The sequence below is a fragment of the Thalassospira sp. MCCC 1A03138 genome, from assembly GCF_002115785.1.
Taxonomy (GTDB): Bacteria; Pseudomonadota; Alphaproteobacteria; order Rhodospirillales; family Thalassospiraceae; genus Thalassospira.
Window position 1 is genome coordinate 1 of record NZ_JFJY01000007.1, and the last position, 230,686, is coordinate 230,686.

At 55.5% G+C, this 230,686-nt stretch carries 204 protein-coding genes, 2 tRNA genes, 1 pseudogene and 2 riboswitches (1 of these 209 cut by a window edge); of the genes and pseudogenes, 103 read left to right on the top strand and 104 right to left on the bottom strand.

Annotation, left to right across the window (positions count from 1 at the left end; translation table 11 throughout):
* Nucleotides 1–143: 143 nt before the first annotated feature.
* From TH468_RS14690 to TH468_RS14700, 3 genes are all read right to left on the bottom strand, one after another.
* Nucleotides 144–668 carry an acyloxyacyl hydrolase gene (locus TH468_RS14690; protein ID WP_085645356.1) on the bottom strand — a complete coding sequence of 175 codons (525 nt, stop codon included), beginning with the start codon at nucleotides 666–668 and terminating at the stop codon, nucleotides 144–146.
* Between the two features lie 83 nt (nucleotides 669–751).
* Nucleotides 752–1,714 (bottom strand): prolyl aminopeptidase, encoded by a 963-nt coding sequence (gene pip / locus TH468_RS14695; RefSeq protein WP_085645358.1) that lies wholly within the window; start codon nucleotides 1,712–1,714, stop codon nucleotides 752–754.
* Between the two features lie 73 nt (nucleotides 1,715–1,787).
* Nucleotides 1,788–2,612, bottom strand: a complete 825-nt coding sequence (locus TH468_RS14700) for a hypothetical protein (RefSeq protein WP_085645360.1) — start codon at nucleotides 2,610–2,612, stop codon at nucleotides 1,788–1,790.
* A 155-nt stretch (nucleotides 2,613–2,767) separates the two neighbouring features.
* Between TH468_RS14700 and TH468_RS14705 the strand changes: the two genes are divergently transcribed.
* A complete protein-coding gene (locus tag TH468_RS14705) occupies nucleotides 2,768–4,249 on the top strand; it encodes a M48 family metalloprotease (RefSeq protein ID WP_085645362.1) in 1,482 nt (493 codons plus the stop codon).
* A 78-nt stretch (nucleotides 4,250–4,327) separates the two neighbouring features.
* Here TH468_RS14705 and TH468_RS14710 read toward each other — a convergent pair whose 3' ends face one another.
* The 3 genes from TH468_RS14710 to fdxA all read right to left on the bottom strand — a co-directional run bounded on the left by TH468_RS14710 (nucleotide 4,328) and on the right by fdxA (nucleotide 6,360).
* Nucleotides 4,328–5,134: a hypothetical protein gene (locus tag TH468_RS14710; protein ID WP_007090189.1), complete on the bottom strand. Its 807-nt coding sequence runs from the start codon at nucleotides 5,132–5,134 to the stop codon at nucleotides 4,328–4,330.
* Nucleotides 5,135–5,226: 92 nt separating this feature from the next.
* Nucleotides 5,227–5,727 (bottom strand): CarD family transcriptional regulator, encoded by a 501-nt coding sequence (locus tag TH468_RS14715; protein WP_007090190.1) that lies wholly within the window; start codon nucleotides 5,725–5,727, stop codon nucleotides 5,227–5,229.
* 297 nt (nucleotides 5,728–6,024) lie between these two features.
* Nucleotides 6,025–6,360 carry a ferredoxin FdxA gene (gene fdxA / locus TH468_RS14720; RefSeq protein ID WP_007090191.1) on the bottom strand — a complete coding sequence of 112 codons (336 nt, stop codon included), beginning with the start codon at nucleotides 6,358–6,360 and terminating at the stop codon, nucleotides 6,025–6,027.
* Nucleotides 6,361–6,733: 373 nt separating this feature from the next.
* On the opposite strand from fdxA, the gene TH468_RS14725 reads away from it, so the two are divergent.
* The 5 genes from TH468_RS14725 to TH468_RS14745 all read left to right on the top strand — a co-directional run bounded on the left by TH468_RS14725 (nucleotide 6,734) and on the right by TH468_RS14745 (nucleotide 12,258).
* Nucleotides 6,734–9,163 carry a bifunctional diguanylate cyclase/phosphodiesterase gene (locus TH468_RS14725; RefSeq protein WP_085645364.1) on the top strand — a complete coding sequence of 810 codons (2,430 nt, stop codon included), beginning with the start codon at nucleotides 6,734–6,736 and terminating at the stop codon, nucleotides 9,161–9,163.
* A 63-nt stretch (nucleotides 9,164–9,226) separates the two neighbouring features.
* Nucleotides 9,227–9,601 carry a response regulator transcription factor gene (locus TH468_RS14730; protein WP_085645588.1) on the top strand — a complete coding sequence of 125 codons (375 nt, stop codon included), beginning with the start codon at nucleotides 9,227–9,229 and terminating at the stop codon, nucleotides 9,599–9,601.
* Nucleotides 9,598–10,224, top strand: coding sequence for a chemotaxis protein CheC (locus TH468_RS14735; protein WP_085645366.1), 627 nt, complete (start codon nucleotides 9,598–9,600; stop codon nucleotides 10,222–10,224). The genes TH468_RS14730 and TH468_RS14735 overlap by 4 nt, the downstream gene beginning before the upstream one ends.
* Before the next feature lie 14 nt (nucleotides 10,225–10,238).
* The gene (locus tag TH468_RS14740; protein ID WP_085645368.1) at nucleotides 10,239–11,840 is read left to right on the top strand and encodes an ATP-binding protein; all 1,602 of its coding nucleotides are present in this window, start codon (nucleotides 10,239–10,241) and stop codon (nucleotides 11,838–11,840) included.
* 37 nt (nucleotides 11,841–11,877) lie between these two features.
* Nucleotides 11,878–12,258, top strand: a complete 381-nt coding sequence (locus TH468_RS14745; RefSeq protein ID WP_085645370.1) for a MerR family DNA-binding transcriptional regulator — start codon at nucleotides 11,878–11,880, stop codon at nucleotides 12,256–12,258.
* Nucleotides 12,259–12,285: 27 nt separating this feature from the next.
* Here the strand turns inward: TH468_RS14745 and TH468_RS14750 are convergent, their stop codons facing one another.
* Nucleotides 12,286–12,696: a YbaN family protein gene (locus TH468_RS14750; RefSeq protein ID WP_085645372.1), complete on the bottom strand. Its 411-nt coding sequence runs from the start codon at nucleotides 12,694–12,696 to the stop codon at nucleotides 12,286–12,288.
* Between the two features lie 164 nt (nucleotides 12,697–12,860).
* Between TH468_RS14750 and arfB the strand changes: the two genes are divergently transcribed.
* Complete coding sequence (gene arfB / locus TH468_RS14755; RefSeq protein WP_007090198.1) at nucleotides 12,861–13,277, top strand: alternative ribosome rescue aminoacyl-tRNA hydrolase ArfB; 417 nt, start codon at nucleotides 12,861–12,863, stop codon at nucleotides 13,275–13,277.
* Nucleotides 13,278–13,291: 14 nt separating this feature from the next.
* On the opposite strand, the gene TH468_RS14760 is transcribed toward arfB, so the two are convergent.
* A complete protein-coding gene (locus TH468_RS14760) occupies nucleotides 13,292–13,885 on the bottom strand; it encodes a TetR/AcrR family transcriptional regulator (RefSeq protein WP_085645374.1) in 594 nt (197 codons plus the stop codon).
* A gap of 283 nt (nucleotides 13,886–14,168) precedes the next feature.
* Here TH468_RS14760 and TH468_RS14765 point away from each other — a divergent pair, with 283 nt between their 5' ends.
* Complete coding sequence (locus TH468_RS14765) at nucleotides 14,169–14,951, top strand: acyl-[acyl-carrier-protein] thioesterase (protein ID WP_085645376.1); 783 nt, start codon at nucleotides 14,169–14,171, stop codon at nucleotides 14,949–14,951.
* 2 nt (nucleotides 14,952–14,953) lie between these two features.
* Here TH468_RS14765 and TH468_RS14770 read toward each other — a convergent pair whose 3' ends face one another.
* The 18 genes from TH468_RS14770 to TH468_RS14855 form a co-directional block, all read right to left on the bottom strand.
* A complete protein-coding gene (locus tag TH468_RS14770; RefSeq protein WP_062948244.1) occupies nucleotides 14,954–15,568 on the bottom strand; it encodes a ribonuclease HII in 615 nt (204 codons plus the stop codon).
* Nucleotides 15,569–15,625: 57 nt separating this feature from the next.
* The gene (locus TH468_RS14775; protein WP_085645378.1) at nucleotides 15,626–16,141 is read right to left on the bottom strand and encodes a GNAT family N-acetyltransferase; all 516 of its coding nucleotides are present in this window, start codon (nucleotides 16,139–16,141) and stop codon (nucleotides 15,626–15,628) included.
* A 72-nt stretch (nucleotides 16,142–16,213) separates the two neighbouring features.
* Nucleotides 16,214–16,618 (bottom strand): Na+/H+ antiporter subunit G, encoded by a 405-nt coding sequence (locus tag TH468_RS14780; protein WP_062961220.1) that lies wholly within the window; start codon nucleotides 16,616–16,618, stop codon nucleotides 16,214–16,216.
* An 11-nt stretch (nucleotides 16,619–16,629) separates the two neighbouring features.
* Nucleotides 16,630–16,899 (bottom strand): K+/H+ antiporter subunit F, encoded by a 270-nt coding sequence (locus TH468_RS14785; RefSeq protein ID WP_062948248.1) that lies wholly within the window; start codon nucleotides 16,897–16,899, stop codon nucleotides 16,630–16,632.
* The gene (locus TH468_RS14790) at nucleotides 16,896–17,390 is read right to left on the bottom strand and encodes a Na+/H+ antiporter subunit E (RefSeq protein ID WP_231887046.1); all 495 of its coding nucleotides are present in this window, start codon (nucleotides 17,388–17,390) and stop codon (nucleotides 16,896–16,898) included. The genes TH468_RS14785 and TH468_RS14790 overlap by 4 nt, the downstream gene beginning before the upstream one ends.
* Nucleotides 17,391–17,410: 20 nt before the next feature.
* Nucleotides 17,411–18,946 carry a monovalent cation/H+ antiporter subunit D gene (locus tag TH468_RS14795; protein ID WP_085645380.1) on the bottom strand — a complete coding sequence of 512 codons (1,536 nt, stop codon included), beginning with the start codon at nucleotides 18,944–18,946 and terminating at the stop codon, nucleotides 17,411–17,413.
* On the bottom strand, nucleotides 18,946–19,302 hold the full coding sequence (locus TH468_RS14800; protein ID WP_062948254.1) for a Na+/H+ antiporter subunit C: 357 nt from the start codon (nucleotides 19,300–19,302) through the stop codon (nucleotides 18,946–18,948). Before TH468_RS14800 ends, TH468_RS14795 begins: the two co-directional genes overlap by 1 nt.
* A 4-nt stretch (nucleotides 19,303–19,306) precedes the next feature.
* Nucleotides 19,307–22,177 carry a monovalent cation/H+ antiporter subunit A gene (locus tag TH468_RS14805; RefSeq protein ID WP_085645382.1) on the bottom strand — a complete coding sequence of 957 codons (2,871 nt, stop codon included), beginning with the start codon at nucleotides 22,175–22,177 and terminating at the stop codon, nucleotides 19,307–19,309.
* Nucleotides 22,178–22,358: 181 nt separating this feature from the next.
* A complete protein-coding gene (locus TH468_RS14810; RefSeq protein ID WP_085645384.1) occupies nucleotides 22,359–23,567 on the bottom strand; it encodes an MFS transporter in 1,209 nt (402 codons plus the stop codon).
* 68 nt (nucleotides 23,568–23,635) lie between these two features.
* Nucleotides 23,636–24,382: a DUF4435 domain-containing protein gene (locus tag TH468_RS14815; RefSeq protein WP_085645386.1), complete on the bottom strand. Its 747-nt coding sequence runs from the start codon at nucleotides 24,380–24,382 to the stop codon at nucleotides 23,636–23,638.
* Nucleotides 24,383–24,384: 2 nt separating this feature from the next.
* A complete protein-coding gene (locus tag TH468_RS14820; protein WP_085645388.1) occupies nucleotides 24,385–25,491 on the bottom strand; it encodes an AAA family ATPase in 1,107 nt (368 codons plus the stop codon).
* A 327-nt stretch (nucleotides 25,492–25,818) separates the two neighbouring features.
* On the bottom strand, nucleotides 25,819–27,054 hold the full coding sequence (locus TH468_RS14825) for a phenylacetate--CoA ligase family protein (RefSeq protein ID WP_085645390.1): 1,236 nt from the start codon (nucleotides 27,052–27,054) through the stop codon (nucleotides 25,819–25,821).
* Between the two features lie 46 nt (nucleotides 27,055–27,100).
* Complete coding sequence (locus tag TH468_RS14830; protein WP_110252530.1) at nucleotides 27,101–27,922, bottom strand: ABC transporter ATP-binding protein; 822 nt, start codon at nucleotides 27,920–27,922, stop codon at nucleotides 27,101–27,103.
* Between the two features lie 110 nt (nucleotides 27,923–28,032).
* The gene (locus tag TH468_RS14835) at nucleotides 28,033–29,277 is read right to left on the bottom strand and encodes an ABC transporter substrate-binding protein (protein ID WP_065701802.1); all 1,245 of its coding nucleotides are present in this window, start codon (nucleotides 29,275–29,277) and stop codon (nucleotides 28,033–28,035) included.
* Nucleotides 29,278–29,383: 106 nt separating this feature from the next.
* A complete protein-coding gene (locus TH468_RS14840) occupies nucleotides 29,384–30,457 on the bottom strand; it encodes a branched-chain amino acid ABC transporter permease (RefSeq protein WP_037987222.1) in 1,074 nt (357 codons plus the stop codon).
* A gap of 18 nt (nucleotides 30,458–30,475) precedes the next feature.
* Nucleotides 30,476–31,369, bottom strand: coding sequence for a branched-chain amino acid ABC transporter permease (locus tag TH468_RS14845; protein ID WP_037987219.1), 894 nt, complete (start codon nucleotides 31,367–31,369; stop codon nucleotides 30,476–30,478).
* 68 nt (nucleotides 31,370–31,437) lie between these two features.
* Nucleotides 31,438–33,387 (bottom strand): long-chain fatty acid--CoA ligase, encoded by a 1,950-nt coding sequence (locus tag TH468_RS14850; protein ID WP_085645392.1) that lies wholly within the window; start codon nucleotides 33,385–33,387, stop codon nucleotides 31,438–31,440.
* Between the two features lie 2 nt (nucleotides 33,388–33,389).
* Nucleotides 33,390–34,199: an ABC transporter ATP-binding protein gene (locus tag TH468_RS14855; protein WP_085645394.1), complete on the bottom strand. Its 810-nt coding sequence runs from the start codon at nucleotides 34,197–34,199 to the stop codon at nucleotides 33,390–33,392.
* An 804-nt stretch (nucleotides 34,200–35,003) separates the two neighbouring features.
* On the opposite strand from TH468_RS14855, the gene acnA reads away from it, so the two are divergent.
* Nucleotides 35,004–37,691: an aconitate hydratase AcnA gene (acnA, locus tag TH468_RS14860; protein ID WP_085645396.1), complete on the top strand. Its 2,688-nt coding sequence runs from the start codon at nucleotides 35,004–35,006 to the stop codon at nucleotides 37,689–37,691.
* 224 nt (nucleotides 37,692–37,915) lie between these two features.
* Complete coding sequence (locus TH468_RS14865) at nucleotides 37,916–40,480, top strand: EAL domain-containing protein (RefSeq protein ID WP_085645398.1); 2,565 nt, start codon at nucleotides 37,916–37,918, stop codon at nucleotides 40,478–40,480.
* 76 nt (nucleotides 40,481–40,556) lie between these two features.
* Here the strand turns inward: TH468_RS14865 and TH468_RS14870 are convergent, their stop codons facing one another.
* Complete coding sequence (locus TH468_RS14870) at nucleotides 40,557–41,894, bottom strand: sodium-dependent transporter (protein WP_085645400.1); 1,338 nt, start codon at nucleotides 41,892–41,894, stop codon at nucleotides 40,557–40,559.
* 281 nt (nucleotides 41,895–42,175) lie between these two features.
* Between TH468_RS14870 and TH468_RS14875 the strand changes: the two genes are divergently transcribed.
* The 10 genes from TH468_RS14875 to TH468_RS14920 all read left to right on the top strand — a co-directional run bounded on the left by TH468_RS14875 (nucleotide 42,176) and on the right by TH468_RS14920 (nucleotide 50,067).
* Nucleotides 42,176–42,919, top strand: coding sequence for a thioredoxin family protein (locus TH468_RS14875; protein ID WP_085645402.1), 744 nt, complete (start codon nucleotides 42,176–42,178; stop codon nucleotides 42,917–42,919).
* A 180-nt stretch (nucleotides 42,920–43,099) separates the two neighbouring features.
* Nucleotides 43,100–43,822, top strand: a complete 723-nt coding sequence (ccmA, locus tag TH468_RS14880) for a heme ABC exporter ATP-binding protein CcmA (protein ID WP_085645404.1) — start codon at nucleotides 43,100–43,102, stop codon at nucleotides 43,820–43,822.
* Nucleotides 43,819–44,484, top strand: coding sequence for a heme exporter protein CcmB (ccmB, locus tag TH468_RS14885; protein ID WP_007090223.1), 666 nt, complete (start codon nucleotides 43,819–43,821; stop codon nucleotides 44,482–44,484). Before ccmA ends, ccmB begins: the two co-directional genes overlap by 4 nt.
* A gap of 49 nt (nucleotides 44,485–44,533) precedes the next feature.
* Nucleotides 44,534–45,325, top strand: a complete 792-nt coding sequence (locus TH468_RS14890; RefSeq protein ID WP_085645406.1) for a heme ABC transporter permease — start codon at nucleotides 44,534–44,536, stop codon at nucleotides 45,323–45,325.
* Entirely contained in the window at nucleotides 45,322–45,525 is a 204-nt protein-coding gene (gene ccmD, locus TH468_RS14895; RefSeq protein WP_085645408.1) for a heme exporter protein CcmD, read from the top strand. Before TH468_RS14890 ends, ccmD begins: the two co-directional genes overlap by 4 nt.
* Before the next feature lie 31 nt (nucleotides 45,526–45,556).
* On the top strand, nucleotides 45,557–46,045 hold the full coding sequence (ccmE, locus tag TH468_RS14900) for a cytochrome c maturation protein CcmE (protein ID WP_082822581.1): 489 nt from the start codon (nucleotides 45,557–45,559) through the stop codon (nucleotides 46,043–46,045).
* 141 nt (nucleotides 46,046–46,186) lie between these two features.
* A complete protein-coding gene (locus TH468_RS14905; protein WP_085645410.1) occupies nucleotides 46,187–48,241 on the top strand; it encodes a heme lyase CcmF/NrfE family subunit in 2,055 nt (684 codons plus the stop codon).
* A complete protein-coding gene (locus TH468_RS14910) occupies nucleotides 48,238–48,774 on the top strand; it encodes a DsbE family thiol:disulfide interchange protein (RefSeq protein ID WP_007090228.1) in 537 nt (178 codons plus the stop codon). Before TH468_RS14905 ends, TH468_RS14910 begins: the two co-directional genes overlap by 4 nt.
* Complete coding sequence (locus TH468_RS14915) at nucleotides 48,771–49,262, top strand: cytochrome c-type biogenesis protein (protein ID WP_085645412.1); 492 nt, start codon at nucleotides 48,771–48,773, stop codon at nucleotides 49,260–49,262. Before TH468_RS14910 ends, TH468_RS14915 begins: the two co-directional genes overlap by 4 nt.
* Nucleotides 49,263–49,314: 52 nt before the next feature.
* Nucleotides 49,315–50,067 carry a cytochrome C biogenesis protein CcmI gene (locus TH468_RS14920; RefSeq protein ID WP_085645414.1) on the top strand — a complete coding sequence of 251 codons (753 nt, stop codon included), beginning with the start codon at nucleotides 49,315–49,317 and terminating at the stop codon, nucleotides 50,065–50,067.
* 28 nt (nucleotides 50,068–50,095) lie between these two features.
* On the opposite strand, the gene TH468_RS14925 is transcribed toward TH468_RS14920, so the two are convergent.
* Complete coding sequence (locus tag TH468_RS14925) at nucleotides 50,096–50,854, bottom strand: DeoR/GlpR family DNA-binding transcription regulator (protein ID WP_085645416.1); 759 nt, start codon at nucleotides 50,852–50,854, stop codon at nucleotides 50,096–50,098.
* A gap of 259 nt (nucleotides 50,855–51,113) precedes the next feature.
* Between TH468_RS14925 and deoC the strand changes: the two genes are divergently transcribed.
* The 7 genes from deoC (at nucleotide 51,114) to rbsK (TH468_RS14960) (ending at nucleotide 58,586) form a co-directional block, all read left to right on the top strand.
* Complete coding sequence (gene deoC / locus TH468_RS14930; protein ID WP_085645589.1) at nucleotides 51,114–51,785, top strand: deoxyribose-phosphate aldolase; 672 nt, start codon at nucleotides 51,114–51,116, stop codon at nucleotides 51,783–51,785.
* Nucleotides 51,786–51,920: 135 nt separating this feature from the next.
* Nucleotides 51,921–52,967, top strand: coding sequence for an autoinducer 2 ABC transporter substrate-binding protein (locus TH468_RS14935; protein WP_007090233.1), 1,047 nt, complete (start codon nucleotides 51,921–51,923; stop codon nucleotides 52,965–52,967).
* An 86-nt stretch (nucleotides 52,968–53,053) separates the two neighbouring features.
* Nucleotides 53,054–54,556, top strand: a complete 1,503-nt coding sequence (locus tag TH468_RS14940; RefSeq protein WP_085645590.1) for a sugar ABC transporter ATP-binding protein — start codon at nucleotides 53,054–53,056, stop codon at nucleotides 54,554–54,556.
* An 11-nt stretch (nucleotides 54,557–54,567) separates the two neighbouring features.
* Nucleotides 54,568–55,545, top strand: a complete 978-nt coding sequence (locus TH468_RS14945) for an ABC transporter permease (RefSeq protein WP_062961236.1) — start codon at nucleotides 54,568–54,570, stop codon at nucleotides 55,543–55,545.
* 10 nt (nucleotides 55,546–55,555) lie between these two features.
* A complete protein-coding gene (locus TH468_RS14950) occupies nucleotides 55,556–56,548 on the top strand; it encodes an ABC transporter permease (RefSeq protein WP_037987469.1) in 993 nt (330 codons plus the stop codon).
* A gap of 13 nt (nucleotides 56,549–56,561) precedes the next feature.
* Nucleotides 56,562–57,644: an aldose 1-epimerase family protein gene (locus TH468_RS14955; RefSeq protein WP_085645418.1), complete on the top strand. Its 1,083-nt coding sequence runs from the start codon at nucleotides 56,562–56,564 to the stop codon at nucleotides 57,642–57,644.
* A 15-nt stretch (nucleotides 57,645–57,659) separates the two neighbouring features.
* The gene (gene rbsK / locus TH468_RS14960) at nucleotides 57,660–58,586 is read left to right on the top strand and encodes a ribokinase (protein ID WP_085645591.1); all 927 of its coding nucleotides are present in this window, start codon (nucleotides 57,660–57,662) and stop codon (nucleotides 58,584–58,586) included.
* A gap of 87 nt (nucleotides 58,587–58,673) precedes the next feature.
* On the opposite strand, the gene TH468_RS14965 is transcribed toward rbsK (TH468_RS14960), so the two are convergent.
* The 3 genes from TH468_RS14965 to TH468_RS14975 form a co-directional block, all read right to left on the bottom strand.
* The gene (locus TH468_RS14965) at nucleotides 58,674–58,946 is read right to left on the bottom strand and encodes a hypothetical protein (protein WP_085645420.1); all 273 of its coding nucleotides are present in this window, start codon (nucleotides 58,944–58,946) and stop codon (nucleotides 58,674–58,676) included.
* A 5-nt stretch (nucleotides 58,947–58,951) separates the two neighbouring features.
* On the bottom strand, nucleotides 58,952–60,808 hold the full coding sequence (locus TH468_RS14970) for a lytic transglycosylase domain-containing protein (RefSeq protein WP_085645422.1): 1,857 nt from the start codon (nucleotides 60,806–60,808) through the stop codon (nucleotides 58,952–58,954).
* A gap of 215 nt (nucleotides 60,809–61,023) precedes the next feature.
* A complete protein-coding gene (locus TH468_RS14975; RefSeq protein ID WP_085645424.1) occupies nucleotides 61,024–61,914 on the bottom strand; it encodes a uracil-DNA glycosylase family protein in 891 nt (296 codons plus the stop codon).
* A gap of 245 nt (nucleotides 61,915–62,159) precedes the next feature.
* Between TH468_RS14975 and TH468_RS14980 the strand changes: the two genes are divergently transcribed.
* Nucleotides 62,160–63,797 carry an electron transfer flavoprotein-ubiquinone oxidoreductase gene (locus tag TH468_RS14980; RefSeq protein WP_085645426.1) on the top strand — a complete coding sequence of 546 codons (1,638 nt, stop codon included), beginning with the start codon at nucleotides 62,160–62,162 and terminating at the stop codon, nucleotides 63,795–63,797.
* A gap of 62 nt (nucleotides 63,798–63,859) precedes the next feature.
* Here the strand turns inward: TH468_RS14980 and TH468_RS14985 are convergent, their stop codons facing one another.
* Both TH468_RS14985 and TH468_RS14990 read right to left on the bottom strand, forming a co-directional pair.
* Nucleotides 63,860–65,389 carry an aldehyde dehydrogenase family protein gene (locus TH468_RS14985; protein WP_085645427.1) on the bottom strand — a complete coding sequence of 510 codons (1,530 nt, stop codon included), beginning with the start codon at nucleotides 65,387–65,389 and terminating at the stop codon, nucleotides 63,860–63,862.
* On the bottom strand, nucleotides 65,386–66,519 hold the full coding sequence (locus TH468_RS14990; RefSeq protein ID WP_085645429.1) for an NAD(P)-dependent oxidoreductase: 1,134 nt from the start codon (nucleotides 66,517–66,519) through the stop codon (nucleotides 65,386–65,388). Before TH468_RS14990 ends, TH468_RS14985 begins: the two co-directional genes overlap by 4 nt.
* A gap of 11 nt (nucleotides 66,520–66,530) precedes the next feature.
* Between TH468_RS14990 and TH468_RS14995 the strand changes: the two genes are divergently transcribed.
* The 9 genes from TH468_RS14995 to TH468_RS15035 all read left to right on the top strand — a co-directional run bounded on the left by TH468_RS14995 (nucleotide 66,531) and on the right by TH468_RS15035 (nucleotide 77,909).
* A complete protein-coding gene (locus TH468_RS14995) occupies nucleotides 66,531–67,460 on the top strand; it encodes a LysR family transcriptional regulator (protein WP_007090245.1) in 930 nt (309 codons plus the stop codon).
* 222 nt (nucleotides 67,461–67,682) lie between these two features.
* Entirely contained in the window at nucleotides 67,683–68,513 is an 831-nt protein-coding gene (locus TH468_RS15000) for a DUF3100 domain-containing protein (RefSeq protein ID WP_062948322.1), read from the top strand.
* 2 nt (nucleotides 68,514–68,515) lie between these two features.
* Nucleotides 68,516–69,004: a hypothetical protein gene (locus TH468_RS15005; RefSeq protein WP_062948325.1), complete on the top strand. Its 489-nt coding sequence runs from the start codon at nucleotides 68,516–68,518 to the stop codon at nucleotides 69,002–69,004.
* A gap of 105 nt (nucleotides 69,005–69,109) precedes the next feature.
* Nucleotides 69,110–70,294, top strand: coding sequence for a M20 aminoacylase family protein (locus TH468_RS15010; protein ID WP_085645592.1), 1,185 nt, complete (start codon nucleotides 69,110–69,112; stop codon nucleotides 70,292–70,294).
* Nucleotides 70,295–70,395: 101 nt separating this feature from the next.
* Nucleotides 70,396–71,019 (top strand): DJ-1/PfpI family protein, encoded by a 624-nt coding sequence (locus TH468_RS15015; protein ID WP_085645431.1) that lies wholly within the window; start codon nucleotides 70,396–70,398, stop codon nucleotides 71,017–71,019.
* A gap of 228 nt (nucleotides 71,020–71,247) precedes the next feature.
* Entirely contained in the window at nucleotides 71,248–72,963 is a 1,716-nt protein-coding gene (locus tag TH468_RS15020) for a tetratricopeptide repeat protein (RefSeq protein ID WP_168177156.1), read from the top strand.
* Nucleotides 72,964–72,984: 21 nt separating this feature from the next.
* Nucleotides 72,985–73,911 (top strand): 4-(cytidine 5'-diphospho)-2-C-methyl-D-erythritol kinase, encoded by a 927-nt coding sequence (locus TH468_RS15025; protein ID WP_085645435.1) that lies wholly within the window; start codon nucleotides 72,985–72,987, stop codon nucleotides 73,909–73,911.
* Between the two features lie 78 nt (nucleotides 73,912–73,989).
* Nucleotides 73,990–74,064: transfer RNA gene (locus tag TH468_RS15030), tRNA-Gln, on the top strand.
* Nucleotides 74,065–74,291: 227 nt separating this feature from the next.
* Nucleotides 74,292–77,909 (top strand): ATP-binding protein, encoded by a 3,618-nt coding sequence (locus TH468_RS15035; RefSeq protein ID WP_085645436.1) that lies wholly within the window; start codon nucleotides 74,292–74,294, stop codon nucleotides 77,907–77,909.
* A 29-nt stretch (nucleotides 77,910–77,938) separates the two neighbouring features.
* Here TH468_RS15035 and TH468_RS15040 read toward each other — a convergent pair whose 3' ends face one another.
* The 14 genes from TH468_RS15040 to coxB form a co-directional block, all read right to left on the bottom strand.
* Nucleotides 77,939–78,658: a copper homeostasis protein CutC gene (locus TH468_RS15040; protein ID WP_085645438.1), complete on the bottom strand. Its 720-nt coding sequence runs from the start codon at nucleotides 78,656–78,658 to the stop codon at nucleotides 77,939–77,941.
* Nucleotides 78,655–79,599: an ROK family protein gene (locus TH468_RS15045; RefSeq protein WP_085645440.1), complete on the bottom strand. Its 945-nt coding sequence runs from the start codon at nucleotides 79,597–79,599 to the stop codon at nucleotides 78,655–78,657. The genes TH468_RS15040 and TH468_RS15045 overlap by 4 nt, the downstream gene beginning before the upstream one ends.
* 120 nt (nucleotides 79,600–79,719) lie before the next feature.
* A complete protein-coding gene (locus TH468_RS15050) occupies nucleotides 79,720–80,979 on the bottom strand; it encodes a pitrilysin family protein (protein WP_085645441.1) in 1,260 nt (419 codons plus the stop codon).
* A 46-nt stretch (nucleotides 80,980–81,025) separates the two neighbouring features.
* The gene (gene thrC, locus TH468_RS15055; RefSeq protein WP_085645443.1) at nucleotides 81,026–82,423 is read right to left on the bottom strand and encodes a threonine synthase; all 1,398 of its coding nucleotides are present in this window, start codon (nucleotides 82,421–82,423) and stop codon (nucleotides 81,026–81,028) included.
* A gap of 171 nt (nucleotides 82,424–82,594) precedes the next feature.
* Nucleotides 82,595–83,014, bottom strand: a complete 420-nt coding sequence (locus tag TH468_RS15060; protein WP_085645445.1) for a Crp/Fnr family transcriptional regulator — start codon at nucleotides 83,012–83,014, stop codon at nucleotides 82,595–82,597.
* A gap of 120 nt (nucleotides 83,015–83,134) precedes the next feature.
* Nucleotides 83,135–84,622: a carboxypeptidase M32 gene (locus TH468_RS15065; RefSeq protein WP_085645446.1), complete on the bottom strand. Its 1,488-nt coding sequence runs from the start codon at nucleotides 84,620–84,622 to the stop codon at nucleotides 83,135–83,137.
* Nucleotides 84,623–84,731: 109 nt separating this feature from the next.
* Complete coding sequence (locus TH468_RS15070; protein WP_085645448.1) at nucleotides 84,732–85,454, bottom strand: SURF1 family protein; 723 nt, start codon at nucleotides 85,452–85,454, stop codon at nucleotides 84,732–84,734.
* A gap of 9 nt (nucleotides 85,455–85,463) precedes the next feature.
* Nucleotides 85,464–85,832, bottom strand: coding sequence for a DUF983 domain-containing protein (locus tag TH468_RS15075; RefSeq protein WP_063092052.1), 369 nt, complete (start codon nucleotides 85,830–85,832; stop codon nucleotides 85,464–85,466).
* Nucleotides 85,833–85,849: 17 nt separating this feature from the next.
* The gene (locus TH468_RS15080) at nucleotides 85,850–86,650 is read right to left on the bottom strand and encodes a cytochrome c oxidase subunit 3 (RefSeq protein WP_085645450.1); all 801 of its coding nucleotides are present in this window, start codon (nucleotides 86,648–86,650) and stop codon (nucleotides 85,850–85,852) included.
* 83 nt (nucleotides 86,651–86,733) lie between these two features.
* Entirely contained in the window at nucleotides 86,734–87,324 is a 591-nt protein-coding gene (locus TH468_RS15085) for a cytochrome c oxidase assembly protein (RefSeq protein WP_085645452.1), read from the bottom strand.
* A 7-nt stretch (nucleotides 87,325–87,331) separates the two neighbouring features.
* Nucleotides 87,332–87,469: a hypothetical protein gene (locus TH468_RS21625; protein WP_168177154.1), complete on the bottom strand. Its 138-nt coding sequence runs from the start codon at nucleotides 87,467–87,469 to the stop codon at nucleotides 87,332–87,334.
* Nucleotides 87,466–88,392 (bottom strand): heme o synthase, encoded by a 927-nt coding sequence (gene cyoE, locus TH468_RS15090; RefSeq protein WP_210402253.1) that lies wholly within the window; start codon nucleotides 88,390–88,392, stop codon nucleotides 87,466–87,468. Before cyoE ends, TH468_RS21625 begins: the two co-directional genes overlap by 4 nt.
* 87 nt (nucleotides 88,393–88,479) lie before the next feature.
* Nucleotides 88,480–90,066 carry a cytochrome c oxidase subunit I gene (ctaD, locus tag TH468_RS15095; RefSeq protein ID WP_085645454.1) on the bottom strand — a complete coding sequence of 529 codons (1,587 nt, stop codon included), beginning with the start codon at nucleotides 90,064–90,066 and terminating at the stop codon, nucleotides 88,480–88,482.
* Between the two features lie 11 nt (nucleotides 90,067–90,077).
* The gene (gene coxB, locus TH468_RS15100) at nucleotides 90,078–90,929 is read right to left on the bottom strand and encodes a cytochrome c oxidase subunit II (protein ID WP_085645456.1); all 852 of its coding nucleotides are present in this window, start codon (nucleotides 90,927–90,929) and stop codon (nucleotides 90,078–90,080) included.
* A gap of 943 nt (nucleotides 90,930–91,872) precedes the next feature.
* On the opposite strand from coxB, the gene TH468_RS15110 reads away from it, so the two are divergent.
* Nucleotides 91,873–92,694, top strand: a complete 822-nt coding sequence (locus TH468_RS15110; RefSeq protein WP_085645460.1) for a hypothetical protein — start codon at nucleotides 91,873–91,875, stop codon at nucleotides 92,692–92,694.
* An 88-nt stretch (nucleotides 92,695–92,782) separates the two neighbouring features.
* Here TH468_RS15110 and TH468_RS15115 read toward each other — a convergent pair whose 3' ends face one another.
* Nucleotides 92,783–93,361, bottom strand: coding sequence for a YqgE/AlgH family protein (locus TH468_RS15115; RefSeq protein ID WP_085645462.1), 579 nt, complete (start codon nucleotides 93,359–93,361; stop codon nucleotides 92,783–92,785).
* Between the two features lie 396 nt (nucleotides 93,362–93,757).
* Between TH468_RS15115 and TH468_RS15120 the strand changes: the two genes are divergently transcribed.
* Nucleotides 93,758–95,989 (top strand): protein-disulfide reductase DsbD, encoded by a 2,232-nt coding sequence (locus TH468_RS15120; protein ID WP_246832349.1) that lies wholly within the window; start codon nucleotides 93,758–93,760, stop codon nucleotides 95,987–95,989.
* Between the two features lie 169 nt (nucleotides 95,990–96,158).
* The gene (locus TH468_RS15125; protein WP_085645594.1) at nucleotides 96,159–96,641 is read left to right on the top strand and encodes a peroxiredoxin; all 483 of its coding nucleotides are present in this window, start codon (nucleotides 96,159–96,161) and stop codon (nucleotides 96,639–96,641) included.
* Nucleotides 96,642–96,737: 96 nt separating this feature from the next.
* On the opposite strand, the gene TH468_RS15130 is transcribed toward TH468_RS15125, so the two are convergent.
* The 7 genes from TH468_RS15130 to TH468_RS15160 all read right to left on the bottom strand — a co-directional run bounded on the left by TH468_RS15130 (nucleotide 96,738) and on the right by TH468_RS15160 (nucleotide 104,035).
* Nucleotides 96,738–97,142, bottom strand: a complete 405-nt coding sequence (locus TH468_RS15130; protein WP_007092281.1) for a hypothetical protein — start codon at nucleotides 97,140–97,142, stop codon at nucleotides 96,738–96,740.
* 210 nt (nucleotides 97,143–97,352) lie between these two features.
* A complete protein-coding gene (locus tag TH468_RS15135; protein WP_085645466.1) occupies nucleotides 97,353–98,258 on the bottom strand; it encodes a protein phosphatase CheZ in 906 nt (301 codons plus the stop codon).
* A gap of 202 nt (nucleotides 98,259–98,460) precedes the next feature.
* On the bottom strand, nucleotides 98,461–99,957 hold the full coding sequence (gene gcvPB, locus TH468_RS15140; RefSeq protein WP_085645468.1) for an aminomethyl-transferring glycine dehydrogenase subunit GcvPB: 1,497 nt from the start codon (nucleotides 99,955–99,957) through the stop codon (nucleotides 98,461–98,463).
* Nucleotides 99,954–101,309, bottom strand: a complete 1,356-nt coding sequence (gene gcvPA / locus TH468_RS15145; protein ID WP_062948382.1) for an aminomethyl-transferring glycine dehydrogenase subunit GcvPA — start codon at nucleotides 101,307–101,309, stop codon at nucleotides 99,954–99,956. Before gcvPA ends, gcvPB begins: the two co-directional genes overlap by 4 nt.
* A 3-nt stretch (nucleotides 101,310–101,312) precedes the next feature.
* Nucleotides 101,313–101,684: a glycine cleavage system protein GcvH gene (gene gcvH, locus TH468_RS15150; protein ID WP_007092285.1), complete on the bottom strand. Its 372-nt coding sequence runs from the start codon at nucleotides 101,682–101,684 to the stop codon at nucleotides 101,313–101,315.
* A gap of 165 nt (nucleotides 101,685–101,849) precedes the next feature.
* Complete coding sequence (gene gcvT / locus TH468_RS15155; protein WP_085645595.1) at nucleotides 101,850–102,962, bottom strand: glycine cleavage system aminomethyltransferase GcvT; 1,113 nt, start codon at nucleotides 102,960–102,962, stop codon at nucleotides 101,850–101,852.
* Nucleotides 102,963–103,019: 57 nt separating this feature from the next.
* Nucleotides 103,020–103,122, bottom strand: a riboswitch (glycine riboswitch).
* 3 nt (nucleotides 103,123–103,125) lie between these two features.
* Nucleotides 103,126–103,249: riboswitch (glycine riboswitch) on the bottom strand.
* Nucleotides 103,250–103,486: 237 nt separating this feature from the next.
* Nucleotides 103,487–104,035 (bottom strand): hypothetical protein, encoded by a 549-nt coding sequence (locus TH468_RS15160; RefSeq protein ID WP_085645470.1) that lies wholly within the window; start codon nucleotides 104,033–104,035, stop codon nucleotides 103,487–103,489.
* A gap of 266 nt (nucleotides 104,036–104,301) precedes the next feature.
* Between TH468_RS15160 and ispH the strand changes: the two genes are divergently transcribed.
* The 5 genes from ispH (at nucleotide 104,302) to TH468_RS15185 (ending at nucleotide 110,033) form a co-directional block, all read left to right on the top strand.
* The gene (gene ispH / locus TH468_RS15165; protein WP_007092365.1) at nucleotides 104,302–105,249 is read left to right on the top strand and encodes a 4-hydroxy-3-methylbut-2-enyl diphosphate reductase; all 948 of its coding nucleotides are present in this window, start codon (nucleotides 104,302–104,304) and stop codon (nucleotides 105,247–105,249) included.
* Nucleotides 105,250–105,281: 32 nt separating this feature from the next.
* Complete coding sequence (locus tag TH468_RS15170; protein WP_085645472.1) at nucleotides 105,282–106,256, top strand: homoserine kinase; 975 nt, start codon at nucleotides 105,282–105,284, stop codon at nucleotides 106,254–106,256.
* A 6-nt stretch (nucleotides 106,257–106,262) separates the two neighbouring features.
* The gene (gene rnhA, locus TH468_RS15175) at nucleotides 106,263–106,706 is read left to right on the top strand and encodes a ribonuclease HI (RefSeq protein ID WP_007092363.1); all 444 of its coding nucleotides are present in this window, start codon (nucleotides 106,263–106,265) and stop codon (nucleotides 106,704–106,706) included.
* A 217-nt stretch (nucleotides 106,707–106,923) separates the two neighbouring features.
* Complete coding sequence (locus TH468_RS15180; RefSeq protein ID WP_246832350.1) at nucleotides 106,924–109,323, top strand: bifunctional diguanylate cyclase/phosphodiesterase; 2,400 nt, start codon at nucleotides 106,924–106,926, stop codon at nucleotides 109,321–109,323.
* Nucleotides 109,324–109,358: 35 nt separating this feature from the next.
* Nucleotides 109,359–110,033 carry a DNA-3-methyladenine glycosylase I gene (locus tag TH468_RS15185; protein ID WP_085645476.1) on the top strand — a complete coding sequence of 225 codons (675 nt, stop codon included), beginning with the start codon at nucleotides 109,359–109,361 and terminating at the stop codon, nucleotides 110,031–110,033.
* A gap of 51 nt (nucleotides 110,034–110,084) precedes the next feature.
* Here TH468_RS15185 and TH468_RS15190 read toward each other — a convergent pair whose 3' ends face one another.
* Nucleotides 110,085–110,825, bottom strand: coding sequence for an SDR family NAD(P)-dependent oxidoreductase (locus tag TH468_RS15190; protein ID WP_085645478.1), 741 nt, complete (start codon nucleotides 110,823–110,825; stop codon nucleotides 110,085–110,087).
* A gap of 122 nt (nucleotides 110,826–110,947) precedes the next feature.
* On the opposite strand from TH468_RS15190, the gene TH468_RS15195 reads away from it, so the two are divergent.
* Nucleotides 110,948–111,556: a TetR/AcrR family transcriptional regulator gene (locus TH468_RS15195; protein WP_085645479.1), complete on the top strand. Its 609-nt coding sequence runs from the start codon at nucleotides 110,948–110,950 to the stop codon at nucleotides 111,554–111,556.
* Nucleotides 111,557–111,602: 46 nt separating this feature from the next.
* Here the strand turns inward: TH468_RS15195 and TH468_RS15200 are convergent, their stop codons facing one another.
* The gene (locus TH468_RS15200) at nucleotides 111,603–113,660 is read right to left on the bottom strand and encodes a protein meaA (RefSeq protein WP_085645481.1); all 2,058 of its coding nucleotides are present in this window, start codon (nucleotides 113,658–113,660) and stop codon (nucleotides 111,603–111,605) included.
* A 303-nt stretch (nucleotides 113,661–113,963) separates the two neighbouring features.
* On the opposite strand from TH468_RS15200, the gene ccrA reads away from it, so the two are divergent.
* The 3 genes from ccrA to TH468_RS15215 all read left to right on the top strand — a co-directional run bounded on the left by ccrA (nucleotide 113,964) and on the right by TH468_RS15215 (nucleotide 119,401).
* Nucleotides 113,964–115,244: a crotonyl-CoA carboxylase/reductase gene (gene ccrA / locus TH468_RS15205; RefSeq protein WP_062948406.1), complete on the top strand. Its 1,281-nt coding sequence runs from the start codon at nucleotides 113,964–113,966 to the stop codon at nucleotides 115,242–115,244.
* A gap of 154 nt (nucleotides 115,245–115,398) precedes the next feature.
* On the top strand, nucleotides 115,399–117,066 hold the full coding sequence (locus TH468_RS15210; protein WP_085645483.1) for an acyl-CoA dehydrogenase family protein: 1,668 nt from the start codon (nucleotides 115,399–115,401) through the stop codon (nucleotides 117,064–117,066).
* Nucleotides 117,067–117,301: 235 nt separating this feature from the next.
* A complete protein-coding gene (locus tag TH468_RS15215; RefSeq protein WP_085645485.1) occupies nucleotides 117,302–119,401 on the top strand; it encodes a methyl-accepting chemotaxis protein in 2,100 nt (699 codons plus the stop codon).
* Nucleotides 119,402–119,478: 77 nt separating this feature from the next.
* Here TH468_RS15215 and TH468_RS15220 read toward each other — a convergent pair whose 3' ends face one another.
* The 7 genes from TH468_RS15220 to TH468_RS15250 all read right to left on the bottom strand — a co-directional run bounded on the left by TH468_RS15220 (nucleotide 119,479) and on the right by TH468_RS15250 (nucleotide 127,035).
* The gene (locus TH468_RS15220; RefSeq protein ID WP_085645486.1) at nucleotides 119,479–120,822 is read right to left on the bottom strand and encodes a ferric reductase-like transmembrane domain-containing protein; all 1,344 of its coding nucleotides are present in this window, start codon (nucleotides 120,820–120,822) and stop codon (nucleotides 119,479–119,481) included.
* Between the two features lie 185 nt (nucleotides 120,823–121,007).
* Nucleotides 121,008–122,186 (bottom strand): adenosylhomocysteinase, encoded by a 1,179-nt coding sequence (locus TH468_RS15225; RefSeq protein ID WP_085645487.1) that lies wholly within the window; start codon nucleotides 122,184–122,186, stop codon nucleotides 121,008–121,010.
* A gap of 140 nt (nucleotides 122,187–122,326) precedes the next feature.
* Nucleotides 122,327–123,031: a glutathione S-transferase N-terminal domain-containing protein gene (locus TH468_RS15230; RefSeq protein WP_062948414.1), complete on the bottom strand. Its 705-nt coding sequence runs from the start codon at nucleotides 123,029–123,031 to the stop codon at nucleotides 122,327–122,329.
* Between the two features lie 284 nt (nucleotides 123,032–123,315).
* The gene (gene cynS, locus TH468_RS15235) at nucleotides 123,316–123,756 is read right to left on the bottom strand and encodes a cyanase (RefSeq protein ID WP_007092354.1); all 441 of its coding nucleotides are present in this window, start codon (nucleotides 123,754–123,756) and stop codon (nucleotides 123,316–123,318) included.
* Between the two features lie 36 nt (nucleotides 123,757–123,792).
* The gene (locus tag TH468_RS15240; protein ID WP_085645488.1) at nucleotides 123,793–124,722 is read right to left on the bottom strand and encodes an ABC transporter ATP-binding protein; all 930 of its coding nucleotides are present in this window, start codon (nucleotides 124,720–124,722) and stop codon (nucleotides 123,793–123,795) included.
* An 11-nt stretch (nucleotides 124,723–124,733) separates the two neighbouring features.
* Entirely contained in the window at nucleotides 124,734–125,564 is an 831-nt protein-coding gene (ntrB, locus tag TH468_RS15245) for a nitrate ABC transporter permease (protein WP_007092352.1), read from the bottom strand.
* 1 nt (nucleotide 125,565) lies between these two features.
* Entirely contained in the window at nucleotides 125,566–127,035 is a 1,470-nt protein-coding gene (locus tag TH468_RS15250) for a CmpA/NrtA family ABC transporter substrate-binding protein (protein WP_085645489.1), read from the bottom strand.
* 212 nt (nucleotides 127,036–127,247) lie between these two features.
* On the opposite strand from TH468_RS15250, the gene TH468_RS15255 reads away from it, so the two are divergent.
* The 8 genes from TH468_RS15255 to rbsK (TH468_RS15290) all read left to right on the top strand — a co-directional run bounded on the left by TH468_RS15255 (nucleotide 127,248) and on the right by rbsK (TH468_RS15290) (nucleotide 135,788).
* The gene (locus TH468_RS15255; RefSeq protein WP_085645490.1) at nucleotides 127,248–129,191 is read left to right on the top strand and encodes a sigma 54-interacting transcriptional regulator; all 1,944 of its coding nucleotides are present in this window, start codon (nucleotides 127,248–127,250) and stop codon (nucleotides 129,189–129,191) included.
* Nucleotides 129,192–129,318: 127 nt separating this feature from the next.
* Complete coding sequence (locus tag TH468_RS15260; RefSeq protein ID WP_062961271.1) at nucleotides 129,319–129,513, top strand: twin transmembrane helix small protein; 195 nt, start codon at nucleotides 129,319–129,321, stop codon at nucleotides 129,511–129,513.
* 52 nt (nucleotides 129,514–129,565) lie between these two features.
* Nucleotides 129,566–130,138 carry a cob(I)yrinic acid a,c-diamide adenosyltransferase gene (locus TH468_RS15265; protein WP_085645491.1) on the top strand — a complete coding sequence of 191 codons (573 nt, stop codon included), beginning with the start codon at nucleotides 129,566–129,568 and terminating at the stop codon, nucleotides 130,136–130,138.
* A gap of 242 nt (nucleotides 130,139–130,380) precedes the next feature.
* Nucleotides 130,381–131,130, top strand: coding sequence for an electron transfer flavoprotein subunit beta/FixA family protein (locus TH468_RS15270; protein ID WP_037987118.1), 750 nt, complete (start codon nucleotides 130,381–130,383; stop codon nucleotides 131,128–131,130).
* Nucleotides 131,131–131,145: 15 nt separating this feature from the next.
* Nucleotides 131,146–132,081, top strand: a complete 936-nt coding sequence (locus TH468_RS15275; RefSeq protein ID WP_062948426.1) for an electron transfer flavoprotein subunit alpha/FixB family protein — start codon at nucleotides 131,146–131,148, stop codon at nucleotides 132,079–132,081.
* Between the two features lie 81 nt (nucleotides 132,082–132,162).
* On the top strand, nucleotides 132,163–133,050 hold the full coding sequence (locus TH468_RS15280; protein ID WP_085645492.1) for a 3-hydroxybutyryl-CoA dehydrogenase: 888 nt from the start codon (nucleotides 132,163–132,165) through the stop codon (nucleotides 133,048–133,050).
* 198 nt (nucleotides 133,051–133,248) lie between these two features.
* Nucleotides 133,249–134,715, top strand: a complete 1,467-nt coding sequence (gene xylB, locus TH468_RS15285; RefSeq protein WP_085645493.1) for a xylulokinase — start codon at nucleotides 133,249–133,251, stop codon at nucleotides 134,713–134,715.
* Nucleotides 134,716–134,858: 143 nt separating this feature from the next.
* Nucleotides 134,859–135,788: a ribokinase gene (gene rbsK / locus TH468_RS15290; RefSeq protein WP_085645494.1), complete on the top strand. Its 930-nt coding sequence runs from the start codon at nucleotides 134,859–134,861 to the stop codon at nucleotides 135,786–135,788.
* A 6-nt stretch (nucleotides 135,789–135,794) separates the two neighbouring features.
* Here rbsK (TH468_RS15290) and TH468_RS15295 read toward each other — a convergent pair whose 3' ends face one another.
* Nucleotides 135,795–136,355, bottom strand: coding sequence for a TlpA disulfide reductase family protein (locus tag TH468_RS15295; protein WP_085645495.1), 561 nt, complete (start codon nucleotides 136,353–136,355; stop codon nucleotides 135,795–135,797).
* A gap of 32 nt (nucleotides 136,356–136,387) precedes the next feature.
* On the opposite strand from TH468_RS15295, the gene argH reads away from it, so the two are divergent.
* From argH to TH468_RS15315, 4 genes are all read left to right on the top strand, one after another.
* Nucleotides 136,388–137,803: an argininosuccinate lyase gene (gene argH, locus TH468_RS15300; RefSeq protein ID WP_085645496.1), complete on the top strand. Its 1,416-nt coding sequence runs from the start codon at nucleotides 136,388–136,390 to the stop codon at nucleotides 137,801–137,803.
* On the top strand, nucleotides 137,800–137,946 hold the full coding sequence (locus TH468_RS21635; protein WP_007092015.1) for a lipoprotein: 147 nt from the start codon (nucleotides 137,800–137,802) through the stop codon (nucleotides 137,944–137,946). The genes argH and TH468_RS21635 overlap by 4 nt, the downstream gene beginning before the upstream one ends.
* Nucleotides 137,943–139,208 carry a diaminopimelate decarboxylase gene (gene lysA / locus TH468_RS15305; protein ID WP_085645497.1) on the top strand — a complete coding sequence of 422 codons (1,266 nt, stop codon included), beginning with the start codon at nucleotides 137,943–137,945 and terminating at the stop codon, nucleotides 139,206–139,208. Before TH468_RS21635 ends, lysA begins: the two co-directional genes overlap by 4 nt.
* A 1,018-nt stretch (nucleotides 139,209–140,226) precedes the next feature.
* Complete coding sequence (locus TH468_RS15315; RefSeq protein WP_246832351.1) at nucleotides 140,227–142,647, top strand: DUF4175 domain-containing protein; 2,421 nt, start codon at nucleotides 140,227–140,229, stop codon at nucleotides 142,645–142,647.
* Nucleotides 142,648–142,723: 76 nt separating this feature from the next.
* Here TH468_RS15315 and TH468_RS15320 read toward each other — a convergent pair whose 3' ends face one another.
* Nucleotides 142,724–143,539, bottom strand: a complete 816-nt coding sequence (locus TH468_RS15320) for a DUF3426 domain-containing protein (RefSeq protein ID WP_074624793.1) — start codon at nucleotides 143,537–143,539, stop codon at nucleotides 142,724–142,726.
* A gap of 366 nt (nucleotides 143,540–143,905) precedes the next feature.
* Between TH468_RS15320 and ftsE the strand changes: the two genes are divergently transcribed.
* The 4 genes from ftsE to TH468_RS15340 all read left to right on the top strand — a co-directional run bounded on the left by ftsE (nucleotide 143,906) and on the right by TH468_RS15340 (nucleotide 147,303).
* Nucleotides 143,906–144,583 (top strand): cell division ATP-binding protein FtsE, encoded by a 678-nt coding sequence (ftsE, locus tag TH468_RS15325; protein WP_037987102.1) that lies wholly within the window; start codon nucleotides 143,906–143,908, stop codon nucleotides 144,581–144,583.
* 47 nt (nucleotides 144,584–144,630) lie between these two features.
* The gene (locus tag TH468_RS15330) at nucleotides 144,631–145,533 is read left to right on the top strand and encodes an ABC transporter permease (RefSeq protein WP_085645500.1); all 903 of its coding nucleotides are present in this window, start codon (nucleotides 144,631–144,633) and stop codon (nucleotides 145,531–145,533) included.
* Between the two features lie 120 nt (nucleotides 145,534–145,653).
* The gene (locus TH468_RS15335; RefSeq protein ID WP_168177157.1) at nucleotides 145,654–146,379 is read left to right on the top strand and encodes a YdcF family protein; all 726 of its coding nucleotides are present in this window, start codon (nucleotides 145,654–145,656) and stop codon (nucleotides 146,377–146,379) included.
* Between the two features lie 72 nt (nucleotides 146,380–146,451).
* Nucleotides 146,452–147,303, top strand: a complete 852-nt coding sequence (locus tag TH468_RS15340; protein ID WP_085645502.1) for a 1-acyl-sn-glycerol-3-phosphate acyltransferase — start codon at nucleotides 146,452–146,454, stop codon at nucleotides 147,301–147,303.
* 79 nt (nucleotides 147,304–147,382) lie between these two features.
* Here the strand turns inward: TH468_RS15340 and TH468_RS15345 are convergent, their stop codons facing one another.
* The 6 genes from TH468_RS15345 to TH468_RS15370 all read right to left on the bottom strand — a co-directional run bounded on the left by TH468_RS15345 (nucleotide 147,383) and on the right by TH468_RS15370 (nucleotide 152,904).
* The gene (locus TH468_RS15345; RefSeq protein ID WP_085645503.1) at nucleotides 147,383–148,318 is read right to left on the bottom strand and encodes a DMT family transporter; all 936 of its coding nucleotides are present in this window, start codon (nucleotides 148,316–148,318) and stop codon (nucleotides 147,383–147,385) included.
* Entirely contained in the window at nucleotides 148,318–148,878 is a 561-nt protein-coding gene (locus TH468_RS15350; RefSeq protein ID WP_085645504.1) for a gamma-glutamylcyclotransferase, read from the bottom strand. Before TH468_RS15350 ends, TH468_RS15345 begins: the two co-directional genes overlap by 1 nt.
* A 43-nt stretch (nucleotides 148,879–148,921) precedes the next feature.
* Nucleotides 148,922–149,803 (bottom strand): DMT family transporter, encoded by an 882-nt coding sequence (locus TH468_RS15355; protein WP_085645596.1) that lies wholly within the window; start codon nucleotides 149,801–149,803, stop codon nucleotides 148,922–148,924.
* Between the two features lie 89 nt (nucleotides 149,804–149,892).
* Complete coding sequence (locus TH468_RS15360) at nucleotides 149,893–150,858, bottom strand: prephenate/arogenate dehydrogenase family protein (RefSeq protein ID WP_007092001.1); 966 nt, start codon at nucleotides 150,856–150,858, stop codon at nucleotides 149,893–149,895.
* Nucleotide 150,859: 1 nt separating this feature from the next.
* Nucleotides 150,860–151,957 (bottom strand): histidinol-phosphate transaminase, encoded by a 1,098-nt coding sequence (gene hisC / locus TH468_RS15365; RefSeq protein ID WP_085645505.1) that lies wholly within the window; start codon nucleotides 151,955–151,957, stop codon nucleotides 150,860–150,862.
* Between the two features lie 53 nt (nucleotides 151,958–152,010).
* Nucleotides 152,011–152,904 (bottom strand): chorismate mutase, encoded by an 894-nt coding sequence (locus TH468_RS15370; RefSeq protein ID WP_085645506.1) that lies wholly within the window; start codon nucleotides 152,902–152,904, stop codon nucleotides 152,011–152,013.
* A gap of 177 nt (nucleotides 152,905–153,081) precedes the next feature.
* On the opposite strand from TH468_RS15370, the gene TH468_RS15375 reads away from it, so the two are divergent.
* From TH468_RS15375 to TH468_RS15390, 4 genes are all read left to right on the top strand, one after another.
* Complete coding sequence (locus TH468_RS15375) at nucleotides 153,082–154,242, top strand: homoserine O-acetyltransferase (protein WP_085645507.1); 1,161 nt, start codon at nucleotides 153,082–153,084, stop codon at nucleotides 154,240–154,242.
* 3 nt (nucleotides 154,243–154,245) lie between these two features.
* The gene (gene metW, locus TH468_RS15380) at nucleotides 154,246–154,890 is read left to right on the top strand and encodes a methionine biosynthesis protein MetW (protein ID WP_085645508.1); all 645 of its coding nucleotides are present in this window, start codon (nucleotides 154,246–154,248) and stop codon (nucleotides 154,888–154,890) included.
* Between the two features lie 118 nt (nucleotides 154,891–155,008).
* Nucleotides 155,009–155,878, top strand: a complete 870-nt coding sequence (locus tag TH468_RS15385) for a hypothetical protein (RefSeq protein ID WP_085645509.1) — start codon at nucleotides 155,009–155,011, stop codon at nucleotides 155,876–155,878.
* Nucleotides 155,879–155,888: 10 nt separating this feature from the next.
* Nucleotides 155,889–156,179 (top strand): hypothetical protein, encoded by a 291-nt coding sequence (locus tag TH468_RS15390; protein ID WP_037987088.1) that lies wholly within the window; start codon nucleotides 155,889–155,891, stop codon nucleotides 156,177–156,179.
* On the opposite strand, the gene moaE is transcribed toward TH468_RS15390, so the two are convergent.
* The 7 genes from moaE to TH468_RS15425 form a co-directional block, all read right to left on the bottom strand.
* Complete coding sequence (gene moaE, locus TH468_RS15395) at nucleotides 156,176–156,634, bottom strand: molybdopterin synthase catalytic subunit MoaE (protein ID WP_085645510.1); 459 nt, start codon at nucleotides 156,632–156,634, stop codon at nucleotides 156,176–156,178. The two genes, TH468_RS15390 and moaE, sit on opposite strands and share 4 nt — an antisense overlap.
* 24 nt (nucleotides 156,635–156,658) lie before the next feature.
* The gene (pgsA, locus tag TH468_RS15400) at nucleotides 156,659–157,210 is read right to left on the bottom strand and encodes a CDP-diacylglycerol--glycerol-3-phosphate 3-phosphatidyltransferase (RefSeq protein ID WP_085645511.1); all 552 of its coding nucleotides are present in this window, start codon (nucleotides 157,208–157,210) and stop codon (nucleotides 156,659–156,661) included.
* Nucleotides 157,211–157,366: 156 nt separating this feature from the next.
* Nucleotides 157,367–158,617: a uracil-xanthine permease family protein gene (locus tag TH468_RS15405; protein WP_246832352.1), complete on the bottom strand. Its 1,251-nt coding sequence runs from the start codon at nucleotides 158,615–158,617 to the stop codon at nucleotides 157,367–157,369.
* A 175-nt stretch (nucleotides 158,618–158,792) separates the two neighbouring features.
* Nucleotides 158,793–160,712, bottom strand: a complete 1,920-nt coding sequence (gene uvrC, locus TH468_RS15410) for an excinuclease ABC subunit UvrC (protein WP_139834731.1) — start codon at nucleotides 160,710–160,712, stop codon at nucleotides 158,793–158,795.
* Between the two features lie 439 nt (nucleotides 160,713–161,151).
* A complete protein-coding gene (folB, locus tag TH468_RS15415) occupies nucleotides 161,152–161,577 on the bottom strand; it encodes a dihydroneopterin aldolase (protein ID WP_051682075.1) in 426 nt (141 codons plus the stop codon).
* Nucleotides 161,578–161,639: 62 nt separating this feature from the next.
* Nucleotides 161,640–162,410, bottom strand: coding sequence for an SDR family oxidoreductase (locus TH468_RS15420; protein WP_168177158.1), 771 nt, complete (start codon nucleotides 162,408–162,410; stop codon nucleotides 161,640–161,642).
* A gap of 160 nt (nucleotides 162,411–162,570) precedes the next feature.
* Entirely contained in the window at nucleotides 162,571–163,533 is a 963-nt protein-coding gene (locus TH468_RS15425) for a calcium/sodium antiporter (RefSeq protein ID WP_063094364.1), read from the bottom strand.
* Nucleotides 163,534–163,849: 316 nt separating this feature from the next.
* On the opposite strand from TH468_RS15425, the gene TH468_RS15430 reads away from it, so the two are divergent.
* On the top strand, nucleotides 163,850–165,610 hold the full coding sequence (locus TH468_RS15430; protein ID WP_085645514.1) for a cation:proton antiporter: 1,761 nt from the start codon (nucleotides 163,850–163,852) through the stop codon (nucleotides 165,608–165,610).
* A gap of 62 nt (nucleotides 165,611–165,672) precedes the next feature.
* On the opposite strand, the gene phoB is transcribed toward TH468_RS15430, so the two are convergent.
* The 6 genes from phoB to TH468_RS15460 all read right to left on the bottom strand — a co-directional run bounded on the left by phoB (nucleotide 165,673) and on the right by TH468_RS15460 (nucleotide 171,820).
* Complete coding sequence (gene phoB / locus TH468_RS15435) at nucleotides 165,673–166,368, bottom strand: phosphate regulon transcriptional regulator PhoB (protein WP_007091986.1); 696 nt, start codon at nucleotides 166,366–166,368, stop codon at nucleotides 165,673–165,675.
* A gap of 17 nt (nucleotides 166,369–166,385) precedes the next feature.
* On the bottom strand, nucleotides 166,386–167,108 hold the full coding sequence (gene phoU / locus TH468_RS15440; RefSeq protein WP_085645515.1) for a phosphate signaling complex protein PhoU: 723 nt from the start codon (nucleotides 167,106–167,108) through the stop codon (nucleotides 166,386–166,388).
* A 21-nt stretch (nucleotides 167,109–167,129) separates the two neighbouring features.
* A complete protein-coding gene (gene pstB / locus TH468_RS15445; protein WP_037987065.1) occupies nucleotides 167,130–167,933 on the bottom strand; it encodes a phosphate ABC transporter ATP-binding protein PstB in 804 nt (267 codons plus the stop codon).
* 1 nt (nucleotide 167,934) lies between these two features.
* Nucleotides 167,935–169,284, bottom strand: coding sequence for a phosphate ABC transporter permease PstA (gene pstA, locus TH468_RS15450; protein WP_085645516.1), 1,350 nt, complete (start codon nucleotides 169,282–169,284; stop codon nucleotides 167,935–167,937).
* Nucleotides 169,277–170,656: a phosphate ABC transporter permease subunit PstC gene (gene pstC / locus TH468_RS15455; RefSeq protein WP_085645517.1), complete on the bottom strand. Its 1,380-nt coding sequence runs from the start codon at nucleotides 170,654–170,656 to the stop codon at nucleotides 169,277–169,279. The genes pstA and pstC overlap by 8 nt, the downstream gene beginning before the upstream one ends.
* A 135-nt stretch (nucleotides 170,657–170,791) precedes the next feature.
* The gene (locus TH468_RS15460) at nucleotides 170,792–171,820 is read right to left on the bottom strand and encodes a PstS family phosphate ABC transporter substrate-binding protein (RefSeq protein ID WP_085645518.1); all 1,029 of its coding nucleotides are present in this window, start codon (nucleotides 171,818–171,820) and stop codon (nucleotides 170,792–170,794) included.
* A gap of 425 nt (nucleotides 171,821–172,245) precedes the next feature.
* Between TH468_RS15460 and TH468_RS15465 the strand changes: the two genes are divergently transcribed.
* Complete coding sequence (locus TH468_RS15465) at nucleotides 172,246–172,536, top strand: hypothetical protein (RefSeq protein WP_085645519.1); 291 nt, start codon at nucleotides 172,246–172,248, stop codon at nucleotides 172,534–172,536.
* A 91-nt stretch (nucleotides 172,537–172,627) separates the two neighbouring features.
* Here the strand turns inward: TH468_RS15465 and glcF are convergent, their stop codons facing one another.
* The 4 genes from glcF to pyc all read right to left on the bottom strand — a co-directional run bounded on the left by glcF (nucleotide 172,628) and on the right by pyc (nucleotide 180,247).
* A complete protein-coding gene (gene glcF / locus TH468_RS15470; protein WP_085645520.1) occupies nucleotides 172,628–173,947 on the bottom strand; it encodes a glycolate oxidase subunit GlcF in 1,320 nt (439 codons plus the stop codon).
* Nucleotides 173,947–175,188, bottom strand: a complete 1,242-nt coding sequence (locus tag TH468_RS15475) for an FAD-binding protein (protein WP_085645521.1) — start codon at nucleotides 175,186–175,188, stop codon at nucleotides 173,947–173,949. Before TH468_RS15475 ends, glcF begins: the two co-directional genes overlap by 1 nt.
* Nucleotides 175,189–175,278: 90 nt before the next feature.
* Nucleotides 175,279–176,763 carry an FAD-linked oxidase C-terminal domain-containing protein gene (locus TH468_RS15480; RefSeq protein WP_085645522.1) on the bottom strand — a complete coding sequence of 495 codons (1,485 nt, stop codon included), beginning with the start codon at nucleotides 176,761–176,763 and terminating at the stop codon, nucleotides 175,279–175,281.
* 16 nt (nucleotides 176,764–176,779) lie between these two features.
* On the bottom strand, nucleotides 176,780–180,247 hold the full coding sequence (pyc, locus tag TH468_RS15485) for a pyruvate carboxylase (protein WP_062951320.1): 3,468 nt from the start codon (nucleotides 180,245–180,247) through the stop codon (nucleotides 176,780–176,782).
* A 434-nt stretch (nucleotides 180,248–180,681) separates the two neighbouring features.
* On the opposite strand from pyc, the gene TH468_RS15490 reads away from it, so the two are divergent.
* The 3 genes from TH468_RS15490 to TH468_RS15500 all read left to right on the top strand — a co-directional run bounded on the left by TH468_RS15490 (nucleotide 180,682) and on the right by TH468_RS15500 (nucleotide 183,700).
* A complete protein-coding gene (locus tag TH468_RS15490; protein ID WP_246832353.1) occupies nucleotides 180,682–182,085 on the top strand; it encodes a cache domain-containing protein in 1,404 nt (467 codons plus the stop codon).
* 60 nt (nucleotides 182,086–182,145) lie between these two features.
* Nucleotides 182,146–182,817, top strand: coding sequence for a response regulator transcription factor (locus TH468_RS15495; protein WP_085645524.1), 672 nt, complete (start codon nucleotides 182,146–182,148; stop codon nucleotides 182,815–182,817).
* A 166-nt stretch (nucleotides 182,818–182,983) separates the two neighbouring features.
* Nucleotides 182,984–183,700, top strand: coding sequence for a Crp/Fnr family transcriptional regulator (locus TH468_RS15500; RefSeq protein WP_246832354.1), 717 nt, complete (start codon nucleotides 182,984–182,986; stop codon nucleotides 183,698–183,700).
* Nucleotides 183,701–183,719: 19 nt separating this feature from the next.
* On the opposite strand, the gene TH468_RS15505 is transcribed toward TH468_RS15500, so the two are convergent.
* The 4 genes from TH468_RS15505 to TH468_RS15520 form a co-directional block, all read right to left on the bottom strand.
* Nucleotides 183,720–184,379: a hypothetical protein gene (locus TH468_RS15505; RefSeq protein WP_246832355.1), complete on the bottom strand. Its 660-nt coding sequence runs from the start codon at nucleotides 184,377–184,379 to the stop codon at nucleotides 183,720–183,722.
* A gap of 139 nt (nucleotides 184,380–184,518) precedes the next feature.
* Entirely contained in the window at nucleotides 184,519–184,878 is a 360-nt protein-coding gene (locus tag TH468_RS15510) for a TraR/DksA family transcriptional regulator (protein ID WP_085645527.1), read from the bottom strand.
* A 110-nt stretch (nucleotides 184,879–184,988) separates the two neighbouring features.
* Nucleotides 184,989–186,203 (bottom strand): hypothetical protein, encoded by a 1,215-nt coding sequence (locus TH468_RS15515; protein ID WP_085645528.1) that lies wholly within the window; start codon nucleotides 186,201–186,203, stop codon nucleotides 184,989–184,991.
* 91 nt (nucleotides 186,204–186,294) lie between these two features.
* A complete protein-coding gene (locus TH468_RS15520) occupies nucleotides 186,295–186,573 on the bottom strand; it encodes a hypothetical protein (RefSeq protein ID WP_085645529.1) in 279 nt (92 codons plus the stop codon).
* A 512-nt stretch (nucleotides 186,574–187,085) separates the two neighbouring features.
* Between TH468_RS15520 and TH468_RS15525 the strand changes: the two genes are divergently transcribed.
* The 4 genes from TH468_RS15525 to TH468_RS15535 all read left to right on the top strand — a co-directional run bounded on the left by TH468_RS15525 (nucleotide 187,086) and on the right by TH468_RS15535 (nucleotide 192,272).
* Entirely contained in the window at nucleotides 187,086–189,002 is a 1,917-nt protein-coding gene (locus TH468_RS15525; RefSeq protein ID WP_246832356.1) for an ABC transporter substrate-binding protein, read from the top strand.
* A gap of 45 nt (nucleotides 189,003–189,047) precedes the next feature.
* The gene (locus TH468_RS15530) at nucleotides 189,048–191,405 is read left to right on the top strand and encodes an ATP-binding protein (RefSeq protein ID WP_085645531.1); all 2,358 of its coding nucleotides are present in this window, start codon (nucleotides 189,048–189,050) and stop codon (nucleotides 191,403–191,405) included.
* A gap of 303 nt (nucleotides 191,406–191,708) precedes the next feature.
* Nucleotides 191,709–191,879 carry a hypothetical protein gene (locus tag TH468_RS21640; RefSeq protein ID WP_156962614.1) on the top strand — a complete coding sequence of 57 codons (171 nt, stop codon included), beginning with the start codon at nucleotides 191,709–191,711 and terminating at the stop codon, nucleotides 191,877–191,879.
* A gap of 162 nt (nucleotides 191,880–192,041) precedes the next feature.
* Entirely contained in the window at nucleotides 192,042–192,272 is a 231-nt protein-coding gene (locus TH468_RS15535; protein ID WP_085645532.1) for a hypothetical protein, read from the top strand.
* Between the two features lie 17 nt (nucleotides 192,273–192,289).
* On the opposite strand, the gene pncB is transcribed toward TH468_RS15535, so the two are convergent.
* The 3 genes from pncB to TH468_RS15550 all read right to left on the bottom strand — a co-directional run bounded on the left by pncB (nucleotide 192,290) and on the right by TH468_RS15550 (nucleotide 199,771).
* The gene (pncB, locus tag TH468_RS15540) at nucleotides 192,290–193,579 is read right to left on the bottom strand and encodes a nicotinate phosphoribosyltransferase (protein ID WP_085645533.1); all 1,290 of its coding nucleotides are present in this window, start codon (nucleotides 193,577–193,579) and stop codon (nucleotides 192,290–192,292) included.
* A 182-nt stretch (nucleotides 193,580–193,761) separates the two neighbouring features.
* Entirely contained in the window at nucleotides 193,762–198,312 is a 4,551-nt protein-coding gene (gene gltB / locus TH468_RS15545; protein WP_085645534.1) for a glutamate synthase large subunit, read from the bottom strand.
* Between the two features lie 28 nt (nucleotides 198,313–198,340).
* Nucleotides 198,341–199,771 carry an NAD(P)-dependent oxidoreductase gene (locus tag TH468_RS15550; RefSeq protein WP_085645535.1) on the bottom strand — a complete coding sequence of 477 codons (1,431 nt, stop codon included), beginning with the start codon at nucleotides 199,769–199,771 and terminating at the stop codon, nucleotides 198,341–198,343.
* A 265-nt stretch (nucleotides 199,772–200,036) separates the two neighbouring features.
* Between TH468_RS15550 and TH468_RS15555 the strand changes: the two genes are divergently transcribed.
* From TH468_RS15555 to TH468_RS15575, 5 genes are all read left to right on the top strand, one after another.
* Nucleotides 200,037–200,867, top strand: a complete 831-nt coding sequence (locus tag TH468_RS15555) for an undecaprenyl-diphosphate phosphatase (RefSeq protein ID WP_085645598.1) — start codon at nucleotides 200,037–200,039, stop codon at nucleotides 200,865–200,867.
* Nucleotides 200,868–200,932: 65 nt separating this feature from the next.
* A complete protein-coding gene (locus tag TH468_RS15560; RefSeq protein ID WP_246832357.1) occupies nucleotides 200,933–201,481 on the top strand; it encodes a GNAT family N-acetyltransferase in 549 nt (182 codons plus the stop codon).
* 148 nt (nucleotides 201,482–201,629) lie between these two features.
* Complete coding sequence (locus TH468_RS15565) at nucleotides 201,630–201,947, top strand: metalloregulator ArsR/SmtB family transcription factor (RefSeq protein ID WP_085645537.1); 318 nt, start codon at nucleotides 201,630–201,632, stop codon at nucleotides 201,945–201,947.
* Nucleotides 201,944–202,321 (top strand): SRPBCC domain-containing protein, encoded by a 378-nt coding sequence (locus TH468_RS15570; protein WP_085645538.1) that lies wholly within the window; start codon nucleotides 201,944–201,946, stop codon nucleotides 202,319–202,321. The genes TH468_RS15565 and TH468_RS15570 overlap by 4 nt, the downstream gene beginning before the upstream one ends.
* A gap of 36 nt (nucleotides 202,322–202,357) precedes the next feature.
* On the top strand, nucleotides 202,358–202,993 hold the full coding sequence (locus tag TH468_RS15575; RefSeq protein WP_085645539.1) for an ATP-dependent Clp protease proteolytic subunit: 636 nt from the start codon (nucleotides 202,358–202,360) through the stop codon (nucleotides 202,991–202,993).
* Nucleotides 202,994–203,002: 9 nt separating this feature from the next.
* Here TH468_RS15575 and TH468_RS15580 read toward each other — a convergent pair whose 3' ends face one another.
* The 3 genes from TH468_RS15580 to TH468_RS15590 form a co-directional block, all read right to left on the bottom strand.
* Entirely contained in the window at nucleotides 203,003–203,278 is a 276-nt protein-coding gene (locus TH468_RS15580; RefSeq protein ID WP_063094320.1) for a DUF3572 domain-containing protein, read from the bottom strand.
* Nucleotides 203,279–203,324: 46 nt separating this feature from the next.
* A complete protein-coding gene (locus TH468_RS15585; protein WP_063094318.1) occupies nucleotides 203,325–203,717 on the bottom strand; it encodes a hypothetical protein in 393 nt (130 codons plus the stop codon).
* A gap of 376 nt (nucleotides 203,718–204,093) precedes the next feature.
* A tRNA-Leu gene (locus TH468_RS15590) sits at nucleotides 204,094–204,182 on the bottom strand.
* Between the two features lie 237 nt (nucleotides 204,183–204,419).
* Between TH468_RS15590 and TH468_RS15595 the strand changes: the two genes are divergently transcribed.
* The 3 genes from TH468_RS15595 (at nucleotide 204,420) to TH468_RS15605 (ending at nucleotide 206,888) form a co-directional block, all read left to right on the top strand.
* Nucleotides 204,420–205,817: a hypothetical protein gene (locus tag TH468_RS15595; protein WP_246832358.1), complete on the top strand. Its 1,398-nt coding sequence runs from the start codon at nucleotides 204,420–204,422 to the stop codon at nucleotides 205,815–205,817.
* Nucleotides 205,818–205,918: 101 nt separating this feature from the next.
* Nucleotides 205,919–206,608 (top strand): 5,6-dimethylbenzimidazole synthase, encoded by a 690-nt coding sequence (gene bluB, locus TH468_RS15600; RefSeq protein WP_085645540.1) that lies wholly within the window; start codon nucleotides 205,919–205,921, stop codon nucleotides 206,606–206,608.
* Nucleotides 206,609–206,636: 28 nt separating this feature from the next.
* Nucleotides 206,637–206,888, top strand: coding sequence for a hypothetical protein (locus TH468_RS15605; RefSeq protein WP_085645541.1), 252 nt, complete (start codon nucleotides 206,637–206,639; stop codon nucleotides 206,886–206,888).
* Nucleotides 206,889–206,895: 7 nt separating this feature from the next.
* On the opposite strand, the gene TH468_RS15610 is transcribed toward TH468_RS15605, so the two are convergent.
* The 3 genes from TH468_RS15610 to mutT form a co-directional block, all read right to left on the bottom strand.
* Nucleotides 206,896–207,246: a hypothetical protein gene (locus TH468_RS15610; protein WP_085645542.1), complete on the bottom strand. Its 351-nt coding sequence runs from the start codon at nucleotides 207,244–207,246 to the stop codon at nucleotides 206,896–206,898.
* Nucleotides 207,247–207,328: 82 nt separating this feature from the next.
* Nucleotides 207,329–208,090 (bottom strand): molybdopterin-binding protein, encoded by a 762-nt coding sequence (locus TH468_RS15615; protein ID WP_063094312.1) that lies wholly within the window; start codon nucleotides 208,088–208,090, stop codon nucleotides 207,329–207,331.
* A 59-nt stretch (nucleotides 208,091–208,149) separates the two neighbouring features.
* Nucleotides 208,150–208,581 (bottom strand): 8-oxo-dGTP diphosphatase MutT, encoded by a 432-nt coding sequence (mutT, locus tag TH468_RS15620; RefSeq protein WP_085645543.1) that lies wholly within the window; start codon nucleotides 208,579–208,581, stop codon nucleotides 208,150–208,152.
* Nucleotides 208,582–208,800: 219 nt separating this feature from the next.
* Between mutT and TH468_RS15625 the strand changes: the two genes are divergently transcribed.
* Complete coding sequence (locus TH468_RS15625) at nucleotides 208,801–209,676, top strand: alpha/beta hydrolase (protein ID WP_085645544.1); 876 nt, start codon at nucleotides 208,801–208,803, stop codon at nucleotides 209,674–209,676.
* 76 nt (nucleotides 209,677–209,752) lie between these two features.
* Here TH468_RS15625 and secA read toward each other — a convergent pair whose 3' ends face one another.
* The gene (gene secA, locus TH468_RS15630; protein ID WP_085645545.1) at nucleotides 209,753–212,464 is read right to left on the bottom strand and encodes a preprotein translocase subunit SecA; all 2,712 of its coding nucleotides are present in this window, start codon (nucleotides 212,462–212,464) and stop codon (nucleotides 209,753–209,755) included.
* 300 nt (nucleotides 212,465–212,764) lie between these two features.
* Between secA and TH468_RS15635 the strand changes: the two genes are divergently transcribed.
* The 16 genes and pseudogenes from TH468_RS15635 (at nucleotide 212,765) to TH468_RS15705 (ending at nucleotide 230,524) form a co-directional block, all read left to right on the top strand.
* Nucleotides 212,765–213,880, top strand: coding sequence for a hypothetical protein (locus TH468_RS15635; RefSeq protein ID WP_139834732.1), 1,116 nt, complete (start codon nucleotides 212,765–212,767; stop codon nucleotides 213,878–213,880).
* A 77-nt stretch (nucleotides 213,881–213,957) separates the two neighbouring features.
* A complete protein-coding gene (locus TH468_RS15640; RefSeq protein ID WP_085645547.1) occupies nucleotides 213,958–215,070 on the top strand; it encodes a hypothetical protein in 1,113 nt (370 codons plus the stop codon).
* A 227-nt stretch (nucleotides 215,071–215,297) separates the two neighbouring features.
* The gene (locus TH468_RS15645) at nucleotides 215,298–216,152 is read left to right on the top strand and encodes a peptidylprolyl isomerase (RefSeq protein ID WP_085645548.1); all 855 of its coding nucleotides are present in this window, start codon (nucleotides 215,298–215,300) and stop codon (nucleotides 216,150–216,152) included.
* A gap of 145 nt (nucleotides 216,153–216,297) precedes the next feature.
* Nucleotides 216,298–217,527: a bifunctional glutamate N-acetyltransferase/amino-acid acetyltransferase ArgJ gene (gene argJ / locus TH468_RS15650; RefSeq protein WP_085645600.1), complete on the top strand. Its 1,230-nt coding sequence runs from the start codon at nucleotides 216,298–216,300 to the stop codon at nucleotides 217,525–217,527.
* A gap of 276 nt (nucleotides 217,528–217,803) precedes the next feature.
* Nucleotides 217,804–219,024: a response regulator gene (locus TH468_RS15655; protein ID WP_085645549.1), complete on the top strand. Its 1,221-nt coding sequence runs from the start codon at nucleotides 217,804–217,806 to the stop codon at nucleotides 219,022–219,024.
* Between the two features lie 13 nt (nucleotides 219,025–219,037).
* Nucleotides 219,038–220,231 carry an HD domain-containing phosphohydrolase gene (locus tag TH468_RS15660; protein ID WP_085645550.1) on the top strand — a complete coding sequence of 398 codons (1,194 nt, stop codon included), beginning with the start codon at nucleotides 219,038–219,040 and terminating at the stop codon, nucleotides 220,229–220,231.
* A 16-nt stretch (nucleotides 220,232–220,247) separates the two neighbouring features.
* A complete protein-coding gene (locus tag TH468_RS15665; protein WP_085645551.1) occupies nucleotides 220,248–221,681 on the top strand; it encodes a nitrogen regulation protein NR(II) in 1,434 nt (477 codons plus the stop codon).
* 113 nt (nucleotides 221,682–221,794) lie between these two features.
* Entirely contained in the window at nucleotides 221,795–222,826 is a 1,032-nt protein-coding gene (locus TH468_RS15670) for a LacI family DNA-binding transcriptional regulator (protein ID WP_085645552.1), read from the top strand.
* A 147-nt stretch (nucleotides 222,827–222,973) separates the two neighbouring features.
* Nucleotides 222,974–224,233, top strand: a complete 1,260-nt coding sequence (locus TH468_RS15675; protein ID WP_085645553.1) for an ABC transporter substrate-binding protein — start codon at nucleotides 222,974–222,976, stop codon at nucleotides 224,231–224,233.
* A gap of 96 nt (nucleotides 224,234–224,329) precedes the next feature.
* Nucleotides 224,330–225,262 (top strand): carbohydrate ABC transporter permease, encoded by a 933-nt coding sequence (locus TH468_RS15680; protein WP_063094287.1) that lies wholly within the window; start codon nucleotides 224,330–224,332, stop codon nucleotides 225,260–225,262.
* The gene (locus TH468_RS15685) at nucleotides 225,259–226,089 is read left to right on the top strand and encodes a carbohydrate ABC transporter permease (RefSeq protein ID WP_085645554.1); all 831 of its coding nucleotides are present in this window, start codon (nucleotides 225,259–225,261) and stop codon (nucleotides 226,087–226,089) included. The genes TH468_RS15680 and TH468_RS15685 overlap by 4 nt, the downstream gene beginning before the upstream one ends.
* Before the next feature lie 4 nt (nucleotides 226,090–226,093).
* On the top strand, nucleotides 226,094–227,716 hold the full coding sequence (locus TH468_RS15690; protein WP_139834733.1) for a glycoside hydrolase family 43 protein: 1,623 nt from the start codon (nucleotides 226,094–226,096) through the stop codon (nucleotides 227,714–227,716).
* Nucleotides 227,717–227,792: 76 nt separating this feature from the next.
* A pseudogene (locus TH468_RS22035) lies at nucleotides 227,793–228,131 on the top strand (ABC transporter ATP-binding protein); the annotation flags it as partial.
* Nucleotides 228,132–228,422: 291 nt separating this feature from the next.
* Nucleotides 228,423–228,740 (top strand): TOBE domain-containing protein, encoded by a 318-nt coding sequence (locus TH468_RS22040; RefSeq protein WP_371268757.1) that lies wholly within the window; start codon nucleotides 228,423–228,425, stop codon nucleotides 228,738–228,740.
* Between the two features lie 15 nt (nucleotides 228,741–228,755).
* On the top strand, nucleotides 228,756–229,865 hold the full coding sequence (locus TH468_RS15700; protein WP_085645556.1) for a Gfo/Idh/MocA family protein: 1,110 nt from the start codon (nucleotides 228,756–228,758) through the stop codon (nucleotides 229,863–229,865).
* Between the two features lie 11 nt (nucleotides 229,866–229,876).
* Nucleotides 229,877–230,524 (top strand): ThuA domain-containing protein, encoded by a 648-nt coding sequence (locus TH468_RS15705; RefSeq protein WP_085645557.1) that lies wholly within the window; start codon nucleotides 229,877–229,879, stop codon nucleotides 230,522–230,524.
* An 89-nt stretch (nucleotides 230,525–230,613) separates the two neighbouring features.
* On the opposite strand, the gene TH468_RS15710 is transcribed toward TH468_RS15705, so the two are convergent.
* Nucleotides 230,614–230,686 carry the end of a YnfA family protein gene (locus TH468_RS15710; RefSeq protein WP_085645558.1) on the bottom strand. 248 nt of this gene lie beyond the right edge of the window, so only the last 73 of its 321 coding nucleotides appear in the window; its start codon lies off the right edge, out of view — the gene reads right to left on this strand; it ends in the stop codon at nucleotides 230,614–230,616.

Sequence of the window (230,686 nt, forward strand, 5' to 3'; positions counted from 1 at the left end):
GCACTTTATCGGCAAGAGGCATTCAATTAGCAGCTTCGATAGCCGTGATCAATCCGCCAGCGCCGCAAATATGACGCGCCAAGGCCAGAAAAGCAAAAAGCCCCGCTATTTGCAGGGCTTGAAGCAGTATTGCGGCGGTTTGATCAATCGAAGATCGCGTCGATCGGAATGGCATAGGTCAGAGACAGGATTTCCGTGCCCGGGTTTTCGTCGCCGATGCTGGCGTTCGAAATATGGGAGATACCAAGGCTCAGACGTTCGCGGCTGTCAAAGCGGAAGCCAAGTTCGAGACCGGAACGGAATTCGATCCAGTGGCCAAGGTCTTCGCCGTCACCCTGATGGTAGGCACCGACCGAGGTATAGATGCTGGAAACGAAGTGATCGCCCCACAGCACATCCATCGCCAGACCGCCATAACCGTGTGCCGCCTTGTCGCTGGTGACCATGACACCAGTGATCGGACGCAGAACGCCAAACATCGCGTGCTGGAAACGGTAATCAAGACGGAATTCAGCCGCCTCCTCATCCTGCGTGATATCGACCATACCGGTCGAGAATTCCAGCAGACCGCTGTCATTGTTATTGCCAAGAAACTGCTGCGCGTTTGCAGCACCTGCAAATCCTGCGACCAAAAGCAGGGCCAGGATTTTCCCCAAAACCAACCGCATTAACCTAAGTCCCCTCTAGGATAAATTTGGGCATATACTACCCAACCGTATGATATAAACAACAAAACAATGACACGACTGTTTTAATTTTTATCAAAGCCGATGCCATTAAAGGAATTCGTGGCACGCACAAGTTCGCGCACGATCCCCGGTTCACTTGCCGCGTGGCCGGCATCCTCAACGATATTCATTTCAGCACCCGGCCATGCCGTGTGCAGCTCAAACGCGGAAACCGGCGGACAGACAACATCATAGCGACCCTGAACAATGCGGGCCGGAAGATGAAGGATTCGATCCATATTCCGAAGAAGCTGGTCAGGGGCAAAGAACCCTTTATTCACAAAATAATGATGTTCAAGCCGCGCCAGCGCCAATGCGATCCCGTCACCTTCGAAATCCGCGACCAAGCCATCATCGGGAAGCAGCGTGCAGCAGGTCGCCTCGAACCCGGACCATGCACGCGCCGCTGCAATCGCGGCAGCTTCGCCGTCCCTGCCAGCAAAGACATCGCCATAGCGATCCAGCAAGGCAGCACTTCCGGGGTTGCGATCGAACCCGACAGCGGCGAGGAATTTTTTCTCGGCCTCCGCAAAGAACTTGCCCATGCCATCCATGAACCAGTCGATTTCCTGATCCCGGCACAGGAATATTCCGCGCAGAACAAAACCAAGCACCTGTTTCGGGTGGGCCTGCCCATAGGCAAGTGCCAGCGTTGAGCCCCACGAACCGCCAAACACCAGCCATTTATCAATGCCGCGATCCTGACGGAGCGCTTCGATATCGCCAATCAGATGGTCGGTGGTATTGTTTTCAAGGCTGCCGAACGGGCGGGATTTACCGGCACCGCGCTGGTCATGCAGGATCACCCGGTATTTTTCGGGATCAAAGAAGCGGCGCGAATTGGGCGATATCCCCGCCCCGGGCCCGCCATGCAGGAAAATCACCGGAATGCCGTCGGGATTGCCGACTTCCTCCCAATAGATCGCATGCCCATCGGGCCGTTCCAGCCAGCCGGAATAAGCAGGTTCGATCTCGGGATAAAGCATTGGCGAGCCTCTTGGAATCTAGCGTTTCATTCTTCTACACGTCCAGAGTGTAATTGGACAAGTCCAAAGCCGTTTACGGTTGACCGACAGACTGTTCCACACATAGGGACGCCGGATTGGTCAGTTCCAGGTACGGTCCGCCACGATCTTCGATCATGCCGCGCACACGGACTTTATGGCCAATCCAGTCTTCCATATGCTGTCCGGCCGTTTTGATCGCATCGCGCAGATCGCGATCGACCATCACGGTGAAATCGTTGCGCCAGTCGGAACCAAAATTAAGGTAGCTGCGCCATTCCCGGTCTTCAATGCGTTGAAGGATGCCATCAATTACGGCAAATCTTCCAACGGCGCGCGCTGCATCGGGAAGATCACCATCAATTTCCGAGGACCCGGCATAATGATAAGCCGGGCTCTGGCCCGGTGCCCAAAGCCCGATTTGCTGCGACATGGCCGATTGCTCAGCCGCAAACAAAGCATCAATCGGGCGGCCTGTTTCGGGCAAAAGCATCACAAGCCCTGCTTCAAGCAGCTTTTCCTGCCAAAGCTGACCGGCCCCATCCTGCATATCGGCCAGATGCCGTCCGGCAAAATCGGGTGTTTGATCATAGGCGAGAAGGTCGGTGATGGCAGAAGCCCCGTTTTGCATGGCATTTAAAGCAGCATCCTCGAATTCCGGAACAAAGGCGATGTCGGCCAGCCGCCAAAGGATATCTGGCCGGGAGGTCGCAATCAGCGCATCGACAGCCTCGGGATGTACCAGTTCGACCGGCAGAGCCGTTATACTTTCCCCGCGTGGAGTGGTGGGACCAAAGGACGGCCCACACAGCCATTGATCCGCCTTTGCCGGGATGCCAAAGGCCAGAATTCCGGCAATCAGACACAAAAACAGCGACATATGGCAGATCGCCGCAAAATTTCCCGATTTTTGCGAATAGGTTTGATTGTTGCGAGATATTGATTGGCAAGCCAACACGCGCTACCACATCGTAAGGGATAAAATTGCGGTTCCGGCAAAGGATACGCATCGCGGGCACAAGAGGAAAGACTTCAATGAGCTGGCTTTTTCATCGCAAGACAAGACGATTGGCAACCGCCCTTGGCGCGCTGGGTCTGGTGGCAACCCTTGCGGGCTGTTCGACCAACCGCGCTACCGGCGAGGACAGCTTTACCGCCTTTATGTCCCCGGATCAGGAAAAACAGGTCGGCGCGGAAGAACATCCGAAAATCGTGCGCGAATTTGGCGGCGATTATGACGAGAAGAATATAGAGGCCTATGTGACCGAAATCGGCAACAAGCTGGTGGCGGTTTCCGAAGCCCCCGACGAGAAGTTTACCTTCACCGTCCTTGATTCACCCGTGATCAATGCCTTTGCCTTACCCGGCGGCTATGTTTACATCACGCGCGGACTGGCTTCCCTTGCCTCGAACGAGGCGGAGCTTGCCGGGGTTCTCGCCCATGAAATCGGCCATGTCGTTGCACGCCATTCCGCCCAGCGTTACAGCCGTAGTGTCCTGACCCAGATTCTTGCCGGTGGCCTTTCGGCGGCCCTTGGCAATGGGGCCGGCGATATCGTCGGTGTCGGCGCAAACGCCTATCTGAAGTCGTTTTCGCGTGAACATGAATTCGAAGCCGATATGCTGGGCGTGCGTTACATCACGCGCGCCGGATACGACCCCGAAGGCATGGCGTCATTCCTGAAAAAACTGCGCGCCCATTCGCGCCTTCAGGCAAAACTGGCAGGCCGGTCGCCCGATGAAATCGATCAGTTTGATTTCATGGCCACCCACCCGCGCACCGTTGACCGCATCGAACAGGCCCACAAGGCCGCCAATGTTACACCGGTCGCAAATCCCGAAGTCGGCAGTGTCCGCTATATGCGCGCCATTGACGGGATTATTTACGGTGACGGCCCTGATAACGGTTATGTCCGTGGAACGTCATTTATCCATGTGCCGCTTGATTTCCGGTTCGAAGTCCCCGACGGATTTTCGATGATAAACCAGCCCGATGCGGTGATTGCACAGGATGACGGCGGCGCACAGATCGTGTTTGAAGGCGCACCGAAGGCCAAGGGTGTCGCGCTTGATCAATATCTGGCGCGCGGTTTTTCCAGCAAGATCGCTATCACTAATATCGAAAAGATCGATATCAACGGTCAGGAAGCCGCCACCGGATATGCCGATGTCAACCTGAATTCCGGTGGCAAGGCGCGCCTTCGGGTGGTTGTCATCCGGCACGGCGATAACGCCTATCAGTTCCTGTTCATCATGCCGCTTGATCAGGTTGATGCCTATAACGTTGCACTTCGCCGGACGACATACAGCTTCCGCCCACTGACCCGCGAAGAGCAGCAGAAATACCATCCGCTGCGCATCAAGGTGCGCGCCGTGAACCCGGAATATGATCTTTCGACCTTTGTCGGCCAGATGGCGGTATCACGTGAACCGGCCGAAACCTTTGCCGTACTGAACGGGCTTGAACCCGGGCAGCCACCGGCAACCAATTCGATGGTCAAGGTTGTCATCGACTAACCAGAACAAAGGGGCAGAAAATCCGGTTTGCTGCCCCTTTTGGTATCTAAAGCGTTTTGTGTTTAATGCCCTGAAAAATCAGCTTTCGATGTGATCGACAATCCTGCCGTCGCGCCCGATGGCAACCGCGATCAATGGGCCACCGCGCCCTGCCCCGCCGTCAATCGACAGGGTAAATTCGCGTTCCTGAAGACCAAGATTGGCCAAGGCAGATCCGCGCACGATCCGGCGGCAATCGTAATAACGATCCGTGATGCTTTCAAACATCGACCCACCCCACCAGAAGGTATCGGTCTGTCCGGTCAGCGGACGCGAGGCATCAAGCCCGGCATGCACAAAGATCAACGAACCATCCGTGGCATAGGCCGCGTGCTTCAGGTCCGACAAAAGCGAACTGTGACCAGGCCTGCGACGAAATGCTTCGCCGAACTGGCCGGTCCATTGCGAAATCGCGTGCGCCCCCTGCCGCATCAGCGATTGGGTATGCGACGGATCAAAGCCATAGGCGCGCAGCGTCCCGGCAATACCGCGCGACAGCATCCAGTCGAATACCTCGCCCGGGTTCGGGGCAAAGTGAATCTGTTGCAGTTTGCTCAGCATTTCTTCGGTGGAACCGCGTAAAAAGGCGATATCGGCAATATCAACGCCTTCTTTCGCCAGGAAGTAACGCCGGAACAGCAGTAATTCATTGATAGCGCCCGATACGGCCTCGGCCGTGCCATCGCCCCAGTAATTGCCAAGATAGATCAGGCGATCACCCGCTGTGATTTTGCCCCGAAGCTTGCCATGAACGGCTTGCAGCGCGGCAAGATCGCCATTGATCGCCCCGACGGTCCATATTTTGTCCGCTGGTTTTATCGGTGCCAGAACTGCGCTCATCGCCATAACGTGCCCAAAATAAACAAAACCGGCCCAAGATTACCTTGTAGGCCGGTTTTTAAAAAGAGGTCTCTGTATAACAAAGCTGTACAGGCGTATCAGGCAGCTTTCTGCAACAGTTTTTCAAGCTTGCCCGAAGCCTTGTCCTTGTCGATCTTTTCGATCGCGGCCAGTTCATCCACGAGGCGTTCAAACGCTGCTTCGTAAATCTGGCGTTCGGAGAACGACTGTTCAGGCTGGGTGGCGGTGCGGTGCAGGTCACGGACCACTTCGGCGATCGAAACCGGATCACCGGAATTGATCTTTGCCTCATATTCCTGCGCACGGCGCGACCACATGGTGCGTTTGACGCGGGCACGGCCTTTAAGGGTGATAAGCGCCGAGTCCATCTGTTTTTTCGAGGACAGCTTGCGCAGTCCGGAGTTACCCACCTTGTTGACCGGCACACGCAAGGTCATGCGGCTCGAATCAAAAGTGATGATGTAAAGGCGTAATTCCTGACCCGCGATTTCCTGGGTCTCCAGGCCATCAACACGGCCAACACCGTGTGCGGGGTAAACAACGTAATCGCCAACAGCAAAGGGCAACTTATCCGACATCAAGCTTCCTTCCGGCCCAAACAGGCCTGGTCATTCAACTGTAACACTATAGACCCAGCGACACGAAGAGCTGCACACGACGATGCTTTTGGCGAAGTCGCGGTTTTTGACAGGATATAATAGCGGAGATCCGACTGCGCGGAGCGAGCCTGCCGAGCCCTTGAACGCGAGTTGCCCACAATAACACAAAGAGCCGGCCTATCACAGATTTTTTCCGTGCGACCGGCTCAATGCAGCCATGCGCCAATAAAATCTGGGCGCAAAAACAGTTATTTTACAGGCGCTTAACGCGTTTTATCAATCGCCGGTTCCCGGTGCTTCGCTGAGCAATTCAGTCTTGCCCGACTTGCCATTCCATTCGTCGGCATCGGCCGGTGCATCACCCTTGCGCGTAATATTCGGCCAGACTTCCGCGAATTTGCGGTTGATCTCAAGCCAGTTATCCAGATTCGGTTCCGTATCGGGAATAATGGCCTCGGCCGGACATTCAGGTTCGCAGACACCGCAATCAATGCATTCGTCCGGGTGAATAACCAGGAAGTTTTCACCTTCATAGAAGCAATCGACGGGGCAAACCTCGACGCAGTCCTGATACTTACACTTGATGCAGTTTTCTGTCACCACATAGGTCATGGTGTAACTCCGTTCAGGTTGCGAGGCCGTGATGCGGCTGCGCCCGCGCTCGGCCTTGTTCTCTCTCGGGGCATTGGGTTATCACGCAGTGCGGTTGTGTGCAACTCCAATAAAATCCCATTTTTTTTAGTAGTATTGCCGTTTCTGTGCATTGCGATATCGCAGTTAAACAGACCGCATCGGACGTTCAAACCGGCTTTGGCCGGAAAATACATAAATCCCCGTAATTTTCCAGTATTAGAACCCGCGCAACAATTGCTTTTGCCGCGTTAAGCACATAGTCTTGACTGTGAAACATGGTCATAGAGCCATGCAGGGGTGTGGATTGGCGGAGGGTAGCCTGAAAACACAACGGCTCAGATGGCGTGATCGCTTGTCTGTCAAACAGGCACGTGCCGCTGTCGTTATCACCCTTCTGATTGGCCTGTTTTTCAGTGTCGTACAGATTGTCTGGGATCTTTATGAAGAACGCAGCCTGATCGACCGAACCGTTAATCAGGTTTTGTCGACGTTGCGCGAATCCGCGACACAGGCGGCCTATGGCCTTGACGAAACGCTTGCGGCACGCGTGGTGTCGGGCCTGTTTGAATATGAACCGGTTTACAGCGCGACGCTGCGCGACAATTTCGGAAATGTTCTGGCGCAAAAATCGCGCGCCCCGTCGTCATCGGGGCGATCCGCATTTAGCGAAGTGATGTTTGGCAACAACCAGCAATATAACGTGCCGTTGCTGACCGGTGAAAGCCGTGATCTTGTCGGCTATCTTGTCGTTCGGATCGATACCGACCTGATTGCCGATGGTTTCATCAATCGTGCCACCCGCATCCTGACGTCGGGCATCTTGCGCAACTTCCTGCTAGGGCTTGCGCTGGTGGTATTCTTTTACCTGACACTCACCAAACCGCTTTTGCGCATTTCACAGGCCGTCACCGGCATTGATTCAGACAATCCCGATGCAACGGGGTTGACCGTTCCCCGTCATCATCAAGGCGATGAGCTGGGCCTTTTGTCACGGTCCGTCGCCACACTGGTCGAAGGGATTGCATCAACACTTGGCAAGTTGCGCCAGGCCGAACAGCAGATGCGTGATAACGAGTCCCGCCTGCGCGCGATTGTTCAGAACGTGGCCGATGGCATTCTGACCATCACGCCGAACGGCACCATTGTTGAGTTTAACAATGCATCCTACCCCCTGCTGGGCCTGAAAGAAGGTGAAACGCCAAAGGGACGTTCGCTTCTGGAATTTATCGCCCCGCGCGCCATTCCGAATTTCGAGGAAAGCCTTGCCGAGCTCTCGGGTCTGGATCTGCGTCATCATATCGCAGAGCAGCGCCTGACGCTGCCGCTGGTGCGGATGGACAAGACCGAGATCGAAGTAAGCGCCGCATTTCGCCCGATCCCCGATGCGCAAACACCGCTGATTACGGTTGTTCTTCACGATATCACCGCGCGCAAACGCTATGAGGAACAACTGGTCTATATGGCCAATCACGATGCGCTGACCAACCTGCCCAATCGCAGCATGCTGGAATACAGCCTTAAAACAGCGCTTGAAAATCACAAACGTGACGCCGCCAGCCCGCGTGACCGGGCAACCGCGATCCTGTTTATCGATCTGGACCGGTTCAAGCTGATCAATGACAGCCTTGGTCACAATGTCGGCGATTTGCTGCTTAAGGCCGTGGCGGACCGTTTGCGACGGGTGATCAGCCGACAGGAGGTCATCGGGCGACTGGGCGGTGACGAGTTTCTGATTATCATTCCGCGCCTGCGTGAAACCCAGGATGCCGCGATCCTTTCACAGGCGGTGCTGGATGCATTGTCCCCGGCTTTTGATATTCAGGGGCGGCAATTGTTCATCACACCGTCAATCGGCATCGCCCTTTGCCCGGCGGACGGCGATGATTTCCCGACCCTGATGCGCAATGCCGATACGGCGATGTATAGTGCAAAGGCCCGTGGCGGCGGGACCTATCACTTCTTTACCAAGACGATGAATGAAAGTGCGGTTGCACGGCTTGCCATTGAAAATGACCTGCGCGAAGCCCTGAAAGAGGGACAGTTCGAACTTTATTATCAGCCAAAGATCGAACTGCTATCAGGCAAGCTTGCCGGGCTTGAGGCATTGATCCGCTGGAACCAGCCGGGGCGTGGCTTTATATCGCCCATGCAGTTCATCCCGGTGGCTGAGGAAACCGGACTGATTGGCAAGATCGGCGAATGGGTCTTGCGCCGGGTCTGTGATCAGATCCGCGAATGGGATTTGCTGGGACTGCCACCGGTCAGCATTGCGGTCAACCTGTCGCCGCGTCAGTTGATCGAAGGCCGGATCACCGAAACGATTTCGCGCATCCTTGATGAGACGGCCACACCGGCATCGCGCATTGTCCTTGAAATCACTGAAACCGTGATGATGCATGAAATCAAGCGATCGGCATCGATCCTTGATGAATTGCGCAAGCTTGGCCTGCAGATCGCAATTGATGATTTCGGGACGGGTTATTCGTCGCTGGCCTATCTGAAACGATTGCCGATCAACTCGATCAAGATCGACCGGTCATTTGTCCGCGATGTGACAACCGACCCCGACGATGCCGCGATCACCAATACGATTATCATCATGGGGCACAATCTTGGCCTGAAGGTGGTTGCGGAAGGCGTTGAAACACAGGAACAGCTTGAATTCCTTCGCGAACATGGCTGCGACGAAATCCAGGGCTTCCTGATATCCGAACCGCGACCGGCCAATATCATCGCCAGACAGATCGAACAGCTTTCGCGCAAGGTTGCGTCTACTCTATAATCGGCCCTATCCTTGCGGATGATGCTGATACAACAAGAACACAAACCGAAATCAGAGAAGAAAATGTCCCAGAAGCGTTCCGTCCTGCTTGTCGATGACAGCAAATTTGCCCGTCTGCTGGTAAAGGCCTTTATCACCAGCAACTTTGCCGACTGGCGGGTAGACGAGGCCGAAGAAGCCGAAAAAGCACAGGCAATGGCCGCCGAGCACGCCTATGATTACCTTGTGATCGACTTCAACATGCCGGGCATGAACGGACTGGAATTGGGCGAAAAGCTGCGCGCGGCTTATCCCGATGCTGCAATTGCGCTTCTGACGGCCAATATACAGAAGGAAATCCAGAACAAGGCCAACGGGCTTGGCATGGACTTTCTGGCAAAACCGCCAACCGAAGAAAAGATTTGCGATTATCTGAAGGGCAAGGAAGCCGGGCGATGATCGATCTGAGCGAGCTTGAACACGACACAATCAGCGAACTGATCAATATCGGCGTCGGCCGTGCTGCCGCGTCCCTGTCGGAAATGGTTGATCAGCCGGTGGAACTGACGGTTCCGACGATCACCTTTGTCGAACGGTTTTCCGATTCAAACCTGACATCTTCGCCCGAAGAAGTGGTTTCCGCCGTCAGCCAGACTTTCGATGGCCCGTTCAAGGGCGAGGCGATGCTGGTTTTCCCTGAAAAGCGCAGCCTTGAACTGGTGCGGCGGTTGCTTAAAGTCGATGTGCCGCTCGATACCCTGACCGATCTTGAACAGGAAGCCCTGATGGAGGTCGGCAACATCATCCTCAATGCCTGCCTTGGCAGCATTGCCAACGTGCTGGGTGAACCGATCAATTGTTCGATGCCGACATTTCGCAAACGCGAAACCCGTGCATTGTTAAATGAAGACACCGCATTTGATGCCGCGTCTGGCAAGATGCCGGTTCTGATGATCCTGCATGTGCAATTCATGCTGCGCCAGAATGATATTGATGGCTATGTCCTGTTTGTCATGGATCTTGACTCCATCCAGACCCTGAAGGAACTGGTACGACGCTTCCTTGAAAACGCACTTGGTTAACGGGCAGCGCCACGATGACAAACCCTCCCCCCCCGATTGTCGATATCAAGGATGCCGCCGAGGCCGCCGACCTATACAGCAACCTGCTTGATACTGCCGATGTCGGATTGGTGGTGATCGGGTCGGATCATGCCATCTGTCACTGGAACCAGTGGATGCAAAGCCGGTCGGGTATTCCGGCCGATCAGGCCATTGGCAAACGACTGAGTGCGGTTTTCACCGAAACACGTCTTGGGCGGCTCTGCCAAGCAATCAAGGATTGCCTGGAATTCGGCATGCCTGCGGTGATTTCGCCGTCGCTTAATCAAGGTGCGCTGCCGCTTCGCCCATTGCCGCAATTTGCCGCAACATTTGACCGCATGGAACAATCCATTCGCGTTCATCCGATTACGACATCGCGCGGCGAAAAGCTGTGTTCACTGACCGTGCGTGATGTGACCCTTGCCGTGCAGCGTGACCGGCTTTTGCGCCAACAGGCTGCCGAACTGGCCGACCTGGTCACCCAGACCCGACGCAGCGAGGACCGCACGCGCGCGATTTTGCAAAACACCATTGATGCCATTCTGGTCGCATCTGATGACGGCAACATAGAACCGCTGAATGCCCGCGCACAGGAACTTTGCGGCCCGGAAGGCGACCCGGAACTCAGCAACATTATCCGGTTTCTGCTGCCTGATAGCGAACACACTCCACCACAACGCCCGACAGCCGACCGGTTGCTGACCGATCTGGGGACCGGCGTGATCGAGGTTCTGGCATGCACCCCAAATGGCCGCAACGTGCCGCTTGAAGTTGCGATCAGTCATTTTTCGGCAGACGGGCGATATCATTACATCATCACGCTTCGCGATATTTCCCAGCGCAAACGCCATGAAATGGAAATCCAGCGCACCATGGCGGAACTGGAACGTTCCAACAGCGAACTTGAACAATTCGCCTATGCGGCGTCCCACGATTTGCAGGAACCGCTTCGCATGGTGTCAAGCTACACACAGCTGATTGCGCGGCGATACAAGGATCAGCTTGACGAAACCGCAGATGAATTCATCCATTATGCGGTTGATGGCACCCAGCGCATGCAGCGCATGATCGACGACCTTCTGACCCTGTCGCGAGTCGGGCGGCACGGCAAACCGTTCAATGCGGTCCCCCTTGATAGTCTGTTTGATGCGATTGCCGCCAATTTCCGGCGCGCAGGCCTTGGCCCGGCGGGCAATATCGTGCGTGACGGGTTCCTGCCAACCGTAACCGGGGATGCCAGCCAGCTTTTGCTGCTGTTTCAGAATCTTGTTTCGAATGGCCTTAAATACAGCGCCCCTGACAAGGGTGAAGTCCGGATTTATGCCACCGAAACCGATGAAAGCTGGAAGGTTTTTGTTGCCGATAACGGCATCGGGATCGAACCGCAATATCACGCGACAATCTTTGAAATCTTCAAACGCCTGCACGGTTATGGTGAATATGCCGGGACAGGGATCGGTCTTGCGATCTGCAAAAAGATCGTCGACCGGCATGGCGGAACGATTTCGGTAGAAAGTGCACCGGGTAAAGGCAGCACGTTCTGCGTTGAATTGCCGAAAGAATTGCCGATTGTGATCCCGCCAGAAAGCATGTAGCTTTCGTTTACGTAAGCGTAAACCTGAACGGGATGTCATGAGCGACAATTATTCCATCACCGACCTTGCCCGCGAGTTCGACGTCACGACCCGTACCATCCGTTTTTATGAGGATCAGGAACTGATCGCCCCGGCCCGTCAGGGGCAGACCCGCATTTACAGCCATCGCGACCGGGTGCGCCTGCGCCTGATCATGCGGGGCAAGCGGCTTGGCTTTTCGCTTAAGGAAATCCGCGATCTGCTTGATCTTTATGACACCGACCGCAGCGAAATCATGCAGTTGACCATCCTTGTCGACAAGATCAATGAACGCCGCGACACGCTGCGCAAACAGCGTCAGGATATCGATGCGACACTTGATGAGCTCGATAAGCTTGAAGAAACCTGTCAGGAAGAACTGACCCGTAAATCTGGCTAAGCGGCAATACCTCAACACCCGACAGTATCAGACGCCTGTGCCCGGCTCCCGGCCCTGTGCCACCGGGATGGATGCGGGAATGCGCGACGGGCGTGACAGGATGAAACAGCTGACCGGGATCGCGACAAGCAACTGGATCATCACCACCCAGCGGTTTTCGACAAAGATCAGGGATGCGGCAATCACCACGACAAAGGCCGACATCGCCATGATCTTGGCCCGGCGATTGATCACGCCATGTTCGGTCCAGTGACGGATGGACGGACCAAAATGCGGATGATTGTAAATCCACGCATGCAGGCGCGGTGACCCTTTGCTAAACAGCCAGGCGGCCAGCAGCATGAAGGGGGTGGTCGGCAGAATTGGCAGAAATGCGCCAACAATTCCAAGCCCTACCGAAAGCCAGCCCAAGGCCAGATAAAGATACGATACCTGCACGTCTTATTTCCTGTTTACAGCCCTGCCCGCCCCTGACAGGGTAAGTGCCTTCAATGTAGGTGGAATGCCATTGTTTTTCAATCAACAGCACCCACCGGTTTTCGGGCTTCTGCCGTGCGGGTTCGCCGCACAACTTGCCACCCCTATTACTTAGACGATCCGCCATGCTCGAAATCTCAAATGATCTTTATCTTGATGAACGCCATCTGCAATTCCAGTTCGTGCGCGCATCCGGACCGGGCGGCCAGAACGTCAACAAAGTATCGACCGCGGTACAGATGCGCGTGCGTATTGATGACCTGACGGAATTGCCGCAACGCGTACGTGATCGCCTGCGTGAACTGGCGGGCAGCAGGCTGACCAATGACGGGGAAATCATCTTTGACGCGCAGCGTTATCGCACCCAGGAACGTAACAAACAGGATGCCATCGAACGGCTTCTGGCCCTGTTGCGCAAGGCTGCAGAACGCAAGAAATTCCGCGTCAAAACACGCCCGTCTCTATCGGCCAAACGCAAACGGGTCGACACGAAAAAGAAACGCGGCGACGTAAAGAAAATGCGCCAGAGGCCGATGGATTAGGCCGTAGATACCGGTCAGGACAACGGGCATTTATGCAGCCAGTCGTCCATCAAAGCCGCCATTTCCGAATTTTCCACACCCGCCTGTGACAGCGATTGCCAGGTCGAAAATTGCACCGCATGTCGTGCAACCGCTTGGCACATCTTGCCCTTGCGCCGTTCGGCAGGCAGGCTTGCCAGCACATCGGCAGACAACATGTCGAGATAGGCATCAAAGCCCTTCATCTGTTCATGAAGGGCTGCGACATTTTCCCGATCACGATAGCAATGATCCCACATATAAGCCGTTTCACCATAATAGTGATAAAGCATGCTCAGTATCGCGAGGCCCCAGTCACCCTCTGCTACCGACTCGCGCCATGATGCGGGATCGGGCGGCGGGTTAAGGCTCCGCCAATGTGACGAGCACGCATCAAGCAGTTCATTTTCTTCGGGAAAATGCCGATAGACCGTCAGGCGCTGCACCCCGGCGCGCTCTGCAATCGCGCTGATGGTTGTGCGTGCCGGGCCGGCTTCGCCATGCAATTTCATCGCAGATTCGAGAATCTTGAGGCGCGTTTCGTCTTCTTTCTCTGCGCGTAACGTCTTGTTGTATTTTCGTTTTTCCATTTAATAAAACATCACTGTTCTTTTAAATTTAAGCAAAAGGAACTGCGTTCTTCGCTTTAAATGAACACATGTGAACATTCACTTCTTTGGTAGTTCCCCAAAGAGCCACAAAATACACATGATGCAGCCCAACCCTGAATTTAACCATCATCACCAGCTTTGCCGAAATGAGCAAGATGAACCTTCGGGACATCCCGGTTCATATGACAGATTTCCAATCCGGATTTGCACGCAGCCAAGCGGGTTTCTATAACTGTCATGGAATGACACAGGATTGGCCGACATGATCATCGATTGGGACGAAATCGCCAGACCTACCCTGCCCGCCAATTGCGGATGGCGCGGCACCTATCGCCTGCGATATTCGGAAATTGGGGATAACGGCCTTGCGATGCTGCCGGCCCTCGCCGATTACATGCAGGATGCGGCTGGCTGGGGCGCCCGTATCCTGAAACTGGCCTATGACGATACGGTGGATCAGGGCATGGCATGGGTGCTGGCGCGGATGGTCATTCATGTCCGGCGCTATCCCGGCAATGGCGAAGATATCATTGTCGAAACATGGCCATCGGGCGTTGCAAGGCGTGTTGCCACCCGCGATTTTCGTTTGATCGACGGCAAGGGTGATGTGATTGCAGCCGCGCAAAGTTTCTGGGTGATGTTTGACCTGATTGAAAGGCGCGCGGCAAGCTGGCCCGACTGGATCGAGGAAAGGCTGCCAGACCCGCCCGGCCCCAAGCTGATCGCACCGCCGTTTCGACCGCCCTTTACCAGCGACCTGTTACCCGAAATCGACAGCATAAAGGCCCGACCATCCGACCTTGACCTTTATGGGCATGTCAACAATGTCCGCCTGATGCAGTGGGTCCTCGGCGCGACCGGTGCGGATGCAAAACCGGACTTCCATCCCGAAAGCATCGATATCCAGTTCCGCACCGAATGCCGGGTTCAGGAACGGGTCACGGTGCGCCAGAAGGACGGATTTGCCGCGATTACACGTGACGGAGACGGTGTTGATCTGGTGCGTGCGCACGTCGTGCCCAAAAACCGTACCGCATTAGCCTAGGATCAGGACAGAATTCCGAGCAATTCGGCAATCGGCCTGAAACTGCGGCGGTGATGCAGGGTCGGGCCAACAATGCCAAGCCCGTCCATATGCTTTTTCACCCCATAACCGGCATTGCCATCCCAGCCGAAATGCGGATAGCGCACGGCAAGCCGGGTCATGGCGCGGTCGCGCACGACCTTGGCAACGATGGATGCCGCCGCGATGGATAATGATCTGCCATCGCCCTTGATGACCGTTTCGACCGCACAGGGCAACCCCGGGTCACGATTGCCGTCAACCAGCGCCTGATCGGGGCATTGCGGCAGGCGCGCCACCGCACGGCGCATGGCGACATATGTTGCCTGCAGGATATTGATCCGGTCGATCTCGCGGACAGATGCTGCACCGATGCCGACCTCGGCACAGCCCATGATCAGCTCAAACAGAAAGTCGCGTTTCTTGACCGACAGCTTTTTGGAATCGTTAAGTTCCCCCAGAAGGACTTCCGGCAACCGTTCATCGCGCGGCAGGATAACGGCCGCCGCCACCACCGGCCCGGCCAACGGCCCACGACCGACCTCGTCGATCCCGGCGATCCGCCCGCAATACTGATCTTCGATGCTGAAATCCGGCATGTGAAACGCGTTCCTCCTGCCCCTTGTCATAACAAGATCAGGGGCAGATCGGCAATGTCATCTATGAGGACGTTTTGCAAAATCATCCGCCGTGATGGCATATTGCACGATATCGTTGTCGTCCTTGTGAGGACACATGCCGATCTTTCGCGCCACCGCAAGTGACCCGATATTCCGGGCATCAATACAGGCAATGAAACCGGGCAGTTTCATTTTTTCAAACCCATGCGCCAACAGGGCATTGGCGGCCTCGGATGCATATCCCCTGCCCCAGAAAGCCGGTTTCAACCGCCAGCCGATTTCGATTTCGGGCCCAACCGCATCCTCGGGGATCAGCAGTACCCAGCCAATGAAACGATCCGGTTCCGTTTTTAAAAACAGCGACCAGTATCCAAGCCCCGGCCCGTAATCCATGGTGATGCGATCATGGATAAAGGCACGATGTTCGGCTTCGTCGGCCCACGGCCCCTGAACAAAGTCGGTCACACCGGGTTCACGATCCATCGCAAAGCAGTCTTCAAGATCATCCAGTGTTCGCGGACGCAGCCAAAGCCTTTCGGTTTCAAGGATCATGCGGTTTTCCTGTTAACAGCATACCAAAACGGCACCGCATGAACGGTGCCGTTTGCAAATCTCCACCCGTGTTCACTTCTGATCGGGTTTGTATTCCTCGCTGGGGTCATAGCCATCCGGGCCAACCGGATCAAAGGTTGCCCAGCCTTCGTCCTGACCGCTTTTCGGAAGGTCCGCGTGCGGATCGACATGACGCAGCAAATAGGCCTTGGCGATCAGGTTTGCGGTGATCGGTGCCGTCAGGAACAGGAACAGCGTGATCAGCAATTCATGAATGGTGAAATGCCCGCGTTCGATCCAGAAGAACAGCATCGATGCGATCAGGATTCCGCCAACGCCAACCGTGGTTGCCTTGGTCGGCGCATGAAGCCGCGGTAGCAATTCGCGCAGTTTGAGCATCCCGAACGACCCGATCAGCAGGAACAATCCGCCAATCACGATCAGAACGGAAATGACGAGTTCGGCAATAAACGGCATCGTCTCTCTCCCTATTCGATGATGTCGCCGCGCAAGACGAACTTGCAATAGGCAACGGTGGAGACAAAGCCGAACATGGCAAACAGAAGCGCCCCTTCGAAATACATCGAGGTTGCGCGGCTGATCCCGTACAGCACCAGAAGGGCGATGGCGTTGATCGCCATGGTATCGACGGCCAGAACACGGTCCGCGATGGTCGGTCCCTTCGAAAGACGCCAAAGGTTCATTAACAGGGCCACCGCCACACAGATAAAGCCGAAATTCAGCGCATATTCGATCATTCGAAAATCTCCTTCAGACGGCCTTCATAGCGGGTCTTGATATCATCAATCACGCCCTGCGGGTCCGGCGCATGCAGGCAATGCACCAGAAGGCTTTTGGCATCAGCACTCAGATCAATGGTCACGGTGCCCGGCGTCATGGTGATCGTCCCCGCAAGGGTCGTGATCGCCTCGGGCGAGGTCAGATCAAGCGGAACGACAACGCATTTCGTTTCAAGGCTTTCGGCCTTGCGAAACAGGATCAATCCGGCAACGACAACATTCGCCACCAGAATATCCCACAACACGATCAGGCCGTATTCGCAGATTGCATAGGCATTGCCGACCTTTGGCGCGGCCGGCCAGAAACTTGACGTGATCAACGGCACCACAATCGCCAGGATCGCACCAAAGACCACGGCACCGGCCGATATTTCATTGACCAGCAACACCCAGACAACCAGCAGGGCCAGCGACAGAAGCGGGTGGGGAAGACAACGTTTCAACATCATCACTATCCTTTCATCACCGCTTACTGGCCAGACTGTGTGGCGGGTATTTCACCCAGCACAGCCCGGATGTAATCCGTGGTGTCAAACAACTGCGCTGCCGTGCCCTGCAGGTAATCCATGATCGGTGCGGCAAACACCGTCAGGGCAACAAGTGCACACAGCATTCCGCAGGCGGCAACGATCGGAAGAACCGGCCAATTTGCCCCCTCGACCTCGATCACACCTTCGGCCGAGGCACTTTTCCAGAACAGGACACTGCCTGCACGGCCAAAACCGACAATGCACATCAGCGACGTCACAAGAATAACCGACCAGATCCAGACAGACAGGTCGCTGTCACGTGCCGCATCAAGGATCATCAGCTTGCCGATAAAACCGCTAAGCGGCGGCATCCCGGCCATGGCGATGGCCGCAACAAAGAACAGAACCGCCAGGAGCCCCGATTGATGGAAAACCGGTGCCGTTTCAAGTTTGTCGCCATAGATGGCCCCCCGGCGTGACGCCACCAGGTCACCGATCAGGAACAGGGCCGCCCCGGCAAAGGTCGAATGCAGCAGGTAATAAAGACCGGCCGAAATGCTTTCGGGCGTGAACAGCGCGATGGAAATCAAAAGCGTTCCCATCGATCCAATCACGGAAAACGCAATCAGGCCGTTCAGCCGCTTGGCCGCCAGCACCCCGATCATGCCAATCGCCAGTGTGACAATCGCCGCAGGCAGGATATAGGGCTGTGCGAGCCATGCCATATCACCGGCATTTTCACCAAAGCCCAGCGAGTAAACGCGCAGGATCGAATAGGCACCGACCTTGGTCATGATGGCAAACAGGGCTGCCACCGGTGCCGGTGCATTGGCATAAGTCCCGGGCAGCCAGAAATGAACCGGCACCAAAGCCGCCTTCACACAGAACACCAGAAGCAGGATCAGCGCCCCGGCACGCAGCAACGCGGCATCACCGGCGGCCACCTGCGGCACCTGAATGGCAAGATCGGCCATGTTCAGCGTTCCGGTCACGGCATAGATCATGCCGACCCCAACCAGGAACAGGGTCGAACCCGTCAGGTTGATGACGATATACTGCATGCCCGCCTTAAGGCGTTCCGCCCCGGCACCATGCAGCATCAACCCATAGGATGCGATCAGCAGCACTTCGAAGAAAACGAACAGGTTGAACACGTCACCGGTCAGAAACGCACCATTGACCCCCATCAACTGGAACTGGAACAGGGCGTGGAAATGCTGGCCACGCTTGTCCCATTCGCTTGATGCAAACAGGATGACACCAAGACCGAGGATCGAGGTCAGAAAGATCATCATCGCCGACAGGCGATCCAGTACGATCACGATCCCGAACGGTGCGGGCCAGTCGCCGAGTGCGTACATTTCCGGGTTGTTGTTATTGGCAAAAATCACCAGCGACAGAGTGACCGCCACAAGAGCAACGGTCGAGGTGATCGAGAATATGCGCTGCAGAACAATGTCATGCCGAACCGCCAGAACAATCAGGGCGGCCATCACGGCAGGCAGCACAATGGGAACGACAATCCAGTGACCCATCAGTTTTTGTCTCCTGCTTCGGAAGGCTCGCCAACCGGGCGACCGTCAACATGGTCATTACCGATTTCAAGATAGGCGCGGATCGACAGCACAACGATAAGTGCGGTCATCCCGAACGAAATCACGATCGCTGTCAGGACAAGTGCCTGGGGCAGCGGATCGGTGTATTCCGTAACACCATCACGCAGGATTGGCGGCATATCGATGGTCAGGCGCCCCATGGCGAACAGGAAAACGTTCACCGCATAGGACAGAAGTGCCAGACCGATCACCACCGGGAAAGTACGACCACGCAGTAACATATAAGTGCCGCACATGGTCAGAAGCCCGATACTGCTTGCTACAAGAAACTCCATGATATCAGGCCTCTTTCTCAGCTGTCGCGACCTGCTGGGCCGCGGCGGACGGATCATGGTCCATCGGCTCGGGATTGATGTCGACATGCTCGGCCATGCGTTCCACCTGCGACAGTTTGGCAAGGGCGAGGGTAACCGCCCCGACAACCGTCAGGAACACGCCAAGGTCAAAGCCCATGGCAGATGCCAGTTCAAATTCGCCGACAATCGGCAGATGAACATGGACAAAGCCACTGGTCAGGAACGGCAGCCCCGCCACCCAGGCCGAAAGACCTGTAATGGCCGCTGCAATCACACCCAACCCGATCATGCCGTGATAATTGGCTTTCATGCGGTTCTGGGTCCAGCCAAAGCCCGACGCCATATATTGCATGACCAGCGCGACCGAAACGACCAGACCGGCGATAAAGCCACCGCCCGGTTCGTTATGGCCGCGCAGGAAGATGTAAACCCCCACCAGCAGCGCCAGCGGCAACATCACCCGCGTTGCAATGACCATCATCATCGGATGGCGATCAGCCGACCGGCGATTATCGACCACCCAGCTTGCAAGACGTTTCGCCGCCTCACCCTGGGTAACGGTTTCAATCAGGGCAAAGATCGAAAGGGCGGCAATGCCAAGAACGATGATCTCGCCAAAGGTATCAAAGCCACGGAAGTCGACGAGGATCACGTTGACCACGTTGGTCCCCCCGCCTTCGATTTTCGAATTGGCCAGATGATAGGCTGAAATCGAATTAGGCAATTCACGCGTCATGATCGCCCAGACAGCCCCGCCCATGCCAAGACCGGCCGCAATTGCAATTACCCAGTCGCGGAACTTGCGTCCCGGCTGGCTTTCCTTCGGGGTTTCCTTTGGCAGGATGTTCAGCGCCAGCAACATCAGGATGACCGTCACCACCTCGACCGAGATCTGCGTCAGGGCAAGATCAGGTGCCGACAGATAGATAAAGCCAAGCGAGACGATCAAACCGATGACCCCCACCAGAAGCAGGGTCAGAAGCCGGTTGTGATGCATCGCGACCGCCGCGATACAGGTCCCGACCAGAAGCACCCAGCCAATGGCAGCGGGCGGTGAAACGGCCAGAAGTTCACGTGTGCCTGCGGTATGATCCGGTTCGGCATAGAACCCCGAAAGACCGATGGCAATTGCGGCAAAGACCATGACCGCCAGATAGCGTTGCAGCGAACCGTTGTGCAGATTGTCCGATATCACACGGCAAAGCGCGACGACCTTGACGACCAGGCAGTCAAACATGGCCTTGGCATCGGGCCGCGACAGGTTGGCGGTTACCGACATCAAACCGCCATGGCGCAGCAAAAGCAACGCACCGCCGATAAGGGCAATCGTGCTCATGGCAAGTGCCGGGGTCAGACCGTGCCAAAGTGCCAGATAATAGTCCGGAAGATTCCCACCCGTAACCGCATTGGAGGTGGCCGCCACCAGCGGCCCGGCAATTGCCGCCGGGAACAGACCGATCAGAACCACCAGAACCGTCAGGAATGCGGGCGGCCCCCACATGCCAAAGGGCGGGTCATGGGGGTGATGGGGCAGTTCATCACGGGTTTTGCCAAACCAGACATGGAAGATAAAGCGCAGCGAATAGGCGACCGAGAACAGAGCGCCAACAGTCGCCAGCAACGGCACGATCCAGTTCTGATCAAGCCAGACGGTATGCCATGCTTCTTCCAGCATCATTTCCTTGGACAGGAACCCGTTTAACGGAATGATCCCGGCCATCGATGCGGCCGAAATGATTCCGATGGTCCCGGCAATCGGCATCAGGTTCAGCAACCCGCCCAGACGGCGGATATCGCGCGTCCCGGTTTCATGATCGATGATCCCGGCGGTCATGAACAGGGCCGCCTTGAAGGTCGCATGGTTGATGATATGAAACACGCCCGCAACGGCGGCCATCGGCGTTCCAAAACCAAACAGCATGGTCACAAGACCAAGGTGGCTAACCGTGGAATAGGCCAAAAGCCCCTTAAGATCATGTTTGAAGATCGCAATCCATGCGCCTAGCACCATCGTCACAAGACCGGCGGTCGCAACGATATAGAACCATTCCGGCGTTCCCGACAGAACCGGCCACATGCGCGCCATCAAAAAGATGCCCGCCTTGACCATGGTTGCCGAATGCAGATAGGCCGAAACCGGTGTCGGTGCGGCCATGGCATGCGGCAGCCAGAAATGGAACGGGAACTGTGCGGATTTGGTAAAGCAGCCCAAAAGGATCAGAACAAGGGCTGGCACATAAAGCGGTGACGCCTGGATCAGATCGGCATTTTGCAGGATCACCGTCAGGTCATAGGACCCGACGATATTTCCAAGGATCAGCATCCCGGCAATCATCGCAAGCCCGCCTGCCCCGGTGACGGTCAGCGCCATACGCGCGCCCTGTCGACCTTCGGGCAGATGTTTCCAGTAACCGATCAGAAGGAAGGATGACAGCGACGTCAGTTCCCAGAAAATCAGCAGAAGCAGAATGTTGTCCGACAGAACAATGCCGACCATTGCGCCCTGAAACAAAAGCAGGAACACATAGAACCGCCCCATCGGATCGTCTTTCGACAGATAGAAACGGGCATAAATGATGATCAGCAGACCAATCCCGAGGATCAGGGTCGCAAACAGCAATCCCAGACCATCAAGGAAAAAGGTCACGTTCAATCCCAGCTCGGTCAGCCATTCATAGCGGACCTGAAACACTTCGCCGCCAATAACGGCCGGTGCCTTGGCAATAAGCAGGATCAAGGCAAGCAGCGTGACCGAGCCGGTTGCTGTGGCGCACGCATTGCGCCCGGCCCTGATCATGACGGCGGGTAACACCGCCCCAAGGAAGGGAAGCAAAACAATGAGGGTGAGACTCATGAAAGACCCTTATTTTTGGAAAACGCCGCAGCGCCCCCAATTTGCGCAACAGCAAGAAAATTCTGGCAGAAAGTAATATTTGTACTGAAAATGGTCAAGAAAACCCAACCCGCGCAGTTTTTTACCTTCCGGTTGTCAAGTGAAGCGGATCACCGCCCCTTTTCATTGTTTCAGTTCAAAATTACCGCCGCCCCCCTGCCAGACGGATCGCTTCAGGCATGTTGCGCAAGCGGCCCATGGCAATAAAACCCAGTAACGGCCCCACCGCCAGCATGGCAAACGCCCCCCACCAGCCAGACGCGTCGGCAATCACCGGCACCAGATGGATTGATCCCAGTGCAATGATAAAGCCGATGGCATTTTGCAGGGTCAACGCTGTTCCGACCTGATGGGGATCGGCCAGCTCGATCACGCAGGATGAAAATTGCGCAGAATCGGCAATCACCGAAATACCCCAGACGATACAGACAGCAATCAGGATAGGGATCGACGCATCGCCAAGCGCACCGGCAACAAGTGCGCAGATGCCACTGACCGCCATCGCGGCCATGGTCACCGTCGTCCGCCCGATCCGGTCCGCCAGCAAACCGCCCGCAAGGCTTCCGAACGCGCCGATACCGACAATCGCAAATGTCAGAAGGGCCGCCCAGATACCGGGATTATCAAATTCCCGCCCGGAAAGCGCCCCATACAGGAACAACCCGATCCAGCCCCACATGGCATACAGTTCCCACATATGCCCGAAATACCCGTAACAGGCATGGCGCAGGGGTTTGTTCGACCAGATTTGGCCCACCATGCGCGGATCAAATCGCGGGGATTTTCCCGGCGTCCCGCCCAGTTTGACAAACAGGATCGCCACACCGGCGATATAAGCCGAAATACTGGCGATCACGATCACCATCCGCCAGTCAAGCGGCACTGCCACGGCAAACAGATGCGGCAGGGCCGACCCCATGGTCAATGCACCGACCAGCAACCCGACCAGAAATCCCGTATCGCCGCGTGACCAGGTCGCGACCATTTTCATGCCGATGGGATAAATCCCTGCCATGCAGACCCCGGTAATCAGGCGAAGCCCGATCACAACCACCCCGTCGACCGGCACGGTCAGGATCAGAAGATTGGCGGTCGCGGCAATCAATGCGGATGCCGCCCAGAAACGCCTTGGTTCAACCCGGTCGGCCAGACCGAAAAACGCGCTGATCAAAGTACCCAGTACAAACCCCAGCAAGACCGAACTGGTAAACAGGGATGATTGCACCGCCCCCAGATCAAACTCGGCCCGCAATTGCGGCAATACCGCCGTTGCCGAAAACCACAGCGCAAGTGCCATCAACTGGCAAATCGTGATCATGCCAACGGCAAATGGCTTGCCTACCTGCGCCATGCTTTCCCTTTAAAATCTCGTATAAGCAATATTAAATTCTAAAAAATCTCTTAGGATAAACAAAAAAATCACCTCTTCAAAGAATCGGTTAACAGAACACATATTCTTTCAAAATTATCTCCCTTTCTAGAAGCACCAAATGCTATCAACTGCTTAGATCCAAATTTAACCTTTCGTCTCCTAGAAGATAGCTGCCTACAGACTAAAGATAAAAGAGACTTTCCTCTCAGGAAAAAATGATACTCTTCCATAATCTCATTAAATAGATCTTCCGGATAAGTCTCATCTTCTAACAATCTCATTTCTTCATCATAAAAATCATCGTCATCCAAGACCTTTCCAGGATTAGTTCTAAATGCGGACTCCTTCCCTGAAAGACTTCTGGATACCGCCAGCGCATACCATCTAACAAATTTACTTAGTTCTGAATTAAACCTGATCTTCTCATCAGGCTCCATTAGAGCCTCTAAATCCCCATCCGAAAACAAATCGTTTTCAATAGAATAACCATTTGTGGTTATGATTTCATCTGAAACACCCCAGCTATCTCTGGTAGCATGCACCCATAAGTCTTTATCCACCAAAAAGACTATCGGCGCTGAAGTTTGAATTCCAGATAGCTTATCAAAAAGCTTTAAAACTGAGTGCTTATTTCCGGCTGGAAGCATATCTACGTTATAAAATTTAAGCTCATGCTCTACACTTCTATAGAAAATTATATCATCCTTACCCTCAACTAAAACAGTAGGAAGAGATGTTCTTTTTAAAAGTTCAAATAGCTCATCGACGGTTGGCGTAACTTTTCCAGAATTCATATTTATTCACCACGATCCAAACTTACGGAAACTTCTTTATCTGGATACTTCCCGTAAATAAACGGAGAATGCGTTGCGAATACAAACTGGTTGTTTGATTCTTGATCTTCCAATATTTGATATAGCTGTCTCTGCCAATCAACATGAAGACTAAGTTCAGGTTCATCGATAAAAATAACTGAGTCCTTATGAAAAGCATTGTAACATATAAAGCTCAACATTTGCTTTTCACCAGAAGACAACGAGTCACTATTGATTGCATCAGCGGCATCTCCGAAACTTAGCCGTCGGTCAAATGAAATGCCGGAATGCTGAAAGAGCGTCTCAACAAGCTTTCTGACCGCATCTAGAGGGCGCATTGTGTCCCGACGAAAGGTTTCGATTTTCTCAATATCTGACCGCGTCTCTGAAAGAAGAGAATCAGCATCTTGCTTGCTACTTTGCCCCCTTTCATAGTGTTTTATCTTTTCGATGACACCTCTTGAAACCTGTTCTTGGTATGAATTTATCTCCTCCGAGAAGGCTGCATATCTACGAAGAAGAAGACTAACGATATCTTGTGTCGAAATAGCTGAAACAAAAAAATGCCCCGAGTTACTCAACTTCCGAGAGAAACTTGACAAGCTATCATCAAGCTCATTTTCTGAGCGCATACCATTTCGCCCACGCCCTCCCCTTCCAAGATTCATTGAGAATCCACCTTCGATCCTCCTAAAAGTAGGAAAGAATATTGACCCCCCTTGCGCCATCAAAATAGGATTGACCTTATCTTCTGCTGCCTCAAGCCAAGGCTCTTCAGTTGGGTCCCCCTCATCATCTTCATAAACGTACTTTGCACCGTCTATCTCAAGCTCAACCCTACAATGAGCATGCCCTGTTCTTGTAACCGTACACAAGTACTCACTAGTTGAAATAGTACATGATTTAAAATTAACCTCTTTCAAAGCTAAAAGAATATTTCCACTGATTATGAACCACGCCAACTTCATGATCGTAGTTTTTCCCGATCCATTTCTTCCGGTTAGAATATTTAGATCCTTATTTAAATCCAGGTGAATTGAATCAGACTTACCGAAAAGCCCCGAAACATTTATGTAATTCAAATGCATTATTTACATCTCACGATAAAAATCACCGAATAAACCAAGAATACTTATTCTAACATCTAGATAAAACTCGTATTCGCTTGATCAATATACTCTCCAATCCCATGAGATCAATCTATAGTTGTCAAAAGGGATGTTTTTTATTCAACAAACTTAGTCCATTACCCCTTATTAGAGAGGCAGATCTCAGCCTCATGCAAAAACAAAAAAATGCCGCCCGAACAAAGCCGGACGGCACCAAGTTTCCCGAGCGGGAATGAAACGGGTAGATGCCTTTTCGCAGTATCGGTCCCGTGACGGGACAACTGAAAAAGGGGTTCTGGCAGTTGCTCAGGAATAGTCGCGCTGGTCGTCGATCACCTTGCCATCATTGGGCAGGCTGCCCGGTGTTGCGATTTCGACCCTGCCGCGCAGCTTGCAGATCGAATGCAGGCTATCCATCACCGCATCCGCACTGAACCCGGCGGCATCGGTTTCGCAGGCAAGCGTCATGACATCGACATCGTTTTCACGGGTCACAATCAGGCGTGCCTTGCCGATATCCGCATGGCGTTTGACGACCTCTGCAATCTGGTGGGGATGGACAAACATGCCTTTGACCTTGGTGGTCTGATCGGCACGGCCCATCCAGCCCTTGATGCGCATATTGGTCCGCCCGCACGGGCTTGGCCCCGATGCAATCGCCGAAAGATCACCGGTGGCAAACCGGATCAGCGGATAATCCATATTAAGGCTGGTAACGACAACCTCGCCCACCTCGCCCTCGGCCACCGGGTTGCCGGTGCCAGGACGCACGATTTCAAGGATGATGTCCTCGGCAACGATCATTCCGCTTTTGGCATCGCTTTCATAAGCAATCAGGCCAAGATCGGCACTGGCGTAACATTGCAGCATGGCAACCCCGCGTTCGGCAAACCAGTCACGCAATGACGGCGGCAATGCCTCGCCCGACACAAGCGCACGGGTGATGGATGAAACATCCCCGCCCAGTTCGTCGGCCTTTTCCATCAGGATTTTCAAAAATGACGGTGTTCCGGAATAGCCGGTCGGTTTCAGGTCGGTGATCGCCTTGATCTGGGCCTCGGTCTGGCCAACACCGGCCGGGATCACCGCACAGCCACACGCACGTGCGCCACTGTCAAAAATGAAGCCGCCCGGTGTCAGGTGATAGGACAGGCAGTTATGAATGATATCGCCCGGCCGGAACCCGGCAGCAAAAAATGCGCGCCCCATCCGCCACCAGTCATCACCCTTGCCTTCGGGATCGTAAATCGGCCCCGGACTTTGGAAAATACGGCCAAGGGCCGGAACCGGTGTTGCATTCAACCCGGCAAAGGGCGGGTTTTCCGCCTGCATGGCGATCAGATCGGATTTGCGCGTCACCGGCAATTTTGCCAGTGCCTCGCGACTGTTGATCTTCTGCGGATCAACGCCTTCAAGGATACGGCCAAACCCGGCGGCCTTGCTTTTTGCGTGATGAATAACCCGCGGCAATGCCGCCATCAAACCGGTTTCACGGTCTTTGGGGCTACGGGTTTCACTGGCATCGAAGAAGGTATTAAGCATGATGGCCGGGTCCGTTTTCTGGTCATTGCAAGACGGCAAACACGTGTTAAAGCCAGCGTTTGCGGCGCTTGTATGATTTGATGTTCTTGAAGCTTTTGCGTTCTTCCGAACCACCGCCAAGATAGAATTCCTTGACGTCTTCGTTGTTCAGAAGTTCGTCACGGGTACCATCCAGAACCACCTTGCCGCTTTCCATGATGTAACCGTAATCGGCAACCTTCAGCGCAAAATTGGCATTCTGTTCCACGATCAGCATGGTAATGCCCTGTTCGCGGTTGATCTTTTCGATGATCCCGAACACTTCCTTCACCAGCAAGGGTGACAGACCCATCGACGGTTCATCAAGCAAAATCATTTTCGGGCGGGCCATCAAGGCCCGGCCGATTGCCAGCATCTGCTGCTCACCGCCCGAAAGGTAACCTGCAAGTCCGGTCCGTTCGCGTAGGCGCGGGAAATATTCAAACACCATGTCGATATCGTCCTTAACGCCCTTGTCCTTGCGGGTATAGGCGCCAAGCCGAAGGTTTTCGACACAGGTCATGTCTTCGATGATGCGGCGGCCTTCCATGACCTGAAACAGGCCGGAACGCACGATATCCTCGGGATTGCCATTGGCAATCTGCTGCCCCATGAAATTGATATCGCCGCGGGTCACCTTGCCATCCTCGGTTTTGAGCAAACCGGAAATAGCCTTGAGCGTGGTCGATTTCCCCGCACCGTTCGGGCCCAGAAGGGTCACGATCTTGCCTTGCGGGACTTCAAGCGACACCCCGCGCAGGACAAGGATCACCTCGTCATACACGACTTCGATATTATTGACCGACAGCAACGATTCTGCGGTTTCGGTTTTGCGGGCCGGCTCTGCCATGGTGTCCCCTTCGATCACGTTCTGATTACATCCCCCGGTGCCGGGGCGGGCGCGCTTTTCGCCACCCCGCCCCGAACACCATCGGGAGACATCCGTCTTCTGACTACGACTTAATAGCCAAGCCAGTCGTCACGGCGCGGCAGGGTCACGGTTGCCGCCTTGGTTACGGTCGGCTCACCGCCTTTGGCACTGCCGTTATAGATATTAACGGTGTTGATGCCGCGATGGTCTTCGGCAGTCCAGGTTGCAGGCATGCAAACGCCTTCAAGACCGGCAGGCACCCAATCAGTACGGGCATACATGCCGGCCTTGATGTTTTCGCCGGTGATGCCGCCATTGGCCTTGGCCCATTCCATGGCTTCTTTCATGTAATAGGCCGAGCAAATGCCGCGGATATAGTGATGGGTGCGGAACTGTTCGCCCGAACTATCGGACATTTTCGAAATTTCGCGCACAAGGTCCATGCCCGGTACGCCCTCGTCGGTCCAGAAGCTGGTCATGGCCGGGAAGACATAGTTTTCAACATCACCGATGGTTTTCAGCGTTTCGTAGTCACCCGCCCAGATATTGGCCAGCCATTTCGGGCTTGCACCAACCGTATCGCAGGATTTGACCAGCGAAACGACCGACGGGCCGAGGTTGCCAAGGTAACCATAATTGGTTCCGGCTTCCTTGATCGTCAGGCACTGCGCCTTGAAGTCACCCGGCTTCATCGAAACGACGACCGGCTCGGTCACGTCAAAGCCAAGTTCTGTTGCGTATTCGGCACAGGCTTCTTTCGGTGCATTCGGATAGGGATGGTTATCCCCGATATGCGAGAAGACCGGTTTGCCCGAACCACCCGATGCTTTCCAATCCTCAGCGGCCCACTGAACCAGTGCACGGCAGGCGTCGGAATAGGATGCGCCATAGAAGAAGTTATAAGGTGCCGGTTTCGCGGTTTTCGGGTTTTTGCCGGTCGGGTCGGTCAGATGGCCGGAATAGGACGCGGAATAAACCGGGACCTTGTCCTGGGCCACAAAGCTGATCAGGGCTTCGGTATCGCCCGTGCCCCAGCCCTGCATGGCGACCATGTTATTGCGCGAACGCCATTTTTTGTAGTTCGCAATCGCCTGCGGAACCTTATAGGCGTAATCGACCGATTCTGAATCCAGAACCGTCCCGTCAATGCCACCGTGGGTATTGATATACATAAGCGCGTCACGGACACCATCGGCATAGAATTTGCCAATGAACCCGGTCGCCCCGGTGATGTCCATCAGATGGCCGACAAAAACCATGTCGTCATCTGCTTTGGCTGCCGAAACCGACAAGCCGGTTGCAACAATCGCTGTCGCAGCAATCAGTCTTTTCATCACGACGTCTCCCTTGGACGTTTTTCTAAACAAAGTAGCCTCCCGGCCTTCGCCGATTTTCGTCCCGATCTTTGTTTTTTAAGCGATCGGGTTTCGGCGATATTGATCAGTACGAGAAGGGATAAAGCTTCCAGTACGCCCTGATCTGCTGCCAGCGGTGCGCGAGCCCATCCGGTTCGAAGATCAGGAAAAGGATGATGGCCAGACCGATCGCCATCTCCTTGATATAAGCCAGCCCGTCGGTCACAGCCGTCGAATTGGCCCAGTCGAAAACACTTAAAAGCCCGACACCGTTTTCCATGACTTCGGGCAGAAGAACCATAAAGATGGTCCCCATCAGCGTGCCCTTGACCGAGCCAAGACCGCCAATGATGATCATGCCCAGAAACTGGATCGACAGCAGGATGGTAAAGCCCTCGGCGGAAACGAAGCCAAGGTAATGGCCATACATCGCCCCGCCGATCCCGGCATAGAAGGATGAAATCGCAAAGCTCATCAGACGGTATTTCGTCAGATTGATGCCCATGATTTCCGCCGACAGATAATGATCGCGCACCGCGACAAAGGCGCGCCCGTCACGGGTCCGCATCAGGTTCGTACCCAGCAGATACATGATCACCAGGAAGAACAGGCAGACATAGAAGAAGCTGAAATCATCGAGCACTTCATAGCCAAACACATTGACCGGATTTGCCGCCGCCCCATAAGACCCGCCGGTAAACCAGTCGGCCCGGGCAAAGAAATCTTCCAGAATGAACTGGGCTGCCAATGTCGCAATCGCCAGATAAAGGCCCTTGATCCGGGCCGCAGGCAGACCGAACAAAAGTCCGACAGCCGCCGTCATCAGACCGGCCAGCGGGATCGACAGCAAAACCGGAATGCCGGTCGTGTTGTTGATCCAGGCCGATGCAAAGGCACCAAACCCAAAGAATGCCGCATGACCCAATGAAATCTGCCCGGTGAAGCCGACCAGAATATTCAGACCAAGGGCAGCAATGGCAAAGTACGAAATCTGAATGAACAGGTTGACGTAATAGCCATCCAGAACAAACGGGATCAGCGCGGTTGCGATCACACCCAAAATCGCGGCATTGCGGACAAAGGTGGTATCAAAAATCCGCGTATCCTGTCGGTAGGTGGTGCGAAAATCACCGCAGGGACGCATCGAAAATCCAGCCATAACCTATTACTCCGCCCCTTAGATGCGTTCGATGTCTTTGGTGCCAAACAGACCGTATGGCTTGATGCAAAGAATGATGATCAGCACATAGAACGGTGCGATCGAAAACAGGTTGCCCCAGTGCAGATACTGACCGTCGACAAACTCGGCGGTGTTTTCCAGAAGTCCGATGATCACACCCCCGACAATCGCACCGATGATTGAATCAAGCCCGCCCAGAATAACCGCCGGGAACACCTTGATCCCGATGACCGAAAGCGCGGATGAAACCCCGTTGACCATCCCGATCACGATACCGGCAACCCCCGATACCAGGGCCGAAATCGCCCAGGACATCGCAAACACGGTTTTCACCGAAATACCAAGGCTTTGCGCGACCTGCTGATCAAAGGCCGTGGCCCGCATCGCAAGGCCCAGCTTGGAATATTTGAAGAACCAGTAGAACGCCGCCATGATCACCAGCGAGATCACGAAACTCATGATATAGGCGGTTTCGATCTGCATCCCCATCAGGTTGACCGACCTTGTTTCAAACACCTGCGGATAGGTCGCCGTGGTCGCACCGAATATCCATTTGGTCGCCGCCTGGAAGAAAATCGACAGCCCGATCGTCACCATGATCACCGAAATGATCGGCTCGCCGATCATCGGGCGCAGAACCACCATTTGCAAAATGATGCCAAACGCCATCATGAACAGTAATGTAAAGATAAAGCCCAGCCAGAACGGCATATGCATTTCGACAAGGAATGCGTAACAGACCCACGCCCCGATCAACAGGAACTCGCCCTGTGCGAAGTTCACGATCTGGGTCGATTTGTAGATCAGCACGAAACACATGGCGACGACGCCATACAATGTTCCGACAATCAGCCCGTTAAGCAGAAGCTGGAACAGAAGTTCGAAATTCATGTTGCCATCCCTGTAATGGCGGCCCCGCAACCTTGATGGCGTTTGGGGCGCACTGTTTTATCGCGGCCTTATTCGGCGGCTTTGGGGGCCGTCTCGGCGGCCTTGTCCCCGTCCAGATCGACCACCTTCACACTTGTCTGGATGCGGGTTTTCGACCCGTCCTGGAAGGTGATCATGGTGTCGATATCAACCTTGTCATTACCGGCATAAACCGCATCGATGATGTCGGCGTATTTTTCGGCGACCACACTGCGGCGGACCTTGCGCGTGCGCGTCAGTTCGCCGTCATCGGCATCCAGTTCCTTGTAAAGCAGCAGGAACCGCTTGATGCGCTGGGCTTCCGGCAGGGTTTCATTCACCTGACGGATTTCATCAACGATCATGTCATAGACCTGCGGCTGGGCCGACAGATTGGTATAGTTGGTAAAGGCAATCCCGCGCTGCTCGGCCCATTTGGCCATGATCGAGTACCGGATGCAGATCATGGTCGACAGGAACGGCAATCCCTTGCCAAGGATCACGGCCTCGGCGATGAAGGGCGAGAATTTCAGTTTGTTTTCAATAAACTGCGGCGAATACCGCACGCCTTTTGATGTTTCCGCCAGATCCTTCAGGCGATCAATCACCACAAGATGCTTGTTGTCTTCCTTGAAGTAACCGGCATCGCCCGTATGCATCCAGCCATCCCGGACATCCTCGTCATAGGCGGCCTGATTTTTATAGTAACTGGTAAACATCCCCGATGTGCGCGCAACAATTTCGCCAACACCGTTTTCATCGGTATTGATGATTTTGATTTCCGAATTGTCGAACGCGCGCCCGACCGTGTCGAAATCAATGTCATCGGGCTGATGGATCGTATAGGCACCGCAAAGTTCGGTCTGTCCATAAAGCTGGCGCAACGGCACACCCATGGCATGGAAGAACTTGAAGGTTTCCGGCCCCATCGCCGCCCCGCCGGTCGCCGCCGACCGCAGATTGGAAAAGCCCAACCGGTCCTTTAACGCATTCATCAACAGGATATCGGCGACCCTGGAATGCCCGCCACCATCAAGGGCGGTGCGCGCCAAAGCCATGCCGAAATCATACATTTTCTGTTTGAACAGGGTGGCATCCATCATGCGTGCCCGGACATCGGCGGCAATCGCCTCCCAGACGCGCGGTGCGAGCAGAACGAAGTTCGGTCCGATCTCGCGAAGATCGGCCATCATCGTTTCCTGTTCTTCAACGAAATTGACGATCTGGCGGCTGATCAGCGACTGACCAACGACATAAACCTGTTCCATGATCCATGGCAGCGGCAGAACCGAAACATAATTATCCCCCGGATATTTCGGGTCGGCCCGCAGATAGGCGGCACAATGATCAAGGAAATCCCCGGCATTCAGCATCGCCATTTTCGGCTTGGACGTCGTACCCGATGTCGTGCACAGGATCGCGCATTCATCACCGCGCGTATCGGCCACCATCCCGTCATAGGCACCGGGGTCTTTTGCCTCGATCTCGCGGCCAAGTTCATAAAGCTTTTCGATATCCATCAGGCGCGGATCTTCGTATTTCCGCATCCCGCGCGGATCGCAATAAACAATGTGTTCAACCGTCGGAATCTGATCGGCCAGTTCCAGAAGCTTGTCGCACTGTTCCTCGTCCTCGGCGATCAGAACCCGCGCACCGGAATAGGTGATCAGATAAGCGACTTCTTCATGAAGACTGTCCTGATACAGGCCGACCGACATCGCACGCAGCGCATGGGCGGCGATTTCACCCCATACCCATTCCGGGCGGTTTTCGCCGATAATGCCGATCACATCGCCGGGCGTGATGCCCATATCGCGCAGACCAAGCGCCATGCATTTGACGCGGTCGTTGTAATCTTTCCACGTGAATTCCTGCCAGATGCCGAATTCCTTTTCGCGCATGGCAATTTCGTCGCCCCAGTGGCGCGCGTTATACGCCAGCACCTTCGGGAAGGTATCAAGTGCCTGCACATTTGCGTAATCGGGGGTATTGCTGCTCATGTTCAGGCCACCTGCTCGTCTTCGTCGGTTGCGTCATCGTCTTCGCCGAGATAGGCCTTTTTGACATGCTTGTTGGCCATGACTTCTTCGGGCAGGCCAGCGGCAATCTTGCGACCGAAATCAAGAACCATGACCCGGTTGGAGATATCCATCACCACCCCCATGTCATGTTCGATCATGACAACCGTCATGCCCCATTCTTCATTGAGGTCGATGATAAAACGCGCCATGTCCTCTTTTTCTTCAAGGTTCATGCCCGCCATCGGTTCATCCAGCAAGATCAGATCGGGGCGCAACGCCACCGCTCGCGCCAGTTCGACACGCTTGCGCAAACCATAGGAAAGCGTCCCCGCGGTTGCCTTGCGGATATGGGAAATTTCAAGGAAGTCGATCACATCCTCGCAGAAACGCCGATGTTCAAGCTCTTCCTTCTGCGCGCCGGAAAACCAGTAAAGCGGCCCGGTAAAGCAGTTATTCTTCAGCAGATGGTGCCGCCCGACCATGATGTTATCCAACACCGTCATGTGGCCGAAAAGGGCCAGGTTCTGGAATGTACGCCCGATGCCAAGTTCGGCCCGGTCATTGGGCTTGAGCCCTGTGACATCCTGCCCCTTGAAGGACACTGACCCGGTGGTTGGCTGATACCGACCCGAAATGCAGTTCAGCATCGATGTCTTGCCAGCCCCGTTCGGACCAATGATTGAAAACAGCTCGCCGGGCTGGACGGAAAAGCTGACGTCGCTCAGCGCGCGCACGCCGCCAAATACGAGCGACACGTCGCTGATCTGCAAGATGGGACCCTGTGACGTCATAACGTCGCTTATCCTCCCTGACTTGGGCCGCAGGCATCCTTGTGTCCGGTTGACCGGATCGAAGGCGGATACCCCGTGCCTCTTGTTCAGTTTCCCTGATGATGTGCCGGTTTTTATTTGCACCGGACCTTACGGAAACCGGGCTTGACACATTTAATACGTATTTAAGTACCAATTTCAGCAAATGACGTCAACGTGTTGCACAGCAACGGATTGACACTTTTCACAAATTCGCGCTGCACAATTTTTGCGTTCTGGTCTGATGAATGCATTTCCATCTATAATTCCGTAAGGTCATCGCGGCACAACCCGCAAATGGAAAACCTTGAAATTATTGCAATGCACCATCCATGTGCCTATTCGCATTGCACCACGTGCATTCCGGCAAACCCCGAAATTGCCCCCTTGCGCAATCAGGCGGCAACCCGATTCGTTGCCGTTCGGACAGGTTTCTCCCCTTATTGGACAGGTCGCCTCCTACATTCGAGTCTTTCCAAACTGGGCGATGATCCCGTGGACTCGCAGATGATGTCCGGATGGATTTACGGTGTTTTTCACCGGAATCAGATGACTCCTGATTGCCATTACGCCCTGCCCGTTCACCAATTCATTGTTATCGCAATGATTTCAAGAATGACCCTTTTGCGGGTCTGGACTTTCAGGGGGAATTGTGGTGTAACCCCGTGGCACATACATATGTAGCCGTGACCCGCGTCACGAGATACAGATAGCCCACCGCTCGGCGCTCCGACGGTCGGGGTGTCTTGTCACGACAAGCCCTTTAACCACCTTGAGGAGGGTCTGATGTCCATTTGTGGCAAAGACAACCTGCAAACGCGCCGCACGCTGAAAGTCGGGGATAAATCCTACGACTATTACAGCCTTAAAGTTGCTTCCGAAAAAATCGGCGACGTTTCTAAACTTCCGTTTACGCTGAAGGTCGTTCTGGAAAACCTTCTGCGCTACGAAGACGATTTCACTGTCAAAACCGACGATGTCAAAGCTGTTGTCGATTGGCTCAAATCCCGTTCGAGCTCGCACGAGATCAACTATCGTCCGGCCCGCGTCCTGATGCAGGACTTCACCGGCGTTCCTGCCGTTGTTGACCTTGCCGCGATGCGCGATGCCGTCGTCAAAATGGGTGGCGACGCCCAGAAGGTGAACCCGCTTTCACCTGTTGACCTCGTCATTGACCACTCGGTCATGATCGACTTCTTTGGCACCGACGACGCACTCGACAAAAACATGGAAGTCGAGTTCGAACGTAACGGCGAACGCTACGAGTTCCTGCGCTGGGGCCAGAATGCGTTCAACAATTTCCGCATCGTTCCGCCGGGGGCAGGCATCTGCCACCAGGTGAACGTCGAACATCTCGCCAAGGTCGTCTGGACTGGCAAGGATGATAACGGCAAAACCGTTGCCTACCCGGATACGCTGGTTGGTACCGATTCCCACACCACCATGGTCAACGGCCTTGCCGTTCTGGGCTGGGGTGTTGGCGGTCTCGAAGCCGAAGCAGCCATGCTCGGCCAGCCGATCTCTATGCTGATCCCCGAAGTCGTCGGTTTCAAACTGACCGGCTCGATGAAAGAAGGCATCACCGCAACCGACCTCGTGCTGCGCGTCGTTCAGATGCTCCGCGAGAAGGGCGTTGTTGGCAAGTTCGTCGAATTCTATGGCGACGCACTTGACCATATGAGCCTGCCGGATCGTGCGACCATCGGTAACATGGCACCGGAATATGGTGCGACCTGTGGCTTCTTCCCGATTGACGATGAAACGCTGAACTATATGCGTAACACTGGTCGTTCCGAAGAACAGATCGCACTGGTCGAAGCATATGCCAAAGAACAGGGCATGTGGCGCGACCCGAGCTTCGAAGCCGAATATACCTCGACCCTTGAACTCGACATCTCGACCGTTGAACCGGCACTGTCCGGTCCGAAACGTCCGCAGGACCGCGTTCTGCTGAAAGATGCCGTTTCAAGCTTCACCAAAACCTTTGCCGACATGGCACCGGGTGTTGATGCGGATCGTTCTGTTCCGGTTTCGAACGAAAACTTCGCAATGAAAGACGGTAACGTCGTTATTGCCGCCATCACGTCCTGCACCAACACCTCAAACCCGAGCGTGCTGATCGCAGCCGGCCTGCTGGCGAAAAAAGCGGTTGAACTGGGCCTTAAAAGCAAACCGTGGGTAAAAACCTCGCTTGCACCGGGCTCGCTGGTTGTTGCCGACTATCTCGAAAAAGCCGGTCTTCAGACCTATCTCGACAAGCTTGGCTTTAACGTTGCCGGTTTCGGTTGCACCACCTGTATCGGGAACTCCGGTCCGCTGGCCGACCCGATCATCGAGGCAATTGACGGCAACGACATGCTCGTGACCGCCGTTCTGTCGGGCAACCGTAACTTCGAAGGTCGTATCAGCCCGCAGGTCAAGGCAAACTATCTTGCCTCCCCGCCGCTGGTTGTTGCCTATGCCCTTGCCGGTAACCTGAAGGTCGATCTGAACAAAGACCCGATCGGCACCGACAAAGATGGCAAAGACGTCTTCATGAAAGACATCTGGCCGACCAACAAGGAAATCGCGGACACCATCGCGTCCTCGATCTCGGCTTCGATGTACAAAGATCGTTATGACAACATCTTTGCCGGCCCGAAACCGTGGCAGGAAATCGAAGTCACCGAAGGCGAAACCTTCGAATGGGATGGCAAATCGACCTACGTCCAGAACCCGCCCTACTTCGTCAATATGGCGAAAGAACCGGGTGCGTTCTCGGAAGTTCATGGTGCACGTCCGCTCCTGATCCTTGCTGACTCCGTGACCACCGACCATATTTCCCCGGCCGGTTCGATCAAGGAAGAAAGCCCGGCAGGTGAATACCTCAAGGCGCACGGCGTTGCGGTTCGCGACTTCAACTCCTATGGCGCACGCCGCGGGAACCACGAAGTCATGATGCGCGGCACCTTTGCCAACATCCGTATCCGCAACGAAATGGCACCGGGCACCGAAGGCGGTGTTTCGGTTCATTACCCGTCTGGCGAACAGGGCTGGGTCTATGATGTTGCCATGCGTTACCAGTCTGAGGGCACCCCGCTGGTTGTCATCGCGGGTAAGGAATACGGCACCGGTTCGTCCCGTGACTGGGCAGCCAAAGGCACCAACCTGCTTGGCGTCAAAGCTGTTCTGGCCGAAAGCTTCGAACGTATCCACCGCACCAACCTGGTCTGCATGGGCGTCCTGCCGTTGCAGTTCAAGAATGGTGAAGGTCGTGCGACTTACAAGCTTGACGGCACCGAAGTCTTCGACGTTCTGGGTATCGGCAACGGTATCAACCCGATGCAGGACGTTACGGTTCGTATCACGCGCAAGGATGGCTCCACCGAAGAGGTCATCGCCACCTGCCGTATCGATACCGAAAACGAAGTCCTCTACTACCAGAACGGCGGCATTCTGCAGTTCGTTCTGCGTAACATGATGAAAGCTGCCTGATTTCGCCTGAAATCAGAAGCTTGCTGAATGCGAAACACCCCCGTCTGTCAAGGACGGGGGTGTTTTTGCAGAAACCCGCACCTTTAAATTGCGCCAAATCCAAACCACATCTATCCATTGATTTATAACAAGTCAGCCGTCCCGACGATTTGATAGGGATGAGGCTAGAGCAATAATGCCCGCAAACCGGGTGCCAGACAGGATTTGGACATCAACAGGTTATCATGACGCGCCCCAGTTTTTCGGATGGCAAGACCACCCACCTGACCGTAGGTACGATTTCCCCCGGCATCGTGTTGCGTTGCGGGCCGGAAACCGCGATTGGTCAGGCCATCGACATGATGCGCGAAGCCAATTGCAGCTCCATCATCGTGACACAGGATCACCTGCCGATCGGAATCTGGACGGAAAAGGATTGCCTTTCCCTGCCCGCCGACTGCGAAGCCACCCTGAACGAGCCGATATCGAAATGGATGTCGGCCCCGGTTCACAGCATATCGGTCCATGCCACGCCCGAAGCCGCCATCATCCGTATGCGCGAACGCCATGTCCGTCATCTGGTCAGCGTGGACGCGGAAAACCGCCTTGCCGGGATCATCAGCCAGTCTGACCTGATCCGCCAACAGGGCAGTTGGCGCAAACTGGGCGATGGGGATGTCGGGGCCGCCATCCGCCGCACGACAATCTTTGTCGATGGCGATATCCCGATGTCGGAACTGCGCGCGCGCATGCATGATGCCAAATGCGATTGTGCGATTGTCTATGATCCGTCGGTCGCGACCGACCCGGTTTCGATGCTTGAGCACACCGGGATCATTACCGAACGCGATATCCTGCGCAATCTGGCCAATGGCGATCACGCAACACCGGCCATCGAAATTGCCAGCCGCCCGCTGCGTGTCATTTCCTCCAAGTCCAGCCTGAACAACGCCCGCGACACGATGCTGGCCCAACATATCCGCCATCTTGCGGTCATTGATGAAACCGGCAATGTCATCGGTGTTCTGTCATTCGCCGATCTGCTGGAATTCATCGAACAGGATTACTTCGCCCATCTCAGGTCCGTGATGGAAGGCCGCGACGTCGAACTGACCAAGGCGCGCCGGTCGCTGTTTCTGGCAGACAAGATCATTGAAACATCACCTGACGGGATCATGGTCTGTGCCGCCGATGGCACGATCGAACTGGTCAATCCGGCCTTCACCCGGGTCACGGGTTACAACGCATCGGACGTGATCGGCAAAAACCCCAATATCCTGCAATCGGGTCGTCAGTCTCCCGAATTTTACACCTCGATGTGGCGCGATATCCAACAGCACGGCAAATGGGAAGGCGAAATCTGGAACCGCCGCAAATCCGGCGAAATTTATCCCGAATGGCTGTCAATCATCGCGATCCGTGATGCCGATGGCCAGATCAGCCAGTATGCCTCGATCTTTACCGACATCAGCGAACGCAAGAAAAACCGCGAAGACATTCTGCGGCTTGCCCATATTGACGAACTGACCGGCTATCCCAATCGCCGCCGGTTCCTTGAACTGCTTGCACATGGCATCGGCGAGTCCCGCCGCAAGGGAACCCGCCTGACGATCCTGCTGCTCGATATCGATAATTTCCAGCGGGTGAACAATACACTGGGACACAGTGACGGTGACGACGTTCTGGTCGAAGTTGCGCGTCGCCTGCATCGCCGTCTGGATCAGGGGGGTGTTCTGGCGCGCGTTGGTGCGGATGAATATGCCATTCTGCTTTCGGGGGGGACTTCCGCCGATGATGATGCCGCACTGGCCGATGATCTTTTAAAAGCGTTAAACCAACCGCACCTGACCAGCAAGGGACAGGAAATCTATATTTCGGCCAGCATCGGCATCGCATCCTTCCCGCACGACGCCAACGATACCGCCAATCTTTTGCGCAATGCCGAAATTGCGATGATGCATTCCAAGGAACAGGGCCGAAACCGCTTCAGCCGCTATAACCGCGCCAGTCATTCACGCAGCGACGCCGACCTTGCCCTTGAAAGTGCCCTGCGTCAGGCGCTGGATCGCGATGAATTTCATCTGGTCTATCAACCACAATTCGAAGCCCGCACCGGCAACCTGCACGGGGTCGAAGCCCTTTTGCGCTGGAACCATCCGCAACGGGGGGCGATACCCCCATCGGTCTTTGTTCCGGTAGCCGAGGAAATGGGCGTGATCGGCGAACTGGGGCGCTGGGTATTGCGTCACGCCTGCCGTCAGTCGGTCGCATGGCGTGAAAAGGGCCTGCACAACGTCACGATGGCGGTGAATGTCTCGGTCCAGCAATTCTATGGCACCATCGATCTTGCCGAACAGATCAGAACCATTCTGGTCGAAAAGGGCATGGCGGCAGACCGGCTGGAGATCGAAATCACCGAAAGCCTGTTCATGCAGAATATCGAAGAAATGCGCGCCAACATGCAGCGCATTCGCGATCTGGGTGTCAAAATCGCACTTGATGATTTTGGCACCGGCTTTTCCAGTCTCAGCTACCTGCGCAAGCTGCCGTTTGACACGATCAAGATGGACCGCAGTTTTGTCGACGACATCAATCAGGGACGCGAAGGCAGTGCTCTTGCGATCACCATCCTGAACATGGCGCAGAACCTGCACAAAAAATGCGTCGCGGAAGGTGTCGAAACCAACGCGCAGCTCAAACTGCTGCGCGATGCCGGATGCGATTACATACAGGGATACCTTCTGGGCAAACCAATGTGCGCTGATGAAATCCTCACCCTGTCTCAGCAAAGACCGGCCGAAGCCTCCTGATCCGGTTTGATCCCCAGCAAAAAGGGCGGGGGAAATTCCCCGCCCTTCGCATGTCGTCTGCTGTGAGAAAAGCGGCCTAAAGCACGCCAAGTCCCTTCAGCAGAATGAAGGCAATCGCAAGCGGTGCGATGAACTTCACGATAATGCCCCAGCCATTGATCCAGAACGGCACCACGCCATTATGGGCAGCAATATCTTCCTTGGCCTTGCCCCAGACAACCCAGCCGACAAACAGCGAGATGAACAGGCCACCAATCGGCAGCAGCAATTTCGAGCTGACATAATCCATCAGATCAAAGAAGCCGAGGCCAAAGATCTTGAACTCGCCCATGAGCCCCATCGACAGCGAGGACGGAATCCCCAGCAGGAAGATGATCAAACCCACCGTGATCGATGCCCATTTGCGGCTGATGCCACGGTCATCAACGAAATAGGCGACAACCACCTCAAGGATCGAAACCGCCGATGTCAGTGCCGCAATGCCCAGCAACAGGAAGAACATGAACGCAAAGACCGATCCCATCGGCATATGCGCAAACACCGCCGGCAGGGTAATAAAGGTCAGGCCCGGACCGGCACTCGGATCAAAGCCAAATGCAAACACGGCCGGCAGGATCAGAAGACCGGCCATGACCGCAACTGCCGTATCAAGCAGCGTCACCCAACCAGCCGAACTTGCGATATTTTCCTTTTTGCTCAGATACGAACCATAGGTAATCATCGCCCCCATCCCAAGCGAGAGCGAGAAGAACGCCTGCGAAAGCGCTTCCGATACCGTTGCCCATGTCACTTTGGAAAAGTCCGGCGACAGCAGGAAGGCAATGCCTTCACCCGCACCGGGCAGGGTCACGGAACGCACGATAAGCACCAGCAACAACGCAAACAGGGCCGGCATCAAAATCTTTGACGCACGTTCAATACCCGAACCAACACCCGCCAGAACAACAAAGACCGTCAACGCCATGAAAATCGCATGATAGATCAGTGGCGAAACCGGATCGGCAATGAACCCGCCAAAGATGCTGCCCAATGCGGCCGGATCTTCAATCGCCAGCGCCCCGGTGATCGATTTGACCATGTAGGAAATCGTCCAGCCGGCAACAACGCTGTAAAATGACAGGATGATAAAGGCAGCCGCAACACCACAAAGCCCCACCAGCGGCCATGCACCGCCCTTGAGCTTTGCAAACGCGCCAATGGCGTTCTTTGCCGTCATCCGGCCAATGACCATTTCAGCCAGCATGACCGACAGGCCAATGGTAAAGACCAGCGCCAGATAAATCAGCAAGAAGGCGCCACCGCCATTCTCGCCCGCCATATAGGGAAACTTCCAGATGTTGCCCAGCCCCACGGCCGACCCGGCAGCCGCCAGGATAAAGCCGAGGCGTGAACCCCAATGCTCTCGTTTAATCATTGCCTGCAAACCTTTCTTGGACCGGCATCCACGGAAAATCGCTCCCGCCGCAGTGCCTGTTCCTCATTTTTCTGTATAAACGCAAAGGTGATTTCACCTCACGCATTCCGTGAAGACCTGTTGCCCCCTTTCGGAATTGACCGGAGCTAATAACACCAATCTTCCGAAATCTCCTGTCTAAATTCCCGGATTTCACGCAAAAATCGGTCGTTTCGGCGCAAACGGACCTTTCAACGCCTTGTGATTGGTGGTTGATACGCATTTTGGGGCATCATCAGGTCATGAAACAGCTTCGCCCCCTTATCATCATGCTTGCAACCGCGTTTTTGGGTAGTTTTTCGACCGCATATGCAGCCGAATCCACTTCACCCCGCGCCGTGATCGAGCTTTACACATCCGAAGGATGCAATTCCTGCCCCCCGGCGGATCGCGTCCTCTACGAATTAAATCAGGAACGTAGCGACCTTCTTGCCCTGTCGTTTCATGTCGATTACTGGAACTATCTGGGCTGGGAAGATCCGTTTTCCAGTGCGGCCAATACCGAACGGCAACGCGACTATGCTGGTCGCATGCGTGAACGCTATGTCTACACCCCGCAGGTCGTGATCAATGGCGATCAGGTCGTGCGCGCCACCGACAAAGGCCGAATCGTCACCACCAGCAATGAAACGACCCCGCTTCGGGAATGGGCGGAACTGGCCCTGCAATCGGATAACCGTGCCACGCCCGCCAATGGCAAATTGAAACTTGGCATGGTCAATACCCCACCTGCCGGGCAGTCCTATCAGCTTTGGCTGATCGGGTTTGATCGCGAACAGGCACGCGATGTGCGGTCTGGCGAAAATGCCGGGCGGCGTCTGGTTCATGCCAATGTCGTGCGCGAAATGATCGATCTTGGGCAGTGGGACGGGCAGCAGCGCGAACTTGATTTCGCCCTCAACCAGCCTTGCGACGGTGGTGTCGCGGTCCTTGTTCAGGAAGGCCGCGGCGGGCCGGTTCGAAGTGCCTCGGTCATCCGCTTCTGATCTGCTATCGCTTTGCCCGCGCCGCAGCCGATTTTTGATCGCTGCGGCGTTTCGTGTCTTTTTGGATTGATTTGAAACAATGTCATCACATCCAATGTCGGATAAAGCATGATTAATAACGTCGGACGCGTTATAGAAAAACGCATATCCGGCATGAATTCCGACAGTCAAACGAGTTAGATGACAGTTTTTACCGGTTCTGATCTGACCTGTCTGCGTGGCGAACGTCTGGTTTTTGGCGATCTTTCCTTTAGCGCCAATACCGGCGATGCCGTGATGCTGCGCGGTCGCAATGGTGCAGGAAAATCAAGCCTTTTGCGCCTGATGGCGGGCCTAATGGCCCCGCGCCACGGCACGATCCGCTGGCAGGGTGACGATATCGCCAATGATAAAATCGCCCATCGCGCGCGCCTGCATTACCTTGGTCATCAGGACGCGATCAAACCGGTCCTGACCGTTCGCGATAATCTGCGCCTGTGGGCCGAACTGCGCGGCATTTCCGATATCGATGCCGAAATCGATCAGGCGCTTCGCGCCTTTGATATTCATCACCTTGGCAAGACCGCCGGGCGATATCTTTCAAGTGGTCAAAAACGCCGCACCGCCCTTGCCCGTATCCTGTTGGGCCAAAGCGACCTTTGGCTGCTCGATGAACCGACCGTCGGTCTGGATCGCGAAAGCTGTGCCGAACTGGCGCGTCTGATCGCCGAATTCCGGGCCAAAGGCGGCATCGTGATTTATTCCACTCATGTCGATCTGGATATCGCGGCACCGATCATCCTTGATCTTGATCCGTTTGCCATCCCGATGATGGAATGGCTGATCGAACATGATGATGAAGATGCCAACCAACATCTCTCACTCGACATGGATCAAGGCAGAACGACGGAGGCCGCGATATGAATGCCTTTGTCGCCATCCTGCGTCGTGATTTGCGATTGGCCCTGCGTCAGGGCGCGGATTCCGTGATGGTGGTTGCCTTCTTTATCGTAACCACCACCCTGTTTCCGTTCGGTGTCGGCCCCGAAGCCAATATTCTGGCGCGCATTGCATCGGGTGTGATCTGGGTCTCGGCCCTGCTGGCGGCCATGCTGTCGCTCGAACGTGTCTTTCAGACCGATTACGAGGATGGCACGCTGGAATTGCTGACCCTGTCGCCTGCACCGCTGGAATTGCTGGTTCTGGGCAAGGTGTGCGCACATTGGCTGACGACCGGCCTGCCGCTGATTATTGCGGCACCCGTGATGGCCGTGATGCTCAATATGGATCAGGATGGCTTTGGCACCCTGATGATCGCCATGCTGATCGGCACACCGGCACTCAGTCTGATCGGGGCGATTGGTGCGGCACTGATTTTGGGGGCACGGCGCGGCGGTGTTCTGGTGTCATTGCTGGTCCTGCCACTATATATACCGGTACTGATTTTCGGTGCCGGTGCGGTCGAGGCCGCATTGCTTGGCATTTCCGCCCAGGCACAGTTACAGATCATGGGGGCGATCCTGTTACTGTCTTTGGCTGCCGCCCCGTTTGCCACGGCCCACGCCATCCGGCAGGCCGTGGAATAATTTAAAACAGACGACCTTCGGCGGCATCGCCGCAAACGGACGAGAGAAAATGCATCGTTTCGCCAAACCAAGCGTGTTTCTGAAACTGACCGGGGCCATGATGCCCTGGGTGGTCGCGCTGACCGTCATTCTGACCGCCGCCGGGCTTTATCTGGCCCTGATCGGATCGCCGGTTGACTATCAGCAGGGCAACACCGTCCGCATCATGTATATCCACGTGCCCGCGGCATGGATGGGCCTGTTCTGTTATGTCGGCATGGCTCTTTGCGGGGCCATGAGCCTGATCTGGAAACATCCGCTTGCCGATATCTGCGCGCGCGCCACCGCCCCGGTTGGCGCAACATTCACCGCCCTTACGCTTATTACCGGGTCGCTTTGGGGCGAACCGATGTGGGGAACATGGTGGGTGTGGGATGCGCGTCTGACCTCGATGCTGATCCTGCTGTTCCTCTATCTTGGCTATATCGCGCTTGTGAATGCCTTTGACGATCCCGAACGCGGATCAAAGGCCGGATCGGCCCTGGCACTGGTGGGCGCGATCAATGTGCCGATCGTCAAATTTTCCGTGGACTGGTGGAATACCCTGCATCAACCGGCATCGGTTGCCCGCATGGGCGGGCCCACCATCGATCCCAGCATGCTCGCCCCGCTTCTGATCATGGCCTTTGCCTTCACCGGTTATTATTTCATCGTTCTGGTCCTGCGCGTTCGCCTTGAACTCAATCAGCGGCGCATCCGTGCGCTTCAACTCAGCGGCCTGTTTGACGAACGCCCCGTTGCCAGCGGCGATCATGACGAACTCGCCTATGATCAGGGTCACAACGCCGGAGCCAGCAAATGAACGAATTCTTCTCAATGGGCGGCTATGGCAGCTATATCTGGGCCAGTTATGGTCTCGCAGCCCTTGCGATGATCATTCTTCTGGTCATGACCCTGCGCGGCCTTCGTCAGAGCCAGACCGAACTTGATCAGCTTGAAACTGTTCTGAAAGCCCGCCGTCCCAGACGGACCCGCACAACAGACCAGTCCCCGACTTCCTGAGCCCAAGCCTTCCTGAGCGGAGAATATCAAAGTGTCTCTTTCACGTGCCAAATCCCGCAAACGTCAACGCATGTATATCGTCATGGCTGCCCTTCTGGCGGTCGGGGCGGCGGCTGCCTTGGCACTTACGGCATTTGAAGATTCGGTTGTGTTCTTCTTCAGCCCGACCGAAATCGCCGAAAAATCGCCGATTGACCCCGATCAGCGCCTGCGCGTCGGCGGCCTCGTCGAAGAAGGATCGCTTAAAAAACTCGGCGGCGGTGAAACCGTCACCTTTATCGTCACCGACATGGCAAATGCGGTCACCATTTCCTATACCGGCATCCTTCCCGACCTGTTCCGTGAAGGTCAGGGGGTCGTCGCCGAGGGCCATATGGGTTCCGAGGGCCAGTTCATCGCATCCGAAGTTCTGGCCAAGCATGATGAAAACTACATGCCGCCCGAGGTGGCTGACTCATTGAAAAAAAGCGGTTATTGGGAAGAAATCGAAGCCCGCAACGCCGAACAGATGCGTAATTAAGCCACATTCTGCCATCATAAAAACCTCATATTGAAGCCATCAAAGCGGCATTAAACTGGGTGGATGCCTTGCTATTTGACAGCAGGGGCTGAGTGGTGTTCGTTTAGTGAACACCACATATCGGGGAAATCTGAAGAACGCATGATCGCAGAGTTTGGACATTTTGCCCTTATCCTGATTCTTGCATTGGGAACCTGTCAGGCCGTCCTGTTCTGTCCGGCCCTGTTTCGCGCAAGCTATCGCGCGCTCGGCCCGACACCGACAATGACACCGGCAATTTCTGGCGGAACCTTGCCAGATGAACTGACCGGCAATATCCGAACTTCCGAAAATGTCGGTTTCGGTGTCTGGCCCCTGCCCTTTGCCATGTGCGTTCTGGCAATCATTGCCGAAGCCGCCCTGATCCATTCCTTTATTGTCAGTGATTTTACCCTGCCCGTGGTGGCCGATTACAGTCATTCATCTACCCCGATGATTTACCGTATCGGTGCCTCCGTCATCTCCGATAGCGGTGCCATGCTGTTCTGGGTTGCGACCAGCACACTGGCGACACTAATGTTTGCCCTGCAAAGCGTGGCGCGCGGTGTTACCGAACAGGATCGTGTCGCCCTTGGTATCCTTGGCATCATTGTCGCCCTGCTGGCCGCCGCAACCCTTATTGATGCCGATCCCTTTATCCGGTCTGTCATGGCGCCCCTTGATGGCCGCGGCCTTGACCCGGAATTGCAGGACATTGCCGGTATGGCCCGCGGGCCGATCCTTTATGCCGGCCTTGCCGGATTATCGGTGATTTTCGCGGTAACCTTTGCCGCACTGCCCGGTGCGAAGCTTGACCGAGCATGGTCGGAACAACTGCGCCCGTGGACAATGATTGCCTGGACATTGCTGGGCGGGGCGATTGCCATCAACGCTTACCGGGCTTATACCGAACAGGCATGGGGTAACTGGTGGTACTGGGATACATCCGAAAATGCATTATTGCTACCGTGGCTGTTGACCACGGCATTCCTGCATTGTCGGGCCGTTCTTGAAAAAACCGAAACCCTGAAACCCTGGACGGCTCTTTTGGCGCTGTCGGCCTTTGCTGCCGGCTGGTTCGGGACATTCCTCGTACGCTCCGATCTATTGGGTCCGTTGCCAACCGCCCTGCTCAGCAGCGGCGACGCTGTTGCCCTTCTGGTTGCCTTCTGCGTTCTGTTTGGCGGGGCCTATTTCATGTTCTGGCGCTGTGCGACCGACATGATCGATGACAAGGACTTCTCGCTGGTATCGCGCGAAAGCGGCATGTTCCTCAACAGTGTGATGCTCTCGGTTGCGGCGGCCACTGTCCTGATCGGCACCATTTATCCGCTGTTCCTGCGCTGGCTGGGCGGCGATATCATCACGGTTGGCCCACCGTTCTTTGTTCAGGCCCTGATCCCGATCGGTTTGCCGCTTCTGTTTCTGATGGGCTTTGCCCCGACGCTGCGCTGGCGCAAGGACGGGGCATGGCAGATCGGGCGGCGAATGAAGCTGGCCGCCATGATGTCGCTGATCGTGATCCTGTTTGTCTGGATGCGCTTTATCGATGCGTCCCCGCTGCCATTGCTGGGTATCGGTCTTGCGGCCTGGGTCTTTACCGCCGCCCTTGGTGATCTTTGGGAGCGCCTGTGGCGTCAACCCGACCACGGCGAAGGCAAATACCGCAATCTCCAGCTTCTTGGCCCCCGCTATCTCAGCATGACCTTTGCCCATATCGGGATCGCCATCCTGATCGCCGGGGGATCGGCCAGTGCCATATGGGAACAGCAGATATCGCTTTCGGCGCGTACCGGCCAAAGCATTCAGATCGGCCCCTATAACCTGCAATACGAAGGTGTGGCGCTGCTTCCCGGTGAAAACTTCGCCACCCGCAAGGCGACCTTCATCATCTATCGCAACGCCCAGCCAGTCGCCGAACTGTTCCCCGAAGTCCGCTATTATCCGATCCGCGGCATCGAAACCAAGGAAGCCGATATCTGGCATGGACGCGATGGGGATTTGCATGTTTCCGTTGGCGAACGGGCCGAAGATGGCGGGCGTGTCGTGACCGTCCGGTTCCTGCCAATGATGCCCTGGGTTTGGGGCGGAATGTTACTGATGCTGATCGGCGGTGCCATCAGCATCTGTACGCGCATTGTCCTGCGCTATAAGAAAAACGGAGTTCCCGCTTCATGAGATTCTGGATCGCAGTCATCCCGCTGGTACTCTTTGCTGCTCTTGCCGGTGTCTTTCTGACGAATATTGGTAAAGATACATCTGTTGTGCCGTCGGCCTTGCTGGGTAAACCGGCACCCGATTTCCAGTTGCCCCCATTGCCAGGCCGTGACCGCGGATTGTCACGTGCCGATATTTCAAAAGGCGAGGTATCGGTTCTGAACGTGTTCGCCAGCTGGTGCATTCCATGTCGTGCAGAACATCCGCTCATCAAGCGCCTCGCGCGTGAGGCTGACGTTCCGGTTTATGGCCTGAACTACAAGGAAAAAGACCCGCAGGACGGTGTCAACTGGCTTGATGAACTTGGCGATCCCTATGCAGCGGTCGGGATGGATTTATCCGGGCGTACCGGGATTGATTTCGGGGTCTATGGCGTGCCGGAAACCTTTATCATCGATGGCACCGGTCAGATCCGTTACAAACATGTCGGGCCAATCTCAAATCAGGTTCTTGAAGAAGTCTTGCTGCCAAAGATTGCGGAGTTAAAAGGATGATCCGTCGAAATTATTCACTGTTCGCGGCCTTTGTCATTCTGCTGGGCCTGCACGCGGCCCCGGCTCTTGCGGTCAATCCGGACGAGATGCTGTCCAATCCCAAACTTGAAGAACGCGCGCGCGACATCAGTCAGGGCTTGCGCTGTCTGGTCTGTCAAAACCAGTCGATTGACGATTCCGATGCCGATCTGGCGCGTGATCTGCGCATTCTGGTGCGCGAACGTCTGGTTGCGGGCGACACCAACGAGGAAGTCGTTGATTACATCGTCGAACGCTATGGCGATTATGTTCTGCTGAACCCGCCGCTGAAACCCGAAACCTACATCCTGTGGATCAGCCCGGCCGTTCTGGCATTTCTGGCCCTGATTGCGGTGATCGCCTTTTACCGCCGCAAACAGCGCGAAGACGGTGCGGGCCCGAAATCGCTTTCCAATCAGGAACAGAAGCGGCTTGATGAAATCCTTGGCACGTCACAGGATCGCTCGTAACGATGCAGTCTGACCGCCCTGCATATAGCATTCTCCCCGCACGAGGTTCCCTGTGATCTGGCTTGGCCTTGTCATACTTGCCGCGTTTGGCGGACTTGCGATCTATGCCAGCCTGCCGCGTCGTGCTGCGGGGGTGGATAAAGGCCCGAATGGCAGCCGCACCTTTGGCCCGATGGCGCGGATCGGCTTTTCGACCCTGCCCGTGATTGCCGCAGTTATTTTGTATAGTGCGATCGGCATGCCACAAATTCCGTCGCGCCCCTATTCCGAACGGGCGGGCGAACGCAATCTTGCCGCCGCTGCGGCTGCGGCAACCGACATGACCGATCCCGACTTTCAGACCGATCAGCAAATCCGCCGTCTGCTCAGCCAGATCGTCCTGTCGCTCGAAGCCAATCCCCGCAATTTGCAGGGCTGGGTCGTTCTGGCGCGCGGGTCATTGCGTCTGGGCGATATCGAGCGGGCAGTTGCCGCCTTTGCACGTGCCTATGCGCTTTCCGGTCATAATCCGTTACTCGCCATCGAATATGCCGATACACGCATTACCGCCCAACAAGGCCAGATTGACAAGGTGTCACGCGATCTGATCCTGCATGCGCTTGGCCAGATGCCAAATCATCAGCTCAGCCGCTATTACTATGGCATGATGCTAAAACAGCAGGACAAGTATCAGCAGGCCCTGAATGTCTTTACCGATCTCTATCGTGACATTCCAAAGGACGATCCGCTCAGTGGCGCCACCGAGGCGGAAATACAATTGCTGAACGCAGAAATCGCCGACGCAACACAGGCCGAACCGAACTAGGCCAGAGTCCTGCCCTTGATGCCCTTCGCTATTGCGTAATCAGGGGACAACCGGTTCTGGTTGCCAGTTCCGGATCACATTTCGGGTCGGTACAGATCATGTCGAACTGCTCCAGCTTGGCAAACAGCATCGGCTTGATGACATTGAACTTTGTTGAATCGACAACAAGGATTTTGTTGGCCGCGGTCTCAAGAACCGCCTGTTTGATATCCACTTCATGCGGGTTGGAACAACTGACACCCCGGCTGATATTCACCCCGCCCGCCGACATGAAGGCCGTATTGATATTCAGGTTCAGAATGGCATTCACGCTGTTGCTATCGGCAAAGGATGCCGAAGACGCGTGATACATCCCGCCCAGCATGATGACCCGAAGGCCCGGCTTTTTGCACAGGATTTCGGCAACATTGATCGAATAGCAGATCGCCGTGATATCCCGATTTTCTGGTAACGCATTGGCGAGGTAGGGAATGGTCGTCCCGCAATCAAGAAATATGGTATCGCCCGGTTTGACATAACGCGCGGCAATCTGACAGGCTGTGCGCTTGAGATCGGTATGCGAACCGCGTTCACGGTCCAAGATGTATCCAAGGCCACCGGCTGCTGGCGACTTGAGCGTGATGTACCCCCCCATATATGTGAAAATATTTTCACAATTGGCGACATCACGGCGGACCGTCATTTCCGAAACGCCCAGCAGATCGGCGGCATCTTTCAACCGAATGACATTGCTGACCTCCAGATTGCGGGTCAGGGCTTCTATCCGGTCCTGCGATTTGATCGACATTCAGACTCCGTTCACTGCCGATATACTGGCTGACAGGCCGCAGATACATCTGAAATGATGTCGGCAACTACTCAGCACAACCATAAATTTCATCCCAAAACCCCTGATTATAGCGAGACGGGCAGCAACTCAATCAAGTTCTGTTCTGATATGTTTTTGGCTTGACCGGATGTTAACCCGATGACAGGATCATTTCAATAAATGTTAAAAATTTAACAAAACGGCGATGGCAACCCGTTATCGTCGAGGGAAACGTTACATGTCGAATGCTCCACTTCCCGCCGTTGCAGGCGATCTTGCCGCTTATATTGATCACACCCTTCTGGCGGCGGACGCCACCCCCGACCAGATTGTCTCGCTGTGCGCCGATGCGCGAAAACACGCTTTCAAGGCGGTCTGTGTCAATCCGATCTATATCCCGCTCGTCGTGCGCGAACTGGCCGATACCAATGTTCTGGCATGCTCGGTGGTGTGTTTCCCGTTCGGGGCAGATCCGGTTTCCGCCAAGGTTTCCGAAACCCGCTGGGTGGTTGAACAGGGTGCTCGCGAAGTCGATATGGTCATCGCCCTTGGCCTGCTCAAAGCTGGCGATACCGATGCCGTTCGCGCCGATATTGCCGCAGTAAAAGAAGCCTGCGGTGATGCCACCCTCAAGGTCATCATCGAAACAGCCCTGCTCACCGACGAACAGAAAGTCCTTGCCTGCGAACTGTCCAAACAGGCCGGCGCCGATTTCGTCAAAACCTCGACCGGTTTCGCCGGCGGCGGTGCCACTGCCGAAGACATCGCCCTGATGCGCAAAACCGTTGGCCCGGATATCGGGGTCAAGGCGTCGGGCGGGGTTCGCACCACCGAAGACGCATTCAAGATGATTGCAGCCGGGGCATCGCGCATCGGTGCCAGCGCCAGCATTCGGATTATCGGTCAGTAAACGGTGCCGGTGGCCGCATCCCGGCCACCGGAAAATTGCTGTTTTCAGAACGAACCGCATGAAAAGCCTTGGCTTTCATGCCAATAAGACGCAGAAAACTGCCAGCTAAAAAACGATTTCAATTTGGAGGTAACAATGAACAAGCTTCTTTCATCGCTTGTCGTCGCCGGTTCCCTGCTTGCAGGTGCGGCCCATGCAGACGAAGCGGTCAAAACGCCGGACATCATTTCGAAATTCACATCCGAAACCACCGGCAAGGAATATTCCATCGCCACCGTGGTCAAGGTTGACGGTATCGCATGGTTTGACCGTATGCGCGAAGGTGTCGAACAGTTCGGCGCAGACACCGGTCACGATACCTGGATGGTCGGACCGAGTGCCGCAGACGCTGCCGCACAGGTGCAGCTGATTGAGAACCTGATCGCACAGGGCGTTGATGCCATCAACATCGTGCCGTTCTCGGTCGAAGCCGTCGAACCGGTTCTGAAAAAGGCCCGTGACCGCGGTATCATCGTGATCGCCCACGAAGCATCAAACCTGAAAAACGCCGACTACATCCTCGAAGCGTTTGATAACAAGGCATATGGCGCGAAGCTGATGGAAGTCCTCGGGACCTCCATGGGTGGCAAGGGTAAATATGCCGCCACCGTCGGCAGCCTGACCTCCAAATCCCAGAATGAATGGATCGACGGTGCCGTCGAATACCAGAAAGAACATTTCCCGGACATGGAACTGGCGACCGAGCGTCTCGAAACCTATGACGACGCCAACACCGACTACACCAAACTCAAAGAAACCCTGACCACCTACCCGGACCTTCAGGGTATCGTTGGCGGCCCGATGCCAACCTCGGCAGGTGCCGGTCGTCTGATCGCCGAACGCGGTCTTCAGGGTAAACTGCACTTCGCAGGTACCGGTCTGGTGTCGGTTGCCGGTGAATATCTGGCAAATGGCGACATCGAATACATCCAGTTCTGGGACCCGGCGGTTGCTGGCTATGCCATGAACATGCTGGCCATTATGGCACTGGATGGCAAAGGCGACCAGATCAAGGCTGGTCTTGACCTTGGCCTTCCGGGTTACACCAATCTCAGCACCCCGGAAGGCAGCAATGCCAACCTGGTTTATGGCCAGGGCTGGGTCGGTGTGACCAAGGAAAACATGGACAAGTATAACTTCTGATTTCATCCTTTGGTGAAGGCGTCCATTAAGGACGCCTTCATTTTATTATGAGATCAGGCCCTTTGTTTCACGTTGACGGGCTTGTCATGTCTGAAAATTTCATTGAATTGCGAAACGTCCGGAAAGAATTTGCCGGCGTTGTTGCGCTTAAGGATCTTTCGCTGACGATCCGAAAAGGCGAAATCCACTGTCTTGCCGGTGAAAACGGTTCGGGCAAATCGACCCTGATCAAGATCATGTCGGGCGTTTATCAACCGACCTCCGGTGAACTCTATATCGACGGCAACAGGGTCGAGAACCTCTCTCCCATGGCGTCCATCGAACATGGGGTTCAGGTGATTTATCAGGACTTCTCCCTGTTCGGGAACCTGACAGTGGCCGAAAACCTTGCCATGAATGTGCAGCTTCGCGAACAGCGCCACATGCTGAACTGGCGTAAGGTCCGCGAGATTGCCAAAGAAGCGGTCAAACGTCTCGGGGTCGATCTTGACCTTGATACCGATGTCGAAAAACTGTCCACGGCGGGCAAGCAGCTTGTCGCGATTGCCCGTGCGCTGATGTCTGACGCCCGTCTGATCATCATGGACGAACCGACAACCGCCCTGACCGGCAAGGAAATCGAAACGCTTTTTCGCATCGTCAAGGATATCCAGTCGCGCGGAATTGCCATTTTGTTTGTCAGTCACAAAATGCGCGAAATGCTGGAAATCAGCGAACATATCACCGTCATTCGTAACGGCCAGAAAGTGGCCGACGGCCCGACCGGCGATTTTGACGAAGCCCTGATCACCCGTCACATGACCGGGTCTGATATCATTTCCGAACCCTATATCTGGGACCAGCAGAAATATGGTTCGATGCCGCCGCGCATTGAAACCAAAAACCTGACCCACGGAAACGATCTCGACAACATTAACCTCGCGATCAAACCGGGCGAGATTGTCGGTGTTTCCGGCCTGCTTGGATCGGGTCGTACCGAACTTGCCCTGTCCCTGTTTGGCATGATGCCCGGCTACAGCGGCACCATTTCGATCAACGGCGCGCAAACCGTGCTCGATACGCCGCAAAAGGCGATCCGGGCCGGGGTTGCCTATGTTCCCGAAGACCGTCTCAGCGAAGGACTGTTTTTAACCCAGGGCATTGATCGCAACATGCTTGCGACCAGTTACGAAAAACTGGCCCCCGGCCTGCTGATTGATCAGAACAAGGCCGAAGAATGGGTTGAAGCCATGATCCGCGACATGCAGATCGCAACCCCCACCGGCAAAAAGCTGGTCAAGGAACTCTCTGGCGGCAACCAGCAACGTGTGGTGATTGCCCGCTGGCTTCTGACCAATGCCAAATTCCTGATCCTGAACGGCCCGACCGTCGGGGTGGATGTCGGATCGAAGGCGGAAATTCACCGGATCATTCGCGAACTGGCCCAGAAAGAAGGGCTGGCCGTGCTGATGATTTCCGACGACGTGCCGGAACTGGTCCATAACTGTAACCGTATTGTCCTGATGCATCGCGGAGCCTTTGTCGAGGAAATGGCATCTGCCGATACCTCCGAAGACCAGATCAGCGACAAGCTCAAGAATTTAACGTAAGGAAAAACTCGATGGCCTGGTTTCATAAATCAGAGGTGGTCATCGCGGGCATTCTTGTGCTTGCCATGATCCTGATCGGGCTGGTCAACCCCGCCTTCTGGAGCCTGGACAACATGTTCAGTCTTCTGCGCAGCAACGTGATCATCGGCATCATGGCGCTTGGCGTTTTGCTGGTGATGATTTCCGGCGGGATTGATGTTTCGTTCCCGGCCTTTGCTGTTGCTGCGATGTATCTGACCATCAAGGGCATGCTGTATTTCAATTATGACGGTGTTGTCCTGCCCTTCGTTGCCGCGGCGACGATGGGGGCGCTGTTTGGCTGCCTGAATGCGTTCTTTGTTTATAAATTCCGCATGATCCCGCTGATCGTGACCTTGGGTACGGGCAGCATGGTGCGCGGGTTCCTGCTGGGTGTTGTTGGCACCAGCATGATCAATATCAACAAAATGCCCGATGCCCTGATTGATTTCGGAAAATCCGATATCATCAGCATGGTCAAACCCGATGGCACGACCTACGGCCTGACCGCGATGGTTGCTGTCTATGTCGTTCTGGCCGTGGCCCTGCATATTGTGCTGCGTTATACAATGATCGGCCGCGGGGTTTATGCCATGGGCGGCGATCCCGAAGCCGCCAGCCGCGTTGGCTTCAACATCCGCAAGATCACCTTCTTCATCTATTGTGTGGCCGGGGCCTTGGCCGGGTTTGCCGGCCTCCTGCACAGCGGCATGATCTGGCTTGCCAACCCGCGCGATTTTGTCGGTCTTGAACTGGACGTCATCGCAGCTGTGGTTCTGGGCGGTGCTTCCATCTTTGGGGGGCGCGGTTCCGTTCTGGGAACCATGCTGGGTGTGTTCATGCTGGTGATGGTGAAAAACAGCCTGATCATCATGAAGATCGACACGACGTGGCAGCGCGTTGTTGTCGGCGTCATCATTGTAATTGCCACCGCCATTACGGCATGGCGTGACCGCCGTGCGAATGCGTGAGGGGGCCGATATGAAACGTGAACTCGATTTCCGCAACCTTCTGAACAAGGACAACAACATCGTTCAGCTGATCGCCATGACGATCCTGATCTTTGTTGTCATGACCGCCCTTAGCCCGGATAAATTCCTGCGCTATTACAATTTTGAATCCATCACCTACACCTTCCCGGAACTGGGCCTTCTGTCGATTGCGATGATGATTGCCATGCTGACCGGCGGCATTGACCTTTCAGTGATCGGCATTGCCAACCTGTCGGGGATCTTTGCCGGGGTGATGTTCAAGAAATTCGCCACCGATGCCGGTGTTGCCGATACCGGTTTTGGCATCGTTCTGCTGGGCGGTGTGGTCGCCCTTGGCACCGGGCTTGTTGCCGGAGCTTTGAATGGTCTGTTGATTACCCGGTTAAAAATCACGCCCATTCTGGCCACCCTTGGCACCGGGCAGGTCTTTACCGGCCTTGCCATTGTCATGACCGGCGGTCCGGCAATTGTCGGCTTCCCCGAAGCCTGGGCCTTTATCGGCAATGGCAAGATCTTTGGTCTGGCAACGCCGTTTGTCCTGTTCGTGGTTCTGGCCTGCCTGATCGCCTTCATGCTGCGCCGCACGACCTTTGGCATCAATCTGATGCTGATCGGTACCAACCCGAAGGCCGCCCTGTTTGCCGGTCTGAAACGCGAAAAGATGGTCCTGCTCAGCTACATGCTGACCGGGGTGATGGCGTCCATCGCCGGAATCATTCTGTCGGGGCGCACCAATGCGGCAAAGTCGGATTACGGCACATCCTATCTGCTTCAGGCGGTTCTGATTGCGGTTCTGGGCGGCACCAACCCGGCCGGTGGCCGTGGCACGGTGCTCGGTGTGTCGATCGCGGTTGCGGCCCTGATGCTGCTGTCAAGCGGCTTCCAGATTCTGCGGTTTTCCAACCATCTGATCGATTTTATCTGGGGCGTGTTCCTTCTACTGGTGATTGCGCTCAACGCCTATAAAAACCGTTCGCGTTAAACGAGGTGGCTCCATGACTGCGTCAACCAAGGTTAACCTGCGCAAAACCTTCTTCGGCAACGCCGAACATGTCATCGCATCGCATGGTGGCATGTCGGCCAGCCTGTTTCGCTATGAAACCGGCATCGAAGCAGTCCGGCTGAAAAACGAACGCGGCTATCTGGTCATTCTGCCCTTCATGGGGCAGATGATCTGGGATGCGGTGTTTGATGGCGTGGATCTGACCATGGAAAACATGTTCAGCATGCCGCGCCCGGCCAACGTCATTGTCGAAACCTATGGCTGTTTTGCGTTCCATTCGGGGCTGCTGACCAATGGCTGCCCCGGTCCGACGGATACCCATCCGCTGCATGGTGAAATGCCCTGTGCGGAAATGGACAGTGCCGCCATTGAATTTGGCCATGACGACGGTGCCTTTATGGCGATCAGTGGCACCCGCGAATATGTTATGGGCTTCGGGGCCCATTACATGGCGCGGCCTCGTGTGGTTCTGCGCCCGGATGCGACGCTTTTCGATATTCAGATGAATGTCGAAAACCTGTCGGGTGCGGCAATGGACCTGATGTATATGTGCCACGTCAATTTCGCGTTCTGTGACGGCGCACAAATCATCCAGCCCGCCGGCTTCACGCCGACCGACACCATCGTTCGCACCGAAGTCCCGGCCCATGTGCCGCGCAACCCGGATTACGATGCGTTTCTTGAAACGCTGGCACAAAATCCGGCGGCGATGGAAACCCTCGACGAACCGCATCGCTATGACCCCGAACAGGTGTTTTACATCCGCAACGCCAAAACCGATGCGCATGGCAACACCGCCTGTATGATGCGCCGCGTCGAAGGCGATGCGTTTCACATTGCCTATAACACCAATGATTTTCCCAAAACGGTCCGCTGGATACTGGCAAATCAGGATCAGAAGGTCGCGGCTTTTGCCCTGCCATCCACCTGCGAACCCGAAGGCTTCAACGCCGAAAAAGCCAAGGGACATGTCATTTCCCTGCGATCTGGCGAAAGCCGCCATTTCTCGGTACGGCTGGGCTATATGACGCAGGCCGAAAGTGACACGGCCGAACAGGCGATCCGTTCGCTGTAAATCAGGAGAATGAATATGGCAGGCAAAATTGCCATTGTCGGAAGCAACATGGTCGATCTGATCACCTATACGGATCGTATGCCGTTGCCCGGCGAAACCATCGAAGCACCACGTTTCGAAATGGGATGTGGCGGCAAGGGCGCCAATCAGGCCATCGCAGCTGCACGTCTTGGCGCCGATGTCATGATGGTCACCAAGGTCGGCGACGATATCTTTGCTGACAACACCATCCGCAATTTCGAAACATCGGGCATTGATACCCGCTTTGTCGAACGGGTACCGGGCACCTCAAGCGGCGTCGCCCCGATCTTTGTCGAACCGTCAGGCGAAAACTGCATCCTGATTGTCAAAGGGGCCAATGCACAACTGTCCCCGGCCGATGTCGACCGTGCTGCCGATGCGCTCAAGGAATGCGACCTGATTTTGATGCAGCTCGAAATTCCGCTGGAAACGGTGTATCACACTGTCGCCTTTGGTGCCGAACATGGCATTGAAACGCTGGTTAATCCGGCCCCGGCCCCGGCTGACCTCGACAGCACCAAAATCGAAAAGGCCACCTTCCTCGTCCCGAACCAGACGGAACTTGCAACGATTTCGGGTATGGCCGTGAATTCACTGGCCGATGCCGAAGCCGCCGCAAGAAGCCTGATTTCCCGTGGCGTCAAAACCGTGATCGTCACCTTGGGCGGTGATGGGGCGCTTCTGATCAATGGGAACGATGCGGCAGTTCACATTGATCCGGTATCGGTCAAACCGGTTGATACGACCGGCGCTGGCGATGCCTTTATCGGCAGCTTTGCGCGCTACTATGCCGAAAACCGTGACGTCAAAGCCGCCCTTGAAATGGCCGTGCGGTATGCGGCTGACAGCATCACCCGTCCGGGTACCCAGAAATCATATGCAACCGTGCAGGATTTCGAAAAGTTCTGCCAATCGCTGTAATCAGGTCTGATCTTCGGACAACAAAAACGGGTGCAGTTATCTGCGCCCGTTTTTTTATGTGGTCTTTAGCCTGCCGAACGACGTGCTCTAGGAACCAATCAGATACAGCACACCCAGCAAAGCCGCGACAATCAGAATGAAAGTTCCCGCGACCGCCACAAATCGCATCACCGGATGCAGTTTTGCAAGTTCCGTGGTTTCATCGCTCTGTGATTTATGGCCGCCTGCTTCGCGTTCCTTGTGGAACCGGCGAAGCGCCTCATCGCCACTCATCGGTGGCATCTGCATCCGGTCGAGAACCGTTCCCTGATCACGACGATCAGATGCCGGTTCACCATTGCGATGGTTGTTTGCGGTCATTAGTTTCAGCGTTCGGCGGTCAGGCCGTCATCACCAGCACCAAGGTCCTGCGACTGGTAAACCGGCCACTTCCCCGCAGCAAGACGATCAAGCGACGGGCTGTCCTGTCCCAGACGCGAACGATACATCCAAAGGTTCGCCATCACACGCTCGATAAACAGGCGCGTTTCACGCGACGGAATGCTTTCGATGAAATAAAGCGGATCTTCGTTATCCTTCAGCGCCTTCTGCCAGCGCCCCAGATTGCCGATCCCGCCATTATAAGCCGCCATCAACTGCAAGAAGCCGTTATCGACCCCGTTCTGCCCCAGAAGATGATCGACATATTTCTGACCCAGCGACAGGTTGACTTCCGGCTCGTACAGTTCCGCACGCTTTTCACCGCGATAACGGGTATTGCCGATATAGCTTGCGGTTGCAGGCATCAGCTGCATCAAACCACGCGCCCCGGCGTGGCTCCGCGCCTCGGCATTGAAGCCGGATTCCTGACGCATCAACGCATAAATCAGCGCCCGGTCGACTTCATAACCGCCTTCCGGTGCCCATGGCGGAATCGGATAAAGCGCATTGACGATGACCTCGCCGGTTTTCTGCGCGATATAACCGCCAAGCCGCATGGTCAGCGACGCAAAATTCGCACTATCGGCAAGCGCCAGGGCCGCACGGCGCAGCTTGGCATCGTCGCTGGCTGCAGCCTTGCGCAATTCCTGTTCGGCCTCTTCACGCCTGTCGATCTGGATCAGGGCAAGGGCACGACGGCCATGCGGATCCAGTTTCAGCTTGTTGGCGCGATTTTCATCAAGCGCCAGACTGTCCCAGTCAAACACGTCATCCCGGCCAAGCGACCGCAACGCCAGAAGCCCATAAAACGACCGCGGATATTCCGCGGCCTTCTGCAACAATTTGTCGGCTTCAACAAAACGCCCGGCGGCCAGATCAATACGTGCCGCCCAGAACGCCCCGGCCGACCGCGTCCAGCTTGACGCATAGTCGTTCTTGGTCAGGGCCTCAAAATGGTCATGCGCCTGATCCATCTTGCCCAGCCGCCAAGCCGTCAGACCCGCCGTCCAATGCGCCTGCGGCAGGTATTTCCCCGACCGCTTTGCGGCTTCGGCGGCATGGCGCAAAGCCAGATCGGGCTTGCCGAAATAATAATATCCCGACGCAATTGATGTTCTGGATTCGTCAAGCTCATAGGCATCAAACAGGCGTTTGGTTTCCAGTGCCTCAAGAACCTCAAGCGCGCCTGTCGGCCAACCGCCGCCGATCCGCTGGCGAATGCGGCGTTTCAGAACCGAAACGCGCGAACGCTGTGCCGATGAAAGACTTTTGGTCGATTTATGGTGATAAGGACGGATGTCTTCGTAATCATATCCGGCACCGTTGACATACCCGCCCACCGGCTTTTTCGGATAGCTGGCACTGCCGCGGCGCTGCAAGGCCAGTTTATAGATGGTCGGCGCTTCGGGCAGATCGGCATAAAGTGCCAGCCAGTCCTTCAATTCCTTGTAGCGCGACCGATACGCCGTCGGATGCAGATAACGCTGCGCCAGAACATGGCCCATCAGCAGGTCATCGGTCAGACGCGAAATCAGGTTGTCCGCATCCTTCCAGCGGCCCTGCTCCTGCACGGCAAAAATCTGTTCGTAAAGTTCCGCATCACGCTTGGACAGCACAGTCGGTGTTTTGACCGAGCCCGCATCATCACTGGCCGCAGGCGCACTAAGGGCTGCCTGTTCCTTGGTCGCCTGAGCGTCCGTTACAGGCAGCGCCAATGCAATGGCGCCCAATGCGGTAATGAAAACGGTGCGCCGAAATGCCGATATGGCACGCGGCAGGCTTGTTTGTAGTGCTTCGATCAAAACCAGTCTTTCCCCTACGAGACTCCGGCAAAGCCGTGTTTGTATCCCGAAGCAGTTTCTCGTCGCAACCTGTAGAGTGCGGTGTCCCCCCGCATTTCGCCGATATATATACCAGCAAAAGCCGGCACCGCGAAATCATTTATCCAAAATCAACCACTTGGCGGGATATCGCCCGCGATGCATATCGGCCATGCATCGCGCCTTTCCAAAGGGGGTTACGATAATTTCTGTGCAACCGCGCGCAAATCGCGCCACGCCAGCCGCTTCTGTTCGGGTGTCCGAAGCAGATAGGCCGGATGGAACATCGCCGTCACATCGGCGACACTGGACGCACCCAGTGTCATTTCCTTCCACGTGCCGCGCAACCGGGTAATGCCGCGATCCTCTTCCATCAGGGTCTTGGCCGAACTGCCGCCAAGGCAGACCACAACCTTTGGCCCGATCAGTTCAAGATGACGGCGGACAAACGGCTCGCACACCGCGATTTCGGCGGTGGTCGGCTGCCGGTTTCCCGGCGGGCGCCAGGGCAGGATATTGGTGATATAGACTTCTTCGCGCGCAAAGCCGATGGACCGCAACATCGCATCAAGCAACTTGCCGCTCGGTCCGACAAAGGGCTCGCCCTGCCGGTCCTCTTCCGCACCCGGTGCTTCACCCACCAGCACCAGCCGTGCTTCCGGGTTCCCCACGCCAAAGACGGTATTGCTAGCCGATTTCTTAAGCGCGCAGCCTTCGAACTTTTCGACCGCTTCCTTAAGATCGGCCAGATTTGTTGCCGCCGCGGCAAGATCACGGGCCGATTGCCGGGCTTCGTGTGGCGTATCGGATAACAGGAACCCCGCCCCCGGCGCCATGGGCGCCGGGGGTGTCATCGCACCTGTACCACCGGCGGGCCGGGGCATCGCCGGGCGGGCGGCCCCGCCACCATTGGGCGGCAATGCTGCACGGCCGGGCTGACCTGCCTGTCGGCTCAGACTTTCGGACGCCTTGAAACGGTCCAGCGGCTCGTCGGCAATCGCTTCGTCCGCGCCCATTTCAAACTGCCAGATCAATGCCTGCAGCGGGTCCAGGTTATTTACATCAAAATCTGTAATTGGTTTGCTCATCTACACAGGAACGGTGTATGTTGCGGCGCACTCTTTGGAATGGCGCATGGATTTCAATCGACTTTAACGATTTTGGGCCACTTGCACCATATACAAACGTGACTTTAATCGGTACACCTATACCGATTAACCAATGAATGCGAGAAATCAGGGCTTGGGCGAGACTCTGATCGGTGAATACCGGCTTGTGACCCATACGGACGGAAACAGTCCGAAACGGTCGGCAGCCAAAGGAGAGAGGCCATATGGAACGCGAATCCATGGAATTTGACGTGGTTGTCGTCGGTGCCGGTGTATCCGGTCTGTCGGCTGCCATTCGACTGATGCAACTCGCCCAGGAACATGAAAAAGAAATCACCGTCTGTGTGGTGGAAAAAGGTTCCGAAGTCGGCGCGCATACGCTTTCGGGTGCGGTGATGGAACCGCGTTCGATGAACGAACTTTTCCCCGACTGGAAAGAACGCGGCGCACCGCTGAATGTCCCCGCTGGCAAGGACGAGTTCCTGATGCTGAGCGAAACCGGCGGTATCAAGCTCCCCACCCCACCGCAGATGCATAACAAGGGCAACTATATCGTCAGCCTCGGCAATGTGTGCCGCTGGCTTGGCGAACAGGCCGAAGCCATGGGGATCGAAGTTTATCCCGGCTTTGCTGCCGCCGAAGTCCTGTTTAACGAGGACGGTTCGGTCAAGGGGATCGCGACCGGCGATATGGGTATCCAACGCGATGGCACGCCCGGCCCGAACCACGAACCGGGCATGGAACTGCATGCGAAATACACCTTCTTTGCCGAAGGCTGCCGTGGCTCGCTGTCCGAACAGCTGATCAAAAAGTTTGATCTGCGCAAAAATTCCGATCCGCAAACCTATGGCATCGGGATCAAGGAACTCTGGGAAGTTGACCCCGAAGTTCACGAAGAAGGCAAAATCACCCATACCACCGGCTGGCCGCTTGATAAAAACACCTATGGCGGGTCGTTCCTGTATCACCTTGACAACAATCAGGTGGTGGTCGGCTTCGTGATCGGGCTTGATTACGAAAACCCGCATCTGAGCCCGTTTGACGAATTCCAGCGTTTCAAAACCCACCCGAAAGTCCGCAAGATTTTCGAAAAGGGCCGCCGCATTTCTTACGGCGCGCGCGCGCTGAACGAAGGCGGGTTCCAGTCGATCCCCGATCTGGTCTTCCCCGGTGGCTGTCTGATCGGCTGTTCGGCCGGTTTCATGAATGTGCCGAAAATCAAGGGTTCACACACCGCGATGAAGACCGGCATGCTCGCCGCCGAAGCCGCGTTCGAGGCGCTAAGTGCCGAAACACCGCCCGCTTCGATGGAAAGCTACCCGGAAAAGCTTAAAAACAGCTGGGTCTATCCCGAACTGCACAAGGTGCGCAACATCCGCCCAAGCTTCGCCAAATGGGGCTTCTGGGGCGGCATGGCCTATAGTGCGGTTGATACCTATCTGTTCGGTGGCAAGGCCCCCTGGACCTTCAAGAACCATGAGGACCATGCCTGCCTGAAACCGGCTGCCGACATGCCGAAAATCGACTATCCGAAACCGGATGGCAAAATCAGCTTCGACAAGCTGTCGTCGGTGTTCCTGTCAAACACCAACCACAGCGAAGATCAGCCGATCCATCTGACGCTCAAGGATGCCAGCGTGCCGGTGAACGTCAACCTTGCGGTCTATGACGGGCCCGAAGCCCGCTTCTGCCCGGCTGGCGTTTACGAATTTGTCGCGGACGAGGACAAAGGCGGCAAACGTCTGCAGATCAACGCGCAGAACTGCGTGCATTGCAAGACATGCGACATCAAGGACCCGACCCAGAACATCGTCTGGGTGGTGCCCGAAGGGGGCGGCGGCCCGAACTATCCCAATATGTAATGCATAAAAAAAGGGCCGCATGAAGCGGCCCTTTTTCGTGATCCTGATGATCGATATGCGCCCTATTCCGGCGCATAGCCAAATGCGGCGGGCGGATTGGCCGCCGTTTCGGTCCAGACACTTTTAGGCTGCATATATTCCATCAACCCTTCCTTGCCGCTGGATCGGCCATAGCCACTGGCACCAAACCCGCCAAAGGGCGACATGACATTGATCGTCTTGTAACTGTTGATCCAGAACGTCCCGGCACGCACATTGGCCGCCACCCGGTGCGCCCGGTCAACCGATTGCGTCCACACCGCCCCGGCCAGACCAAACTTGCTGTCATTGGCAATCGCAACCGCCTCTGCCTCATCATCAAACGGGATGACGGAAACCACCGGGCCAAAGATTTCCTCGCGCGCAATCGCCATGTCATTGCGCACATTGCCCAACACCGTCGGACGCAGGAAATAACCTTCCTCACACCCTTCCGGGCGAACGCCGCCTGCCAGCAGTTCCGCGCCTTCTTTCTGACCCGCCGCAACCAATCGGCGCACGGTCTGATATTGCGCGTCATTGTTGATCGGGCCGATCTGGGTTGCGCTATCCATCGGATCACCGACCGGAATGCGATTGGCCCCATCGACCAGCATATCAAGGAACCGGTCCATCACATTTCGCTGCACCAGAAGACGCGATCCCGCGACACAGCTTTGCCCCGCGCCGCTAAAGATCGCGGCCTGCGCACCCAAGACCGCGCGCTTAAGGTCCGCATCTCCAAACACGATATTGGCCGATTTCCCGCCAAGCTCCAAAACACAGGGTACAATGTTCTGGGCCGCCTGAGCGGCGATAATCGCCCCCGTGCGCGGCGACCCGACAAACACCACCTTGCGCGTCACGTCATGGGTGGTCGCCGCCACCCCGGTCGTGGCGCCAAGCCCGGTCAGAACCGTAATCACCCCATCGGGCAAACCGGCCTTTTTCGATAAAACCCCAAGTGCCAGCGAGGTCAAAGGCGTCATTTCGGACGGCTTCAGAACCGCCGCATTGCCGGTGCAAAGGGCCGGGGCCAACTGCCATCCGGCGGTAAAGATCGGTGCATTCCACGGCGTAATCTGTGTCACCACGCCATACGGTTCGGGACGGGTATAGTTCAGATGGCTGGTCGGGACCGGGATCACATCACCATGCAGCTTGTCGGCCCAACCGGCGTAATATTCAAACATCTCCGCGACTTTAAGGACTTCAACCTTGGTATCGCGGATCGGCTTGCCTGCCGTCACGGTTTCCAGCAACGCAAGCTGATCAAGGTGATCACGCACCTGTTGCCCGATCCGCCACATGATCCGGCCACGTTCAGCCGCCGTCATGCCCCACCAGACTTTCTGTCCGGCACTGGCCGCCTGCATCGCCGCATCAACAACGTCCGCCCCGGCATCCTTAAGCGTCAAAAACGCCTTGCCGGTTGCCGGGTCGATCAGGTCGAACATATCACCGCGCCCGGGCATCATCGCCCCATTGACCCAGCTTCCGATCTCATCGCTGCCAAAAAACGGCGCCAACGCCTTGTGATAGTCACGCGCCATCATTTTGCTATCGCTGCTCATGATTTGGCTCCTTTGTGGGCTGGGTCGCATTCGGTGATACGGTTGAAATCGGCATTGTCAGACAGCAGTTCCTCGCTCGCCGCCCAGATCTGCCCCGCCAGTTCCGAAACCGGCATCGCAACACTCTTTTCCTTGGCCAGCGCCATGGCAAGGCGCACGTCCTTTCGCATCAATCCCATGGTAAAACCGCTGTCAAAGGCCCCATTCATCACCCATTTCGGATAATTGACCTCGCTGATCGCACTGCGACCCGATCCGGCATTCAGGGCCGCAATCAGGTTTTCGGTGGTTACCCCCGCCGCAGTACCAAGCCGCACCGCCTCGCTCATGGTCAGAAGGTGGCTTGCCACCAGCATGTTATTGACGATCTTGACCGCATGGCCCGCCCCCACCGGCCCGACATGGGTGATCTTCCCGCCCAGCGAATTCAGGACCGGCATCGCACGCGCCACATCGGCATCCCCGCCGCCGACCATCATGGTCAGATTGCCGCTATTGGCACCGGCCGGTCCGCCGCTGACCGGCGCATCAATCAGGATATGCCCCTGCATGCGCAGCGCCGCATCAAGTTCGCGGGTCACATCGGGCTCGGACGTGGTGGTATCAATCACCAATCGCGGATCGATATCACGTCCGCCAAGGCCCTCATCACCGCCAAGAACCTTGCGCACATGGTTTGCCGTCGGCAATGACAGGATGATCGTCGGGCACGCCTCAAACAATTCGGACAGTCCGGCGACAATCGTCACCCCCGATGCGGCGGCCTTGGCCTGGCATTCCATCGAAACATCAAACCCGATGACCGAAAAACCATCCCGCAACAGGGTGCGCGCCATGCCCAGCCCCATATTGCCAAGACCAACGACACCAATGGTGCCGGTTTCTGGATTACTCACGATATTTGCCTCTTTGCTTTCAGACAGCCGGGCGCAGCCGGTCAAGGCACGCGCCTTCCCGTCACGGCACCGATGCGGTCCGATGTGATTTTTTGATTTTGCCCCCGAACTTTCCGGTGGATATCGGGCGAACTCAAGATCAATTGCCGGAACATGTTGTTGCCGAAACAGCAACACATGTGGTCTGATTAGGTGATCAGGCACACCGCCCGAAACATCGACCACCATTGTCATGCAGTAACATCATGAAGATCGACGACAAGCCGCTGCGTTATTTCCTTGCCGTGTTCGAGGCCGGATCCATCCGCACCGCGGCCGAAAATCTGCGCATTGCCCCATCCGCAATCAGCCGCCAGATCGCCGCCCTCGAAGCCCATCTTGAAACGCTTCTGATGGAACGCACCAAACGCGGCATCATTTTCACGGAATCGGGCCATATGGTTGCCGCCCATGCCAGACGGCGCTTTGAAATGGACGAAGCCTTTTCGGTCGATCTGGCGGCTGCGCGCGGTGCCATCGCCGGAACCGTCCGCATTGCGACCGGCGAGGGATTTGTGGTCGATCTGGTCAATCACGTTGTCCGCCCGCTTCGCGATGAATTCCCCGATATCCGCCTTGAAATCGACGTCGCGGGTACTGAAAAAATCACCCACGGCATCCTGCGCGATGATTACGATATGGGGCTTGTATTCAACCCGCCGCGCAATCCCGATCTGGAACTACTGGCCGAGGATCACGCACCGCTTTGCGCCCTTGTCCCGCCGGGATTTGATCTGGCGAAAAAGGAAAGCTGCACGCTTTCCGATACGCTGAATTACCCGGCGGCCTTGCTTAACCCGCATTTTGGCGTTGCCAAACTTCTGGCCAATGTCGATCAGGGCAACCGGCTGGCCCGTGATGCGTTCCTGACCGCCGATTCGATCAATGTCGCGGTGCATTTCGTGCTGTCAGGCGGCGGCATCACCTTTCTTCCGGCCTTTGCCGTATCCCGACAATTACGCAGGGGCGAGGTCGTCGCGATCCCGATGACCGACCCTTTTCTCGCCCGTGTTCCATCCCATCTTCTGGTGCGCAAGGGACGCCCGAAAACCGCCGCTGTTCGGGCGGTTACCGGCATGATCCGCGACCGGATGGAGGCCTTCGGCTCCGCCTGGTATCCCGAAGAACACGCATAGCATCAAGGTACCTGTTGCCGTTCTGGCAACACAAGCATCCCAAAATGGCACTTGCTCCACCCCGGTCGAGTTTTCATTGTCGGACAAAATCCCCGGCGCCAAAAATGGCAGAATTGTGAAATCTGCCAATGCCGGGATACCGCAGGGATGATGCAACAGTTCTGGCCTTTTTTGACCGTGGCCATGGTTGCGTCGAACACGCCACGTCAAGGAGACTGGGAAATGAACGCGCTTCGGGGACAATTGGAGCTCTGGCGGCTCCACCTCGCCGTTATCGTACTCGGCGCCATCGCCGAACTGATCGGCATTCAGAAAATTCCGTTGGGCATCGGCGCGATCCTGCTGCTGCCGCTGCTTTATGCCTTCGTCATGGCGGCATTGATGAACCCGAATGTCATGCCGAAATTCGGAAAATTCATCCGCCAGAAGGAAGTCGCCGCCGCATCGCCGCTGATCGTGATCGCGATCATGCCGTTCATTGCGAAATTCGGCACCACCATCGGCCCGGCAATCGAAACCATTATCGCAGCCGGCCCGGCCCTTCTGTTGCAGGAACTGGGCAATCTCGGCACCATCGTTCTGGCCTTCCCGCTTGCGGTCTGGGGCCTGAAAATGGGCCGCGAGGCGATTGGCGCAACCTTCTCGATTGCACGTGAACCCAACCTTGCGATCATTGCCGACCGCTATACCCTCAAAAGCCCCGAGGGCACGGGTGTGATGGGCGTTTACGTGATTGGCACCCTGTTTGGCACCTTCATCTTTGCCATTCTGGCGTCCCTTTTCGCCAGTGCGGATATCTTTGATCCGCGCGCCCTTGCCATGGCATGTGGCATCGGCAGTGGCTCGATGATGGCGGCCTGCACCGGCGCGCTGACCGAAGTCATTCCATCCATGAAGGACGAAATCCTTGCCCTTGCCGGGGCCAGCAACCTTCTGACCTATGCGACCGGGCTTTATGCCGGGCTGTTCATCGCCCTTCCGATTGTTGAAAAACTCTATAACGCGACCGCTGGCAAAAACGATATCGCCACCGCAAACAAGAAGGAGGCCTGATCATGTCCGAGAACGCAATTGCAATGGAACGTACCCGTCCGAACATTGATCTGACAGATCACGCCGTCACCCTTGTCATTGTCTGTCTTGTCGGGCTGGTGATGAATACCGTCGGTCCGGCCATCCCGCTTGCCGATGGTTTTGTCGGCATGGTGGTGATTTATCTGATCACCATGGTCGGCCTGCTTCTGACCCGCTTTGCACCTTTCTATCTGCCAAGCGTCGCATGGATTTCGCTGGTCGGTATCCTCGCGACCTTGCCCTGGACCCCGGGTTCGGAATGGATCGTCGAACAGGCCAAATCGGTCAACTTCCTGGCCCTTGCCACCCCGGCCCTTGCCTATGCCGGCTTTGCGATTGCCAAAAAGGAAATCGAGGTCGCCAAGCATTCCGGCTGGAAACTGGCACTGGTTGCCTGCCTTGTCTTCCTTGGCACCTATGCCGGTTCGGTTCTGGTGGCCGAACTGATCCTGCGCCTGCAAGGCGCCTGATCAGACACCATATGAACGGGGGCGATCGCGTCCCCGTTTATCGCGGGGCTCCGATGCCCACGATAAGACCCCCGCTTTTGATATGACACACGACAGAGTATGCAGATGACAGTCTCCGCTTCCTCCCTTCATCCTCGTGCCACCCAACTCGTTGATGAATTTACGGCCTGGCGACATCATCTGCATGCTCACCCCGAAACCGCGTTCGAGGAAAAGCTGACCAGCGCCTTTGTCGCGGAAAAGCTTCAATCCTTCGGGCTGGACGTCAAGACCGGCATCGCCAAAACCGGCGTGGTCGCCACCCTTCAGGGCAAAGGTGGACCCGGTAAACGCATTGGCCTTCGCGCCGACATGGATGCGCTTGATATCCACGAAACCACCAATCTGCCCTATGCCTCGAAACATCCCGGCAAGATGCATGCCTGTGGTCATGATGGCCATATGACCATGCTACTCGGTGCGGCCAAAATCCTCGCCGAAAATCCTGATTTCACCGGTACGGTCGATTTCATCTTTCAGCCTGCCGAGGAAAACGAAGGCGGCGGGCGTGAAATGGTCGAAGAAGGCCTGTTTGACAGCCACCCTGCCGATGCAGTTTACGGCATGCATAACTGGCCCGGTCGCGATGTCGGCACCATGGCAATGAAGCCAGGCCCCATGATGGCCAGCTACGATATTTTTGAAATCGCGATTGATGGCCGGGGCTGCCATGCCGCCATGCCACACCTTGGCCGCGATCCGATTACCGCTGCCGGTCAGGTGCTGCTGGCCCTGCAAACCATCACTGCGCGCAACGTCAATCCGCTGCAAAGTGCGGTGATCTCGCCCACCCAGATTTTCGCGGGCGACACATGGAATGTCATCCCCGATACCGCGACCATCCGCGGCACGGTCCGCACCTTCGCGCCCGACATTCAGGATCTGGTCGAAGAACGCCTTAAAACCGTTGCCGATGCCACCGCGCGCGCCTTTGATTGCACCGCGCGCGTCATGTATCAGCGCCGCTACCCGGCCACGATTAACAGCGAAGGCGAAACCGCCATCGCCTTTGCCGCCGCCTCCCGCGTCGTCGGCGCCGATCAGATTGATCAGAACCCCGAACCCTCCATGGCCAGCGAGGATTTCGCGTTCATGCTCAATGCCAAACCCGGAAGCTACGTCTGGCTTGGCAACGGCCCGACCGATGGCAACTGCCTTCTGCATAACGCTGCCTATGATTTCAATGACGATGCCATCCCTTATGGCGTCAGTTATTGGATATCGCTGGTCGAGGAATGCCTTTCCGCATGATTTTCTGCATGATTTTCTGATCGGAATATCGCATTTTCCTTGTCTAATCCCCAATCTGCGCGTTCAATAGCCGCCCTTTTTTGACTGGCGATGGATGTGTGATGGAAATCGCGATTGTAACGCTTGATGGTTTTAACGAGCTCGACAGCTTTGTCGCCCTGTCGATCCTGAACCGGGCCAAGGGCAATGGCCTTCGTGCCGTCATTACCGGCACGGGCCAGTCCGTAACCTCGATGAACGGGGTCGAAGTCACGATACAGGAACCGTTATCCTTCACCGCGACGGCCGATGTCGTCCTGTTTGGCAGCGGCATCCACACCCGCGATCATATCAATGATCCCGACCTGATGGCACAGATCAACCTTGATCCGTCGCGCCAGATGATCGGCGCGCAATGTTCGGGTGTGCTGTTCCTGCATAAACTGGGCCTTCTGCCCGCAACCATCACGACGGATACCAAAACCCGGTCCCTTCTGGCGCGGACCGATACGGTCCTTGAAGACCGCCCGCTGGTCGCACAGGGCAATATCGTCACCAGTGGCGGCTGCCTGTCGTCGCACTATCTGGCCGGATGGGTTCTCGCACGTGCGCTTGGCACCGACAGGGCAATGTCGATCCTGGAATATGTCGCCCCGGTCGGCCAGAAATCGCAATTCACCAAACAGGCGCGCGACATCATCGTGCCCCAGCTTGATGTTCCGGCCAAACGTCCGCTTTACTGCTAGGGTCACGCCCCATCACGAGAACGTTTTTGCCTTTGTGCAACCACCTGTGGGAAGTCATCGTACAATCCCGTATGCTGGCCTTTACGCAGGCTCACAACCGGTCGCGCAAAATGCAAATGCTTTGCCTTATATTTGCCGACTAGTTAGGGTTAGCTCAACAAAAGTTAGTGGCCCGCATTGAAGGCAAAAAATGCGGCCGGTCGGGAATTGCAGACGCAGGACAAGTTTTTGAAACGCCATCTGTTAAACATCGTCATTCCGATGACGGCTCTTGCCCTTTCGGCCTGCGGCACCATGTCGCAGCCCGCTGATCGTGCCGAGTTCGATTATCCGCAAAGCAACAGCTTCTCGGGCAACTTCCTTGCCGGCAAGGCTGCCCAGATTGAAAACCGCACGGATTATGCCGCGCGCTATCTGTTGCGTGCCCATGAAATCGACCCGGGCAACGATGATCTGCGCCGCCGCGCCTTTCTGGCCCTGATCGCCGAAGGCCGCATTGCCGATGCCGAACCGGTTGCGCGCGTGCTCGTCGATGAAAACCCCGAAGACCTGTTTGCCGTGATGGCCGTCATGGATGCCGAAATCCGCGATCAGGATTATCAGGCCGCCCTTGATGCCGTATCGACCCTGCCGCAACGCGGGATCACCGCCCTGATCGTGCCGCTGGCCAAGGCATGGATTTATACCGGCCTTGATCAGCCGCAAAACGCCATGGCAGCACTCAACGAATTGCAGGGCAACGGCTCGCTCAATCCGCTGTCGGAATATCATCGCGGTCTGATCCTGGCCTATTTCGATGACCTTAACGCCGCCGAAGTCGCCCTTGCCAGCGCCTATGGCGACCCGGCAGATGCGCCGCTGCGCGCGGCCGAAGCATTGGGGTCGGTCTATGAACGCAAAGGCCAGACGCAAAAGGCATCGCTTTTGTATGAAAGCTATATGGATCGCCATCCGCAGTCGCTGGCGATGCCCTATCACCTTGACCGGCTGGCGAAGGGCGAACCACCGACCAGCATGGTCCTGACCCCGGCATCGGGTCTGGCGGAGGCATATCTTGATATCGCGACCCTGCTCAGCCAGGAAAACGCGGTTGATCCGGCCCTGCTGATGGCGCGCTATTCGCTGTCACTGCGCCCCGGTGATGACATTACCCGCCTTCTGGTCGGCGAGATCATGGAAATCCAGCAACGCTTTGACGCAGCCGTCATTGTCTATCAATCGATCCCCAAAGACTCCCCGCATAGCTGGAACGCGCGCCTGCGTGCTGCGGCAAGCTATGAACAGCTTGGCAAAACCGACGATGCCATTGCCCTTCTCGAACAGATGGTCAATGAACGCAGCGACCGTCCCGATGCCCTGATCCAGCTTGGCGATATCCTCCGCTTTGATCAGGACTTCGCCGGTGCGGCCAATGCCTATGACCGGGCGATTGAACGTCTGGGCGGGGCCGATGCTGTCGGCTGGCGTCTGCTTTATCGTCGCGGCATTGCCTATGAACGCGCCGGAAACTGGCAAAAGGCCGAGGCCGACTTCCTCAAGGCGCTCGAACTTGAACCCGATCAGCCCTATGTCATGAACTATCTTGGCTATAGCTGGGTCGATATGGGCAAAAACTTCGATCAGGCCGAAGACATGCTCAAACGCGCGGTCGAACTGCAACCTGATGACGGTTACATCATCGATAGCCTTGGCTGGGTCTATTACAAGCTTGGCCGTTATGACGATGCCGTCGAACAGCTTGAAAAGGCGGTTGAACTCAAACCCGATGATCCGACCATCAACGATCATCTGGGCGATGCCTATTGGCAGATCGGCCGCTTCCACGAAGCCCGTTTCCAATGGCACCGCGCCCTTTCCTTCAACCCGACCGAAGAACTGCGCGCGGATGTTCAGGCCAAGCTTGAAGGCAAAACACCCCTTGTTGGTGCGGTTGCCGCAAACTGATTGATCGGGGATATCGGGCATATGTCTTCGACCCATACCGAACCGGCCCCGGCCAAGCTGAACCTGTTCCTGCATGTCACCGGCAAACGCGATAATGGCTATCACCTGCTCGATAGCCTCGTCTGCTTTGCCGATTGCGGCGATGTGATTACCGCAACCGCGCGCGATGATAGCGAACTCACCCTGTCGATCACCGGCCCGATGGCGGGTGACCTTGCCACCGGCAATATCGAAGACAACCTGATCCTGCGCGCCGCCCGCCTGCTCCGGGCCGAGGGCGCGGTATCACAGGGCGCTGACCTCACACTTGAAAAAAACCTGCCGGTGGCATCGGGCATCGGCGGCGGATCGGCCGATGCGGCCGCCACCCTTCGCGTGCTCTGCCGGGTCTGGCAGCTTGATATCCCGACCGACGCCCTTGAAAAACTCGCCCTTAAGCTCGGGGCCGATGTGCCGGTTTGCCTGCGCGCTAAAACCGTTCTGATGCAGGGCATCGGCGAAAAGCTGATTGATCTACCGGAATTGCCCAGCCTGTCACTGGTGCTGGTCAATCCGGGCAAGGCAGTTTCAACACCTGAAATCTTTGCCGCGCGTGATGCCGCTTTTACCGACGAAAACCTGTGGGATCGCACGGCACGGTTTCAAAGTGCGGCCGCCCTTGCCGCCGCCCTTCAGGAATGCCGCAACGACCTGACCCTTCCGGCATCGGGCATATTGCCCGAAATCTGCGACGTGCTGAATGCGCTGGCCCGCGAAGACGGCTGTTTGCTGGCCCGCATGTCGGGCAGCGGGGCGACCTGCTTTGCGATTTACGATACCGAAAATCAGGCGGAACGTGCCGCAAACGCGATTGCCGAAAGCCAGCCCGACTGGTGGGTACAGGCCACCGGAATTCAAACGACCGAAGATCGCGCACGCGCGCAAATCGGCGCATCCTTCCCGGCCTAAATCCCCGGCAAAAAAAGGTTCAAATAGAGGGTTGCACTCCGGCGCGGGGAACGCTATTTTCCGCGCCACACACGCTGATGGGGCGTGGCCAAGTGGTAAGGCATCGGTTTTTGGTATCGTGTACCGTAGGTTCGAATCCTACCGCCCCAGCCAAGACAAACCGCTTTGAGGTTTTCCTCAAAGCGGTTTTCTTTTTTCTGCTTCAAAACGACCGATAGCAGCGATTTTACGCCTCGCCGTCTGCCAGTGCGCCACCGCTTTCCAAGACCCTGACATGACGCGAAAAATTACGACGCCCGCCGTAATTGCGGTTTTTATCTGGCATCAACAACCCTGCATTGTATAGTCCTAATAAACCATCAGGAATAAGAGGATCATCCGTGTCAGATACCCAGACAGAAAGCGCCATAGCAAATGAATCAGGTGGCGCACCCAATGCCAACGATATCAAAGAAAAACTGGCAAAATCCGGTTTCCTGTCCGGTCTTCTGGCTGATGAACAAATAAAGAAAACCTTACTTGCCGAACTGCGCGATTTGGGCTTCAAGCCCCCACTTCATCATCTTGCCTTTCGGATGATCACTGCGACTGCTTCCAAGTCTGAGTCCTTTATTGGCAAGTCAATCACCTCTCGCCTTGCGGCCCTCATTGGCCGGCAACCAAAACTTGCAGGCTTGCTGCAACGCCTGATCAATATTCAGCATGGCGAAAAGACCAAAGACGCCCTCAAAAACAGCGTTCTTATCGCCATTACTGAAGGTCGCCCGGTTGATACCTCCGATATCAATGTCGATCCGGCAACCTCGCTTGAAACCATGCTGGCGATATATAACGTCCAAAGTAAGGACAAAATCCTGAACGCGATAGACGATCAAACAAACAATCTGATCGAAACTTTCCGTCAGGACATCGCCAATGCTTTTCAGGATGCCTATTCACCCGTTCTTTCTTGGCCCAAGATGGCAAGAAACCCACAGAACCTTGGTGCCTTCGAACGTGTCAAATATACCTCTGGTCTTGATGAACTATATGGCCGTGAGAACGAAATCACACTTCTGCATCAATTCGTAGGCGATCTTTCGCTGTGCGGACCGATATTCAATTTCCGCTGGATGCTGCTTACGGGTGATGGTGGGACTGGCAAAACTCGACTGGCCTACGATTTCACCCGGAAGCACTTGGACCCCAATTTATGGAGTGCTGGCCGCCTCTCTATCAAAGATCTGCAAGGTTTTAGTGATCTCGCAAAGTGGAAACCTCAAAAACCGACATTTATTGTCATTGATTACGCTGCAAGCCACCCCGAAGAAACAGGCACCTTTTTGCACCGTTGCGCCGAAAAAGCCGAAGAATATGATTTTCCGGTCCGCATCCTATTACTCGAACGCAAAGCCGATCAGAACTGGCTGGACCGAATGCTGCCGGAAGCCAGCGAAGAAACAATGATCTTGGATCATGTTTTCGGAGATCGCGAGGTAAAAGGGTACCCCATCCCACCGGTAAACGAAAACGCAATCATCAGCATGATGCGAGATCGCTTTATCAACGACGGAAAAACCCCACCAGATAACGCAACCCTTCTATCTGCGGCTAAAAAGGTCGACACACGACCAAATGATTCCGGCCTTCCTCGCCCGCTGTTTGCCTTGGCTACCGCTGACGCTCTCATGGCCGAAACCAATAAGGATCCGAAATCACACAACAAACAGGTTGCCGTCCGCCTAACCCAAGAAGACGTCCTTGAAGGCATGCTCAAGCGAGAAGAACATATTTGGCGATCAGCAGCAAATAAGGATAACGGCGTATTACGGCGCTATAAACTTGCATTGGCCCTTGCAACCCTTCAGCAAGGACTGGACTTTGAAGAGCTCGCTTCCAAAGAAGTTGATTACGGGACCACGCTTGCACGATATCTTCCTGATCCCCCACCCGACGAAAACGACGATCTTATCTTGGCATTGGGCGGCAGCGGAACATTCCTACCGCCGCTTGAACCCGATATCATGGGCGAATATTTTCTGGCCAAAACCCTTCTGGAAGATATTTCCACACACCGCCATGCGTTCCTCAACGCAACCTTAGGAAAAGGTAAACCCGGTCCTGTAATTACCCTTCTGCGACTGCAACAAGACTTTCCACAAAAAATCGCAGAAATTGATCTCCCGGCAGCCATGCGCATCTGTAAAACAGAGATAGGTGCTTATTCCTACGCCTTTATGGCGCCGAATTGGACCTCCCAATGCTCTAGATCAAATGACTTCTCAACAGCCAATAATTTCCTAGATGCGGTCAAAATCCTAGTTGAGGCATTCCACCAGAATTCAACAATAGCAGTTCATACAGCCAGGGCGGTTTTCAATATCATCATCGCAGCTGTTCAAAATGGCGATTGGAACAGAGTTGAGGCCATGCTGACCCGACTGGACACCCTGCGCAGCCAATTCAATGACAGTCATGAGATCGCTTTATGTGAGGCACAGGGGACCGTAAATATCATAAGCTACGCTGGCAAAAATGACGACTGGAATAGGGTCGACGCCATGCTAGCCAGACTCGACATCCTACGCAGCCAATTCAATGACAGTCATGAAATCGCTTTGTCTGAAGTAAAGGGGACCGTAAATATCTTAGGCTATGCAGCTAAAAATGGCGACAGGAACAGAGTTGAGGTCTTACTGTCCCGGCTGGATGCCCTGCGGCGTCAATTCAAGGACGATCCTGAAATCGCATTACAAGAGGCACGGGGTAAATTCAATATTATCAACGTAGCCGTTCAAAAAGGCGACTGGGAGAGAGTTGATGCCATTTTGACGCAACTAGATGCCACACGCTCCCAATTCAATGATAGCCATGAAATCGCATTGCGAGAGGCACGAGCCACCTTAAGTATCATTTTAGGAGCTATTCAAAACAGCGACTGGAACAGGGCAGACGCCACGCTAGCCAGACTAGACATCCTGCGCAGCCAATTCAACGATGATCCTCAAATCGCTTTGTGTGATGCACAGAACACCTTTAATATCACCATCGCGGCTGTCCGAAATGACGACTGTGACAGAGTTCAAGGCATGCTGGCCCGGCTGGACACCCTCCGCAGTCAATTCAACGATGATCCTCAAATCGCTTTGTGCGATGCACAGAACACCGTCAATATCATCGACGCAGCTGTTCGAAATGACGATTGGAACAGAGCTGAGGAGATAATGGCGCGACTAGACACCTTGCGCATCAAATTCAATGATCATCGGCAAATCGCATTGTGTGAGGCACAAAGCGCCGTCAATATCATTAACTCTGCTGGTGAAAATGGTGACTGGGACAGGGCTGAGGAAATGCTGTCGCGACTAGACGCCCTGCGCACCCAATTCAACGATGATCTTGAAATCGCAGTATGTGAGGCACAGGGTACCGTCAACATCATAGCCGATGCCGCTAAAAATGATGACTGGGAAAGGGCTGAGGAGATGCTGTCGCGACTAGATACCCTCCGTACCCAATTCAGCGATGACTCTCAAATCGCAGAGTGTGAGGCACAGGGTATTGTCAATATCATCATAGCATCTCAGCAAAAGAGCAACCGAGACAGAGTTGAGGACATGGTTGGCCGAATAATTGCCCTGCGCAGCCAATTTAAAGATGATCCTCAAATCGCAGTGTATGAGGCACAAAGCGCCGTCAATATCATTAACTCTGCTGGTGAAAATGGTGACTGGGACAGAGCTGAGGAAATGCTGTCACGACTAGACGCCCTGCGCACCCAATTCAATGAAGACTCTCAAATCGCAGTGTATGAGGCACTTGGCACCGTCAACATCATAAACTATGCCGCCAACAATCGCGACTGGGACAGGGTTGAGGCCATGCTGTTACGACTGGATGCTATAGCAAGCAAATTTGGAACAGAATTAATTCTGTCGGAAATGGACGAAGGCAGAACCCTCACTTTGGCGAACGCAATTAATTGTGTGAAGGACATGCTAAGCGAAAAGCCTAAGTAAAGCCTCCCGCCTCCCGCACAAATCGGTCACTACGAGGTGAATGACGCCATCCCCACCTTAACCCCCCGCACAATCTCCCCATCGGTCGCCACCCGTCCGGTGGCGTAGCTGTCCCCCGCCGAGTTGGCTTTTTTGCACGATGCGTGCAATTCCGTTGCCCCAGTTGTGCGCAGCAATTTTGCCGCATTTTCCGGCGTGATGCCGCATCCGGGCAGGATGGTGATCCGCCGGTCTGCCTGTGTGATCAGGCGGGCAATCATGTCCGCCCCCTGTTCGGCGGTCGGTTGCTGGCCCGATGTCAGGATGCGGTCAAAGCCAAGATCAATGGCGCATTCAAGGGCGTCAAACGGATCGGGCACCGCGTCAAACACCCGATGCAATGTCGCGCCAAGCCCGCCCGCCACGGACAGAAGATCGGCCAGCATATCCCGATCAAGCCGCCCGTCTCGCCTCGCCGCCCCAATCACGATCCCCTCTGCCCCGTGGTCGCGGGCAAGGGCGATGTCGCGTTTCATGATCGCCACGTCAGACGCGCCATAGATGAAATCGCCGGGCCGTGGCCGGATCATCACCCGGCAGGGCACCGGGATATCGCGCAAACGGGCCAATGCCCCGGCACTTGGCGTCACCCCGCCGACCGCAAGGGCGGCACAATATTCAATGCGATCCGCCCCGGCGCGCGCGGCCACCATCGCATCGTCAAAACTTTCGACACAGATTTCCAGAAGCGGTTTGATTCCGGCTGTCATACGCCCGCCCCGCCATCCAGAAGATGCAGCATCGCCGCCCCGCGAAGCCCGCCATCGCGGCTATACTGCCCCGGCACCACCAAAGGCGCGTCATAGCGGCCGAGAACCCGTGCGCGGACCGCGTCGTCGATCATCGCAATCAGGCGGCTTTCAGATGCCAGCCCGCCGCCCACCGGCACACAATCGGGGTCAAGCACATTGACCATCAATGCAAGCTCCCCCGCGATCAGGTCGACAAAGATTTCCACCGCGCGGCTTGCCATCGCATCCCCGCCCTGCCAGCCATCGGTGATCTCGTAACTCAGGCGTTCCTGCCTGGTGCCAAGTCCAGCATCAAGCCCGGCAATCTGCGCGTAAATCCGTTCAAGCCCCCGCGCCCCTCCCCAGGCATCAAGGCATCCGGTCCGGCCACAGCCGCACACCACCGGCGCAAGCCCGTGACGGATCAGCGCACCCGAAACATCATTGCCATGGCCCCATTCGCCTCGAATGCCGCTGCGCCCGCCAATGAACTGCCCGTCCACCACAATGCCGCCGCCGACCCCGGTGCCAAGGATGATGGCAAAAACCGTCCGCGCGCCCTTGGCTGCCCCGCTACGTGCTTCGGCAAGCGCAAAGCAATCGGCATCATTGGCGCCCCGCACATCGCGGTTCAGAATTCTGGAAAGTTCCGGGCCAAACGGCCATCCCTTGATCGCCGGGATATTAGCCGAAATCACCGCCCCGGTCTTGGGGTCAAGCCCCCCGGCAAAGCTGATGCCGATATCGGCATTCTCGCCAAATTCGCGGTCGGCATCGGCAATCAGCCCGGCAATCGCCGCGACAAAGGCATCGCGATCCTGTACCGGTGTCGGCACCTTGATCTGGGACCGGATGTCGCCACTGGCGTCAAACGCCCCGAATTCGATTTTCGATCCGCCAATATCAAATGCGTACTGCATGCCCGTCTGCCCAAAACCCCATGATCTTTCCTATCGGATATACCACAGGACCGCCGCCCGCAAAAAGAAACGGCGTCCGCCACATGTGCGAACGCCGTTTCATATCGACGATCAGATTGATCAGGCACGCAGCCGTGCCGCCAGATCATCATAACCCGGCATGCCCTTGACCGGGCCAAGGGCCGTCACCGTCGGCGTACCGCCCAGAAGCGATTTTCCCGCCGCGCGCACGCGTTCAAGATCAACCGCGTCAACCTTGGCAACGATTTCCTCGATGGTTTGCGGGCCACCAAAAATCTGGATCTGGCGCGCAAGCGTTTCGCAGCGGCCGGAATTGCTTTCCATGCCCATCACGACCGATGCCTTAAGCTGTGCGCGCGCCCGGTTAACTTCTTCCTCGGTCAAATCGACCGTGGCGCGCACCAGTTCGTCACACATCACCGGCATCAATTCGCCAATGTCGTTCGGGCCGGTCCCGGCATAAATCGAAAACAGCCCGCCATCGACATAGTGTGACGAGAAGCTATAGACCGAATAGACAAGCCCGCGCTTTTCACGGATTTCCTGGAACAGCCGCGAAGACATGCCGCCACCCAGCAACGTGTTGAACACCTGCAAATCATAGAAACTGTCATCGGTGTAGGAAACCGTCGGCAGACCGAAAATCACATGCACCTGCTCAAGGTCGCGCTGCTCGATCCGGTTGCCGCCTTCATACCGAAGGGCTTCCATTTCATGATCTTCATGCGCCGGAAGGTTATCGAACTTTTCCGATACCAGATCGACAATCTGCTGATGATCAACCTTGCCCGATGCCGAAAACACCATGCGTTTCGGGCTGTAACGGCGTGACATGAAATCAAACAGATCATCACGCGACAGCGACGATACATTTTCCGGGCTGCCAAGGATCGACCGGCCAAGCGCCTGATTGGGCAGGGCCGTTTCCTGGAAATAATCGAAAACGATGTCATCGGGCGTATCATTGGCCTGCCCGATTTCCTGCAAAATCACCTGACGCTCGCGCTCAAGTTCCTTCGCATCCAGCGTCGAATTCTGCAAAATATCGGCAATCACATCAATCGCCAGTTCCTGATCTTCATGCAGGACCTTGCAGTAATAGGCCGTATTCTCGCGCGAGGTATAGGCATTCATCTGCCCGCCAACATTTTCGATTTCCTCGGAAATCTGAAGGGCAGAACGACGCCGCGTGCCTTTGAACGCCATATGTTCAAGCATATGGGAAATGCCGTTGATTTCAGGCGTCTCGTTGCGCGCACCCACATCAACCCACGCACCAAGTGCCACGGATTGCACATGTTCAAGGCGGTCGGTCGCAACGATCATCCCGTTGTCAAGCCGGGTAAGCTCGACTGTCATATGGTTATACTCCTGTGTTTCACATCATGTCCGAAGTCGCACGTCATCAGGCCGCACGTCGCTTTGCGCGAACATGCGCCATCAGGGCGCTGACATCATTGGACATGGTTTCGGCCTTCTCTGGCCGGTCATATAGGTCAGACAGCCGTGCGGGCAAGTCCGGATAAATCCCCGATGCCTGTTTGACCGCATCCGGGAACTTCGCCGGGTGTGCGGTCGCCAACGCCACCATCGGCACCGATTTGTCACGATTGCATTTGCGTCCGGCGACAATGCCGATCACCGAATGCGGATCAACAAGCTCGCCACTGGTCGCCAGCACATCCCTGATCGCCGCCCGGGTTTCATCGTCGCTCAGCCGATAACCGTCGAAATGTTCCTGTGCACGGGCAAACTGCCCCTGCGACATTTCCATGACCCCGGTTTCGCGGAACTTCGTCAGCATCTCGGCAATCGCAAGGCCATCACGATCATAAAGATCAAACATCAACCGTTCGAAGTTCGAACTGACCTGAATATCCATCGACGGGCTGATGGACGGCTCGACACCTTCCATCTTCATCACCCCGCTTTCGAAAAAGCGGGCGAGAATGTCGTTGCGATTGGCCCCGACCACAAACTGCTTGATCGGAAGCCCCATCTGCATCGCGGCATATCCGGCATAGACATTGCCGAAATTGCCCGACGGCACCGAAAACGACATTTCGCGTTCCGGCGAGCCAAGCTGCACCCCCGCCCAGAAATAATAGGCGATCTGGCACATGATCCGCGCCCAGTTGATCGAATTGACCGCCGAAAGCCCGACCTCGTCACGGAACGCATGATCATTGAACAATGCCTTCACCAGGTCCTGGCAATCATCAAACGATCCCTCGACCGCGATGTTATGCACATTGTCCGACAGGATGGTCGTCATCTGGCGACGCTGGACTTCGGAAACGCGCCCCTTCGGATGCAGGATGAAAATATCGATATTTTCCCGGTCCCGGCAGGCTTCAATCGCGGCCGACCCGGTATCGCCCGACGTCGCACCGACAATCGTGATCCGTTCGCCGCGCTTGGCCAGAACATGGTCAAACAGCCGTCCGACCACCTGCAACGCATAATCCTTGAACGCCAGTGTCGGACCATGGAAAAGCTCCATCACCCAGTCATTGGCACCAAGCTGTTTAAGCGGTGCGACCGCTTCGTGATCAAACCCGGCATAGGTTTCTTCAAGGATGGTTTTAAGCGCCGCATCATCGACCGAACCGGTCGTGAAGGGCTGGATCACCTTATAGGCAACCTCGGCATATGTCAGGGTTCGCAGCGCACGGATGTCATCCGCAGTGAAGGTCGGCCAGCTTTCAGGCACATACAATCCACCATCACGGGCCAGACCGGCCAAAAGGACATCATCAAACTGCAAAACGGGCGCGGTTCCCCGCGTGCTGACATAACGCAACGACCTATGCTCCTGAACTGGGCTTTCACAACATTCAGGCACCCCTGCCCCAAACGGACAAAGACACTCCAAACCGAAAGTTAGTGAGGGGAACAGCCGCCATAGTCAAGGGTCAATCAGGAAGATCAGGCGTGCTTTGCGCAATATCGCGTAACGCCGCGTGATCGCTGCCTATTTATCAAGCTCGATCCCATGTTCCTTGAGCTTGGCTTCCGCCATCGCGGCACGGCGCACCACCGTGCGATAGTTATTAAGCAGAATCCGCAGGATCGCCTTGATGAAGCGGTCGGACGCCGCCATTTTTTTCTCGAACATCTGGCGATTGATTGCAATCAGGACCGTGCGTTCGCAGGCGCGTGCAGATGCCATGCGCGGCTCGTTATCGACAAGGGCCAACTCGCCAAACAGGCCACCGGCTTCTATTCTGCCCAGAATGACTTCTTCGTCGCCATTCATGGTCTTGAAGATTTCAACCCGGCCTTCCTGCACGACAAAGGCCGTACTGCCGGGTTTTCCTTCCCGGAAGATCACCTGATCGGCGGCGTAAACATGCCGATCCATCACATTCTTGTTGCCATCGGTTATTCCCATGACACATCCGGGAAAATGGACGTTAAATCAGAATATCGTGATGTGGGGCTATTTGCCCGCCGTCACCTGTGCCGGAAGGACGAGTGATGCTATCAGATAAGCACCGCCAATCAATCAGTTTCACCCGCCATATCTGTTTTCCATATGTGCCTTGAAGGCCGCCACGCCAAGCGGTTGACCGGTTGCCTCGATCAGAATCTCGTCGGTTGATTTGCTCGATGCCTTGCCATGGATATTTTCGCCAAGCCATCCCATCAACGGGCTGAAATCACCCCGTGCCAATGCGCCCGGAATTTCCGGCTTGGCATCTTTGGCCGCGGCAAAAATCTGGGCCGCTGCCATCGCGCCCAGCGTATAGGTCGGGAAATATCCCCATGCACCTGATGGCCAATGGATATCCTGCATGCAGCCATCCCTGTCATCGGGCGGCGTAATGCCCAGCAACTTGCCCATCATTTCGTTCCAGGCGCCGGGCAGATCGGCAAGCTTCATGTCGCCTTCGATCAGGGCGCGCTCCAGACGATAGCGCAGGATCACGTGCGCAGGATACGTCACCTCGTCGGCATCCACGCGGATCAGGCCCGGCTCGACCCTTGTATAAAGCCGATGCAGATTCTGTGCATTCCAAGCTCCGTCATCACCGCCAAACGCCGCCTTGAAGACCGGCCCGGCATAAGTCAGGAATTCTTCCGACCGACTGGCCTGCATTTCCACCAGAAGCGACTGGCTTTCATGCAGGGTCATGCCGCGCGCCTTGCCCACCGGCTGATTTCGCCACGCGCCGGGTAATCCGCGTTCATACATCGCATGGCCGGTTTCATGCAGAACCCCCATGATCGCCGATGTGAAATCATTTTCGTCATAGCGCGTCGTGATGCGCACATCATCGGGAATGCCGCCACAGAACGGATGATGCGAAATATCCAGACGGCCATGCTCGAAATCAAAACCGACCGCCTGCATCAGGTCCAGACCGACCTTGTTCTGAACCGAAACCGGGAATGGCCCGGTCGGGCTGATCGGGGCCGGTTCGGACTTCTGGCGTTCAATCACCTCGGCGGTGAAAGACGGCAGGAAAGATTCCAGTTCGGCAAACAGGCTATCGATCCGATCAGACCGCATCATCGGATCATACTGATCGAGAAGCGCGTCATAGACCGACGTGCCAAGGGCCTCGGCCTTTGCCTTGCCCGCCTCTATCGACAGGTCGAGAACCGTCTGAAGCTTCGGCAAAAGCCCGGCAAAGTCATTATCGGCCCGCGCACCGCGCCACGCGACCTCACACGACGTCGCCGCCAGCGACATTTTCTCCACCAGGTCCGACGGCACCGCCGTGCCATGCACCCAATTGCGTTTCATTTCCGCCAGATTGGCCTTCTGCCACGCATCAAGGTTTTCACCCCCGGCCGCTTCGATCAGATCGCCCATATCCGGCGCATTGATCAGTTCGTTTGCCATGACATCAAGGGTCGCCAGTTGCTCGGACCGGGCATTGGCCCCGCCATTGGGCATCATTGCCGCCATATCCCAATGCAGCATACCGCCGATATCGGACAGAACATTGATGCGGCGAAAACGGGCTTCAAGCGATTTATAGGCGTCAGTCATGGAAACTCCTGTTCGGCGGAACCGGAAAACGGGGCAAAAAAAAGCACGGCCGAAATGCCGCACAATGGTGGCATCCGGCAATCAAGGGGCTGGACCACAGGCAGCCAGATCAGCTGTCTGCACCATCCTGCTGCGGGCGACGGTGATACAGAATAAAGATCACAATCAGCGAAAGCGCAAGGCTGTACCATGTGATCGCATATTCAAGATGGTTGTTCGGCAGATCAATCTTGGCCTGCCCGCCAATCGGCAACCCGCCGGGGATTTCGGTTTCATCAAGTTCAAGATAATACCGGCTGGCAAGATCGGCCCCGCTATCCTCGGCCATCGCATCGACATCGACAAAGAACCACTGGTTTTCCAGCGGTTCGTTTTCCGGCTGGACCCAATGCTTTTGCTGCGGCAGGCGCAAAACGCCGGTCACCCGAACGTTTTCTTCGATCAGGCTGTCGGGACGGGTCGAAGGATCGCGATTGTCCTGCGGCACCCAGCCACGATTGACCAGAATGATCCGGCCATCTTCCTGTTCCAGCGGCGTGATCAGATGAAATCCGATATTGCCCCGGCGTGTCCGCGCCATCAGATACATTTCCTGATCATTCAGGAAGCGACCCTCGGCATAGGCCGAATGAAACGCCATGGCCGGATCAATATCCTGCGTCAGCGGAACTTCAATCGGCGGCAGGGCGGCCTGTGCGTGGCGTTCGGCAATCAGGTTCTGTTTCCAGAACAGGCGATCCACCTGCCATGACCCAAGTCCCAGAAGGATCACAAGGGCAAGACCGGCACAGATTTTGATCGCAGGGCTGGGGCGTGTCGTCAGAAGGGGCATCTATTGAGTTCAATCCTGTTCGGAAGTCGACCGATGGCGATATTGCAGCGCCACCATGAGGCCTTTTAACGGCCGCAGCAAGGCCAGTGTTACCCCGATGATGGTCGGAAACCATAACACCGCATGCAGCCACAAAGGCGGCATATAGGTCATCTCGACCCACAGCGCCAGCGGCACAACAACAAAACCGAGGATGAAGATGATGAAAATCGCCGGGCCATCACCGGCATCATGACCACGAAGGTCAAGACCACATTGTTCGCAACTCTCGCGAACCGTCAGAAAGCCCGAAAACAGCTTTCCCCCACCGCAGCGGGGGCATTTGCATGCCAGCCCGGTGCGTATGGGGGAAAGTGCAGGATAATAATCCATGGTCATTGGGTGACCGGTATCCTTTATTCGCCGCCCCAGATGTAAACGGCAAAGAACAGGAACAGCCAGACAACGTCAACGAAGTGCCAGTACCAGGCTGCGGCTTCCAGACCGAAATGATGATCTGGTTTGAAGCCGTCCTTGATCGCGCGGCCAAGGCACACCGCCAGGAACACCGTACCGACAAACACATGGAAACCGTGGAAACCGGTCGCCATATAGAAGGTCGACGAATAAATGCCATCGGCAAAACCGAATGCGGCATGGCTGTATTCATAAGCCTGAAGACACAGGAAGATAACGCCAAGGGCAACCGTAATTGCCAACCCCTGAACCATGTCCTTCTTCTTGCCTTCAAGGCAGCCATGATGCGCCCAGGTCAACGTGCAGCCCGACAACAGCAGGATCAGGGTGTTGAGGAACGGCAAATCCCACGGATCAAGAACTTCAACACCTGCGGGCGGCCATTCGGTCACACCGGGGCTGAAAATCACAAACGCGTTGTGGAAGAAGGCCCAGAAGAAGGCGACAAAGAACATCACCTCGGATGCGATGAACAGCGACATGCCATACCGCAAGCCGATCTGCACAACCTTGTTGTGGTAGATTCTGGACTCGCTGATCACGTTGCTCCACCAGCGGAACATCACGAACAGAATGCCCGCCAAGCCAAGTGCTGCCAGCCAGAAATCTGTCGGCGCACGATCCGAATGCATGAACATGACCATGCCACCGGTAAACAGCCCCGCAGACATCGCGGCCACCAACGGCCACGGGCTCGGGTCTACCAGATGGAACGGATGTTTCTGAGCGTGATCACTCATTCCTCGCCCCCCTCAATCCTCACAAATGAAACCTTTAAAGCTCTCTTCATTGGAAACCGGGATACCTGCACAATCATCAGGCCCTAGCCTCCTTTTCCTTTATCCCCGTCCGGACCTTCAACCGATGCTTCGGTCTTATAGAAGGTATAGGACAGGGTAATGGTCTTCACGTCCTGGGTATTCGGGTCTTCTGCAATCGCCGGATCGACATAGAAACTGACCGGCATATCCACACGCTGGCCGGGTTCAAGCGTCTGTTCGTCAAAACAGAAACAGGCGATCTTGCTGAAATACTGTCCGGCCTTAAGCGGCGTTACATTGTAAACCGCCTGACCGGTGATCGGCTTGACCGACATGTTTTCGGCCATGTAGTGGGCAAGGTTGTCTTCGCCCAGTTTCACCGTCATTTCGCGCTGTTCGGGCTTGAACTGCCACGGCAGGCGGGAATTCACATCGGCATTGAACCGGATCTTGATGGTCTTTTCCGAAACATCACGCGGCGCATCGGTGCCAACCTGTGTCGTACCACCATATCCGGTCACCTGACAGAACAGGGCATAAAGCGGGACCGAAGCATAAGACAGGCCAATCATGCCGCCGACAACGGCAACACAACCAAGCAATACGCGCTTGTTGCGCGCCTTTGTTTTGTCCGCATGCTTCTGATCAGCCATATATGCCCTAGCTCATCTTAAGAATGGTGATGGCGAAAAACAGAACCGCCAACCCGCCAAGAATGACAAGAAACGCCCAGTTCTTTTTGCGCCGTTTGGCGTAAAACGCGTCGAGTTCGGCTTTGGTCATTTTTTGCTCGCTCATGCCAGATATCCCTTGATCCAGACATCGGCGACCATCGCCCCGAACAGAACGAACAGATAAAGGATCGAATATCCGAACATCTTGTGCGGTGCTTTTTCTTCCGCATTGCGCAACACGCGAACCGCATGACGCAGGAACCACAAACCGGTCAGTCCCGCCGTCACACCGTAAAACACGCCAAGCAACCCGGTCGCAACCGGGATAAACGTGATCGGCAGCAGCAGGATTGTATAAATCAGCATCTGTTTTTTGGTCGCGGCCTCCCCGGCCACAACCGGCATCATCGGCACACCGACCTTGGCATAATCACCACACCGGAACAGGGCCAGGGCCCAGAAATGCGGCGGTGTCCACATGAAGATGATCAGAAACAGCGCAATCGAATTGATATCGATCCCGCCGGTCACCGACGCCCAGCCGATCATCGGGGGGAATGCCCCGGCGGCACCGCCAATGACGATATTCTGCGGCGTGCTGCGTTTCAGCCACATGGTGTAAACGAACACGTAAAACGCAATCGACACCGCCAGAAGCGCGGCGGCGGCAAAATTGATCGCAACCGCCATGACGGTCACGGAAAGAATGGATAACGCAATGCCCAGCGAAAGCGCCTCGTCGGCGGGCACGCGGCCGGCCGGGATCGGGCGGTTCTGGGTGCGTTTCATGTGAATATCGATATCACGATCATACCACATGTTGATCGATGCCGCCGCACCGCTGGCAACGGCAATGCAGGCAATCGCAACCAGTGCCAGGAACGGATGCATTGTTCCCGGTGCAATCAAAAGACCCACGGCACCGGTAAACACCACAAGGGTCATCACACCGGGTTTCAGCAACGCGATATAGTCGCGCACTTCCGATACCGGTAATGCGGCGATGTTATCGATTGCAAGGGTCTGCTGGGCGGCCTGCTTGGTCATGTAATTCTGGTCTTCTTTTCTCGGGGCGGTCGTATGTTCCCCGCCGGGACGCCATGGTCACCGGCGGGGAAAGCAAGATCGGATCAATTACTTGATGCGCGGCAGTTCGTCAAAGGTATGGAACGGCGGCGGCGAGCTGACGGTCCATTCCAGTGTATCCGCACCTTCGCCATATGGGTTGGCTTCGGCCTTTTTGCCACGGATGAAGGCATGCGCCACCACCCCGACAAAGAAGATCGTCGCTGCGAACGAAATGTACGCACCATAGGACGAAACAAGGTTCCAGCCCGCAAACGCATCCGGGTAATCGGCATAACGGCGCGGCATGCCGGCCAGCCCCAGGAAGTGCTGCGGGAAGAAGGTCAGGTTGACACCGATAAAGAACAGCCAGAAATGGATTTTGGCGCCCAGATCGGAAATCTCGTAACCCGACATTTTGCTGAACCAGTAATAGAAGCCCGCAAAGATCGAGAACACGGCACCCAGCGACAGCACATAGTGGAAATGCGCCACCACGAAATAGGTATCGTGCAGCGGCAGATCCATGCCCGAATTCGCAAGGATAACGCCCGTCACACCACCAACGGTGAACAGGAAGATAAAGCCGATCGCCCACAGCATCGGTGCGCGAAGCGTGATCGAGCCGCCCCACATGGTCGCAATCCACGAGAAGATTTTAACCCCGGTCGGCACCGCAATCACCATCGTTGCCGCGGTGAAATAGGCGCGCGTATCAACATCAAGGCCGACGGTATACATGTGGTGTGCCCACACGATGAAACCGACAACACCAATTGCGACCATGGCATAAGCCATCCCGAGATAGCCGAAAATCGGCTTGCGCGAGAAGGTCGAAATGATGTGGCTGATGATGCCAAAGCCCGGCAGGATCATGATGTAAACTTCGGGATGACCAAAGAACCAGAACAGGTGCTGATACAGGATCGGGTCACCGCCACCGGCCGGATTGAAGAAATCCGTGCCAAAGTTACGGTCGGTCAGAAGCATGGTGATCGCGCCACCAAGAACCGGTACCGCCAGAAGCAGCAGGAACGCCGTTACCAGCATCGCCCATGCAAACAGCGGCATCTTGTGCAGCGTCATGCCCGGCGCACGCATGTTGAAAATGGTGGTGATGAAGTTCACCGCACCAAGGATCGAGCTCGCACCCGCAAGGTGCAGGGCAAAGATCGCCATATCAACCGATGCATCCGGATGACCCAACGCGCTTGAAAGCGGCGGGTAAACCGTCCAGCCCGTCCCGGCACCGCTGCCAACAACCGCCGACAGCATCAAAAGGACAAAGGCCGGCACGATCAGCCAGAACGAAATATTGTTCAGTCGCGGGAACGCCATGTCCGGCGCCCCGATCATGATCGGCACGAACCAGTTGCCAAAACCGCCAATCATGGCGGGCATGACAACAAAGAACACCATGATCATGCCGTGCGCGGTGACCAGAACGTTAAAGAACTGGTGATCTTCGATGATCTGGGTGCCTGGATGGGCCAGTTCCATACGGAACCAGACCGAAAACGCCCCACCAATCAGACCGGCAACCAGCGAGAATGCAAGATAGAGCGTGCCGATATCCTTGTGGTTGGTCGAAAGGAACCAACGGGTAAAGAAACCGGGCATGTGATCATCATGCGAATGTGTGTCAGCGTGAGCCATAAATCTCTCCCTCACTCTGCCGAAGCCACAGAAACCGGCGACAGCAGATCAACCGACGCGAATTTCTCCTGGGCCTGTGCGACCCATGCTTCGTATTCTTCCATGGTCACGGCTTTCACCGCGATCGGCATGTAGGCGTGGTTCACGCCACACAGTTCCGAACACTGACCATAGAAGGTGGTGCCTGCATATTCGCCCGGAATGCGGGTCCAGGTTTCGTTCAGGCGGCCCGGCACGGCATCCAGCTTGATGAACAGCGACGGCATGGCCCAGTTATGGATCACATCGTCTGATGTCATGATCAGGCGGATATTGGTGTCAACCGGCAGAACAACGGGATTGTCCACATCCAGAAGGCGCATCTTACCCTCTGCAACGGCGGTTTCCTCGTCGATCATCAGGGAATCGAACGTGAAGTTGCCATTGTCGGGATATTCGTACGTCCAGTACCACTGCTTGCCGATGATCTTCAGCGTCATATCGGCGTCCTCGACGTGGTCTGCAAAATACAGCAGACGGAACGACGGGATCGCAATGATCAGAAGGATCAGCACCGGCGCCACGGTCCACACGATTTCAAGAAGCGTATGGTGGGTGGTCTTGGACGGGATGGGATTCCGTTTCCGGCTAAAGCGGAAAAGAACATAAAGCAACAACAGCAGGACGATCACCGTAACGGCGGTCATCAGCCATGTCAGAAGAATAAAGAAATCATGGCCCTGTACAGCCACCGGCGAAACCGGGTGCTGAAGACCCAGTTGCCATGGCTCAGGCTGACCAACCGCGGCAAGCGCGGCACTATCCAGTCCGGTCAGAACTGCCAATCCCAGCAAAAGAATGGGAAACAGCATCTTGATCGACATGCGAATCTGCCCCCTCGCATTACATCTCAAGGCAATTTGTCCAAAGGAAAGCCACATCGTGACCCTCGACATATACGAACATAACGGGTTGTTCGTTCATCGAAAAGGCATGCCGTGATGACTCAACCATAAATCGGCATAGCCACCAGGATCGCGACGTAACATCAGACAAACCTGATTTTCAAACCCGCATGCACTGCGGCACAACGGTATGGAAGGCGAATAGCCTATCTTAACAGCCTGTTCCAGAAAAAACCTCGCTGCGTTGCACAAAAATATTACTTTTCCTTTCAGGAATTTAGCGCATGGGTTCAATTTTTTTCTAAATCCAATCCCCTACCCTTGCGATAGAAATGGTGCCATTCCTCATCGCGCCGGACCATCATAGCCCGCTTTGCTGCCACGCAACAGACAGGGTGAAATTATCCTTTAGGCGATACAAACCGCAGGTAAAATCCTTATTTAAGTACGGATTTATCGGCATCGCCCGAACGACGCGCGTTTGCCCCCCGAAATCGCGTCGGATTTCGCACTTTATCCACAGGCAAAGCCATCACAATCAATCATTTACCCAGCTCCGAGTCGTAAAATCATCGCCCCCCGTTTCAACACCGGGCCCGGCACGCGTCGATGGGGCGCATGAAGTTTTTCGAATGCACCGCACAAAGGTTGATAAACGCGGCGATCTCTGTGATTGTAATCACAAGGAAATCGCCGGAAAAAGCGCACCGGCTTCCGCATTTCGGGACACGAAACCTACATAAAAACGCGCAGATGCCTTTAATTGAGGGAATCTTCCCCAATATCAGGGAAATGGTATTGGCAAACTGATCGTTTGGCCGAAACCATTCTATGCAAAAGTATTATATTTTTCTGTTCCGGGATGATTTGTGGATTATCATCGGAACAGGATTACCGTGACGTTTCAGATCGAGGTTCGCTCATGTCCCGCCAAGGAAGCAAAAAGCTTTTCACCGCAGAGCTCCGGCTGCTCAACAAGCTGGAAAGTATGAGTGATATCGTATCCCTGCCGTTGCCGGCCCCGTCCCCTGATGGCGATGGTGCAGTGGGCGGTGCGGATATGTCCTCACTCCATAATGCGATCGAGGACCTGAAGGTGGAACTTCTGTCCGACATCCGCATCATGATGGAAGAACAGAAGAAGCTGAATGCGCGCGCCGATGATGATGATCAGGACGACGCCCGCAAAGAGCTTCGCATGCTCAAGACCGAAATTCGCGCACTTGCCAATTCCATTCAGGAAACCAAGCGCGAAATCGCCGCCCTCTATACCGCCCCCGATGACACCAGCGGCACGCGCCTTAACATCGTCAAGGGCGAGCTTGATTCCGTCGTCGCCGCGACCGAGGATGCCACCGCCAACATCCTTGAAACCGTCGAAAAAATCGATGCGGTTGCCCATAATATCCGCTCTGCCGCGCCCGATGACTATACGCAGGGGCTGGCCGACGATATCGTCGATCTGGTGGTCAAGGTGTTTGAATCGTGCAACTTCCAGGATCTGACCGGGCAGCGCATCACCAAAGTCGTCAACACCATGAAATATATCGAGGAACGCGTCACCCGCGTCATCGAAATCTGGGGCGAGGATGACTTTGGCGAGTTTGATCTGCCCGCCGACCCCAAAGGTCAGGACAATCTCGATAAAACCGTCACCCGCGCCCCTCAGAATGTCGAGCGCGTCAGCCAGGACGAAATCGATCAGATCTTCTCGCAGGAAGAAATCGACGCCCTGTTTGATTGATCCGTTTATTGGCCTGGAACGTCACCAAAACACCAAAGCCTGCCGGAAACGGCAGGCTTTTTCATGTGCAGGGTTTGGTCCCGTGGCCTTACGCGTGGCCCGCTTCGCCCGAAAGAAGTTCCGGGGCAAAACCCAGCTTGGCAAAGGCCTGTTCCCATTTGTCTTCGCAATCAACGCCAAACAGAAGATCGGCATCGGCATCGACATGCAGCCAGCCATTGGCAAGGATCTCGCTTTCAAGCTGCCCGCTGCGCCATCCGGCATAGCCAAGGGCCAGAATACTGCTTTTCGGGCCTTCGCCGAGCGCAATCTGTTCAAGGATATCGACCGTTGCCGTCACCGAAACACCCGGGTCGACATGCAATGTCGCCTCGTTCTCAAAATCGGTGCTGTGCAGAACAAAGCCCCGCCCGCTTTCGACCGGTCCGCCGAAATGCACCTGAATATCTTCAATCGTCGGTGCCGGGCGCGCAATGCCAAGCTGTTCAAGCAATTCCGGGAAGGTGATGCTGTCAATCAGCCGGTTGATCACCAGCCCCATCGCCCCATCCTCGTTATGGGCACAGATATAGACCACGCTTTGCGAAAAACGCGGGTCGCGCATGCCCGGCATCGCCACAAGCAGCTTCCCTTCAAGATATTCGCCAGTGTGATCTCTAATTCCCATTCCCGAACTTTTCCTGTGCTGTTCACTCAAGCCTAGCGCGATCCGTCACATATTACCATCGAAAGCCACCCTTGGCGTCGAAACGGATGAAAAATGACATTGATCAAAGACGCAACGCGCCACTGCGTTACATGTAGGTAGCCTGACACGCAATCGACAGCAACACCGGCATAAAAATATGGTGTTGAAGATCACATCGATGGGCACACTGACCGGCACACCAACCGGCACACATCCCGGTAACGCAGTCGTGCCTTGCCATGAACATCAACAGGTATTAGCCATCGCCACATGGCACAAAGCAGCCGTTTGTGCCATATCCATGAAATGGAACATCATCGTTCCTGCCGCGCCCCGAAAGATGTAAAAAGACTTCACGACCAGAAGGAAGCCACCGTGATCCGATCTTTGTTCTTAGCCCTTGGCCTTGTGATTGCGACTATCCCCCCGTTTGGCGCGGGCGCAAGCGCGCAGACAGCGGCCAGCAACTGGGTCGACGAGGATTTTGCATCACTCCGCCTGATCAGCGCACGCGATGCCATCAATGGCCGCGATGAAATCCGTCTTGGTCTTGAATTTGAACTTAAGCCCGACTGGAAAATCTATTGGCGCAGTGCCGGGGATGCCGGTTTCCCGCCGCAACTCGACTGGGCCGGATCAACCAATATCACCGATGGTCAAATCCGCTGGCCCGCCCCGCATCGTTTTTCGATCTTTGGGCTGGAAACCTTTGGCTACAAGGATCACATCATCCTGCCGATTGATGTGCCGATCACCGATCCGGCCACGGGCGCAAAAATCAGTCTTGATGTCGATTATCTGGTCTGTAGCGACGTCTGCATCCCGGCACAGGCAAACTTCACCCTCGATATCCCCGCCAGCCTTTCGGGGGACACAAACGGCGATACAGCAGGCATCAGCCGCTTTGCCCACGATATCGAAAAATTCGCCTCCAAAGTCCCGCTTCGCGGGGACAATCTGCCGATGTCGGTCAGCGATATCTGGCAGTCGACCGCACAATCAGACGAAAATGACCAGACCGTCCTGAATGTCGCGGTCACCGGCCTTGATCAGACCGCAATCGACCCGGTCGAAATCCTGATCGAAGGCAATCTCCGCCTTGGCTTTGGCGCGCCGGTCCCGACCGCAACCGATGACGCAACCGGCACACAGCAGTTCCGGATCCCGATCTATGGCCTGAAAGACGATCAGACCACGATTGGCGATGACGTGATCGTCACCGTCATTGCAGGCCCCCTTGCCATCGAACAGGACCGCCAGATTGCCGCCGCGCCATCTGGCACAAGCAGCACAAGCAGCAACAGCAGCAGCAATGCGACGTCCAGCACCAGCATCGCCACCACCAGCCTGTGGTTGCTGGGCGCACTGGCCCTTCTGGGCGGGTTTATCCTTAATTTCATGCCCTGCGTCCTGCCGGTCCTGTCGCTCAAGGTGATGTCGGCGATGAAGGCCCAAGGTTCTGCGCGCAATGCGACGCGCCGCGGCTTCCTTGCCAGTGCGGCGGGCATCATCACCTCCTTCTGGCTGATCGCGGCCGTCCTGATCGCCATCAAGCTTGCCGGTGGCACGATTGGCTGGGGCATTCAGTTCCAGCAACCCCTGTTCCTGACCGTGATGACCATCATCGTGGCCCTGTTTGCCTTCAACATGTGGGGCCTGTTTGAAATCAATGGTCCGGCTGAACTCGGCAATGCCGCCAACGATACCATCACCGCGCGCGAACAATCCGGTCACCATCTTGGCGGTCACTTCCTGACCGGCATGTTCGCCACCCTGCTGGCAACGCCTTGCTCCGCCCCGTTCCTTGGCACGGCGGTCGGTTTCGCACTGGCCGGCAGCAGCTTTGACATCTTCTGGATATTCACCCTGCTGGGCATCGGGCTTGCCATTCCTTATCTGGCGATTGCCGCCCGGCCCGAAATCGCCCGTCTTCTGCCCAAACCCGGTCGCTGGATGGGCTTTGTCAAAGGCATTCTGGGCGTGGCCCTTGCTGGTACCGCCATCTGGTTGCTGTCGGTTCTGGCCGTTCAGATCGGGATGGCCGGGGCGATTGCGGTTGGCATCGCCCTTGTCATGGCCGGTATTCTTTTGTTTGCCCGCCATCGCACGACGGTGCAGAAACGCAAATATGTCTTTACCGCACTCGCCACCCTTGGCGTGCTGGCCGCCCTGTTCGCACCGGGCTTTTCCAAGGCCCCGATCCAAAACACCGCATCAGGCCGCACCGGCACCGAAACCCTGCCGTGGCGGCCCTTCGCCCCGGATGAAATCGCCCGCCATGTTGCCGATGGCAAAACCGTGCTGGTCGATATTACCGCCGAATGGTGCGTGACCTGTCAGGTCAATAAAAAGCTGGTCCTTGAAACCGATGACATCGCAAAGGCACTCAGCGCTGATGATGTGGTCCTGATGCAGGGCGACTGGACCCGTCCCGACCCGGTAATTTCGCAATATCTGGCAGGGTATGGCCGCTATGGCATTCCGTTCAATGCCGTATTCGGGCCAAAGGCACCAGATGGCATTTTGCTGTCCGAACTGCTCGGCAAACAGGAAGTTCTTGATGCTATCGCCCGTGCATCGGGCGGTACCGACCTTGTGAAAAAGTGATGTGATGCACATCTTTGCGGGATCACGATAAACCGTGACAAAGATTTGAAACCATCAAAACCCCAACGGATATGATTGAAGATCAACCCGTTTTGCTGTTTGATGGCGACATCGAAATCACCAGAACAAGGGCGGCAATCAAGCCCCCCGCATGACGGAGAAAACCCCAATGACCATCGAAGTCGGCAGCGAACTTCCCGAAGTTACCCTTTTCCGCGCCACCGCCGACGGCCCCGAAGCCGTCAACACGAAGGAATTTTTCGCCGGTCGCAAGGTCGTCGTCTTTGCCGTTCCCGGTGCCTTCACCCCGACCTGCTCTGCCAAACATCTGCCGGGCTTTGTTGCCAATGCTGATGCCATCAAGGCAAAGGGTGTTGATGAAATCGTCTGCCTGGCATCGAACGATGCCTTTGTTCTCAATGCCTGGGCAAAGGCCGAAAATGCCGGTGAAAACATCACCATGTTGTCCGATGGCGATCTCGCCTTCGTCAGCAAGACCGGCCTTGAACTGGACCTGACCGGTCGCGGCCTTGGCAAACGCGCCAACCGCTTTGCAATGATTGTCGATAACGGCAAAGTCACCGATCTTGCCGTCGAAGCACCGGGCGCGTTTGAAGTTTCAAATGCCGAAACCGTGCTTGGCAAACTCTAAGCCCGAAACACCTGCAAAAAGCAAAAAGCTCCGCCTGATACGCGGAGCTTTTTTCTTTTGATGCCGTATCCTTGGAGTCTCTCCTGGGATTTGTTCCTAACGCGGAAGCAAAACCGGGATCGGTTCTGACCGGCTGTCAAAATCGCATTCAAAAGTCGGGTCGGTGTGTTTGGCAATGAAATGCACCACACCTTCGCGGAAATCTTCCTTGATCGGCGACCAGCTCATGAAAACACCGCCGCGATTGTCATATTCGCGAATGTCACGGTCATGGGACAGTTCAACAAAACTGTGCCCCAGATCTTCGGTGGCCCCGGCGACAAGCCATGACGGTTTGATCCCGCCATGCCAAAGCAGATACACACCGCCAACATTGTCAAGTTTCAGCTCGCTGAAATCATCGATCATGAACAGGCGATAATACTCGCCACGCGGGCTTTTCCGCCATTTGATATCTTGTGCCTTTGGCTGGCGCAAAGTGCCAAGCGACCAGAATCCCATTTCATCCTCCAAGCGCACCAAAACGCGCGCAACTGCCCGTCACACGCATCCCAACGCTGCTTTTGTTTTTATGAATTCCACTATATCGGAAAACCGTAAACTTTTGGTTGACCGATTACAAATCGCGATATCGCAAAATCCTGTTCTTAAACAAGACTTATTCTGGGTTTCAACCCTGAATATAAGATCATCACCCCGATTTGGAAATACTCAGTCAAACAATTTGTCGATGTCGTCCTGACTGATCCCCTCGCCTTCCAACTGCGGACCGTTCAGAAGATCGTCATCTTCGTTCTTCGGCGTTCCGTCATCATTTTCGGGAACCGGCAGATCGGTAAAGGCATCCTCGCCCCAGATCAGGATCATGTTGTGAACACGTTCCTCGACGAATTCAAGGGTCCGAACCACCTTGTTGATACGCTGGCCGGTGATGTCCTGGAAGTTACAGGACTCGAAAACTTTGGTGACCAGAAACGCGATCTGTTCGACATGTTCGGCGACAAAGTCGTTCGGTGCCGAATTTTTAAGCGTCATCGCCAGATCGTCGATCTGTTCGGCGGATTCAAGGATCGTATGCGTTGCCATTTCCGTATCCTTGATGATCGCATCAAGTTCGGTGGTCGCACTGACAAGGCGGTCATCCTCGGCCTTCGGATGACGCAGCGACGCGATCTGCATCTTCGCCTTGTGAATATGTTCGTTCATTTCCTCGATCTGCTTGCGGATCAGTTCGAGGTCGTCTTTGTCCGGTTCCGACGCACCCGGACGACTGCTATGGGTAAAATTGCTGCTGACCGGATCGGGCAATACATCCATCGCATCGCCATCCGATGCCGGTGCGATATGGGCGGCATCAACACCGCCCCCGGCACGCACCGCATCGCGAAGCTGCGCGACTTCCGACCTCAGGGCACGAATTTCATCAAGTACAGCCTGATTGATCCCGGATGCCTCAACCGTCGCGACCGGTTTCGGCGCTGGCAATGGCGCACCTGCCCCCATACCGGTTTCAAGCGTCGGATCGAAAAAGGAATCCGACCAATCTTCGACCACACCACCCGAACGTTCTTTTAAACGGCGTTCTGCGGTGAAAACCTTCTGCACGCGACGTGTCATGGCTGACTTCAATCCTCCGGCAACGGGCTTGACCCGATCCCTGTTCCCCCGATCACCCACCCCCGTGGTCAGATGATCACATTAAAACGAGTATAAGGGTCCAGATTGCTACAAGTCCAATGGGTTTCAAGAACAAGCCTTTGAAAAAGAACACCCCGGCCAAATGACCGGGGTGCGCAAAAAGGTTATGTTGCGTTGCAAATCAAGCAGTTTCAGGCATCCAGCGCAGAACCGGCTTTCTTGCCGCTGCCGTTTCGTCAAGACGACGACGCGGCGTCAGATACGGCGCATTTTTAAAGAATTCCGCATCCCCCGACTCCGCCTTGGCCACCAATGCCAGCACCGCATCGCAGAACTGGTCAATCGATTCCTTGGTTTCGGTTTCCGTCGGCTCGATCAAAAGCGCGCCATGCACCACCAGCGGGAAATACATGGTCATCGGGTGGAAGCCCTCATCGATGATCGCCTTCGCCAGATCCAGCGTCGAAACACCGGTATCTTTCAGGAAATCATCGTCAAACAGCGCTTCATGCATGCAATAGCCGGGGAATGCCACGCTCAGCTTGTCTTTCAGACGCGCCAGCAGATAGTTGGCATTCAGCACCGCATCGCCCGACGCCTGACGCAATCCGTCCGCGCCATGGCTTTTCATATAAGACAGCGCACGAATGAACATGCCCATCTGGCCATGGAAGCCCTTCAGACGACCGAAAGGCTTGTTACCATCCTTCTCGTCTGCGGTTTCCACCAGATGGAATTTCTCGCCCTTGCGCACGACATAGGGGATCGGTGCAAACGGGGCCAGTGCGTCGGAAAACACAACCGGACCCGAACCCGGTCCACCGCCGCCATGCGGGGTCGAAAAGGTCTTGTGCAGGTTGATATGCATCGCATCAATGCCAAGATCGGCCGGGCGAACCCGTCCGACAATCGCGTTGAAGTTCGCTCCGTCGCAATAGAAATACCCACCGGCCGCATGGACCAGATCGGCAATCTTGCGAACGTCGCGTTCAAACAGACCACACGTATTCGGGTTGGTCAGCATGATACCCGCCACATCGTCGCCAAGCTTGGCTTCAAACGCCGCAAGGTCCACACGGCCATCTTCGGTGGCCGGGATCGAATCAACCGTGAAACCGCATGCCGCGGCCGTTGCCGGGTTGGTCCCGTGTGCTGATTCCGGCACCAGAACACGACGACGGTTTTCACCGCGCGCATCAAGGGCCGCACGGATCGCCATCATACCGCAAAGCTCGCCCTGTGCGCCGGCTGCCGGCGACATGGAAACGGCGGGCATCCCGGTCAGAACCAGCAGCCAGTGCGCACAACTGTCAATCAGTTCAAGCGCCCCCTGAACCGTGCTTTCGGGCTGCATCGGATGCAGGTCGGCAAGACCGGGCATCCGCGCAACCTTTTCGTTCAGGCGCGGGTTGTGTTTCATCGTGCACGAACCCAGCGGGAAGAAGCCGGAATCAATGCCAAAGTTTTTCTGCGACAGGCGCGTGAAATGACGCACCACCTGCGGCTCGGACAGGCCCGGCAAACCAACATCACTATCGCGATCAAGGCCGCCAAGGCGTGATTTGATGCCCGCTGGCTTCGGAAGGTCAACACCGGTACGACCCGGTTCGCCCTGTTCGAAAATCAGCTTTTCCTCAAGAACGAGGCCGCGGTTACCGGTATGGGTCGTAAAGCTCATGCCAGCACCTCCTTCAATGCAGACGCAAGGTCCGCGATGTCTTCGTCGGTGTTGGTTTCGGTCGCCGCCACCAGCATGTAATGGTCCAGATCGTCACGGTTCGGATACAGGCGCGACAACGGAACCCCACCAAGGATACCCTTGGCAACCAGTGCCTCGACCACCTCGGCTGCCGGTTTGGCAAGCTTGACGGTGAACTCGTTAAAGAAGCTGTCATTGACCACTTCCGCACCCGGTACCGCATCAATCGCATCGGCGGTCTTGCACGCGGTTTCATGGTTAAGCGTTGCCACACCACGATACCCGTCCTCACCCAGAAGGCTCATATGCACCGTAAAGGCCAACGAACACAGACCGGAATTGGTGCAGATGTTCGATGTCGCCTTTTCGCGGCGGATATGCTGTTCACGCGTCGAAAGTGTTAGAACAAAACCGCGCTTGCCGTCCTGATCGACAGTTTCACCACACAGGCGACCGGGCATCTGGCGTACCAGTTTGCTGGTCGTGGCAAACAGACCAACATATGGCCCGCCATAGTTCAGGTTGTTACCAATCGACTGGCCTTCGCCGCAGACGATATCCGCGCCAAAGCTGCCCGGTGATTTGACCGCGCCAAACGCCATCGCCTCGGTAAAGACCACGATCAGAAGCGCACCCTTGGCATGGCACGCATCCGCCAGCTTCGTGTGGTCCTGAATACGGCCAAACACGTCCGGATACTGAACAACCACGCAGGCGGTCTGATCATCGATCAGATCATCCAGCTCGTCGGCGGTTGCCTGCTTTTCCGGGTGCCCGTCGCGACCGGCAACTTCGGTATCGCTATACTGGCAATAGGTTTCCGTGACTTCACGGTAATGCGGATGCAGACCACCCGACAGAACCGCTTTCTTGCGCCGCGTTGCGCGGCACGCCATCAGAACGGCTTCCGCGCACGACGTTGCCCCGTCCCACATCGATGCGTTGGCCACATCCATGCCGGTGATCGATGCCACCTGGGTCTGGAATTCGAACAGATACTGCAACGTACCCTGCGCGATTTCCGGCTGATAGGGGGTATAGGCCGTCAGGAATTCACCGCGCTGGATGATGTAATCGACCGTCGCTGGAACATGGTGGCGATACGCCCCCGCACCCAGGAAGCTCGGCACGCTGGCCGTGCCCATGTTTTTGGCGGCCAGTTTCGCCATGTCGCGTTCGACCTGCAATTCGCCCAGATGATGGGGCAGATCGACCGGCTCGGACAGCAGCGCGCCTTCGGGCACGTCGCTATATAATTCATCAACGGACTTTGCCCCGATGGTTTCAAGCATCGAGACGCGATCCGCCTTGGTTAGCGGAAGATAACGCATATCTTAAAGGCCTTCGACAAAGTCTTTATACGCAGCTTCGTCCATCAGCTCATCAAGCTGGGACTCATCGGAAAGTTCCATGCGGAAGAACCAGCCATCGCTTTCCGGGGCTTCGTTCACCAGTGCCGGATTGTCATCAAGCTCTTCGTTGGCTTCGACAACCACGCCATCAAGCGGGGCATAAACGTCGCTGGCGGCCTTGACCGACTCAACAACCGCCGCATCACCATCCTTGGTCAGCTTTTTGCCAACTTCCGGCAGCTCGACATAAACGATATCGCCAAGCGACTGCTGGGCATAATCGGTGATGCCAACGGTCGCGACACCGTCTTCATATTCAACCCATTCATGTTCCTGCGAGAATTTTTTAGCCATTGTAATCGTCCCTGTAAGATCAGTTGTCTCTAAAATCTGTGGTCTGTCCGGTCTTCCCGTTTTCCGGGATATTCCGGTTTTGCGGCTTCCCGGTTTTTCCGGTTGTTCCGCTAATTCAATCCCGGAAGGGCGACGTCGCGCCGCCCGCCCGATCCGTTCTGGCGATCAGCCGCGATAATAACGGTGCGGTGCAAACGGCAGCTCGACGATTTCCGCCGGGCGGGCCTTGCCGCGCACCATCAGATCGACTTTGGTACCCGGGGCGGCAAATTCAATTGCGACATATCCCATCGCAATCGGGCCATCCACGGTCGGGCCAAAACCACCGCTGGTGATTTCGCCAATTTCTTCACCGTCACTGTTCAGGACCGGGGTATGTTCACGCGCAGGCGCCTTGCCTTCGGGTTTGATCCCGACACGTTTGCGATCCGCGCCATTGGCAAGCTGATCAAGGATGATGTCTGCACCCTTGAACCCGCCTTCTTCGCGACGACGCTTGTTGATGATCCAGTTAAGGTCGCCTTCGACCGGGGTGGTCGTGGTGTCGATATCGTTGCCATACAGGCAAAGACCGGCTTCAAGACGCAGCGAATCACGCGCGCCAAGGCCAATCGCCTCGACCTCTTCCTCGGCCAGAAGCTTGCGCGCCAGTTCTTCGGCGCGGTCGTTCGGCACGGAAATCTCGTAACCGTCTTCGCCGGTGTAACCCGACCGGGTGACAAAGCACGCGATACCGGCAACATCGATCTCGGCAAAGCTCATGAATTTCAGATCGGCAACCGACGGTGCAAACCGTGCCAGCACGCGGGCGGCATCCGGGCCCTGCAATGCCATCAGGGCGCGGTCATCAATCTCGATCAGCTCGACACCGTTATCAAGATTGGCCCGCATATGGACAATGTCATCATCCTTGCAGGCCGCATTGATCACCAGAAACAGGCTGTCGCCCGCATTGGTGATCATCAGATCGTCCAAAATCGTGCCATCGTCATTGGTGAATGCGGAATAACGGGTACGACCGGGTTTCAGGATCGCGATGTCACCGGGCACAAGCTTCTCCAGCTCGGCCACGCGGTTTTCACCGGTCAGGCGGACCTGCCCCATATGCGAAACGTCAAAAAGACCGGCCTTCGCGCGGGTATGCAGATGTTCGCCCTTCACCCCCAACGGATATTGCACCGGCATGTCATAACCGGCAAACGGCACCATCTTGGCACCCAGTTCCACATGCAAATCATAAAGGGCGGTCTTAAGCAGTTCGGTTTGATGATCGGCCATCAAGGTCTCCAGACAGGCGTTGCGAAACATAGCCGACCAATGGCCAACCACGTCCCCCTCTGTCTTGGAGCCTGAAAGAATCACAGCCGGTTTGGATACCGGTCTGCTTACATCTTCGGCGAGACGCACATCGGTTTCTGATGCCGCCTGCTTTCCAGAGTCCCATCTCCCCGCGGTCCGTTTGCCTGAGAGTTTCCGGGGTGGTTGCTCCTTCGGCGTCCGCGCAATCCCTATCGATGCAATCACGCACACCGATCAAGACCGTGGCACTCTCCCACGGGGATCATTTGGGTATGCCCCCTTATACGGATTTGAATCCGACCAGACCAGCCCCAAAAATCACATCCTTTCGACCCCACCCATTGGTATGAGGATTAAAAGCCCCTTTTTTAGCCCCTCCGGCAAATGCCCATCACTTTGTATGAGGATTACCGAAAACGAACTTTCGTCCAAAAACGAAAATCCCGCCACGCGATGCGGGCGGGATTTGATTACTCACTAAAAATGAATAATAGGCCGGATTATTAATTTTTTCCGAAGCGTCGATTGTAATCAAGCTGATCGGCGCTCAGCTGGAAACCAAGGTAAATCTCATAATCCGGACCGGCCCAGACATCGTCCAGCGGCACGTTCAAAGTCACCTGCTCGTCACGATACCGCGCCAGGTTCAAATTGCTCGGAAACGCCATCTGAACATCAAACAGATTCTTCTGGATAAACTCGCCGGACGGGTCCTTAAGGGCTACGAAATACTGGAGTTTTGCGTTGCGCCCCTGTGCGGCCGGGCCCAGTTCGGCATTGATCACCGGGCTGATAACAACGTTCAGGACCTTGTCATCAAGGTCATAACCGCAATCGCCCAGATAACCGCCAAATTCGGCTTCAAGGATCACATCGGTCAGGTCCTTGCCCTGACCGTTGAACTGCACCAGACGGGCGGTATCATTGGGCAAAAAGGCCCGCGGGCATGCCGGGACCGGCTGCTCTTCGAACGTGCCGCACGCTGCCAGGAAACCGGCAAACGACACCAAACCCAATGCACAAATACGCCGCAGTCCGTTCGCAATCGTCATCCAAGCCTCTATAGAACTGGTCAAATCCGCTGTCATGCCCGATCCGGGCACAACCGCGCGCAGTCTATTCGCTCCGATATGGCGACACAACCCGCTTCCGTTTCAAATCGCGGCATGGGGCCTAAATACATGGCCGGACATAGCTGAACATGCATCTTTACACGGTGTCTGTCATTGCGTGTGCGTTGCTGGCGGGTTATGTAACGAAGACATTTGAATAACCGTGCCATCGCATGGCGCACATCATGAACATTCGGACCCGTATCATGTCTGACAAAGCCGACCTTCGGATCATCCTTGCCAACCCGCGCGGTTTCTGTGCCGGGGTGGATCGTGCGATCGAGATCGTCGAAAAGGCGCTGGTGAAGTACGGCGCGCCGGTCTATGTCCGCCACGAAATCGTCCACAACAAATTCGTGGTCGACCGCCTGCGCGATATGGGCGCTGTTTTTGTCGATGAACTCGATAGCGTCCCGGATGGCGTGCCAGTAATCTTTTCCGCGCACGGTGTACCGAAATCGGTCCCCGAAGCCGCCGAAAGCCGCCAGCTTGAATATCTTGATGCGACCTGCCCGCTGGTGTCCAAGGTCCATCGCGGGGCGGAACGCCACCATGCAGATGGCAAACATATCCTTCTGATCGGCCATGCCGGCCATCCCGAAGTCATCGGCACCATGGGTCAGCTGCCACCGGGCAGCATGACCCTGATCGAGACCGAAGAAGACGCCGAAAACCTTCAGGTCGAAAACCCGGAAAACCTTGCCTTCGTGACCCAGACCACCCTGTCGCTGGACGATACGGCCAAAATCATCTCGATCCTGCAACGCCGCTTCCCCGCGATCGAGGTCCCGAAAAAAGAAGACATCTGCTATGCGACCACCAACCGCCAGCACGCGGTCAAGCTGATCGCGACCGACGCCGATGCCATTCTGGTTCTGGGCGCACCCAATTCGTCGAACTCAAACCGTCTGGTCGAAGTCGCCAAGCGCGAGGGATGCGACCGTTCGGTTCTGGTCGAACGGGCCAAGGATATCGACTGGTCCAAGCTTGACGGCATTTCGACCCTTGGCATTACCGCCGGTGCCTCCGCCCCGGAAATTCTGGTCGAGGAAGTCATTGATGCCTGCCGTGAACGTTATAACGTCACGGTCGAAACCCTGACTTTGACCAATGAAAACGTCACCTTCAAGCTGCCCCGCCAGCTTGCCAGCTAACCCCGCTCTGACGCAGGAAATCCGGATATCCCATGGCCGTCTATACCGACGTTTCTGACGAAGATATCGCCCGTTTTGTTGCCGAATACGATATCGGCACCGTGATTTCGTTCAAGGGAATCGCCGAGGGTGTCGAAAATACCAACTTCCTGCTTCAGACCGATCAGGCATCCTTCATCCTGACCCTGTATGAAAAGCGCGTGAACCCCGATGATCTGCCGTTTTATCTGGGTCTGATGGATCATCTGTCCGCCAAGGGTCTGAATTGCCCGACACCGATCCACGGCAAGGACGGGGTTGCGTTACGCCGTTTGTGTGGACGTCCGGCCGCCATCACATCCTTCCTGAACGGCATGTCGCCGCGCCGGATCATGCCTCATCACTGTCTCGGTCTTGGCGCGGCACTGGCGCATTTGCACACCGCCGGTCAGGACTTCGACATGTATCTTGGCAATGCGCTAAGCGTTAAGGGCTGGCGCCCGCTGTTTGAAAGCTGCCGGTCCGATGCCGATGGCGTTCAGCCCGGCCTTGAAAAACTGATCGAGGATGAACTGGTCTTTCTCGAAGCAAACTGGCCCCATCAATTGCCCGCGGGCGTGATCCATGCCGACCTTTTCCCCGATAATGTATTTTTCTTCCCCGGCAAGGATGACGTATCGGGCCTGATCGATTTCTATTTCGCGTGCAATGATCTGCTGGCCTATGACATTGCGATCTGCATGAATGCATGGTGTTTTGAACCTGATAACAGCTTCAACGTCACCAAGGCCCGCAACCTTCTGTCAAGCTACGGTAAGGTGCGCGCATTGTCCGATGACGAACTGGCCGCCCTTCCGATCCTTGCGCGCGGGGCGTCTTTGCGGTTCCTGCTGACCCGTCTTTATGACTGGATCAACACGCCCAAGGACGCGCTGGTTACGCCGAAAAACCCGCGCGAATACATCAATAAACTGCGCTTTCATCAGCGGATCGACAGTGCCAGCGCCTATGGCCTGGGCGAGGAATAGAATTACATGACCGGAACGGACAATAAACGCGTCGAAATTTATACCGACGGCGCGTGCAGCGGCAATCCCGGCCCCGGTGGCTGGGGCGCGATCCTGCGATTTAATGGCGTGGAAAAGGAAATGTCGGGCGGCGATCCGGAAACCACCAACAACCGTATGGAAATGATGGCCGCCATCAGCGCGCTTGAAGCGTTAAAGCGTCCCTGTGTTGTCGATATCTACACCGACAGCAGCTATGTCCGCGACGGAATTACCAAATGGATTTTCGGCTGGCAGAAACGCGGCTGGAAAACGGCGGATAAAAAGCCCGTCAAAAATGTCGAGCTTTGGCAAAGGCTTCTGGAAGCTCTTAAAACGCATAAAGTCGAATGGCACTGGGTCAAAGGCCATGCCGGACACCCGGAAAACGAACGGTGCGACGAACTCGCCCGTCAGGCCGTGCCGAAATAAACTTGGCATGCAAGTGCTTGAAGCTGCTGTACTTCGATCCAAGATAGATGGATCGAAACAGTTTTTGTGAACACTATATGAAAAAAATGAAATCAAACTTGCTTTTGGGCTGACTTCCAGATTGAGTAACGTCAGTGTCAGGGGTGTTGGACCCCATCCTAAGGTCGGGTATGGTTGCCATTAACTAGTCGATAGTGGGTGCCGAGGAGAAATACGCTTGTCGCGCGGATCGTACGGCTTTTTACAACGGAAGTCGCTTAGCAGCCGATTGCTTTTTATCGCGCTGCCGCTCGTTTCATTGTTCTCCCTCGCCCTGTTCGTTGTCTTCGGATACGTCAGTTACACGGTTCTGCGTGACGACCTGAACGAAAAGATTGAACAGACCGCCGACATCAATGCCCGCGTTCTGGCGACGCCGTTCTGGTATCTGGATGTCGACAATATCGAATCCGCCCTGAACGCCATGAGCCGCGATCGCGACATTGTCGCCGTGCAGGCCTTGGGGGCAGATGGCACCGAATTCGCCCATACCGGCGTATCGCAATCCGAACTGAACGATACCCTGCGCCTGTCGCGTCGCGTGTTCTTTGAACGCAATAATGTCCGCCACGATGTCGGCGAACTGGTGATCTATTTCACAGAAGCCCGCGTGCAGGATTTGCTGTTCCGCCGGATGGTGATCGACATGATCCTGTTCGGCCTGCTGATTGCAGTTGTCGCCGCCAGCCTCCTGATCGCCAACAAACGCTCGATCAAGGAACCGCTGAACCGGCTTTTGCATTCCATCCGCATGACCAAGCATGGCCGCCTGCGCCGGCCGGTGGAATGGAACAGTTCCGATGAACTGGGCCTTCTGATCCGCGAATATAATGAAATGGTGACCCTGCAAGGGCAGGCACAGGAAGAAGCCCAGCGCAAACAGGCCCTTCTGGAAGCAACCCTTCACAATATCGGCCAAGGCATATGCCTGTTCGATCAGGACCTGAACCTGATGGTCTGGAACGAACGCTATATCGAATTGCTGAACCTGCCGCGCGATCTGGTCAAGGAAGGCACACCACTTTCCGATATTCTGCGTTACAACGCCGAACGCGGCGAATATGGCGATGTCAGCATTCAGGCCCTGATTTCCGACCGCGTTGCGATTGCACGCCGTCGCGAACCCTATCGCATGGAACGCACCCGCCCGAATGGCCGCGTGGTTCAGGTGGACCACAACCCGATGCCCGGCGGCGGTTACGTTGCGACCTATACCGACATTACCGAACGCAAACAGACTGAAGCCCGCATGCGCCATCTCGCCGTGCATGACGTGCTGACCAGCCTGCCGAACCGCACCCTGTTCCTTGACCGTCTGCGTCAGGCATTGCTGTCCGCCCGCCGGTTCCAGCGCGGGGTCACGGTGCTGTTTGTCGATCTGGACCGGTTCAAGGACATCAACGATCACTTTGGCCATGATGTCGGCGATCTGATGATCCAGGAAATGGGGCAGCGCCTTTCGCGGATCATCCGTGATTCCGATACCGCCGCCCGTCTTGGCGGCGATGAATTCGCGATCATCCAAACCGATGTGCAGAATATCGAAGACACCATCGCCCTTGCCCAGCGCATCATCGATGAACTTTGCCAACCGTTCGATTGCCGCGGCATTCGCCTGCATTCGACCGCCAGTGTCGGTATCACCCTGTTCCCCGAAGACGGCGAAAACCCCGAACAGCTGGTCAAAAACGCCGATATGGCGATGTATGCCGCCAAGGCCGAAGGCCGCAACAATTACCGCTTCTTCCTGCCGTCGATGCATGAACGGGTCAAGGAACGCAAAACGATCGAAGAAGATCTGCGCAACGCGCTGGAATATGATCAGCTCGAACTTTACTATCAGCCGAAAATCGACTGTCGCACCGAAAAGGTCGTCGGGGCCGAAGCACTGGTGCGCTGGCACCACCCGGATCGTGGCATGATCCTGCCGGGCGAATTTATTTCGGTGGCCGAGGAATGCGGCCTGATCAACCGGCTGGGTGCATGGGTTCTGAACAAGGCCTGCAAACAGACGCAAATCTGGCGCGAAACCACCTTGCCGGGTCTTCGGATTGCCGTGAACCTATCACCGGCACAGTTCCAGGATGCCGAACTGGTCAGTTCCGTCACCCAGATCATGGATCAGACCCGCCTGCCCGATGGCACGCTGGAACTGGAAATCACCGAATCGATCCTGATGAACAACCCGGAAAAAGCCGTTTCAACCTTGAACGAGCTTAAGGCCCTTGGCGTGCGGATCGCGATTGACGATTTCGGCACCGGCTATTCATCGCTGAACTATCTGAAACGTTTCCCGGTTTCGTCGATCAAGATCGACCGGTCGTTTGTCAACGACATCCATGTCGATATGGATGACAAGGCGATTGTCGATGCGGTGATCGGCCTGGGCCACAGCCTTAATCTTGAAGTCGTCGCCGAAGGTGTCGAAGAAGTCGAACAGCACGAATATCTGCGCGACAAGGGATGCGACTTCATTCAGGGCTTCCTGTTTTCCAAACCATTGCCCGCCGCAACCTTTGAAAGCTGGGTTCTTGAACGCCAAGGTGGTCAACCGGCACGGGTCGCGGTCAAAAGCTAGACAACGATCAGGCTCCAGATATCAAGGGTTACGGAATGGCGTTACGTTCCTTCCATGACATCATTGCCGAAACGGCCGCGCTAAAGGGCGGCATGGATGCGATTGATGCACGGCTGATCACGCCCAAAACCCCCGATGAAATCCGCAAAATCCCGTCGGACCGGTGGCTTTCGGCCATGACGATGTGCGTGTTTCAGGCGGGGTTTAGCTGGAAGGTCATTGAAAACAAATGGCCGAACTTCGAAGCCGCCTATGACGGGTTCGATATCAGCCGCTGGTCGATGATGCATGACGAGGATATCGACCGCCTGATGGCAACCGACGGGCTTGTCGCCCATGCACCGAAAATCAGATCCGTTGGCCCGAACGCCCATTTCCTGTGCCAGATCGAAGATAAGCATGGCAGCGTTGGTGCATGGTTCGCCGATTGGCGGGTTGCCGATTACTGCGACAATCTGCGCATCCTTCACAAAGGTGGATCGCGCCTTGGTGGCAAAACCGGGCAGGTCTTCCTGCGCCGGATCGGGGTCGATACGCTGGTCTTTTCCAACGACGTGATCACGGCTCTTGGCCGTGAAGGCGTAGTATCAAAAATGCCGTCATCGGCCAGGGATTTTACCGCCGTTCAGGATGCGATAAATCAGTGGCACGGCGAAACCGCCCGCCCGCTAACCCAGATCAGCCAGATTTTGGCGTTATCGGTGGGCTGATGCGTTTCACCCCACCGATCATCGTTCAGATTACGGAAAACACCCGTTCAATCAGGCATTCACACCGCTATCGACGGTGAATTCCGCACCGGTAACCGTGCGTCCCTCGTCACTTGCCAGCCACGAAACCAGACCGGCCGTATCTTCGGAACGGCTGAATTGCTTGATCGCCATAAAGCTGCGCATCGTGTCGCCGTTCTCGCCATTTTCCGGGTTCATGTCGGTATTGGTCGGGCCCGGATGCAGCAAATTGACCGTAATGCCACGTGGCCCCAGATCACGGGCAACCCCACGGGTGAAACCGATCAGGGCTGATTTGGTCATGGAATAAAGGCTGATACCGGGGAACGGCACCTTGTTTGCAAGGCTGCTGCCCGTCGTGATGATGCGCCCGCCATCGGGCATATGTTTCACGGCTGCCTGAACCGCGACAAACACGCCGCGGATATTGACGCCAACAATACGATCAAACGATTCAAGTGTTTCGTCCTCGATCGAACCACCGCTTAGAATCCCGGCATTGTTCACCAGAATATCAATCTTGCCGAACGTTTTTGCCACTTCCTCGATTGCGGCCTGCACCGCCGCGGGATCGCTGTTATCCGCCTTGATCGCAAGGGCCTTGCCCCCCGATGCCTTGATCTCGGCAACAACTTCGGCGGCCTTGTCTGCCGCATTGCCATAAGTAATCGCAACCGCAGCCCCATCGCGGGCCAGACGTTTTGCAATCGCAGCACCAATGCCCCGGCTGCCCCCGGTTACCAATGCTGCTTTACCATTAAGTTGGGTCATTTCTGGAAACTCCAATAATTATGTAATGTTCACTACAAAAATAAATGCGCCCCTTGCAATCATCCGTCAAGCGATTTATTTATCGATCACTACATAATTCATCGAACCCGAGGTTTTTCTAAATGGCTGGACGTGGACGCCCCCGAACCTTTGACCGGGATACTGCATTGGAACAGGCGATGGAGGTCTTCTGGACCAAGGGATATGAAAGCACCTCCATCTCGGACCTGACGACGGCAATGAACATGAAACCGCCAAGCCTGTATGCCGCCTTTGGCGATAAGGAAGCGCTGTTTGAAGAAGTCATCAGGCGTTACAACAGCCAGTATGGCGCAAGACTTTGGGGGGATTTGGAACGCTTCGAACATCCAAAGGACGCAACCCGGCATGTCCTGATGACAACGGCACACCTGTATACGCAGGATGACACGCCGCATGGATGCATGGTGGTGCTTGCCGCGCCACAGGCGGACTCCAATCATGCAAACGTCAATCGGGCCCTGCGTGACCTACGCCGCCTCACCGTTGGCAACCTGAAAAACCTCTATGCCAGGGCACAGCATGACGGCCTGATCCCGCCCGCTGCGAATATCGACAATATGGCGAACTATTACACGACGGTGCAGTACGGCATGTCGATCCAGGCACGCGATGGCGCAACGCGCGACGAACTGATCGCCGTTGCCGACGCCGCCATGGCAACCTGGCCAAGCCTGATCAGCACAACATGATTAGCCAAGGCAAGAAACCGGCCGCCACCGCAATCAACCGCCACAATCAATAGATCGCGGTTCCGGCCCCTTCCGGCTTGCCCTCAACCTTGCGCGGGGCCGGATGTTCGGTTGATTTGCGATCCACCAGATCGACAATTTCGGAAATCACCCGGACCAGTTGGTAATCCTTGGGCGTATAGACCGCCGACACCCCCATCTGACGCAGGACAAGCATATCCGCATCCGGGATGATGCCGCCAACAACAACGGGAATATGCCCCGCCCCGTGTGCGCGCAATCCATTCACCACTTCGCGCACCAGCGGCACATGCGACCCTGACAGGATCGAAAGCCCGATCACATGCGCGCCTTCGTCGATGGCATTGCGCACCAGTTCATCGGGCGTCCAGCGAATGCCATCATAAAGCACGTCGATCCCGGCATCGCCTGCCTTGACCGCGATCTGTTCCGCCCCGTTGGAATGACCATCCAGCCCCGGCTTGCCGACCAGCATCTTCATCCGTTCGCCAAGCTTTTCGGAAACTTCATCCACGCGACTGCGCAGTTTTTTGATGTCTTCTTCATCGCCGGTCACGATCATCGATGTGATGCCGGTCGGGGCGCGATATTCACCAAACACCTGACGCAGCGTTTCGGACCACTCCCCGGTTGTAACCCCGGCATGGGCGCACGCAATCGAACTTTCCATGATGTTGCGGTCTTCGCGGGCGGCGGCTTCAAGATCGGCAAGGCTTCTGGCAACAGCCGCCTGATCCCGGCCAGATCGCCATTCTTTCAGTTTTTCGATCTGTTCCTGTTCGGCCATGTCATCGACCGTCAGGATCGATTTTTCACCCGATGTCAGGGGCGATGCTTCGGTTTCGGTATAGGCATTCACACCGATCACCTTGGTCAGCCCGGTTTCGATATCGGCCAGACGGCGCGCGTTGGATCGCACCAGTTCCTGTTTCATGTAACCAAGATCGACTGCGGCAATCGCCCCGCCCATGGCATCGATTTTCGCCAGTTCTTCGCGTGCACCGTCCTTAAGCAATCCGACCTTGCGTTCAATCGCCGGGTTGCCGTCAAACAGGTCATCATATTCCAGAAGGTCGGTTTCATAGGCCATGATCTGTTGCAGGCGCAGCGACCATTGCTGATCCCATGGGCGCGGCAGGCCAAGGGCCTCGTTCCACGCCGGAAGCTGCACGGCACGCGCGCGCGCATTTTTTGACAGTACCACCGCCAGCATTTCGATCAGGATGCGATACACATTGTTTTCGGGTTGCTGTTCGGTCAGGCCAAGCGAATTAACCTGCACGCCATAGCGGAACCGGCGATATTTTTCATCGGAAATGCCATAACGATCCCGCGTGATTTCATCCCATAATTCGCAAAATGCCCGCATCTTGCAAATCTCGGTCACAAACCGGATGCCGGCATTCACAAAAAATGAAATGCGCCCGACAACCTTGGCAAAATCCTCTTCGGGCACCTGACCGGATGCCTTGACCGCATCAAGCACGGCAATCGCGGTCGCCAGCGCATAGGCCAGTTCCTGCTCGGCAGTCGCCCCGGCTTCCTGCAAATGGTACGAGCACACATTCATCGGGTTCCATTTCGGCACCTCGCGATAGGTAAAGGCTGCAACATCGGTGATCAGTTTCAGGCTGGGTGCGGGCGGAAAGATATAGGTCCCGCGTGACAGATATTCCTTGATGATGTCGTTCTGGGTCGTGCCCTGCAGGCTGTCGCGCGGCGTTCCCTGTTTTTCGGCAACGGCAATATATAACGACAGCAACCATGCCGCCGGCGCGTTGATCGTCATGGATGTGTTCATCTGATCAAGCGGAATACCGTCAAACAGGGTCATCATGTCGCCCAGATGCGATACCGGCACGCCGACCTTGCCGACCTCGCCGCGCGCCAGAACATGGTCCGAATCGTAACCGGTCTGGGTCGGCAGATCGAACGCGACCGACAGTCCCGTCTGCCCCTTTGCCAGATTCTGACGGTACAACGCGTTCGATGCGCTGGCCGAACTGTGCCCAGCATAGGTACGGATCAACCACGGGCGATCGCGTTCCGACTTTGCTGCACTGCGTTGATTTTCCATCGACATGGCGACCTCACGTATCTTTATTACCCAAAATCTTTATTTTTATTACAAGAAAACGTTATTAAATTACCTACTAGACATCACTTGGATAATTATATAACAATTTGTGCAACGCGATAAAAGCGAAAACTAAGAAAGCACTTCGGGAACCCCAACCATAAACCTAGGGAAACAGGTGCATTTCAGGGAAAACATCACAAAATCCGTGGCTTGGAGGATTCGTCGACCGCAGCGCAACACAGGATAATTTTATTACCGTCCTTTTACAGCGCATCCCGGATCGACCCCGAACAAGGAGTGAAGGCCATGAATACGACTGCTGAAGTTCTGCCGTTCCGTGGTGGTCATGAAGAAAAAGACCTGTATGAAATCGGCGAGATTCCACCATTGGGCCATGTGCCAAAGAATATGTATGGCTGGGCCATTCGCCGCGAACGCCATGGCGAACCCGATACCGCGATGCAATGCGAAGTCCTGCCGGTCATCCAGCCCGACAGTCACGAGGTCCTCGTCCTCGTGATGGCGGCGGGTGTGAACTATAATGGTGTGTGGGCGTCGCTCGGCAAGCCGATCTCGGTCTTTGACGTGCATGACCTGCCCTATCATATCGCGGGGTCGGATGCGTCGGGCATTGTCTGGGCGGTCGGGTCAAAGGTCACGCGCTGGAAAGTCGGTGACGAGGTCGTCATTCACTGCAATCAGGATGACGGCGATGACGAGGAATGCAACGGCGGTGACCCGATGCTGTCCCCGACCCAGCGCATCTGGGGTTACGAGACACCGGACGGATCATTCGCCCAATTCACCTGTGTTCAGGCGCAGCAGCTCATGCCACGCCCCAAACACCTGACCTGGGAAGAAAGTGCGTGCTACACGCTGACCCTTGCCACTGCATACCGCATGCTGTTTGGCCATCGCCCGCATATCCTGCGCCCCGGTCACAATGTTCTGGTGTGGGGGGCCTCGGGCGGCCTTGGATCGATGGCGATCCAGCTGATCACCACCGCCGGTGCCAATGCGATTGGCGTGATTTCCGATGAAAGCAAACGCGACTTCGTGCTGGGCCTTGGCGCCAAGGCCGTGATCAATCGCAAGGATTTCAATTGCTGGGGCCAGTTGCCAACGGTGAACGGCCCGGAATTTGGCGACTATATGAAAGAAGTCCGCAAATTCGGCAAGGCGATCTGGGACATCACCGGCAAGGGCAATGACGTTGATATCGTCTTTGAACATCCGGGCGAACAGACCTTCCCCGTATCGTGCAACGTGGTCAAACGCGGCGGTATGGTCGTGTTCTGTGCCGGGACGACGGGCTTTAACCTGACATTCGATGCGCGCTTTGTCTGGATGCGCCAGAAACGCATTCAGGGCAGCCATTTCGCCAACCTGAAACAGGCGGCCCAGGCCAACAAGCTTGTGATTGAACGGCGCATTGATCCCAGCATGTCCGAAGTACTTGGCTGGGACGATATTCCGCGCGCACATATGAAAATGATGCGCAACGAACACAAACCCGGAAACATGGCCGTTCTGGTTCAGGCCAAACGCCCGGGCATGCGAACCCTTGAAGAAGCAGTCGACGCCTAAGCCCACATAAAGCGTCGACTGACCGTTGGTGGCCCTGATGCGTTCTCGCCCGATCCGCATCGGGGCTGCCACTTTTCAATCCTTGCCGAACCGGCAGGACAACAATGATAGTCTGCTTCATGCACCAGATGGACCGAACCCGAGGATCAGACCGATGAGTGATAAAGCCCTGCTGCCCGAACTGACCCGGCTTTGCGATGATGCACTGGCGGCCCTTGCCCCGGTGCATCAGGCCGCCGAAACCGCGATGCGCGAAATCGTGACGGTGGATGGCAAAATCGATGCTCGCGCACTGGATGAAAACCAGTATGCCGCCCACGGCTTTGCATGGTTTTCAACCTATGTCACCGCCCTAAAGCAGATGAAGGCATGGGCGGATCGGCTTACGACACAGGGAAAGTTCGGAACGCTTGAACAATTGATCCTTCAGGCGGCGTTTGGCGAATATCTGGCACAGATCCAGGGCGGCATTGCGATGTCGCAGGGCGAGTTCATCCGTCTTTCAACCCTTGGCGTCCCGGGCGATGTGATTGCTGCCCTTGGCGATAGCCGCGCGGTTGCAACCCTGACCGGTTCGGGCAACAGCGACGCCACCCGGCGCGCCATTGCCGATCAGATCAAGGACAGCCTTGATACCGGGCGCTTTGGTGAAACCGGGCTCGAAGACGAAACCCTTGATATGGTCCGGGACCAGTTCCGGCGCTTTGTCGATGAAAAGGTCAGCCCGCATGCCCATGGCTGGCACGAACGCGACGAACTGATCCCGATTGAAATTATCAACGAAATGTCCGAACTGGGCGTTTTCGGCCTGACTATCCCCGAAGAATTCGGCGGACTTGGCATGGGCAAAACCGCAATGTGCGTCGTGACAGAAGAACTCTCGCGCGGCTATATCGGGGTCGGCTCGCTTGGCACAAGGTCGGAAATTGCCGCCGAACTGATCCGCCTTGGTGGCACGGATGCGCAGAAAGAACACTATCTGCCGAAACTGGCATCGGGTGAAATCCTGCCAACCGCGGTCTTTACCGAACCCAATAACGGATCGGATCTGGCGCATCTGCGCACGCGCGCGATCAAGGATGGCGATACCTATAAGGTCACCGGCAACAAAACATGGATCACCCATGCCGCCCGATCCGACCTGATGACGCTTCTGGCGCGCACCAACCCCGATGAAACCGGATATCGCGGGCTATCCATGCTGCTGGCCGAAAAGCCGCGCGGCACGGAAAATGATCCCTTCCCGGCCAAGGGCATGACAGGCGGCGAGATCGAGGTGCTTGGCTATCGCGGCATGAAGGAATACGAACTGTCGTTTGACGGCTTCGAAGTCCCCGCTGAAAACCTTCTGGGTGGCGATGAAGGCCAGGGCTTCAAACAACTGATGGCAACCTTTGAATCCGCCCGCATCCAGACCGCCGCCCGTGCCGTTGGCGTCGCCCAGAACGCGCTTGAAATCGGCATGCGCTATGCACAGGACCGCATCCAGTTTTCAAATCCGCTTTACAGCTTCCCGCGGGTTTACGGCAAAATCGCCTGGATGGTGGTTGAAACCATGATCGCGCGCCAGTTGACCTATTTTTCCGCCATCGAAAAAGATCAGGATATCCGCTGCGATATCGAGGCGGGCATGGCAAAGCTTCTGGGGGCACGGGTTGCATGGTCAAACGCCGATAACGCGCTTCAGATCCATGGCGGCAATGGCTACGCGCTTGAATACCAGATCAGCCGGGTTCTGTGCGATGCCCGCATCCTCAACATATTCGAAGGAGCCGCCGAAATTCAGGCACAGGTCGTGACCCGCGGTCTTCTGAGCCGATAACCAACGATTGCCCCCCCTGATGTTGTCTCTCTCCAGCGAACCGTGGCCCCGGTGAAAAACCTGGGCAAACTTGGCCCGTCACCCTTGACGGGCCTCTTTCTTATATCAACCTAAAGTATGATATCTTTATATCTACCTTGCGGTGGTAACATCACCCCAATCAGCAGGTAAAAAATCGAAAAATCGAAGCCTGCGCGGCATGATATGCCGATGGGGAAACAGGGAGAGACGTTTCATGAATCACGCGTCTGCATCACCGGAAAATACAATTTTTACGCGTGCAAATGCCGCGCGCGAGATCTTTGACAAACATGCCGACAAGCTCGCCGAAAGCCTTCTGGCCGAGCTGTTTGGCACAGGCCAAAGCAGCAGCAATCAGAACGATCCGAAGGCCCATGTCAGCGCACTGGCAAAACGCCTGCGCACATTGATGGCCGCCAGTAGCGGATCGGATTTCGATGCCTGCTTTGCCGATCACATTCTGGCCGATACCGTTGCCGGTATCCCGGCCAGCCGCATCGTACAGGCCTACCACAACACGGTCGAAAATTTTGCCCGACTGGTCGCATCCGAGGGACGCGGGCGACGCGATCCGGGCGTTCTGGATGCCTGCCGTTCGATGCTGATGGGCGATATGGGCTGCCTGATGGCCCGGGCCGAACGCCGGTCGGCACAGGAACGATCCGCATCGGAAATCCAGTCGATGTCGGAAATCATCGAACGCGAAACCGATAACATCATCGCCGAAGTCGGCTTTCAGGCCGGCCGCACCAATGACGTCGCCCAAACCATGGCGTCCGATGCGCATGATCTGTCGGAACTGGTTGAACGGATCACGTCAACCACCGCCATTGCCAGCAACAATGTCTCCACCGTCGCCTCCGCGACCGAGGAATTGCAGGCATCGAGCGAGGAAATCGCCGATCGCATCCACAAAACCAACGACATCGCCAGTCAGGCCGTGACCCGTGCGCAGGAAACATCGGTCACGATGAACAGCCTGTCAGACACCGCAAGCGAGATCGGCAAGGTTGTCGATATCGTCAAACGCATTTCCGATCAGACCAAGATGCTGGCGCTGAATGCCACCATCGAAGCCGCCCGCGCGGGCGATGCCGGCAAGGGCTTTGCGGTTGTTGCCAACGAGGTGAAAAACCTCGCATCCCAAACCGAAAAAGCCATTTCCGACATCAACGCCCAGATCACCGCCATTCAGGACGCAACCTCCGACGCCGTCGGCGCAATAGAAGGCATCGGTGGCGCGATTGACGAAGTCAGCCAGTTGTCATCGGACATCGCCTCCTCCGTCCAGCAGCAAACCGCCGCCATCAGCGAGATTTCAACCAGCGCGCAGGAAGTGTCCACCCACATGCAGGGCATTTCCAGCGACATCGCACTGGCCAGCGAAAGATCACACAACGCCAGCAAGACATCGGAAAACCTGCGCATTCTCGCATCGAATATCCGCAAGGATATCAACGAAATGGAAAACCGGTTCCGCGTTGTTCTGCGCACCAGTGACAGCAGCAACCGCCGCAATCAGGAACGCGTTCCGATTGCCGTTGATATCGAAATGGATTTCGGCAATGGCGACAAACGCAAGGGTGTTTCCGCCGATATGTCGGTGGCAGGTCTTCTGGCGCGCATCAAGGCCAGCGATCAGGACAACGGCAAACCGGTTTCGATCCTGCTTGATGGCAGCACACGTTTGCATGGCATTTTAAAAGCGGTTTCAGGTCTGGGATCGCATGTCCAATTCACCGAACTGGACGAAGACGCCAACCGCACGATCATGGGGCTTTTGCAAAAAACCCGCGATCACGACAACAAGATCGCCGAACTGGGCGCACCATTGGCGGCCCAACTGGCAAAGACACTGGAAAACGGTATCCGCAGCGGCGAGATCAGCAAAGATGATCTATTCCGTCCCCGCTACGAACCGATTGAAGGCTCTGATCCGATACAGTTCATGACGCCCTATATCCCCTTTACCGACCGGCATTTCACCCCGTTACAGGAAGAAATCCTGCAAAAGGACAAACATATCGTGTTTGCCGCCGGGGTGGATATCAACGGCTTCCTGCCGACCCATAACAAGGTCTACAGCCAGCCACAGCGCCCCGGTGAACCGGCATGGAACATGGGCAATTGCCGCAACCGGCGCATCTTTGACGACCGGGCCGGCCTGATGGCCGCGCGCAACACCAAACCCAAACTGTTGCAGACCTATTTCCGCGACATGGGATCGGAAGTCGTGTTCATGAAGGAATGCGACATCCCGATTGTCGTGAATGGCGAACAATGGGGCAATCTGCGCATCGGATATCGCGCCTGATCAGATCGGGCTGCCAGCCAGATCGCAGATTGAAAAAAAGGGGCAGATCACAAGACCTGCCCCTTTCGCATTCTGACCTAGCGAAATTCGAACAGTTCGGTATGGAATGATTTGGCGGGCAATCCCTCACGGACCAGATCGCGTTTCAATGCTGCGGCAAACGGCTGCGGCCCGCAGAACCAGAAACTGGCGGCATGCCAGTCGGGGATATCGGCTCGAACCCGGTCCGCTTTCAAAAGACCATCCACATCGTCGCGCCAGACATGCAGCGTAACACCGGCCTTGTGCGCCAGTTGCCTGATACGGTCCATCAGGGTCGCATCCTCGCTCGGGGCGACCTGATAGAAATCGATCTTCTGTTTGCCCGCAGCCGGTTTCAGCGCGAGTTCTTCAAGTTTTGCAAGGAACGGGGTCAAACCGATGCCACCGGCAATCCAGACCTGACGATCATTGCCATACCCAAAGGTGAACCGGCCATAGGGCCCCTCAAGCCGGACGTCAGCCCCGACGCGCAAATTGTCTGGCAATGTTTCCGTATAATCGCCCAGTGCCTTCACCAGCAGGGTGATCTGCGGGAATTCCGGGTTCCAGTGCGAGGAGATAGTAAAGGGATGCGGGCGTTCGTCATCCCCAAAGGCAACGCAGGCAAACTGCCCTGCCTTGTGCCCCTTCCAGCCCGCCTCGGGCATGATGGTGATCTGCACGGTATCGATATCAGGCAGACGCACCAGATTGACGATCTTTCCGGCGACCTGCCGGTTACGGCCGACCCGCCCGGCAAGGACAATACATGCCGATATCGTGCCCGCGATTAGAAGCACAGCCGTCACAATGCCAATCGGGCTGATCCAGTTGCCAAATTCAAACAGGAACATCGCATGCACCACCAGCACCAGATACGCCGCAGCGATAAAGGTGTGTGTTTTGGCAAACCAGCGATAGGGAAACCATTTGATCAGGGCAATGATCATCAGGGCCGCGGCAACATAGAACGCCCATTCGCCAATCCCCTCGGCAAAGCCGCGCTGACCGGCAAAGAAGCCCTGTAACTGGGAAAATCCGGTCTGATCCCCATGCGACCTGCGCCGACCGCCTTCAATCAGGCCAAGGGCCGATGCCCATTTCGGGCCATTCGACCAAAGCCAGTGGATCACGGATGTCACCAGAACCGTAATGCCAAGCCATTTGTGCAGCCGATAGGTCTTGTCGAGCCCGCCGGTATAATCTTCAAGCCATACCGGACGTGTCGCCAGGATCATGATCAGGCTCATGATAGCAATCGACAGGGTGCCAAAATACTGGACCATGAAATTTCGAAGCTGAATGAATTCGGCAACCTCGAACAGGCCCGGATTGGCCGCCAGCCAAAGCAGCGTAATCACAGAAAGGAAACCGACATAAATGAAGGATATGTTTTTCATGGTCGTGGTCCCGAATGCTACCCCGCAGTCGGGAACACCCCGACAGCGGAATGAACTTAACCAGAAAAACTTCACCATATTATGCCAGATGGGGCATTAACTTGTATCAAACCGTATCAAAATACCGGTTCTGATACAAAAAGGCGGGAAATCGATATCCCCGCCCTGTTGCATCTTCCGTCCCGTCAGCTATGCGACCGTAAAACCGCCTCGGCGATTTCGCGTTCAACATCCGCCGGGTAATCATAGAACCCCGGCTTGAACGACGATGCACCACCCGACGCCAGCCAGTCGATCCCGCGAATCAGAATGGCGGAAAACGGATCAAACAGATCCTTGCCCGATCCCCCCATGCCCGGTGCCAGGTTAAGCAGACTGCCACGGTTCAGAAGGTAAACTTCCTTGCCACTATCAAGCGTGAAACGCTCGATATAGCGGCGCATACGGGTGCGTTGCTGCGTATCAAGCCATTTGACGTCAATTTCGGTATTGGAATGCCCGACATTGACCAGAATGGCACCACGCCGCGCCAGCTTGATCTGATCCGCGCCAAGGATGCCGGAAAAACCGGTGGCGGTAACGACAATCGCACATTCCCGAAGCCCGTCTTCAAGCGCCACAACCCGGCAGCCGTGATGCTGGGCCTCAAGGGCGCGAACCGGATCGCGTTCGGCAACCGATACCACCGCACCCAGATTGCGCGCCCGTTCGGCAACGCCGCGCCCGACCGGGCCAAAACCGATCACCAGAACCGAACGCCCATAAAGCGCCAGACCGGTGACATTGGAAAAGACCGGCCACATTTCCTGTGCCACGTGATGGCGGTTATGCAGGCGGTCCTTGATCGCGATATCGTTCCAGTTAAACACCGGGAAGGTAAAATCAAGCTTTTCAACCCGGTGAACGCCCGTCGTGGTCGCTTCAAGCGCACCATCAACCTTATGGCCCTTTTTCACAAACGCCTCGATCAGCTCCCCACCCATGTCGGCCACGATATCGGCCGGGCTATCAGACAGGATATCGATGCTTTTGGCATATTCATCGGGCGTCATGCCGGAAAAGGCATGGACCTCGACCCCGTTCGCCGCCAGATAGGCCGCGGCAACATCATCGGTGCTATCGGGGTTGCACGCCCCCACCTTGACCGTGGCACCCGCTTTGACAAACGGCAGCAGGGTCGGAATGGTGTCTTCAAGAACGTGCTGGAAACTGACGATGGTTTTGTCACGCAGATCGCGTTTGGCAACGTAATTGCCGTATTTGGCGGTCACCGGGCAGATCACCTCGCGCCAGGCAAGGGTTTCATCGGTGATATTGGCAGCAAGTGCCGGATCCTTGATGCGGCTGGTGGTCGAGGTGGTCATGGGTGGGCTCGCTTGAAACGTGGGACGAATACTGGATTACCCCCATGTGTTAATCCCAGCCCGACCGGATGAAAAGCATTTCTGACCATGTGGTCAGATTTTTCATCCGGTGGGCAGGATCAAGGACGCGCCCCCGTACTTTAAGGACGCGCCGGAATTTCCAGACCACGCTTGACCGCCGGTCGCGCAAGCCCGCGTTCAAGCCATGCCGGAACGTTTTTCAGGCTGTCATAATCCACCAGTGCCCCGGCATCATAGAAACCGACCAGGTTGCGCACCCAGCCAAGGGTGGCGATATCGGCAATGGTATATTCATCACCCATGATCCAGTCACGCCCGGCAAGACGCGTTTCGAGAACACCAAGCAAACGTTTGGATTCCCCAACGTACCGATCCCGTGGGCGTTTATCCTCATACTCGCGACCGGCAAATTTGTGGAAGAAACCAAGCTGGCCAAACATCGGGCCAATTGCCGCCATCTGGAAAAACACCCACTGGATGGTTTCGATCCGGGCAATCGGATCAGATGGCAGGAATTTTCCGGTTTTTTCCGCCAGATACAAAAGAATTGCGCCCGATTCAAACAGGCCAACCGGCTTCCCATCCGGCCCGTTCGGGTCAATGATGGCCGGGATTTTGCCATTCGGGTTCAGCGACAGGAATTCCGGCGTCCAGGTTTCGTCCTTGCCGATATCAATGAAATGCGGCTCGTAATCGATGCCGGTTTCTTCCAGCATGATCGAAACCTTGACCCCGTTCGGTGTCGGCAGGGAATAAAGCTGCAGGATATCGGGGTTCTTGGCAGGCCAGCGTTTGGTGATGTCAAATGCGGACAGATCAGCCATCTGATTGTTATCCTTCCTGATGAGGGTCATGGCGGTTGATGGGATCGCACATTGCGCCAGACCATCAACCCTTATCCAACGTGATATCCCCAAGATGTAGGATAAGACGGCCTTCCCGCCAGCGCGAAATTGGCAATTGACTGTTTCCCGCCCTGTTTCAGTCCTGCGGCAACAACAGATCAGGCCAACCCGCGCATGCAGATCGGCCTGACTGGACTGCGACATACGGATCAATATTCATCCGCTGCCGATATGGGATTGCCTTAACCGCGTGCGATATTATCTTACCAGGCACGATAAGGCAGGAATTTGCCATCAAGGGTCACGACAACGCGGTCCCCCTTCGGATCGGCCTTGCGTTCGATATACATTTCGTAATCAATCGCGCTCATGATGCCGTCGCCGAACTTCTCATGGATGATTTCTTTGATCGTTTCGCCGTAAACGCCCATGATTTCATAAATGCGGTACACGGCTGGATCGGTCGGCACCGCCTGTTCCCAGATTTTCATCGGGCATTCCTGCAACACGGCGGATGCCTCCGCCGGAAGCTCCAGCAGGGCCACCAGCATATCGGCCTTTTCCTTGGGCGCGGAATTCATGCCAAGACAGACCGAGGTGGTCCAGACCGGAGACATGCCGATCTTGCTGGCGATTTCTTCCCAGCCAAGACCCTTGGCTTTTTTGGACGTAATGATCAGTTCTTTCACATCTGCTTTTTTCACAGCTTTTCTCCACTTCACTGTCTGTGTCGTTACGGATTAGTCGGCACCATTAACCACCCGCGCACGCGCAGGTGTTTCCCCGGCACCTTTGTTGGATTTATTGGCAACCGGCCCGTTCAGGCCAAAACGGATGACGTTCGGTTCGGAAACGCCATCCTCGTCGCGCTTCCCGGCCAGTTCGCGGGACCGTTTGGCAAGGAATTCGACCAGATGGTTGCGAATGTCGTAATAGTCGGGATGATGGATGATATCGGCGCGAACGCGCGGGCGTTCGATATCGACCTGTACCGATTCCGCGACCCGCGCATAGGGGCCGTTGGTCATCAGAAGGATACGGTCGGCAAGCAGGATCGCCTCGTCCACATCATGGGTGATCATGAAAACGGTCTGATCCGACCCGGCCCAGATACGGATCAGCTCATCCTGAATGCTGCCCCGTGTCAGGGCATCAAGTGCCCCAAACGGTTCATCCAGCAACAGCAGTTCCGGCTGAATGGCAAAGGCCCGTGCAATCGAAACGCGCTGCCGCATGCCACCTGATAACTGCGATGGTTTGCGAAGCTCCGCCCCGCCGGTAAGCCCCACCATTTCCAGATATTTGACCGAATGATCATGGACCTGCTTCTTGGTCCAGTTGCGATGGCGCGCCTGCACGGCAAAGGTCACGTTTTTAAGCGCGGACAACCACGGCAACAGGGAATAGTTCTGAAACACGATACCGCGATCAAGACTTGGCCCCGATACTTCCTTGCCATTCATGATCACCGCCCCGTCGGTCGGCTCGTCCAGCCCGGCAAGGATATTAAGGATCGTCGATTTGCCGCAGCCCGAATGACCGATGATGCAGACAAATTCGCCCTTTTCGATGCCAAGATTGACATTTTCAAATACGGTTAACGGATCGGAGCCCTTGGGGCCGGGGAACCGCTTGCTTAGCCCCTGTACGCTCAGGAAGGGTGTTGGCATGGTGCTTTTCCTTATTCCTGGTACTGCACAAGACGGGCGCAATAGGCGAACGCCGTATCAAGAAGCATGCCGACAAGGCCGATCATCAGGATCGAAAAGATCACACTGGTCAGATCCAGATTGTTCCATTCGTTCCAGACGTAATAGCCAATGCCGGTACCGCCCACGAGCATCTCGGCGGCCACAATCACCAGCCACGCAATCCCGATGGAAATACGCATCCCCGTCAGGATGGTCGGTGCCGCCGCCGGCAGGATGACGATCCACGCGGTTTTAAGCGTGCCAAGTTCATGGGTACGCGCGACATTGACCCAATCCTTGCGCACACCGGCAACGCCAAAGGCCGTATTGATCAGCATCGGCCAGATCGAACAGATAAAGATCACGAAAATCGCCGATGCCTGGCTGTCCTGAATGACAAACAGCGCAAGCGGCATCCACGCCAATGGCGAAATCGGGCGAAGGATCTGGATGAACGGATCAAGCGCGCGATACATCAATGGCGACATGCCAATCAGGAACCCGGCCGGAATGGCAATTGCGGCGGCCAGGAAATAGCCCGACAGCACGCGATAAAGCGAATAACCGATCTGAATGCCAATCCCCTTGTCGTTGGGACCGGCATCATAGAAAGGGTTGGAAAGTTCTTCCCACGCCTTGACGAACACCGCAGATGGCGGCGGCACGGCGGCCTTTGGCTCTGCCCCGCCCATCAGGATTTCATATTCCGTCAGTTCACTGCCCAGTTTCTGCTGGGGGCTGGCGGCCTCCCATATTCCAAGAAGAACCGCCAGCAAAACAGCAGACAACAGCAGCGCCCTGGCATTCAGGGATGCGATCATATCAGCTTACCCCTTTGCCAATCGGGAAGCTGTTGACATAGGCCTCGGGCTGATCGGGATCGAACTCTTTGCCCATGATCGTGTATTTCTGATAGGTGCTGTCTGGTGCTTCGTAACCAAGGTCTTTCATGATCTTGGCGCAATCGGCCGCGACATAGACTTCTTCGGCGATTTTCTTGTAATCGACATCGCCGTCGATATAGCCCCAGCGCTTCATCTGCGTCAGAATCCATACACCCATCGAATGCCATGGGAACGGATCGAAATCGATGCGATCCGGCACGTTTTTGACCTCGCCCAGACCATCGGCATACCGCCCGGTCAGGACCTGTTCGATGACCGGCACCGGCTGGTTCAGATAGTTGGTCGGCGCGATTGCTGCCGAAATTTCCTTGCGGTTCTCCGGCTTGGATGCGTATTGCGTCGCATCGACAATCGATTTCAGAAGCGCGCCATAGGTATTGGGCATTTCATCGGCAAATGCCTTGGAACAGGCAAATGCACAGCACGGATGACCTTCCCAGATATCCTTGGTCAGGGTGTGGATGAAGCCGATTTTTTCCCAGACGGCACGCTGGTTGAACGGATCAGGCGACAGATAACCATCAAGGTTACCGGCACGCAGGTTGGCGACCATTTCGGGCGGCGGAACGACACGGATCTGGATGTCTTTATCCGGGTCAAGGCCATGTTCGGCGACGTAGTAACGCAGCAGGAAGTTGTGCATCGAATATTCGAACGGCACACCGAACTTGAAGCCCTTCCACTGTTTCGGATCGCGTTTATCAAGATGGTCGTTATGCAGGACAATCGCCTGCCCGTTGATGTTTTCAACTGCCGGCATCAGGAACGGGGTCGCGGTCGAACCCGCCCCCATGGTGATGGCAAGCGGCATCGGGGTGAGCATATGCGACGCGTCATATTCATTGTTCAATGACTTGTCGCGTGCGACCGCCCAGCCCGCGGTTTTGATCACATCGACATCAAGGCCGTATTTCTCATAAAAGCCCATCGGCTGGGCCATGATGATCGGGGTGGCGCAGGTGATCGGAACAAAGCCGATATTAAGCTTGGTCTTTTCCGGCGTGCCCAGATCATCAAGGATCGCCGCCTTGACCTTATCCAGCGGCAGGACGGACGCCAGTGCCGCCATCATCGTGCCGCTGCCAACCATTTTGGCAAAGGAACGACGTGAAATCTCGTTATGCCCGAAGACAGAGCGGACCACCGCACTTTCAATCGCGCGATCCAGCATTTCCTCGCTGCTGGCAAGCTTGCCAGACGACGAAGCAACGCCATCCACAGCCATATCGCTATGGGCGGGCATCGATGCCAGATCGTATGTGTCTTCGTGATGGTCATGACCGGCATGGTGATGTTTACCGGTTGCGCAAGCCTCGCAGCCGCACGATTTGCTATGCCGCAGATCGCTTTCGCCACTGAATGGATCGCCCAGACTTTTGATAGACATGTGGTCACCCCCTGTTTTGTTTACGCCGCCCGTCAGGCGACACCGATATTCGGGGTGATAACAGCAACCGGCGTGCCAGATTTGTGCGGCGCGAAAAACTCTAGGGAAAGACTGGACTTTGGCCCGAAACAGGCGCAATCTCGGGTCATACGAAATTTCGTAATTTACGATATTTCGTAACCATATTTACGAAATATCGTAGGCCAATCACGATGGATCAGATTGCAAACCCGCCACCCCCAACGGTTTCGGATGCCCTGTATCAACAGGCGCTTGCATCGCATATTCATCCGACATTGCTGGTGCATCCGCAAAGTGATCGCATCGTGTTTGCCAATCAGGCGGCGGCGAATTTGCTGGGCCGCAGCATTTCCGATCTGAAATCCACCGCCATGAGCAGCCTGCACAAGGGACAGGTTCCAAGCCTTGTGGTGTTCAGCCAGGCCGCCCTTTATCACGGCTTTGCCTGGACGCGGGGCCTTAACCTGATGCATTCCGATGGCACCGAAATCCAGCTTGAACACGAGGCCCGCGCCCTGCACTGGGAGGGCGAGGATTACCTGATCATCATCCTGTGTGACCTTGATGCCCGCCACCGCCGCGACGTCGATGCCGAGGCCGATAATTACCTGCGCGAAGGCATTGCCGAATGGCGGCGGGCCGAACGGTTTTTCCGTGAAATCGAACGCGAAAACCAGTTGATACTGGGGGCGGCGGGCGAAGGCATTTACGGGGTCAACAGCGACGGCATCACCACCTTCGTCAATCCGGCTGCCGAACGGATGCTTGGCTGGACGGCCGAGGAACTGGTGGGCAAGGAAATCCATTCGATCATCCACCATTCGCATATCAATGGCGATCCCTACCACGCCGAACATTGCCCGATTTACAATGCCTTCCGCGAAGGCATCGTTCGGCGCGTTGATGACGAGGTTTTCTGGCGCAGCGACGGCAAACCGATCCGGGTTGAATATACCTCCACCCCGATCCGCGATCATGGGCTGGTGATCGGGGCTGTGATCGTGTTTCGCGATATCACCGAACGTAAAATTGCCGAGGAAAAGCTGCATGCGGCGCTTGCCGAGGTCGACCGCCTGCGCGAAAGGCTGGAACTTGAAAACGCCTATCTTCAGGAAGAAATCCTCTCGACCAACAACCACCACGAAATCATCGGCCAGTCCGAGGCGATCAATAGTGCGCTCAAACAGATTGATCTGGTCGCCCCGACCGATGCCAACGTCCTGATCACCGGGGAATCGGGCACCGGCAAGGAACTGATTGCGCGCGCCATCCATCAGGCAAGCCACCGGCGCGACCGTGTTCTGGTGCGCGTGAACTGTGCCGCCATCCCCCATGAACTGTTCGAAAGCGAGTTTTTCGGCCATGTCCGCGGTGCCTTTACCGGGGCCGTGCGCGACCGGGTTGGCCGGTTTGAACTGGCCGATGGCGGAACGCTATTTCTGGACGAGGTCGGTGAAATCCCGCTGGAACTGCAGGGCAAGCTTTTGCGCGTTCTGCAGGATCAGAAATTCGAACGCATCGGCGAGGAACGCACCCGCGAGGTCAATGTAAGGTTACTGGCCGCCACCAACCGCGATCTCAAGGAAGAAGTCCGGCTCGGCCGCTTCCGCGAAGATCTGTATTTCCGCCTCAATGTGTTCCCCATCAAATGCCGGCCCCTTCGCGAACGGCCTGACGATATCCCGCCCCTGGCGACACATTTCCTGCGCAATATCTGCCAGCGGCTGAACATTCCGCAACTGACCCTGACCAACGGGCAGGTCAGAAGCCTGATGAAATATGACTGGCCGGGCAATGCGCGCGAACTTGAAAACATCATCGAACGCGCCGCCATTCTGGCCCGCGACGGCAAACTGAATTTTGACCTGCCCGAACCCAACCGCCGCGAAACAGATCATGGCAATGCCAACCCAGCGCGTGATCAGGCAAGCCCCCAATCGGCAATCCTGACCGAAGATGACCGGCGCAAACACGAATATGACAATATCATCCGCGCCCTTGAAGCCACACGCGGCCGGATTTTCGGCCCCGATGGCGCGGCGGCCCTTTTGAATGTAAAGCCGACAACACTGGCATCGCGGATCAAAAAACTTCGGATTGACCGGCGTGATTTCACGCCATCGGGCCAGCAATAAGAACCAGCCATCGGAAATCGCAAAGATTTTTCGATCTGCGACCTTGCCCCCGCCCGCAGTTTGACGCAGCATGTCGCCCCGCCCGGCACATCACATCCGCAAGGGCGGCACAAAGGAGTAGTCCGGTATGGCTGGATTTTTACAGATTGGCGTTCTGATCGCGATGGCCGCGGTCGCGGTTATTCTGGTGCTTGGCATCATCACCATGGCACGCGGCAAGGATGCCAGGAAATCCAACAAGCTGATGCAGCTTCGCGTGCTGGTACAGGGGATTGCCCTACTGCTTCTGGTCATCCTGTCCTTCATGGCGCTGGGCAAATAGGCCCGCCGATGATCCACCCCGAAAGTCACGCATCAGGACAACGGAATTCACGATGGTTCAACTGACCCGCATCTACACCAAATCCGGCGACAAGGGTAAAACCGCCCTTGGCAATGGCACCCGCGTTGCCAAAAACGATATTCGCGTTGCGGCCTATGGCACGGTGGACGAAACCAATGCGGTGATCGGCGTTGCCCGCCTGCATGCGAGTGGTGATGTCGATGATATGCTCGCCCGCATCCAGAACGACCTTTTTGATCTTGGTGCCGATCTGTGCACGCCCGGTGATGGCAGCGACGATAACCCGGAACGCCCGGCCCTTCGCATTACGCCCACGCAGACCGAGCGGCTGGAAAGCGAAATCGATGCGATCAATGCCGGTCTTGATCCGCTGAAATCGTTTGTCCTGCCCGGTGGCAGCGCCCTTTCGGCACAGCTTCATGTCGCGCGCACCGTATCGCGCCGCGCGGAACGACTGATTGTGGAGCTCTCGGGAATCGAGGCGATCAACCCCGAAGCGGTGCGTTACATCAACCGCCTGTCGGACCATATGTTCGTTCTGGCCCGCCATGCCAATAATGGCGGCAAGGACGATATCCTGTGGCAACCCGGCCTGACCCGCTAGGCAAATATTCGAACAAACCCCTGTCTTTTCAGGGTTCGGTTGCGTATCAAGGCAGCCCGAGACTTCAGAATTTCAGTAAAGAAGTTGTCGTTAACGTTAACCTCTTTACGTAAATTGACAAGCCCCGTAGCACCCCCTATTGTGCATCGCGGGGAAAACAGTAACATCGGGCCCCACTGCGGACTGCCCCGGCAGAACGCAACAAGCCCATAGCTTCGACAACAAAAACGAACAGGTCTGTCATGAAGGTTCTTGTCGCCGTTAAGCGCGTTGTGGATTACAACGTCAAGATCCGTGTCAAACAGGACCAGTCTGGCGTTGAATTGAACAACGTCAAAATGTCCATGAACCCGTTTGACGAAATCGCCGTTGAAGAGGCCGTCCGCCTCAAGGAAGCCGGCACCGCGACCGAAGTGGTCGCTGTATCGCTGGGTGTGAAACAGTGTCAGGAAACACTGCGTACCGCCCTTGCCATGGGTGCCGATCGCGGCATTCTGGTCGAAACCGACGACGAACTGCAACCGCTTGCCGTTGCCAAACTTCTCAAGGAAGTCGTTGCCAAGGAAAGCCCGGATCTCGTGATCCTCGGCAAACAGGCAATTGATGACGACGCCAACCAGACCGGTCAGATGCTGGCCGCCCTTCTGGATTGGCCGCAGGGCACGTTCGCGTCCAAGGTCGCCGTTGCCGATGGCAAGCTTGACGTCACCCGCGAAGTCGATGGTGGCCTTGAAACCATCAAGATCGATCTTCCGGCCATCGTCACCACCGACCTTCGCCTGAACGAGCCGCGCTATGCGTCGCTTCCCAACATCATGAAAGCCAAGAAAAAGCCGCTTGATACGCTAAGCCCGGCTGATCTTGGTGTCGACACCGCGCCGCGCCTGAAAACCCTGAAAGTGACGGAACCGCCGGCACGTCAGGCAGGTGTAAAAGTTGCCAGCGTCGCCGAGCTTGTCGACAAGCTTCGCAACGAAGCCAAAGTGATTTAAGCGGGGGCCGATCAAATGAGCATTCTTGTTATTGCCGAACACGACAATACCGAACTGAAGGGCGCAACGCTTAACACCGTTGCCGCCGCACAGAAAATCGGTGGCGACATCACCATTCTGGTCGCTGGCGAAAACTGCCGTGCGGTCGCCGATGCGGCCGCAAAGGTGGCGGGCGTTTCCAAGGTTCTGGTTGCCGATAACGCGGCCTATGGCCATTTCCTGGCTGAAAACCTCGCCGGTCTCGTCAATGAACTGGCCGGTGATTACAGCCACGTTCTGGTGGCCGCTTCGACCACGGGCAAAAACTTCATGCCCCGCGTTGCAGCATTGAAAGACGTCGCGCAGATTTCCGACATCACCGATGTCGAAAGTGCCGATACCTTCGTCCGTCCGATCTATGCCGGTAACGCGATGGCAACCGTTCAGTCGTCAGACAGCCTGAAACTGATCACCGTCCGTACCACGGGCTTTGATCCGGTCGCGGCCGAAGGCGGTTCTGCATCGATCGAAGATATCGCAACTGCGAAAGATGCCGGAAAATCCGCTTTTGTCAGTCAGGAACTGACCGAGTCGGAACGTCCGGAACTGACCGCAGCCAGTGTTGTCATCTCTGGCGGTCGCGGCATGGGCTCGGGCGAGAACTTCCACCTGATCGAACCGATTGCCGATAAACTCGGCGCTGCCATTGGTGCTTCGCGCGCCGCCGTCGATGCGGGATACGCCCCGAACGACTGGCAGGTCGGCCAGACCGGCAAAGTTGTTGCACCGCAGCTATACATTGCGGTAGGCATTTCAGGTGCGATACAGCACCTTGCCGGCATGAAGGACAGTAAGGTCATTGTTGCGATCAACAAGGACGAAGAAGCACCGATCTTCTCGGTTGCCGATTACGGTCTTGTCGCGGACCTGTTCGAGGCCCTTCCCGCACTGGCGAGCGAACTCGACAAATAATCAGATCCCATCTAGGGTCAGAACAATCTAAAGAACGTTGTTCTGACCTTGTTTTGACCCTTGGGGATGAGTGGGGAACAAATGGCTTCGCTTGAAGATATCAAGACCATTGGCGTAATCGGCGCCGGTCAGATGGGCAACGGGATTGCTCATGTGATTGCACTTGCCGACTACGACGTCCGACTGCTTGACGTATCGGCAGAGGCGCTCGACAAGGCGCTTGGCCTGATTGGCAAGAACATGGATCGTCAGGTCAAGAAAGACCTGATCACCGAAGAACAGAAAGAAGCGGCCCTCGCCCGGATTACCACGGGTACGGAATACAGCTTCCTGTCTGATTGCGATCTCGTGATCGAGGCCGCAACCGAAAACGAAGAGACCAAGAAACAGATTTTCAAGGCTCTGTGTCCGGTTCTGGGCCCCGAGGCCATCATTGCGACCAACACCTCGTCCATTTCGGTGACGCGTCTGGCTTCCTATACCGACCGCCCGTCGAAATTCATGGGCATGCACTTCATGAATCCGGTGCCGCTGATGAAGCTGGTCGAACTGATCCGCGGCATTGCCACGGACGAGCCGACCTATCGCACCATTCATGAACTGACCAAGAAACTGGGCAAAGACACGGCAAGTGCCGAAGATTTCCCGGCTTTCATCGTGAACCGTATTCTGCTGCCGATGATCAACGAAGCGATCTATACGCTTTACGAAGGTGTCGGCAATGTCCGGTCCATCGACGATGCCATGCGCCTTGGCGCAAACCATCCGATGGGTCCGCTGCAACTGGCCGATTTCATTGGTCTGGATACCTGCCTGTCGATCATGCATGTCCTGCATGATGGTCTGGCCGATACCAAATATCGTCCCTGCCCGCTTCTGGTCAAATATGTCGAAGCCGGCTGGCTTGGCCGCAAGGTCGGCCGCGGCTTCTATGACTATAGCGGCGACGAGCCGGTTCCGACCCGCTGATCATCGCCGGATCAAAAATTCAAAAGGCCACTGCATCGCTGCGGTGGCCTTTTTGCATTGGGGTATACCCCCGTCTTCATGATTTAACCGACGTGCAAAGCTTTTGATCTTTCGATCAGAAATTGCCCTGCTATGATGACGGCCAAGGAACCAAGACCAAAAAAAGAGTCCAGGTCAGGACCCAGGAGGCCGTCCCACATGTTTCTCGGAATAGATGTCGGTACATCTGCCGTTAAAGCGCTTCTGATGGATGAACATTCGCTCACCGTCGCCGAAACCGATGTGCCCCTGACGCTGAGCAACCCCAAACCATTCTGGAGCGAACAGCACCCCGATGACTGGTGGGCTGCGACGTGCACGGCGATGGATCAGTTGAAATCATCCAATCCCGCCGCCCTTGCCGCGGTTCGCGCGATTGGCCTGTCTGGCCAGATGCACGGGGCGGTGATCCTTGATGCGAATGACAAGCCACTCCGCCCGGCAATCCTGTGGAATGACGGCCGGGCGAAGGCCGAATGCGATGAATTGCAGGCCGCCCTGCCCGATCTGCCATCGCGTGCCGGTGTGGTCGCCATGCCGGGCATGACCGCGCCCAAACTGATGTGGCTGCGCAAACACGAACCCGAAATCTTTGCCCAAATCAAAACCGTCCTGCTGCCCAAGGATTACATCCGTTTCTGCCTGACCGGCGAAAAGGTCACCGAAATGTCGGATGCCGCCGGAACGCTCTGGCTTGATGAAGAAAGCCGAAGCTGGAATTTTGATGCCATTGCCGCAACCGGCATGGATATCGCCCAACTACCCCGCCTTGTCGAAGGAAGCGACCCCACCGGCCATCTGCGCGGTGAACTGGCGACGCGCTGGGACATGAAGCCGACCGTGATTGTTGCCGGTGGCGGCGGGGATGCCGCGACCGGTGGCATCGGTGTCGGCGCGGTCAGCCACGGTGACGGGTTCATTTCGCTTGGCACATCGTCACAGATTTTCGTCGCATCCGACCGTTATCGCCCGAAACCCCACGAACTTCTGCACAGCTTCGCCCATGCCGTGCCGCAGCACTGGTTTCAGATGGCGGTGTTGCTGAACGGGGCAAGCTGCCTTTTGTGGGCGGCAAACCTGTTGGGTGAAAAGGATATCGGCGCATTGCTGCAACGGACCGAAGCCGGGCACAAGGCCCCCTCGGATATTGTGTTCCTGCCCTACCTTAATGGCGAACGAACCCCGCATAACGATCCCTATGCGCGCGGCGTGTTCTTTGGCCTTGGCAGTGACACATCGCGTGAAACAATGGTCCAGTCGGTACTCGAAGGTGTCGGTTTTGCCCTTCTGGACGGGCAGTCGCGCCTGCATGCCGCCGGAACGCATTGTGAATTGCCCGGCGTCATTGGCGGCGGTGCGCGCAGCCGATACTGGATTCAGTTGATATCGGACATCATGGGCTGTCCGCTTGCCCGATACGAAGGGGCGGCCAAGGGCCCGGCATTTGGCGCGGCCCGTTTGGGGCGGCTGGCACTCGATAACGAAACGGTCGAGGATGTCTGCCAGAAACCGGCCATTCAGGAAGTGATCGAACCCGATATGAACAGATACGCGGCCTATCAACCGCGATTTGCCAAATTCAAACGCATCTATTCCGCGCTGCGTGAAGAATTCCAGCCCGCCTGATGACGGATACCTTTTGCATCACCTAACCGACCTTTCAGCGGCGTGATGCATTTCACCTGAAATGTTGCATTCGGGTTCTTTAAACACCTGAAAAGATGCCAATATCAGTAAAAGGTATTAGAAATCCATCAATCGGATAGTCCATGACCATTGCCATCGTCGGAAGTTCCAATATCGATTTTGCCGCCCGCGTTGCCCATTTGCCCAAACCCGGCCAAACCGTATTGGCCAAGGATTACATCACAGGACCGGGGGGAAAGGGATGCAATCAGGCAATTGCAGTGGCCCGTCTCGGGCAGAAACCTGTTTTCATTTCGAAAATCGGCAATGATGTTCTGGGACGCAGCCTGATCGATACCCTGAACGCCGAAGGCTTTGACACCAACCAGCTGATCCAGTCGACCGACGCCCAGACCGGAACCGCCCTGATATCCATCGACGATGCCGGGGAAAACATCATCACCGTGGCCGGTGGGGCCAACATGACCATGAGCCGCGCCGACATCCGCGAAAAACAGGTGTTTCTGGAACATTGCAATTATCTGCTGGTGCAGCTCGAATGCCCGGTTGTTGCCATTGCCTGCGCAATGAAATACGCCCGCGAAGCTGGCGCAACCATCATCCTTGATCCGGCACCGGTGCCCGACCGGGTTGTTCTGCGCGATCTGATGGAACTGACCGACATCGTCACCCCGAATACCAGCGAATGTTTCGCCATGACCGGCATTCACCCCGATAGTGATGAAACCGCCCACGCGGCCGCATCAAAACTGCACGAAATGGGCGCACGTATCGTGGTGATCAAAATGGGATCAAGGGGCGCATTTTATTCCGACGGGGATCAGTCAGGTAGGGTCGAACCCTTTGACGTTGCCGCCATTGATACGGTTGCCGCGGGGGATTGCTTTAACGGCGGGCTGGCCGTTGCCCTGCATGACGGGCAACCGTTACGGGACGCCGTCCGGTTTGCCTGCGCAACCGGGGCACTGGCGACCACGCGCTATGGCGCGGCCGATGCTGCCCCGTCCCTGAATCAGGTTTTATCTCTTCTCGAAGAAAATCCTGGCATCTGATCCCGATCAGGACGCGGCATCAATCAGGCTGTTGAAATAATCGATAACCCCGTCGGCATCCCATTTGGCCGTGCCTTCCAGTTTGCCGATAACCTGCCCGTTGGCGTCAATCACGAAACTGGTCGGAAGGCCGCGCGCGCCAAAGGCCCGTGCGGTTGCCCCACGCGGATCAAGCACGACATCAAGATTGCCGATTCCGTTTTCATCAAAGAATTCCTGCACGATTTCCGCCCCACCACGATCCTGACTAAGCGCCAGAACACGGAACGGCTTGCCCTCCATCTCAGACGCCAGACGATCAAGATCGGGCATTTCCTCGATGCAGGGCGCGCACCATGTCGCCCAAAGATTGACCAGAATAACCTTTCCTTTCAGGTCTTTAAGGTCACTTTCGCTGCCATCTTTTTCGATGAAAACCGCCTTTTCCGGCAGGCTTGTGCTATCAGGTGCGGTGTCCATTTTCGAAAGTTCTTGCGGCAATTGCGTATCTGCAAAGGCAGGGCTTGCATAAATGGCCGATATGGCGACAATCACGCCCAGTTTTACGTAACGAAGCAGTGCCTTCACAATACTCACCTTTCCAACTCTTGCGGATCACAATGACCGATCAAAACGCCACCGACCAGAAAAATGCCAACGCCCTGTGGGGAGGCCGCTTTGAAGCGGGCCCGTCCGCCATCATGGAAGAAATCAATGCTTCCATCGGCTTTGACAAACGCCTGTACGCCCAGGACATTCAGGGTTCAAAAGCCCATTGTGCCATGCTGGTCAAGCAGAAGATCATCCCCGCAGAAGATGGCGAGAAAATAGTCGCGGGTCTAGACCAGATCCTTCAAGAAATCGAGAGCGGCCAGTTTACCTTCTCCGCCGCCCTTGAAGACATCCACATGAATGTCGAAAGCCGCCTGCGTGATCTGATCGGGCCTGCCGCCGGTCGCCTGCATACCGCGCGCTCCCGCAATGACCAGGTCGCGACCGATTTCAAACTCTGGGTGCGCGACGTGGCACTGGCCGATCTTGAAGCCGGGCTCAAGGGCCTTCAGGAAGCACTGGTTGAACAGGCCGGCACACATGCCGAGACCATCATGCCGGGCTTTACCCACCTTCAGGCCGCCCAGCCGGTCACCTTTGGCCATCATCTTCTGGCCTATGTCGAAATGTTTGGCCGGGATCGTGGCCGCGTTGCCGATTGCCGCACGCGTGCTAATGAAAACCCGCTGGGTTCGGCGGCCCTTGCCGGGACGCCCTATCCGATTGACCGCCATATGACGGCATCGTCGCTCGGCTTTGATCGCCCGACCGCGAATTCGCTGGATGCGGTTTCGGATCGTGACTTTGCGCTGGAATATCTGAACGCGGCCTCGATCACCGCCATGCACCTGTCGCGCCTGGCCGAGGAAATGGTCATCTGGTGTTCGGCACAGTTCCGCTTTGTCGGCATGTCGGACAAGTTCTCCACCGGCTCCTCGATCATGCCGCAGAAACGCAATCCCGATGCCGCTGAACTGATCCGTTCCAAGATCGGCCGTATCGTTGGCTGCTACAATTCCCTGATGCTCTCGATGAAGGGTCTGCCGCTGGCCTATTCCAAGGACATGCAGGAAGACAAGGAACCGGTATTCGAGGCCCACGACCATCTGGGTCTTTGTGTCGCCGCCATGACCGGCATGATTGCCGACATGAAGGTTCACAAGGACAACATGCGTGCGGCTGCCGGTGCGGGTTACACCACCGCAACCGATCTGGCCGACTGGCTGGTTGCCGAACTTGGCATGCCGTTCCGCGACGCCCATCACGTGGTCGGTGCCACCGTGAAACTGGCCGAGGGCAAGGGGTGTGATCTCGATCAGCTTTCGCTCGAAGACCTTCAGGGGATCGAACCCAAAATCACCAAGGCCGTTTACGATGTCCTGACCGTCGAGGCATCGGTCAGTGCCCGTCAAAGCTTTGGTGGCACCGCCCCGGTCCGGGTGAAGGAACAGGTCGCGGCGGCAAAGGAAAGGTTCCTGAAATGAGCAACCCGATCTTTAAACGCAGCACAGTGATCGTACTGGCGGTGATGCTGGGCCTGTCTGTTGCCGCCTGCGGCAAAAAAGGCCCGCTTGAACCACCGACCGACGAAGGCCGCAACTATCCACGGACATATCCGGCACAATGAACCATTTTGAATATATCGATGGCGTCCTTCACGCAGAAGGCGTTTCCATCCCCGAGCTTGCCGAAAAAGTCGGCACGCCGTTCTATTGCTATTCCACCGCCACCCTTGAACGTCATTACAAGGTGTATGCCAGTGCATTTGACGGGCTTGATGCGACGGTTTGCTATGCGATCAAGGCAAACTCCAATCAGGCTGTCCTGAAAACACTCGCCAAACTGGGTGCCGGTGCCGACGTGGTTTCGGTTGGTGAAATGCGCCGTGCCTTGCGTGCCGGTGTTGCCCCGGGCAAAGTCATCTTTTCCGGCGTTGGCAAGGCCGATGCTGAAATGCGCGAAGCCCTTGATGCCGACATCGCCCAGATCAATGTCGAAAGCATCCCGGAACTCGAAGAACTCAACCGGGTTGCCATCGACATGGGCAAAAAGGCCCGGATCGCGATCCGCATCAACCCGCATGTCGATGCCAAAACCCACGAAAAAATCGCCACCGGCAAGGCCGAAAACAAATTCGGCATCGACTGGACCCGCGCGATCGAGGTTTACCGCATGGCCGCCGCCATGGACGGGATCGAAGTCACCGGCATTGCCATGCATATCGGATCGCAGCTAACCGATCTTGCCCCCTTCCGGGAGGCCTTCACCCGTCTTGCCGGTCTGGTCGAAAAACTTCGCGCCGAAGGCATCAATATCCGCAATCTTGATCTTGGTGGCGGGCTTGGCATTGCCTATCAGGGCGAAACACCGCCCCTGCCCGATGCCTATGGCCAAATGGTGCGCGAAACCGTCGGTCACCTTGGCTGTCACATCACGCTTGAACCGGGCCGCCTGATTGCGGGCAATGCCGGTGTGATGATTTCGCGCGTCATGTATATCAAGGACGGCGAAGCCAAACGCTTTGTCATTCTCGATGCCGCGATGAACGACCTGATCCGGCCAACGCTTTACAGCGCCTATCACGAAATCATCCCCGTCGATGAACAGACTGAAGGCGACAAACAGGCCACCGTCGATATCGTCGGACCGGTCTGCGAAACCGGCGACACCTTTGGCAAGGACCGCAAACTGCCCGATGACCTCAAACCGGGTGATCTGGTCGCGGTCATGTCGGCAGGTGCCTATGGTGCGGTGATGTCATCGACCTACAACACCCGTGCCCTGACGCCGGAAGTTCTGGTCAAGGGCGACGACTTCGCCGTCGTCCGCCCGCGTCAGTCGATTGACGAGCTGATCGGTCTGGACCGTATCCCCGACTGGCTCGACTGATCCGGACCGGCAGAACCCGGAAAAACCCGGAAAAACTTTGCAAGGCGGCCTTTCAACACGAAAGGCCGCCTTTTGCATATCCCCGTCGTGCCCGGCAGGTTTCATCGGCCCCTGACACCCCAAGGGTATCGTTGATCGTATCAGCACTTTCGGCCCATGCCTTTCGATCTCCCGGATGCAGGTCAATGCCCTGCCCGGACAAACCTCGGGCCCTCGTCAGACTCACCCTCTGACGCCCCACAACCTCGCTGGCCGCCCCGGCCCCATCCGGCACGGCCACAACCATCGACACCGGACAAACTTCGGGCCTCCAGTAACCTCGCCAACTGACGCCCCACGGACCACCCACCGGCTCGTTGCCTGCTCCGACCACGGCAACAACCTGCCACCCCGACGTTCAGACACACCTCGGGCATCCGCCATTTTCACCAGCAGACGGATTTCGGGCGTACTGCCCCCAACCTGTCCACCACCGGCGGGCCACAAATCACTGCTGCCGCTGCTGCCATTTCTGCCACTTTCGGCAAATTCGGGGTCGCTTCCCCGATAAGACGCACCTCTCCCGTCATGACAAATAAGGGTGTTCGAAACCTGTTAGAACCGGCTCGGAACACCGCCGTAATGGCTCCGCCATCCGCCGATGAGCATCCTGCGGATTGCCCCGCGACCCTGCCTCAATCTTTGTTCCTGCATCCTGATCACCTCTTTGATCCGGCCCCAAACGCAAAAACCCGCGAGGCTCAGGGCCTTGCGGGTTTCGGTCCGGGTGCATTTCTCCCCTTGACTTTTCTCTTATGCCATAATTAAAAGAACAAATCAAGAACTTTTTGAAAAAACTTTATATACCGCCAAAAGCTGCCCCATCACGGACCGCCTTTTATTTTGGCTCGGTCGCGATCCTGACTTGACCCGCCCCGCCAAAGCCCCAAACTTAGATTAAGGTCTGAAATCTGTTCATAGGACCACGCTGGCGTCACATGTCCCCGACACGGGGCGATTGCAGGGGCCGAAATTCGATATGTCGATCATACCACCCAATCCCCGACTGGAACGTCATCTGCGCCTGGCGCGGATGATCATGTCGTGGGAACGGGTATGGCCCCGGCTGATCCCGACTTTGACAATCCTGATGCTGATTGCCGGTCTGACCCTGACCGGCACGTTTGAAATGCTGCCCGCGACCGGGCATATCATTTTGCTGTCGATCCTCTCGGTTGCTGGTCTTGTCGCCATCATCCTGCCGTGGCGGCACTTCACATGGCCCAATCGCCGTGCTGTCCTGCAAAGGATGGAACAGGAAAACGGGCTTGAAAACAACCCACTGCAAAGCCTTGAAGACCATATCGAAGACAGTGACGATCCGCTGACCAGCTATCTGTGGCAAAAACAATTGCAACGCCACGAAGCGATGCTGAACCATCTGCATCTGCCGCGTCCGGTGCCGTCCCTTGCCAGGGTGGATCGATACGGGTTGGTCATCTTGCCCGTATTGCTTCTGAGCGTTGGGCTGTTTGCGGGCCATGACCGCATGAGCGAGCGGTTTTACAAGGCATTCAGTCCCCTGCAACGGCTGGGTACCGCCGATTTCAGCACCACATTGTGGGTGACCCCACCGGCCTATACCGGACAAATCCCGCGCGTCCTGCGGTTTGAACAGGTTAAAGGCGCGCAAAAGCAGGATGATGGCGGCTCTGACGCATCGCGCGTCATTGATGTCGACGTGCCTGTCGGATCGACACTGGCCGGCAGCATCGGCAGCGTCTGGCAACCGACCCTGCATACGCCCACCGGCGAACGTGACATATCCGAAAGCAGCGACAACAGCTATGTCCTCTCGACCGCACTTGATCAGGCTGGACCATGGCGCATTTCGGTCTGGGGCACGGATCGGCTGACCCTTAATGTCAATCTGGTTGCCGATAAACCACCCGCCCTTTCATTCGTAAGCCCGCCTTCGATTACCCGGCGCGAACATATCCGGCTGGATTACGTCGCGACCGATGATTATGGCATGAAAAATCTTGAACTGGTTATCACACCCGCAACCGACGGCATTGGTCGGGAACAGTTTGGCACCATCGATAATATCCGTATCGATCTGTCTGGTGGCGACACCCCGGGGGGGGAGGCCGCCATGCCAACACGGATCGAAGGACCACGTTTCATTGATCTGGTATCCCATCCATGGGCGGGGCTCCCGGTTAACCTGCAACTGGTATCAAAAGACAATGCCGGACAGGACGGTGAAAGCGACATACGTTCGATTATCCTGCCCGAACGCGAATTCACCCATCCCGTCGCCAAAAAACTGATCACGATCCGCCGCGGATTGCTGCGCTATCCCGACAAGGCCCTTGAAATGCGCAACGCCCTTTTGCCTGTCATTTATGCCCCGCAGGCATTCAACGGCCATATCGGCATTTTTCTGGCACTTTCCGTGACCGAGGCACGGCTTTCGGCGCATCTGCGTGACCGCGCGGTCCATCAGGACGTGGCAGGCCTGCTTTGGCACATCGCCGAAGAGATCGAACGCGGCAGCTATGGCATGGCCGAACGCAATCTGATGGAGGCCGAGGAACGGCTGCTGGATGCCCTTGCCAACCCGGACGTGACCGAAGCCGAAATCGCCGATCTGATCGAAAACTATCGCCGCGCCCTTAACGAATATATGGCCGCCCTCGCCCGCGAGGCACCGCAGAATCAGCAAAGCCAGCAACAGGGCCCCGCCGCCATCCTTGAACAGCAGGACCTGTCACGTATCGTCGATCAGATCGAAGCACTCATGCAGGCTGGTGCGCGTGATCAGGCGCGCGCCCTGATCGACCGCCTGCGCGAACTGGTCGAAAACATGCAGATCACATCGGGCGACGGCGGGGCCGATATCACATCCACCTTGCGCGAAATGCTTGATGGCATTCGCGATCTTGCCCGCCGCCAGCAGGACCTGATGAACCAGGGTGACAATCCGTCAAGCCCCGGCGGCAATGGCAACCGCGCCCAGCAGCAGCAAAATCTTGCCGGGGACGCACAGAACCTGACCAATAATTCCGGCTTTGGCCAGTTTGGCAATCTCAGCGGCATTGAAACCGCAATAGAAGCCATGCAACGCGCCGCAGAGGCCCTTGACCACAACCGTGCCCACGAAGCCCTGCAACAGCAGGGACAGGCCATGGAAGCCCTGCAACAGGGCATTGGCGAGTTAAGCCGTGCTCTTGAAGGTTTAAGCCAGATGATGCCGATGCTTGATGAACTTCAGGGGTCGGGCAATCGTGATCCGCTTGGTCGGCCGGTGGGCGGCGATGGCACCACCGTCATCCCCGAAGTCGACACCCTTGAACGGGCATGGCGCATTCTTCAGGAACTCCGCCGTCGTTCCGGCGACCCGGACCGCCCGGTGATCGAACAGGAATATATTGATCGCTTGCTGAAACGGTTCTAAAGGCCGGCCCAAAGGACGAATAAAACAAAAGGGCAGCGACGGATCGCTGCCCTTTGTCATTTTCAGATCAAACCGGTCAGGGTTCAACCGCCTCGCGCGGGTCAAGGAATGTGACCTGCAAACGGGTTGCTGTCGGGTTCGGACGGCGGATTTTGGTTTCGACCGTCATGGTTTCGCCAACCGGCAGCATCTGGGCTTCCATCGGCATGTCCGCCCCGCCCTGCACCGCACTTTCGTCATAGATCAGCGGCACTTTTTTGCGCTGAACCACACGATCCAGCGGATCGAGAAGCTCAATCAACAAATAGGGCAACGCCCGGTCGATCTCATCGATATTGACGATCTCGGCGCGAACGACAAGAACGTCAACACCGTCTTCTTCTTCGCGAGTCGGCGGCAATTCACGAATATCAAGGCCTTCGCCAACATGAGGGACGTCAAGCCCGACCATGTCATAGACCTTCGCAATCGGCGGCCACAGATTGATCAGGATATCTTTGGCAAAATATCCGCCCGCACCAATCCCGCCAAGGATCAGGAAGAACAGGATCCAGCCAATCACACCCTTTTTCGATTTCGCAGGCGGTTTCGGATTGTTGCGAATCAGCTGCTGTGGGATGGGGGGCGGATCGGGAATTTTGTCCGCGTCCTCGAAACCGGGATCAACCTGACCTGGCATCTGATCGGCATTGAAATCGGCACCAAGCGCGCCATCCTGATCGAAAGGCGGCGGCAGCTTGTTTTCCTGTGCTGGCGACGGGGTTTTCATTCCCGGCGGGTCCTGATGCCAGCTATTGCCGCAGTTTTTGCAGCGTACGGTTCTGCCCTTTGGGCCGATCGCCTCTGTTTTCACAGAGTATTTTTTTGAACAATCTGGGCAAGTAATGATCATTGCAAACCTGGCATCTCGATGTCAGCGGCATGAAACCCGGGGCACGGCCATAACCTGAGTGATTTCCGGCGATCCCCCGAATTCGCCGGTGTAGGGCAGAACCTACACTATATGTAAATAGCGGCGATTTAACAGACTGTTAAGCACAGATAACTGAAGCTGCCCCAATTTGGATGGCACAGCATTGCATATATGGTGCTTAGATGACATCCGAAGAACTGTTTAAGTCGTCATATTTTCGGCCAATCTATAATGATACCCACTTTGGGATCAGCCAGATCGGACTTTTGCAATTGTTCAACCGGCCCCATCATTATCATGTTATGTCGGGTCTGATACGTCGTGCTGCGATATGGAGCGCAAGTTTTGACTGAAGTCGTAAGTTTCAGGAATGTGGGTGTCCGCTATGAATCCGGGCCGGAGATTCTGCGCGATCTGAACTTTACCCTGCATCGTGGCAGCTTCCATTTCCTGACCGGGGCTTCTGGTGCGGGCAAATCGACATTGATGCGCCTGCTCTATCTTGCCCTGCGCCAGACACGCGGCGAGATCAATATTTTCGGACGCGACAATATCCGCATTCCGCGCGACGAACTGCCCGCCATCCGCCGCAAGATCGGCGTGGTGTTTCAGGACTTCCGCCTGATCAATCACCTGACGACTTTTGAAAATGTCGCCCTGCCGCTACGCGTCGCCGGGGTCGAGGATTTGCAAATCCGCAAAAATGTGACCGAACTTCTCGAATGGGTCGGCCTTGGTGATCAGATCAACGCGGTTCCATCGCGGCTTTCCGGCGGGCAGCAGCAACGCGTTGCCATCGCGCGCGCGGTTATCGGCCGCCCGGCTCTGCTTCTGGCTGACGAGCCAACCGGCAACGTTGATGACCGGATCGCCATGCGGCTGTTATATCTTTTTGAAGAACTGAACAAACTTGGCACCACGGTGCTGATCGCCACCCATAACCGGCAACTTGTGCGTCGCTTTGGCCATAATCAATGGCTGCTTGAGGCCGGCACACTGCACGACATCACGCATAGCGCGTAACCGACCAAACCGACGGCAACTGGCTCAGACAGGACCCAAAATCGATCATGGCTTTTCGTTCGCAACCGTCACATCTGCCACTTGATAGCGACTCATCGACGCGCTTTTTGCCAAGCATCGTCGCATTGATGGTGGCCTTGCTGACGTTTTCGATTGTTGGCCTTGCGGCCCTGCATGACAGTGTCGGCAAATGGTCCGGTCAGATCGAAGGCAGCCTTTCGATACAGGTGCCCCCGACCGGCATGGCGGATCGCGAACCCGAAGAACGCGAACAGGCTTTGCAGGCTACCGTTGACGATATTATCGAACAGCTCGCCGACATGCCCGGCATCTCCCGGATCGAGGAACTCAGCCCCGAAACCATGTCGGCCCTTCTTGAGCCGTGGCTTGGCCCCGATGAAATCGTCAGCGAATTACCGATCCCGCGCATTATCGAAATCACCCCGGAAACCGGGTTTAATTTCGATATGCTTGAACGCCGTCTGGGTGAAATCGCCCCCGAAGCCGTTCTGGACGATCATCGCATCTGGATAGAACGGATTGCCGATGTTGCCTTTTCGGTGGAACTGGCATTGATGGCGTTAATCGTCGTGCTGTTTGGGGCAACGATGCTGTCGGTTGTTTTTGCCACACGTTCGGGTCTTTCAATCCATCGGACGATCATTGAATTGCTGCATCTGATCGGAGCACAGGATTCCTATATCGCGGGCCAGTTTGCCCGCCATAACCTGCGGCTGGCATTTTTCGGGGCATTGATCGGCCTTCTGATCGCCCTGCCGGTTTCAGGTGTGATCGCGTGGCTTGGCATGCGGGCGGGATGGCCAATCCCGACACTGGTTTTCAGCCCGCTTTTCATCGGCATCATCATCGCCATTCCGTTCGTGGTCGCCGGTGTCGCACAGATGACGGCCAAAAGAACTGTGCTGCGTGTCTTGCGCAGAATGTTGTAACCTGCCTCACTCCTCCGTATAGTCGGCCTGCAGCGTCGTGATCATTTACTGTTTCGGATCATGACCTTGTCCCAAAAGGAGAGCCCCGTCGCATGCCAGCGTCCCGTCAGGCCCAATCATATGAATAGACCGCCCCTTTCCGTTCAGCACCGACGACGATTTCGCCGGTTCCGGTTTTTGCTATCGACCCTGATCCTGCTGGGGCTGGTCTGGGCGGGTGGCTTTATCTGGTATGTCGACATCATTCCAACCGCGGTTGATGAACCTGATCGCAAGACTGACGCCATCGTTGTTCTAACCGGTGGCAGTGAACGGCTTTCGGAAGGGCGCCGTCTTCTGACCCGCCAACTTGCCAGAAAGCTGTTTATTTCCGGCGTCTATCGCGGGGTTGAAGTCGACGAGCTTCTATCGGCGGGTAAAGCCGATCCCCGGCTGGTTTCATGCTGTGTGGTTCTGGGTCATGTTGCGGAAAACACCCGCGGCAATGCGCAGGAAACGGCGGTTTGGGTGTATGACGAAGGCTATAAAAGCCTGCGCATCGTCACGGCAAACTATCACATGCCGAGGTCGCTTCTGGAATTTCGCAGCCTGATGCCCGATGTAGAAATCATCGCCCACCCGGTGTTCCCCGATAACGTCAAGGTCGACAGCTGGTGGCGATGGCCGGGAAGCGCCAGCCTGATCGCAAGCGAATATAACAAATTCCTGTTTGCCAGCCTCAGGAACTATATCCTGCGGCTGCTGCCAGACGGTGATCGCGCCAACCTGCATGGCCCCGCCCCGACACCAGAACCCTCCAGACAGGATTATTCCGCATCAAATCGCCCGGCGCAGAAATCGGGTTGAAGATACAGCGTTTCACTCGTGTCGTATAACTGTTACAAACCCTTTGACTAAGTGTTTGAAGGATCTGTCTGCATGAGAGCCCTGCGCGCGTTTTTGTTTAACGTGTTGTTTTTCGCCGGTACAACAGCACTTTGCATTTGTATGGTTCCCCTGATGCCGTTTGGTCGCAAGGCCAATCAGCTTGTTGGACATATGTGGTGTCATTTGACGCAAGGCGCGTTGGCCATCTCTGTTGGCATGTATAAACGTATTCGCGGCCTTGAAAACCTGCCGAAAGGCCCCTGTATTCTGGTTGCCAAGCATCAGTCTGCTTGGGAAACCCTGACCTTTCACACGGTCGTGCCTGACCCGGCCTATATCCTGAAAAAGGAACTGACCCGCATTCCGTTGATGGGACAGTTCCTGTTGTTTTCCGGGCAGATTGCGGTCGACAGATCGGCTGGATCATCCGCCCTGAAAGACATGATCAAGGGTGCCGAACGTGCGCTTGAGGACGGCAGGCAGATCGTAATCTTCCCCGAAGGAACCCGCACACCGCCCGGTTCGGATCGGCCGTATCATCCCGGTATTTATGCGCTGTATAAGGCCTTCCCCAATACGCCGGTCATTCCGGTTGCCATCAATTCCGGCATGTTCTGGGGACGTCACAGTTTCATGAAATACGGTGGCGAGGTCACCATGGAATTCCTGCCCGCGATTGAGCCGGATCTGGATCGCAAAACATTTATGAAAACGATCAAGGGCAGGATTGATAACCGCACCCGCGAACTTGAACGCGAAGCGCAAACCGAATTCAATCTACCGACCCTGACATCACGTGACGTCGAGATCGAGGAAGCCCGCGAAAAGGCCGAAGCCGAACAGCAGGAAGCCAAAACCGCAATTCCGATGAAATCCATCGACAGGGAAAAAACGCCGTCCTGATCAGACGGATCGTTCGAACACCAAAAAGGCCGGAGTTTTATCCGGCCTTTTTCAATTCCATCCATTCAATTATCGGCTGCTATGCCTTTCGGCGTGTTGCCTGCCAGATACCAAAGGCAATCAATGCGATCCCGCCCAGATGGTAAAGGTGCAATTCCTCACCCAGAAAGATGATGGCAAGGACACTGGCGAAAACCGGCATCAGATACAGGAACACACCGGCATTCGCCGGGCCGACAACAGCAACGCCCTTGTTCCAGAACAGATACCCCAAAAAGGCTGGTCCTGCCCCGATATAGAAAATCTTCAGCATATCGGGCCATGCCGGATCAAGATGGGTAAAGAACGGTTCACCGCGCACAGCCACCGACCAGATATAAAGCGGCGTCAGGAACACCAACCCGATCAGCGCCGAAACAAACACGAGGCTTAGCGGATGGATCCCCTTGGGGGCACGTTTCAAAAGCATCGAGTACGCCGCCCAGACCATTGCTGAAATCATCGCAAACAGATCGCCCGAGACAAAATTCATCTCGGCAAATACCGAGAAATCACCTTTGGCAATAATCACCGCCGTACCGACACCGGCAATCAGCACACCGGCCCACTGGCCAAGCTTGGGTTTATCAGCAGTCAGGAAAGCTGCGAACAACAGAACCCAGACCGGGGTGGTCGCATTCAGAAGCCCGGTATTGACCGCGGTCGTGTTGTAGGCGGCCAGATAAATGACAATCGAAAACATGAAAACGCCGGTTGTTCCGATCAGGAACATCGACATTTTATGATCCGCCATCAGCCTCAGATCGCGTTTAAGGTGCGGAATACAAACCGGAAACAGCAATACGGCAGCCACAACCCAACGCCAGAACGCCAGCGCCTCAAGCGGCACCGTGGCATTCACCCCGCGTGCAACGACATGGTTTGACCCCCACATCATCGCGCAGGCAACCAGCATCAGATAGGCGGCCATCAATGGGGCATTGGCACCTTTGGACGTTGTGGTGTCGTCCGACATCAGATTCCGGCTCCCATATTGATTTCACCGTATTCGCGGCGCACCAGATCCATCAGATCGTGCAACGGCGGGTCGACAATTCCCATCTCGTCAAGATGGTAGACCGTATTTTCAAGATATTCCAAGTTCGGACCAATATTGCCATGTGCCGCAACAATGATTTCAACCGCCGTTCGCACCGGCAGGTTTCCTGCGAACTGTTCATGCGTTGGATCGGCGACATAGGTGTGCGCGATGACCGTGCGTCCGTCGGCAAGCTCGACCTCGACATCGGCGGGAATATAGGTGTTGGTCACCAGTTCGCGTTCATCAAGATAGGCCTTGACCAACGGCCAGTTGTCCGGCGCGATCCGAAACGCGTTCCCGACACACTCCCCGCCAACATTCAGCCCCAGAACCAGCCCCGGATTTTCCGGTGTGCCGCGATAATGGTGGGAATAGATGCAAAAGGACCGGTGATAACCGCGCAGCGTCGCGCGTGCCCGTTCTTCAAATTCGAAGCCCGGACGCCACAGCAGCGATCCATATCCAAATACCCATCTTTCCTGGGGCTCAGTCAAAATTTCCTCCGGTCATGCTGGTATTTTATGTCCGGTTCTGAACCTAGCGTTTCACCATTACCAATGCCACCCCGAGTGCCGCAACCGCAAATCCGGCAAAGCCGAGTAGGCCCAGATGTTCATCAAAAAGCAGCCAGGCAAAGAAGGCAGCCGTGGGTGGGACAAGGTAAAACATGCTTGCAACCCTTGTTGCCTCGCCCTGCTTGATCAAAACCATCAGAAGCATGATCGCCCCGATTGACAACACCAGAACCAGCCACGCCATCGCAAGAATGAAGTTCATGCTCCATTCGATCACCAAGGGTTCCTTGATCAGGGCAACCACCCCGACAAAGGCCGCCGCGGCGATATACTGGATAACCGTACCGCTCATCAGGTCCATGCCCGTGCAGAACCGTTTCTGATAAAGCGTCCCGGCCGTCATGCCAAACAGCGCCATGATGGCAAGCCCGATGCCAAAGGCCGTAATACCGATCCCGTCACCGATTTTGGGCACCAGCACCAACGCCACACCGATCAGGCCAAGAACAAGCCCTGCCCACTGGCGTCCACTGACACGTTCCCCAAGAAGGGCACCGACGACCGATGCGGTCACGACCGGCTGCAATCCGACGATCAAGGCCGCCAAGCCCGACGGAAGCCCCGTATCAATTGCCCAGAAAACACCGCCCAGATAAATCCCGTGGACAAGAACACCGGTCGTGCTGATATGGGCAACCTGCTGCCAGCTTTTGGGCCATTTGGCACCTAGCAACGAAATCACCGGCACCATCAGAACAATCACAATGGCGAAACGGGCAAATAGAAAAGTAAATGGGTCGGCATAGGGAAGTCCGAACTTTGCGCCAACAAAGCCCGTGCTCCAGAGGAACACAAACACGAACGGCATAATCCGTGCAAAAGCCGGATGATCGGTGGCAGGCATGACGTTCCCCTTTTTCCGGCGAAAGATGCTGTTTGGGGCGCATCTTTCCACCCGACGACGGCCTGCCATTTGCAAACCGTGAAAATTGATTATTTATCGGTCTTGTTTTTGCCCTTGGCGTCGCTTTGGCGGTCCTCACCTTCGGCCGAGAAATTGGTGAAATACTGCCCGGCATCGACAATACCACGGCGGATTTCACGCGTACGGCTGAACAGGTCGAACAGTTTTTCGCCCTCGCCCCAGCGGATCGCGCGTTGCAACGCCATCAAATCTTCCTGAAAACGGCCAAGAACCTCAAGGACCGCTTCGCGGTTATTCAAAAACACGTCGCGCCACATCGTCGGGTCGGATGCGGCAATACGGGTGAAATCACGGAAACCCGATGCGGAAAACTTGATGACTTCCTGACGCAGTGCATCTTCAAGATCGGTTGCCGTCCCGACGATGGTATAGGCGATCAGATGCGGCAGATGCGATGTGATGCCAAGAATGCGATCATGATGATCTGCATCCATGCATTCGACTTTCATGCCACATGCTTCCCAAAGGGCCTGCACGCGTGCGGTCGCACTTTCCTTTTCACCGGGAACCGGGGTCAGGATGCACCACCGGCCTTCGAACAGTTCGGGAAAACCGGAATCCGGTCCGGAATGTTCGGTCCCGGCCAAAGGATGACCCGGCACGAACGAGACGCCTTCGTCAAGATGCGGGGCGATGTCGCGAATGACCGCCTGTTTGACCGACCCGACGTCGGAAACAATCGCACCCTTTTTAAGTTTTCCGGCAAGCTGTGCGCCGATGGCTTCATTGGCCCCAACCGGCGCACAGATCATCACCAGATCGGCATCCTTAACCGCTTCCTTGATGTCGCAATAAGCTTCATCGGCGATACCCAGTTCAAGCACCCGGTCACGGGTGGCTTCGGAACGCACGGCACAGGTGATTTTTTTCGCCAGACCGTCGCGCAGGATACGACGGGCAAGTGACGAGCCAATCAGCCCCATGCCGATAAAGGCAACGGTATCAAAAAGCGGTTCGGATGCGGTGTTGGTCATTTTACCTGTTCACAAAGTCTTTGATCGCCTGAAGGCAGATTTCCATTTCTTCCTTCGTACCGATGGAAATACGCAACATCTGCGGCAGGCCATAGGCCCCAATTTTGCGCGGGATAACGCCCTGTGCCATCATGAAATCATTGGCAGCATCGGCGTTTTTGCCTTCTTCCTTGGGGAATTCGACCAGAACAAAGTTGCCATAGCTCGGATGGGCGATCAGACCGTCAATCGCGTTCACCTGATCACGGAACCACGCCAGCGTTTCGGCATTGTGACGCACGCAGGCATTGACGAATTCATCATCATCCAGTGCCGCAAGACCGGCTTCCTGTGTCGGAAGTGCAACGTTAAACGGATTACGCAGGCGTTGCAGAACATCGGCAACATCAACCGGCGCATAGCACCAGCCAAGGCGAATGCCACCAAGACCATAAATCTTGGAGAAGGTGCGGGTCATGACGGTATTTTTACCGGCACGCACCAGTTCTTCACCGGCAGAATAATCTTCCTGACCGGTCATGAATTCGGCATAAGCCGCATCAACGACCAGAACGATATCTTCGCGCAAGCCATCACGCAGGCGTTTCATTTCCGCATCATTGATGTAGGTGCCCGTCGGATTGTTCGGGTTCGCGACAAAAACGATTTTGGTTTTTTCGGTCACAGCGGCCAGCAACGCATCAACGCTGGTGGTCATATTGGTCTCGGCCGCAGTCACCGGAACCGCACCGACACCCTTGGCCGCAATCGGATACATCAGGAAGCCATGCTGCGAATACAGTACTTCATCCCCCGGACCAGCATAGGCACGGATCAGAAGGGTGATCAACTCGTCCGAGCCGGCACCGCAGACAATCTGATCGGCTTCAATATTGTATTTTTCAGCCAGTTTGTTGCGCAGCGCCTCGCAACCACCATCGGGATATCGATGCAGCTTTTCAGCCGACTTGCGCAGGGCCTCGATGGCCTTGGGGCTTGGGCCAAGCGCGCCTTCGTTTGATGAAAGCTTGATTACGCGGGTTGCACCATCGGTGCGCGACTTGCCGCCAACATAAGGCGCAATATCAAGAATTCCGGGACGTGGGGTGGGCGCAGACATTTCCTAGTTTCTCCCAGTGGGCAGGGCCGGTGACAATCAACCGACCGGTATTATCAACTCAGCGCGTCTTCAGGAATCGGCACGCCATAGGCACCGACAACACTGAGCCCTTCGGGATCAAGTCCCTGATCGGTCAGTGCGCGCTGAAACGCTTCGGCGCGATTACAAAAGAATCCCGGCACATCAACAAGAACAAAACGCCGATCACCACTTTCATCGGCAGAAAAGCCAAGGATTGCCGAACCATCGATGCCATTCGCAATTTTTTTGCGCGCCGTATCCATCGAAATCTCGTTTGGCAGGCTGACGATAAACAGCGTGCGATCATCCCCGCTTTCTTCAAGCTCGATTGCCGAAAGGACAAATCCTTCGGTCTGCTCACCCCGTCCGACCGGACGCCCGCCAAATGGCAGTTTCGAGACAATGCGCACCGGGCTGTCATCGGACAGCAAAGTCCACCACGGCTGTGCTTCACCAAGTTCCGGTTTCGGGAACACACCGACCGCCGCACGGCCTTCTTCAAGGGCGTAAAATGCCTCGCGCGGGGTATCGAATTCGACGATTTCGTTGAGGCAGCCAAAATTAAGGCGCGCCAGTTCCCAGCAATCAACCCCGTCGGCATTGCGGCAAAGGGCAACCGTATAAGGAGCTTCAAGACGCGTTCCGGCAGCGATCATTTCGCGCCAGATCTGGATCAGGGCTGTTTTCGGAAAGGCACCATCGTGACGATCAACCAGTGTACGCATGATACGGGCTTCACGTGCCGGACGATAGGGCACCTTGACCTTGCCACCGGCCGCAATCACCCGGTCCTTATAGGCCCCGACCGCCTGTACAACCTTGGTGCGCCGAATGATCAGGGATTGCAGAGCCTGATCGATATCATCGATTTCCGCCCTCAGCCCGTTCAGGTCAAGATTTGCTAAATTTTCGTCGCTTTGCGCCATGATCCGCTCTTTTCTCAAACGGCGCCCAGTATTAGGACAGGGCAGCCGAAAAGCAAAGAAAAGATTGACTAAATCCCGCTCTATTCCTAGCTAGAACAGGCTTGTTTCCTTCGATAGCAAGGAACAGCCAGCACTGCCTGCAAGAAAAACAACCTAATCAAAGGGAAACGGACATTCATGTCGACCGCGGCCAGAACGGATCAGCGCAGCAAACTTCCCGGCCATCACATGGTCCTTGGGGAGACCGAAAAGCTGCGCCTTGATAGCGGCATCGAATTCGGGCCGTTCACCATTGCCTATCAGACATATGGCGAACTTAACGCCGACAAAACCAACGCCATTCTGGTCTGCCATGCGCTAACCGGGGATCAGTATGTCGCCGATGAAGTCCACCCGATCACCGGCAAGGAAGGCTGGTGGCGTGAAATCGTCGGGTCGGGCAAAATCATCGATACCAACAAATATTTCGTCATTTGTTCGAACGTGATTGGCGGTTGCCTGGGAAGTACCGGGCCCAAGGAAATCAACCCGGCTACCGGCAAGCCCTGGGGCCTTGATTTCCCGGTGATCACGATTGCCGATATGGTGCGTGCGCAGACCATGCTGATTGATGCATTGGGCATCGATACCCTGTTTGCGGTTATTGGCGGCTCGATGGGCGGCATGCAGGTTCTTGAATGGTGCAAAAGCTATTCCCATCGCGTTTTTGCCGCCGCCCCGATTGCAACCAGCTTCCGCCATTCGGCGCAAAACATCGCGTTTCACGAAGTCGGGCGTCAGGCGGTCATGGCCGATCCGGACTGGTGCGGGGGCAATTACCTGCTTGAAGGCAAAAAGCCTTCCCGCGGGTTGGCCGTGGCGCGGATGACCGCGCACATCACCTATCTGTCGCAACCGGCCCTGCATCGCAAATTCGGCCGCAAGCTTCAGAACCGTGGCGCAATTACCTATAGCTTCGATCACGATTTCCAGATCGAAAGCTATCTGCGCCATCAGGGCAAAAGCTTCGTCGACCGGTTTGACGCCAACAGCTACCTTTATATCACGCGCGCGATGGATTATTTCGATCTATCCGCCGATGCCGAAGGCCGCCTTGGCGAGGCATTTGTTGGCTGCAAAACCCGTTTCTGTGTCATTTCATTTTCCAGCGACTGGTGCTTTACCACCGCCGAAAGCCGCCAGCTTGCCCATGCACTGAATGCATCATCGTGCAATGTCAGTTGTGTCGAAATCGAAAGCGACAAGGGGCATGATGCCTTCCTGCTCGACGAGCCGGATTTCCATATGGTGTTAAGTGGCTTTATCGAAGGCGCTGCTGAAATCCGGGGATTGAAATAGGTTATGAATCACTCTTTACCAAACGCGACCGGCGTTATCCCGAATGACCGCATTCGTGTCGACCTCCAGCTGATTGCCGATATGGTCGAACCGGGTACGCGCGTGCTTGATATCGGATGCGGCGATGGTGAATTGCTGGGTTATCTGACGCGCAGCAAGGATGTTGACGGTCGCGGACTTGAACTATCCAACGAGGGGGTGCGCAATTGCGTGGCACAGGGTCTTCCGGTGATGCAGGGCGATGCGGATCGTGATCTTGGCGATTATCCCGACGGGGCGTTTGATTACGCCATCCTCAGCCAGACATTGCAGGCGACCAACCGCCCGAAACAGGTTCTGACCGAATTGCTTCGCATCGGTCAGAAAGCCATCGTTTCCTTCCCGAATTTCGGTCATTGGCGTGCGCGGTTTGATCTGATGTTCCGCGGGCGCATGCCGCAAAACCCGAACCTGCCGATCATGTGGTACGAAACCCCGAACATCCATTTTTGTACCGTCCGGGATTTTGTCGCCCTTTGTGATGAATGCGGCTTTAAAATCGAACGGTCGATGGTGCTGAACGAAAGCGGATCGAAAGTCAGCCTGGACAGCCATTCCCGGCTGGCCAACTTCTTTGGCAATCAGGCGCTTTTCATGCTGAGCAAATAGCACTGCCATTTTCCGGATTAAAAAGGCCGCAGCAAATCTGCGGCCTTTGTCATTTTTGCTGTCACATTTTCCCCCTCCCCCCGTCAGATGACGAGCATGATCACGTGATGGGGACGTTATGGCAGTTTCATCGATCTACCAATTCACACGCAAGGCAGTACTGATTATTGGCATCGGGCTCTTGGCCGCCTGTTCGCAAAAGGCCGAAACCCTGAAAATCACGGTCACCCAGTTTGGCAGCGCGACCGAGGATGCCTTTGAAGCCTATGGCACGGCACAGACCGCACAGTTTGCGCCAGCGCCAAAATCGCAAAACGCCCGGCAATCGGAATTCATCGCGAATATGGAAGCCTTCACAGGCAAGGTGACGCCATCCAATCTGCCGACCCTGCTTGATCCGGATGCGGTTAAAATCGATCCGAATGTTGCGCAACAATGGCAAAAGACACTGGCCAGCCTGCGAAACCAGTATCAGCAATTTGTCGCGATTTTCGACCAGATCGAAGCGGGATCGGCACTTGGGGCATCGGCGGTAACGGATTCCGGTCCGATCCTTGAAAAACTGCGCAGTCAGCTTGACGCCATTACCAACGACCTGGCCAAAGACCCGCCGCAATTTCTGGTGCGCCGTGGCACACTGATTGCCGATTTGAACAAAATCCGTTCCGAACCGAACGATGATGACGATGCCAAATCACTGCGTCTGCAAATCTGGTGGCAGGATTGGAACGCTTTGATAGCCGAAGAAAAACTGCTTCAGGCACATACACTGCGAAGTTTCATGGCGGCATCTGCGTTGGGCAGACATTTGCAAACGCAGATCGATAATTACGCCAAGCTGGATGTAAATGCCCTGATCGGGGCTGCCGAACAAGGCATAACACTGGTCGGAAAGGTGCGCAGCCTGTCCACAACGGAACTTGTCGCCGAGGGCCGCAATCTGTTTGAGACCGCAACCGGCAGCACAATAGCCATACCGGCACAATAGGGAGATTCCCATGAACAATCTTGATGAATTGATCCGCGCGGCCAAAAACAGCTTTGTTGAAATTGACGCAGCCTATCAGGCAGCCGACATCAACGAAAAACTGGTGATGGCCGAAACGCGCAACAAGGCCGCCGATCAGCTTATAGCGCTTCAGGCCAAGCGACTGATCCGGAATGCATCGGCAATTACCGATGCGGATATAACCGAGATGAAGAACCTTAAAGACCGGATCGACGATGCCGCCCAAATCCAAACAGCCCTGCTGCAATTTGTCGGGTTGCTGGCAAAATTTGTCGGTTAATCAGTGTTCCAGCGATCGGCATCGGCATCGTCCGATGCCTTCGCTGTGACCCAGTGATCGCCTTTGGGGGTCTGTTCGCGTTTCCAGAAGGGCGCACGGGTTTTAAGGAAATCCATGATGAAGTCGCAGGCTTCGAACGCGGCGCGACGATGGGCCGACAACGTGATCACCAAGACAATCCGTTCACCGGGTAACATACGCCCGAACCGATGCACAATCCGCACATCATCAAGCGGCCAGCGTCTGGCGGCCTCGTCTGCGATATGTTCAAGTTCGCGTTCGGTCATCCCCGGATAGTGATCAAGGGTCAGAGCCGAAACCTGATCACCGCCATGAATATCACGCACCAGTCCAACGAAACTGACCGCCGCCCCGATATCGGTACGGCCATCGGTCAGGGCTGCCAGTTCGGCGCCCGGATCAAAATCGTTTTCCTGAACGGATATGCGTGCCATGCGGAACCTTATCCTATGCAGCCCTTAATCAAGATGCTTCAGCCCGGTGCGAAGATAGATATACCCGGTCTGAACCGTCACCAGCCCGGCAATCCATAACAGAATATCACCTATCAGTATCGACGGGATCATGTCCGGCGACGCATCGCCAACCAGAAGAAACCCGATGGCAAGGATTTGTGCCGTGGTTTTCCATTTCGCAAGCACTGTCACCGGCAGCGGTACTTTCAGTTCGGCCAGATGTTCGCGCAGGCCCGACACCATGATTTCCCGGCACATGATGATCACTGCCGGCAAAACAGCCAGACCGGAAATACGTTCAAACGCCACCATCATCATCAGGGCGGCGGCAACCAAAAGCTTGTCCGCGATGGGATCAAGGAACCGGCCAAGCGGCGAAACCACATTCATGCTACGCGCAAGGTAGCCATCAAAAAAGTCCGTCACCCCTGCAAAGGCAAACAGCACAAACCCGATCCAGTTACCAACCGGTCCGTTGATATAGAAGGACGCGACCAATGCCGGAATCACGATGATGCGCGACAATGTCAGCAGATTGGGAATCTGGTTTTTCATGAGGGGCCTGTTTGCGGGTATGTGCGGCAGCAATAAAATTTCGGATGACCTGTTATGAGCCAAACCGCACAATTATTAAAGTCTTGAATATATGACAACAAGGGCGATGTTTCAGATGTCAAACAACCGAAACATCGCCCTTGCGTTTCAAACGCCTCAGTCCGCGGGGGCCTCGGATGATTTGCGACCAATGCTGAGCAACTGGTAGAGAATGATTGCCGCAAGCGTCGCCGTGCCGATCCCGCCAATCGCGAAACCGCCAAATTTCACCGTGAAGTCGCCGCCCCCGAAAATAAGGGTGATGCCAACGGTGAAAAGATTGCGCGGATCGGAAAAATCGACCCGGTTATCCACCCAAAGGCGCACCATCGCCGCTGCGATAAGTCCAAATACCGCAACACCAAGCCCGCCCAGAACCGGTGCCGGGATGGTATGGAGCAACGCCCCGAATTTCGGCGAAAAGCCCAGCAGGATTGCAATGACAGCCGCAATCACAAAGATCAGGGTCGAAAAGACGCGAGTGACGGCCATGACACCCATGTTTTCAACATAGGTGGTCACCCCCGTACCGCCGCCCGACCCGGCAAGCATGGTTGCCAGACCATCGCCGACAAAGCCACGGCCGATATAGCGATCCATATTCTGTTTGGTCATGCCGCCAATCGCTTTGATATGACCGAGGTTCTCCGCCACCAGAATGAAGGCGACAGGTGCGATCATGACCATCGCCGAATTTTCAAACCGTGGCGCGACAAACGCTGGCATCCCAAACCATGCGGCTTGCGACAATTCGGAGAAATCAATCACGGGCATCAGGCCCAAACCATTGCCAAGAACCAGCACCAACACATAACCGGCCAGAATTCCAATCAGAATCGATACACGACGCACAGAAACCGGCGCATAGACAGAAACCATCGCCACCGACAGCAATGTCAGAAGAGCCACCAGCATATGCATGTTATCGCCCGTGATGCCATTGATCCCGACCGGCGCCAGATTAAGCCCAATCGCTGCGCCAACCGCACCGGTGACCGCAGGCGGCATCAGTTTTTCCACCCAGCCAGTCCCGGTCGCCATCACAATCAAACCGATCACGGCATAAAGCGCACCAGCAGCGATGATCCCGCCAAGGGCCCCACCAATATCCGGGTTTGGTCCCGATCCAGCATAACCGGTGGCGGCAATCACCACGGCGATAAAGGCAAAGGACGAGCCCAGATAACTCGGTACACGGCCCGCCGTGCAGATGAAGAAGATCAGGGTGCCGATACCGGAAAACAGGATCGCCAGATTGGGATCAAACCCCATCAGAAGCGGGCCAAGAATGGTTGCCCCCGACATGGCAACAAGGTGCTGCAAGCCCATCGGGAACATCGCGCCCCACGGCAGACGTTCATCAGGCATGACAGTAGAAGACCGGGTCAGAGACCAGGAAGGAAAGTATCGCATCGGTTTCCTTAAGCTGACTTTTAGACGTTACCCCAGTAACGCACTCTGCCCGATCAGCATGGCGCGTTATCAAACCGCGTCGGGTATCGCGCCCTGACCGGCAAAAAGCAAGATGCCTGCCACAGGTTTTTTATTCCGTGTCATGGAAATGATCATAAATCTTGCGCGCAAGGGCGGCACTTATGCCGTCTACCGCCTCAAGATCGGCCAATCCAGCATCGGCGACGCCGCGGGCGGAGCCGAAATGATGCAGCAGCGCCTTTTTTCGTGCCCCGCCAACACCGGGCACGTTGTCCAGAACGCTTTTACCAATCTGCTTGGATCGTTTGGCGCGATGCGTGCCAATCGCCCAGCGATGGGCTTCATCGCGCAAACGCTGGATGAAATATAAAACCGGGTCCTGCATATCAAGGCGCACGGGCGGTTTTCCGGGGATATGCAGCACTTCCTTGCCCGCATTTCGATCAACACCCTTGGCAACGCCGACAAGCATCACGTCTTCGATCCCTAGGTCTTCTAGCACTTCGCGGGCAACGCCAAGCTGCCCCAAGCCACCATCGATCAGGCAAAGGTCCGGCCATGTTCCGTTTTCGCGGTCCGGGTCTTCTTTTTGCGCACGGGCAAAGCGGCGGGTCAGCACTTCGCGCATCATGGCAAAGTCATCACCCGGCGCGATGTCGCCCTTGATGTTGAATTTGCGATAGGCACTTTTCATGAAACCTTCTGGCCCGGCGACAATCATGCCACCGACCATATTGGTGCCCTGAATGTGGCTGTTATCATAAACCTCGATGCGTTCCGGCGTGCTATCCAGTTCGAGTTTATCAGCCAGATCTTCCAGCAATTTCCGTTGCGAAGCACTTTCGGCCATGCGCCGCCCCAGCGCATCCTTTGCATTGGTCAACGCATGTTCAACAAGCTTGCGCCGACCGCCACGCTTGGGTACCTGCAGGGTGATCTTGCGGTTATTGTTGATCGACAATGCGGTTTCGACCAGTTCCTGACCTTCGATCTCATGCGATAGCAGCACCTGTTTCGGGGCCGGTTTATCGGCATAAAACTGCCCGACAAAGGCCGACAGGATTTCGGGAATTTCCGCCCCCTGCTCATGTCGCGGGAAATAGGATCGGTTGCCATAGTTCGAACCAGACCGAAAGAAGAAGACCTGAACACAGCTTTGTCCGCCCTCGTGATGCAGGGCAATCACATCGGCCTCTTCTACGCCTTCCAGATTAATGTCCTGATGCGACCTGATCTGACTAAGCGCACGGATACGGTCGCGATACATCGCCGCCTGCTCGAAATCCATCCGCTCAGACGCGGCAAGCATGTCGGCTTCAAGCTGTTTAAGGATTTTCTGGCTGCGTCCGGTCAGGAAGTCACGGCAGATATCTACAAGCCCGTCATATTCGGCCTTGGCAACCCGATCCACACACGGCGCTGAGCATCGCTTGATTTGATATAGCAGACAAGGACGCGACCGGTTGGAAAATACAGTATCGGTGCAGGACCGCAGCAAAAAGGCACGCTGCAAATGGTTGATCGTGTTGTTCACCGCCCAGGCGGACGCAAACGGACCAAAGCAACTGCCATCCTTGGCCCGTGCCCCGCGATGTTTGACGATGCGCGGATAATCATGATCCTCGGTGATCAGGATATAGGGGAAACTTTTGTCATCGCGCAGAAGGATATTGTAACGCGGTTTAAGCTTCTTGATCAGGTTGGATTCAAGAAGAAGCGCCTCGGCTTCGGTGTGGGTGGTGATGATTTCCATCCGCACCGTCTGCGCGACCATACGGGCAATCCGTATCGGCAACTGCATCAGACGGGTATAAGCCACCACGCGCTTTTTAAGGTTCTTGGCCTTGCCGACATAAAGAACCCGGTCCTTGTCATCAATCATGCGATAGACACCGGCCGATCCCGGCATGGTTTTCAGGGCATTTTTGATGGCCTCGACACCGCGCGCAGCCCCCCCGTCATAATCATCGCCTTCAAGCGACAATCCGATTTCCCGAGCGGGGTTTTCGGAGGGGGTTTCAGGCTTCATCAGGCGTCTCCGGCAGATTTATTAAAAATCAAAAGTTGTGATGGCTGTCACTTCTCAAAGTGGCTTCCGACAATACCCAAAAAGATTAACGTCGCAACATCACTTCACAGAATCGCAACCCAAAAAAGATGTCCACCAAGGCTGTGGATAAGTTTGTGGGTAATAGGGGGGCTCTTTGCTGCACCCCTTGAGAGTCTTAACGTTCTATGAAGTGCACATTTATTGAGCAAACAGTCTAAGTTATTGTTTTTAAACACAAAAAATACTGTCAACCTGAAAACATTCGGTAATACAGGAGTCAAAAAAGAATATTTTCCTTTGATTCCATGCCCCCAGATGCTTGTGCATAAGGGAGACAGCGATTCGGCCTAGAGGAATCACAGAGTCCCCGTCCAAAACCGTTAACAAAAGTAAATTTTAAGCAGATTTACGGATGGGATCAGCGCGCGATATTAAAGCGCTCTATTTCCACTCCGACCGCGGCAACGTCGTCAAAGACATCAAGCTTTTCAACCCGGACGTTTACCTTGCGTACCCGACGATCCGCCAGGCACATATCGGCCAGTTTTTCCCCAAGGGTTTCCACAAGGTTCACATGACCGTCGCGGCAAATTTCCCGCGTGCCGGTCACCAGATCCTCGTAGCTTAAAACAGTGGCAATATCGTCATTCTGGACACCCTCGCCTTCCAGAACGGCAAGGTCCAGATTGATCCGCACCCGCTGCGGAGCATGTTTTTCATGGTCATATACGCCAATGGATGTCTCGACAACCATGTCACGCACGAAGACACGACGCAAACTGCCGGCATGATCTGCATAGGGCAGTGTCGTAATGTTATCGTCCTGCTTAAGGCCTGCGGTCATGGTCTGGTCTTCCTTGTGCTGCGCTTGGTGCGGCCAGATGTCCGGAACCCAAGCCCGACGCATCATTCTTCTGGCATATTCTGTTCGCCACTGGGCGCCCAATTGAGGTGCTGCCCGCCGTCAAGCGCTAACATTTGCCCGGTGATGGCTGGCGCGGCAAGGAAAAATCGTACCGCGTCGCAAATCTCTTGCGGGTTTGTCCCAATTTTCAGGGGCGTCTGATCGCATTGCTGATCGAAAACTTCCTGCGTTTGCCGGACACTAGGCAGTGCCGGGCCGGGACCAATCGCATTGACCCGGATGTGCGGCGCTAATGCCAGTGCCAGTGTCTGGGTCAGCGTCCAAAGACCGGCCTTGGACAAGGTATAAGTCATGAAATGCGGTGTCAGATTCCAGACACGCTGATCAATCAGGTTGATGATGACGCCCTTTTGCCCGGTGGGCAGCCGTTTGGCGAAATCCTGCGACAACACAAACGGTGCGCGCAGATTGGCTTCCATATGATAGTCCCAGCCCTCACGCGTGGCGGTGCTGATATCATCATATTCAAAGGTGGATGCATTATTGATCAGCACACCAATCGGGCCAAGTGCCGCCGTTGCTTCGCGTACTACACGGCTGGTGTCTTCTTCCTTGCCAAGATCAGCCGAAATAACACAGGCGCGGCGACCAAGGGACCGGATTTCCTCGGCAAGCTGTTCCGCATCCCTGCGCGAGGAATGGCAATGAAGGGCAACATCATAACCCTGTGTCGCCAGATCAAGCGATAAAGCCCGTCCGATACGCTTGGCAGCCCCGGTTACAAGAGCCGTTTTAGGCATTTTCCCTGTCATCTGGTTTCCATCCCGTTCATCAAGGTGCGCCTCTTTCCCGGGGAAGGCAGCCCCCCTTAAATATCGGCCGCCGTCATTTATGTTTGGTCATTCCGGAACTTACAATCAAACCCGCCAGCCGGTCCATCACCGCATTTACCGTTTCAGGCATGAAGATCAATCATGCCGTAACCAGACTCGCGACATATCCAAGATAGGCAAGAACAAAGACAATCCCCGTAATCCGCGACACGCCGCGCAGGAAATAGCCGACAACCAGCAAAAGAATAGTCACCGCCAACATGATCCACAGATCGGATTGCAGTATCTGATCAGGCACCGCAATCGGCGCAATCAGCGATACACCACCGATGATCACCAGCAGGTTCAAAAGATTGGAACCAACAACATTGCCAAGTGCAACGTCGGAATGCCCGCGGAACGCGGCAACAATCGATGCCGCCAGTTCAGGAAGCGATGTTCCGAATGCGACAAGGGTCAAGCCAATGACGGCTTCGGACACACCGAACTGACGCGCGACAGAAACACCACCATCCACCAGCAGATCCGCCCCATAGGTCAAGGCGACAATCCCGATAACCGTAGCAACAATCGGCTTGAGCCAACCGCTTGGTACTTCGCCGACTTCGTCGACTTCTTCCTCATGCAGGTGGCTGGCATCACCCGGGCTTTTTTTGTCATGCTGATAGGTAAAGTACCAGATCGCTGCCAGAACCAGCAGCATCACCGCCCCAGCCCAGCGTTCGACAACGCCAAACATGCAAAGCCCGATGAACAGAACGGTCCCCAGCAGCATGGTGCCGCCATCGCGCACAACCATGGTCCGCGATGCCGTAATCGGTTTTAGAACCGCTGTTGCGCCGAGGATCAAAAGAATATTGGCAATGTTGGAGCCCACCACGTTCCCCATCGCGATGTCGCCCGACCCGGCAAGCGCCGCATTCAGCGACACGACAAATTCGGGGGCCGACGTCCCCGCGGCAACCACGGTCAAACCAACAATGATCTTGGAAACCCCCATCAACAGCGCCAGACCGACAGCACCGCGAACAATGAACTCACCACCGGCAGTCAAAAGCACAAGACCACCGATAATCTGCAAATAGGGGATGAACTGTTCCAATTCCGGCCTGCTCGTTTGGGGAAATTTCTGATTTTTCATGCCCTTTTATGGGCCAGCGGAACATGGCACTGCGAACGCAGAATAGCAAGCTGCGTCGTCCCGTCGTAATACCATTCGTCACATCGGTGTGATGCGGTTCCCACACTGGCACGCATGCCGAAAGCAATCGTCGCGGGCGCATACTCTTAAGACGTGTCATCCATCACAGATGCCCTCTCATACGCGAAATTTCCATAGAAATCATAGGGGTATTTCCGCTATCCTGATGTGAACGACTTCCTTTACACGCCTATCTGCGCCGGACGCATAATCCATCATGTCACACAGCGTTCTTTTCGAGCTGTTCCTTGTCCTGACCGCCGCGGTGATTGCCGTCCCGCTGGCACAGAAATTACGTGCGAACTCGATCATCGGTTTCCTGATCGGCGGCTTTTGCATCGGCCCTTTCGGTTTTGGCCTGATCAGTGACCGCGAAGACATTTCCACCGTCGCCGAGCTTGGCATTGTCTTTCTGCTGTTCATGATCGGTCTTGAATTGTCGCGAGAACGCTTGCGCGTGATTGGGGGCCGGTTCGCGACCCTTGGCTTCCTGCAGATCGGCGTCACGATGGCCGTGATGTTCGGTGTATTGCTGCTGATCAATTACGATATGCCTGCCTCCATCGTTATTGCCGGGGCACTTGCCCTGTCATCAACGGCGATCATCCTTAAACAGCTTTCTGATGAACGGCAGTTGCACACACGTTTCGGTCGTGCAGCCCTTGCCATCCTGCTGTTGCAGGACGTTGCGGTTGGTCCCTTCCTGATCATGGTGCAGGCCGCTGGCAAGGCCGGGACCGAAACCAGCCCATGGATCAGCGCGTTAAGTGGGGTCGGCGCTGTTGCCGTCCTGCTGCTGGCCGGTCGTTATCTGCTGCCACGATTGTTTCGTTACATTGCGTCCCTTAAAAATCCCGAACTTTTTGCAATCGGGACCCTGTTTGTCGTTCTGGCTGCCAGCACATTGACCGAAGCCGCGGGCCTTTCAATGGCGCTTGGTGCCTTTATCGCCGGGGTAATGTTGGCCGAGACCGAATTCCGCCATCAGATCGAAGCCGACATTTCGCCATTTCGCGGTGTTTTCCTGTCGCTGTTCTTCATGTCTGTGGGAATGTCGGTCAATGCCAATGTGGTCATCGGTCAGGCCGGAACGATCATTTTGTGGCTGATCGGGCTTCTGGTCATAAAGGCAGCGGTTCTTTTCGGATTGTCCCTGTTGATCGGCTTTAACCGGGCATCGTCAATCCGGGTCGCCATGAGCCTGGCCGCCGGTGGTGAATTCGCCTTCGTCATGCTTGCACTGGCATCGCAGAACGGGGCGGTTCCGATTGACATCGCCGTGATGCTGATCCCGGTGGTTGCGATTTCGATGGGTCTGACGCCGACTTTGATTTCGCTCGGCCATCGCATCGAACAGAAGCTTCATCCCAAGGAAACCGATCAGCTCAGCGAAATTTCGGATGAAACCGACGGCATTCAGAAACATGTTCTGGTGATTGGTTGCGGGCGCGTCGGCCGGGTTCTGGCCCGTCTGCTGCGCACCAAGGAAATCCCGTTTATCGTTCTGGAATCCGATGCCCAACAGGTTTCGCGTGGCCGAGCCGAAGGCCTGCCGGTTTATTTTGCCGATGGGTCCCGACCGGAAACATTTCGTGCCGCCCATACCGAACAGGCCCATATTGCCGCCGTTGCCATGGGCAACCCGCACGCAACGGAAAAGACCGTCGCCTTGCTGCGACAGCATTATCCGCATCTGAAAATCTTTGCCCGTGCCCAGGACATCACCCATATCGGTCCCCTGTCACGCAGTGGTGCCGATGCGGCCATCCCCGAGGTACTTGAAACCGGTTTACGCCTGTCCGATCACGTTCTGGCGGCCTGCGATATCCCGCAGGAAGATATCGATATCGAAATAGCCAAGTTCCGGCGTGCCGATATGCTGCTGATGAACGAACTTGCCCCGCGCACCGCGCGCCAAAAAACCGAAGACCAGGCACAAAAAACTGCCAAACCGGAAAAATCCAGGAAAAGCAACTGAAACACAAAGACCCCCATCACAATAATGGGGGTCTTTCGTTTCGTCTTCCGGAATAACCGCAATCAGGCGGCTTCGACATCCAGTGCATAACCCGCGGCACGAACCGTGCGGATCACATCGCGCGTTCCCTTGACGTCATTCAATGCCTTGCGCAGACGACGAATGTGAACATCAACCGTGCGGGTTTCGACATAGATATTCGGCCCCCAAACCGCATTCAGAAGCTGCTCGCGCGAGAAAACCCGCCCCGGATGTTCCAGGAAATAACGCAGCAGACGGAATTCGGTTGGGCCAAGATGGATAGCCTTGCCGTTACGACTGACACGATGGGCGGCCAGATCCATTTCGATATCAGAATAGATCAACTGCCCTTGTGGTTGCGCCGGACCGGATCGACGCAGAAGTGCGCGAATACGGGCCAGCAATTCACCAATCGCAAACGGCTTGGTCACATAATCATCGGCCCCGGTATCAAGGCCGCGGATGCGGTCGCCTTCTTCGCCACGCGCCGTAACCATGATCACCGGCAAATCGCGGCTTTCAGGCTTCCGGCGGATCTGGCGGCAAACCTCGATCCCTGACATCACCGGCAGCATCCAGTCCAGAAGGACCAGATCGACATGGGTTTCGGCCAGAATTTTCAACGCTTCGTCACCGTCCCCGGCTTCGACAACCTGCATCCCCTCGCGTTCGAGGTTGTAGCGCAACATGGTTACGATTGCAGCTTCGTCCTCGACGATAAGAACCGTTGGGTCCATCTTCCTATGCTCCAGTGTCACTCATTCGGTTCTACGACGGCAAAGTTCGCCGCGTCATTTTTTGGCCGAGTATCCATCGGCAGGTCTTCGCCCTTGATCCGGTAATAGATCGTTTCGGCGATATTAGTCGCATGATCGCCAATACGTTCGATATTCTTGGCGATAAACAGCAGATGGGTCGATGCCGTGATGTTACGCGGATCTTCCATCATATAGGTCAGCAGTTCACGGAACAGGGAGTTGTACATATCGTCAACTTCCTGATCGCGCGCCCAGACACGCTGTGCCTTTTCCGCATCGCCTTCGATATAGGCGTCCAGAACGTCCTTGATGATTTCCTGACACAGCTTGGCCATGTTCGGAATCACCTGAACCGGGCGGATAGGCGGCACCTGGTTCAGAACCTGTGCGCGCTTGGCAATGTTTTTCGCCAGATCGCCGATACGTTCCAGATCATTGGAAAGTTTAAGCGCGGTCACCACCTGACGCAGGTCATCTGCCATCGGCTGACGCAGGGCCAGCAGACGCACGGCAAAATCCTGCACTTCCTGTTCCAGCGTATCAATACGGTGATCGGAAAGAATGACCTTCTCGGCCAGTTCCGAATCCCGTTTGACGATCGCACGGATCGCAGAAATCAGTTGGCTTTCGGCAAGCCCGCCCATCTGCGAGATGATGTTGTTCAGACGGGTCAGTTCTTCGTCAAACGAACTGACGATATGATGTTTCTCATCGGCCATCTAAAATACTCCTGCCCGGACTTAACCGAAGCGACCCGTGATGTATCCCTTGGTGCGTTCGTCCTTGGGATTGGTGAAAATCTGATCGGTTTCGCCCACTTCAACCAGCTTGCCGAGGTGGAAGAACGCCGTGCGCTGCGACACGCGGGCCGCCTGCTGCATGGAGTGCGTCACGATCACAATGGTGTAGTTCGAACGAAGCTCGTCGATCAGTTCCTCGACCTTTGCGGTTGCAATCGGGTCAAGTGCCGAACACGGTTCATCCATCAGGATGACTTCGGGGCTGACGGCAACCGCCCGCGCAATGCAAAGGCGCTGCTGCTGACCACCCGAAAGACCGGTTGCCGGTTCCGGCAGACGGTCTTTGACTTCTTTCAGTAGACCCGCCCGTTCAAGCGAGGTCATGACGATTTCATCGAGTTCGTCTCGCGAATTCACCAGACCATGAATACGCGGGCCATAGGCCACGTTGTCATAAATCGACTTCGGGAACGGGTTCGGTTTCTGGAACACCATGCCAATGCGCGCGCGCAACTGAACAACGTCGATTGCCTTGTCATAGATATCACGGTCGTCAAGCGTTACCTTGCCCTTGATAGTGACACCGTCAATCGTGTCATTCATGCGGTTCATGCACCGCAGAAAGGTTGATTTGCCACAGCCCGACGGGCCGATAAGTGCTGTGACCTGACGTTCGACAATGTCAAGATTGACATCAAAAAGCGCCTGGTTGTCGCCGTAAAAAAGATTGAGGTCACGGGCCGTCATTTTCGGGCTAGTGACTGACGGCTCTGCCGTCATTGCGCTTTGAGTTACAACAGCCATTTTACCACTTCCGTTCAAATTTCTTGCGCAGATACACGGCCAATCCGTTCATCAGGATCAGGAAACCCAGCAAGACCATGATGGCCGCCGAAGTCTTCTCGACAAAGGCACGTTCCGGACTATCCGCCCACAGATAAATCTGCACCGGCAGAACTGTCGCCGGATCAAGTGCCCCGCCCGGGATATCAACAATAAACGCCACCATACCGATCATCAGAAGCGGTGCGGTTTCCCCAAGAGCCTGCGCCATGCCGATGATGGTTCCGGTCAGAATACCGGGCATCGCGAGCGGCAACACGTGATGGGTCACCGTCTGAACCGGCGACGCCCCAAGGCCAAGGGCAGCCTGCCGGATCGACGGCGGCACGGCCTTGATCGCTGCACGTGATGCGATGATGATGGTCGGCAATGTCATGAGGGCCAGCGTCAGACCACCAACAACCGGGGCCGACCGCGGCAGGTGCATGACATTAAGGTAAACCTCAAGCCCTAGAAGACCGAACACGATCGACGGCACAGCCGCAAGATTGTTGATGTTGACTTCGACAATCGTCGTGAACCGGTTTCGCGGTGCAAATTCTTCCAGATAGATCGCCGCCAGAACACCAATCGGAAACGACAGTATCAGTGTCACAACCAGCGTATAGAAAGACCCGACCGCAGCCCCCCAAATCCCGGCCAATTCCGGTTCGCGGGAATCACCATTGGTAAAGAACCGCGTATGGAACTGCTTTTCAACCGATCCTTGGGAGACCAGTGTATTGTACCAACCAACTTCCTGATCGTTCAGGCGACGGTCGCCTTCATCTGTGTTTGCACTGATATAACCTTTGTTGAGCATATCAAAGTCGTCACCGGAAATCAGCCAGACCTTCCGGGTCTGTCCGATCAGAGACGGATTTTCAAGCACCCTCTCACGCAAATCATAAGATGCCCCACCCGAAACAATGTCATAGAGATCACGCCGTTCGCTACGTCCACTCACTTCCGGGAACTGTTTGCTCAGTGCATCCCTGATCAGACCATCAAAATTGGCCCTGCCAATAATTGCCGGGTCACCTGTTCCGTCCGGATCGATCTTGGCCGGGTCGAAAAAGATTTCCATCTGAACATAGGTCTGGAAAAAGGCGCTATAACCTTTCGAAATGATCGAATAACCAAGCACAACCAGCGCCAGAAGCGCGATTGCAATTGCGCTTAAGCCGTAAATCTTGAACCTGCGTTCCGCTGCGTAACGTTTTTTAATATTACGTGCCAATTTCGGGCTGTCCCAGTCAACCGGCGTGTGCAGATTGCCAGAGATCACTTTTGCGGCGGCTCTGTCTTCCATAAGCGATGCCATATCAGTCATATTTCTCGCGATACTTCTGAACAACCTTAAGGGCAAACACGTTCAGACCCAAGGTGATAAGGAAAAGAAGCAGACCCAGTGCAAATGCCGACAGGGTTTTGGCACTGTCAAATTCCTGGTCACCGACCAGAAGTGTTACGATCTGCACGGTAACAGTGGTCACAGCCTGCAACGGGTTTACAGTCATGTTGGCGGCAAGTCCGGCAGCCATCACAACGATCATGGTTTCACCAATAGCACGCGACACCGCCAACAATACCGCACCAACAATACCGGGCAGAGCTGCGGGGAAAATCACATGCCGAATGGTTTCAGACTTTGTTGCACCAAGGCCATATGATCCGTCACGCAACGACTTCGGCACCTGTGACATGACATCATCAGACAGCGATGACACGAACGGAATGATCATGACCCCCATGACCAGCCCTGCAGCCAGCGCACTTTCGGAACTGACATCAAGTCCAAGCACGGCACCATTGTCGCGCAAGAACGGAGCAACTGTCAGGGCAGCGAAGAAGCCGTAAACAACCGTCGGAACGCCGGCCAGAATTTCAAGTGCAGGTTTGGCAACCGCCCGGAATTTCGGCGATGCATATTCGCCCATATAGATGGCAGAGAACAAACCGACCGGCACCGCCACAAACATTGCAATCAGCGTAATCAGCAATGTTCCAACAAAAAGCGGGATTGCGCCAAATGCACCGTCGGACGCCACCTGATCTGCACGGATGGCCGTCTGCGGGCTCCATTCCAGACCGAACAGGAAGTCCAGCGGGCTGACCTTGCCAAAGAAATGCAGCGCTTCAAACAATAGCGAGAAAACAATGCCGACCGTCGACAGGATGGCAATCGCTGAACACACGATCATGATATAGCGAAACAACCGTTCGACATTGTTTCGCGCGCGCATTTCCGAAGAAATCCGGCGGTAAGACAGAGCCAAGCCCACCAGGGCAACAGACACCATCACAACAATAAGAGCAGCATTTGCGATGGTGTTAAGATTGGCAAGCCGATGGCCGGCCTCTACAATCTCGGGAGAAACGGTAAGATGTTCCCCGCCTCCGGCAGCAATTTGCGAGATGCTGTTAAGCGCCAAAGATAACAGCCCGGAATTGGACGTCACTTCTTCGGGAAGATCGGCAACGATCATTGTCTGAATGATCGTCCCTTCAAACATCATCCAAACCAGCAAAAGGCCCAAAGCCGGCAGGCCGCACCACAACGCCGTATACATCCCGTAATGCGCAGGCAGCGAATGAAGATTGCTGTATCGACCGTTCGACAGGGCTACCGCGCGCTGTCGACCGAAATAAAATGACACGGCACATAGGAGTGCCACAGCAAGCAGCAAATAGGTCAGGGACATTGCGATTAATCCATTTGCCAAAGAATGACCAAAAAACTTGGTGCGCGTTTAAGGCAGGTCCAAGAATAAATCAATTAAAGCCTGAAAACAAAGAAACCGGTGGCAGAAAAGGCTGCCACCGGTTGAAAGATCGCGTTACATGCTCAGCGGAGCAAGGTTCAGCGCAGCATTACGGACTGCTTCACGCTCGGCCGCATCCATCGGAATGAGACCACGGTCAGCAAGGTAACCTTCGTCACCAAATGCTTTGTCGGAGGTGAATTCGGTCAGATATTCTTTGATACCCGGAATGGTACCAACATGGGCGTTCTTGACATAGAAGTACAGCGAACGCGAAACCGGGTAATCACCAGCCGAGATGGCTTCGAAGGTCGGCTCAACACCTGCAATCAGGGAACCCTGAAGTTTGTCGCCGTTCTGATCAAGGAACGAGAAGCCGAAGATACCAAACGCATCATGGTTTGCTTCGAGTTTCTGAACGATCAGGTTGTCGTTTTCACCGGCTTCAACATAGGCACCGTCTTCACGAACGCCTTTGCAAACCGCACCGTGCTGATCTTTGTTGTCTTTGATTGCCTTAATGGCTTCGAAGGAGTCACAGGCTTCTTCAAGTACCAGCTCGGTGAAAGCGTCACGGGTACCGGAGGTCGGGGGCGGGCCGAGAACTTCGATTTTAACGTCCGGCAGGCTCGGGTCGATTTCGGCCCAGGTGCTGTACGGGTTATCGATCAGCGACTTGCCGTCTTTCGAAGGGACGGTTTTGGCCAGCGCCAGGAAGATCTGTTCTTTGGTCAGGTCAAGACGCGGAGCATCCTTGGAGTTCGACAGAACGATACCGTCGTAACCGACTTTGACTTCGGTGATTTCGCTGATGCCGTTTTTGGCACAGGTTTCAACTTCGGACTTCTTGATGCGACGCGAAGCATTGGTAATGTCCGGATGCTGTTCGCCAACACCGGCGCAGAACAGCTTCAGACCACCGCCGGAACCGGTCGATTCAATAACCGGTGTCTTGAACGAGGTGGTTTTACCGAATTCTTCAGCAACCGCAGTTGCGAACGGGAAAACGGTGGACGAACCAACGATACGAATCTGGTCGCGTGCCTGAGCCGCGCCAACAAAGGCAACGCTCATCAGCGCCGCAACAGCAAGAGTCTTCTTCATGGTAAATTCCCCAGTAATTGTTCCAAACCGGAACGGTGCAACGATCTGCGAGGCGGACTCTAACGCTGGGTGCTTACGGTATTGCGTCACTTTTGTTAACGTTATGTGACAACGCATCGGACATGAAAAAGACCTCGGAAAAACCTTTATTTATCAAAGATTTTCCTGAAACAGATCCGGGCCGAAATCAAAACTGAAACCGGCATTTTTCCTGTTTCCAGCCGCAGGTTTGACAGCCTTCGTTCCATAAACTGTAACATTGCCCTGAAACATCACACGGACTGGATAGACGACCGCACGGCAGCAGATCGTTAACTGTTTTCGCTTTCCCTGCCTTTACAAAGGCCCCCGAAAACACGAAGCTTGTTCATAAGATATCAATCCGTTGGGGAAGTAGCGCAGAACCGCGCAAAAGGGAGACGACCATGAGCACTTCGCTCGACGAGATTCAGGAACTGATCCAGAAGCTTTCCGCTGAACTGGGCGACATGTCCGAGGCCGCATCACGCCACATCAATGACCTGCATGTCGCGGTCAACAACATTGCGTCTCATGTCCTTGCCACGGAAGCCGTCATTGCGGTGATGGCAACAAAGGTCGATGTCAGCGAAGCCGAAGTTCAGAACTGGATTCGTGAAAAGACCGCTGCTTTTGCCGAAGACAGCAGCGAAGGCTCTGCCGCCGAAAGTATCGCCACCAGCCTGCTTGCGAAATAAGCGGTTTCGCAAGCACTCTCCGCCAGATTGCATAAAAGCCCGCACGACGCCACGTCGGCGGGCTTTTGTATTTAGACGTCCAAACCGTTGTCTAGGCGATCTTTTCAGCATAGTATGGCAAAAGCTTTTCGGGGGTCGGCCCCCCTGCTGCCCAGTCAAGCAATTGCACCGTATGCACAACTTTCAACGCATCGGTTTCAAGCTGCACCATGCAGCCGATATTGCCCGTCGCAACCAGATCCGGTGCCGTGTTTCTGATATTGCCAAGTTTGCGGTCGCGCAGTTTGCCAGCGATTTCAGGCTGCAACAGATTGTAAACCCCCGCCGACCCACAGCATAAATGCCCCTCGGCAATTTCAAGCACCTCGTACCCGGCCTTTTTCAAAAGGTCGCGCGGTTCACGAATGATCTTCTGACCATGCTGCATCGAACATGCCGAATGATAGGCAACCCGCGCCCCGCCATGAGTCGCCCCGGCAAAACGATCCGCCGGGACATCAATCCCTGCCAGATATTCGGTCACATCACAGGCAAGGTCGGAAATTTTGGCCGCTTTCGCCGCGTAATTCCGATCATGGCGCAACATGTGCCCGTAATCCTTGACCGTTGTGCCACATCCCGATGCCGTAATGACAATTGCATCAAGTCCCTCGCCCGCAAGTTCGCAGCTCCAGGCATCAATGTTGGCTTTGGCCTGCTGATGGGACTGCGCTTCCTTGCCCATATGATGGACAAGCGACCCGCAACAACCCGCCCCTTTGGCCACCACAATCTCAATGCCAAGGCGTGTCAGCAAACGCACGGTTGCTTCGTTGATCTCGGTCTCAAGCACCTGCTGCGCGCAACCGGTCAGGATGGCGACCCGGCCTTTACGTTGACCAATGGCCGGGATCACCTGCGGCTTATCAACCCAGCTTGGCGGCGGCATATGCCGTGCCCCCATCTTCACCATACCCTTCAACCGCCCGGGTAAAAGGCCCGCGAATGGCGATGCCAGCTTCGCCCCGATCAGCGAAAGTCTGAACAGTGTCGGGTTGGGCACAACAATAGATAAAATCCGACGTAACCATTTATCGGCAAATGGCCTGTCATAGGTTTCTTCGATATGGGCACGCGCGTTATCAATCAGATGCATGTAATCGACACCCGACGGGCATGTCGTGGTGCAAGACAGGCATGACAGGCACCGGTCCAGATGCTTGACCACCTTATCCGTTGCCGGTTTATCGTTTTCCAGCATGTCCTTGATCAGGTAAATCCGCCCGCGCGGACTATCAAGTTCATCGCCCAGCGTGACAAAAGTAGGGCATGTCGCGGTACAGAACCCGCAATGCACACATTTGCGCAGGATCTGTTCACTTTCGGCAATTGCAGGGTGGGCAAGCTGGGCGGCGGTAAAGTTCGTTTGCATTACGCATCCCCCTGCTTGGTAATCATTTGGCCAATACGCCCTGGATTAAGGATGCCTTCAGGGTCAAAATTCTCGCGGATTCTCGCATTGATCCGCGCCAAAGCCGCGTCCTCGGCATGGAAAACCAGCACCTGATTTCTAATATCTTCGGGCGCGCGCACCAGAACCGCCCGCGCATCGTAGGACACGGCAATGTCGCGCACTTTATCGGCCATCGCATCACCCCCCGCCAGTTGCAGCCAGATTTGCGCCCCGGCCCAATCCATCATGACCTTCCCGCCGGTTTCGTCGGCCAGTTTCGCAGCAATCGCACCGCCAGATGCCGGTGGCCCGGAAACACACCATAGCAATCCGATCCCCCCTGCAAACGGGGTGACATCGGCCACCGCCTGCCAGAACGCGTTGCTGTTGCCGCTATGAAGTTCTTCGCTGGCACCTATATCGGCCAGAAGCTTGCGCAATGCCTCGCACCGCCAGGCAACCGAGGGAGCCGGTCCCTCAACGCGCAGCGCGACAATCCCGGCCCCGATGCCGATTGCGATATCCACGCCAAGCATTCCAACCTGTTCCCGTGCGATCCATGCGGCGGCAGAAACTTCATTTTCGCTGCCCATGGCACGCGTCATCGCACGCCCGGCACTTTCTATATCGTCACAGGCGATCAGAACGGTTCGGGTTTTCTCGTCGCGCGGCATAACTTTCATGGTGATGGTATGCATCACGCCAAGCGTGCCAAACGATCCCGCCATCAATTTTGAAAGATCAAAACCCGTCACATTCTTCATTACCCGCCCGCCGGATTTAAAATCCTCGGCCCGGCCGCTAATGGCTTCAAACCCCAAAAGATGATCGCGTGCCGCACCGACCTTGATCCGGCGCGGTCCTGAAAGATTGGACGCAATCAGCCCGCCAATCGTTCCGGCATGATCAGAAACCCCATCGGCCAGCAATCCCGGGAAATTTCCGGGCTCAAAATGGAACTGCTGGTTTTTATCGCTCAGCAATGCGTGGATTTCGGCAAGGGACGTTCCGGCACGTACCGACAACACCAGTTCTTCGGGTTCATAAAACATAACCCCGGTCAATTTCGACAGGTTCAGAACATGGTCGGCGGCAACCGAATGTCCGTATGTTTTCTTGCTGCCCGATCCGATGATTTCTAGCGGGTTCTTCGAACCAAGTGCCCAACTGACAGCCTCGCGCAATTGCTCGGGCGTGGTGGGGGATATGACTTCCGTCATGACGGTTTCTCTCTTCCTCTCCTGATCCTTGCCGATCAGTTGGTGGGAACCGATGGCAGGATTATTTTTATTCTCGTTTTTCGACCCGGCTCAGAAACGCGGGATATCCGGGAACTTGTCGGCGACTTCACGCGCATGCAGGGTTTTAAGTTCCCCGCAGCCATGCAAGGTCGGGAAAACCTTGCCGGGATTCAGCAATTCGTCTTCGTCAAACGCCAGTTTCAGGCGTTCCTGATGTTTCATGTCATCTTCGGTAAACATTTCAGGCATCAGATCGCGTTTTTCGACGCCAATCCCGTGCTCGCCGGACAAAACCCCGCCGACCTCGACACATAGTTTCAGGATATCGGCACCGAATGCTTCGGCCCGTTCCAGTTCGCCGGGCTGATTGGCATCAAACATGATCAGCGGATGCAGATTGCCGTCGCCTGCATGAAAAACATTGGCAACCCGCAACCCGTGGCGTTGCGACAAAACCTGCATGCCGGTCAGGACTTCGGCCAGACGTCGGCGCGGAATGGTGCCATCCATACAGATATAATCGGGTGAAATACGGCCAATCGCCGGAAAGGCATTCTTGCGCCCCGACCAGAATAGCAGTCTTTCATCCTCGCTTTCGGAAATACGCGAATAAACCGCACCGCATTCCCTGGCAATCGCACCGACACGTTCAATCAGATAATCGACCTCGACCTTTGGTCCATCGAGTTCAACAAGCAGCAACGCCTCGACATCAAGCGGATAACCCGCATGGACGAAATCCTCGGTCGCCTTGATGGCCGGGGCATCCATCATTTCAAGTCCGCCCGGGATGATCCCGTCGGCAATGATCCGGGCAACGCAATTGCCGCCTTCTTCGCTGCTGTTAAAGCCAAGCAGAAGCGCGCGCGCCGTTTCCGGCTTGCGCAGGATGCGTACCGTGACTTCGGTAACGATACCCAGCAACCCTTCGGACCCGGTGATAACGCCCAAAAGGTCATAGCCCGACTGATCCGGCCCCTTGCCCCCGACACGAAGGATTTCACCTTCGATCGTGACCATTTCAACACCAAGGACATTATTGGTGGTCAGTCCGTATTTCAGGGAATGCACACCGCCCGAATTTTCGGCGATATTGCCACCAATCGAACAGGCGATCTGGCTGGACGGGTCCGGGGCGTAATAGAACCCCTTATGTTCGACCGCACGCGTGATGCCAAGATTGGTCACACCGGGCTGCACAACGACGGCCCGGTTATCCCAATCGATATCCAGAACGCGGTTGAATTTCATCATGCTGATCGTGATCGCATCCGCCATCGGTAGCGCCCCGCCCGAAAGGCCGGTGCCCGCCCCCCGCGGGACGACACGAACTTTATGGGTATGACAATATTTCAGGATGGCCGCGACCTGCCCGGCATTTTCGGGCAGGACCACGATCATCGGAAGCTGGCGATAGGCCATCAACCCATCGCATTCATAGGGCCTGAGCTGATCCTCATCGACGATAACCCCGCCTTCGTTCGGAACGATGTCCCGCATGGCGGCGATGATATCCTTGCGACGCGCAAGGGTCGATTGATCCGGCTCAGGCATCCTAAGCATGCGAAGTTTACTCCCTTAATTCGATCAGCAGATCCTTGCTGTCGACCTGTGTACCGGCGGGGGCATGGATGGTTGCCACGACCCCGTCCCTTTCCGCATGAACCGCGGTTTCCATTTTCATCGCCTCAAGCGAGCACATCACATCGCCCGCCTTGACCTTCTGGCCTTCGGCAACATGGACCTCGACGACAAGGCCTGGCATCGGGGCAGCGATATGAAGCTGGTTGCCATCCTCGGCCTTTGGCTTGACCTTGCCCGTGGCGGCCAATGTCTTGTCGGCAACCTTGACTGTTCGGGGCTGACCGTTCAGTTCAAAGAACACGGTCCGATTGCCTTCCTCGTCCCCACCTTCGGATGTTGCAAGATAGCGGATAACAAGCGTCTTGCCCTTTTCCAGATCGACGGAAATTTCGTCATTCTGGCTCATGCCATAGAAGAAGATCGGGGTCGGCAGGATCGAAACATCGGCATTGTGGCTGCGATGTTCGGCATAATCGAGGAACACCTTGGGATACATCACATAGGATGCGACCTCAGCATCACTGATGCTGCGATGGGTTTTCTTTTCGATTTCCTTGCGGGTTGCCTCGAAATCAATCGGCGGCATAGATTTGCCCGGACGATCCGAAAGCGCCTCGGCCCCCTTCAATACCTTGCGCTGAAGGGCGGGGGGGAAGCCGCCAACCGGCTGACCGATTTCACCGCGGAAGAACGAAATGACGCTATCGGGGAATGCGATGTCCTTTTTCGGGTCCAGCACATCCTTTTCGGTAATGCCCGATGTCACCATCGTCAGCGCCATGTCACCGACAACCTTCGAGCTTGGCGTCACCTTGACGACATCACCAAACATCTTGTTGACCGCGGCATAGGCTTTGGACACTTCCGGCCAGCGTTCCTCGATGCCAAGCGACCGCGCCTGCTGACGCAGGTTGGTATATTGGCCGCCCGGCATTTCATGGACATAGACATCCGATGTGCCACTGCGGATATCGCTCTCAAATCCGGCATAATACCGTCGGACCTGCTCCCAATAGGTCGAAACTTCTTTAAGCGCCTCGGTATTCAGCCCCGGATCACGGGGCTGCCCGATATAGTTATTGGCAATCGAACCAAGGTTTGGTTGCGATGTCAGGCCCGACATCGAATCCATCGCCGCATCGACCGCATCCACCCCGGCATCAATCGCGGCAATCACGGTTGCTGCCGAAATGCCGCTGGTATCGTGGGTATGGAAATGGATCGGGATATTGACCGTATCCTTCAACGCCTTGATCAGGGTTGTTGCCGCCGCCGGGCGCAGAACACCCGCCATATCCTTAAGCCCCAGGATATGCGCACCGGATGCCTCAAGCTCCCGGGCCATTTTGACATAATAATCAAGGTTATATTTCGGGCGTTTCTCGTCAAAGATATCGCCCGTATAGCAAATGGTCGCCTCGCACAGCTTGTCGGTTTTCAAAACCGCATCCATGGCGACTTTCATGTTTTCGACCCAGTTCAGGGAATCGAAGACACGGAAAACATCCATGCCGTGTTCTGCTGCCTGCTTGACGAAATATTCGACCGCATTGTCGGGATAGTTGGTGTAACCGACCGCGTTCGATGCCCGCAAAAGCATCTGGGTCAGGATATTGGGAACGCGTTCGCGCAGCTTGACCAGACGATCCCACGGATCTTCCTTAAGGAACCGCATCGCGACGTCAAATGTCGCCCCGCCCCAACATTCCAGCGAAAACAGTTCCGGCAGCCCATGCGCATAATAAGGCGCGATTTCGAGCATATCGAAGGTCCGCATCCGGGTCGCCAGCAGTGACTGATGGGCATCACGCATAGTGGTATCGGTGATCAATACCCGTTTCTGATCCTTCATCCAGCGTGAAAAGCCCTCGGCCCCCAACTGGTCAAGCTTCTGCTTGGTGCCCGGCCGGATTTCGCCCAGATCAATCGATTTCGGCATGACCGGCGCATGCAGGTTGGTCGGCACCACCCGGCCTTCGACTTCCGGATTGCCATTCACCGTGACTTCACCGATGAAGCGCAGCAACCGGGTTGCACGGTCGCGGCGGCGTACGAACTTGAACAGTTCGGGCGTTTCATCAATGAACCGCGTGGTATATTCACCGGCCCGGAATTTCGGGTGATTGATCAGGTTTTCAAGGAACGCCAGATTGGTCGCAACACCACGGATACGGAATTCACGAAGGGCGCGGTCCATACGGTCTACCGCTTCACGCGGGGTGCTGCCCCATGCCGTGACCTTTTCCAGCATACTGTCATAAAACGGTGTGATCACCGCCCCGGAATAGGCCGTGCCGCCATCCAGACGAATACCAAAACCATTGGCGCCACGATAAACCTTGATGATCCCGTAATCGGGGACAAAGCTGTTTTCGGGGTTTTCGGTCGTGATGCGGCACTGAAGCGCATGATCACGCAGCTTGATCTTGTCCTGCCACGGAATGCCGGTTTCCGACGGGAAGCCGATCCGCCCCCCCTGCGCAACAAGGATTTGCGCCTTCACAAGGTCAAATCCGGTCACGCATTCCGTCACGGTATGTTCGACCTGAATGCGGGGATTGACCTCGATAAAGTAAAACTTGGATGTATCGACATCCATCAGGAATTCGACGGTACCCGCATTGACGTAATTTGCGGCCTTGCCCAGACGAAGCGCTGCTTCGCAAAGTTCTTTGCGCTGATCTTCGTTAAGGTAGGGGGCAGGTGCCCGCTCAACGACTTTCTGGTTGCGACGCTGAACCGAACAGTCACGTTCAAACAGATGCACCAGCGTACCATGCGTATCGCCCAGAAGCTGGACTTCGACATGGCGGGCACGACGGATCAGCTTTTCGAAATAAACCTCGTCATTGCCAAATGCGGCTTCTGCTTCGCGCTTGGCGGCCAGAACCTGTTTGGAAAGGTCCTTGGAATTCTCGATGACGCGCATCCCGCGACCACCACCGCCCCAGCTGGCTTTCAGCATGATCGGATAACCGACCTGATCAGCAATGCGGGCCACTTCATCCATATCATCGGGCAATGCGCCTGATGCCGGCATCACCGGCACACCCGCACTTTCCGCCAGATTGCGCGCGGCAACCTTGTTGCCCAGCGTGCGCATCACTTCAGAATCGGGACCAATGAATGTTATGCCAGCCTCGGCACAGGCATCAGCAAAATCGGGATTCTCGGACAGGAACCCATAGCCCGGGTGAATGGCATCAACGCCAGCTTCACGGGCAACGCGCAGGATATCCTCGATATCAAGATAGGCGCGAATGGGTTTGTTGCCCTTGCCGACAGTGTAACTTTCGTCGGCCTTGAACCTGTGCAGGGCAAAACGGTCTTCGTCGGAAAAGATGGCAACGGTGCGAATGCCAAGCTCGTTGGCGGCACGCAGAACACGAATCGCGATTTCACCGCGGTTCGCGACCAGAAGTTTACGGATACGCTTTGGTGCAGAACGCGTCATGGACACCGGGCTCCTACCAGATTTGTAGGGCAGGTGCGTCCCTGTGCGCCCCTGCCGAAAACCAAGAGAAACGCCACGATATGGTCCCGGAATGCGTTGCGGTGCGGGATGCCTGCAACGCCATACCATCTGTGGCGATAAAGGATGTCTGTCACGTTAAAACGCGTGCAGTGCATCCAGGGTTCCTGGCGCCCGGTGGGCAGGCGACGTGTCTGATATATGCGCAATGCGCTGCCTCTGTCAAAGCATGATCTTCGAAATTGGTAATACCAATTTCACCTTATCGCAGCCAGTGTCTTTTCACCATGTGGAAAATCGCGTCCGCGCCTAATACAACCCAAAGGTTCCAAACCTGTGATCAGGCGCAGACTTTTGGTGCTTTTGTGATATTGTCCGGCCCGAAAAATCTTCCTGTATCCGAGACTGTTGTGCCCATGCGGAAAATCAATCTTCGACTAAAGTTTTTGCTGCTGTCGATCCTGCCACTGGTTCTGGCCGCCGCGGCAATATCGTATCTGGTATTTGCACAGGCCGAACGACTGGCCGAAGCAGAAATCAGAACGTTCGAACGCAACATTCTCGAAGCCCGCAAAGAAGAGCTTAAAAGCTATCTTGAACTCGCCCTTGCTTCGATAGATCACATTTATTCGGTCGCAAGCCCGCTGGATGCCGTTTCCAAGGAACGAGTCAAAAGCATCATCGAAGATCTTTCCTATGGCGAGGATGGCTATTTCTTTATCTATGACCGCGATGGCACGGCCCTTGTCGACCCGCCACAGCCATGGCGCCTGGGGCGCACATATTGGAACCTGCGCGATTTGAACGGAAATTCCGTCATTCAGGCGCTGATTTTCAATGCCGAAAAAGGTGGTGGTTTCCTGCGCCATGTCTGGGAAAAGCCGTCAACCGGCGAACCCGCCGAGAAAATCGCCTATTCCCTGATGCTTGAAAAATGGGGCTGGATGATCGGTACCGGGATTTATATCGATGACATTTCCGAACAGGTGAAGGAAATCGAGACGGAGGTATCATCCCATATCCGTGACACGACAATATCGATTGTCGGCATCACCATTCTGGCGGTTTTGCTGGTCGGCATTTCGGGCACCGTCGTCACCCTTTCGGAACGCAAACTTGCTGATTCCAAGCTAAAGGAACTGACCCATCGGGTTGTTGATGTGCAGGAACAGGAACGTTTGCGGGTGTCGCGCGAACTGCATGATGGCATCAGTCAAATCCTCGTGTCCGTCAAATATTCGGTCGAAACCGCCATCGCGCGGTTGGGACCAGAAAGGAATGCCGCGACCGAACCCATGGAAAAGGCCGCCAAGCGATTGCAGGATGCCATCCACGAAGTCCGTCGCATATCGCGCGACCTGCGTCCGGCCGTGCTTGATGATCTTGGCCTGCGCCCGGCGATTGAAAGCATGTGTAAGGAACTGGCAGACCGGTCCGACATGCAGATTGATGTCAAATCGGACAATATCGATATTGTTCTTGATATCGCGAAAAAGACGACACTGTATCGGGTCTTGCAGGAAACCCTCACCAATATCGAACGTCACGCCGATGCCACGCATATCAAGGTCACGATCCGCCGCGAAGGTCAAAGTGTCGTGATGAAAATCATCGATAACGGTGTCGGATTTGAAACCAACCGGTATATTCGCAACCGTGATCCGCGTGCCGGGATCGGTCTTCGCAATATGCGCGAGCGCATGGAATTCCATGGTGGTGGCATGACCGTCAAATCCGAACCGGACGATGGAACAACCATAACTGCCTATATTCCGGTTTCGCGTGATAATGATCTACCCGTCACCGTCATCAGCGGCTAAGGTGGCAACAGATGTTTCGGCCCAGATGTTTCAGCAATGTGACAGAGAACTGAATTGACCATGAGCAGCGCAAACACCCCCTATTCGCCCAACCGCCCCATTCGTGTTTTGCTGTGCGACGACCATGCGCTGGTCATGGATGGCATTCGCTCACGCCTTGAATGCTATGATCATATCGACATTGTCGGCGAGGCCGGAAACGGCATGGAAGCGCTGTCACTGGCCGGAAATGTCAAACCCGACATCGTTCTGATGGATATCTCGATGCCGGTCATGAACGGGCTGGAAGCCGCCGAAAAATTCCGCGAAACCATGCCCGATATCAAGGTCATCATCCTGACCATGCATGAGAATCCGGAATATCTTCGTACCGCCCGACTGGCAGGTGCGCGCGGCTTTATACTGAAAGATGTATCGTCAAACGACATGGTGCGCGCGATTGAGGCTATTGCAAATGGCGGCGAAGCTTACAGTCCGACATTTGATCGCATCAGCAACACCGAAGGCGTTCCTGACGACGGCATGCCGCTGACCACGCGGGAACGCACCGTCTTGCGGCTTCTGGCCAAAGGTGCCAGCAACAAGCACGTTGCCCGCGAACTTGATATCAGTGTGCGTACCGTGGAAACCCATCGCCGCAACATCAAGCGCAAGCTCGACATCGACAGTTCCGCCGGTCTGGTCCGCTATGCGATTGAAAAAGGCTTGGTCACTCTGGACAACACTGCATAACGACACGCCCGAAAAGGTCGTACTATTGTGATGTTTTTCACCTTTTGATCGCTATTAGGTTGAATTTACAAACCAATAGGGTAGATTACTCAAAGATTTAGAGTGCTTCCATTTAACAGCCTGCGGCGACCGATTCTGCATCTGTCCCGTTCCGTCAGGGGGTTTTGTGAATTACTCCGCGCCGCAATCAACCATGCCAGACATGTTGCGCTGCCGCCGATGCGGCGTCCGGCAACTTGCGCTTTTCAACGATCTAACGGATGACGATTTCAAACTGGTTCATCTGCCGATCGAGGACATGGCAATTGCTAAACGCGCGATCCTTTACAATGCCGGGGACAATGCAAACGCGCTGTTCACCTTGCGCAGCGGTCTGATCAAATTGACGCATTATCTGGCCGATGGTTCGCAACGGGTTGTGCGCCTCGTCCGCCCCGGTGGCACAATCGGCCTTGAAGCCCTCGTCAGCGACAGCTTTGCCCATCACGCCGAAGCCCTTCAGGACAGCGCGTTATGCCGGATTCCGGTTGCGGTTGTTGAAAAACTTGATCGCGAAAGCCCCCATTTACACAAACAGTTGCTTACACGCTGGCATCAGGCGGTAATGGAATCAGATAACTGGTTGACCCAGATGTCGACCGGATCTGCACGGGAACGTGTTGCACGGCTGTGCCTGTATCTTTGTGATGATACCGATGACAGTTGCGTTCTGCCCGGTCGCGAAGACATGGGGGCCATGCTGGGGATCACGACCGAAACCGCCAGCCGGGTCATCGCCGAGTTTCGCCGACATGGTCATCTGAGCCTGCGCAATCGCTCTGAATTCGGGCTTGATGTCAAAGCACTTCAGGTCGTTGCCGGACTTGATCACGAAGCAGCCTGACCCGATTGCACAAAACCCGTCAGCGCATTGCATCGGGCAATGTTGTCTGGAATGCCGAATTTGGCCCGCACGCCTTCGATAGCCGTTCATATTCATCCGGGGTATCTATCGCATGATGGTCTTCGCGCCGCAAAAGATCAATGGCGCGCAAACGGCGTTTGAAATCCTGTCCATACTGGTTCAATAAACGCCGTTGCAGGCGTTGCACCTCACCGGGGCCAACCGGTCGCATGGCAGCAAAGTCCGCCGTGATTTCGGCGACCATGGCATCAAGTTCCCGCTGGATATCCTGTTCCATATGCTGATTGATCTGCACGTGCTGCCCTTCATGGGCATAGACCACGTCATATTCACATGTGCCACGCTCTAGCTCCGATGCGACATACACCAGATGCTTGATCACTTCGACCTCGGGGTTAATCCGGATCGGATACAGGCAAAATGCCCCAACGCCAACCTCTACCGGCTCCAGCCGCATGTCGAACCGTGCCTGAAGCTCATATTCGGTCAAGCCGGTCACCAGATAACGACTTCCCTGATTGGCCCGGTTGTTAAGCCAGCGCACAGACCGATGACGATCCAGCATCGGGTCCTGATTGATGAATGACAGGCTTGCAACAGGCGCACGCGCCACCGCACAACTGTTTTGCTGTGCGGTGGCGTGATCGCTCGGCGTCACAAACAGAAACACCGCGATCAGAATGCATACTGCAACCGCGCCCCACCTGATCAATGATTTGGGTACAGCGTGTTTCGCCCTTTGATCTGCCATATAAAAGATACGTTAATTCGGTCTGACCGGTTTGATCAATCCGTCCCTAACTGTGTTTGACATGGGCAGCGCAATCAACGCAAAGCGGTGTGGTCGGATCAAATTCCAGACGCTTCTTTTCAATTTCTTCGCCGCAGTTATGGCAGAAACCGTAATCGGGATGCTCCATCCGGGCCAGCGTCTTTTCAATGCGATCAAGTTCGGCAGCACGGCGGCGTTCCTGTTCCAGATGCATCTGCTGATCCTGAAGCGCATCCATCCGCGACAGGCGGCCGACGGCCTGCTGATCAAGTTCGACCGGCTTTCGATAATCTTCCGAATGGTTTGAATGGGCACTGATATCCGCGCGCCGGTCTTCAAGACGCTGACGCAAGAATGCAATGTCAATATCTCTACGATCAGACATTCTGTTCCCTCACCGATTTGTTGCCGCCATAAAATACATATGGGTAGCGACCGGTGCTTTTCGCCAAGGGGGCGTCAAGAATTTGTTCCGCCCCCTGCATTCAGCCTTGCCTAGCTACAGTTTCCGCAGGCATCCACCAGCTTCTCCATCGCGGCCTCGGCCTCATCATCATCGAGCTTTTCGGCCTTCATCTTTTTCTGGATCTTGCAGCAAAGTGCCGGACCATCGGCAAAGGCATGATCGATCCAGAACGGAATATCGGTGCCGAAATATCCAATCTGATCCAGGAACGACACACCGTAATAATAGGCTGCCCCGACTGAATTATAGAAAGTCGGATCATCAATAAACCCGCCATCCGGCGTCATGGATTTGGTCAGGCACCAGTCAAGGATCGTGGAAATGTCGGCTGATGCGGATTTCTGACTGCCGCTATCGACTTCATCCCAGCCAAGATCAAAAATTTTGGCAACGTCATAATTGTTGTGATTGTTAAAATCACCATTGTGCTTCCAGCCAAACGGATAGGCATCATCACGGATTGCAAGTGTTGTATTGAAGATGGCCGGCCAAAGCCCGACCTTGCCATGCTGATAGGAAATATTGTGGAATGTCAGGCTAAGGTCCGGACTTTTCAGAATATCGCCCGCGTCTGTTTCAAACCAGCCGCCCCAATATCCCGATTGCGCATCCTGCCAGTCATCCAACCAGCTTTTATAAGCCGCGATGTAATCATCGCTCAGATCAAAGCCTTTGACGTATTTGCGGAAATAATCGCGAATTTCGCTTTTGAAACACATTTCCGACAAGGCGGCACTGACCGCACCCAGCGCATCGCGGCGATCAAGCCCGTCGGCAAAAATCCGTGATGTTTTCTGACTGTTCAGCCAGGCGACCAGATCGGCAGGCTGGGCAATCGGCGCCAAAAATGTCAGCGGATAATCCGGTGCAATCCCCTCGTCTGCCAAGGCATTGATAGCATCAATCATCGCATCGACCTTCAGGAACCACTGGTCATAGCAAGGGCCCCACGAACCATCACTTGCCACCTGTTCCTCGGCCCAGTCCTGATCCTTGTTTTTCAGCGATTTTTCAAACTGGGCGATCTTCTTTTCCAGCCCATCCCAGTCAGCGGTATAAAGCAGCAACCACTTGCACTCGATCATATACTGATCGGACGCGGCCATGCTGTTGCCGGCCTGCTGGGCCGCAATCAGTTTTTCTTCCAGCGGGGCAAGCTTGTCGGCATAGGCACCTTTTCTATCGGAATAGTCCGGATCAAAAGCACTGAACTGCTGCTCGATCAAGGAATTGAAATCTGTCACGCTGGCCCCCTGTCATCGGTGTGTTCGACGACTTAAAACAGGTGCCGCCCGAAATGCAAAGTGAAACAGAAACAAAGATCAGAAACGACCATCAGTTCTGGGCCAGCCAATTTCTGATCACACGCAATGCCTGTCCAGGATCGGTATCGACAATCCGGTTTGCAATATTGGCCTTGCGACGATCAATTTTCCCATCGATACCGGCCACAGAAAAACTGTCAGCATCAGAATCATGTGCGCGTTCATCCGGACGATAGCGGTCCGGCGACGATCCCGACTCATAACGCGGGATCGTTGCCAACGGCTTCGGCCCGGCCAGATAGCCAGGATCATAAGAAGCCTGCCCGAATGATGCAGATTTGTTTTCCATGCCGAAATTGTCTCTCCGATCAGCTCTTTCTGGCAAGAAAAATCACAGGGGGCGTCCTTGCCATCAAATGACCCACAAAGCGTTCCAACACGAAATTTATTATCGAAATCTTATATTGTGATAACAACCACATTGGATTGTGTTAAACTTTAGTCGAAGCCACCATTGATCGACACAAAAACCAATTCCTGTCCAAATGGTCGGAAAAGCCGCACGGATCGTCGTAGAACGCGCTCGCCTCAGTGGAACAAGTCCCCGTTAATCGCATTATTCTGCGCGGTCCGAATGAAAATTTGGCGGACCGGTATGTTGTTTATAGATACAAAAAGATGCACATAGGAAAATTATCCGCCTGTACGTTGTAAACAAATAACAGCTCGCGCATCTTTAGAAGATCAGGGGAAAACCGGCTTTCAGAACTTTACCCGGCATTGGCTTTAGGATATTCACCACCTAAGAGTAGGGATACAGATACTTTTCGATAAGTATAAAAAATTCAGGGGAAGCCCGAAGTGTACAGGGTAGTGGGTTGCTTTATATCGCTGGCATTCTTGCTGGCCGTGGCTTTGACCGCGGCGCAGCGCAATGCATATGCTGCTGAGTTCGGCGAAGCGCCGATGCTTGCCGACATGGTGGCAAACGGCAAATTATCCCCGGCTTCGGAACGCCTGCCCAAGACCCCGATGATTGTCACCCCCAATGACAAGCTTGGCCAATATGGCGGCACATGGATGATGGCGCAGAATGCGGAACGTGATCATGCCCTTCTGATCCGGACGATCGGCTATGAACCGCTTTTACGCTGGACCCCGCAATGGACAGATACCGTTCCCAACGTTGCCCTTTCGATGCAGGCCAACAGCGATGCCACGGAATTTGTATTCCGGTTGCGCCCGGGAATGCGCTGGTCGGATGGCGCGCCTTTTACCGCCGAAGATATCTTATTCTGGTATGATGACATTCTGCGCAACCCGGCCTTTGGCAATGTGACGCCTGAATGGCTCACCGCGGGTGGAAATCCGGTACACATTGAAAAGGTCGACGAAACCACCGTCGCGTTCCGCTTCGACACCCCCTATGGGCTGTTTCCGACCTTCCTTGCCCGTCCCGAAGGTGTCGAACCGGTCAGCTACCCTGCTCATTTCCTGCGTCCTCTGCTTCCGAAATACAACAAACAGGCTGATGCCGATGCGCAACAGCTTGGCTTCAGGGGCTGGAAGGATCGCTTCCTTTCCGTATTCGGGACGCCGGGTACCATCGATGATCCCAGCCGCTGGATGAATCCTCAGGTGCCGACCCTGAACGCTTGGGTCCTGTCCGGAACTTATGGCAAAGACGATCCGCTGGTCGCAGTCCGCAACCCGTTTTACTGGAAAATCGATCCGGGCGGTCGACAGCTACCCTATATCGACAGGGTTTCCTTTGATCTGGTCAACAGCAAAGATGAAGCCGGTGATGCAGCGATTGCGGGCAAGGTCAACATGCAGGAACGCCATATTGGCCGCCGTGCTGATGAAATTCTCGCCGCCAATGACAATCTGCAGTCCTTCACCCTGATCGAAAGCGACATGAATATCCTGACGCTGTCGCTTAATCTGAACGACAGGGACCCGGTGCTTCGCGACATATTCCAGAACAAGGAATTCCGCGTTGCGCTTTCACATGCCATCGATCGCGATAGCATCATTGGCCGGTTCGTTCCCGGTGCCCTACCCCATCAGGCAGCACCACGTCCCGAAAGCCCGCTTTACCACACGGTTCTCGCACGCCAGTTCATCACCTATGATCCGGTACTCGCCGCAAGCCATCTGGCGAATGCCGGTTTGACACGTAAAGACGACGACGGTTTCCTTCTGCGCCCCGATGGCAAAAGGCTGTCCTTTACCATCGATACTGAAGGCGCATCCCGCTTCGAAATGCTTTCTGCCGTTATCGATTACTGGCGTGATATCGGCCTTGATGTGACGGCTCGCGACTTATCGCGTGATGTATTTGTCGATATGCGTGAAAAAAACAATCACCATGCCAGCGCATGGGGCGGTGATGGCGGGCTTGATGCCATGGTTCTGCCGATCAACTACCTGCCAGTATCCAGTGAATCATCCTGGTACGCCACCGGTTGGGCACAATGGTATTCGGACCCGAAAAATCCCGAAGCTGTTGAGCCCCCGATCGAGGTTATCCGTCAACTGGAACTCTATAACCAGTTGAAAGCCACCGCAGATGCAGAAAAACAGAATAAACTTATGCGCGATATTCTCGACATCAGCGCAAATCAGTTTTACGTTATGGGAATTGCCTTGCCGCCCAATCGCAAAGGGCTGGTGGCAAAAAACTTCAAGAATGTTCCCAAGGTCATCCCGGCGGCTTGGAGCTATGCCACACCGGCACCAACCAATCCATCACAGTATTATCTTGAGAGCCAATAACAGAATTCACCGGCAATCCGGCTGGGCCAGGGTTTAGAGGTTGGCGTGAAGAAGCTTTTTGACCGCCTGTTTGGCAGTCTGGTTTTCAAGATCGGGATCGCAATTGTCATTGTCGAAACCATCCTGCTTGGCCTATTTGGTGGTTACTATGTTCAATATTTCGGTGCAGAAATTGATCGGCGGATCGCCGAACAGATCAGTGCGCCCGGCCGCCTGATTCAGGATGAACAGCTCAAGATTTCCGTCATTAGCGATCCCAAGCAGCTTGAACTGCTGTTGGGACCGCATCTGCGCGAAGCCATGGCCATAGGCTTTGATGGCACGATCTATCACGCTATGGACCCGATGCGGATCGGATCCGATATTGCCTCTGTCCCGGATTTCCCCAAAGACCGGCTTTCTGCTGATTTGCGCAGTCAGGTGCTGTTTACCACCAATGGCCCGGATGGCCGCAACATGGTCAGCATCACACCTCTGTTCAGCCTGAATGCCAACCAGCCCTTCATGTTTGCTTATTTCAAGGTTTCGACCCTCGGTCTGGAACAAAGCCAGCGACAGATGCAGTCGGTTCTGCTGATCGGCTCGGTTCTGTGCATTCTGATGACGTCGGGACTGATTTTCCTTTTCATGCAGCAAACCGTTTTGCGTCGCCTGATCACGGCCGCGCAATTTGTTTCTGAAATCCAGTTTGGAAAGCTCAGTGCCCGCTTGAAACCGGCTGGTCGCGACGAAATCGGCGCGCTTGAACGTGGCCTGAACACCATGGCCGAAAGCCTAGAGCGGCGCACCAACCAGCACCAGATCGCCCAAGAGGCCCTTCGCGATAGCGAGGAACGTTTCCGCGACTTTACCCTGTCGTCCGCCGACTGGTACTGGGAAATGGGGCCGGACCTTAAAATCGCGTTCGCATCCTACAAATTCTATCAGCTGATCGAAGAACTGAACGGCTCCCCGCAGGGTCAATCCTTTGACAAGCTGGGCCTTAAGGCAGAAACCGACCACAGTTGGAACAGTCTGGTCAAACGGCTCGAAAGTCATCTGGCATTCCAGAATTTCGAATTTTCCTGGCTCGCGCGCGACGGACAAAAACATTTCGGCCGCATCAATGGTGTGCCGGTCTTCGATCTGGATGGTTCATTCAAGGGGTATCGCGGTACCGGTAGTGACGTAACGTCACAGCACCGCGCAACCGAAGAACAACATGCCCTGCAACGTCAGCTCGCCACCTCGCAGAAACTCGAAGCCGTCGGTCAGATGGCAGGTGGCGTAGCACATGAGTTCAATAATTGTCTTGCCGGTATTCTAAGCTTTGCCGAAGTAGCACGCGCGAAAATCGATGATCCCGAACGGGTAAAGGAATATCTTGATCACGTGATTTCGCTTGGCGAACGCGCCACCAGTGTCGCCGATCAGCTTCTGATGTTTTCGCGCCGCCGGATTGATCAGCCCACCATCGTTCAGGTCGATGCCGCGATTGCCGAAATGGAAAAGCTGCTGATCACGTTACTTGAACACCGGATCGAATTGCAAATCTGGGCCAATGATGCGCCGCTATATACGCGCGTTGACCCGACACAGCTTTCGGCCTGCATACTGAACCTTGCAATCAATGCCCGCGATGCGATGCCCGATGGCGGCACATTGCAGATTTCCTGCTATGGCGCAACAGTCCCGCCTGCCGATGAACGCACCCCCGATGACGAAGATGACATCTTCCCGAAGGCGGCCGCTGGCGACTATGTCGTGGTAACCGTTCAGGATACCGGCACCGGCATACCTGCCGACATTCTTGGCAATATCTTCGAACCTTTCTTCTCGACCAAGGAACCCGGCAAGGGCACCGGGCTTGGCCTGTCGATCGTTCACAGCTGGGTCGAAGAATCGAACGGTTTTATCGATGTCGAAAGCGTCGAAGGCGAAGGCACGACGTTCTCGATCTATCTGCCGCGCTCCGAAGCCGGAAAGGTAACCGCATCCGTCCTGCAGGAAATCGATTATTTTCCCGGCAATGGTGAACGGGTTCTGATTGTTGATGATGAGCAATCCCTGCGCACGACCGCCAAGATCATTCTTGAAGATGCCGGCTTTGATGCCCTTGTTGCCCGAAGTGCCGAAGAAGCCCTGCAAATCATTACCGAATCCCAGAAATCAGATCGCATTGATGTCATTCTGACCGATGTTGTGATGTCGGGCCTGAGCGGGCCACAACTTGCGATCGAGGCACAGCGTCAATATCCCGATCTGGCCGTTGTCTTCATGTCGGGCTATCCGGCACGGACACGCAAGGAAATGGAAAAGATGCTGGGCGACTATATCTTTGTCAAAAAGCCGTTCCGCCCGGCACAATTGCAAAAAGCCATTCACGAGGCCCTGGCCCATAAAACCGAACGCCAGCGTCTTTAGAAACCTTGTTCGATTCGTTCAAGCTTACCAATGTTCTGGTTTTCCGCACGGCAAGCCCCCGCACGCAAAAATTTTATTAATCCAGCCACAGATAACCCATTGATATTGAACGGCTCACAAAAATGTCATCAGGTTAGAATGCCGTATTGTGACCGCTGTCACTTTAAAAGTTTTAATCGAAACCTAATCTTTCAGACAGAAGCAGCAATATCTGATTTTACAGATACTCAACTTCACGAAATTTGAGGTGAGGACACAATGGTCGGTTCAGTAGGTTCAGGACTGAGTTCAGCAGCTCAAGCCGTGAGTAACGCAATCACACCCGGAACTGGTGTATCTGCGCCGCTTGATGCGGCAATGTCTGCAACCAAGAAGGCACAAGGCCTTACCGAAATGATTGGGTCGATTATCACCGACTATCAGCCACTTGAAACCAGCGGCCCACGTGGCACCCGCGTCAATCTTCTAGCGTGATTTTCCCTCTCGTTAGCTTCCTTGGGGTGGTTTTGACCACCCCTTTTTCTGTGTGCATCCCTATCCACAGCGGTCCCACCCGCTACCCGCTACCCGCTTCAACGTCATGACAAAACCCGTTGATCATGCTAATCTTTTTGCAGTTTCAGAACAGATAAACTCATGGCAACCAACCGGATCGGCAGTAGTGCTACGCAGACGGGTCTTCACGACGCCCGGTCCATGCCGCAAGGCGTGCCTTCGGGTGCGCGTGGCCGCGTTGCCGCGAACATGGATCAACCATCATCCGACAGCTTCATCGCCGCCCAGCTTGCCCGTCTGCGCAATCTGATCGCCGCCGACCAGATTGACCACAATGCGCGACGCGGGACATATCTGAACATTGTCCTTTGATCAGGCCTTATCCCGGCCTACCCTTGCATTGTGGGATGACCAAAAACCCGGATGTAACGTTCGACCAGCCTGGGATCGCCCGAAATCTTTTCCGGATTGTCTGAAAGCTTGACCGCCGGATGACCATTGGCACTTGTCACCTTGCACACCAGCGACATCGGCTCAAGCCCCTGTTCGCCCGCCGGATCACAACCGCGAAAATCATTGGTCAGGTTCGTGCCCCAGCCAAAGCTCATACGGACCCGGCCATGGAAATGCAGATAGGTTTCGATAATCGCATCAATGTCGAGATTGTCTGAAAAGACCAGAAGCTTCTCGCGCGGGTCCCTGCCGTGTTCTTCCCACCATCGAATGATCTGTTCACCACCTTCAATCGGCGGCGCACTATCGGGACGAAAGCCGGTCCAGTCCGCCAACCAGTCGGGCGCGCCTTTAAGAAACGCCGCCGTTCCATATGTATCGGGCAACGCGATCAGAAGATTACCGCTATAATGCTGGCGCCATTGCTCAAGCACGCGATAAGGCGACGCAGCAAGTTCTTCATCGGTTTTGGAGATTGCCGCCTCAACCATCGGCAATTCGTGGGCGTTGGTGCCAATCGCTTCAATATCGGCCGTCATCGCCAGCAACACATTCGATGTACCGATAAACCGGCTGCCAATCCCCTCTTTCAGAGCCTCGACACACCAACGCTGCCACAAAAAACCATGCCGTCGCCGGGTGCCGAAATCGGCAAGAACAAGGTCCGGCAAATCGCGAAGCCGTTCAACTTTTTCCCAAAGCTTGGCCTTGGCACGCGCATACAGTACATCAAGTTCAAACCGCCCGCGATTGCGCAACACAGCACGCGACCGCAATTCGGTAATGATCGCAAGGGCCGGTGTTTCCCACATCGAACTATGTGTCCATGGCCCCGTAAAATGCAGCTCAAACTGCCCGTCGATCTTGCGTAATTCATATTCCGGCAATTGGAAATCGCCAAGCCAGCGAATAAATTCGGGCTTGAACATATGGTTGCGCCCGTAAAATGTCGCCCCCGCCAGCCAGATCAGTTCCTGGCGGGTAAAACGCAGGCTGCATGCATGGTCAAGCTGCGCGCGTAATTCATCTTCATCAATGATATCGCCAAGCCTTATATGATGGCTGCGATTGATCAGCGAAAAGGTAACGTCCACACTTGGATGTTCCTGCCAGATCGCCTGCAACATCAGAAGCTTGTAAAAATCCGTGTCCAGCAGGCTGCGGATGATCGGATCAAGCTTGAAATTGTGGTTATAGGTCCGTGTGGCAATGTCGGTAACGGTCATGAACCACCTGTCAGATTGGCAAAGATGTTCGCTTTGACATAAGTATCAATGTCCCCCGGCGAAAGCACCCCCCTGCAAACATCCCGACCGGCAAAAAAAAGAAGCCCCGTACAGAGTACGGGGCCAGTTTGTTTGTCCGGGTGTATGGACAAGGGAGCTTGCGCAAAAGCGTGAAAAAGGGTTCACGCAGTTGCCTGGTTTTCGCTCATCGAGCGAATGGGGTTTTCCAGCTTGTCGACGATCTCTTTCGGCACGATCTGCCAGAAATTGCCGCGTTCGCGATCCCAATTGTCTAGGATGGTGCGCGCAAAACCGCTGTCGGTTTCTGCAACATGCTCTTCAATCAGCGAACGACAGACTTCGTCCCAATGCTGGGTTTCAATACGCTGGTACAGGATGGATCCATCATTGACGACATCCCCGAAGGTACCTTCAACGTCATAGATGAACGCCATGCCACCGGTCATGCCGGCACCGAAGTTCTCACCGACCGAGCCAAGGATCACGGCCGCGCCGCCGGTCATGTATTCACAACCGTTCGAACCACATCCTTCAACCACGACCGTCGCGCCCGAGTTACGAACGCAGAAACGTTCCCCGGCCTGACCCGCCGCAAACAGCTTACCAGCCGTTGCACCATAAAGGATGGTGTTACCGATAATCGTGTTTTCGTTGGTCTTGAGCGGGCTTGACGGCCGCGGGCGCAAGACGATGGTACCGCCCGAAAGACCCTTGCCGACATAATCGTTGGCATCGCCCTGAACTTCGATTTTCAATCCCTGAACCGCAAACGCGCCCAGTGACTGACCGGCAGAACCGCGCAAACGCACATGCAGATGGCCCGGTTTCAGGCCGGTCATGCCATATTTCTGCGTGATCAGCGACGAAATACGCGTCCCGATAGCACGCTGCGTGTTCTGAATGTTGTATTGCAGCTGCATCTTCTCGCCGTCTTCAAGCAATGCACGTGCATCCTTGATCATCTGGGCGTCAAGCGTATCGGGCACCTCGTTACGGCCTTCAATCGTGCAGTAACGCTTGTGATCACCGGCATCGGCCTGTGCAAGCAGCGGGTTCAGGTCAAGGTCAACAAGGTCCTTCGCACCGCGATGAACCTGCTGCAACAGGTCCGAACGACCGATGATTTCCTGCAGGTTGTCATAGCCAAGCTCGGCCAGGATATCCTTGACCTCTTCGGCCATGAAGGTGAACAGGTTGACCAGCTTGTCCGCCGTACCGACGAACTTGGCACGCAATGCCGGGTCCTGTGTACAAACGCCAACCGGGCAGGTGTTCGAATGGCATTGACGCACCATGATACAGCCAAGCGCGATCAGGGACGCGGTACCGATACCGAATTCTTCCGCCCCCAGCATCGCACCGATCACCACGTCGCGGCCGGTTTTGAACCCGCCATCAACACGCAGTTTCACCTTGCTGCGCAGGTTGTTCAGCGTCAGAACCTGATTAACTTCCGAAAGGCCCATTTCCCACGGAATACCGGCATATTTGATCGAGGTCTGCGGGCTGGCACCGGTACCGCCATCATAACCTGAAATCAGGATGACGTCGGCCTTTGCCTTTGCCACACCGGCCGCAATCGTGCCGACCCCCGAACGCGACACCAGCTTGACGCAAACGCGGCAACGCGGGTTGATCTGTTTCAGGTCATAGATCAGCTGCGCCAGATCTTCGATGGAATAAATATCGTGATGCGGCGGCGGCGAAATCAGGGTCACACCCGGCGTCGCATGACGCAGCTGTGCGATTTCAACCGTGACCTTGAAGCCCGGAAGCTGACCACCTTCGCCCGGTTTTGCACCCTGGGCGACCTTAATCTGGATTTCTTCACAGTTGTTCAGATATTCGGCAGTCACACCGAAACGACCCGATGCCACCTGCTTGATTGATGAACGAGCATTATCCCCGTTCGAACGCGGACGGAAACGTTCACGCGATTCACCGCCCTCGCCAGAGTTCGATTTTGCACCGATGCGGTTCATCGCAATCGCCAGTGCCTCGTGGGCCTCGGTCGAAAGCGCACCGTGGGACATGCCCGGGGTAACGAACCGTTTGCGGATTTCGGTGATGCTTTCAACCTGCTCCTGACGAACCGGCTTACGGTCGGAACGGAAATCAAGCAAATCACGAAGATGAAGCGGTTCACGCGAACGAAGCCCTTCCGAAAACTTGCGGAAGGTATTGTACGACCCCGTGGTGACGGATGACTGCAACGTATGGATCAGCGGACCGGTCCAGACATGGCGTTCACCCGAACGGCGATATTTGTAAAGACCACCGACCGGAAGGGTCACAACATTGCCGTTAAACGCTTCCTTGTGCTGGGCAATGCAACGACGCTGGATACCCTGAAGACCAATACCCGAAATGCGCGACGGCATGCCAGGGAAGAATTCCGCCACCAGCGACCGCGACAGGCCGATACTTTCAAAGTTATAGCCACCGCGATAGGAACTGATGATCGAAATGCCCATCTTGGACATGATCTTGAGCAGTCCGGCATCAATCGCCGCCTTGAAACGCTGCATGACTTCGGCCGTGCTGCCGACATTGGGGAACAGCCCGCGCGCATAACGGTCCAGAAGACCTTCCTGCGCCAGATAGGCGTTCACCGTCGTCGCACCTACACCGATCAGAACCGCAAAGTAATGCACATCCATGCATTCCGCCGAACGGACGTTAAGCGAGATATAGGTACGCAGCGACGTTTTCACGAGATAGCTGTGCACACCACCCGTCGCCAGAACCATCGGGATTGCCGCACGCTCGGCCGAAATGCCCTCGTCAGTCAGGATGATATGAAGCGCGCCACCACGAACGGCTTCTTCGGCTTCGCGCTGGATGCGGGTAATCGCATCGCGCAGTGCTGACGCGCCGCCATTAATGTCGAACGTGGTGTCGATTTCGACCGCCGTATCGCCCATATAGCCGCGCATTGCGTCATACTCGGCATTGGTCAGAACCGGGCTTTCAAGCTGAAGCAGGTCACACTGGCTTTCATCCTCGTCAAGGATGTTGCCAAGGTTGCCAAGGCGCGTTTTCAGGCTCATGACGCGGGCTTCGCGCAAAGAGTCAATCGGCGGGTTGGTCACCTGCGAAAAGTTCTGGCGGAAGAAGTGATGCAAACCGCGATACCGATCCGACAGGATCGCAAGCGGGGTATCATCCCCCATCGAGCCAATGGCTTCCTTGCCGTCTTCACCCATCGGATGCAGGATCAGTTCAAGGTCTTCGTGCGTAAGACCCATTGCCTTCTGCAACCGCAGAAGCGCTTCCTTGCCGAGGCGCGCGGGTTCAGTGTGCTCCGGCGAAATCAGGTCATCAAGCACCTTGGTGCGACCCACCCATTTCGACCAGTCACGACGGTTCGCAAGCTTATCCTTAAGCTCGCTGTCATGGTACAGCTTGCCTTCTTCAAGATTAATGGCAATCATCTGCCCCGGGCCAAGCCGCCCTTTTTCAAGGCAGCTTTCCTCATCGATATGCACCATGCCTGCTTCGGAACCGGCAATCAGAAGACCATTGCCCGTCACCGCATAACGCAGCGGACGAAGACCATTGCGGTCGGTACCACCCATCAGCCACTTGCCGCCATAAGCTGCCAGTGCCGCCGGGCCGTCCCAAGGTTCCATCACCGCGTTGCAATAGGCATAAAGGTTTTTATAGCTGTCCGGCGTCGATGCCTTTTTCGACCATGCTTCGGGGACCATCATGGTTTTCACCATCGGCAGGTCACGACCGGCACGCACCATCAGTTCGAACACGGCATCAAGGGCGGCCGAGTCCGATGAACCCGGCTGAATGACCGGTTTCAGGTCTTCGATGGTGTCGGAAAATGCCTCGTGCGCCATGCGGGCTTCGTGGCTTTTCATCCAGTTGACGTTACCGCGCAGCGTGTTGATCTCGCCATTATGGGCCAGAACACGGAACGGCTGCGCCAACGGCCAGCTCGGGAAGGTGTTGGTCGAATAACGCTGATGATAGACGCAGAAATTCGAAACAAACCGCTCGTCACGCAAATCCGGATAGAAAATATCGACCTGCTCGGCAAGGAACATGCCCTTGTAGATGATCGAACGGCACGACATCGAACAGATATAGAAATCCTTGATCGCTTCAGACAGGACCGCTTTCTCGACACGACGACGGATGGTGTAAAGATCGACCTCGAACTGGTCTTCATCAACGTCACCCCGCGCACCGATCAGAACCTGTTCGATTTCAGGCCGCGTCTGGTTGGCTTTTTCACCGACAACCGAAACATCCACCGGAACCTGACGCCAACCAAGAATGCCGTAACCCTGTTTCAGGATTTCGGTTTCAACGATGGCACGGCAACGTTCCTGTGCCGACATATCGATACGCGGCAGGAATACCTGACCAACCGCAATCAGGCTTTCCGGGGCTTCCTGATTGATAACCTTCAGATACGCCTTGAAGAAATCCTGCGGGATTTGCAGGTGAATGCCTGCGCCATCGCCGGTTTTGCCGTCGGCATCAACCGCACCACGGTGCCAGATGGCTTTCAGCGCTTCGATACCGGCTTCAACAACCTCGCGACGCGGCTTGCCATCAATCGCCCCGACAAGACCCACACCACAGTTGGCATGTTCTTCGGCCGGGTCATACATGCCGTGCGCCGACAGATATTCGGCATTCTTTTCAAAACGGGCGATCTCTTGCGCGCCACGGTCATGAATAATCTTGTTCATAACTCTCTCTCCTAATGCGGCAGCGGGCTTAAGCAGCAGCTTCTTTGCGCGCCAGCAGATATTCATCGATCCGGTCAGCCGCATCGCGACCGTCACGGATGGCCCAGACCACCAGCGACGCACCGCGCGCAATATCACCGGCGGCAAAAACGCCATCCAGATTGGTCATCATCGAGCGGAAATCGATTTTAACCGTGCCCCAGCGTGACACACCCAATTCCGGTGCCTCGAACATGTTCGGCAGGTCTTCCGGTTCGAAACCAAGGGCCAGGATGACCATATCGGCATCCATGGTGTAGTTCGAACCTTCGATAAGTTCCGGGCTCTGACGGCCACCGGCATCCGGGGCACCAAGGCGCATCTTAACCGCACGCACACCGGTCACCTTGTCGTCGCCAACAAAGGCTTCCGGGTTGGTCAGCCAGACAAATTCAACGCCTTCTTCCTCGGCATTGGCCACTTCGCGCTGGGATCCCGGCATATTCGCACGGTCACGGCGATAAAGACATTTGACCGACTTCGCACCCTGACGGATCGCGGTACGGACACAGTCCATGGCCGTATCGCCACCGCCAATAACGACAACGTTTTTGTCTTTGGCATTCAGCGTGCCATCGTCATAGGCGGCAACCGTGTCGCCAAGGCCGATGCGGTTCGAGGTGGTCAGATATTCAAGTGCTGGATAGATATTGCCAAGACCAACACCGGGCAGCTTCAGATCGCGGGACTTGTAAACACCCGTGGCGATCAGAACGCTGTCATGTTTGCGGCGCAGTTCATCAAGCGTCGCGTCGCGGCCAACCTCGAATTCGGTGTGCATGACGACACCACCTTCTTCAAGCAGCTTCACCCGGCGTTCAACGATATGTTTTTCAAGCTTGAAGCCCGGAATCCCGTAAACCAGCAACCCGCCCATGCGGTCATAGCGGTCATAGATATGGACTTCATACCCTTTAAGACGCAGCTGTTCGGCCGCAGCCATACCAGCCGGACCACCACCGATGATACCGACCGACATGCCATTTTCCTGCGTCGGCTTCGGCGCCTTGACCCAGCCATTCGCAAAGGCGGTATCAGTAATGTATTTCTCGACCGACCCAATCGTGACCGCACCATGCGTTGACTGTTCGATCACGCAATTGCCTTCACACAGGCGATCCTGCGGGCAGATGCGGCCGGTCACTTCGGGCATGTTGTTGGTGGCCGCCGAAATGGCATAGGCTTCTTCCATGCGACCTTCGGTCGTCAGGCGCAGCCAGTCCGGGATGTTATTATACAAAGGACAATGGGCCTGACAGAACGGCACACCACATTGCGAGCAGCGCGCGGACTGGTCAGCCGCAGCTTCTGTCTCGAAACCTTCGTAAATTTCATTGAAGTCCGTGCGACGCTCGGATGCTTCTCTCTTGTGCGGATATTTTTGTTCAAGATGAACAAACTTCAGCATCTTTTCTGTCATAGCGGCCCTCTAAAAGGGTTTTATGTTGCGGGTTGGCATTTGTATACGCGCCACTTTTGCAAGAATCCAGCACAAAATGCATGATAGGTCAATATTACTGACCATTATATCCCCAAATAAAATCAGGGCATCGGGAATTTCGGGATTTAAAGCGCTGAAAGAAAGTTTCATTAGTACCATAATGGTACTATTAATGCATTTCGTCTGTTTGCGCTAAGCTGCTATAAGCGGTGAGTTTTTGCCGATAACAGCGATCGAGGCCGGGGTGACGTTACAACATATAATTCTTCTGGCAGTCATCCAGGGGATCACGGAATTCCTGCCCATCAGTTCATCGGGTCACCTGATCCTCACACCTGCCCTGACAGGTGCGGCAGATCAGGGTTTGTTGGTAGATGTTGCCGTTCATGTCGGCACACTGGCAGCTGTTCTGATCTATTTCTGGCGTGATGTTTTCGCGATGATCGGCGGATTCTTCTTCCTTCTGTCCGGCCGGATCAATCCCGGCGCCCGACTCGCGCTGCACATCATCCTTGCCACCATCCCGGTCGTCGCGGTCGGCTTCTACCTGAAAGTTTCCGGGATCGAAGAACAACTGCGCTCGGTCGAAATCATCGCCTGGACCACGCTTGGCTTTGGCATCGTGCTTTGGGTTGCCGACAAGATCGGCATGACGATCAACCGGCTTGAACACATGCGTTGGGGCGGGGCTCTTTTCATCGGCCTCGCACAGGTTCTTGCTCTTGTTCCGGGTACCAGCCGTTCGGGCATCACCATGACGGCCGCACGCCTGATGGGGTATGAACGCGCCGATGCCGCACAGTTTTCCATGCTGCTGTCGATTCCGGTCATTCTGGGCGCGGGTCTTCTGGCCGGTATCGACCTGCAACAGTCGGGCGACATGGCTTTGACGATGGATGTTCTTCTCGCCGCGGGTCTGTCCTTCATCACGGCTCTGATCGCCATCGCCATGCTCATGAACTGGCTTAAACGCTCCACCTTCACGCCGTTTGCGATCTATCGCATCCTTCTGGGCGGCGGCTTGCTGGTGTGGATTTATGGCTATGGCGGCGGTCCGATCCCGTTCCTTGGGTAATCCACCGTCAAGACAGCCTGCCATTGCGCCACTGACCGACTAACCGACTGGCTAAGTGATCGACCATGCCTGCCCGAATGTTTCTTCGTCCGATTGATCCTGTTGTCGACGGTGCGGCTCTCCACGTCATTTTTGGTGATCCGGAATGCTGCACATGGCTTCCCGAACCGGCCTTTGCATCGGTCGCGGATACCATCGCAAAGCTCAAACACTGGAACAGCGGCTTTGAAAAGACGTCATGGGCGGTTGCCGCGTCGCCGGATGGCCCGGCCCTTGGCCGCATCGCCCTTTATAATACCGGCGATGACCCAAACGTGTGGGAAGCCGCCTGTATGATTTCCCCTGCGGCACGCGGGCAAAACCTCGCTGCGCGGGCCTTGTCCCATGCCATTGGGTATCTCTTTGAAACCACGACCGCGCGCCGCATCTTTGCCGATATCGATCCGGACAACATTGCATCAATCCGGGTATTCGAAAAACTGGGCTTTACCCGCGAAGGTCAGCTTCGCGGGACCTGGAACACACATATCGGCATTCGTGATTCGGTGATCTACGGATTGATGAAAACAGACCCACAACCCGATATCGGCCCGGCCCCCATCGTCATTGCATGACCCCGGCCTGACGCCACGACCGACGAATACTAAATTCAGACCGATTGCACAATGCGCACCGGTTTCCCATAACCGGCAACCGGCGTTGCACCTTTTCGTCTCTAATTTACCTTGCCCAAACACATAAGTCTGTGCTTATGTGTTTTACATGATGGAAAACGATATATTCAAAGCACTGGCCGACCCGACCCGGCGCACAATTTTTGAAAAGCTTGCCAGCAACCAAAGCATGAATGCCAGTGCCCTTCGCAACGGCATGAGCATCAGCCAGCCAGCCATGTCCCAGCATCTGGCCGTCCTCCGTCAGGCAAAGCTGGTGGACGAAGAACGACAGGGACGCTTCGTCCATTACCGCGTCAATCCCGATGGGCTGGCGCTGATTGTTCAATGGGTCGCCCGATACAGCACCTTCTGGCCCGACCGGATAGATGCCCTGCGCCAGACCTTAAAGGAGATGGACCAGTGACTGACAGCAAGACACGCACTGCCAAACCCAAAAAGCCTAAAGCTTCCAGACACCTTGAATTTGAATTCAGACTGGATGCGCCGAAGGAAAAGGTCTGGCGGGCAATCAGTATTCCCGAAATTCGCGAACGCTGGTTACCCGACACCAATTTGCGTAATGCCAAACCGATACGGCAAATTCCCGACGAAGAAGTGACCTATCAGATGCGCGATACCAATCCACCCCATCTGGAAAGCGTGGTGACCTTTCACCTCACGCAATCTGGCGAAAACAGCACCTGCCTGCGCATCATCCACCAATTGACCGATGCAAAATGTCTGACCCCGGCGAAGGCAGCCAACAGCAACAGTGCGGAAATGATGTGCGCGGCCTGACGCCGCCTCACCCGATCTCGAACCCGGAGCCCCTCGATGCGCGACATGATGCAACTGATCCCGATGGTGGTTGAACAGACCAGTGCTGGCGAACGGTCCTTTGACATTTTTTCTCGACTTTTGCGCGAAAGGATCATTTTCCTCAATGGCGAAGTAAATGACACGATCTCATCGCTTGTCTGTGCGCAATTGCTGTTCCTCGAAGCCGAAAACCCCAAAAAACCGATCAACCTTTATATCAATTCTCCGGGGGGTGTCGTCACCAGTGGCATGGCGATGTATGACACGATGCGTTACATAAAGGCGCCTGTTCATACTCTATGCATGGGCACCGCACGGTCCATGGGATCGTTCCTGCTGATGGCAGGCGAACCGGGCCACCGCGCTGCCCTGCCCAATGCCAGCCTGCATGTGCATCAACCGCTGGGTGGTTTTCAGGGCCAGGCATCGGATGTCCTGATCCACGCCGAAGAAATGCGCCTGACCAAACAGCGCATTATCTCGCTTTATGCCAAACATTGCGGTCGCAGTTACGAGGAAGTGGAACGCACGCTGGACCGAGACCGTTTCATGACCGCAGATCAGGCTCTGGAATGGGGTCTGATTGATCAGGTACTCGAACATCACGGTGCCAATGACGATGACGCAGCCAGATCGACAACAGATACCTGATTTGGCGCATTAATCCTGCCAGATCGGTCCGCCCGAAAGGATGATTTGCGCCCGCGCCGGGTCTTCCGGCGCATAGCCGCTATCGTCGACAAAACGCATCAGGAACGGCTCATGCGACATTAAAAAATCAATCGCGCCCAATTGAACTTCATTGCTGGTAATCCCGGCTTTCAGGTCATCAAGTCCCATACCGGTCTGGGCAAAAAGCCCCTCCAGCAACTCGTCATCACCGGCAATAAACGCGATTGCCCGGATGGCAAGCGTTTCGGCTGCTTCCTTGTTCATTGTCCATCTGCCCTTTACCGCATGACCGGCCTGTTGACCCAAAGTACTAGCTGAACCACTTCGCCTTGGCCAAGGCGCGCCAGACAACCAGCCCGGCAATCACGATCAATACCGTGCCAATCATACCAAAATTCTGCCCCAGCAACACGACAAGTCCCCAGAACCCGATGGTTCCGAACCCGACCGCAAGGGCCAAAAACGCCGATTTTGTAAGGCTGTCCTGATTTTTCTGGGCGGCTTCCGCCCGCTTGAGCTCGTCAACAATCTCGTACCAGGCAATCTGTTGCCAGCGGGAATATTTAAGACCCTTGCGCGGACCTTTGCGCAGAAACTCGTCAAGCAACTTGACGATATTGTTTGCACGCTCCTCGGGCACGACATATTTGCCGAACCGCTCCTTCTTGCGCGGGCCTTCGTCTTCACTACCGATATCGTTCACCCAACCACTCCGAAAGCTGCCCGTTTTCGGGCCATGTCATCGGTCATAAGCGTTTCTGATTTATATCCGGTAAATCAGAAACGCCATGATAACGATCACACGGCACTTCATGTCCAGCAAAGGATTGCAGGAGAAAGGTCACGGCAGAAACCAGACGGTTGGAAATATCCAGGCTCAGGCAACGACCATTGCGGTAATTGCGATCACGCCAAATGCAAGAAGATGGATCATCATTTTCTCCTGTTGCTAGGGACATTCGTCCCGGCCAAACGTATGCGTCTTACGTTTGTTCATAATCCCTAAGCTGCAAAACAGGTAATTTGATGGCGCAATTCCGCGCCAAAAACGGCGATCAAACAATCGTGACTGGGGAATATGGTGCGGGCGGCCGGACTTGAACCGGCAAGGTCTTTAAGGACCGGCGGATTTTAAGTCCGCTGCGTATACCAATTTCGCCACGCCCGCAAAGCGCTTACAAGGTTGGTGTCCAACCGGCAGAACAGGGTTCTAGCGCGGCTTTAAAAACGGCGCAATACCGGAATGCCCGATTTTATCAATCCGCAAAAGCCGAAATCCGATGCCATCGCACAAAAGCGAATACGGCATTGCGACATAATTGCCTGTCTTTCACCACATTACCCCCATTTTTCCGCGGCACGGTTGCAACGATCCCTTAGGAATCAACAGGCGACCCGGTTGAACGTGAAGAGGCACAGCGACATTTCACTGGCTATCTCAGCATGTCTGGCACTTGCCATGCTTGGCCTTTTGCTGCGTCACGAAATCGTCCCGAATGCCAATGCCGAAGATGACGGCTCCGGTCGCCCCGATGCCCCGATTTTGCGCAGCGAAACACTGAACCGCGCCGCCAACCAGCAACGCCATATCGACCGCCTGTATGACAAGATGGAAAATGACCTGCTGGGCAGCACGATCGGCCCCCTGTTTCTTGACGATTCTGTCCCCGCGCCTGAACAGCCACCCAATGCCCTTGCGCTTGGCACCGGGAATGCGACCACGATTGAAACCTTTGGCGGGCGCTCGGCACTGGCATCCATCGCCAAGAAACTGGATTTCGATACCGCAAATGGCACCTTTCCCAACCAGACCCGCAGCGGTGCAACCCCGATCAGCCTGTGGGTCCATGGCAGCCAGACCGACATCGAAAACCGGGTTACCGATACCGGCTATAACCCGAACCTCAGCGGCGACGTCATTTCAATTGATACCGGGGTCGATTATCTGGTGGATGACAGCCTGATCATCGGGCTTGGCGTTGGCTGGGGCAGCACACTGAGCGAGGCCGCCGCCCGTCAGGTACTCTACCGGGAAAATAACGTCACCTTTTCCCCGTATTTCGTATCGCGCATGACCGAATGGCTTAACATTCGCGGCAGTTTGGGGGTGGGCAGCAGTACCATCACCCAGTCTGCGATTGATGGCGGCCCGGATAATCTCAGTTACGCCGAAAATCTTGAAAGTTCGACACTATCAAGCTCGATCGGTTTTGGTGCCGAATACGATCTCGGCTTCGTGCCAGTCACAGTAAGCCTCGATGGCGACATCATCACCGCCCGCGAGGAATTTGAAAGTGCGCGCGGTGCCGACGGGTCACTGATCCCTGCCCGAACCGCCCTGACCCAGCTTTTCGATAGCACCGCAGAAGCACGCTATAACCTTGTCCTTGGCGACCATAGCCTTGTGCCATTTGCCGGGCAGGATCAGACCGTCACCCTGATGAATCAGGGCTATGGCCGATCCACCAATCGCCGTTATTTTGTCGGCACCGAATATGTCTATGACCCCTGGCATATCGGCGCATCCGTCGAAGGATTCCGCGAATTTTCCCCCAATACCGATCCTCTCGAAGGGGTGCGTTCCGAAATCAGCCTCAGTTCCGAACTTCCCTATGGTTACGGGGTTCTAAGCCCCTATGTGACAAGTGAAAATACCAGTACCTATTCACAGGTAGGCGGCGGCATCACCCATAATTGGGGCGGCATCCCCGGCCAGATGAGTCTCGAAGTGCAGCGCAAACTGACCTTCGCAACCGAACACAACAACATGTCTGGCCTGATGACCGTCCGGTTCAATTTCTGATGCTTTCCTTACGGCTTTGCTATGTTGTGGCTTGGCGTTACCGAGCTGTCCGGTTAGGGTGCACAAAGAATTAAAACCGCCCAGCCCAGCAGGTCCGCGCCATGACACAATCCGATCGCGATGCGCCCGACGCGCCCAGCGCGACAGATACACTCACCCCGCCGGTGTTTGATCGCACCTTTCAAAAACAGTTCATCGATCTGTTATTGTGGCGTCGTGATGTGCGGCGTTTTCGCACCGACCCGATCCCCAAGGAAGACATCGACGGCCTGATCAAGGAAGCCTGCCTTGCCCCGTCTGTTGGCAATTGTCAGCCATGGCGCTTTGTAAAGGTCAACGATCCCGACCGTCGCAAAGCCATCCGCGACAGTTTCGAACGCGCCAATCAGCAAGCGCTTAACGACTATCACGGCGAACGTGCCAGACTTTATGCGTCCCTGAAATTGCAGGGCATGGATCAGGCCCCCATACAGCTCGCCGTTTTCGCCGACGAGGAAACCGAGGCCGGCATGGGACTGGGCCGCAAAACCATGCCCGAAATGCTCGATTATTCCGCCGTCGCCGCCGTACAGCTTTTGTGGCTGGCCGCGCGCGTCAAGGGCATCGGGGTCGGCTGGGTCTCGATCCTTGAACCCGAAACCGTTCTTAAAACGCTTGAAGTCCCGTCACATTGGCGCCTGATCGCCTATCTGTGCATCGGCTACCCCGAAGAGGACCACGTCGTTCCCGAACTCGTCCGCGAAGGCTGGCAGGATCGCATCGATCCGGCTGCCCTGACGCTTGAACGCTAACCAAATTCGATCATCAAAGGAAACCCCGATGTCCGCCGACAAAGGCCAACCGACCAATCCCGAACACCCCGCGAAGAAAAGCCTGCCGAACGGTCACTATTTCAAGATCATGGGCTATCTGCTGACTGCGGCGTGGGTCGGCTACATTCTGGCGATTTCCGGGGGCGATACCACGCACCCGATGTTTGATTATATCTTTGTCGTTCCGCTGGCATTCTGGATTGGCGGCATGATCATCGGCAAAATCGTGCGCGCGCGCAGTGGTGCAGATCGGCCCTAGAGCCTTTTTATTCGCCCCTGCCGTCATTGCGGTCATTCCGGTGGCTTTTGCGTTCGTCCTCATAACGGTCGTTATCGGAAAAACCGCCCAGATTCATGATCCCGATGCCAAGGCTGATGCCGCCAAACGTGATGAACAACCCGAAAAACAGCAACATGATAAAGATCGGCGCATCGCGCGATGCCATGGCAAGGCTGTAAATCCCGCCAATATCAAAAAACAGCACCAAAGCACCAAAAACCAGCGCCCCGAACCCGCCATAGGCGGTATGTTCAATCATGAATCTGACAATCGACCGGGCTTCGCGCGCAGCACGGCTGTTGCGAATTTCATCCGTTTCCTTCGGGTCACCTGACATGCCGGTCCCTCCAACGCATCCTCAAACGATTGTCATAGCCGCAATGATAGCGCCACCAAAATGATCAATCGCAATCCGCACGTTACGAAACGGCACCACTATCCTCGATAATCTCGCGGCCGAGTTCAATGATCACCGCGCGAATGCGCTCTGATGCAAGGTCAACATCCTTGGCCTCTTCGCCCCGCACCACAAGCGTCGTGCCCAGCTTCCCCTCGCGCAGGAACGGATAGGACCCGATATCAGTATCGGGGAAATCATGCTGGATCTCGCCCAGCACCTTGGCAATCGTGCCTTCCGGGATATAACCGCCAACCGATCGCGATACCATCGGTCGCCCGCCGGTCAGCTGATGTTTGATCCCCTGGAACATCGCCTGCATGATCATCGGCACACCGGCCATGACATAGACATTTTCCATCCGGAACCCCGGTGCCTTGGAAACCGGGTTATCAATCAGCTCCGCCCCCACCGGAATATGCGCCATGCGCAGCCGCGCCTCGTTCAGATCGGCAGGGTTCTCATAATGGCTTTTCAGCAATTCATGCGCTTGCGGGTTCAGTTCGATCTCGACCCCGAACGCACGCGCCACACAGGGCGATGTAATATCATCATGGGTCGGACCTATGCCGCCCGTGGTAAAGACATAGTCGAACTTTGCCCGGCATTCATTGACTGTCTCGATGATCGTGGTTTCGATATCGGGAATCACCCGCGTTTCTGCCAGGCGAATGCCAAGCTTGTTCAGCTCCTCCGCCAGATAAGGCAGATTCTTGTCATGGGTTCGTCCCGACAGGATTTCATTGCCGATAATGATCAGACAGGCCCGAACCGCTTCAGACATCACAACCTCGCAAACTTGAACTCAGTATTAAAATACGACCGCCAAGAGGGGGCGGATCGTCACAGAAAATCGCGCAACATCGCCACCAGTGGCACATCGGCCGGCGGCATCGGATAATCACCCAATCGGATCGGGCGCACCCATTTGACCTGCTGGCCTTCCATCGGGGTAATCTCCCCCCTCCAGACCCGGCACAGATAAAGCGGCATCATCAGATGGAAATCGTCATAGGTAAATGACGCAAAGGTAAAAGGTGCCAGACAGCTTTCGGTGATATCAATGCCAAGCTCTTCCTTAAGCTCGCGCACCAATGCCATCTCCGGTGTCTCGCCGGCCTCGACCTTGCCGCCCGGAAACTCCCAGAGCCCCGCCATGGATTTGCCTTCGGGGCGTTGTGCGATCAAGACACGATGATCGGCATCCACCAGCGCCACCGCACTGACAAACACCGTTTTTTCGGGGATTTTTCCCTGCCGCAAGTCCACCGACATGCAGCCTCTTTCTGGATTTTGAATGGTCATGCGATTGTTTTATCCTGCATGGCGGTTTTCGCCAAGAGATGCATTTGACGGATACCCGCCCCTTCCCGATCCGGGCTAAAACGGCAATATCCTTTGCGTCATATTTCCCTGAAATAAAAAAGAACCCGATAGCGGGCTATCGCGTACAACAGTCAAAATCAAATCAATAATATCTGTTTTACGGTGACTATGCGCGTATTCAAACTGACGGCAAATGCCCTGATCGCGGCCCTGTTTCTCGCCGGTTGCGATAAGCTCGCCGCATTCAATCACCTTCAGGCTGGCGACTATCAGCCGACCGTTGCCGATCTGAGATATGGCGATGCGGATCGCCAAAAACTTGATCTTTATCTGCCTGCTGATCGCACAAAACCGGCCCCGTTGATCGTCTGGTTTTATGGCGGATCATGGGATTCGGGCGATAAGGCAAAATACGCTTTCGTCGCCAAACGCTTTACCGAAATGGGCTATGCCGTCGCCATCCCCGATTATCGTCTGGTGCCTGAAATCCGTTTCCCGGAATTCATCAAGGACGGCGCAAAGTCCCTCGCCTTTCTGAAACAGTACGGCCAGGAACATCCAAACCGCATCACCGCAACCCCGATGATATTGGCCGGTCATTCCGCTGGCGCCTATAACGCGGTTCAACTGGTGGCCGATCAATCCTATCTGGCATCCGTGGGGATGACGGCCAACGACATTGCCGGGATCATCGGGCTTTCCGGCCCCTATGATTTCTATCCCTACGACGTCAAGGCAACCCAAATCGCCTTTGGCGATACCCCCGCCGCCCAAAGCCAGCCGGTCGAGCAGGATTTATCCCACATGCCGCCGATGCTTCTGATCACCGGCAACCGCGATCACACGGTTTATCCCCGCAATTCACGCCGATTGGCCGAACTCGCCCCGGATGCAAGACTCGTGATCATCAAGGATACCGGCCATGCCGGAACTCTGATTGCTCTGGGCAGTATCCTGACAGAAAACCGGGCAGTACTGAACCCTGTTGGGGAATTTCTCGACACACGGATCGTAAAACCAGCGCCTTCGAAATCGGAACCGTAATCTGCCCCCCCAAAAAAACAAAACGCGCCGTTGGTAAACAGCGCGTTTTGTCTATCAAGTTCCGTTTAAGGCAGCCTTACGCCAGCTGACCGTGGCAATGCTTGTACTTTTTGCCTGATCCACACGGGCAGGCGGCATTGCGTGCAACACGGCCCCAGGTCGATGGATCGTTCGGATCAACATTACCCGATGCAGCACGCGAATGGACGGTTGCGCTGTCACCACCCTCACCTGCCATGGCTTCGGGTTCCGGGTGATTTTCGTGCATTTCCTGCGGCGCACGGCGCGGCTCAAGGTCTTCGGGGCGGGGTGTCGATTGCAATTCAACATGCGACAGCATCTGGGTCACGCGTTCACGCAATGTCACCAGCATGCCTTCAAACAGGTTGAACGCCTCGCGCTTGAACTCGTTCAACGGATCACGCTGACCATAGGCGCGAAGACCAATGCCCTGACGCAGATGATCAAGGGCGAGAAGATGCTCTTTCCAGGTCTGATCCAGCAACTGAAGAACAAGGCTCTTTTCGACCTGGCGCATGATATCCGCGCCATAATTGGCAACCTTGGCTGCCATCTTGCTTTCAACCGCCTGTTCGATCCGCTCGCGCATGACTTCGACATCTATGCCTTCTTCCTTGACCCACTCGGCCACCGGAAGATCAAGACCGAACAGACGTGTGCATTCTTCATGCAGGCTGGCGGCTTCCCACTGTTCCGGATAAACCTTTTCCGGGCAGTATTTGGTCACAAGGTCTTCGACGACTTCGCTGCGCATGTCGGCCACATCTTCGGCAACATTCTTGGCCTGCATCAGATCGCGGCGCTGTTCATAAATGACTTTGCGCTGGTCATTCATGACATCATCAAATTTCAGTACGTTCTTACGAATGTCGAAGTTACGCGCCTCGACCTTCTGCTGTGCCTTTTCAAGCGCCTTGTTGATCCACGGGTGATAGATCGCCTCGCCTTCCTGAAGGCCAAGCTTCTGAAGCATCCCGTCCATGCGCTCGGACCCGAAAATACGCATCAGGTCATCTTCAAGCGACAGGAAGAATTTCGAACCACCCGGGTCACCCTGACGACCGGAACGACCGCGAAGCTGGTTATCGACACGACGCGATTCATGGCGTTCGGTACCGATCACGAACAGACCACCGGCATCCAGAACCTTCTGCTGGTCGACTTTGACTTCGGCCTTGATCCGCTCGATCCCCTCGGCACGCTTTGCATCGTCATCAACATTGGCAAGCTCAATCTCGGCACGCATTTCAACGTTGCCACCAAGCTTGATGTCAGTACCGCGACCGGCCATGTTGGTTGCAATCGTGATCGCGCCCGGCGCACCGGCCTGTGCCACGATGAACGCTTCGCGTTCATGCTGCTTGGCGTTCAGAACCTCGTGCGGGACTTTCCGTTCTTTCAGCAACGCGCCAAGAATTTCCGACTTTTCAATCGACACCGTGCCGACAAGGGCCGGTTGGCCGCGTTTGTGGCAATCTTCCAGAAGATCGGCAATCGCGTTCCATTTTTCCTTGGCCGTCCGATAAATTTCATCATCGGCGTCTTTACGGGCAATCGGACGATGGGTCGGGATTTCAACAACCTGAAGGTTGTAGATTTCCTCGAATTCCTCGGCCTCGGTCATTGCCGTGCCGGTCATGCCCGCAAGGGTCGGATAAAGACGAAAATAGTTCTGGAAGGTGATCGATGCCAGGGTCTGGTTTTCGTTCTGGATCTTGACCTTTTCCTTGGCTTCCAGCGCCTGATGCAAACCGTCCGAATAACGGCGGCCTTCCATCATGCGCCCCGTGAACTCGTCAATGATCACGACCTTGTCGTCCTTGACGATGTAATCGGTATCCTTCTGGAACAGCTTGTGCGCCTTAAGCGCCTGATTGACGTGATGCACCAGATGCACGTTGGCAACGTCATAAAGCGTGCCTTCGGTCAGGATGCCCATCTGCTGCAAAAGCTGCTCGGCATTCTCGGTGCCATCTTCGGTCAGGGTGACGGCACGTGCCTTTTCATCCTTCTCGTAATCATCCTCGGTCAGTTTCGGGATCAGCGCATCAATCGCGCGATACAACTCCGAACTGTCTTCGGCCGGGCCGGAAATGATCAGCGGCGTCCGTGCTTCGTCAATCAGGATGCTGTCAACCTCATCGACGATGGCAAAGTTGAACGGGCGCTGCACCATGTCTTCAAGGCGGAACTTCATGTTATCGCGTAGATAATCAAAGCCCAGCTCGTTGTTGGTCGCATAGGTGATATCGCATGCATAGGCCGCACGACGCTGGTCATCGGTCATACCATGCATGATCACGCCAACAGAAAGCCCCAGGAAGCCGTAAACCTGCCCCATCCATTCCGCGTCACGACGCGCAAGGTAATCGTTGACCGTAACAACGTGAACACCCTTGCCCTCGATCGCGTTCAGATAAACCGGAAGCGTCGAAACCAGCGTTTTACCTTCACCGGTTTTCATCTCGGCGATCTTGCCAAGTGTCAGAACCATGCCGCCCATCAGCTGCACATCGTAATGACGTTCGCCGCGGACACGCTTGGCAGCCTCGCGAACGGTGGCAAATGCGTCAGGAAGAATATCCTTCAGAGTCTCGCCCTTGGACAGACGTTCGCGCAGCCAATCGGTACGGGCGCGCAGTTCGTCGTCACTAAGCTTCTCGACTTCGGGTTCCAGGGCATTGACTTGCTCGACCGTGGCCCGCAGGGCTTTGACTTCACGATCGTTAGCTGAACCGAAAATTTTCCGGGCAATTACGCCGAGCATTAAAACGTTCCTGAACAAATGAAAAAACAGCTATGGGGCAACGGCTATATACCGAGGCCCGATCACAGATAGAACCCTGTCTGCCATCTGTCAACGGAACGAACCATTATCACTAATATGTTCACGTCCAGCAGCGAAAACCATTGCCCTCAAAAATGGTACTCGCCCCCTGTCCTTCGCGCTTGAGCAAACCATAAAAAACACGTATATTCCATGTTCAACCGAGAATTTGAGAGCAAGTAGCTCACCTTTCGTAAAGAGACGACAGATTTCTTTGCGGAAAAACCTCAGGAGGAGGAAATGGTGAATCTCACCACGCTAAATCCCTTTCAAAGGGGGCAATCGCCCCAGACTGACTCGCGTCAGTTGGTAAACGCATCGGACAGGCAAGCTGATCCGAATGCGGCAAAGTCCGACAAAAATTCCCGCCAGATCGTCGATCCGGTTGATTTGTCCACGGACGCGGTTGTGGCCAAAACATCCGATGACAAAGCCGTGCAGACATCAGCGGCAAAACCACCGGCAACCGAAGAACTGTCAACCAAAGACCTGTTTGAACGCGCACTCAATGCCGCCCTTGAACTGATCAAGCATGACGTGATCGAAATGTTCAGACTAAGTGGCATGGATGGCCGCGAAGCCATGCTCGCCACCGATGCATTGTTCGAAGGCATCCGCGGCATGTTCTCTGACGATGGCAATGTTGATTTCAACTTCCAACAAGCCGTCGCAAAATATTCGCGCACCGAAATTGCCTATGCTGGGTCCAAGGGTGCCGGTGCTGCGGTTTCCGAATCCGCGATGATGGGGGTGCAGTCCCTGAACATCAACATCAACAGCACCACGGGCGAATTCCTGTTTGATTTTAAGACCGCCAAGGTCGAAGTTGTCACCACCAAAGCCGTCGCCATCGGTGATAGCACCGCTGGCGTCATGGGGGCGATTGACTCCATGATGGACGGTCTTAAAAACAACAATCTGGTGGATATGCTGGGCAATCCGACAAGTGCGGATAAAGGCGGCCTGATGTTCGATATGAATGACGGTGGTGTCGCCGAATTCATCCGTCAGCTTATGGCCGACACAACCGGCACGCAAACCGCGGCCGCAACACCAGACGAAAAAACCGATGCCGCAAGCGGTGCGGATGACGCTGCCATGATGGCCGAACTGATCCAAAGCCGCATGGCAAAACTCAATGCACAGATCATCGAACAGGCGGGCGCCATCGTCCGCGGCATTTCCCAATCCACGGCTCCCGATGGATCGGGCAATAAGATGCTTAATCTGTCTGTCGATATGATCTTGCCGATGGGCATCTTCGGACAAAACGAAAACGGTGCAACCTTCCAATTCCCAAAAGGTGAAACTGTCGCCGTGGCCGATCCCAGCCAGGAACAGGACGTTCTGGCTTAATCGTAAAATGCTGGATCGGGGGCAATCCCCGATCCCACAGCATTTCGTCAAAATGCCTTCAGGAAGGAGGCGACCAAATGTTTGAACATTCCGATTTTTCACGTCCCCGCGCCGACCGGTCTGCGCATCGCGATCTTGGCCTATCGGGAAAAATTGCCAACAAAACCGCCAACGATGATCCCACGGTCGATGTCGACGAAGACATCAGCCGTCTGCGTCGCATTGTCGATAATATCGATATCAGTCTCGAAGCATCCAAACGCCTTCAGAAACTGACCAAACAGGCAACCGAGGTAACTTCCCCACCCTGGAGCAAAATGCCCGATTTCCTGCGCCTCAGCGAAATATCATATGACGAGGTTATGGACAAAATCCAAACCGACGCGCTGATTTTATTTGCGATGTTGGGAATCCCGCCTGAAAAAGCCCGCGCAATGGCAAGGGAACTGACAGGCACCTCCCCCGAGGATGTCACCTTTACCGGCTTTCAGGATTATATCCGAGCGCTCATCGGGCAAAAAGTCCCGTTCTCGGCAAACCAGCTCGCCGCGATCGGAACCTTCAGCGGGACCGCCGTTATATCGCAAACCGTGCAAATCAATCTGTCACAGATCGAAGGTCACCTATCGTTCTCCGGCGACGAGACCAACGCCAGTTGGTCCTACACCGAGGTTAATGTCGAAATCAGTAAGCTTCGCGTCGAATTCGGCCAGGTGGACCCGCTCATCCTTGATCTTGACGGGGACGGCATCACCACCTCACACGTCAATGATAACAAACAGTTCGATATTGATGGCGATGGAACTATTGATCAAACCGCATGGGTTGGCGGCAATGACGCACTTCTGGCGCTTGATCGCAACGATGATGGCATCATAAATGATGGTACCGAATTGTTTGGCGATCAAAACGGTGCCAAGGACGGCTTTGCCGAACTCGCCAAATATGACGACAACAATGATGGCGTGATCGACAGCAAGGACAAGGTCTTTTCCTCTTTGGTCCTGCTGCGTGCTGATGGCCGCCACAGCTCGCTTGAAAGCGAAGGCATCAAATCGATTTCGCTGACAATGATCACCCCTGTTGATCAGCGTCTGATCGGTGGTGATCTGGTTGCTAAATCACAATTTGAGCGTGATGACGGCACCACCGGCACCGTCGGCGAAGTCCTTTTTGACGTTCGCGCCTGACAGCTATTTCTGGATTCTGGCAGAAACCGGCGGGCAAGGGCGCGAAATCACCCTTGCCCGCGCCATTATATTTTCCGCACTACATCAGCATTTCACATTTTAGCCAGATTGCTTTGAAAAAACCGTGACATCCGAGGGGAACCCTTGTGTGTCACGACCGGATGTGATTTATCCGTAGGGTGAGGCATGGGGAAAAATCCCCCTTAAATGAAAAGTCTGGAGAAAATATGCTGCGCAAAACCCTACTCGCTGCGTCACTTGCGACCGTCATGTTTGCAAGCCCGGTTATGGCACAGGACGCTGCACCGGCCGAAGACCAGGTTCTTGCAACCGTCAATGGCGAGGAAATCCTGGAATCCGAAGTGCGCGCGACACAACAGGGCCTGCCCCAACAGTATCGCCAGCTCCCGTTTGAAATGCTCAAGCCGATGCTTGTCGACCGCGAAATCAATCAGCGCCTGCTGATGCTTGCCGGTCAGGATGCGGGTCTTGCCGACGATGAAGAGGTCAAGAATCAGCTCGCAGCTCTTGAGCGCCGCCTCGTTGCCGAAACCTATCTTGAGCGCGCAATCGCCGAGAAAGTCACCGACGACGCGATCAAAGCCCATTACGACGAATTCATCAAAACCAACGAGCCAGAGCCGCAGGTTCACGCGCGTCACATCCTTCTGGAAAACGAAGACGACGCCAAAGCCGTGATTGCCGAGCTGGATGACGGTGCCGATTTCGTCGAACTCGCCAAAGAAAAATCAACCGGCCCGTCCGGTCCCAATGGTGGTGATCTTGGCTTCTTTAACAAGGGCGACATGGTCGCACCGTTCGCCGAAGCCGCCTTCGCTATGGAGCCGGGCACATACAGCAAGGAACCGGTTCAGACCCAGTTCGGCTGGCACGTGATCCTGGTTGAAGAGAAAAAAGACGGCGTACAGCCGACCCTGGAAGAAATCCGTCAGCAGATGGAAGCAGAAGTCACCCAGCAGGCCGTTCAGGACCTGATTGAAGAACTTCGATCCGATGCCGAGGTGGTGAACAACACCGAAACCCCGGCCGCAGACGACAGCGCAGAAACCCCGAAAAACTAAGCCCCACGGCTTAACCGGTTTCAAAGCTGAGATCCAAAACGGGGTGAGCCGTCCGGCATCGCCCCGTTTTTTGTCATCCGCCCGTGCCAAATGCGCTACCTTTGGATTAATGGCAGGGTTACGTTCAACGAAGGAAATTGAACAGATGGTTGCGACGTCGCTTTCTCCGCTGGCCCCGGCCGGCTTCCCCGATCTTCCGGCAATTCCCGGTGTCAAACTGCATACCGTGACCCTTGGTATCCGCTACAAGGGCCGCCCCGATGTCCTTCTGGCCGAACTCGAACCGGGCACACAGGTTGCGGGTGTCTTCACCACCTCGACCACGGCATCGGCCGCTGTTCGCTGGGGACGCGAGGCGCTTAAAGGCGGCACCGGCCGGGCATTCTTTGTCAATGCCGGTAACTCGGTTGCCTTCACCGGCAAGGCGGGCGAAAAATTCGTCGCAGACAAGGTCGAAGCCGCTGCAAAGGCGCTGGGCTGCGACAAGACCGAGATTTTCACCGCCTCCACCGGTGTCATCGGGGAGCCGACCACCGCAAACCGCATCACCGATGCCCTGCCCGACCTTCTGGCAAATGACGCTGGCTGGCTTGATGCCGCCAAGGCGATCATGACCACCGATACCTTCCCCAAGGGCGCATCGGCTACCGCCACCATCCACGGCGCCAAAGTCACCATTGCCGGCTTCGCCAAGGGTTCAGGCATGATCGAACCGAACATGGCAACCATGCTGGGCTTCATCTTTACCGATGCCGCCGTGCCCCATGACCTGCTTCAGGCGCTGCTGGCCGATTGCACCAACCGGTCGTTCAATGCGATTACGGTCGATAGCGATACCTCGACGTCTGATACCGTCCTTCTGGCGGCAACCGGCAAGGCGGGCAATGCTGCCGTCACCGGTATTGATGATCCGGCACTGGCCGGTTTCAAAACCGCCCTTGAAGACGTGATGCGTGATCTGGCCCATCAGGTGGTGCGCGACGGCGAAGGTGCTTCGAAATTCATCACCGTCAATGTCACTGGCGCCATCAGTGAGAAAGAAGCCAAAATCACCGCCAAGGCGATTGCAAACTCTCCGCTGGTCAAAACCGCTATTGCCGGTGAAGACGCCAACTGGGGCCGCATCGTCATGGCGGTTGGCAAATGCGGCGTGCAGGCCGACCCGAACAAACTGACCGTTTCCATCGGTGGTATTGTTCTGGCGAAAAACGGCGAACGCGTCGCCGATTATGACGAAGCCCCGGTCGCAGCCCACATCAAGGGCCAGTATATCGATATCGATGTCGATCTTGGCTTTGGCGATGGCACGGCCACCGTCTGGACCTGCGATCTGACACATGGCTATATTTCGATCAATGCGGATTACCGCAGCTGATTGACCGGCATTAGACCCGCATTTATCAAAAGCCGCCTTTCATCGGAAGGCGGCTTTTTGCTGTCCGGCTCAGAACGGACTTCCGTTCCGTCAGGACCGCCCCGATATACCCGGCACAGCAACATCTCAGCGCATTCGTCGGTTTATCCATGACGTGTAAAATTTTTTTGATCACAACTTTAATTAATTGCGGCCCGATACCTTTGATCTGAAGGCTAAAATCACCAAATACGTAGGTAACACCAAAAGCAGCACGCGTTGTATGGACCCCGATTTATGAACAATATCCTGTTCGTTGATGATGACGAAAACATCCTGAACGGCCTGCGGCGGCGGTTGCGCGGCATGCGTCCGGACTGGCACATGGTTTTTGCCACCAGTGCCGCGGCTGCCATTGAACTTGCCAATCACGAAGAATTCGATGTGGTCGTATCGGATATGCGCATGCCCGGCATGGATGGCGCAACGTTGCTGAGCACCCTGCAAAAATCCCATCCACACGCCACCCGCATTATCCTTTCGGGCTTCGCCGAAGAAGAAGCCGTCCTGCGCACCGTCGGTCCCGCCCATCAATATCTGGCCAAACCCTGTGAAGACGCGTTACTGGTTGAAACCATCGAAAACGCGCTTGATCTTCGCAATCTTCTAGCCCGCCCTGAATTGCGCTCACTCGTTGCCAGCATCGACACACTAAGCTCCCCGCCGGATACCTACCTACGGTTGGTCAAGGCACTCGAAGATCCGAAAATCTCGCAGGAACAGATCAGCCAAATCGTCTCTTCAGACATCGCACTGACCGCCGAAGTTCTGAAACTGACCAATTCCGCCTATTTTGCCATCGCCCAGAAAATAAGTTCCGTCTCTCATGCGGTGCGCATGATTGGCACCGAAACGCTCAAGGCACTTGCGCTGTTTGTTGGTGTGTTCCGTGGCTTTGATGGCCCTGCAAGCGAAGCCGACAAACTTCTGCGCCTTTGCCACCGCAGTCAGCAGATCGGTGTGACCGCCGCCCTGATTGCCGAATATGAAAAACTGCCACGTGCCATATGTCAGGTCGTGCCATCAACCGGAATGCTCAGCCATATCGGCAGTTTGATCCTGTATGCCAACCGCAATGCCGAAATGGCCGAAGTCATCGAACGGGTTGAAAGGGAACATATTCCGATCGAACAGGCCGAAGCCGAAAAATTCGGGGCCGGTCACCCCGAAATAGGTGCCTATCTGCTTGGGCTTTGGGGTTTTCCTGCCCCTGTGGTGCAGGCCGTTGCCTATCACCACCGCCCGATGGCGACCCCGCATCGCGAAATGAATATTCTGACTGCGATCTATGCCGCACAGGACCTGACCCGTCAGGTCGCCGCCGAGGAAGCCGGCAAAGAGGCCGAAAGCCATATCGACATGGATTACCTCAAGACTATCGGCAAGGCACAGCAACTTGATGAATGGCACAAAATTGCCCGCGTGGTCGCCGAAAAATACAAAACCCTGACGCAGTAAAAGGACAACGGGCATGGAAAAAAGCAAAGTCCTTTTCGTCGATGATGACAAAAACCTTCTGCATGCCATGCAACGCAAACTGCGTGGCAAATACGATTTTGAGATCGCCATTGGCGGGCAGGAGGCCCTGCGGATTCTGATGGAAGACGGCCCCTTTGCCGTATGTATTGCCGATATGCGCATGCCTGGCATGGACGGTGTCAAACTTCTTACCGAAATAAGCCGCGTCAGTCCCGATACGGTCCGCATGATGCTGACCGGCAATGCCGATCAACACACCGCCGTCGAAGCCATCAATCGTGGTCACATTTTCCGGTTTTTCAGCAAACCCTGCGATGATGAAATTCTTGAACAGGGGATCAACGATGCCATCCGCCAATATCATCTGATCACGGCGGAACGCGATCTTCTGGAACAGACACTGGCAGGCAGCGTCAAGGTTCTGACCGATGTTCTGGCCCAGCTTAATCCCCTGATATTCGGCCGATCCATGCGGGTGAAATCATGGTGCGACATGATTGCGCGCGATATTGGCTATCCCCAGCCATGGGAACTTGGTCTGGCCGCCCTTCTTGCGCCGATTGGCCTGGTCTCGCTACCACCTGAAACGCTGGCGCGTCTGGCCATGGGCAAAGTTCTGCAACCGCTTGAACGTGATCTTCTCAAACGCACACCAGAGGTCGGAAAACGTCTGATTTCCAATATCCCGCGCCTGAACCATATCGGCGAAATCGTCTATCTTCAGTTCCGCAATTTCGATGGCACGGGCTTCCCGACCGACAATAGCCCGAAGGGCACCGACATTCCCCTTGGCGCGCGCGTTCTGCGTATCCTCAATGATCTTGCCGAAATCAGTACCGGCGATATGCCGCTTGCCCAGAATTTCGATGAGCTGAAAGAACACGCGCATCGCTACGATCCGGAACTTTTCGGCCAGATTTCCAACCTGGTGGCTATAGTTGACGATTCCTATGATCTCGAAACCCATCCCAAGGGCCGCGAACAGGATATTTTGCTGAAATCGCTGCGGGTAAATGACTTCCTGATGACCGATATCGAAACCGTCGACGGCCATGTGCTGCTGACCCATGGCAATCACGTTTCCGAAGTCCAGTTACAGCGCCTTCGCGTGTTTCAACAGATTCACAAATTCCATGAACCGATCCGCATTCGTCGTGGCGGCATGAAACCTTCGCAAAACGGTTGAAACACGGAAAGCCGGTATGAACGACAAACGCTATAACGACGAAAACCTCAAGGTCATCCACCCGACCAGCGATTCCACGCGTACCGATGATCTGATCGATGCGATTGATCAGCTTGATGTCAGCCCCGAAGCCCTGAAACAGATTCACGCGCTTCTGAATGAACAAAAGAAACGCGAAACCGAATCAAACCAGCGGCTTAAAACCATCCTTAACAGCGTTGTCGAAGGCATTTTGGTTGTCGATGGAACAGGCATGATCTGCGATTGCAACGAATCTGCGGCCAGTCTTTTGCGCGGCGCGATGACCGATATGCTGGGTATGTCGGTCGATTCCCTGTTTGTTGATCGCAAATCAACCGTGCGGCACAAACTGCTGAACCGGTGTATCAATATCAGCAGTGGCACACTGCGTTACGACTATACCGAAACCATGGGCCAACGCCTTGATGGCGATACCTTCCCGATGGAAATCACCGTCAGCCCCGCCAATTTCACCGGCGAAATGAGCTACCTTTACATTTTCCGTGACATCACCCGGCGAAAGCTGGCCGAAGAATCACAACAAAAACTCGAAGGCGAACTGCGCGAGGCATTAAAACTCGAAGCCATCGGCCATCTGGCTGGCGGGATCGCGCACGAAATCAACACACCCAGCCAGTATATCCGCGACAACCTTAAATTCCTCAATGATGGCTATGGGGCGCTTTCGCGCATACTGGGGCTTGCATTACAAACGCTTTGGCAAAATCGCTCCCGGCTTCCCGACGATACGTTTAATAAATTTGCCCGCAAAATGCGCGATGCCGATCTGGAATTCCTGCTCGATGAAATCCCGCATGCGACCCAACAATCACTTGATGGCATCAATCAGGTTGCCCGCATCGTCCTGTCGATGAAGGAATTTTCCCATCCGGGCGGGGCGGAAAAAACCGCGACCGATATCAACCGGGTCCTGTCCAATGTGGTCGTGATTTCACGCAATGAATGGAAACATTACGCGCAGCTCGTCGAAAAATACGAACCGGAACTGCCGCATATCCCGTGCCATATCAACGAAATCAATCAGGTGTTTCTCAACCTGATCGTCAATGCCGCCCAGGCGATTGACGCCGCCGGGCGGTCCCCCGAAGAAGGCGAGATCAAAATCAAAACCACCTTCCTTGATGACAGCATCCTGATCAGCATTTCCGATAACGGCACGGGCATCGCCAAGGAAAACCGGTCCAAAATCTTCAACCCGTTTTTCACTACCAAGGAAGTCGGCAAAGGCACCGGTCAGGGCCTTGCCATCACCCACGACATCGTGCAGATCAAGCATGGCGGGCGCATCTGGTTTGAAACCGAAATGGGCAAAGGCACAACCTTCCACGTCCTCCTCCCGGCTGAGGATCGGACAGGTAAACCTGACACGGTCAAAAAGGCTCCCGATAAAAAGAAGAAAAATGCCTAGGATCCCGATGTATCGCGACATCTTTGAATATATTGGATTTAATAGAACTGTTTCATAAGTTAGGGTTCGGCTTCTGAAAACCTCATCGGCGAAAACCCAATCTGGAGACCAATATGGCGTCGCGTCCGACCGTTCATGACGTTGCCCGCGAGGCCGGAGTCAGTCTTGCCACCGTCGACAGGGTTTTAAATGCACGAAGCGGCGTCCGTCCGGCCACCGCGCGCAAGGTCGAAGAAGCCATGGCAAAACTGCGATATGAACGCGATATCGCCGCCGCCAATCTGTCCAAAAAACGCTTTTACCGGTTCTGCTTTATCCTGCCCAAGGGCCCCAATACCTTTATGCGTGGCCTGGAGCAGGAAGTTGGCAAAATTGCCGAACACGGGCCGCTTGATCGCATAGAAATCGAAACCATCATGGTCACGGCCTTCGATGGCATTGCCCTGGCCGAGGTGCTTGATGCCATTGGCCATCAGAAATTCGACGGTGTCGCCGTTGTCGCCACGGAATCACAAGCCGTGCATCAGGCAATAGAGGGACTGCGGGAACGCAATATCCATGTCGTGACTCTGGTCAGTGACCATCCGACATCCCGGCGCGAACATTTCATCGGGATTGACAACGAAGTTGCCGGCCGGACTGCCGCCGGATTGCTTGGTCGTTTTTGCCATGCGCTATCGGGGAAAATCGCGGTCATAGCAGGCTCAATGCTACTGCGTGACCATATGGAACGGCGCAACGGCTTTGAACGGATCATCCGCAACGAATATCCGCATTTCTCGATCCTGCCTGCCATCGAAGGTCTCGATAATTCCGACCGGGTGGAACTGTTGCTGCGCGAAATGCTCGAACAAAATTCCGATATTGTCGCACTATACAGCCTGGGGGCGGGCAATCGTGGCGTTATCCGCGCTCTTGAAAAAACCGGCAAGGCCGGAAAAATCCCGGTGGTCGCCCACGAACTGACCGAACATACCCGGACCGCATTACAAAACGGCATCTTTGACGCCGTCATCAATCAGGACCCCGGCCATGAAGCCCGAAGTGCCGTGCGTGTGCTAAAGGCACTGGTTGACGGACGTCCATTCCTGAATGCACAGGAACGCATCCGCATCGATATTTTCATGCGTGACAACCTCCCCTAGAACAAAATCTGAAACAGGCACTTTTAAATTCCTCTCTTTTGAGGTACGTTCATCAAAGACGTACGTACCTCAGAAAAGCAACTGGATATCGTTTCGTCCTAAAATGCATCAACAAAAGGTTGCAAAAGCAACCCCCGGGAGAAACCAATGAAACACATGCTTGGCGCTGTCGGCATCGCCGTATGCAGTCTGTGCACCGTCGCCGCACAGGCCGATACCACCATCAATATTCTGCGCGTTGAAACCGGCGATCCGGCCCAGAAGGCATATCTGTCGACTATCGGCAAAGATTACGAAGCCAGCCACCCCGGCGTGAAAGTCAATTTCGAATATCTCGCCAACGAAGCCTATAAAAGCAAACTGCCGACCCTGCTGCAATCCGATGCTGCCCCCGACATTTTCTATAGCTGGGGTGGTCAGACGCTGGCCGATCAGGCAAAGGCCGGCTTCCTCAAAGACATATCCGGCCTGCTAAACAGCGATTTCCTTGATACCGTTCCCAAATCCGCGGTTAACGCCTATTCGGTCGACGACAAGATTTACGGCCTGCCAATCTATGCGACCGAGGTCATCTTCTGGGTCAATAAAGACCTGACCGCCAAGGCTGGCGTCGATCACACCCAGATCAAAACCTGGGATGATTTCCTCAAAGCCGTCCAGAAAATCAAGGATGCCGGCGTTACCCCGATTGTCGCTGGCGGCAAGGATAAATGGCCGCTGCATTTCTACTGGGCCTATCTTGCGCTGCGCTATGGCGGGGCGGATGCGATTAACGAAGCCATGCAGGATGACGGCGAGAATTTCGAGTCAGAGCCTTTCGTCAATGCGGGCCGGACCTTCCAGGAACTGGTCAAGCTTGAACCCTTCCAGTCGGGCATGATGGGCACAAGCTACGAACAGGCCAGCGGCATGTTCGGCGATGGCGCGGCCGCCTTCCACCTGATGGGGGACTGGGATTACCTTCCGTCGCGTGCACGTTCCCAAAGTGGCAAGGGCCTATCTGATGAACAGTTGGCCATCATGCCCTTCCCGATGATCGATGGTGGCGAAGCCGGTGCCGATGCAACCTTTGGCGGCATCAATGGCTGGGCGGTTTCACATAATGCGCCTGACGAAGCGGCTGATTTCCTGCAACACATGATCAGCGACAAATATCAGCGCGAAGCCGCCAAGGCCGGGATCTTCATTCCGATCGTCAAGGGAACCGACGACGCAATCGATAATCCGTTCTTCCAGCAGGTCGCCCGTGATCTGACGCAGTCCTCCTATCACCAGATCTTCCTTGATCAGTATCTCGGGGCGTCCGTCGGCGCCACGGTCAATGATATTTCCGCCGATCTGGCCCAGGAAGTCATCACCCCAGAAGAAGCCGCCGCACAAATTCAGGAAGCCTGGGACTTCCAGTAAGTTCTGACCCTGCATTCGGGGGCGTTTGGTTCAATCCGCTTGCGGGTTGGGCAACGCCCCCACCTTCTCCAATGATACATGCTTCGGAGGCGGCCCATGCCGACCATCCCCCACGCCCCGCCGCACCTTTCGCTGGTCCAGCGCACAAAAAACGTCCTGACCAATGGCAAATTCGCGGCCCTTGTGTTGCTGTTGCCGCCTGCCCTGATCCTGTTCAGCCTGTTTGTCATTCTTCCCCTGCTTCAGTCGGGCTATTTCGCGTTCTTTAACTGGAACGGATATGGCGAACCGACCGACTATGTCGGACTGAAGAATTTCGAACAGATGATCGGACATTCCGTATTCCATTCGGCGATCTGGAACACGATCAAGATCGTTCTGGTATCGCTTCTGGTCCAGATGCCACTCGCCCTGTTCCTCGCCCTTCTGATCTATAAGAAAACACCCACCAATGCCCTGTTCCGGCTGATCTTCTTTGTGCCCTACATCCTTGCCGAAGTCGCCGCTGGCCTGATCTGGAGCTTCGTTTTCGACGGCCATTATGGCGTCACAGCATCGGTTGGCGAAACCTTCGGGCTTGAACCCTTCTTCATTCTGGCGGATCGCGACTGGGCCTTTGTTGCGGTGATGACCGTGATCGTCTGGAAATATTTCGGCTTCCACATGATGATCTATATCGCCGCCCTGCAAGGCGTACCCCGCGATCTGATCGAAGCCGCCCGCATCGAAGGCGCAAAACCGTTTGATATCGTGCGCTATGTACAGATCCCGCTGATCAAACCTGCCATCATCGTCAGCGCCTTTTTCGCCATTATCGGCGCGCTTCAGGTCTTTGACGTGATCATCCCGCTGACCAATGGTGGGCCTTCCAACACCAGCCACACCATTGTCACCTATCTTTACACCTTCGGCCTGACACGTCTGCGCATCGGTTTTGGCAGTGCCATCGGGGTTGTCCTGTTCATCACCGCGGTTGCCGTTGCCATTTTCTATCAACGTGCCGCCATGTCGCCGGGGAAAAAGCCATGACAAGCAAAACCTTCCTGCGCAATCTTCTGCGCGTCACCATACTGTGCGTCATCGCCAGTTTCGTCATCGCACCCCTGCTTGCCACCGCCCTTGGCGGCTTTAAAACCAATGCCGAAATCCGCACCAGCGCCTTTGGCCTGCCCGAAAGCTGGAATTTCGAATTCTATAACGCCATCGCGTCGGACCCGGCCTTCTGGCGATATCTGGGCAATTCGCTGCTGATTTCGGTGTTGGCGGTGATCCTGACCCTTCTGGTCGGGGCGGCTGCGGCCTATGTGTTCGCGCAAATCCGCTTCTTCGGATCGCGGATGCTGTTTTCCTATCTGCTGCTGGGCCTGATGTTCCCGTTTGCAACCGCCATCCTGCCGCTGTTCATTCAGGTGCGCGATATCGGCCTTCTGGATTCCTACTGGTCGGTCATTCTTCCGCAAACCGCCTTCGGGTTGTCGCTGGCAATTCTGCTTTTCCGCACCTTCTTCGAACAGCTCCCGCGTGAACTGTTCGAAGCCGCCTATGTCGATGGCTGTGGCTATATAAGGTTTTTCTGGCGGTTCACCCTGCCGCTTTCCACACCGATCCTCGCCACGGTTGGCGTCTTCGTCTTCGTCCAGAGCTGGAACAACTTCCTGCTGCCTCTGGTCATGCTCAATTCACGCGAAGCCTTCACATGGCCGCTTGGCATGATGCAGTTCCGCGGTGAATTCGTCACCGAATGGAACCGCACCCTGGCCTTCGTCACCCTGACGATCATGCCCGCCATCGTGTTCTTCCTCGCTGCCCAGAAATATATCGTCGCCGGCCTGACCGGTGGTGCTGTCAAAGGTTGATGCCATGTCTGCTGAAATGATCCAGAACCCCATCCTTCCCGGTTTCAACCCGGACCCGTCAATCTGCCGTGTGGGCGATGATTATTACATCGCGACCTCGACCTTCGAATGGTTCCCCGGTGTTCAAATTCATCATTCCCGCGATCTGGTAAACTGGAAACTGATATCGCGTCCGTTAAACCGCAAATCGCAACTCGATATGCGCGGCAACCCGGATTCCGGTGGCATCTGGGCGCCCTGCCTGACCTATGCCGACGGTCTGTTCTGGCTGATTTATACCGACGTCAAACGCAAGGATGGCGCCTTCAAGGATACGCCAAACTATCTTGTCACTGCCCCCGCCATTGATGGCCCGTGGTCTGATCCGATCTATCTCAATGCATCGGGCTTTGATCCGTCGCTGTTCCATGATGATGATGGCCGCAAATGGCTGATCAACATGATCTGGGATCATAATCAGGTGGTCGGCGAACGCTTTGTCGGTATCGCCCTTCAGGAATACGCCACAACCGAACAGAAACTTGTCGGCCCCATCCGCAACATCTATCGCGGGACGGATCACCTGTTTACCGAAGGCCCGCATCTTTATCGTCGCGATGGCTATTACTATCTGCTCGTGGCCGAAGGCGGCACTGGCTATAACCACGCCGTGACCATCGCCCGGTCACGCGAACTGACCGGGCCGTATGAAACCGATCCGGCCAAACATATCCTGACGTCCAAGGACAATCCCGAAAACCCGCTGCAACGTGCGGGCCATGCCGATATTGTCGAAACGCAGAATGGTGAATTCTATATGGTGCATCTGTGCAGCCGTCCGCTGCCCGGCACCAAAAGATCACCACTGGGCCGCGAAACCGCGATCCAGAAACTGATCTGGGAAAAAGGCGAATGGCCCCGTCTGGCCAATGGCACCAACCAGCCTGACCTGACGGTCCCGGCCCCCGATCTTGAACCCCATCCGTTCGAAGCCGAACCGTCGCGTATTGATTTCACACCGGGCGACCTGCCCGCCATGTTCCAATGGCTGCGTACCCCCGAACCCGAGCGCCTGTTTTCGCTGGCCGAACGACCGGGGCATCTGCGCCTGTTCGGGCGTCAGGCACCGGGGGGCGCATTCGAACATTCCCTTGTCGCCCGTCGTCAGACCGACATCAATTACAGTGCCGAAACCGTCGTTGAATTTACCCCGCTGGACTTCCAGCAGATGGCGGGCCTGATGGCGTGGTACAACCGGTTCCAGTACCATTACCTCGCTGTCACCGCCGACGAAGACGGCAACCGCAAGCTCAACATCTATAGCTGCCCGGGCGATTTCCCCTATGCCCGGCTGACCTACCCGCTGCCGGCGTCTATCGACCTTCCCAAAGACGGTGTCATCCGCCTTGGCGTTGATGTGAACGGGCCGGAATTGCAGTTCCGCTATGCCCTTCCCGGCGGCGATTGGACCATGATTGATGCGGTCCTCGATCACACCGCCCTGTCTGACGAAGCCGGAAGCGGCGAAGGCACGAACTTCACCGGTGCCTTCATCGGCATGGCCGCCCACGACAATAGCGGCCGCGGCATTCACGCCGATTTCGCCCATTTCATCTATCAAGCCAACGGGGAACGCAACAATGGCTGACGTTCATCTCAGACATATCAATAAATGCTTCGGCCCCATCGAAGTCATCCCTGATATCGAACTCGAAATCCCGCATGGCTCCTTTACCGTGCTGGTCGGTCCATCGGGTTGCGGCAAATCGACCCTGCTTCGCATGATTGCGGGTCTGGAAAAACCGACATCCGGGGCGATTGAAATCGGCGGCACCGACGTCACCGGTTTCGAGCCATCCGCACGCGGCATTTCGATGGTGTTCCAATCCTATGCGCTTTATCCGCATATGACCGTGGCACAAAATATCGATTTTGGCCTGCGTCTAATGAAAATGCCCACCTCTGAACGTGAAGAACGGGTCAAGGACGCGGCAAAACGCCTGCATCTTGAACCGTTGCTGGATCGCAAACCGTCCGAACTTTCCGGCGGGCAACGTCAACGCGTTGCCATCGGGCGGTCGATTGTGCGCAATCCCAAGGTATTCCTGTTTGATGAACCGCTTTCAAACCTGGATGCCGCCTTGCGGACCCAGATGCGCGTTGAACTGGCCGAACTGCACCAATCCATCGGTGCGACCATGGTTTATGTCACCCACGATCAGGTCGAAGCCATGACACTGGCCGATCAGATCGTGGTGATGAATGCCGGTCGCATCGAACAGGTCGGCCCGCCGATGGAACTTTACGACAATCCGCAAACCGAATTTGTCGCCGCCTTCATCGGGTCGCCGAAAATGAACCTGCTGCCCGGTCAGGCCATTGGCCGCGATGACATCAAATCGGTCGGCATCCGCCCCGAACATCTCGAAACCCATATGGAAAATGGCAAATGGGCTGCCAGAGCCGGGGTGATTGAAAATCTTGGCAGCGACACCGTCGTCTATATGGAAACCGATGATTTCGGGTCCGTTACCGTGCGCCTGCCCGGCCATCACCCCCTTCGTACCGGGGATCGTGTTTTCCTGACCCCGGATGAAAAGCACCTGCATCTGTTTGGCAAGGATGGCCGGAAAATCCACGCCAAAGACGCACTTTCTGCGCCCGCCACCTGAACGGAAAAACTCGTTATGACAGCATCATCACTTGGCGTTGGTATCATCGGATGCGGTGTAATCAGCGAAATATACCTTAAACGTGCCCAAACCTTCCCGCAGATCGACGTCAAGGCCGTCGCCGACCTGAACCCGGACGCAGCACGCATCCGCGCCGAGGCATTCAACGTCGATGCCCTGACCGTCGATGCCCTTCTGGCCCGCGATGACATTGATATCATCCTGAACCTGACGATCCCGGCCGCCCACATGGATGTCAGCATGGCGGCGGTAAATGCCGGCAAACATGTCTATTCCGAAAAACCGCTAACCGGAAATGTCGCCGATGCCCGTGCCCTGCTCTCGCTCGCGGCCCCAAAAGGTGTGCGGGTCGGCTGCGCGCCCGATACCTTCCTTGGCGGCAGTCACCAGACCGCACGCGCCCTGATCGATCAGGACAAAATCGGCACTCCCCTTGCCGGGACCGCGACCTTGATGCTGCCCGGTCACGAACGCTGGCATCCCAACCCGGATTTCTACTATGTCCGGGATGGCGGCGGTCCACTGCTTGATATGGGGCCTTATTACATCACCGCGATGGTCAATATGCTGGGTCCGGTATCACGTGTTTCGGGCATGGGGCGAAGCAGCCGCACCACCCGCGTCATTGAATCCGGCCCCCGCAAGGGGCAGGAAATCCCCGTCACCACGCCAACCCATATTACCGGTGTCATGGAATTCACCAGCGGCGCACTGGTTCAGATCACCACCAGTTTTGATGTCGAGGCACACCGCCACACCCCGCTTGAAGTCTATGGCAGCGAAGGCACCCTGCTTGTACCCGATCCCAACCGCTTTGATGGCACCGTCGCACTCTGTCGCCGTGGCGAGGACTGGCAGGACATGCCAATGACGCATGGCTATGGCGACGACAATTATCGCGGGATCGGCATCGCCGATATGGCCGATGCCATTCTCAATAATCGTCCGCACCGTGCCAGTGGCAAACTCGCCCTGCATGTTCTTGACGTGATGGAAAGCCTCCTGACCGCCACGCTGGAACAACGCACCATCGCCATCCAAAGCCATTGTGACCGACCCGACGGGCTCGCACCAAACCTGTCCGTCGGCCAAATTCACGCATAAAGGATAAAACCATGCCCCAGAAATCAGCCCTCATCTTCTACGGCGGATGGGAAGGACACGAACCCGAAGCCTGCGCCAAAGTTATCGACACCATGCTGCGCAACGAAAACTTCAACACCGAACGGGTCGAAGGCACAGACTGCCTTGCACGCGAAGACCTTGATCGGTTTGATCTGATTGTGCCTCTCTGCACCCAGACGACGGTTGAAAAGGATGCGCTCGACAATCTGGTTGCCGCCGTTGCTGCCGGAACCGGGCTTGGCGGTTTTCATGGTGGCATGGGTGATACGTTCCGCATGGAACCGGCCTATCAATTCATGGTCGGCGGGCAATGGGTCGCCCATCCGGGCAATATCATTGATTACCGCGTCAACATCACCAAACCCGATGATCCCGTTGTCGAAGGCATCGGCGATTTCGATTACCATTCCGAACAATATTACATGCATATCGACCCGGCGATTGATGTGCTGGCCGAAACCACCTTCACCGGCGAACATGCCGCGTGGATTGACGGGGTGAAAATGCCGGTGGTCTGGAAACACCGCTATGGCAAGGCACGGGTCTTTTTCTCGGCCCTTGGTCACGTTGCCGACGAATTCAAAGTCCCCCAGATGCATGAAATTGTCCGTCGCGGCCTGATTTGGGCGGCACGCTAAGACCCGCCACCGCGCATTGACAAAGACCACACCCGTTGATTTTCGGGTGTGGTCTTTGCATTTGATGACACTGTCAAAAAATCGCCAGCCTATCGCGGCGCAAACAGGATAATCCCCGCCCCAACCAGGCAGACCGCAACCCCGGTCATGTCCCATCGGTCG

What these genes read in the sequence shown, in the direction of transcription:
- TH468_RS15225 (WP_085645487.1), bottom strand. Translation starts at nt 122,186, where the DNA reads ATGACCACCTCGACCACCAGCCGCATCAAGGATCCGGCACTTGCTGCC.
- TH468_RS14795 (WP_085645380.1), bottom strand. Translation starts at nt 18,946, where the DNA reads ATGGGTCACTGGATTGTCGTTCCCATTGTGCTGCCTGCCGTGATGGCC.
- TH468_RS14710 (WP_007090189.1), bottom strand. Translation starts at nt 5,134, where the DNA reads ATGGCGATGAGCGCAGTTCTGGCACCGATAAAACCAGCGGACAAAATA.
- TH468_RS15220 (WP_085645486.1), bottom strand. Translation starts at nt 120,822, where the DNA reads ATGAAAAACATATCCTTCATTTATGTCGGTTTCCTTTCTGTGATTACG.
- TH468_RS21625 (WP_168177154.1), bottom strand. Translation starts at nt 87,469, where the DNA reads ATGAGCGAGCAAAAAATGACCAAAGCCGAACTCGACGCGTTTTACGCC.
- ccmA (WP_085645404.1), top strand. Translation starts at nt 43,100, where the DNA reads ATGACAGTTTTTACCGGTTCTGATCTGACCTGTCTGCGTGGCGAACGT.
- TH468_RS15005 (WP_062948325.1), top strand. Translation starts at nt 68,516, where the DNA reads ATGTCCGAGAACGCAATTGCAATGGAACGTACCCGTCCGAACATTGAT.
- TH468_RS15690 (WP_139834733.1), top strand. Translation starts at nt 226,094, where the DNA reads ATGTCTGCTGAAATGATCCAGAACCCCATCCTTCCCGGTTTCAACCCG.
- TH468_RS15675 (WP_085645553.1), top strand. Translation starts at nt 222,974, where the DNA reads ATGAAACACATGCTTGGCGCTGTCGGCATCGCCGTATGCAGTCTGTGC.
- TH468_RS14715 (WP_007090190.1), bottom strand. Translation starts at nt 5,727, where the DNA reads ATGTCGGATAAGTTGCCCTTTGCTGTTGGCGATTACGTTGTTTACCCC.
- TH468_RS15250 (WP_085645489.1), bottom strand. Translation starts at nt 127,035, where the DNA reads ATGTCTATCAAAAGTCTGGGCGATCCATTCAGTGGCGAAAGCGATCTG.
- TH468_RS15605 (WP_085645541.1), top strand. Translation starts at nt 206,637, where the DNA reads ATGTCCGCCGACAAAGGCCAACCGACCAATCCCGAACACCCCGCGAAG.
- ccrA (WP_062948406.1), top strand. Translation starts at nt 113,964, where the DNA reads ATGAATACGACTGCTGAAGTTCTGCCGTTCCGTGGTGGTCATGAAGAA.
- TH468_RS15330 (WP_085645500.1), top strand. Translation starts at nt 144,631, where the DNA reads ATGGCTTTTCGTTCGCAACCGTCACATCTGCCACTTGATAGCGACTCA.
- TH468_RS14995 (WP_007090245.1), top strand. Translation starts at nt 66,531, where the DNA reads ATGAAGATCGACGACAAGCCGCTGCGTTATTTCCTTGCCGTGTTCGAG.
- coxB (WP_085645456.1), bottom strand. Translation starts at nt 90,929, where the DNA reads ATGTCGATCAAGATGCTGTTTCCCATTCTTTTGCTGGGATTGGCAGTT.
- TH468_RS15215 (WP_085645485.1), top strand. Translation starts at nt 117,302, where the DNA reads ATGAATCACGCGTCTGCATCACCGGAAAATACAATTTTTACGCGTGCA.
- TH468_RS15210 (WP_085645483.1), top strand. Translation starts at nt 115,399, where the DNA reads ATGAGTGATAAAGCCCTGCTGCCCGAACTGACCCGGCTTTGCGATGAT.
- rbsK (WP_085645591.1), top strand. Translation starts at nt 57,660, where the DNA reads ATGGCAGGCAAAATTGCCATTGTCGGAAGCAACATGGTCGATCTGATC.
- TH468_RS14700 (WP_085645360.1), bottom strand. Translation starts at nt 2,612, where the DNA reads ATGTCGCTGTTTTTGTGTCTGATTGCCGGAATTCTGGCCTTTGGCATC.
- TH468_RS14965 (WP_085645420.1), bottom strand. Translation starts at nt 58,946, where the DNA reads ATGACCGCAAACAACCATCGCAATGGTGAACCGGCATCTGATCGTCGT.
- TH468_RS15375 (WP_085645507.1), top strand. Translation starts at nt 153,082, where the DNA reads ATGTCGACCGCGGCCAGAACGGATCAGCGCAGCAAACTTCCCGGCCAT.
- TH468_RS15270 (WP_037987118.1), top strand. Translation starts at nt 130,381, where the DNA reads ATGAAGGTTCTTGTCGCCGTTAAGCGCGTTGTGGATTACAACGTCAAG.
- TH468_RS15125 (WP_085645594.1), top strand. Translation starts at nt 96,159, where the DNA reads ATGACCATCGAAGTCGGCAGCGAACTTCCCGAAGTTACCCTTTTCCGC.
- gcvH (WP_007092285.1), bottom strand. Translation starts at nt 101,684, where the DNA reads ATGGCTAAAAAATTCTCGCAGGAACATGAATGGGTTGAATATGAAGAC.
- glcF (WP_085645520.1), bottom strand. Translation starts at nt 173,947, where the DNA reads ATGCAAACGAACTTTACCGCCGCCCAGCTTGCCCACCCTGCAATTGCC.
- TH468_RS14985 (WP_085645427.1), bottom strand. Translation starts at nt 65,389, where the DNA reads ATGAGCAGCGATAGCAAAATGATGGCGCGTGACTATCACAAGGCGTTG.
- pgsA (WP_085645511.1), bottom strand. Translation starts at nt 157,210, where the DNA reads ATGAAAAACCAGATTCCCAATCTGCTGACATTGTCGCGCATCATCGTG.
- TH468_RS15495 (WP_085645524.1), top strand. Translation starts at nt 182,146, where the DNA reads ATGAGCAGCGCAAACACCCCCTATTCGCCCAACCGCCCCATTCGTGTT.
- TH468_RS15185 (WP_085645476.1), top strand. Translation starts at nt 109,359, where the DNA reads ATGGCGTTACGTTCCTTCCATGACATCATTGCCGAAACGGCCGCGCTA.
- TH468_RS15680 (WP_063094287.1), top strand. Translation starts at nt 224,330, where the DNA reads ATGCCGACCATCCCCCACGCCCCGCCGCACCTTTCGCTGGTCCAGCGC.
- TH468_RS14740 (WP_085645368.1), top strand. Translation starts at nt 10,239, where the DNA reads ATGACAAACCCTCCCCCCCCGATTGTCGATATCAAGGATGCCGCCGAG.
- TH468_RS14820 (WP_085645388.1), bottom strand. Translation starts at nt 25,491, where the DNA reads ATGCATTTGAATTACATAAATGTTTCGGGGCTTTTCGGTAAGTCTGAT.
- ispH (WP_007092365.1), top strand. Translation starts at nt 104,302, where the DNA reads ATGTCTGACAAAGCCGACCTTCGGATCATCCTTGCCAACCCGCGCGGT.
- TH468_RS15335 (WP_168177157.1), top strand. Translation starts at nt 145,654, where the DNA reads ATGAATAGACCGCCCCTTTCCGTTCAGCACCGACGACGATTTCGCCGG.
- TH468_RS14765 (WP_085645376.1), top strand. Translation starts at nt 14,169, where the DNA reads ATGATCATCGATTGGGACGAAATCGCCAGACCTACCCTGCCCGCCAAT.
- TH468_RS15255 (WP_085645490.1), top strand. Translation starts at nt 127,248, where the DNA reads ATGGATCAGATTGCAAACCCGCCACCCCCAACGGTTTCGGATGCCCTG.
- TH468_RS14780 (WP_062961220.1), bottom strand. Translation starts at nt 16,618, where the DNA reads ATGCCGTTTATTGCCGAACTCGTCATTTCCGTTCTGATCGTGATTGGC.
- TH468_RS14905 (WP_085645410.1), top strand. Translation starts at nt 46,187, where the DNA reads ATGATCGCAGAGTTTGGACATTTTGCCCTTATCCTGATTCTTGCATTG.
- TH468_RS14690 (WP_085645356.1), bottom strand. Translation starts at nt 668, where the DNA reads ATGCGGTTGGTTTTGGGGAAAATCCTGGCCCTGCTTTTGGTCGCAGGA.
- TH468_RS15550 (WP_085645535.1), bottom strand. Translation starts at nt 199,771, where the DNA reads ATGACAGAAAAGATGCTGAAGTTTGTTCATCTTGAACAAAAATATCCG.
- TH468_RS14910 (WP_007090228.1), top strand. Translation starts at nt 48,238, where the DNA reads ATGAGATTCTGGATCGCAGTCATCCCGCTGGTACTCTTTGCTGCTCTT.
- TH468_RS14890 (WP_085645406.1), top strand. Translation starts at nt 44,534, where the DNA reads ATGCATCGTTTCGCCAAACCAAGCGTGTTTCTGAAACTGACCGGGGCC.
- TH468_RS14980 (WP_085645426.1), top strand. Translation starts at nt 62,160, where the DNA reads ATGGAACGCGAATCCATGGAATTTGACGTGGTTGTCGTCGGTGCCGGT.
- TH468_RS15275 (WP_062948426.1), top strand. Translation starts at nt 131,146, where the DNA reads ATGAGCATTCTTGTTATTGCCGAACACGACAATACCGAACTGAAGGGC.
- TH468_RS15240 (WP_085645488.1), bottom strand. Translation starts at nt 124,722, where the DNA reads ATGCCAACACCCTTCCTGAGCGTACAGGGGCTAAGCAAGCGGTTCCCC.
- TH468_RS15360 (WP_007092001.1), bottom strand. Translation starts at nt 150,858, where the DNA reads ATGACCAACACCGCATCCGAACCGCTTTTTGATACCGTTGCCTTTATC.
- pstB (WP_037987065.1), bottom strand. Translation starts at nt 167,933, where the DNA reads ATGGCTGTTGTAACTCAAAGCGCAATGACGGCAGAGCCGTCAGTCACT.
- TH468_RS14800 (WP_062948254.1), bottom strand. Translation starts at nt 19,302, where the DNA reads ATGGAGTTTCTTGTAGCAAGCAGTATCGGGCTTCTGACCATGTGCGGC.
- TH468_RS15405 (WP_246832352.1), bottom strand. Translation starts at nt 158,617, where the DNA reads ATGCCTGATGAACGTCTGCCGTGGGGCGCGATGTTCCCGATGGGCTTG.
- argJ (WP_085645600.1), top strand. Translation starts at nt 216,298, where the DNA reads ATGGTTGCGACGTCGCTTTCTCCGCTGGCCCCGGCCGGCTTCCCCGAT.
- TH468_RS15040 (WP_085645438.1), bottom strand. Translation starts at nt 78,658, where the DNA reads ATGACAGCCGGAATCAAACCGCTTCTGGAAATCTGTGTCGAAAGTTTT.
- TH468_RS15670 (WP_085645552.1), top strand. Translation starts at nt 221,795, where the DNA reads ATGGCGTCGCGTCCGACCGTTCATGACGTTGCCCGCGAGGCCGGAGTC.
- gcvT (WP_085645595.1), bottom strand. Translation starts at nt 102,962, where the DNA reads ATGGCCGATCATCAAACCGAACTGCTTAAGACCGCCCTTTATGATTTG.
- TH468_RS14785 (WP_062948248.1), bottom strand. Translation starts at nt 16,899, where the DNA reads ATGATCGAATATGCGCTGAATTTCGGCTTTATCTGTGTGGCGGTGGCC.
- folB (WP_051682075.1), bottom strand. Translation starts at nt 161,577, where the DNA reads ATGACCGCAGGCCTTAAGCAGGACGATAACATTACGACACTGCCCTAT.
- acnA (WP_085645396.1), top strand. Translation starts at nt 35,004, where the DNA reads ATGTCCATTTGTGGCAAAGACAACCTGCAAACGCGCCGCACGCTGAAA.
- TH468_RS15510 (WP_085645527.1), bottom strand. Translation starts at nt 184,878, where the DNA reads ATGTCTGATCGTAGAGATATTGACATTGCATTCTTGCGTCAGCGTCTT.
- hisC (WP_085645505.1), bottom strand. Translation starts at nt 151,957, where the DNA reads ATGTCTGCGCCCACCCCACGTCCCGGAATTCTTGATATTGCGCCTTAT.
- TH468_RS14870 (WP_085645400.1), bottom strand. Translation starts at nt 41,894, where the DNA reads ATGATTAAACGAGAGCATTGGGGTTCACGCCTCGGCTTTATCCTGGCG.
- TH468_RS15115 (WP_085645462.1), bottom strand. Translation starts at nt 93,361, where the DNA reads ATGGGAATTAGAGATCACACTGGCGAATATCTTGAAGGGAAGCTGCTT.
- TH468_RS15700 (WP_085645556.1), top strand. Translation starts at nt 228,756, where the DNA reads ATGACAGCATCATCACTTGGCGTTGGTATCATCGGATGCGGTGTAATC.
- TH468_RS15465 (WP_085645519.1), top strand. Translation starts at nt 172,246, where the DNA reads ATGAGCACTTCGCTCGACGAGATTCAGGAACTGATCCAGAAGCTTTCC.
- TH468_RS14810 (WP_085645384.1), bottom strand. Translation starts at nt 23,567, where the DNA reads ATGGCGCAGGTAGGCAAGCCATTTGCCGTTGGCATGATCACGATTTGC.
- TH468_RS14955 (WP_085645418.1), top strand. Translation starts at nt 56,562, where the DNA reads ATGACTGCGTCAACCAAGGTTAACCTGCGCAAAACCTTCTTCGGCAAC.
- TH468_RS15580 (WP_063094320.1), bottom strand. Translation starts at nt 203,278, where the DNA reads ATGAACAAGGAAGCAGCCGAAACGCTTGCCATCCGGGCAATCGCGTTT.
- argH (WP_085645496.1), top strand. Translation starts at nt 136,388, where the DNA reads ATGACCGATCAAAACGCCACCGACCAGAAAAATGCCAACGCCCTGTGG.
- TH468_RS15420 (WP_168177158.1), bottom strand. Translation starts at nt 162,410, where the DNA reads ATGACAGGGAAAATGCCTAAAACGGCTCTTGTAACCGGGGCTGCCAAG.
- TH468_RS15060 (WP_085645445.1), bottom strand. Translation starts at nt 83,014, where the DNA reads ATGGGAATAACCGATGGCAACAAGAATGTGATGGATCGGCATGTTTAC.
- TH468_RS15385 (WP_085645509.1), top strand. Translation starts at nt 155,009, where the DNA reads ATGGCAGTTTCATCGATCTACCAATTCACACGCAAGGCAGTACTGATT.
- TH468_RS15520 (WP_085645529.1), bottom strand. Translation starts at nt 186,573, where the DNA reads ATGGAAAACAAATCTGCATCATTCGGGCAGGCTTCTTATGATCCTGGC.
- TH468_RS14745 (WP_085645370.1), top strand. Translation starts at nt 11,878, where the DNA reads ATGAGCGACAATTATTCCATCACCGACCTTGCCCGCGAGTTCGACGTC.
- TH468_RS15645 (WP_085645548.1), top strand. Translation starts at nt 215,298, where the DNA reads ATGCTGCGCAAAACCCTACTCGCTGCGTCACTTGCGACCGTCATGTTT.
- pip (WP_085645358.1), bottom strand. Translation starts at nt 1,714, where the DNA reads ATGCTTTATCCCGAGATCGAACCTGCTTATTCCGGCTGGCTGGAACGG.
- rbsK (WP_085645494.1), top strand. Translation starts at nt 134,859, where the DNA reads ATGACCATTGCCATCGTCGGAAGTTCCAATATCGATTTTGCCGCCCGC.
- TH468_RS15010 (WP_085645592.1), top strand. Translation starts at nt 69,110, where the DNA reads ATGACAGTCTCCGCTTCCTCCCTTCATCCTCGTGCCACCCAACTCGTT.
- TH468_RS14975 (WP_085645424.1), bottom strand. Translation starts at nt 61,914, where the DNA reads ATGAGCAAACCAATTACAGATTTTGATGTAAATAACCTGGACCCGCTG.
- rnhA (WP_007092363.1), top strand. Translation starts at nt 106,263, where the DNA reads ATGACCGGAACGGACAATAAACGCGTCGAAATTTATACCGACGGCGCG.
- TH468_RS14735 (WP_085645366.1), top strand. Translation starts at nt 9,598, where the DNA reads ATGATCGATCTGAGCGAGCTTGAACACGACACAATCAGCGAACTGATC.
- TH468_RS15610 (WP_085645542.1), bottom strand. Translation starts at nt 207,246, where the DNA reads ATGTCAGGTGACCCGAAGGAAACGGATGAAATTCGCAACAGCCGTGCT.
- deoC (WP_085645589.1), top strand. Translation starts at nt 51,114, where the DNA reads ATGTCGAATGCTCCACTTCCCGCCGTTGCAGGCGATCTTGCCGCTTAT.
- TH468_RS15065 (WP_085645446.1), bottom strand. Translation starts at nt 84,622, where the DNA reads ATGACTGACGCCTATAAATCGCTTGAAGCCCGTTTTCGCCGCATCAAT.
- mutT (WP_085645543.1), bottom strand. Translation starts at nt 208,581, where the DNA reads ATGTCGGTGGACTTGCGGCAGGGAAAAATCCCCGAAAAAACGGTGTTT.
- ntrB (WP_007092352.1), bottom strand. Translation starts at nt 125,564, where the DNA reads ATGATCGCATCCCTGAATGCCAGGGCGCTGCTGTTGTCTGCTGTTTTG.
- TH468_RS15685 (WP_085645554.1), top strand. Translation starts at nt 225,259, where the DNA reads ATGACAAGCAAAACCTTCCTGCGCAATCTTCTGCGCGTCACCATACTG.
- TH468_RS14760 (WP_085645374.1), bottom strand. Translation starts at nt 13,885, where the DNA reads ATGGAAAAACGAAAATACAACAAGACGTTACGCGCAGAGAAAGAAGAC.
- gcvPA (WP_062948382.1), bottom strand. Translation starts at nt 101,309, where the DNA reads ATGCGTTATCTTCCGCTAACCAAGGCGGATCGCGTCTCGATGCTTGAA.
- xylB (WP_085645493.1), top strand. Translation starts at nt 133,249, where the DNA reads ATGTTTCTCGGAATAGATGTCGGTACATCTGCCGTTAAAGCGCTTCTG.
- TH468_RS15655 (WP_085645549.1), top strand. Translation starts at nt 217,804, where the DNA reads ATGAACAATATCCTGTTCGTTGATGATGACGAAAACATCCTGAACGGC.
- TH468_RS15635 (WP_139834732.1), top strand. Translation starts at nt 212,765, where the DNA reads ATGGTGAATCTCACCACGCTAAATCCCTTTCAAAGGGGGCAATCGCCC.
- TH468_RS14730 (WP_085645588.1), top strand. Translation starts at nt 9,227, where the DNA reads ATGTCCCAGAAGCGTTCCGTCCTGCTTGTCGATGACAGCAAATTTGCC.
- secA (WP_085645545.1), bottom strand. Translation starts at nt 212,464, where the DNA reads ATGCTCGGCGTAATTGCCCGGAAAATTTTCGGTTCAGCTAACGATCGT.
- TH468_RS14945 (WP_062961236.1), top strand. Translation starts at nt 54,568, where the DNA reads ATGGCCTGGTTTCATAAATCAGAGGTGGTCATCGCGGGCATTCTTGTG.
- TH468_RS15075 (WP_063092052.1), bottom strand. Translation starts at nt 85,832, where the DNA reads ATGACCATGGATTATTATCCTGCACTTTCCCCCATACGCACCGGGCTG.
- phoB (WP_007091986.1), bottom strand. Translation starts at nt 166,368, where the DNA reads ATGGACCCAACGGTTCTTATCGTCGAGGACGAAGCTGCAATCGTAACC.
- TH468_RS15280 (WP_085645492.1), top strand. Translation starts at nt 132,163, where the DNA reads ATGGCTTCGCTTGAAGATATCAAGACCATTGGCGTAATCGGCGCCGGT.
- gltB (WP_085645534.1), bottom strand. Translation starts at nt 198,312, where the DNA reads ATGAACAAGATTATTCATGACCGTGGCGCGCAAGAGATCGCCCGTTTT.
- TH468_RS15340 (WP_085645502.1), top strand. Translation starts at nt 146,452, where the DNA reads ATGAGAGCCCTGCGCGCGTTTTTGTTTAACGTGTTGTTTTTCGCCGGT.
- TH468_RS15355 (WP_085645596.1), bottom strand. Translation starts at nt 149,803, where the DNA reads ATGCCTGCCACCGATCATCCGGCTTTTGCACGGATTATGCCGTTCGTG.
- TH468_RS14875 (WP_085645402.1), top strand. Translation starts at nt 42,176, where the DNA reads ATGAAACAGCTTCGCCCCCTTATCATCATGCTTGCAACCGCGTTTTTG.
- TH468_RS14825 (WP_085645390.1), bottom strand. Translation starts at nt 27,054, where the DNA reads ATGCTTAATACCTTCTTCGATGCCAGTGAAACCCGTAGCCCCAAAGAC.
- TH468_RS14950 (WP_037987469.1), top strand. Translation starts at nt 55,556, where the DNA reads ATGAAACGTGAACTCGATTTCCGCAACCTTCTGAACAAGGACAACAAC.
- TH468_RS14705 (WP_085645362.1), top strand. Translation starts at nt 2,768, where the DNA reads ATGAGCTGGCTTTTTCATCGCAAGACAAGACGATTGGCAACCGCCCTT.
- pstC (WP_085645517.1), bottom strand. Translation starts at nt 170,656, where the DNA reads ATGTCCCTGACCTATTTGCTGCTTGCTGTGGCACTCCTATGTGCCGTG.
- metW (WP_085645508.1), top strand. Translation starts at nt 154,246, where the DNA reads ATGAATCACTCTTTACCAAACGCGACCGGCGTTATCCCGAATGACCGC.
- TH468_RS15640 (WP_085645547.1), top strand. Translation starts at nt 213,958, where the DNA reads ATGTTTGAACATTCCGATTTTTCACGTCCCCGCGCCGACCGGTCTGCG.
- cyoE (WP_210402253.1), bottom strand. Translation starts at nt 88,392, where the DNA reads ATGACCAAGCAGGCCGCCCAGCAGACCCTTGCAATCGATAACATCGCC.
- TH468_RS15460 (WP_085645518.1), bottom strand. Translation starts at nt 171,820, where the DNA reads ATGAAGAAGACTCTTGCTGTTGCGGCGCTGATGAGCGTTGCCTTTGTT.
- TH468_RS15130 (WP_007092281.1), bottom strand. Translation starts at nt 97,142, where the DNA reads ATGGGATTCTGGTCGCTTGGCACTTTGCGCCAGCCAAAGGCACAAGAT.
- TH468_RS15135 (WP_085645466.1), bottom strand. Translation starts at nt 98,258, where the DNA reads ATGACACGTCGCGTGCAGAAGGTTTTCACCGCAGAACGCCGTTTAAAA.
- pyc (WP_062951320.1), bottom strand. Translation starts at nt 180,247, where the DNA reads ATGACGCGTTCTGCACCAAAGCGTATCCGTAAACTTCTGGTCGCGAAC.
- TH468_RS15265 (WP_085645491.1), top strand. Translation starts at nt 129,566, where the DNA reads ATGGTTCAACTGACCCGCATCTACACCAAATCCGGCGACAAGGGTAAA.
- arfB (WP_007090198.1), top strand. Translation starts at nt 12,861, where the DNA reads ATGCTCGAAATCTCAAATGATCTTTATCTTGATGAACGCCATCTGCAA.
- TH468_RS15000 (WP_062948322.1), top strand. Translation starts at nt 67,683, where the DNA reads ATGAACGCGCTTCGGGGACAATTGGAGCTCTGGCGGCTCCACCTCGCC.
- TH468_RS15705 (WP_085645557.1), top strand. Translation starts at nt 229,877, where the DNA reads ATGCCCCAGAAATCAGCCCTCATCTTCTACGGCGGATGGGAAGGACAC.
- TH468_RS15535 (WP_085645532.1), top strand. Translation starts at nt 192,042, where the DNA reads ATGGCAACCAACCGGATCGGCAGTAGTGCTACGCAGACGGGTCTTCAC.
- TH468_RS15475 (WP_085645521.1), bottom strand. Translation starts at nt 175,188, where the DNA reads ATGACGGAAGTCATATCCCCCACCACGCCCGAGCAATTGCGCGAGGCT.
- TH468_RS15615 (WP_063094312.1), bottom strand. Translation starts at nt 208,090, where the DNA reads ATGTCTGAAGCGGTTCGGGCCTGTCTGATCATTATCGGCAATGAAATC.
- TH468_RS15070 (WP_085645448.1), bottom strand. Translation starts at nt 85,454, where the DNA reads ATGCCCCTTCTGACGACACGCCCCAGCCCTGCGATCAAAATCTGTGCC.
- TH468_RS15665 (WP_085645551.1), top strand. Translation starts at nt 220,248, where the DNA reads ATGAACGACAAACGCTATAACGACGAAAACCTCAAGGTCATCCACCCG.
- TH468_RS15230 (WP_062948414.1), bottom strand. Translation starts at nt 123,031, where the DNA reads ATGGCTGATCTGTCCGCATTTGACATCACCAAACGCTGGCCTGCCAAG.
- TH468_RS14940 (WP_085645590.1), top strand. Translation starts at nt 53,054, where the DNA reads ATGTCTGAAAATTTCATTGAATTGCGAAACGTCCGGAAAGAATTTGCC.
- TH468_RS15390 (WP_037987088.1), top strand. Translation starts at nt 155,889, where the DNA reads ATGAACAATCTTGATGAATTGATCCGCGCGGCCAAAAACAGCTTTGTT.
- TH468_RS15575 (WP_085645539.1), top strand. Translation starts at nt 202,358, where the DNA reads ATGCGCGACATGATGCAACTGATCCCGATGGTGGTTGAACAGACCAGT.
- TH468_RS15200 (WP_085645481.1), bottom strand. Translation starts at nt 113,660, where the DNA reads ATGTCGATGGAAAATCAACGCAGTGCAGCAAAGTCGGAACGCGATCGC.
- TH468_RS14830 (WP_110252530.1), bottom strand. Translation starts at nt 27,922, where the DNA reads ATGGCAGAGCCGGCCCGCAAAACCGAAACCGCAGAATCGTTGCTGTCG.
- lysA (WP_085645497.1), top strand. Translation starts at nt 137,943, where the DNA reads ATGAACCATTTTGAATATATCGATGGCGTCCTTCACGCAGAAGGCGTT.
- TH468_RS14990 (WP_085645429.1), bottom strand. Translation starts at nt 66,519, where the DNA reads ATGACAATGGTGGTCGATGTTTCGGGCGGTGTGCCTGATCACCTAATC.
- TH468_RS15660 (WP_085645550.1), top strand. Translation starts at nt 219,038, where the DNA reads ATGGAAAAAAGCAAAGTCCTTTTCGTCGATGATGACAAAAACCTTCTG.
- TH468_RS15370 (WP_085645506.1), bottom strand. Translation starts at nt 152,904, where the DNA reads ATGGCGCAAAGCGACGAAAATTTAGCAAATCTTGACCTGAACGGGCTG.
- TH468_RS14775 (WP_085645378.1), bottom strand. Translation starts at nt 16,141, where the DNA reads ATGATCCTTGAAACCGAAAGGCTTTGGCTGCGTCCGCGAACACTGGAT.
- TH468_RS14790 (WP_231887046.1), bottom strand. Translation starts at nt 17,390, where the DNA reads ATGATGTTGAAACGTTGTCTTCCCCACCCGCTTCTGTCGCTGGCCCTG.
- TH468_RS15080 (WP_085645450.1), bottom strand. Translation starts at nt 86,650, where the DNA reads ATGAGTGATCACGCTCAGAAACATCCGTTCCATCTGGTAGACCCGAGC.
- TH468_RS14835 (WP_065701802.1), bottom strand. Translation starts at nt 29,277, where the DNA reads ATGAAAAGACTGATTGCTGCGACAGCGATTGTTGCAACCGGCTTGTCG.
- TH468_RS15480 (WP_085645522.1), bottom strand. Translation starts at nt 176,763, where the DNA reads ATGCCTGAGCCGGATCAATCGACCCTTGCGCGTCGCAAGGATATCATC.
- TH468_RS14805 (WP_085645382.1), bottom strand. Translation starts at nt 22,177, where the DNA reads ATGAGTCTCACCCTCATTGTTTTGCTTCCCTTCCTTGGGGCGGTGTTA.
- bluB (WP_085645540.1), top strand. Translation starts at nt 205,919, where the DNA reads ATGACACAATCCGATCGCGATGCGCCCGACGCGCCCAGCGCGACAGAT.
- TH468_RS15345 (WP_085645503.1), bottom strand. Translation starts at nt 148,318, where the DNA reads ATGTCGGACGACACCACAACGTCCAAAGGTGCCAATGCCCCATTGATG.
- pstA (WP_085645516.1), bottom strand. Translation starts at nt 169,284, where the DNA reads ATGACTGATATGGCATCGCTTATGGAAGACAGAGCCGCCGCAAAAGTG.
- pncB (WP_085645533.1), bottom strand. Translation starts at nt 193,579, where the DNA reads ATGACCGTTACCGACATTGCCACACGGACCTATAACCACAATTTCAAG.
- TH468_RS14855 (WP_085645394.1), bottom strand. Translation starts at nt 34,199, where the DNA reads ATGACGTCACAGGGTCCCATCTTGCAGATCAGCGACGTGTCGCTCGTA.
- ccmD (WP_085645408.1), top strand. Translation starts at nt 45,322, where the DNA reads ATGAACGAATTCTTCTCAATGGGCGGCTATGGCAGCTATATCTGGGCC.
- TH468_RS22040 (WP_371268757.1), top strand. Translation starts at nt 228,423, where the DNA reads ATGAACCTGCTGCCCGGTCAGGCCATTGGCCGCGATGACATCAAATCG.
- TH468_RS14845 (WP_037987219.1), bottom strand. Translation starts at nt 31,369, where the DNA reads ATGAATTTCGAACTTCTGTTCCAGCTTCTGCTTAACGGGCTGATTGTC.
- TH468_RS14815 (WP_085645386.1), bottom strand. Translation starts at nt 24,382, where the DNA reads ATGAATTCTGGAAAAGTTACGCCAACCGTCGATGAGCTATTTGAACTT.
- TH468_RS14850 (WP_085645392.1), bottom strand. Translation starts at nt 33,387, where the DNA reads ATGAGCAGCAATACCCCCGATTACGCAAATGTGCAGGCACTTGATACC.
- TH468_RS14925 (WP_085645416.1), bottom strand. Translation starts at nt 50,854, where the DNA reads ATGTCGATCAAATCGCAGGACCGGATAGAAGCCCTGACCCGCAATCTG.
- TH468_RS15490 (WP_246832353.1), top strand. Translation starts at nt 180,682, where the DNA reads ATGCGGAAAATCAATCTTCGACTAAAGTTTTTGCTGCTGTCGATCCTG.
- TH468_RS14770 (WP_062948244.1), bottom strand. Translation starts at nt 15,568, where the DNA reads ATGCCGGATTTCAGCATCGAAGATCAGTATTGCGGGCGGATCGCCGGG.
- TH468_RS15170 (WP_085645472.1), top strand. Translation starts at nt 105,282, where the DNA reads ATGGCCGTCTATACCGACGTTTCTGACGAAGATATCGCCCGTTTTGTT.
- TH468_RS15025 (WP_085645435.1), top strand. Translation starts at nt 72,985, where the DNA reads ATGTCTTCGACCCATACCGAACCGGCCCCGGCCAAGCTGAACCTGTTC.
- moaE (WP_085645510.1), bottom strand. Translation starts at nt 156,634, where the DNA reads ATGGCACGCATATCCGTTCAGGAAAACGATTTTGATCCGGGCGCCGAA.
- phoU (WP_085645515.1), bottom strand. Translation starts at nt 167,108, where the DNA reads ATGGCCGATGAGAAACATCATATCGTCAGTTCGTTTGACGAAGAACTG.
- gcvPB (WP_085645468.1), bottom strand. Translation starts at nt 99,957, where the DNA reads ATGAGCTTTACGACCCATACCGGTAACCGCGGCCTCGTTCTTGAGGAA.
- TH468_RS15195 (WP_085645479.1), top strand. Translation starts at nt 110,948, where the DNA reads ATGGCTGGACGTGGACGCCCCCGAACCTTTGACCGGGATACTGCATTG.
- TH468_RS15110 (WP_085645460.1), top strand. Translation starts at nt 91,873, where the DNA reads ATGTCCCGCCAAGGAAGCAAAAAGCTTTTCACCGCAGAGCTCCGGCTG.
- TH468_RS21635 (WP_007092015.1), top strand. Translation starts at nt 137,800, where the DNA reads ATGAGCAACCCGATCTTTAAACGCAGCACAGTGATCGTACTGGCGGTG.
- TH468_RS15315 (WP_246832351.1), top strand. Translation starts at nt 140,227, where the DNA reads ATGTCGATCATACCACCCAATCCCCGACTGGAACGTCATCTGCGCCTG.
- TH468_RS15190 (WP_085645478.1), bottom strand. Translation starts at nt 110,825, where the DNA reads ATGACCCAACTTAATGGTAAAGCAGCATTGGTAACCGGGGGCAGCCGG.
- TH468_RS15085 (WP_085645452.1), bottom strand. Translation starts at nt 87,324, where the DNA reads ATGGCTGATCAGAAGCATGCGGACAAAACAAAGGCGCGCAACAAGCGC.
- TH468_RS15320 (WP_074624793.1), bottom strand. Translation starts at nt 143,539, where the DNA reads ATGATCATTACTTGCCCAGATTGTTCAAAAAAATACTCTGTGAAAACA.
- TH468_RS15625 (WP_085645544.1), top strand. Translation starts at nt 208,801, where the DNA reads ATGCGCGTATTCAAACTGACGGCAAATGCCCTGATCGCGGCCCTGTTT.
- fdxA (WP_007090191.1), bottom strand. Translation starts at nt 6,360, where the DNA reads ATGACCTATGTGGTGACAGAAAACTGCATCAAGTGTAAGTATCAGGAC.
- TH468_RS15015 (WP_085645431.1), top strand. Translation starts at nt 70,396, where the DNA reads ATGGAAATCGCGATTGTAACGCTTGATGGTTTTAACGAGCTCGACAGC.
- TH468_RS15160 (WP_085645470.1), bottom strand. Translation starts at nt 104,035, where the DNA reads ATGACGATTGCGAACGGACTGCGGCGTATTTGTGCATTGGGTTTGGTG.
- TH468_RS14840 (WP_037987222.1), bottom strand. Translation starts at nt 30,457, where the DNA reads ATGGCTGGATTTTCGATGCGTCCCTGCGGTGATTTTCGCACCACCTAC.
- TH468_RS15045 (WP_085645440.1), bottom strand. Translation starts at nt 79,599, where the DNA reads ATGCAGTACGCATTTGATATTGGCGGATCGAAAATCGAATTCGGGGCG.
- uvrC (WP_139834731.1), bottom strand. Translation starts at nt 160,712, where the DNA reads ATGAAGCCTGAAACCCCCTCCGAAAACCCCGCTCGGGAAATCGGATTG.
- ccmB (WP_007090223.1), top strand. Translation starts at nt 43,819, where the DNA reads ATGAATGCCTTTGTCGCCATCCTGCGTCGTGATTTGCGATTGGCCCTG.
- TH468_RS14915 (WP_085645412.1), top strand. Translation starts at nt 48,771, where the DNA reads ATGATCCGTCGAAATTATTCACTGTTCGCGGCCTTTGTCATTCTGCTG.
- TH468_RS15560 (WP_246832357.1), top strand. Translation starts at nt 200,933, where the DNA reads ATGCCTGCCCGAATGTTTCTTCGTCCGATTGATCCTGTTGTCGACGGT.
- TH468_RS15565 (WP_085645537.1), top strand. Translation starts at nt 201,630, where the DNA reads ATGATGGAAAACGATATATTCAAAGCACTGGCCGACCCGACCCGGCGC.
- TH468_RS15050 (WP_085645441.1), bottom strand. Translation starts at nt 80,979, where the DNA reads ATGACAGTCGAGCTTACCCGGCTTGACAACGGGATGATCGTTGCGACC.
- TH468_RS15260 (WP_062961271.1), top strand. Translation starts at nt 129,319, where the DNA reads ATGGCTGGATTTTTACAGATTGGCGTTCTGATCGCGATGGCCGCGGTC.
- ctaD (WP_085645454.1), bottom strand. Translation starts at nt 90,066, where the DNA reads ATGGCTCACGCTGACACACATTCGCATGATGATCACATGCCCGGTTTC.
- TH468_RS14935 (WP_007090233.1), top strand. Translation starts at nt 51,921, where the DNA reads ATGAACAAGCTTCTTTCATCGCTTGTCGTCGCCGGTTCCCTGCTTGCA.
- TH468_RS15430 (WP_085645514.1), top strand. Translation starts at nt 163,850, where the DNA reads ATGTCACACAGCGTTCTTTTCGAGCTGTTCCTTGTCCTGACCGCCGCG.
- TH468_RS14865 (WP_085645398.1), top strand. Translation starts at nt 37,916, where the DNA reads ATGACGCGCCCCAGTTTTTCGGATGGCAAGACCACCCACCTGACCGTA.